Annotated in this window: 180 protein-coding genes, 13 tRNA genes and 3 pseudogenes (2 of these 196 only partly in view); 128 read left to right on the plus strand and 68 right to left on the minus strand. The window is 64.2% G+C overall.

The window, feature by feature from the left end; translation table 11 throughout:
• Positions 1–22 (plus strand) — tRNA-Gly (locus KSS93_RS10945) (it extends 54 nt beyond the left edge of the window).
• 51 nt (positions 23–73) lie between these two features.
• Here KSS93_RS10945 and KSS93_RS10950 read toward each other — a convergent pair.
• The 4 genes from KSS93_RS10950 to KSS93_RS10965 form a co-directional block, all read right to left on the minus strand.
• Complete coding sequence (locus KSS93_RS10950) at positions 74–1,585, minus strand: hypothetical protein (RefSeq protein WP_225917329.1); 1,512 nt, start codon at positions 1,583–1,585, stop codon at positions 74–76.
• A gap of 70 nt (positions 1,586–1,655) precedes the next feature.
• Positions 1,656–3,833 (minus strand): autotransporter outer membrane beta-barrel domain-containing protein, encoded by a 2,178-nt coding sequence (locus tag KSS93_RS10955; protein ID WP_217888287.1) that lies wholly within the window; start codon positions 3,831–3,833, stop codon positions 1,656–1,658.
• A 196-nt stretch (positions 3,834–4,029) separates the two neighbouring features.
• Complete coding sequence (locus KSS93_RS10960; protein ID WP_217888288.1) at positions 4,030–6,096, minus strand: hypothetical protein; 2,067 nt, start codon at positions 6,094–6,096, stop codon at positions 4,030–4,032.
• A 123-nt stretch (positions 6,097–6,219) separates the two neighbouring features.
• The gene (locus KSS93_RS10965; RefSeq protein WP_217888289.1) at positions 6,220–10,782 is read right to left on the minus strand and encodes an RHS repeat-associated core domain-containing protein; all 4,563 of its coding nucleotides are present in this window, start codon (positions 10,780–10,782) and stop codon (positions 6,220–6,222) included.
• Between the two features lie 415 nt (positions 10,783–11,197).
• Here KSS93_RS10965 and KSS93_RS10970 point away from each other — a divergent pair, with 415 nt between their 5' ends.
• The 6 genes from KSS93_RS10970 to KSS93_RS10995 are packed head-to-tail and all read left to right on the plus strand — an operon-like array spanning position 11,198 to position 25,165.
• On the plus strand, positions 11,198–12,982 hold the full coding sequence (locus tag KSS93_RS10970) for a hypothetical protein (RefSeq protein ID WP_217888290.1): 1,785 nt from the start codon (positions 11,198–11,200) through the stop codon (positions 12,980–12,982).
• A 52-nt stretch (positions 12,983–13,034) separates the two neighbouring features.
• A complete protein-coding gene (locus KSS93_RS10975) occupies positions 13,035–15,482 on the plus strand; it encodes a hypothetical protein (RefSeq protein WP_217888291.1) in 2,448 nt (815 codons plus the stop codon).
• A 33-nt stretch (positions 15,483–15,515) separates the two neighbouring features.
• The gene (locus KSS93_RS10980) at positions 15,516–17,927 is read left to right on the plus strand and encodes a hypothetical protein (protein ID WP_217888292.1); all 2,412 of its coding nucleotides are present in this window, start codon (positions 15,516–15,518) and stop codon (positions 17,925–17,927) included.
• Between the two features lie 4 nt (positions 17,928–17,931).
• Positions 17,932–20,814, plus strand: coding sequence for a hypothetical protein (locus KSS93_RS10985; RefSeq protein WP_217888293.1), 2,883 nt, complete (start codon positions 17,932–17,934; stop codon positions 20,812–20,814).
• A 4-nt stretch (positions 20,815–20,818) separates the two neighbouring features.
• A complete protein-coding gene (locus KSS93_RS10990; RefSeq protein ID WP_217888294.1) occupies positions 20,819–21,310 on the plus strand; it encodes a hypothetical protein in 492 nt (163 codons plus the stop codon).
• A gap of 45 nt (positions 21,311–21,355) precedes the next feature.
• Positions 21,356–25,165, plus strand: a complete 3,810-nt coding sequence (locus KSS93_RS10995) for an RHS repeat domain-containing protein (RefSeq protein WP_217888295.1) — start codon at positions 21,356–21,358, stop codon at positions 25,163–25,165.
• A gap of 598 nt (positions 25,166–25,763) precedes the next feature.
• Here KSS93_RS10995 and KSS93_RS11000 read toward each other — a convergent pair.
• The 8 genes from KSS93_RS11000 to KSS93_RS11035 all read right to left on the minus strand — a co-directional run bounded on the left by KSS93_RS11000 (position 25,764) and on the right by KSS93_RS11035 (position 35,200).
• Positions 25,764–26,849, minus strand: coding sequence for a fimbrial protein (locus tag KSS93_RS11000; RefSeq protein WP_217888296.1), 1,086 nt, complete (start codon positions 26,847–26,849; stop codon positions 25,764–25,766).
• 140 nt (positions 26,850–26,989) lie between these two features.
• Positions 26,990–29,479 carry a fimbria/pilus outer membrane usher protein gene (locus KSS93_RS11005; protein ID WP_217888297.1) on the minus strand — a complete coding sequence of 830 codons (2,490 nt, stop codon included), beginning with the start codon at positions 29,477–29,479 and terminating at the stop codon, positions 26,990–26,992.
• Between the two features lie 31 nt (positions 29,480–29,510).
• Positions 29,511–30,263 (minus strand): fimbrial biogenesis chaperone, encoded by a 753-nt coding sequence (locus tag KSS93_RS11010; RefSeq protein ID WP_217888298.1) that lies wholly within the window; start codon positions 30,261–30,263, stop codon positions 29,511–29,513.
• Between the two features lie 61 nt (positions 30,264–30,324).
• Complete coding sequence (locus KSS93_RS11015; RefSeq protein WP_217888299.1) at positions 30,325–30,867, minus strand: fimbrial protein; 543 nt, start codon at positions 30,865–30,867, stop codon at positions 30,325–30,327.
• Positions 30,868–31,226: 359 nt separating this feature from the next.
• Positions 31,227–31,637, minus strand: a complete 411-nt coding sequence (locus KSS93_RS11020) for a PA2817 family protein (protein ID WP_217888300.1) — start codon at positions 31,635–31,637, stop codon at positions 31,227–31,229.
• 319 nt (positions 31,638–31,956) lie between these two features.
• Positions 31,957–34,404 carry an acyl-CoA dehydrogenase gene (locus tag KSS93_RS11025; RefSeq protein ID WP_217888301.1) on the minus strand — a complete coding sequence of 816 codons (2,448 nt, stop codon included), beginning with the start codon at positions 34,402–34,404 and terminating at the stop codon, positions 31,957–31,959.
• A 308-nt stretch (positions 34,405–34,712) separates the two neighbouring features.
• On the minus strand, positions 34,713–34,976 hold the full coding sequence (locus KSS93_RS11030) for a DUF3077 domain-containing protein (RefSeq protein WP_217888302.1): 264 nt from the start codon (positions 34,974–34,976) through the stop codon (positions 34,713–34,715).
• Positions 34,973–35,200, minus strand: coding sequence for a hypothetical protein (locus KSS93_RS11035; RefSeq protein WP_217888303.1), 228 nt, complete (start codon positions 35,198–35,200; stop codon positions 34,973–34,975). Before KSS93_RS11035 ends, KSS93_RS11030 begins: the two co-directional genes overlap by 4 nt.
• 799 nt (positions 35,201–35,999) lie before the next feature.
• Between KSS93_RS11035 and KSS93_RS11040 the strand changes: the two genes are divergently transcribed.
• From KSS93_RS11040 to KSS93_RS11050, 3 genes are all read left to right on the plus strand, one after another.
• Entirely contained in the window at positions 36,000–36,623 is a 624-nt protein-coding gene (locus KSS93_RS11040; RefSeq protein WP_217888304.1) for a glutathione S-transferase, read from the plus strand.
• A gap of 142 nt (positions 36,624–36,765) precedes the next feature.
• Complete coding sequence (locus KSS93_RS11045; protein ID WP_217888305.1) at positions 36,766–37,698, plus strand: ABC transporter ATP-binding protein; 933 nt, start codon at positions 36,766–36,768, stop codon at positions 37,696–37,698.
• Positions 37,695–38,474, plus strand: coding sequence for an ABC transporter permease (locus KSS93_RS11050; protein ID WP_217842419.1), 780 nt, complete (start codon positions 37,695–37,697; stop codon positions 38,472–38,474). Before KSS93_RS11045 ends, KSS93_RS11050 begins: the two co-directional genes overlap by 4 nt.
• Here the strand turns inward: KSS93_RS11050 and KSS93_RS11055 are convergent.
• Entirely contained in the window at positions 38,358–38,996 is a 639-nt protein-coding gene (locus KSS93_RS11055) for a DUF2062 domain-containing protein (protein WP_217888306.1), read from the minus strand. The genes KSS93_RS11050 and KSS93_RS11055 overlap by 117 nt on opposite strands.
• Before the next feature lie 143 nt (positions 38,997–39,139).
• On the opposite strand from KSS93_RS11055, the gene KSS93_RS11060 reads away from it, so the two are divergent.
• The 8 genes from KSS93_RS11060 (at position 39,140) to murB (ending at position 46,193) form a co-directional block, all read left to right on the plus strand.
• A complete protein-coding gene (locus tag KSS93_RS11060; protein WP_217888307.1) occupies positions 39,140–41,353 on the plus strand; it encodes a DNA internalization-related competence protein ComEC/Rec2 in 2,214 nt (737 codons plus the stop codon).
• Positions 41,354–41,655: 302 nt separating this feature from the next.
• A complete protein-coding gene (locus tag KSS93_RS11065; RefSeq protein WP_028690976.1) occupies positions 41,656–42,291 on the plus strand; it encodes a MotA/TolQ/ExbB proton channel family protein in 636 nt (211 codons plus the stop codon).
• The gene (locus tag KSS93_RS11070) at positions 42,288–42,722 is read left to right on the plus strand and encodes an ExbD/TolR family protein (protein WP_217888308.1); all 435 of its coding nucleotides are present in this window, start codon (positions 42,288–42,290) and stop codon (positions 42,720–42,722) included. Before KSS93_RS11065 ends, KSS93_RS11070 begins: the two co-directional genes overlap by 4 nt.
• A complete protein-coding gene (gene lpxK, locus KSS93_RS11075) occupies positions 42,722–43,726 on the plus strand; it encodes a tetraacyldisaccharide 4'-kinase (protein ID WP_217888309.1) in 1,005 nt (334 codons plus the stop codon). The genes KSS93_RS11070 and lpxK overlap by 1 nt, the downstream gene beginning before the upstream one ends.
• 40 nt (positions 43,727–43,766) lie before the next feature.
• Positions 43,767–43,952: a Trm112 family protein gene (locus tag KSS93_RS11080; RefSeq protein ID WP_003247142.1), complete on the plus strand. Its 186-nt coding sequence runs from the start codon at positions 43,767–43,769 to the stop codon at positions 43,950–43,952.
• Positions 43,949–44,713, plus strand: coding sequence for a 3-deoxy-manno-octulosonate cytidylyltransferase (gene kdsB / locus KSS93_RS11085; protein WP_217888310.1), 765 nt, complete (start codon positions 43,949–43,951; stop codon positions 44,711–44,713). Before KSS93_RS11080 ends, kdsB begins: the two co-directional genes overlap by 4 nt.
• Positions 44,713–45,177: a low molecular weight protein-tyrosine-phosphatase gene (locus KSS93_RS11090; RefSeq protein WP_217888311.1), complete on the plus strand. Its 465-nt coding sequence runs from the start codon at positions 44,713–44,715 to the stop codon at positions 45,175–45,177. The genes kdsB and KSS93_RS11090 overlap by 1 nt, the downstream gene beginning before the upstream one ends.
• A complete protein-coding gene (gene murB, locus KSS93_RS11095; protein ID WP_217888312.1) occupies positions 45,174–46,193 on the plus strand; it encodes a UDP-N-acetylmuramate dehydrogenase in 1,020 nt (339 codons plus the stop codon). The genes KSS93_RS11090 and murB overlap by 4 nt, the downstream gene beginning before the upstream one ends.
• A gap of 160 nt (positions 46,194–46,353) precedes the next feature.
• On the opposite strand, the gene rne is transcribed toward murB, so the two are convergent.
• The gene (rne, locus tag KSS93_RS11100) at positions 46,354–49,560 is read right to left on the minus strand and encodes a ribonuclease E (RefSeq protein ID WP_217888313.1); all 3,207 of its coding nucleotides are present in this window, start codon (positions 49,558–49,560) and stop codon (positions 46,354–46,356) included.
• A gap of 796 nt (positions 49,561–50,356) precedes the next feature.
• On the opposite strand from rne, the gene rluC reads away from it, so the two are divergent.
• From rluC to sppA, 3 genes are all read left to right on the plus strand, one after another.
• Complete coding sequence (gene rluC, locus KSS93_RS11105) at positions 50,357–51,316, plus strand: 23S rRNA pseudouridine(955/2504/2580) synthase RluC (RefSeq protein WP_217888314.1); 960 nt, start codon at positions 50,357–50,359, stop codon at positions 51,314–51,316.
• Positions 51,313–52,002 (plus strand): HAD family hydrolase, encoded by a 690-nt coding sequence (locus KSS93_RS11110; protein ID WP_217888315.1) that lies wholly within the window; start codon positions 51,313–51,315, stop codon positions 52,000–52,002. Before rluC ends, KSS93_RS11110 begins: the two co-directional genes overlap by 4 nt.
• A 115-nt stretch (positions 52,003–52,117) precedes the next feature.
• On the plus strand, positions 52,118–53,041 hold the full coding sequence (sppA, locus tag KSS93_RS11115) for a signal peptide peptidase SppA (RefSeq protein WP_217888710.1): 924 nt from the start codon (positions 52,118–52,120) through the stop codon (positions 53,039–53,041).
• A 76-nt stretch (positions 53,042–53,117) separates the two neighbouring features.
• Here sppA and KSS93_RS11120 read toward each other — a convergent pair whose 3' ends face one another.
• Complete coding sequence (locus KSS93_RS11120; RefSeq protein WP_217888316.1) at positions 53,118–53,696, minus strand: Maf family protein; 579 nt, start codon at positions 53,694–53,696, stop codon at positions 53,118–53,120.
• A gap of 96 nt (positions 53,697–53,792) precedes the next feature.
• Between KSS93_RS11120 and KSS93_RS11125 the strand changes: the two genes are divergently transcribed.
• The 17 genes from KSS93_RS11125 (at position 53,793) to KSS93_RS11205 (ending at position 67,773) form a co-directional block, all read left to right on the plus strand.
• Entirely contained in the window at positions 53,793–54,320 is a 528-nt protein-coding gene (locus KSS93_RS11125) for a YceD family protein (protein WP_217842431.1), read from the plus strand.
• A 13-nt stretch (positions 54,321–54,333) separates the two neighbouring features.
• Positions 54,334–54,516 carry a 50S ribosomal protein L32 gene (gene rpmF, locus KSS93_RS11130; protein ID WP_010223221.1) on the plus strand — a complete coding sequence of 61 codons (183 nt, stop codon included), beginning with the start codon at positions 54,334–54,336 and terminating at the stop codon, positions 54,514–54,516.
• Between the two features lie 3 nt (positions 54,517–54,519).
• Positions 54,520–55,530: a phosphate acyltransferase PlsX gene (gene plsX / locus KSS93_RS11135; RefSeq protein ID WP_263975045.1), complete on the plus strand. Its 1,011-nt coding sequence runs from the start codon at positions 54,520–54,522 to the stop codon at positions 55,528–55,530.
• Between the two features lie 195 nt (positions 55,531–55,725).
• Positions 55,726–56,664: an ACP S-malonyltransferase gene (gene fabD, locus KSS93_RS11140; RefSeq protein WP_217888317.1), complete on the plus strand. Its 939-nt coding sequence runs from the start codon at positions 55,726–55,728 to the stop codon at positions 56,662–56,664.
• A 16-nt stretch (positions 56,665–56,680) separates the two neighbouring features.
• Complete coding sequence (gene fabG, locus KSS93_RS11145; protein ID WP_217888318.1) at positions 56,681–57,421, plus strand: 3-oxoacyl-ACP reductase FabG; 741 nt, start codon at positions 56,681–56,683, stop codon at positions 57,419–57,421.
• Positions 57,422–57,625: 204 nt separating this feature from the next.
• Entirely contained in the window at positions 57,626–57,862 is a 237-nt protein-coding gene (gene acpP, locus KSS93_RS11150) for an acyl carrier protein (protein WP_009685065.1), read from the plus strand.
• 153 nt (positions 57,863–58,015) lie between these two features.
• Positions 58,016–59,260 carry a beta-ketoacyl-ACP synthase II gene (fabF, locus tag KSS93_RS11155; RefSeq protein ID WP_217888319.1) on the plus strand — a complete coding sequence of 415 codons (1,245 nt, stop codon included), beginning with the start codon at positions 58,016–58,018 and terminating at the stop codon, positions 59,258–59,260.
• The gene (pabC, locus tag KSS93_RS11160; RefSeq protein ID WP_217888320.1) at positions 59,260–60,075 is read left to right on the plus strand and encodes an aminodeoxychorismate lyase; all 816 of its coding nucleotides are present in this window, start codon (positions 59,260–59,262) and stop codon (positions 60,073–60,075) included. The genes fabF and pabC overlap by 1 nt, the downstream gene beginning before the upstream one ends.
• Before the next feature lie 4 nt (positions 60,076–60,079).
• On the plus strand, positions 60,080–61,210 hold the full coding sequence (gene mltG, locus KSS93_RS11165) for an endolytic transglycosylase MltG (protein WP_217888321.1): 1,131 nt from the start codon (positions 60,080–60,082) through the stop codon (positions 61,208–61,210).
• A 9-nt stretch (positions 61,211–61,219) separates the two neighbouring features.
• Positions 61,220–61,852 carry a dTMP kinase gene (tmk, locus tag KSS93_RS11170; protein ID WP_217888322.1) on the plus strand — a complete coding sequence of 211 codons (633 nt, stop codon included), beginning with the start codon at positions 61,220–61,222 and terminating at the stop codon, positions 61,850–61,852.
• Entirely contained in the window at positions 61,845–62,831 is a 987-nt protein-coding gene (locus KSS93_RS11175) for a DNA polymerase III subunit delta' (protein ID WP_217888323.1), read from the plus strand. Before tmk ends, KSS93_RS11175 begins: the two co-directional genes overlap by 8 nt.
• Before the next feature lie 33 nt (positions 62,832–62,864).
• Positions 62,865–63,647: a TatD family hydrolase gene (locus KSS93_RS11180; RefSeq protein ID WP_217888324.1), complete on the plus strand. Its 783-nt coding sequence runs from the start codon at positions 62,865–62,867 to the stop codon at positions 63,645–63,647.
• A gap of 566 nt (positions 63,648–64,213) precedes the next feature.
• Positions 64,214–64,849 (plus strand): TetR/AcrR family transcriptional regulator, encoded by a 636-nt coding sequence (locus KSS93_RS11185; RefSeq protein WP_217888325.1) that lies wholly within the window; start codon positions 64,214–64,216, stop codon positions 64,847–64,849.
• A gap of 129 nt (positions 64,850–64,978) precedes the next feature.
• On the plus strand, positions 64,979–65,947 hold the full coding sequence (locus KSS93_RS11190; protein ID WP_217888326.1) for a GTP 3',8-cyclase MoaA: 969 nt from the start codon (positions 64,979–64,981) through the stop codon (positions 65,945–65,947).
• A 67-nt stretch (positions 65,948–66,014) separates the two neighbouring features.
• The gene (locus KSS93_RS11195) at positions 66,015–66,620 is read left to right on the plus strand and encodes a DUF4823 domain-containing protein (RefSeq protein WP_217888327.1); all 606 of its coding nucleotides are present in this window, start codon (positions 66,015–66,017) and stop codon (positions 66,618–66,620) included.
• An 11-nt stretch (positions 66,621–66,631) separates the two neighbouring features.
• Complete coding sequence (locus KSS93_RS11200; RefSeq protein WP_217888328.1) at positions 66,632–67,192, plus strand: DUF1285 domain-containing protein; 561 nt, start codon at positions 66,632–66,634, stop codon at positions 67,190–67,192.
• A gap of 173 nt (positions 67,193–67,365) precedes the next feature.
• A complete protein-coding gene (locus tag KSS93_RS11205; protein ID WP_217888329.1) occupies positions 67,366–67,773 on the plus strand; it encodes a cupin domain-containing protein in 408 nt (135 codons plus the stop codon).
• Positions 67,774–67,827: 54 nt separating this feature from the next.
• On the opposite strand, the gene KSS93_RS11210 is transcribed toward KSS93_RS11205, so the two are convergent.
• Both KSS93_RS11210 and KSS93_RS11215 read right to left on the minus strand, forming a co-directional pair.
• Positions 67,828–67,903 (minus strand) — tRNA-Asn (locus KSS93_RS11210).
• A 62-nt stretch (positions 67,904–67,965) separates the two neighbouring features.
• On the minus strand, positions 67,966–69,162 hold the full coding sequence (locus tag KSS93_RS11215; RefSeq protein WP_217888330.1) for an amino acid aminotransferase: 1,197 nt from the start codon (positions 69,160–69,162) through the stop codon (positions 67,966–67,968).
• Positions 69,163–69,452: 290 nt separating this feature from the next.
• Here KSS93_RS11215 and uvrB point away from each other — a divergent pair, with 290 nt between their 5' ends.
• Positions 69,453–71,468: an excinuclease ABC subunit UvrB gene (gene uvrB, locus KSS93_RS11220; protein WP_217888331.1), complete on the plus strand. Its 2,016-nt coding sequence runs from the start codon at positions 69,453–69,455 to the stop codon at positions 71,466–71,468.
• Positions 71,469–71,517: 49 nt separating this feature from the next.
• On the opposite strand, the gene KSS93_RS11225 is transcribed toward uvrB, so the two are convergent.
• Together KSS93_RS11225 and KSS93_RS11230 are read right to left on the minus strand one after the other, a co-directional pair.
• Positions 71,518–73,068 (minus strand): MDR family MFS transporter, encoded by a 1,551-nt coding sequence (locus tag KSS93_RS11225; protein ID WP_496198606.1) that lies wholly within the window; start codon positions 73,066–73,068, stop codon positions 71,518–71,520.
• Positions 73,058–74,107, minus strand: a complete 1,050-nt coding sequence (locus KSS93_RS11230) for an HlyD family secretion protein (RefSeq protein ID WP_217888332.1) — start codon at positions 74,105–74,107, stop codon at positions 73,058–73,060. Before KSS93_RS11230 ends, KSS93_RS11225 begins: the two co-directional genes overlap by 11 nt.
• A gap of 142 nt (positions 74,108–74,249) precedes the next feature.
• On the opposite strand from KSS93_RS11230, the gene gltX reads away from it, so the two are divergent.
• The 12 genes from gltX (at position 74,250) to KSS93_RS11290 (ending at position 80,613) form a co-directional block, all read left to right on the plus strand.
• Positions 74,250–75,731, plus strand: coding sequence for a glutamate--tRNA ligase (gene gltX, locus KSS93_RS11235; protein WP_217888333.1), 1,482 nt, complete (start codon positions 74,250–74,252; stop codon positions 75,729–75,731).
• Between the two features lie 323 nt (positions 75,732–76,054).
• Positions 76,055–76,130, plus strand: a tRNA-Ala gene (locus tag KSS93_RS11240).
• A gap of 72 nt (positions 76,131–76,202) precedes the next feature.
• A tRNA-Glu gene (locus KSS93_RS11245) sits at positions 76,203–76,278 on the plus strand.
• A gap of 53 nt (positions 76,279–76,331) precedes the next feature.
• Positions 76,332–76,407 (plus strand) — tRNA-Ala (locus tag KSS93_RS11250).
• Between the two features lie 42 nt (positions 76,408–76,449).
• Positions 76,450–76,525, plus strand: a tRNA-Glu gene (locus tag KSS93_RS11255).
• 66 nt (positions 76,526–76,591) lie between these two features.
• Positions 76,592–76,667 (plus strand) — tRNA-Ala (locus KSS93_RS11260).
• A 42-nt stretch (positions 76,668–76,709) separates the two neighbouring features.
• Positions 76,710–76,785 (plus strand) — tRNA-Glu (locus tag KSS93_RS11265).
• A gap of 169 nt (positions 76,786–76,954) precedes the next feature.
• Positions 76,955–77,494 carry a TetR/AcrR family transcriptional regulator gene (locus tag KSS93_RS11270; RefSeq protein WP_217888334.1) on the plus strand — a complete coding sequence of 180 codons (540 nt, stop codon included), beginning with the start codon at positions 76,955–76,957 and terminating at the stop codon, positions 77,492–77,494.
• Positions 77,495–77,509: 15 nt separating this feature from the next.
• On the plus strand, positions 77,510–78,343 hold the full coding sequence (locus tag KSS93_RS11275) for an alpha/beta fold hydrolase (protein ID WP_217888335.1): 834 nt from the start codon (positions 77,510–77,512) through the stop codon (positions 78,341–78,343).
• Between the two features lie 127 nt (positions 78,344–78,470).
• Positions 78,471–78,908, plus strand: a complete 438-nt coding sequence (locus KSS93_RS11280) for an acyl-CoA thioesterase (RefSeq protein WP_217888336.1) — start codon at positions 78,471–78,473, stop codon at positions 78,906–78,908.
• Between the two features lie 52 nt (positions 78,909–78,960).
• A complete protein-coding gene (locus tag KSS93_RS11285; protein WP_217888337.1) occupies positions 78,961–79,932 on the plus strand; it encodes a tRNA dihydrouridine synthase in 972 nt (323 codons plus the stop codon).
• 234 nt (positions 79,933–80,166) lie between these two features.
• Positions 80,167–80,613 (plus strand): Hsp20 family protein, encoded by a 447-nt coding sequence (locus KSS93_RS11290; protein ID WP_217888338.1) that lies wholly within the window; start codon positions 80,167–80,169, stop codon positions 80,611–80,613.
• A gap of 58 nt (positions 80,614–80,671) precedes the next feature.
• On the opposite strand, the pseudogene KSS93_RS11295 reads toward KSS93_RS11290, so the two are convergent.
• The 3 genes and pseudogenes from KSS93_RS11295 to KSS93_RS11305 all read right to left on the minus strand — a co-directional run bounded on the left by KSS93_RS11295 (position 80,672) and on the right by KSS93_RS11305 (position 86,440).
• Positions 80,672–81,889, minus strand: a pseudogene (locus KSS93_RS11295) (IS3 family transposase).
• 314 nt (positions 81,890–82,203) lie between these two features.
• Entirely contained in the window at positions 82,204–85,500 is a 3,297-nt protein-coding gene (locus KSS93_RS11300; RefSeq protein ID WP_217888339.1) for a bifunctional diguanylate cyclase/phosphodiesterase, read from the minus strand.
• A gap of 61 nt (positions 85,501–85,561) precedes the next feature.
• Entirely contained in the window at positions 85,562–86,440 is an 879-nt protein-coding gene (locus KSS93_RS11305) for a LysR family transcriptional regulator (protein ID WP_217888340.1), read from the minus strand.
• A 130-nt stretch (positions 86,441–86,570) separates the two neighbouring features.
• Between KSS93_RS11305 and leuC the strand changes: the two genes are divergently transcribed.
• From leuC to asd, 5 genes are all read left to right on the plus strand, one after another.
• Positions 86,571–88,004 carry a 3-isopropylmalate dehydratase large subunit gene (gene leuC, locus KSS93_RS11310; RefSeq protein ID WP_217888341.1) on the plus strand — a complete coding sequence of 478 codons (1,434 nt, stop codon included), beginning with the start codon at positions 86,571–86,573 and terminating at the stop codon, positions 88,002–88,004.
• Positions 88,001–88,645, plus strand: coding sequence for a 3-isopropylmalate dehydratase small subunit (leuD, locus tag KSS93_RS11315; protein ID WP_217888342.1), 645 nt, complete (start codon positions 88,001–88,003; stop codon positions 88,643–88,645). The genes leuC and leuD overlap by 4 nt, the downstream gene beginning before the upstream one ends.
• Positions 88,646–88,778: 133 nt before the next feature.
• Positions 88,779–89,543, plus strand: coding sequence for a class I SAM-dependent methyltransferase (locus tag KSS93_RS11320; protein ID WP_217888343.1), 765 nt, complete (start codon positions 88,779–88,781; stop codon positions 89,541–89,543).
• A 53-nt stretch (positions 89,544–89,596) separates the two neighbouring features.
• Positions 89,597–90,679, plus strand: a complete 1,083-nt coding sequence (leuB, locus tag KSS93_RS11325) for a 3-isopropylmalate dehydrogenase (RefSeq protein WP_217842459.1) — start codon at positions 89,597–89,599, stop codon at positions 90,677–90,679.
• A gap of 63 nt (positions 90,680–90,742) precedes the next feature.
• A complete protein-coding gene (gene asd, locus KSS93_RS11330; RefSeq protein WP_217842460.1) occupies positions 90,743–91,855 on the plus strand; it encodes an aspartate-semialdehyde dehydrogenase in 1,113 nt (370 codons plus the stop codon).
• Positions 91,856–91,928: 73 nt separating this feature from the next.
• Here the strand turns inward: asd and KSS93_RS11335 are convergent, their stop codons facing one another.
• A complete protein-coding gene (locus KSS93_RS11335) occupies positions 91,929–93,134 on the minus strand; it encodes an ISL3 family transposase (RefSeq protein WP_217886287.1) in 1,206 nt (401 codons plus the stop codon).
• Between the two features lie 218 nt (positions 93,135–93,352).
• On the minus strand, positions 93,353–94,600 hold the full coding sequence (locus KSS93_RS11340) for an IS256 family transposase (protein WP_217884661.1): 1,248 nt from the start codon (positions 94,598–94,600) through the stop codon (positions 93,353–93,355).
• Positions 94,601–94,871: 271 nt separating this feature from the next.
• Here KSS93_RS11340 and KSS93_RS11345 point away from each other — a divergent pair, with 271 nt between their 5' ends.
• The 15 genes from KSS93_RS11345 (at position 94,872) to KSS93_RS11415 (ending at position 108,634) form a co-directional block, all read left to right on the plus strand.
• Complete coding sequence (locus KSS93_RS11345; protein WP_217888344.1) at positions 94,872–95,876, plus strand: aspartate-semialdehyde dehydrogenase; 1,005 nt, start codon at positions 94,872–94,874, stop codon at positions 95,874–95,876.
• Positions 95,877–95,948: 72 nt separating this feature from the next.
• The gene (locus KSS93_RS11350; RefSeq protein WP_217888345.1) at positions 95,949–98,597 is read left to right on the plus strand and encodes a FimV/HubP family polar landmark protein; all 2,649 of its coding nucleotides are present in this window, start codon (positions 95,949–95,951) and stop codon (positions 98,595–98,597) included.
• Between the two features lie 180 nt (positions 98,598–98,777).
• Positions 98,778–99,632 carry a tRNA pseudouridine(38-40) synthase TruA gene (gene truA, locus KSS93_RS11355; protein WP_217888346.1) on the plus strand — a complete coding sequence of 285 codons (855 nt, stop codon included), beginning with the start codon at positions 98,778–98,780 and terminating at the stop codon, positions 99,630–99,632.
• A 59-nt stretch (positions 99,633–99,691) separates the two neighbouring features.
• Complete coding sequence (locus tag KSS93_RS11360) at positions 99,692–100,312, plus strand: phosphoribosylanthranilate isomerase (RefSeq protein WP_217888347.1); 621 nt, start codon at positions 99,692–99,694, stop codon at positions 100,310–100,312.
• Positions 100,313–100,527: 215 nt separating this feature from the next.
• Positions 100,528–101,421 carry an acetyl-CoA carboxylase, carboxyltransferase subunit beta gene (gene accD / locus KSS93_RS11365; protein ID WP_217842466.1) on the plus strand — a complete coding sequence of 298 codons (894 nt, stop codon included), beginning with the start codon at positions 100,528–100,530 and terminating at the stop codon, positions 101,419–101,421.
• Positions 101,421–102,728, plus strand: a complete 1,308-nt coding sequence (gene folC, locus KSS93_RS11370) for a bifunctional tetrahydrofolate synthase/dihydrofolate synthase (protein WP_217888348.1) — start codon at positions 101,421–101,423, stop codon at positions 102,726–102,728. The genes accD and folC overlap by 1 nt, the downstream gene beginning before the upstream one ends.
• Entirely contained in the window at positions 102,712–103,386 is a 675-nt protein-coding gene (locus KSS93_RS11375; RefSeq protein WP_217888349.1) for an SPOR domain-containing protein, read from the plus strand. Before folC ends, KSS93_RS11375 begins: the two co-directional genes overlap by 17 nt.
• 311 nt (positions 103,387–103,697) lie before the next feature.
• Positions 103,698–104,252: a CvpA family protein gene (locus tag KSS93_RS11380; RefSeq protein ID WP_217888350.1), complete on the plus strand. Its 555-nt coding sequence runs from the start codon at positions 103,698–103,700 to the stop codon at positions 104,250–104,252.
• Positions 104,253–104,294: 42 nt separating this feature from the next.
• Positions 104,295–105,800 (plus strand): amidophosphoribosyltransferase, encoded by a 1,506-nt coding sequence (gene purF / locus KSS93_RS11385; protein WP_217842470.1) that lies wholly within the window; start codon positions 104,295–104,297, stop codon positions 105,798–105,800.
• 15 nt (positions 105,801–105,815) lie between these two features.
• Complete coding sequence (locus tag KSS93_RS11390; protein WP_217888351.1) at positions 105,816–107,027, plus strand: O-succinylhomoserine sulfhydrylase; 1,212 nt, start codon at positions 105,816–105,818, stop codon at positions 107,025–107,027.
• Positions 107,027–107,797 (plus strand): SDR family oxidoreductase, encoded by a 771-nt coding sequence (locus KSS93_RS11395; RefSeq protein ID WP_217842472.1) that lies wholly within the window; start codon positions 107,027–107,029, stop codon positions 107,795–107,797. Before KSS93_RS11390 ends, KSS93_RS11395 begins: the two co-directional genes overlap by 1 nt.
• 227 nt (positions 107,798–108,024) lie before the next feature.
• Positions 108,025–108,100: transfer RNA gene (locus KSS93_RS11400), tRNA-Val, on the plus strand.
• Between the two features lie 79 nt (positions 108,101–108,179).
• A tRNA-Asp gene (locus tag KSS93_RS11405) sits at positions 108,180–108,256 on the plus strand.
• An 83-nt stretch (positions 108,257–108,339) separates the two neighbouring features.
• Positions 108,340–108,416: transfer RNA gene (locus KSS93_RS11410), tRNA-Asp, on the plus strand.
• A gap of 141 nt (positions 108,417–108,557) precedes the next feature.
• A tRNA-Asp gene (locus KSS93_RS11415) sits at positions 108,558–108,634 on the plus strand.
• 407 nt (positions 108,635–109,041) lie between these two features.
• On the opposite strand, the gene KSS93_RS11420 is transcribed toward KSS93_RS11415, so the two are convergent.
• Positions 109,042–110,592: a methyl-accepting chemotaxis protein gene (locus tag KSS93_RS11420; RefSeq protein WP_217888352.1), complete on the minus strand. Its 1,551-nt coding sequence runs from the start codon at positions 110,590–110,592 to the stop codon at positions 109,042–109,044.
• A 238-nt stretch (positions 110,593–110,830) separates the two neighbouring features.
• On the opposite strand from KSS93_RS11420, the gene KSS93_RS11425 reads away from it, so the two are divergent.
• Positions 110,831–111,685 (plus strand): DUF2242 domain-containing protein, encoded by an 855-nt coding sequence (locus KSS93_RS11425; RefSeq protein WP_217888353.1) that lies wholly within the window; start codon positions 110,831–110,833, stop codon positions 111,683–111,685.
• A gap of 547 nt (positions 111,686–112,232) precedes the next feature.
• Here the strand turns inward: KSS93_RS11425 and KSS93_RS11430 are convergent.
• The gene (locus KSS93_RS11430) at positions 112,233–113,273 is read right to left on the minus strand and encodes an AraC family transcriptional regulator (RefSeq protein WP_217888354.1); all 1,041 of its coding nucleotides are present in this window, start codon (positions 113,271–113,273) and stop codon (positions 112,233–112,235) included.
• A gap of 4 nt (positions 113,274–113,277) precedes the next feature.
• Positions 113,278–114,396: a nitrilase-related carbon-nitrogen hydrolase gene (locus KSS93_RS11435; RefSeq protein ID WP_217888355.1), complete on the minus strand. Its 1,119-nt coding sequence runs from the start codon at positions 114,394–114,396 to the stop codon at positions 113,278–113,280.
• A gap of 195 nt (positions 114,397–114,591) precedes the next feature.
• Here KSS93_RS11435 and KSS93_RS11440 point away from each other — a divergent pair, with 195 nt between their 5' ends.
• Entirely contained in the window at positions 114,592–116,628 is a 2,037-nt protein-coding gene (locus KSS93_RS11440) for an NADPH-dependent 2,4-dienoyl-CoA reductase (RefSeq protein WP_217888356.1), read from the plus strand.
• Positions 116,629–116,774: 146 nt separating this feature from the next.
• On the plus strand, positions 116,775–117,668 hold the full coding sequence (locus KSS93_RS11445; RefSeq protein ID WP_217888357.1) for a 1-aminocyclopropane-1-carboxylate deaminase/D-cysteine desulfhydrase: 894 nt from the start codon (positions 116,775–116,777) through the stop codon (positions 117,666–117,668).
• Here the strand turns inward: KSS93_RS11445 and KSS93_RS11450 are convergent.
• Positions 117,659–118,204, minus strand: a complete 546-nt coding sequence (locus tag KSS93_RS11450) for a cytochrome b (RefSeq protein WP_217888358.1) — start codon at positions 118,202–118,204, stop codon at positions 117,659–117,661. The two genes, KSS93_RS11445 and KSS93_RS11450, sit on opposite strands and share 10 nt — an antisense overlap.
• Before the next feature lie 119 nt (positions 118,205–118,323).
• Complete coding sequence (locus KSS93_RS11455; RefSeq protein WP_217888359.1) at positions 118,324–119,298, minus strand: DUF1853 family protein; 975 nt, start codon at positions 119,296–119,298, stop codon at positions 118,324–118,326.
• Between the two features lie 44 nt (positions 119,299–119,342).
• Here KSS93_RS11455 and KSS93_RS11460 point away from each other — a divergent pair, with 44 nt between their 5' ends.
• The 11 genes from KSS93_RS11460 to KSS93_RS11510 all read left to right on the plus strand — a co-directional run bounded on the left by KSS93_RS11460 (position 119,343) and on the right by KSS93_RS11510 (position 131,519).
• Entirely contained in the window at positions 119,343–120,233 is an 891-nt protein-coding gene (locus tag KSS93_RS11460) for an NAD(+) kinase (protein WP_217842482.1), read from the plus strand.
• Entirely contained in the window at positions 120,233–121,204 is a 972-nt protein-coding gene (locus KSS93_RS11465; protein ID WP_217888360.1) for a metallophosphoesterase, read from the plus strand. Before KSS93_RS11460 ends, KSS93_RS11465 begins: the two co-directional genes overlap by 1 nt.
• Positions 121,201–122,076, plus strand: a complete 876-nt coding sequence (locus KSS93_RS11470; RefSeq protein WP_217888361.1) for a rhomboid family intramembrane serine protease — start codon at positions 121,201–121,203, stop codon at positions 122,074–122,076. The genes KSS93_RS11465 and KSS93_RS11470 overlap by 4 nt, the downstream gene beginning before the upstream one ends.
• Positions 122,077–122,089: 13 nt before the next feature.
• The gene (locus tag KSS93_RS11475) at positions 122,090–122,350 is read left to right on the plus strand and encodes a YeaC family protein (protein WP_217842485.1); all 261 of its coding nucleotides are present in this window, start codon (positions 122,090–122,092) and stop codon (positions 122,348–122,350) included.
• Positions 122,347–123,177: a DUF2797 domain-containing protein gene (locus tag KSS93_RS11480; RefSeq protein WP_217888362.1), complete on the plus strand. Its 831-nt coding sequence runs from the start codon at positions 122,347–122,349 to the stop codon at positions 123,175–123,177. The genes KSS93_RS11475 and KSS93_RS11480 overlap by 4 nt, the downstream gene beginning before the upstream one ends.
• A 12-nt stretch (positions 123,178–123,189) precedes the next feature.
• Entirely contained in the window at positions 123,190–125,847 is a 2,658-nt protein-coding gene (gene pepN / locus KSS93_RS11485; protein WP_217888363.1) for an aminopeptidase N, read from the plus strand.
• A gap of 272 nt (positions 125,848–126,119) precedes the next feature.
• The gene (locus KSS93_RS11490; RefSeq protein ID WP_217888364.1) at positions 126,120–127,136 is read left to right on the plus strand and encodes a YCF48-related protein; all 1,017 of its coding nucleotides are present in this window, start codon (positions 126,120–126,122) and stop codon (positions 127,134–127,136) included.
• A complete protein-coding gene (locus KSS93_RS11495; protein ID WP_217888365.1) occupies positions 127,133–129,526 on the plus strand; it encodes an efflux RND transporter permease subunit in 2,394 nt (797 codons plus the stop codon). The genes KSS93_RS11490 and KSS93_RS11495 overlap by 4 nt, the downstream gene beginning before the upstream one ends.
• Positions 129,527–129,704: 178 nt before the next feature.
• Positions 129,705–129,992 (plus strand): DUF5629 family protein, encoded by a 288-nt coding sequence (locus KSS93_RS11500; protein WP_225917332.1) that lies wholly within the window; start codon positions 129,705–129,707, stop codon positions 129,990–129,992.
• Positions 129,958–131,085 carry a lactonase family protein gene (locus KSS93_RS11505; RefSeq protein ID WP_217888366.1) on the plus strand — a complete coding sequence of 376 codons (1,128 nt, stop codon included), beginning with the start codon at positions 129,958–129,960 and terminating at the stop codon, positions 131,083–131,085. The genes KSS93_RS11500 and KSS93_RS11505 overlap by 35 nt, the downstream gene beginning before the upstream one ends.
• Before the next feature lie 257 nt (positions 131,086–131,342).
• Positions 131,343–131,519 (plus strand): hypothetical protein, encoded by a 177-nt coding sequence (locus KSS93_RS11510; RefSeq protein WP_217842491.1) that lies wholly within the window; start codon positions 131,343–131,345, stop codon positions 131,517–131,519.
• 193 nt (positions 131,520–131,712) lie between these two features.
• Here the strand turns inward: KSS93_RS11510 and KSS93_RS11515 are convergent, their stop codons facing one another.
• Genes KSS93_RS11515 through KSS93_RS11525 form a run of 3 tightly spaced genes read right to left on the minus strand, consistent with a single transcriptional unit; the run spans position 131,713 to position 137,182 of the window.
• Positions 131,713–132,306 carry a glutathione S-transferase gene (locus KSS93_RS11515; protein WP_217888367.1) on the minus strand — a complete coding sequence of 198 codons (594 nt, stop codon included), beginning with the start codon at positions 132,304–132,306 and terminating at the stop codon, positions 131,713–131,715.
• The gene (locus KSS93_RS11520) at positions 132,303–135,947 is read right to left on the minus strand and encodes an AAA family ATPase (protein WP_217888368.1); all 3,645 of its coding nucleotides are present in this window, start codon (positions 135,945–135,947) and stop codon (positions 132,303–132,305) included. Before KSS93_RS11520 ends, KSS93_RS11515 begins: the two co-directional genes overlap by 4 nt.
• Positions 135,944–137,182 carry an exonuclease SbcCD subunit D C-terminal domain-containing protein gene (locus tag KSS93_RS11525; RefSeq protein ID WP_217888369.1) on the minus strand — a complete coding sequence of 413 codons (1,239 nt, stop codon included), beginning with the start codon at positions 137,180–137,182 and terminating at the stop codon, positions 135,944–135,946. Before KSS93_RS11525 ends, KSS93_RS11520 begins: the two co-directional genes overlap by 4 nt.
• Before the next feature lie 326 nt (positions 137,183–137,508).
• On the opposite strand from KSS93_RS11525, the gene KSS93_RS11530 reads away from it, so the two are divergent.
• Complete coding sequence (locus tag KSS93_RS11530) at positions 137,509–137,928, plus strand: DUF2628 domain-containing protein (protein ID WP_217888370.1); 420 nt, start codon at positions 137,509–137,511, stop codon at positions 137,926–137,928.
• Positions 137,929–138,169: 241 nt separating this feature from the next.
• On the opposite strand, the gene KSS93_RS11535 is transcribed toward KSS93_RS11530, so the two are convergent.
• The 6 genes from KSS93_RS11535 to KSS93_RS11560 are packed head-to-tail and all read right to left on the minus strand — an operon-like array spanning position 138,170 to position 144,975.
• Positions 138,170–139,795 (minus strand): BatD family protein, encoded by a 1,626-nt coding sequence (locus KSS93_RS11535; protein ID WP_217888371.1) that lies wholly within the window; start codon positions 139,793–139,795, stop codon positions 138,170–138,172.
• Entirely contained in the window at positions 139,792–141,510 is a 1,719-nt protein-coding gene (locus tag KSS93_RS11540; protein ID WP_217888372.1) for a vWA domain-containing protein, read from the minus strand. The genes KSS93_RS11535 and KSS93_RS11540 overlap by 4 nt, the downstream gene beginning before the upstream one ends.
• Positions 141,507–142,583, minus strand: coding sequence for a vWA domain-containing protein (locus KSS93_RS11545; protein ID WP_217842499.1), 1,077 nt, complete (start codon positions 142,581–142,583; stop codon positions 141,507–141,509). The genes KSS93_RS11540 and KSS93_RS11545 overlap by 4 nt, the downstream gene beginning before the upstream one ends.
• A complete protein-coding gene (locus KSS93_RS11550; RefSeq protein ID WP_217888373.1) occupies positions 142,576–143,070 on the minus strand; it encodes a DUF4381 domain-containing protein in 495 nt (164 codons plus the stop codon). Before KSS93_RS11550 ends, KSS93_RS11545 begins: the two co-directional genes overlap by 8 nt.
• Positions 143,067–144,011, minus strand: a complete 945-nt coding sequence (locus KSS93_RS11555) for a DUF58 domain-containing protein (RefSeq protein ID WP_217842501.1) — start codon at positions 144,009–144,011, stop codon at positions 143,067–143,069. The genes KSS93_RS11550 and KSS93_RS11555 overlap by 4 nt, the downstream gene beginning before the upstream one ends.
• A 4-nt stretch (positions 144,012–144,015) precedes the next feature.
• Positions 144,016–144,975, minus strand: a complete 960-nt coding sequence (locus KSS93_RS11560) for an AAA family ATPase (RefSeq protein WP_134693940.1) — start codon at positions 144,973–144,975, stop codon at positions 144,016–144,018.
• 454 nt (positions 144,976–145,429) lie between these two features.
• Between KSS93_RS11560 and KSS93_RS11565 the strand changes: the two genes are divergently transcribed.
• The gene (locus KSS93_RS11565) at positions 145,430–146,695 is read left to right on the plus strand and encodes a T6SS phospholipase effector Tle1-like catalytic domain-containing protein (RefSeq protein ID WP_217888374.1); all 1,266 of its coding nucleotides are present in this window, start codon (positions 145,430–145,432) and stop codon (positions 146,693–146,695) included.
• Positions 146,696–146,697: 2 nt separating this feature from the next.
• On the opposite strand, the gene KSS93_RS11570 is transcribed toward KSS93_RS11565, so the two are convergent.
• Positions 146,698–147,051, minus strand: coding sequence for a hypothetical protein (locus KSS93_RS11570; RefSeq protein ID WP_217888375.1), 354 nt, complete (start codon positions 147,049–147,051; stop codon positions 146,698–146,700).
• A 339-nt stretch (positions 147,052–147,390) separates the two neighbouring features.
• On the opposite strand from KSS93_RS11570, the gene KSS93_RS11575 reads away from it, so the two are divergent.
• Positions 147,391–152,256 carry an NAD-glutamate dehydrogenase gene (locus tag KSS93_RS11575; protein WP_217888376.1) on the plus strand — a complete coding sequence of 1,622 codons (4,866 nt, stop codon included), beginning with the start codon at positions 147,391–147,393 and terminating at the stop codon, positions 152,254–152,256.
• Between the two features lie 201 nt (positions 152,257–152,457).
• Here the strand turns inward: KSS93_RS11575 and ppsR are convergent, their stop codons facing one another.
• Positions 152,458–153,276 carry a posphoenolpyruvate synthetase regulatory kinase/phosphorylase PpsR gene (gene ppsR, locus KSS93_RS11580; RefSeq protein WP_217888377.1) on the minus strand — a complete coding sequence of 273 codons (819 nt, stop codon included), beginning with the start codon at positions 153,274–153,276 and terminating at the stop codon, positions 152,458–152,460.
• Between the two features lie 180 nt (positions 153,277–153,456).
• Here ppsR and ppsA point away from each other — a divergent pair, with 180 nt between their 5' ends.
• From ppsA to KSS93_RS11620, 8 genes are all read left to right on the plus strand, one after another.
• Entirely contained in the window at positions 153,457–155,832 is a 2,376-nt protein-coding gene (ppsA, locus tag KSS93_RS11585; protein WP_217888378.1) for a phosphoenolpyruvate synthase, read from the plus strand.
• 157 nt (positions 155,833–155,989) lie between these two features.
• The gene (locus tag KSS93_RS11590) at positions 155,990–156,982 is read left to right on the plus strand and encodes an alpha/beta fold hydrolase (protein ID WP_217888379.1); all 993 of its coding nucleotides are present in this window, start codon (positions 155,990–155,992) and stop codon (positions 156,980–156,982) included.
• Between the two features lie 184 nt (positions 156,983–157,166).
• Positions 157,167–157,658, plus strand: coding sequence for a ribonuclease E activity regulator RraA (gene rraA, locus KSS93_RS11595; protein WP_217888380.1), 492 nt, complete (start codon positions 157,167–157,169; stop codon positions 157,656–157,658).
• Between the two features lie 27 nt (positions 157,659–157,685).
• Entirely contained in the window at positions 157,686–158,681 is a 996-nt protein-coding gene (cmaX, locus tag KSS93_RS11600) for a divalent cation transporter CmaX (RefSeq protein ID WP_217888381.1), read from the plus strand.
• A gap of 185 nt (positions 158,682–158,866) precedes the next feature.
• Complete coding sequence (locus KSS93_RS11605) at positions 158,867–159,130, plus strand: CrfX protein (RefSeq protein WP_217842514.1); 264 nt, start codon at positions 158,867–158,869, stop codon at positions 159,128–159,130.
• Between the two features lie 2 nt (positions 159,131–159,132).
• Positions 159,133–159,957 (plus strand): mechanosensitive ion channel family protein, encoded by an 825-nt coding sequence (locus KSS93_RS11610; protein ID WP_217888382.1) that lies wholly within the window; start codon positions 159,133–159,135, stop codon positions 159,955–159,957.
• Between the two features lie 113 nt (positions 159,958–160,070).
• The gene (sigX, locus tag KSS93_RS11615) at positions 160,071–160,637 is read left to right on the plus strand and encodes an RNA polymerase sigma factor SigX (protein WP_196146931.1); all 567 of its coding nucleotides are present in this window, start codon (positions 160,071–160,073) and stop codon (positions 160,635–160,637) included.
• A gap of 110 nt (positions 160,638–160,747) precedes the next feature.
• The gene (locus KSS93_RS11620; RefSeq protein ID WP_217842516.1) at positions 160,748–161,782 is read left to right on the plus strand and encodes an OmpA family protein; all 1,035 of its coding nucleotides are present in this window, start codon (positions 160,748–160,750) and stop codon (positions 161,780–161,782) included.
• A gap of 102 nt (positions 161,783–161,884) precedes the next feature.
• On the opposite strand, the gene KSS93_RS11625 is transcribed toward KSS93_RS11620, so the two are convergent.
• From KSS93_RS11625 to KSS93_RS11640, 4 genes are all read right to left on the minus strand, one after another.
• Complete coding sequence (locus KSS93_RS11625) at positions 161,885–163,543, minus strand: bifunctional protein-serine/threonine kinase/phosphatase (protein WP_217888383.1); 1,659 nt, start codon at positions 163,541–163,543, stop codon at positions 161,885–161,887.
• Entirely contained in the window at positions 163,540–164,751 is a 1,212-nt protein-coding gene (locus KSS93_RS11630) for a nitrate/nitrite transporter (protein ID WP_217888384.1), read from the minus strand. The genes KSS93_RS11625 and KSS93_RS11630 overlap by 4 nt, the downstream gene beginning before the upstream one ends.
• Before the next feature lie 192 nt (positions 164,752–164,943).
• Entirely contained in the window at positions 164,944–165,519 is a 576-nt protein-coding gene (locus KSS93_RS11635) for an ANTAR domain-containing response regulator (RefSeq protein ID WP_217888385.1), read from the minus strand.
• Positions 165,520–165,529: 10 nt separating this feature from the next.
• Positions 165,530–166,777 (minus strand): CmpA/NrtA family ABC transporter substrate-binding protein, encoded by a 1,248-nt coding sequence (locus tag KSS93_RS11640; RefSeq protein ID WP_217888386.1) that lies wholly within the window; start codon positions 166,775–166,777, stop codon positions 165,530–165,532.
• A gap of 94 nt (positions 166,778–166,871) precedes the next feature.
• On the opposite strand from KSS93_RS11640, the gene KSS93_RS11645 reads away from it, so the two are divergent.
• On the plus strand, positions 166,872–167,894 hold the full coding sequence (locus KSS93_RS11645; protein WP_217888387.1) for a quinone-dependent dihydroorotate dehydrogenase: 1,023 nt from the start codon (positions 166,872–166,874) through the stop codon (positions 167,892–167,894).
• Between the two features lie 191 nt (positions 167,895–168,085).
• On the opposite strand, the gene rmf is transcribed toward KSS93_RS11645, so the two are convergent.
• Positions 168,086–168,301 (minus strand): ribosome modulation factor, encoded by a 216-nt coding sequence (rmf, locus tag KSS93_RS11650; RefSeq protein WP_023533691.1) that lies wholly within the window; start codon positions 168,299–168,301, stop codon positions 168,086–168,088.
• A 548-nt stretch (positions 168,302–168,849) separates the two neighbouring features.
• Here rmf and rlmKL point away from each other — a divergent pair.
• Both rlmKL and KSS93_RS11660 read left to right on the plus strand, forming a co-directional pair.
• Positions 168,850–171,048, plus strand: coding sequence for a bifunctional 23S rRNA (guanine(2069)-N(7))-methyltransferase RlmK/23S rRNA (guanine(2445)-N(2))-methyltransferase RlmL (gene rlmKL, locus KSS93_RS11655; RefSeq protein WP_217888388.1), 2,199 nt, complete (start codon positions 168,850–168,852; stop codon positions 171,046–171,048).
• A 100-nt stretch (positions 171,049–171,148) separates the two neighbouring features.
• Positions 171,149–173,539 (plus strand): sensor domain-containing diguanylate cyclase, encoded by a 2,391-nt coding sequence (locus tag KSS93_RS11660; protein WP_217888389.1) that lies wholly within the window; start codon positions 171,149–171,151, stop codon positions 173,537–173,539.
• A 166-nt stretch (positions 173,540–173,705) separates the two neighbouring features.
• Here KSS93_RS11660 and KSS93_RS11665 read toward each other — a convergent pair.
• Positions 173,706–175,066: pseudogene (locus KSS93_RS11665) on the minus strand (IS3 family transposase).
• A gap of 190 nt (positions 175,067–175,256) precedes the next feature.
• Here KSS93_RS11665 and KSS93_RS11670 point away from each other — a divergent pair.
• On the plus strand, positions 175,257–176,435 hold the full coding sequence (locus KSS93_RS11670) for an integrase core domain-containing protein (RefSeq protein WP_217884504.1): 1,179 nt from the start codon (positions 175,257–175,259) through the stop codon (positions 176,433–176,435).
• A gap of 878 nt (positions 176,436–177,313) precedes the next feature.
• Here the strand turns inward: KSS93_RS11670 and dacB are convergent.
• Positions 177,314–178,777 carry a D-alanyl-D-alanine carboxypeptidase/D-alanyl-D-alanine endopeptidase gene (dacB, locus tag KSS93_RS11675; RefSeq protein ID WP_217888390.1) on the minus strand — a complete coding sequence of 488 codons (1,464 nt, stop codon included), beginning with the start codon at positions 178,775–178,777 and terminating at the stop codon, positions 177,314–177,316.
• A gap of 186 nt (positions 178,778–178,963) precedes the next feature.
• Between dacB and KSS93_RS11680 the strand changes: the two genes are divergently transcribed.
• Complete coding sequence (locus tag KSS93_RS11680) at positions 178,964–179,308, plus strand: YggL family protein (protein WP_046856427.1); 345 nt, start codon at positions 178,964–178,966, stop codon at positions 179,306–179,308.
• 34 nt (positions 179,309–179,342) lie between these two features.
• Here KSS93_RS11680 and KSS93_RS11685 read toward each other — a convergent pair whose 3' ends face one another.
• From KSS93_RS11685 to KSS93_RS11710, 6 genes are all read right to left on the minus strand, one after another.
• On the minus strand, positions 179,343–182,960 hold the full coding sequence (locus KSS93_RS11685) for an ATP-binding protein (RefSeq protein WP_217888391.1): 3,618 nt from the start codon (positions 182,958–182,960) through the stop codon (positions 179,343–179,345).
• A 4-nt stretch (positions 182,961–182,964) separates the two neighbouring features.
• Positions 182,965–183,585, minus strand: coding sequence for a response regulator transcription factor (locus KSS93_RS11690; protein ID WP_217888392.1), 621 nt, complete (start codon positions 183,583–183,585; stop codon positions 182,965–182,967).
• A gap of 272 nt (positions 183,586–183,857) precedes the next feature.
• Positions 183,858–185,189 carry a deoxyguanosinetriphosphate triphosphohydrolase gene (locus KSS93_RS11695; RefSeq protein ID WP_217888393.1) on the minus strand — a complete coding sequence of 444 codons (1,332 nt, stop codon included), beginning with the start codon at positions 185,187–185,189 and terminating at the stop codon, positions 183,858–183,860.
• 72 nt (positions 185,190–185,261) lie between these two features.
• Complete coding sequence (locus KSS93_RS11700) at positions 185,262–185,591, minus strand: hypothetical protein (protein ID WP_217888394.1); 330 nt, start codon at positions 185,589–185,591, stop codon at positions 185,262–185,264.
• Complete coding sequence (locus KSS93_RS11705) at positions 185,588–185,962, minus strand: phage holin family protein (RefSeq protein ID WP_217888395.1); 375 nt, start codon at positions 185,960–185,962, stop codon at positions 185,588–185,590. Before KSS93_RS11705 ends, KSS93_RS11700 begins: the two co-directional genes overlap by 4 nt.
• A 9-nt stretch (positions 185,963–185,971) precedes the next feature.
• Positions 185,972–186,283 (minus strand): ElaB/YgaM/YqjD family protein, encoded by a 312-nt coding sequence (locus KSS93_RS11710; RefSeq protein ID WP_217888396.1) that lies wholly within the window; start codon positions 186,281–186,283, stop codon positions 185,972–185,974.
• Between the two features lie 298 nt (positions 186,284–186,581).
• Here KSS93_RS11710 and KSS93_RS11715 point away from each other — a divergent pair, with 298 nt between their 5' ends.
• The 4 genes from KSS93_RS11715 to KSS93_RS11730 all read left to right on the plus strand — a co-directional run bounded on the left by KSS93_RS11715 (position 186,582) and on the right by KSS93_RS11730 (position 189,410).
• A complete protein-coding gene (locus KSS93_RS11715) occupies positions 186,582–187,790 on the plus strand; it encodes an ammonium transporter (protein WP_217888397.1) in 1,209 nt (402 codons plus the stop codon).
• 73 nt (positions 187,791–187,863) lie between these two features.
• Positions 187,864–188,100, plus strand: coding sequence for a glutaredoxin family protein (locus tag KSS93_RS11720; RefSeq protein WP_217888398.1), 237 nt, complete (start codon positions 187,864–187,866; stop codon positions 188,098–188,100).
• Positions 188,101–188,167: 67 nt separating this feature from the next.
• Complete coding sequence (locus tag KSS93_RS11725; RefSeq protein WP_217842533.1) at positions 188,168–188,476, plus strand: transcriptional regulator; 309 nt, start codon at positions 188,168–188,170, stop codon at positions 188,474–188,476.
• Between the two features lie 49 nt (positions 188,477–188,525).
• Positions 188,526–189,410 (plus strand): pseudouridine synthase, encoded by an 885-nt coding sequence (locus KSS93_RS11730; RefSeq protein ID WP_217888399.1) that lies wholly within the window; start codon positions 188,526–188,528, stop codon positions 189,408–189,410.
• 75 nt (positions 189,411–189,485) lie between these two features.
• Here the strand turns inward: KSS93_RS11730 and KSS93_RS11735 are convergent, their stop codons facing one another.
• From KSS93_RS11735 to acnA, 3 genes are all read right to left on the minus strand, one after another.
• On the minus strand, positions 189,486–191,051 hold the full coding sequence (locus KSS93_RS11735; protein WP_217888400.1) for a methyl-accepting chemotaxis protein: 1,566 nt from the start codon (positions 191,049–191,051) through the stop codon (positions 189,486–189,488).
• Between the two features lie 198 nt (positions 191,052–191,249).
• Positions 191,250–192,026: a CPBP family intramembrane glutamic endopeptidase gene (locus KSS93_RS11740; protein WP_217888401.1), complete on the minus strand. Its 777-nt coding sequence runs from the start codon at positions 192,024–192,026 to the stop codon at positions 191,250–191,252.
• A gap of 94 nt (positions 192,027–192,120) precedes the next feature.
• On the minus strand, positions 192,121–194,862 hold the full coding sequence (acnA, locus tag KSS93_RS11745) for an aconitate hydratase AcnA (RefSeq protein ID WP_217888402.1): 2,742 nt from the start codon (positions 194,860–194,862) through the stop codon (positions 192,121–192,123).
• A 217-nt stretch (positions 194,863–195,079) separates the two neighbouring features.
• On the opposite strand from acnA, the gene rlmM reads away from it, so the two are divergent.
• The 3 genes from rlmM to pdxB all read left to right on the plus strand — a co-directional run bounded on the left by rlmM (position 195,080) and on the right by pdxB (position 197,683).
• The gene (rlmM, locus tag KSS93_RS11750) at positions 195,080–196,144 is read left to right on the plus strand and encodes a 23S rRNA (cytidine(2498)-2'-O)-methyltransferase RlmM (protein ID WP_217888403.1); all 1,065 of its coding nucleotides are present in this window, start codon (positions 195,080–195,082) and stop codon (positions 196,142–196,144) included.
• A gap of 106 nt (positions 196,145–196,250) precedes the next feature.
• Positions 196,251–196,493: a sulfurtransferase TusA gene (gene tusA, locus KSS93_RS11755; protein ID WP_217842539.1), complete on the plus strand. Its 243-nt coding sequence runs from the start codon at positions 196,251–196,253 to the stop codon at positions 196,491–196,493.
• A 47-nt stretch (positions 196,494–196,540) separates the two neighbouring features.
• Positions 196,541–197,683, plus strand: a complete 1,143-nt coding sequence (pdxB, locus tag KSS93_RS11760; RefSeq protein WP_217888404.1) for a 4-phosphoerythronate dehydrogenase PdxB — start codon at positions 196,541–196,543, stop codon at positions 197,681–197,683.
• 206 nt (positions 197,684–197,889) lie between these two features.
• On the opposite strand, the gene KSS93_RS11765 is transcribed toward pdxB, so the two are convergent.
• On the minus strand, positions 197,890–198,057 hold the full coding sequence (locus KSS93_RS11765) for a PA1571 family protein (RefSeq protein WP_217888405.1): 168 nt from the start codon (positions 198,055–198,057) through the stop codon (positions 197,890–197,892).
• Positions 198,058–198,312: 255 nt separating this feature from the next.
• On the opposite strand from KSS93_RS11765, the gene KSS93_RS11770 reads away from it, so the two are divergent.
• From KSS93_RS11770 to KSS93_RS11785, 4 genes and pseudogenes are all read left to right on the plus strand, one after another.
• Entirely contained in the window at positions 198,313–200,076 is a 1,764-nt protein-coding gene (locus KSS93_RS11770; RefSeq protein ID WP_217888406.1) for an ABC transporter transmembrane domain-containing protein, read from the plus strand.
• An 812-nt stretch (positions 200,077–200,888) separates the two neighbouring features.
• Positions 200,889–200,999: pseudogene (locus tag KSS93_RS26915) on the plus strand (hypothetical protein); the annotation flags it as partial.
• A gap of 228 nt (positions 201,000–201,227) precedes the next feature.
• Positions 201,228–201,932 (plus strand): methyl-accepting chemotaxis protein, encoded by a 705-nt coding sequence (locus KSS93_RS26920; RefSeq protein WP_369992142.1) that lies wholly within the window; start codon positions 201,228–201,230, stop codon positions 201,930–201,932.
• 1,074 nt (positions 201,933–203,006) lie between these two features.
• The gene (locus KSS93_RS11785; protein ID WP_217888408.1) at positions 203,007–204,587 is read left to right on the plus strand and encodes a malate:quinone oxidoreductase; all 1,581 of its coding nucleotides are present in this window, start codon (positions 203,007–203,009) and stop codon (positions 204,585–204,587) included.
• A 52-nt stretch (positions 204,588–204,639) separates the two neighbouring features.
• Here KSS93_RS11785 and KSS93_RS11790 read toward each other — a convergent pair.
• Positions 204,640–204,716: transfer RNA gene (locus tag KSS93_RS11790), tRNA-Pro, on the minus strand.
• Between the two features lie 82 nt (positions 204,717–204,798).
• Positions 204,799–205,020, minus strand: coding sequence for a YgdI/YgdR family lipoprotein (locus KSS93_RS11795; RefSeq protein ID WP_217843545.1), 222 nt, complete (start codon positions 205,018–205,020; stop codon positions 204,799–204,801).
• A gap of 177 nt (positions 205,021–205,197) precedes the next feature.
• Here KSS93_RS11795 and moaB point away from each other — a divergent pair, with 177 nt between their 5' ends.
• On the plus strand, positions 205,198–205,737 hold the full coding sequence (moaB, locus tag KSS93_RS11800; RefSeq protein WP_217888409.1) for a molybdenum cofactor biosynthesis protein B: 540 nt from the start codon (positions 205,198–205,200) through the stop codon (positions 205,735–205,737).
• Between the two features lie 22 nt (positions 205,738–205,759).
• Positions 205,760–206,947: a molybdopterin molybdotransferase MoeA gene (locus KSS93_RS11805; RefSeq protein ID WP_217888715.1), complete on the plus strand. Its 1,188-nt coding sequence runs from the start codon at positions 205,760–205,762 to the stop codon at positions 206,945–206,947.
• Here KSS93_RS11805 and KSS93_RS11810 read toward each other — a convergent pair.
• A complete protein-coding gene (locus KSS93_RS11810) occupies positions 206,936–208,171 on the minus strand; it encodes a glycosyltransferase family 4 protein (RefSeq protein ID WP_217888410.1) in 1,236 nt (411 codons plus the stop codon). The two genes, KSS93_RS11805 and KSS93_RS11810, sit on opposite strands and share 12 nt — an antisense overlap.
• Before the next feature lie 291 nt (positions 208,172–208,462).
• Here KSS93_RS11810 and yegS point away from each other — a divergent pair, with 291 nt between their 5' ends.
• Positions 208,463–209,350, plus strand: coding sequence for a lipid kinase YegS (gene yegS / locus KSS93_RS11815; protein ID WP_217888411.1), 888 nt, complete (start codon positions 208,463–208,465; stop codon positions 209,348–209,350).
• Here yegS and KSS93_RS11820 read toward each other — a convergent pair.
• The 3 genes from KSS93_RS11820 to KSS93_RS11830 all read right to left on the minus strand — a co-directional run bounded on the left by KSS93_RS11820 (position 209,334) and on the right by KSS93_RS11830 (position 211,763).
• Positions 209,334–209,993 carry a response regulator gene (locus KSS93_RS11820; protein WP_217888412.1) on the minus strand — a complete coding sequence of 220 codons (660 nt, stop codon included), beginning with the start codon at positions 209,991–209,993 and terminating at the stop codon, positions 209,334–209,336. The genes yegS and KSS93_RS11820 overlap by 17 nt on opposite strands.
• Positions 209,983–210,879 (minus strand): sensor histidine kinase, encoded by an 897-nt coding sequence (locus tag KSS93_RS11825; protein WP_217888413.1) that lies wholly within the window; start codon positions 210,877–210,879, stop codon positions 209,983–209,985. The genes KSS93_RS11820 and KSS93_RS11825 overlap by 11 nt, the downstream gene beginning before the upstream one ends.
• Before the next feature lie 374 nt (positions 210,880–211,253).
• The gene (locus KSS93_RS11830) at positions 211,254–211,763 is read right to left on the minus strand and encodes a histidine kinase (RefSeq protein ID WP_217888414.1); all 510 of its coding nucleotides are present in this window, start codon (positions 211,761–211,763) and stop codon (positions 211,254–211,256) included.
• A gap of 352 nt (positions 211,764–212,115) precedes the next feature.
• On the opposite strand from KSS93_RS11830, the gene KSS93_RS11835 reads away from it, so the two are divergent.
• Together KSS93_RS11835 and KSS93_RS11840 are read left to right on the plus strand one after the other, a co-directional pair.
• A complete protein-coding gene (locus KSS93_RS11835) occupies positions 212,116–213,051 on the plus strand; it encodes a chemotaxis protein CheV (RefSeq protein WP_217888415.1) in 936 nt (311 codons plus the stop codon).
• Between the two features lie 60 nt (positions 213,052–213,111).
• Positions 213,112–213,915, plus strand: a complete 804-nt coding sequence (locus tag KSS93_RS11840) for an MOSC domain-containing protein (protein ID WP_217888416.1) — start codon at positions 213,112–213,114, stop codon at positions 213,913–213,915.
• Positions 213,916–213,972: 57 nt separating this feature from the next.
• Here the strand turns inward: KSS93_RS11840 and KSS93_RS11845 are convergent, their stop codons facing one another.
• Complete coding sequence (locus tag KSS93_RS11845) at positions 213,973–215,901, minus strand: transglycosylase SLT domain-containing protein (protein ID WP_217888417.1); 1,929 nt, start codon at positions 215,899–215,901, stop codon at positions 213,973–213,975.
• A gap of 208 nt (positions 215,902–216,109) precedes the next feature.
• Here KSS93_RS11845 and KSS93_RS11850 point away from each other — a divergent pair, with 208 nt between their 5' ends.
• Positions 216,110–218,041, plus strand: coding sequence for an ATP-binding cassette domain-containing protein (locus KSS93_RS11850; RefSeq protein WP_217888418.1), 1,932 nt, complete (start codon positions 216,110–216,112; stop codon positions 218,039–218,041).
• A gap of 117 nt (positions 218,042–218,158) precedes the next feature.
• On the opposite strand, the gene KSS93_RS11855 is transcribed toward KSS93_RS11850, so the two are convergent.
• Positions 218,159–218,599: a universal stress protein gene (locus KSS93_RS11855; RefSeq protein ID WP_217888419.1), complete on the minus strand. Its 441-nt coding sequence runs from the start codon at positions 218,597–218,599 to the stop codon at positions 218,159–218,161.
• A gap of 108 nt (positions 218,600–218,707) precedes the next feature.
• Between KSS93_RS11855 and KSS93_RS11860 the strand changes: the two genes are divergently transcribed.
• The 7 genes from KSS93_RS11860 (at position 218,708) to KSS93_RS11890 (ending at position 227,014) form a co-directional block, all read left to right on the plus strand.
• Complete coding sequence (locus KSS93_RS11860) at positions 218,708–219,145, plus strand: hypothetical protein (protein ID WP_217888420.1); 438 nt, start codon at positions 218,708–218,710, stop codon at positions 219,143–219,145.
• Between the two features lie 516 nt (positions 219,146–219,661).
• Positions 219,662–221,809 (plus strand): fatty acid oxidation complex subunit alpha FadB, encoded by a 2,148-nt coding sequence (gene fadB / locus KSS93_RS11865; protein WP_217842557.1) that lies wholly within the window; start codon positions 219,662–219,664, stop codon positions 221,807–221,809.
• A 31-nt stretch (positions 221,810–221,840) separates the two neighbouring features.
• On the plus strand, positions 221,841–223,016 hold the full coding sequence (gene fadA / locus KSS93_RS11870) for an acetyl-CoA C-acyltransferase FadA (RefSeq protein ID WP_217888421.1): 1,176 nt from the start codon (positions 221,841–221,843) through the stop codon (positions 223,014–223,016).
• 80 nt (positions 223,017–223,096) lie between these two features.
• A complete protein-coding gene (locus KSS93_RS11875) occupies positions 223,097–223,348 on the plus strand; it encodes a DUF1653 domain-containing protein (RefSeq protein ID WP_217888422.1) in 252 nt (83 codons plus the stop codon).
• Positions 223,349–223,448: 100 nt separating this feature from the next.
• Positions 223,449–226,058 (plus strand): type I DNA topoisomerase, encoded by a 2,610-nt coding sequence (gene topA / locus KSS93_RS11880; RefSeq protein ID WP_217888423.1) that lies wholly within the window; start codon positions 223,449–223,451, stop codon positions 226,056–226,058.
• 154 nt (positions 226,059–226,212) lie between these two features.
• A complete protein-coding gene (locus KSS93_RS11885; RefSeq protein ID WP_217888424.1) occupies positions 226,213–226,728 on the plus strand; it encodes a DUF6586 family protein in 516 nt (171 codons plus the stop codon).
• Between the two features lie 52 nt (positions 226,729–226,780).
• Entirely contained in the window at positions 226,781–227,014 is a 234-nt protein-coding gene (locus KSS93_RS11890) for a hypothetical protein (protein WP_186517230.1), read from the plus strand.
• A 50-nt stretch (positions 227,015–227,064) separates the two neighbouring features.
• On the opposite strand, the gene sulA is transcribed toward KSS93_RS11890, so the two are convergent.
• Both sulA and lexA read right to left on the minus strand, forming a co-directional pair.
• Entirely contained in the window at positions 227,065–227,541 is a 477-nt protein-coding gene (gene sulA / locus KSS93_RS11895) for an SOS-induced cell division inhibitor SulA (protein WP_217888425.1), read from the minus strand.
• A gap of 13 nt (positions 227,542–227,554) precedes the next feature.
• Positions 227,555–228,163, minus strand: a complete 609-nt coding sequence (lexA, locus tag KSS93_RS11900; protein WP_217842563.1) for a transcriptional repressor LexA — start codon at positions 228,161–228,163, stop codon at positions 227,555–227,557.
• A gap of 209 nt (positions 228,164–228,372) precedes the next feature.
• On the opposite strand from lexA, the gene KSS93_RS11905 reads away from it, so the two are divergent.
• Genes KSS93_RS11905 through nagZ form a run of 3 tightly spaced genes read left to right on the plus strand, consistent with a single transcriptional unit; the run spans position 228,373 to position 230,262 of the window.
• Positions 228,373–229,077 carry a TetR/AcrR family transcriptional regulator gene (locus KSS93_RS11905; protein ID WP_217842564.1) on the plus strand — a complete coding sequence of 235 codons (705 nt, stop codon included), beginning with the start codon at positions 228,373–228,375 and terminating at the stop codon, positions 229,075–229,077.
• A 40-nt stretch (positions 229,078–229,117) separates the two neighbouring features.
• The gene (locus KSS93_RS11910) at positions 229,118–229,255 is read left to right on the plus strand and encodes a hypothetical protein (protein ID WP_217888426.1); all 138 of its coding nucleotides are present in this window, start codon (positions 229,118–229,120) and stop codon (positions 229,253–229,255) included.
• 8 nt (positions 229,256–229,263) lie between these two features.
• The gene (gene nagZ, locus KSS93_RS11915; protein WP_217888716.1) at positions 229,264–230,262 is read left to right on the plus strand and encodes a beta-N-acetylhexosaminidase; all 999 of its coding nucleotides are present in this window, start codon (positions 229,264–229,266) and stop codon (positions 230,260–230,262) included.
• Between the two features lie 101 nt (positions 230,263–230,363).
• On the opposite strand, the gene KSS93_RS11920 is transcribed toward nagZ, so the two are convergent.
• Positions 230,364–230,686, minus strand: partial view of a DEAD/DEAH box helicase gene (locus KSS93_RS11920; RefSeq protein ID WP_217888427.1) — the final stretch only. The gene runs 2,989 nt beyond the window's last position; the window shows 323 of its 3,312 coding nt (coding positions 2,990–3,312); its start codon lies off the right edge, out of view; the stop codon is at positions 230,364–230,366.

Consider the following 230,686-nt stretch of genomic DNA (forward strand, 5'->3'; position numbering starts at 1 on the left):
TCGAGTCTCGTTTCCCGCTCCAAACATGAAAAACGCCACTCTTCGGAGTGGCGTTTTTTTTTTTGCTTCGGGTTTACGCATCCACCAGTGTGGCCGCCGCATCCGGAAACTTCAGCCAACTGGCCTGCTGGTCGAACGACACCTGTACCGACACCCGGAACTGATAGTTGAGCGCCAGCTTCTGAAGCTCGACCTTGCTGATGCTGCCCAGTGCCATGATGCCGCCTTCGGTGGGCACGGGCAGGGCGTCGACGATGGGCAGTATGAGCACCTTGGTCAAATCGTTGCGGTCCACGCCCTCGATCCAGGCATTGACGAACTGTGTCGTGTCCCGGTATTGCCACTCACCCAAGGTGAACTCGGCTTTTTCGCCCATGGTGCGCAGGTTCAGTTGCGCGTTCTGGATTTTCGCGCACTGCACGATCGGCAGGCCGATGATGGCCCGCACCGTGACGAAATGCGAAGGCGAGGGCGGTTGGTTGGGTGTGTTGATCTGGTAATACAGCTCGACCTGGCTGTTCATGTGCGGTGCTATGTGGGCTCGCGGTACCAGGTAATCGCGTGAGCCTGCAGCGATGGGCGTGCTGGTTTGGTAAGCGCCCACGGTCCCGGGTACTCCCCAATGGATGGTGACGGTTTCACCGGGCTTGATCTCGGTGGCTTCGGGCACGACGAAGGTCACACCATTGGGGGCGTCGGCCGGCAGCAGAGTACTGAACGAATTTTGATCGCTGCCGACGGCCTCCCGAATGAACGGGCGGTGAAGCACGCGCGGGGGCGGTGAAGCCTTTGAGGTTACTGCCAGTGCCAGGGAGCGCTGGGTCGTCGTGCCGGCCCTGTCCTGTATTTCGTATCGGGCAAAACGGATGCCATCGCCAGTCTGGCGGATGAAGTCGCCTGTGAAGGTTACTGTGTAGGGGGCTTTGGTTGTTGCGCTGCCTGGTGTGAGCCGACGCACGTCATCCTTGCCCAGCACGCGCATGCCCACCATTTGCTTGCCCGCCGGGTCGTCGCTCCAATACCACCTGAGCGTGTCGCCGGGTTCGGCGCCCCAATAAGGTGGTATCTGGGCGGCAACCTGGTCGCCGAAGGCGGCCAGGTAATCCTCGGTGACACCCTCCCGACGAATGTCGACATCGAACAGCAGGGTGTCATCATCCTCGATGATTTCAGGCGGCTCCCGGTCGATGTTGATCTCCAGTTTGCGCGACGGGTTCTGGCTGTTGTTGAACAGCGTGACTCGGTAATGCAGCGCGTGCAGGCCATGGCTCAGAAAGCGGGTCGGCACCAGAATGAACAGTTCATCGGGGCTGATGGGCTGTGTCCAGGTTTTCTTTTCCACCAGGGTTTCATTCCAGTACAGCTCGAGGTGCTCGGGAAACTGCACGCTCGGGTACGAATTTGCCCACATCGGGAACTCGACGCGCAAAGGCAGCCGGCTTGCCGCGAACGGCAGCAGGTTTTCGACACCGCCTTCAATGTCGGGCAGCAGTTCAGGGACGGTGGGGGGGACGAGCACGTTGAAATTCAAAACACTTGCTTTGCTGGCATTTGCCAATGGTTTGGAACGCTGTTGATTAGCCATAGAAGTTCTCCTTGCATCCTCTTGCAATCAAAAAGGGGAAGGCCGTGACGGCCTTCCCCTGGGTTCAGTATTACCAGTTGTATCGCACCCCGAAGTTGACGCCCCAGGGCTGTTCCATCTTGCTGCCGTTGCTGTATTCGAAGTCGGCGTGGGCTTGCCAGCGTTCTGCCCAAGCCACGGCGACCCCGGCGCCCAGCTCAGCGCGGGTGCCAGACAGGTCGTTGCCCAGGCGGTTGCCATTGACCCTGACCTGGTTGTCATTGATGAACTCGTGCACTGCCGCCACCCGCACGTAGGGTTGAACCGTGCGCCCACGGCCAGCATCGAAGGTGCGCCCGGCGGTGCTGCCCAGCTTGCCCAGCAGCGAGCGGGTACGCTCGACGTCGGCCTGCAGGCCGTTGTCCAGGGTGTAGTCCTTGCCCTGCACCATCAGCCCGGACAACTGCACGAATGGCTCGACGAAGTAGCCGTCGGCCAGGGCCAGGTGGCGCCCGGCTTCCAGCGACATGCCGGCGCCCAGCGTGGCGTAGTCGCCCTTGGCCTTGCTGGCATCGCTCTGGCGTACATCGGCCTTGTTCTGGAAGCGGTTGAGGCGGGCCACGGCGTCCAGGTAGTAGCCGCTGTCCGGCTCCAGCCAGGTGGCGTAGGCGCCCACGTGGTAGCTGTCGATGCGGGCGGACGAGCCGCGGGCCAGGTTCAGGTCGGAGCTGCTGTAGCCGGCGGTCACCCCCACCAGCCAGTTGCCGTCACCGGCCGCCAGCGGCGTGTCGGCGCCGAACGACAAACCTTGTTGCTGTTGCTGGTAGGCGGCGCCGGCGCGTTCCGAGACGTTGAACCGGTTGCCGTAGCTGCGCAGCCACATGCCCGTTTGCTGCGGGTTGCGCCGCACTTCGCCCATGCGGCTGCGCAGCACGCTCATTTCGCCATACCACACGGTCGGCGTGGCATCGCCCAGGGCCATCACCGACTGCGCGCCGGGGCTGAGTTTGCGGGTGGTGAGGTCAAGGTACCAATCGTTGGCGCCGCGTTGAGTCAGGTCGTAGGAGTAGGTGCCCAGGTCCACCGGGCCGCCCACCAGGCTGAAGGTTGCGTCGCCGGCTGCGGCGTGCACCATGTGCAGGCTGGCCTCGCTGCTCGGGTCGCGGCCGCTGCTGCTGATCAACAGCCCATGGTTGCCGGTGGCGTTACCGGTGATGTTCAGGAAGTCGGTCTGCCCGGTGCTGAAGTTGGCTTCCATCACGAAGGTGCCGTCGCCGGCCAGGTTGTCCACCGTCAGGGTATGGAACTCACCGGCTTCGCCAAAGCGCACCGAGCCGGCGTTGAGCGTGAGGTCGCCGAGCTGGCTGTCCTCCACCATGGTCCATTGGGCGCCGCTGGCCAGGCCCAGGCTGTCGACGTTTTGCAGGCGCCCCTTCAGGGTCGCGGCGTTTTCCAGCAACACGTTGGCCGAACCGCCGGTATCGACCACGATATCGCCGACCAGGTGGCTGTCATTGACCCGCAGGTCGGCGCTGGAAGCGTCGCCTACCTGCATCAGCACGCCATTGCTGCCACGCAGGGTCGAGCCGTTGAGTACATCGATGCGCGCGTTGCCGGGCACTGCTGCACTGAAACCTACCTGGATCGCCGCGCCGCCAAGCCCTTCCACCAGGCTGTTATCGAGCACCACGCTAGAGCCGCCCGGCGCCGGGAACTCGAAAATCGCCAGGCCATTGGTACTGCCGCTGATGACACTGCCGGCCCGGGCGATCAAGGTCGCGTTGACCAACTGCGCGCCTGCGGCGTTGGGGCCGGTGCCACGCAACTGGCTATTGTGCAGTTCGACGCTGCTGCCATTGAGTTGCGCGCCGACGGCCCCTCCCTCGACCACGCTGTCGACCAGCACGGCGCTGGAGCCGGACGCCAGGCCCAGGCCGCGAATGTCACTGGTGATGGTAGTGCGTTGTACGTTGGCCGAGGCGCCGATCAGGTTCAGGCCATCGCCGGTGTTGCCGCCCAGTACCTGGCTGTCGGACAGCTTGAGGGTGGCACCGGTCTCGCCAGTCAGCGAACGCGTGGTTGCGCCTTCGGTGGTCAGCGTGGCTGGGCCGGTCACGCGGTAGCTGTCGAAGAACGCGCTTGCGCCCAGCAGCGTATCGGTGGTTACGAGGGTTTCGGCCATGGCCGAGGTCGCCAGCAGCGGCGAGACGAGCAGGAAGCCGCGAATTCGGTTGAGTTGGCGGGGGGAGGAGGGCGTGAAATCTGACATGGCGGTTCTCGTCGAAGGCACTGAGGTCTGTAAGGTCCTTCTGAGTTCGTATGGGAAGGATCTGAGGGCTGCGAGAGTAAAAGCGCCAACTTGGTATTTATGTAGGAATAGTCCTACGCGCCTAGCTCAAAACTCCTATTCCCCCTGGCTGGCAGCGACCCTGCGCAGGGTCGCTGCCAGCAAGCTTCAGGGAAGCTCACACATGGCATGTCAGGTTGCCGTCCGAGACCGCGATGCTGACGATGTTCTGTGTCGCATCGGATATCAGTGCCGGCTTGCCAGGCACGAGCACCGAATAGAACACATGAGCAAATGCGTACGTGTGAGCGGGGTCATAGATCGGCAGGATATGTCGGTCATAGGGCCCGATCTGCCAGATGAAGCCTTTCTCGATATCGTCCGCGGACAAATTCCGACTTTGCACCAGTTTCACTTCGTCGATTTCGTCCTGGCCGGCCATGTCCTTGGTCACGTACCAGTTGAGGGTAATCTGTGTGCCTGGGCTGACATTGAACCGTTCCGGAATAGCCGGGACTCTCGCCCTGAACACCGGTTCTGGGTCGGCTGCATCCGGGTCAAACCACAGCGAGGTGCAGTTCAGCCAAGGCCCATCGAGGTCGAGGAACTCCATCGGGTCGGGTGTCATGCTGATGGCATGCACGTTGACCAACTGACGCGGCGATTCCTGCTCGTTGATCGCATCCACGTCGCCGCGCACGGTGTAGTGCACCGGTAACTGCTCGTTGTTGCCTGCATCGCTGATGTAGCTCCATGGGATTTTGCACTCCACCTCGGGGCCATCTGCCAGGCTGACGACATAGCGCGCCTCGGTGACCAGGGTGCCGTCCCAGTAGAAGTCCATCACGTGCCCGTTTGCGGCATTGGCATAGAGCGGGAAGGACAGGGTGGCGGGCTGGTCGCGGTCGGCCGGCGCGAGCTCGTTGTCCAGGCCCGTCGAGCTGGTGATTCTGGGAGCGGCCAGCTTGGTGTTGATCGGGTCTGGCCAGTTGGGGTCTGGGTCGGGGCCCACCACCGAGAAGTCCACCTCCACATCGGTTGACTCCGGGCCGTAGGCGACTTGGCCGCGCATCACCTGGTAGCTGACCCGGGTGGTCTTGGGGCCGGTCGCCGCCCCGTAGTTTGTGTGCAGTATCGCGTTGGGTACTGGCACATCCACCGGGAACGGGCGGGTACCCATGGGTTCTGCGTCCAGCGTGTCGTCCCCCCATTTGATCAGCAGCACGTCCTGGTTCTTGCGGTTGCTGTAGGCGGGTATGCGCACGGTCACGCCAGCCAGGGCGTCCTTCATGCCCACCACTCCGTCGGCGGCCAGCGGTACCTCGGGCGGCAGCAGGTCTTCAGGTTGCGGGCCCAGCACCACATCGACCTGCACGGGGAAGGCCATGCGGCTGCGATTGGTGGCCTTGTCGTACAGCAGGTAGGTGATATAGAAGCGCCCGTCGTCCCGGTTACGCACTACTGCGGTGGGAACCGTGACCTTGAGGGTGTCATCGAGCACGGTGTTGTAGGCAGGAATGATCAGGTCGTCAGGGTTGCGGGGCCATTCGTCCAGGTAGTACAGGCTGCATCTGTCGTCTGGCTTGCGGTCCGGGTAGTCGGCCAGGGTCAGCTCGATACCGGCCGGGTGCAGCCCCAGGTACGCCTCATTGATCGGTTCGCTCGGCGCCTGCTCGAAGCGGGGCTCTTGTTCATCCCACGGCGCAACGGCGTCGCAGGTCAGCTGAATGGGTAGCGAATCCACGGAGTCGGAACTGCTAAAGTTCTTGTGTGCGTAGAGCACCCACAACTTGGCGTCGCGCGGCAACGCTTCTTTCGGCAGTGCCATCTCGAGGGGGAAGATATCGGGGTCAATGGGCAGATCGAACCGTCTTACGGCGCCGATTGTCTGGAAGCTGCCTGGCGTGCCGGTCAGCGAGTATTTGAGCTGCACGGTTTCGAACATCCCCGGCAATGGAAACGTGGGCAGGTTTTCCCATATCGGAATCTTCACCACGAGGTCTTCCTTCAGCACGTCTTTGTGCAGCAGACCGTCTGCGTCCTCGGTACCGTGCTCGTCCTTGACAATGCCATCGACGATCGGCTTGGCGTGTGCTTTAGTTTCGTTCGATGGCTGTTCGGTTTCATTGGCTTCACGCGGCGGCTTGAGTGCTTTCAGGGCGGCTGAAAGTTGCGCAGACCTGGAGGCCAGGTAATCACGGCGAACTTGTTCATCAAGAGTGCGTTTGTTTGAGGACGTGCTCATTTCAATACTCCAGTGCGTGGGGCTGTGTGAGTTGAGTGAATGCACCGTGAAACACCTCGCCTCGTCCTCAATTAACGGTGGCGAGGTGGGATTGCAATAACAACTTATGGTTCAGCGTATTGGCTAAGTTCTGGTATTCCCGGCTGGGCTCGGTTTTGCCGTAAACTCCCTAACTCTGCTGAACATCTTTGCTGCCTTGGCGTCTTTGTAGGCCTCAATTCCAGAAGTGGCCAGTTTCGCTCCTTTCATTGCATTTTTGGGGTTTACGAGCATAGAGGGCAAACCTAAGATAAATGACGCATAGCCGAGGTAATTACCAACTTGCATAGTGCTGTCGCTGCCGGTCAGTTGGCCAACAGTGGACGTAGCCACACCCACAAGCGACGACGCGGTAGAGCTTACAAGGCTGGCTAATACAATCTTGCTAGCAAGCGCTGCCGATATGGTCATGCCTGCAAATGTCGCAGTTGTTGCAACTGTCGTGGTTGTTGCAACTGCGGCGCTACCTGCTGAAACTGTACCCGCTAATGCAGGCGCAGTCGCCGGTGCAGCCAATCCTCCAGAAGCGACTGTAATGGCGATAAGGATGGCGGAAAACACTGCAGTCCCGACACCTATGAGTATGGATTGGATATCAACATGCGGCCCCCCCCAATAATAAATTGTCCGCTCCAGTTCTTCCCGTTTCTGGCTGGTCCCGCTAAAGCCAACACTGGAATGCCCCGTAGGGTCGCGGAAGGTCACCGGGTTGCCCTGGCAATAGCCGTAATAGTTCAGCCCACCCTCACCGAACGGGCTGAGCGCATCCGGGCTGTGGAACCTCATCAGCACCGGGTTGTAGGCGCGGTAGCCGTTGCCCAGCAGGTACCAGCCGCTGTCCGGGTCCAGGGCTTCGCCGTTATAGCCCAGCGCGCAATGCACGGGGTGCTCGCTGTACTGCTCGCCGTAGGCGCTGTAGCGGCTGCTGCTGCGCACATTACCCAGGCTCTCGGCGACCACGCTGTGGCTGAAGCTGGTGTGCAGCAGCAGCGGCGGTTGCGCGCCGGGGCCGCTTTGCTGCTGCCCCAGGGGCTGCTCGCCATGGTGGCAGTACAGGGTTTGCAGGCCGTCGCGCACCGCCATGCGCAGTTGCGCCCCGTCATACAGGCGCAGCTCTTGCGCGCTGGTGCCGCTGGCGCTGGCGACCAGCAGGCCGAAGGCGTCATAGCGGTAGCTGTTGCTGGCCTGGTCGATGCCCAGCAGGCGGTTCTGGCTGTCGTAGTGCAACTGGCGGCCGCGCTCGTCGCGGGTCAGGTTGCCGTTGGCGTCGTAGCTGAACCGAGGGTTCGGCTCGCTGCGCGGCGGGTTGTAGTCGATACCGATCAGCTGGCAGGGGTCGCTTTCGGCATAGCTGAACAGCGCCCGCTCGGGGCGTGGCCCACCGGCGAAGGTGGTGATGGTGCTGCTGATGTTGTCGTAGGCATCGAAGCCGAATATCTGGCTGACCAGTTGCCGACCCTGCGCATCCACGGGCAGCTCTGAACCCTTGCACATATGCTTGGCCAGGCGGGCGCGGGCGTCGTACTCGAAGAGTTCTTCCAGCAGCGAAACACCCGCTTGGCGCAGGTGCCGGCCTTGCAGCAGGTCGTCGTCCGTCCAGCTTTGGTCCAGCATCCGCTCGGTCTGGCCGGCCTGGCGCCAGGTGCGCTTCACTTCGCGGTCTTGGTCGTCGTATTCGATGTGGGTTTCAAGGCTGCTGTTGCTGGCCAGGTCCTTGCTGGTCAGCAGGTCCAGCCGGCCAAGCTCGTCGTAGTGGTAGTGCGCCTGCAACTGCCCCTGAAACTTGGCCTGCAGGCGGCCCTGCGGGTCGTATGTGTATTCGGTAAGGACGCCATTGGCTTCAAGGGTACTGCTGGGCCGGTCGCTTACCGTGCTCTGGTGGGTTGTACTCCAGCGCTTGCCGCTGGGTTCATCCCAGTGTTCGGCGACCAGCTGGTTGGCCAGGTTGTAGTCGAAGCTGCGCGTGCCTTGCGGGTTTTTGCTGGTTCGCAGGCGGGCACTGACCTTGTCGTAGGTGAAGCTGGCCAGATCGTCCGGGGCGCTGCTGCTGATCGGGTCGTCGGTCAGTTGCAGGTTGTAATCCAGTTCGATGCGTTCGCCTGCCGGGGTGATGTACCAGCGAGGCTGGCTTTCGCCTTCACGGAACTGGAAGTGCTCGACGCGATTGCCGCTGCTGGCGCTGATCAAACGGTCCAGGCCATCGTGGGACTGCGCACCGATATACCGAGCGGGCAGGTTGGTGTTGGCCGGGGTCACCAACAGGCTGGCAGGCAGGTCCTCGCTTGAGTGTTCGGCGTAGGTTCTGCTCAGGCGTGTGCCGTCTGGCAGCAGGGTGCTGAGCATGCGGTCCCAGGGGTCATAGCTGAACTCGGTGACATGGCGGCGCTCGTCGGTTTGTTCGAGCGTACGCCCCAGGCCGTCGTACAGGTAGGTGCGTTCGGCAACGAGGTCGCCCAGCGCGTTCAGGCGCCTGGTTTTCACCGGTTTCTCGAACAGGTTGAGCCAGGTTTCGCGGTTGGCGCTTTTTGCCCTGGCACGCTGCTTCACCTGCGTGGTGCCGCCGCGCAGGGTGAGGGTGCTGATGCGCACGGCGAGCGTGCCGCCTTCGCGCCAGCTACGGCGCACCGGCCCTGCATGGTGCGAGGTACCGATGGGGTCGAGCGCGTCGTGCTCTTCGACCCCATCGGGGCCGATCACGCAGCACTGCTCGCCCCAGTCGTCATACCGGTAGAGGGTAGTCAGGGGCGGCAGCCGGTTACCCTTGAGCCAATCGGTATGCGTTTCGCTCACGCGGTTACCCAAGGCGTCGTAGGTGTTCGCCAGCAGTTCGAAAAACATCTCGGGGCGCTGCTCGTGGATGTTGTCCCGGCTCTCCCTGGCGACCCTGCCCAGGCCATCCAGTTCGGTGAGGCTGGTGACCCCGCGGGCGTTGCGCACCCACTGCCTGGCAATGTCACCATCGTTGGCGCAGAGGGCGTAGATGTACTCCTTGCTTGCGGCGTAATCGGTGCCTGGCGACACCCGCTCACGGGTAACCCGGCGCAAGGCGTCATGTTCGCGCTGCAGGTGCACGCCGTTCTCGTCGCGTTCGTACACGGTTTCGCCCAGCAGCAGCGAGCGCCGTTGCATGCTGGAGCGCTCGGTGCCGTCGTAGCCGAGCAGCTCGGTGGTGGTCTCGAGCACCGGTTGCCCGCTCGATTCATCGGTCAATAACTTGAAATGGTACTGGGTGGTGGTCTGCAGCTTGCCCTGAGTGCGCACCTGTTGGTACCGCCGGCCATGCAGCAGGCTGCTGCCGGGCGCATCGATGTAACGGTTGAGGGTGCGTTGCAGGGTTTGCCCCTGCTCTGACAGGGTCTCGCTGTGTTCGGTGACCCAAGGCTCGAGGTGAGTGGTGTGGCCGCTCAGCGTTGGCAACTGGCGGTAGGTATAAGTGCGCACAAGTTCCGGCGCTTGCTGCGCGCCGTCAGCTGAAGGGGTGACGGTCTTGCTCTTGAGGTGGCGCCTGAAACCGTAGGGGTCGCCCGGAAAACCTGCTTCTGCCTGCGGGCCGAACCAGCTGCTGCGCTCTATCACGCCGTTGGGCTGTTTACGCCAGATTGTGTTGCCATGGGTATCGTATTCGGTCTCCAGGGTTTCCAGGCGGCTGGGCGGCGCGTGGCCGTCCTTGCTCCAGCGGGTTTGCTCCTTTATGGGTAATTGCAAGGTGGCCACCTGCTGTGCAAAAGGCAGGTTGTCTGCCAGTTGGTAGGTGGTAATGAGCTCGTGGATACTGCCGTTCTGCGCCGTGCGCACAGACACCGGCAGGTGGAAGCGGTTGAAGGTGCGGGTGATGCTTTTCAACTCGCGGTTGTTGGCATCGCACAGGCTCTCGACGGTCTGGTACTGGTAATCCCCGGTGTGCTTGTACAGGTTGTCCAGGCCATCGTCGGTCCAGGGGAGCGTCGTGCCCTGGCCCAGAAAGTTACCGCTCGGGTAGCTGTAGTTGGTCTGGAAGGCTACCTGGCCAAGGCCTGGTTCGACCGTGTGGCGGGTCACCCGCGGCAGGGGCGGGCGGCTGTTACCGGGGAACAGGTGGCCGCCATCGGTGTATTGCAGGTATTCACGTGCGCCAGTCGGCGTGGTGACCCGCTCCAGGCACACATGGCCCAGCACCTCGCGGTAGACGAAGCGCCAGCTGGCCTGTTCGGCGCTTGGCAGGATGATCGAAGTGACTCGCCTGTCTGCTTCTTGCAGGACCATCTTGTAGCTGGCTACCGGCTTGCCGCCGGGGCCCTGGTAGGGGCGCTCGCGAAACTCCACCTGGCCGCTCTGGCGCTCGATTTCCAGCAGGGTCTGGCCACTCCCGTCACGCACTGCCGCGAGCATTACATAGTTGGGGTTGAACGGGGTGTAGCTCAGCGCCAGCTTGTGCCCCTGGGGCGAATACACCTCCACCGGCAGGGCAATCTGCCCCCGCTGGCTGCCCATCGTCTCGAGGATCTCCACCAGCCCGGAACGGTGCACCACGCGATAGCGACGGGCCCCGCCGGGGCCGGCAGGCTCGGGGTACAGGTGAAAGTGCGCAAGTTTTTGCTCGGGCATGTGCAAGCGGCCGCCCTGGCTGCCGCTGACCTTGAACGACTCACCGGTAAAAGTCGTGAGCATGCCGTTGTGCTCGGTGTATTGCGTCAGTTGCAGGTTCCAACCTCTGCCCCATCCCGAATCCAGGGTGTTGAGCGGGTTGAAGTTCAGGGCCAGCTTAAACTCCGGGCCCCGCAAAAAGTTTGCTCCCAGGTCGGGAAGTTTGATCGATAACGTGTATTGCCCGGTGCGGCTGTCTACACCGCCCTCCATGAAACTCATGAAGTTTAGGGCGTTGGAGTGCACGGAAGATTCCGAACTCATGGCGGGTCTCACTGGCGAAGTGAATGATCGTGGGCGGTATATGGGCCGCCTTGTTGAATAAACACTAATCAACTTGCTGCGCACTGGCACCTAGCAGTTTTGTCAGGTGTCAGCCTGAACCCGCAGCGCTATAACTTCGGCCCATCGATCAACTCATTGCCATTAGGGGTGATGCATGGATATGCCGGACGTTGCTCATTTGGACCCGCGGACCAACTCGGTCAGCCTGGCTGCAGTGGGGGCCGGCCCGCTTGAAACCTGGATTATCTACCCAGGCATCGCACCGGGCGATCTGGTACGGATCAACTGGCGTGGGCGTGGCGCGGCCGGTGAAGTCAGCGACGAGTTCGGCGACAGCGAAGTGGATGTGCTGGATGGTGCCGGGCGCTGGATGTTCCGCATCCCCAACAGCGTGCTCGCGCCGCTTAGCGGGGGCATAGTGTTCTATTCGTTCCGGCGCCTTGACCAGGGTGGCCAGCCTGTCGGTGACGAGTCGCTGCGCCGCTATTTCTTCATCGACCGGCCAGACTTGCCTATGTGGAGGCCGGAAGTTGTGCAGTTGCGCGATGCCCACGACCTGGTCATCGACGTGGAATTGCTGGACCCCACCGGGATGCTGGTAGTCACCCCACCCTACGCGGCCATGGCCCCGGGGCAACGCGTGACCCTTTTCTGGCGCCCCTGGTACGACGAAAGCCTGGAGGGTAACGAGGTCAGGCTGGAGCACGTGGTGAGCGCCACCGAGGTGGGCCAACCGTTGCTTTGGCGTCTGGATTACGGCGACGTGGTCCCGTACTTCGACGGCTTTGCCTACCTGCAGTACTGCATCGAGTTCGACAACGGCGAGCTCACCTATTCGCCCGAACAGCGCTTTTCCATCGTCTGGGCAGAGCCGCCCGCCGCACCGCAACTGGGCGCCCCACACATTCCCGGGCATGTGGGCGAGCTGCTTGACCCCGATGACCAGGCCTACGAGGGCGGGGTGTGGCTGATCGCTGAAAACTACCCCGAACTCGAACTGGGAGATTCGCTGCTGCTCTACGCCCAGGGGCCCACACTCGAACTGCGCACCTTCCGTGCCGATGCAAGCTCGGTCGACAGCGGGCGGATGGCGTTCTTCCTTGACCGTGCCTGGCTGCAGAGTGAAGTCAACCGCGGGCAGCAGGTCACCTTCAGCTATGGGGTCGCCAGGCAGGGCATGCAACGCAATTCGCAGGCGTTGACCGTGGCGTTGCAACGGCCCCTGCGCCTGCCCTTGCCGGTGATTCGCGATGCCCGGCCCGAGGCCGACGACCAGGCGCACCAGGGCGCAATCTACCCACGGGACTTGCAGCAAGGGGCACAGGTGAACGTGCCCGCTGACGCGGTGACAGATGGCGGTGCCCTGCGCCTGCACTGGGAGGGCCACGGCAGCACCGGCAACCTGGTAATCGACACACCGGATACCAACTACCCGAGGCGCTTCTCGGTACCCAGGGCGGCGATGGCCGCCAATTTCGGCCGCCGGCTGTGGGTGTACTACACGGTGACCAAGCCCGGCCAGGCCCCCCAGGCCTCGGCCAAGTTCGACTTGCGGGTGGCGGACTTTGAGGCAATCAACTACCCGGTGGTGCAACTGGATGGGGTCGCCGGCCAGCAACTGTCGCTGGCCAAGGTGCCGGCTACGGGGTGCCGCTGCCGGCTGGGTTCGTGGCCCTTCATGGCCGAGGGGCAACGCCTGGGCATGCACGTCGAGGGCCTGCCGAACAGCGGCAAGCCCGCTGAGTTCGAGATTCGCCCGCGGGATACCGAGGTGACCGAGGAGGAGTACTACGACGGTGAGATCGTGGGCTTTATAACCAAGGCATTCCTGCAGGGTTTGAGGTTGAACCAGAAGTTCAGGGTGTCGGTGCAGGCAAGTTTTGATGACGGTGAAACCTGGCGGAACTTCCGCTCGGTAGAGATCACATTGATCAACTGAAAGAACACAGGTGGCAGAGGTATTTATGACGACTAATTCAAAGGCAGAGCTGTTGAACTGGTTGAAAGAGCCTGGCCGTTTGCAGGGTTACGACATGGTGTTTGCCATCGACAAGGCCAAGGCCGATGCCTTGCTGACCCAGGAATATATCCGACGGTTCAAGACCACGTCCTATTTGCCGCCGGTGAATGGTGAAACGAAGCCGGAACTTGGCAACAAGGTGTACATGCATAATTTTGTGCTGGACCACCCGCGGTTGTCGTTCGATAACGTCGATATCACCAGTTCCAAGGCCAGCCTGCGCATGAAGCTGGTCGGCGGCAATCAGGTCAATTTGAAACAGGCCGGCGCGCACTGGTACCCGCAACGCATGGACTCGATCGACCCGCTGGTGGGGCCGGAGTTGATCTTGAAGCTGGAGCTGGGCGATGTGCCGGGGTATGTGGATGACGATGGCAGGATCAAGCTCGATTTGCGTAATAGCGATAACTTCGTGCTGACGTTTTCCGACTCCAATCGGTTGCGGGAACTGGGCGGGGATGTTTTCAAGGAGTTGTTTCGCGCGCTGCCCGTTGAAAAACGGGTGTGGTCGCTGGGGACTATCGAACGGGGCCCGGATGAGCTGTTGCAGCCGGAGAGTTTTCTTCTGCGTACCCAGCGCAATCCGAGTGCTTCATTCGCCCCGGCGGCGGGGGCCGATCAGCCGGATGTGGATGGGGCTGTGATGGGGCTGGTGCTGATGGTGGGTAATGATGGCAAGCAATCGGAGCCGCCGGATCCGAACTATCGATATCTGATCCCCTCCGATAACGCCGGATACTCGGCATCTGTATTGCTGGAAAGAAAGCGGGTCATCATGGCTGCGTTGGCCAGAAGTTTGCCGCGTGCTCATTTTGGTGACTTGGCATTTAAATTTGAATTTCGCGGTGAGGATATCATTGCTACGGCGGTTTCTGGCTGGATGGAGTTTGCATCGGGAGACTGGAGTGATGAGTATCGGGAACGTTCTCTTTTTATCTGTGACATGAAGGTGGTTGTTCCGGCTTTTAGGGTTTCGCTAAAAGATGTTCTGTCGCTGAAGTTGGTCGGTGACAAGGTGAGCATTGATATGGCTTGTGTTTTTACTGCGGGTTGTGATGTGACTCGGTATTGGGAAGCACCGCCGTATCCACACTTGAATGCTCAGGCTATAGAGGTGGGTTGGGAGGCTGATTTTACGCTTGACTTCAGAGCGAGTTGGAAAGTTTTAAGTTCTCTGGGCGGCATTCTTAGGTTGGACGCAATCGCGCTTGATGTTGGATTTACTTATGGAGAGGATAATTTCCCTCGGCGTCGCGAGCCGTTACCTCCAGGCGTTGAAGCTGGAACCGCTTATAGTATGGGGCACGCTTTATTTGTAAGCCTTTCGCCTTGGACAGCGTTAATCCACGTCGTAGAAGAAAAATCCGTCCCCGCGCTGAGGGCGGCAATTACCAAGGACCTGAGCATCTGGACCGATACTTCCGATGCCGTGGCGCAAACCCTCAAACTCAACTTCGGCGGTGCGCTGGTGCCGGCAGAGCAGCACCTGCCCCGCGATGTCGTCACTTTCGGCCACGTCAACCCGAGGCTCACCACGTTCACTCTCACGCCTCTTGAATCCATTCTGGTTCAAGGCAGCAAACTGCAATTCGCCACCGTGCCGTCAAACCCGAACGTCACTTGGTCGGCCGAATCAGTCGAAGGCTCCAGCGACGCCCCCGGCGAGTTCAGCAAGACGGTCAAGGGCGAGTACCTGGCGCCCCCCGCCAGCGGCATCCACGGTGCTTTCACCCGTGTACGCATCACCGCCACCGACTGGTCCACCGGCTACAGGGCCTCGGCGCTGGTCAGCGTGGTGAAGAACGCCCTAAGCGTTAGCCCGCTGGTGGAGGTATGCCAGGTAGGCGATACCGGCGTCAGCCTCAAGGCCGGCCACGTGGGCCAGGGCGAGCTGAGCTGGAAGGTCCTCGGCGCCGCACCCCATGGCCGACTTGCCGAGGACAAGGGCCAGGCCAACACCTACATCCCCGGCGGCAACATCACCGGCAAGGCGTTCGTGGTCGAGCAGGTCGAGGTACGCAACAGCCTGACCAACGAGTACCGCACGCTATGCATGATCACCGCCATGACTGTCATGCGCCCCTCGGACGTGCTGGTGGACAAACTGGATGCGCAACTGGGGCGGGTATGGCTGTCGGTGTCCGTGGGCAGCGGTTCAGGTATCGATGAGCTCTCGGTGGTTCATGGCCCTGGCCAGATCGACACGGATGCTGAAGGCAAACTGTTCTATCAGGCCGACAGCTCGAGCTCGGAACCTTTTTGTGTGGTGCGGGCGCTCTGGAATGCGGTGCCCGGGATCGTGTCGTTCGAGGGCTTCATCGTGCTGCCGCTACCCCTGGCTGAGCACAGCGATGCCTACCAGACCCTCGAACAGGCCGGGCAACAGGCGTTGCGCAGGTTGACAGGCACCACTGCCTAAGCGGCCCCATTATTAGTCAAACAGGAATACACCATGGCTACCAACAATCTGGCCGAGCTTTTGGCCTGGATGAAACAGCACCCCAGCCACCTGAACTGGGACTACACCCTGGCCATGCACCCGCAGCATGCCAACAACCTGGTGCAGATGGCGCACTACAGCCGAGAAGGCAGCGCGCTGGGCGATATCGAAGGGGATATCCCCGTTCCGGGTACGCATATCACCCACGTGCTCTCGGGTTACCGCATGGGCCCGCCGCAGCTCGACGACCTGCAAGCGGCCTACGAGTCGCCCAGGGTTCGCCAGGCCATCACCCTGGAGGGCGGCACCCAGCTGATCATGGACAAGACCGAGGGCCTGATGGGCCTGGCGGTGCATGACCCGCTGGACCCCTTGTGGGTGCGTCAGGAGCTGGCGTTGAGTGCCGATACGCAAGGGGTAAGGGCCGACTTGCGCGATGGCATCGATACCGAGCTCGACCTCGGCGGCGGCTTGCAGCAGCGCCTGGCAGCGGGGCGCTTCTTCATGGAATTTGTGAGCGGCCTGGATATTGCCAGGCGCGTCTACCCGCTGGTGGATTTTCAGGCGCTGTTGGGCAACCCGTACCTGGGCGTTCGCGACAGTGCGGTACGCACCCACATCAGCAAGACTGACGGCAAGGCGGCGTTGGTGGTATTCGCCAGCGTGAACAACGGGCCAACAGGCGATTTTCCCTCCGAGAAATCGAACTTCCCGTTCCTGCTGGTTGATGACCTGCAGCAGCCGGTCACCTCCACACTGCTGCTGTCGTCCCGTTTGCTGCACCGCGCCGCCTATGCCCAGGGCCTGGAGCAGATGCTCGAAGGGGGCGCGTTCGAGGCCTTTCACGACAAGGACCAGACCCTGCTACGCCTGGACGCCAAGGCCGGGCAACTGCGGGTGTACCCCTGCGAGTACCAGGGCCACGATTATGCGTTTAGCTGCGAGGAGTTCGTCATTCCAGTCACCGGGGCGCCTGCTGCGGCTGGCATGACCGAGCGAGCACTGGGCGGCACTTGCTGTTGCTGCGCTACGCCCGACAACCGGGAACTGGCGCCCGAGCAAGCCTTTGTGGGGCCATTGAGCGTCGAGTTCGATGCCGACGAAGTGCGCCAGCGCTGGGCCTCCCATTGCACCTTGTCGTTCAGCTTCAAGGCCAACAGCAACGATTTCTGGCAGAACGTCACGGCCACCTTCCGCTTCGACCTGCGTACCTTGTTCCACCTGGTCAAGCCCAGCGCCGCAGAAAGCGCCGGCTGCCTGCTGCTGGGGCAAGTGCTGTGGCCTTGGGAGCAAACGGCCGAAGTCACGCCGGTCAGCGGCCTGCCGGGTGGGCTGAGTGATGCGGCGCTGGCAGAGATCAATGCGTTCGTCGCCTTTCTGATCAAGCAGGCGGTGCTCGAGGGCCTGGCGAAAAAGCTCAGCGCGGCGGTGCCTGAGCAATTGATCGAACACATGCCGTTGGCCGCCGACTACCGCTTCAACCCCTTCCATTTCGAGCTGCCGAACGGCATGGCGTTGTTTGCCAACCAAAGCAGCACTGCGTTTTTCCGTGTCGTTGACCCACCGCAACTGTTGGCCCCGGGGCAACGTCATACCTTCAGCGTCGAACCTGCCACCGAGGGGGTTGCCTGGGCGCTCGAAGGGCTGCCAGGCAGCGTCGGCGATATTGGCCGCATCGATGCCAAGAGCGGTGAATACCGCGCCCCGCCAGCCCACGCCATGGGCGGGCAGCAGGTGCGCGCGCGGGTGGTAGCCACCGACCCCTTCAGCGGGCAGCGCAGTACCAGCATGGTGACGGTGGTGCTGGCTGCGCTCACGGTCAACCCGCTGGTCCAGGTGTGCTACTTCGAGGATCAGCTGACCCTGAGCGCCGGTACCCTGGAAGGCAAGCTGCAGTGGGAGGTGCTCGACCCTGGCGCCGAGGGGCGTGGCTCGTTGCGGCCCGATGCGGATGGCAAGCGCTGCACCTACACCGCCGGCAGTGCGGTTGCCGACAACCGCACCTATGTGCTCGATCAGGTCAAGGTGCACAACGCGCAAACCGGCGAGGCGGCCATGGTGCATGTGCTGGTGCGTCAGCGTCGGCCTGAAATGGACGTGCTAATCGCCCAGCAGTTGCCCGATGGCAGCCTGCAGTTGCAGGGGCGCGTCAACGGCCAGGTCATGCCGGATGTGCAGTGGACGCTGCAGACCGCTGAAGCTGGCTATTTGTCGCCTGAGGGGTTGTACACCCCGCCGTCGTCCGACACTGCACGCTTCGCGCTGATCACCGGCAAGTGGGAGTTCAAGCAGGGGGGGCTGGAGTTTCTCTTCGAAGGCCACCTGATCCTGCCGCTCCCGCTGGCACTGCATTTCGACGCCCTGCGCCGTATTCACCAGCCGGCGGGCCTGCGCGCCGGCACACAACCACTTTCAGGAGAGTGACGCCATGTCCAATTCAATGGCGCAATTACTGGCGCGCATGCGCCAGGGCCCGATCACCCTGGGCTGGGGCGCGGTCGCCGCCTACAGCCGGTCACGGCTCAACAACCTGCTCGAGCAGCAGTACCTGGCCCGCCTGGCAGACAACAGCTACCTGCCGCCTTTCACGCAAAAGCTGGCCAGCGACCTGCCTGGCGACACTATTGAACTGCAACGCCTGGCGTTCGGCGCGCCGCTGCTGTCGTTCAGCAACGCTTCGCTCAGTGGCTCGAAGGCCTTGCTCAGGCTGAACCTGGTCAGTGGCGATATCATCACCACCGGGCAGTTGGTCAGCAGCACCGTGGTGACCGAGGCGCAAGGGCTGTGGGTGGAGCTGGAGCTGGACCTTGAAACCGTGACCGGTGAGGTCGACCGCTATGGCCGGGTGACGCTGAACCTGGCCCACGGAGCGCGCTTTGCCAGCAACCTTTTCGAGCACGACAGCAACCTCTACCCGCAGCTGATCAAAGCACTGGAAACGTGGATGCATCGGCTGCCGGCTCGCTATGCGGTATTCGAGCTTGGTACCGTCGACTTCAGCCATTACGACGAACTGGCCCCCTCCCGCTTCATCATTCGCACCCAGGCGGCACCCGGTGCCAAAGTGCGTGGGGCGCTCAACCATGGCGATGGCGCGGTACTGGTATTCATTCAACTGCGCGGCCTGGCCAGCAGCAGCAACTTGCCGGATGACAGCTTCCCTTACCTGATTCCCGATGGTGATTTTTCTGCCACCCTGGTGCTGCACAAGGACCTGCTCGGCTACGCCTCGGAGCAGGGCCTGGAACTGCTGGCCCGCCTGTTGTTCCCGCAGCTCAACGCCTTTGTCAAAAAACAGGACCACACGCCGCTGGACCGGGCACTGTTCGGCAACATCGACCCGACGAAGAGCCGCTTTACCCTGACGCCGGCGCTGGGGGCGGTGATCGCGGCAGGGCAGAGCCTGCAGTTCGCCCTGCACGATGGTCTTGGCAGCCCGGTCACGGCGACGGCATGGCACGCGGTCAGCCCGCACAGCCATACCGCCGCCGGCCACGGCAGCATCAGCGCCCAGGGCCTGTACCGGGCACCGTGGGCGGGCGAGATGGGCCGTGAAATGGTGACGGTGATCGTCACTGCCGAGTATGCCATGCCGGGCATCACTTACCGCGCGGCGGCTCGCCTGCATGTCACCGCAGAAGGGCTGTTGGTGACCCCTAGCGCCGGGGCCTATCGCCCGCAACAACAGGAGCAAGGGCTGGATGTGTGGAACGCAGGCCTTGGCGCCACAGCCTTCGAGCTGCTCGAACCCCGCCTCGGCGAGCTGGCGGCTTTGGACAACAAGGGCGCCAGGTTCGTCCCGCACCCGCACACTCGGCGCCGCGCGCTGGCGGTGCAGCAGGTGCAGGCCAGCGCGGGCGAGCAGCGCGACGCCGCGCTGATCCTGGCCAACGGCCAGCCGCTGGTGGGCCTGGCCCCATCGTTCGTGCCGAGCATGGCCCATGGCGGCACCACTCAGTTGAACGACATCAACCGCATCATGCCCAACCAGCCGCGGCGTTGGCGGGTGCTGGCCGGGCCTGGCAGCGTCAGCCCCTCGGGGCTGTTCCAGGCCTCGTCGCAAAAGCCGTCGCAAAGCAACGTGGTGGCCTGCGAAGTGGTGCACAACGGCGTGCTGTTCGCCACCGGTTACAGCGTGCTGAAGGAGACCAGCCTGGCGGCCGTGGACACCTGGAAATCGCTGAACCTGTTCACCCTCACCGTCGGCAAAAGCCCCAGTGGCACCCGCGGCAGGGTCGGCCCCAGTGGCTACCAGCAACTGGAGGTAGAGATCACCGTCGAAACCCAGGCGGTGGATGGCAAGGACTACAAGCTGAGCGTCGACGAAATCGCCAGCCTAAGGCTGTTTGACCGCGCCTCCGGGCAGCAGGTCCCTGAGCTGGCCGACAGCGAAGAAGGGATCTCTCTGGGTGAAGGCCCGGTGTGGCGAACCAGCCGAAAGAGGAACCGCTTCGTGCTGGCCAACCAAAGCGACCCGATGCCGGGCGCCGAGCCCGTGCCACGGGGCGCCGAGGATCGCACCATCCGCCAGGTCCTGTATCTGCAGCGGCGCGGCACATCCGGTTCGCAGGTGTTCTACGCCGGCTTCCAGAAAGATACCGGCGAGTGGTTCTACTCCAATGCCACCTCCCACATCAATGCGACCATCGAGGTTGATGTGCTCACGCCGGAACCGTTCAAGAACGCGGACTACACCTTGACCCGCCGACGGGTGGATGGCGGCGGCGGCGACGCCGGTGGCTCCGACCCGGAAGCCGACGACTTCGACCTGCACCCGGTGACCGAAGACTACTGGCTGCTCGACTACCGTGAGGGCACGTTCTATACCGCGGAGTTTCTCAAGCAGTCTGAAAATTCTAGCGACCAGACGCTGAACACCTCGATCGCGCGCTGGGAGAGCCCTTACGGGAACCAGACCTACCACAGCTACACCGGTTACATCTTCCAGAACCATGGGCAGCCCAAGCCTACCGAAGTGAGCTTCGATAGCAGAATGGAAGATTTGCTGGGGCGTAGCGATTTCAAACGCTCGGTAAAAACCCAGTACGAGGCCGGGCTGCTGGTGATCGCCAACTATCGCAACACGAACCGGCGGCTGGATGCTGTCAGGGGCTCCCAGGCATACAAAAACATGTCCCAACCGTTGCTCATTCGCCTGCGCGATCACCGCGCCAATGAGCACCTGATCCAGATCGACTACCTGCCGGAGGGCACCATCGGCGACCGCAATGTGCTGGTGCACACTGTGCCATCACGTCCGTCCGCGCAGGGTAACGCAACCATTGTCCGTTTCAGCGACAGCGAGGAGTGATGTGATGAATGCAAAGACATTTTGCCTGCAGGGTTTGCTGGGCCGGTTGCTGCTGACTATGGCAGTCGGCTCGCTGGCGCTCCCGGCCATGGCGGCAGGGACCATCGTAATGGCGGAAAAATTTGAAAATGGCCTGCCTGGTGGCAACCAGTGTTCCGTGCCGGTGCCGGCCGTTGGATCAGGGGTCACGTCGATAAAGCTGGGAAGCACTTCGTGCAAGAACGATCAGGTTCGCTACTTCCGCTTCGTCGATGTGCCTTCGCCAACCATGGTGGTTTTTGCCAACGATGGCGAATGCGGCGGTGGCAGCTGGAGGCTCGGCGTACGCGCGTACAAGCATCCGACCACATCGGAATGGAAAACCCTGCAAGAGATTCGTGATACAGAAATGAACAAGCCCGTAGCGGTTGGCATTGAGAAAGTGGATGACAACGGTAAGACAGATCAGATTCCAGGCAAGCTTTCGTGCATGGAAATCTACCCGCCTTCGCCTTGAGAAACGTTGCCGATATTCAAACTTCTCAACTATCGAGGGTATTCCATGTCTACCTCTACCTCTGTACATTCCAACGCCTTCAACTTTTCATCCTACGTTGAAAGTGGCGTTGACCCGCGCACCGGCCAATACACGGTGGCGATCAAACTGCCCGAACTCAAGGGCAATGACCTGCAGGGCCCGGATTTCGACCTCGCCCTGTTCTACAGCCCGCTGAACACCCAGGACTCGGGTTATGGCAAGGGCTGGAACCTGCAACTGAGCCAGGTGAGCAAGCGCAACCAGGTGGTGACGCTGGGCAGTGGTGAAAGCTACAAAATCACCGGCGAGCCGGCCGGCCCGGATGCGCCGCTGCAAATGCGCGAGCAGAAGCTCAGGCAGTTTGAGCTTTACCGTGAGCCCCCGGGGCCGGGTGGTGCAGAACGCTACCGCGTGGTGCACCGCTCGGGGCGGGTGGAAGTGCTGCAAATGATGGGCAGCGGGCTTGCCGAAGTTGCCTTGCCGATCGAACTGCACTCACCCTTGGGCCACGTCTTGTACCTGCAGTACGAGCTGTTCGGCGCAGGCCACATGCGCCTGGGCTCGGTACGCGATGCCAGTGACACGCTGCTGACCCTGGTGCGCCAAGGCAGCCGCGTGGAGCTGCTGTGCTACCCCTACGGCGGCGCCGATGGCGGGCCGCTGGCCCGTTATGCGATGACCTTGAGCCAGGCCGACAACCGGGTCAGCGAGATCATCCTGCCCACCGCCAACCAGGCCCGCTGGAGCTTCATCTACCGTGAGGTGCGCGGGGTGTTGTGTGTGAGCGAGGTACACACCCCTTACGGCGGCCACGAAACCCTGCGCTACGAGGACGCCGGGCATGCCTTCCCGGTGAGTGCCCAGCGCCCCAACCTGCCACGGGTCACCTACCATGAGACTGCGCCTGGTTTCAAACAGCCGGCGACCGTGGTGACCTACGATTACCCGGGCCCGCAGAATTTTCTGGGTGGCGGCAGCACACTTGCATGGGACGACGGCGGCCTCGACAACCTGTATCAGGTGGCCAAGGGTTACCAATATCAGTCGACCGAAACGGTCATGCTCGGCGGGCAGGCGGCCCGCACCATCACCCGCACGTTCAACCGCTTCCACCTGCTGACCGAGCAGCGCACGGTCCAGGGTGACAATGTGCAGCAGGCCATCACCCGCTACGGTGACGTCGATGCCGATTTCGCCCAGCAGCCGCCGCAGTTTCAGTTGCCGGTGTTGGAGCTCACGCGCTGGTCGCTTGCCAGTGACGATACCCGGCGCCGCGAAGAGAAGGTCGAAAGCAGTTACGACAACCACGGCAACCTGCTGACACGCTTGCAGGCCAACGGGGTGCTGGAGACTCAGGTGTGGTACACGGCGGTCGAGGATGGCTACCCTGGGGATGGCTCGGGGTTTGTCCGCTACCTCAAGTCGAGGACCGTCACACCCGCCACCGGCGGCCAGGGCGTCGCCCCGACCCTGAGCCAGCGCTACCGGTACACGGCGCTGGCGCCGCAGGGCAGCTACCTCGAAACGCCCTGGCTGGCGGTCGAAAGCGAAACACTGGTGGATGCTGGCAACGGTGATGCGTTGCTTGAGCAAACCCTCAATACCTACGAACCGTCGCAGGAGCCCTGGCGCTATGGGCGCCTGCTCGAGCAGGCCGTGTGGTACCCAGGGAGCACGCCCGACAAGCCCCTGGGCAGCGTCACGCTTCACAGCTACAGCAAACCGCAAGGCCTGGGCGTGCTGCAGGTCGAGCAGACCCTGACCGGCTACGCAGGCGAAAAAGTTGGCCAGTCCAAGCTCATCACCCTGCAGCACGACCTGCAAAGCGGCGAGCCGCGGCTCAACCGCGACGACAACAATGTCGAGATTCGCTATGAATACGACGCCCTGCGCCGGGTGACCCGTGAAACAGTAGCGCCGGGCACCAAATATGAGGCCTTCCGTCACTACCGTTATTTCCTCTGCGCCTACGATAACGAGCAGGCCCAGCAGTGGGCCTACGACGTCAAGCAGGTGGAAACCCACACCTTGTTCGACGGGCTCAGCCGAGCGGTATTCGAAGAGCGCGAGGACACCGACAGCAATACCTTTGCCGGCGCGTCCCGGCCGATCTACCGGGCGCTTTACGACGAACTCGGGCAGCTGCGCGAGGAAACCGAGATCGACTGGCTGGGTGACCAGTTGCTGGAACTGACCAGCCGGTACCAGTATGACAATTGGGGGGCACAGTACAGCGTCACCGGCCCCGATGGCGTCACCCATGTCGAGTACACCGATCACGTGGCCTCCACCGCAGGCCCGGTGCAGTTCAGCTGGCGTGATCGCGAAGACCACGCCGACGGCCAGGGGCAACGCATCAAGCTGGGCGGTACCACGCGAACCGACCTCAACCTGTTCGAGCAACCCGCCCGCATCGAGCGCTTCGACCTGCTGGGGCGCAGCATCAGCTTGCAGGTCAATGCTTACGACGGCCTGGGGCGCATCTATAGCGAAACCCGCGGCACCGGTACGTCTGCGCGGGTGGAAACCTTCGTTCACGATGCCTTCGACCGGCAGGTCGAACAGCAGTTGGCCGACAGGAACAGCCGGGTCTACCGCACCTATGCCGGGCATAGCCGTGACGACCTGCCGGTGAGCATCCGCGTTGGCAACACGTTTGCCAACGCCAAATTGCTGGGGGAGCAGACCTTCGACGGGCTGGGCCGGCGCACCAGCGCCACCACCGGTGGGCGGGTGCAGCGTTTCGAGTACGAAGACGGCATGCGCCAGCCGCAGTTTTTTGTCGCCGCCGATGGCACCCGGGTACAGTACACCTACACCCCTGCGCTGGGTGAGGAGCCTTCCTACAGGTTGCTGGCAGGTACCGCAGCGAACTTTACGCACGACCTGCACAACGCCAGGTTGATGCACTGCGACGAACCTGGGCAGGCGGTCGACCGCACCTATTTCAGCCACGGTGACATCAAGACCGAGACGCGCACCCTGGAGGGTGAGCCGAATTCGTTCGAGATGCTCTATGACTACAGCTTCCGTAGCCGACTACGCAGTTATGTCGATGTGCAGGGCCAAACTCAGCAGTACGAATACGACCCCGAGGGCCGCCTTGCGCAGACGACCCTGCATGCTGCGTCGGGCCGTGGCTTGCGGCGTACACAGGAAGAAGCAGGGCTGTTGCTGAAAGCGGACTTCTACTATGACAAGTTAAGCCGCCTGGAGAGCACCACCACCCGGGATCTTGAAAGCGGGCGGCAGCTGACCACTTCGCTCAAGTACGATGAGTTCGACCGGGAGACATTGCGCACCTTCGACTTCGGCGACACCGTGCAGACCCTTGAGCAGGGCTATGACCAGTTCGACTGCCTGGAGTACCGCACCTTGAAAGAACGCCCGAAGGGGGCTGACGAGGAGGATGCCGAACTGTTGCGCCATGAAAACTACTATTACGACCTGCGTGGCCGCTTGGTGCGTTACACCTGTGAAGGCCCGTTGGCACCCGTGGACCCTTCGGGCATGGTCATTGCCAGGCAGGATTTCGGCATCGATCCGCTGGACAACATCACCACGGTGATGACCCGGGACCCGGCCGGGCAGTCACGGGTTACGCGGTACGAATTCAGGAACCTGGACCCGGTGCAACTGAGCAGGATCGTCAGCCCGCCTGACCCCGCCATCGACCTGCATTACGACCTCAATGGCAACCTGGTCAGTGACGAGCAGGGGCGGGTACTGCGCTACGACGGGCTCAACCGCCTGCTCAGCGTCGATACGCCTGCGGGCGAGCACTGCAGCTACCAGTACGACCCCGAGAACATCCTGTCGGGTACCACGCAGTAGACGGCCTGGTGGATGGCGCCGGCTGCGCCGGTGTTCGCGGTGGTCCGGCACTCCGGCAAGCCCGCTCCCACAGGGGGCGGGCCAGCTTCTAAAAAATGAGCAAGACAGTTGCTCCCACAGGACTGTGCAAAACCCGGCTCCTGCGCCGTACCTGTAGGAGATCACCCAGCCCTGCGGGCTGCGCTGTCGCGCAAAGAACTAGTCTCGCAGATGTACCGCGGCCCCTGTGGGAAGCGGCCTTGTGTCGCGATGGGCTGCGCAGCAGCCCCGGCAATTTTGCATGAGGCTGAGGCCTTGGGGCCGCTTCGCGCCCCATCTCGACCGGACGGCGCCCCGGCAAGGCCGCTTCCCACAGGGACCGTGTTAAATCAATGAGTTGTAGTTTGCTCTATGAGAGCCGGCCGGCGATGAGGCCGGGCCGGTTCAGGCAGCACAAGACAGAATCTCCCACAGCTGTCGGGGCGCGCTTGCGGCCTTGGTTCTCTGCGCGACAGCGCAGCCCGCAAGGGCTGGTTGATTTGCTGCCGGGAAAACCTGGAACCGACGCCCCCGCTGCAGTCGCCGCCAAAAGGGAACAGCTTGTTTGCGAGACAGGGCACTAGCGGTAGCGCAAGGTGAAGTTGAGCGCGCCCTTGGCATTACCGGCGCGCACAGCCGTGCTGGGCTCGACCTGATAGAAACGGGCCTGGAAGTTCAGGGTCATGTCACCGTCCTGCAGCGGCTGCAGCGGCACCTCCAGGTTCAAAGGCATGGGGTTGCCGTTGTAGAGCATCTGGATGCCCAGGCCGCGAGCCTCGGAGTCGTGGGTCAGGCTGAATACATGGGCGCCGGGGGGGCCGATGGGCGCCGAGCCGTCGATACCTTCGAGCTCCAGGGTGGCGTGGCTCTGGTTGCCCGGGTCGACCTGGCAGTTGCTCAGGCGGATGTGAAAGGGCACTGCAGGGGTGGTGAAACCTGCATGGGTGAAGTCGTCGACGCTCCATTCGCCCAGTTGCACCGGGTTGGCGCTGACCGGGTCACCGACCAGGCTGCACTGGCTCTGGACCACCATTGCCTTCAGGGTGAAATCCACCACCTGGCCCATGCCGGCCCAATCCAGGTGGCCGGTGAACAGCTGGCCGTCCACGTAGTGGATGCCCGGTGCCAGGTCGCCGGTCTTCACCAGAGTGACCAAGTTGCGCAGGCCCAGCAGTTTCGGGCCAGAAAGCCCAACCTTGTCGTGGTAGGCCGTGAAGGGGATGTACGGTGGGTTGCTGCCGATCGGAATCCATTCGCTGGCAGAGCCTTTGAACGGGTAGTCCAACTTCACCATCACGCTGATCCCCGGTACGTTGGTCTTGATCAGCGGGCCGCTCGCGCTGTGCCTGTTGGCGAGGGGCATAGGCATTGCGATGCCGTGGGTTGGCCTGAAGTCGAAGTTGATCCGGTCGCCGTAGGCTTCGCAGTCGAGGGTGAGGTTGTTCCGGTCGGTCGTATTTTGCATCAGGTCGGGGGTCCCGATCACTGTGCCGAGCACCGCATCGCGGGCTACGTACAGGGTGCCCATGTCGCGCACGTAGACCTTCTGTTGCGCCCCAGCCAGGGGCGCGAGATTGCAGAACGTGGTGCTGGCCATGGCCTGGCTGGCTGGCCACGCAAGGCCGGCCAGCAGGGCGTGGCACAGGGTGGTCTTGATCGCTTTCATGTTGTGTTTCCCTGTGCGGCGTAGGCCGCATGTATTCAGTGGGCCAGTATCCTGTCTCGCAAATGCGTTCTCGAGTGGCAACGCAGGCCGGGCGCCGAGGGCACTGTCAAAAGTGAACCGCGTGTTTGCCAGGCAGAACACTAGAGGCAGGCCTGGGTGTGCAGCCGGTAACCGTCAAGCAGGGCGATGGCTTTGGGTTCCACGGTCAACTCGCAGCGGTTGTCGGCCTGTTCACCCCAACTGACGTGCAACTGCTGGGGTTGGTCGTGGGTGGCCAACAGCACCTGGCCGGCCTGGCCGACCATGCCCAGAGCCACGCCTTGGCTGTCTTGCACCTGGGCGCCGAACGGCAGTGGCCGGCCTTGGGCGTCGTGCAGTGTCAGCACCAGGCGCGAGACGCGGCGGGCTTCGAAGCGCTGCTTGACCACCGCGCCGCGGCGCGGCACCACCTGGGCTGCGCCGTTGTCGATTTCCACATCCAGCCCCAGGCGGTCGGTGTTCAGCTCCAGCGCGTTGCGCCGGTAGGGCTGCAACGAGGGGACGATGGCAAAACCGCGCTCGTTGGTACGGGTACCGGCCGCGTTGAGCAAGCCCACGCCCGGGACTTCGGGCACTTCGATCAACCCGGCGGTATCGCCCAGGTAAGGCCCGAAGGTGAACCCGTCGGCGTGCGCCAGCAGGGCGCCGCTGGCACTGAGCGACAGGCTGCGGTAAGCACTGGCCTGGCTCAGGCCGCCGCTCAACGAGGCATACGGCCCCTGGTAGCCGAGTGCCAGTGCAGCGGCCGTGTTGCGCTGGTGGTCCTGGCTCAGGCTGGCGTTGTAGCTCAGCGTTTCGCTGCTGCTGCCGCTAAGCGAGGTGCGCAGGCTGTGGCCCTGATCGCTGTCACGCAGGTCGAAGCTTGCGCGCGAGCTGCGGCCGATGTTCAGGGGCAGGGTCAGGCCGAGCCCGAACTGACGGTCGCTGCCGCGGTTGCCGGCCAGCGACTGCGAAGCGAACAGGTTGTAGCTGACGCCGCGGTGCTGGGTGCTGAAATTGAGCTGGTACTGGCGCTGAGGGGTTACCCGCTGCCAATAGTCCTGTTGTGACAGGGTCAGGGTCAGCGAGCTGTTGTTGTACAGCCGCTGGTGCAGCGAGGCCTCCAGGCGGCTGCGGCGGCTGCCGTGGAAACTGCCATCGTGGCTGTGTTGGCGCACGGCTTCGTCGAAGTCCCGGTAGCCGGGGGTGGAATAGCGGTAGCCGGCGAAGCGCAAGTTGGTCTGGGTATCGAAGGTTTTGCCGTAGCGCAGCGCGTAGCTCATGCCCTGGACGTCGCCCTGATGCTCCAGCTGGGTGGCCGAGCGTGTGGCGTCGATGGCCAGGGCGCCGATGCTGCCCAGGTCCTTGCTGATACCCAGGGCGCCGGCGCGGTAGTAATCGCTGGCCATGAGCCCGCCGTAGAGCGTGGTATTCCAGTGCGTGCCCATGGCCAGGGTACCCTGCCATAGCAGCGGCGTTTGCTGGGCACTGGCCGGGTTGTAGCGCCCCACGGTTGCGCTGTAGCGCCACACGCCCTGGCGCAACTGGTTGGCCAATGTGGCGTAGGGCTGCAGGTAGCGCTGCACCTGGCCGTCGTCCTCGGTAAGCACCACTTCCAGCTCGCCACTGCCGGCGGTGCTCAGGTCATCGATGGCGTAGGGGCCCTGGCTCACATAGGTGGAGTAGATCGGGTAGCCGTTCTGCCAGACTTCCAGTTTCGAGCGGCTGCGCGCCACGCCACGGATGACCGGGGCGTAGCCTTGCTGCGCGTCAGGCAGCATCGACAAGTCCGAGGCGATGCGCAGGCCGTAGACCGGGACGCCGCGAAAAACATCACTGTCGGTGAAGGTCTCACCCAGGGTCAGGTTGGCGCGGGTACCGGGCAGGTCACGCTGGGCGTAGGTCTGGCCCCGGGTCCATTCAGTACCCATCTGGTCATCATAGCGCCACGACTGCGAGCTGCGCAGCCGCCACGGGCCCAGGTTGATGCCGCTGTTCAGGTACAGGTCGTGGCTGGCGTAGCGCCCCCGGTAGCGGCTCTGGCCCTGCAGGGTGGAGGCCTGGTAGTTGATGAAGGCGGCATTGATGCCGCTGTCCCAGTGCTGCGGGTCGATGTGCCCGGCGACTTCGCGGCGCAGGGCGATCTGCGGGATGGAAATGCTCAACAGCAGTTCACCGGGCGCAAAGGCCAGCTGTGCTCCGGGTACCGCCCCTGCCAGGTCCAGGCAGCTGGCTTGTGCGGCTTCGTTGTTCGCCAGTGCCGCAAGCCGCAGCCCCCATTCTGCCAACAGTGCTGCGGGCAGGCACGGTTGCAGTTCGCCGTCGTCTGCGGCGCTGAAGTCGAGAGTGTGCAGCCCGACGCTCTGCAGGTTGACCTGAACCTGCACCCGGTATGTGCCGGCGGGCAGTGGCCGGCCTGCAGCGAGTGTTTCCAGTGCCCAGGCGCCGGTATCGGCAGCCTGCCCAGGCATCTGGCGCAGGAAACCGCTCAGGAATTCGGGCTCGGCCTGGCTGGGCGAGATACCTGCCAGCGCGGTAATACCGACGAGCAGGCACGGCAGTACAGGGCGTCGGCTGCTTTCGGCACGCCAACGCCGCAAAGAAATATGCATGTGCGTGAGTCCTTGCTGTGCGTGCGCAGGCCTAGCGCGCCAGGCTGACTGGCAGGGTCAAGGGTTCGCTGGAGCCGCCGAAGTCGTTGATGATCGAGAACCGCACCTGCATACCGTCGGCAGGCTTGATGCCGGGTGCCGGGTAAACCTGGCGGGCGAACGGGGCGACCATCTCCAGCGCTTTCAGCGCAACGGGTTGCCCGGTACCTGAGACTTCCATGCGGCTGAAGGTGAAGTGGTACGGGGTCGGGTTGTGAACCTGCAGTTGCGCCTGGCCGTTGTTGTCGTGCAGGGAAAACTCAAGTTGCTTGAGTTGCCCGGAGGGTGTGCCGGTTATCGACTGCGGGCGATAGAACAACTTGATGCGGGTGCGCAGGGCAATGTTCAGAGTATTGCCGGCCTCTGGGCTGGCCTGGGGAATTTCCTGGGCATTGAAAAAGAACAACGACTCACGGTCGTTCGGCAACGCGTTGGGCAAGTGGTTTATCTGAACCTGTTGTTCCTTGCCTGGGCTCAGGCGAAACAATTGCGGGACCACCAGAAAGGGCACCGCGACTGCGGCCGTGTCATCGGCGGTATTGACCCAGGCCTGCACGGCGTAGGGTTGCTGGCTGGGGTTGCGGATAATGATCGAGGCGCTGGTCTTGTCGCTATCGAGGACAATCCGCGTGCTGCTCATGGTCAGGGCGGCGTGGCTGGCAGTGAAGGGCAAGGCAAGCAGCAGGGCCAGGCAGTGTTTGAAGCTGGCGCGTGGCTGATTGGCCGGTGGGTGAGTGCCGAACATGGGGGGCTCCAGAATCCGGGCGCGGTTGTGCGCCCGGATGCTTCAATGGGTCATCTGGGGGTTACTGGATGGCCACGGTGAAGCCGACATCGGCGTTGGCGGCACCGGCGGTGACCGTTGCGGCGGTCGAGCGATAGGTGGCCGAGAAGCGCAGGCGGGTTTCGCCGGTGTCATTCAGGTCGAAGTCGTTGGAGTCGGCGCCGGGGTTGAGGATGTTGCCCTGGGTGTCGCGCAGGGCGATGGCCACGCCACGGGCGCCATCGGTGGTGGGGGTGACGGCAAAGTAGTCACCCGAGGCATCGGCGTCACCGGTGAAGGTCACGGTCGCGGTGTTGTTGGCGAAGCCGCAGGCAGCGCCATCTTTGACCACCAGTTCGAATCGAGTTTGGTTGTACTCCTGGCCGATGCCGGTGAAGGTGGCTGCAGCCACTTCGCCCATCGGCACGGCGCTGCCGACGCCACCGCCTGGCGGGCTGATTTCGATCGGGCAGGTGGCCGCGGTAATCTTGCCCTGGAAGTTGATAGTGCCCGAATTGGCAAAGGCGGAAGTACCGGCAATAGCGAACGTAAGGCCGGCCGACAGGGCAAGCAGAGACTTCTTCATGAGGATGTCCTTTATCTGGGTAGAGGAATTTTTTATGGCGAGGCAGTTGAATATGTTCGGGAAAGTTTAAATTTCGCGACGCGGTAACTGGCTCGGCGGGCATCTTATAAAGAGTGGTTTTTAGCTTGCAATCACTATGTTTGTGTCGGATTTAATATATTTTTATTAAAGTGGGTAAGGTTTGATTTGGGGTGGGTTAATTCTGATTATGTTGAGGGTTAATTGGTCGGTCAGTGGGTTTTAATAGAGGGTGAAAGTTGGTAATTCTGATGGTGTTGTAAGTCAAGGAGGTTGCTGCGGGAGGGGGAAAGCGAGGGGGTAGAAGACGTCCCGCGTGATGACACGGGACGTGTTGCGCGTCAGTGCGTGTTGCCCTGGCCGGGTTGGCTGAGCAGTTGTTTCTGTTGATGCCAGTCGAATGCCTCGCCGTTTTGCTCTGCCTCGTAGCGCAGTTCTTCGAGCTGCTGGTACAGGCCCAGTTCGTCGTCGGGCATGAAGTGCAGGCAGTCGCCACCGAAGAACCACAGCAGGTCGCGCGGCACCAGGTGGGCGATCTGCGGGTAGCGCTGGATCACCTGGCAGATCAGGTCCTGGCCCAGGTACTGGCTTTCGAGCGGGTCTTGCGGCAGCAGGGTCAGCAGTTCATCGAAGCGTTCGAGGAACAGGGCGTGGCTTTCCTCCGGCACCTGCTCGGCCTCGCCCAGCGCGGCCAGGATGGTGCGCAGATGGTGCAGCAGTTGCAGGTGGTATTGCAGGTGGGGGTTGGCCATGGGGTGGTCCTCGGTGGTTCGGAAACAGGCGCGCAGTATACGGCAATCGCTTCAGGCCGGCGCCGTAGCTGTAGGCGATCACCCAGCCCTGCGGGCTGCGCTGTTGCGCAGAGACCTGGGCACGAGCCCGCCGCGGCCCCTGTGGGAGCGGGCTTGCCCGCGAACACCGGCGAAGCCGGTGCCAGACTCCGCGTCGCATGCTTCGCGGGTAAACCCGCTCCCACAGGGTATGTGGCGCGCTTACGAATTCTGTTCTCTGCGCGACAGCGCAGCCCGCGGGGCTGGGTAATCTCCTACAGGGCAGATGCATGCGGCCTGCTCAGCGCACCTTGCCCGGCACCGCCAGCAACTGCTCCTTGTCGAACGCATCCACATCGATCACCCGGCGCCTGGCTTGCTCGGCGGCGTGCAGGCGTTGGCCATCCTCTGGCTGCAGCACGCCGGCCGCCACTGCTGCATCGATCACTGGCTGCCCGGGCTCAGGCTGCACCTTGCCCTCCTTGAGTGCCTTGTGCAGTTGCGCCTGCAACGGCGCCACTTCTTCCAGCAGGTCGCAGGCCCGTTGCAGCGCCGCCACCGGGTCGCCATCGGCCTGCGGGCGGTAGCAGCCGACCAGCAGCTCTTCAAGCGCAGCATCACCCTGGTTGCGGCCAATCAGTTCGGCCACCTCGGCGTCCAGTTCATCGCTGGGCCCGGTATGCCGGCGGCCGAGCGGGAACACCAGCACGCGCAGGGCGCAGCCAATGAAACGGTTGGGGAAGTTGTCCAAAAGCGCGTCCAGGGCCTGCTCGGCCTTGCCCAGGCTTTCTTCCATGGCCCAGCGCAGCAGGGGTTGCAGGTGCTCGGGCGAGCCCTGGTCGTGGTAGCGCTTGAGCGCAGCCGAACCCAGGTACAGGTAGCTCAGCACATCGCCCAGCCGCGCGCTCAGGCGCTCGCGGCGCTTGAGCGCGCCGCCCAGCAGCATCATCGACAGGTCGGCCAGCAGGGCAAAGGCCGCCGCCTGGCGGTTGAGGGCGCGGAAGTAACCCTGGCTCAGGGCATCGCCCGGCACCTTTTCGAAATGCCCCAGGCCCAGCCCCAGCACCAGGGTGCTGGCGGCGTTGCCGGCAGCGAACAGGATGTGCTGCATCAGCAGGTCGTCGAACTCGTGCAGCGCCTGGTCGTGGTCTTCGCGCCCGGCCAGGGCCATTTCGCGCAGCACGAACGGGTGGCAGCGGATGGCGCCCTGGCCGAAGATCATCAGGTTGCGCGAGAGAATGTTGGCGCCCTCGACGGTGATGAAAATCGGCGCGCCCTGCCAGTTGCGCCCCAGGTAGTTGTTCGGGCCCATGATGATGCCCTTGCCGCCGTGCACATCCATGGCGTGCTGGATGCACTCGCGGCCGCGCTCGGTGAGGTGGTACTTGAGGATCGCCGACAGCACCGAGGGTTTTTCACCCAGGTCCACCGCCTTGGCGGTGAGCAGGCGGGCGCTGTCCATCAGCCAGGCGTTGCCGCCAATGCGCGCCAGCGACTCCTGAATGCCTTCGAAGGCGTTCAGCGGCACGTTGAACTGCTCGCGTACCCGGGCGTACTGGCCGGTGACCAGGCTGGTGTACTTGGCAGCACCGGTGCCCACGGCGGGCAGCGAGATCGAGCGGCCCACCGACAGGCAGTTCATCAGCATCATCCAGCCCTTGCCGAGCATGGCTTGGCCGCCGATCAGCATGTCCAGTGGCACGAACACATCCTTGCCGCTGTTCGGGCCGTTCATGAAGGCCGCGCCCAGGGGCAGGTGGCGCTTGCCGATGTCAACGCCGGGGGTGTCGGTAGGGATCAGCGCCAGGCTGATGCCCAGCTCTTCCTCGTCGCCCAGCAGGTGGTCCGGGTCATAGGCCTTGAACGCCAGGCCCAGCAAGGTGGCCACCGGGCCCAGGGTGATGTAGCGCTTTTCCCAGTTCAGGCGCAGGCCGATGACCTCTTCACCCTGCCACTGGCCCTTGCAGACGATGCCGGTGTCAGGCATGGCGCCGGCGTCGGAGCCGGCCAGGGGGCCGGTGAGGGCGAAGCAGGGAATGTCGTCGCCGCGGGCCAGGCGCGGCAGGTAGTGGTTGCGTTGTTCATCGGTGCCGTAATGCAGCAGCAGTTCGGCCGGGCCAAGCGAATTGGGCACCATCACCGTGGAGGCCAGATCGCCGCTGCGGGTGGCCAGCTTCATCGCCACCTGCGAGTGGGCGTAGGCACTGAAGCCTTTGCCGCCGTATTCCTTGGGGATGATCAGGGCGAAGAAACCGTGCTGCTTGATATGCGCCCAGGCTTCGGGCGGCAGGTCGAGGTCCTGGCCGATCTGCCAGTCGCTGACCATGGCGCAGAGCTGTTCGGTTGGGCCGTCGATGAAGGCTTGTTCCTCTTCGCTGAGTTTGGCCGCCGGGTAGCCCAGCAGGGTGTTCCAGTCGGGCCGGCCGCTGAACAGGTGGCCGTCCCACCACACGGTGCCGGCGTCGATGGCCTCGCGCTCGGTTTGCGACATGGGCGGCAGGGTGCGCTGGAACCATTTGAACACCGGCGCGGTGAACAGCGTGCGGCGCTGGGCGTGCAGGGTGACGAAGGCCACCTTGAGGGCGATCACCAGCCAGATCAGCGTCAGCAGCCAGCCTGGGGCGCTGCTGAAAATGCCCATCAGCAAGGTAAAGGCGGCCATCGCGCCAAGGATCTGCAACGGCGGCAGGCGCCGGTGGGTGAGGTAGACAGCACCGAGCAACAGGACCAGCAACCACAACAGCAACATGAGCTTTCCTCCATGGAAACCTGGGGGTGTTCAGCCGAACCCACAGAGCTTAGACGCATTGCCGGGGGGTGGCCTTGTTTGAACACAGACCCGGGGGAGGGGGAGCAAGTTCGATGTTGGCGGGCGCACCGGCCTCAAGATTGGCGCTGGACCTGTGGGAAGCGGCCTTGTGTCGCGATGGGCTGCAAAGCAGCCCCGGCAATTTGGCATGAGTTCGAGATCGAGGGGCCGCTTCGCGCCCCATCGCGACACAAGGCCGCTTCCCACAGGTACAGCGCCGGTTTTAAGATTTTCAATAGGACGGATAATTAACTCGCCGTGACCGGCCGCCTTTTCATCCCCAATTCCATGTCATCGATCAACGCCTTGGCCATGGCGCTGAGAATGCGCGCCGAGCTGCCCGCCAGCACGCTGCCTTCCATTTCGGCCTCGCAGGTGAGGTGGCGAATGCAGCCCAGCAGCACCGACAGCTCGCTGAACGCATCCTCGAACGGCACGCCCGGGCGCACCTGGTACAGCTCCAGGCATTCACTGCGCCCGGCGGTTGTCCAGGTAACAGGCAAGGCGCTCATGGTTGCGCCCCTGGGCGGTAGCGGTTGAGGGCGCTGGCCAGTTCGGCGAGGTAGGTGCTGGCCTGCAGCAGGTTGTCGCGCTCCGGGCCTGGCGCAGCGGCGGCGTGCAGGTCGAGGGTGTCGACCAGGCAGGTGGCCAGGTTGGCTTTTTCGATTTCCAGCTGTGCTTGGGTCAAGTGGGGGGCGGGGATGAAGCGGGGCGGGTCGGGGACCAGTTTTTTCATGGTGGAACTCCTTATGTTTTAACTGGAGTTGCTACCTGATCGTTCTCACAGGATTGGGTGGCAACCGTGCGAGGGGTGAGAACCCGGCCACAAGGAAAACCGGTCAGGACGAACCTGCCCGCGCACGGCTGCCATAGAGCAGAGCGGCTTTCGATGTGGGGCGTCGGGTTCTCACACCCGGTCACCAAATGTGGCGACCGGGTGAAGTTATCCCCGGATGATTTCCCCGACAACGCGGCTGCTTCCGGCAAGCGCGTAGGATAGTTCCGAAGAGTGTTTGGGCTGAAGCATTTGGTTTCAGATTGGGAAATGTCTTACAGGCTTAGGGCCATGCCTTTCGAGGTGGTCGCGTCAGGGCTGACAGGAGCTTGCCGAGGGTTCGCGTCAGGGCCTCCAAGTGCTCGCCACAATCCTTGCAGCGCCTATGAGATCGAGCGCCGCCCGCGCGGCGCTTCGCGGGCAAGCCCGCTCCCACAGTTTATTTCTGGCCAGTTTCTCCTGTGCCGGTACCGGATCGCCCTCGTTTGTACGCCGCGGTTTCAGCGTGGGCATTGCAGCCGCTCCACATGACTCCAGACATGCACCAAGGCAGGCGCCGGTACTTGCACAGGAATAATTGGCCCGAAATAAACTGTGGGAGCGGGCTTGCCCGCGAAGCGCCGCGCGGGCGGCGCTCGATCTGATAGGCGCTGCAAAACCTTCGGCGAACACCTGGCAGCCCTGACGCAAAAACCTTGAAAGAGATAGGGCCCTCACATGGAGTAGACTCTGCACCCTGCACACACTTAAGGACGTCGTCATGCTGAAGATCTGGGGCCGCAAGAACTCGAGCAACGTACGCAAGGCACTGTGGGCCGCCCACGAACTGGGCCTGGACTTCGAGGCCATCGACGCCGGCGGCGCCTTTGGCGTGGTCAACGAGCCGCACTACCGCGCCCTCAACCCCAACGGCCTGGTGCCCATGCTCGAAGACGGTGACCTGACCCTGTGGGAGTCCAACACCATCGTGCGCTACCTGTGCGCCGAGTACGGCAGCGAGCAGGGCTGGTACCTCCAAGACCCGCGCCAGCGCGCCCTGGCCGACAAGTGGATGGACTGGACCACCTCGTCCTTTGCCGCCCCCTTCCGCCCGCTGTTCTGGGGCCTGCTGCGCACCCCCGAAGACCAGCGCGACTGGGTGGCGATCAACGCCGCGCACAAGCAGTGCGCGCAACTGCTGGCCATCGCCGACGAAACCTTGAGCAAACAACCCTACCTGTCCGGTGACCAGATCGGCATGGGCGACATCCCATTGGGCAGCTTCATCTATGCCTGGTTCGAGATGCCCATCGAGCGCCCGGCCATGCACCACCTCCAAGCCTGGTACGAACGCCTCAAGCAACGCCCGGCCTACCAGGCGGCGGTGATGACTGCGCTGACCTGATCGAACACAACGGCTAGCTCGATAGTCATTATCAATACAGGTGACTGTACTTGTGCGGCCATGCCTTGCACCATGGCCGCACTCATTGCGCCAGTGACGTTGCCTGGCGTGTCCCGACCCTTTTTTCGGTACCTGACCCGCTATGAGTTCTGCCCTGTCCATCCGACAGCTGACCAAGACCTACGGCAATGGCTTCCAGGCCCTCAAGGGCATCGACCTGGACGTCGCCGAAGGTGACTTCTTCGCCTTGCTTGGCCCCAACGGCGCCGGCAAGTCCACCACCATCGGCATTTTGTCCACCCTGGTGAACAAGACCAGCGGCACGGTCAACGTGTTCGGCCACGACCTGGACCGCGAGCCTGCGGCGCTCAAGCGCTGCCTGGGCGTGGTGCCCCAGGAGTTCAACTTCAACCAGTTCGAGAAAGTGTTCGACATCGTCGTCACCCAGGCCGGCTACTACGGCATCCCGCCCAAGGTGGCCAAGGCGCGCGCCGAGCAGTACCTGACGCAACTGGGCCTGTGGGACAAGCGTGATGTGCCGTCGCGCGCGTTGTCGGGCGGCATGAAGCGCCGCCTGATGATTGCCCGGGCGTTGATCCACGAGCCGCGGCTGTTGATTCTCGACGAACCGACGGCAGGTGTGGACATCGAGCTGCGCCGTTCGATGTGGAGCTTCTTGACCGAGCTCAACCAGAAAGGCATCACCATCATCCTCACCACCCACTACCTCGAAGAGGCCGAGCAACTGTGCCGCAACATCGGCATCATCGACCACGGCACCATCGTCGAGAACACCAGCATGCGCCAGTTGCTGGGCAAGCTGCATGTGGAGACCTTCGTGCTCGACCTCAAGCAGGACCTGCCGGCCGCTCCGGCGCTGCAGGGCTACCCGTGCCGGCTGATCACCCCGCACACCCTTGAAGTGCAGGTGGACAAGGATATCGGCATCACCGCGCTGTTCGGCCAGCTGGCGCTGAACAACATCGAGGTGCAGAGCCTGCGCAACAAGACCAACCGCCTCGAGGAGCTGTTCGTGAGCCTGGTGGAAAAGAACCTGTCGAAGGTGGCTGTATGAGTATCGAGCTGCGCACCAACTGGGTGGCCCTGAACACCATCGTCTACCGCGAAGTGCGGCGCTTCTTGCGTATCTGGCCGCAGACCCTGCTGCCGCCGGCGATCACCATGGTGCTGTACTTCGTGATCTTCGGGAACCTGATCGGCCGGCAGATTGGCGACATGGGCGGGTTCACCTACATGGAGTACATCGTGCCCGGGCTGATCATGATGTCGGTGATCACCAACTCCTACGGCAACGTGGTGTCGAGCTTCTTTGGCAGCAAGTTCCAGCGCTCCATCGAAGAGCTGATGGTGTCGCCGGTATCGCCTCACACCATCCTCATCGGCTATGTGCTGGGCGGTGTGCTGCGCGGGCTGGCGGTGGGGGTGATCGTGACCTTCCTGTCGCTGTTCTTCACCCACTTGCAGGTGCACCATCTGGGCGTGACCGTGGTCGTGGTGCTGCTGACGGCGACGATTTTCTCGCTGCTGGGCTTCGTCAACGCGGTGTTCGCGCGCAACTTCGACGATATTTCGATTATCCCGACCTTCGTGCTGACGCCTTTGACCTACCTGGGCGGGGTGTTCTATTCCATCACCTTGCTGCCGCCGTTCTGGCAGACCGTGTCGTTGGCCAACCCGGTGCTGCACATGGTCAACTCGTTCCGCTACGGCATTCTAGGGGTGTCGGATATCAGCATTGGCACGGCGATCACCTTCATGCTGGTGGCCACCGCGGTGCTCTACGTGCTGTGCGTGCGCCTGCTGGTCAGCGGCCGCGGCATGCGCGCCTGAGGCCTTTGCAGCACAGCGACACTGGCGCCGGCGCCACTGCCGGCCCACCCACCAGCGCCAGTACAGCTGGGTGGTGAAGTAGGCCAGAACCCCCAGCACCACCCCGCATACCACCGAGCCCAGCAAAAACGGCTGCCACAGCGTGGCCAACTGGTCGGTGACCCAGTCGACGGTGATTTCTTCAGGCAGCGTGCGCGGCGGTACGCCCATCAGCCAGGCGCCGGTCATGTAGGTCACGAAGAACACCGGTGGCATGGTCAGCGGGTTGGTCAGCCACACCAGGCTGACGGCAATTGGCAGGTTGCCGCGCACCGGAATGGCCAGGGCGGCGGCCAGCAGCATTTGCATGGGGATGGGGATGAGCGCGGCGAACAGGCCCACACCCATGGCTCGCGCCACCGAGTGCCGGTTGAGGTGCCAGAGGTTGGGGTCGTGCAGCAGCTTGCCGAAAAAGCGTAACGACTTGTGTTCCCGAATGCTGGTCGGGTCCGGCATGTAGCGTTTGAACAGACGGCGCGGCATGTGGGCTCCCGACGGGCGTTAAGGCGGTCAGTATGCCTTCATTGAAACCCGGCCTTGTTCAGACTTTGTGACAATTGTTGAGCAAGCTTTCCACCAGAATCGGCTAAGCCTCAGGGGGCTTTTTGCTTCTGGAGCTCTAACTCATGCGCACAGGGATGCTTGCGCTGGCGCTCGGGCTGCTCAGCCTGCGCTTTCTACCCGCCTTGCCATCGGTCGGCTGGCTGATCTTCTTACTGTTATTGGCGCTTGTCTGCCTGCGCACACGGCTGTGGCCGCTGGGCTGCTTTGTGCTGGGCGCCTGCTGGGCCTGCTGGTCGGCGCAGCAGGCGCTGGATGGCCGCCTGGCCGCGCAGCTGGACGGCCGCACCTTGTGGCTGGAGGGGCGGGTGACGGGCTTGCCGGCGCGCACCGGGCAGGGGGTGCGCTTCGAGCTTGAACAGCCACTGTCACGCCGGGCTGAACTGGCGCTGCCGCAACGCCTGCAACTGAGCTGGTTCGACGGCCCTGAACTGCGCGCGGGCGAGCGCTGGCGCCTGGCGGTCAACCTGCGTCGGCCCCACGGGCTGCTCAACCCCCATGGGCCGGACCGCGAAGCCTCGCTGCTGGCGCGGCGTATCGGTGCCACCGGCACGGTCAAGGCCGGCGAGCGTGTGGGGACGGTGGCGGTCAGTTGGCGCGACGGCATTCGCCAGCGCTTGCTGGCCACCGATGCCCATGGCCGCGAGGCGGTGCTGGCGGCATTGGTGCTGGGCGATGGCAGTGGCTTGGCGCGGGAGGACTGGAACACCTTGCAGGCCACCGGCACGGTGCACCTGCTGGTGATCTCCGGCCAGCATATCGGCCTGCTGGCGGGGCTGGTCTATGGCCTTGTGGCAGGGCTGGCGCGGGTCGGCCTGTGGCCCGCGCGGATGCCCTGGCTGCCCTGGGCTTGCGGCCTGGCCCTGACGGCGGCGCTGGCCTACGGCTGGCTGGCGGGGTTTGGCGTGCCGGTGCAGCGTGCCTGCCTGATGCTGGCGGTGGTGTTGCTGTGGCGCCTGCGCTTTCGTCACCTGGGCGCTGCTACGCCGCTGCTGATGGCGTTGCTCGGGGTGTTGCTGGTGGAGCCGTTGGCCAGCCTGTTGCCGGGGTTCTGGCTGTCGTTCGGTGCGGTTGCGGTGCTGGCGCTGTGCTTTTCGGCCCGGCTGGGTGCCTGGCGGCCCTGGCAGGCCTGGACCCGGGCGCAGTGGGTGATTGGCGTGGGCCTGCTGCCCTTGCTGCTGGCGTTGGGGTTACCGGTCAGCCTCACGGCGCCGTTGGCCAACCTGCTCGCAGTGCCCTGGCTGAGCCTGGCGGTACTGCCGTTGGCACTGCTGGGTACTGCGCTGTTGCCGCTGCCGTTGGCCGGGGAGGGGCTGTTGTGGCTGGCCGGTTTTTCGCTGGACGGGCTGTTCACTGTGCTGGGCTGGGTAGCGGTGCAGCATCCGCCCTGGATACCCGAGCCCTTGCCGCTGTGGGCCTGGCTGCTGGTGTGCCTGGGCGCATTGCTGGTGCTGTTGCCCGCCGGGGTACCGCTGCGTTTGCCGGGGGCGATGCTGCTGCTGGCGCTGTGGGCGCCGCGCGAGCAGGTGCCCCATGGCCAGGTGCAGGTATGGCAACTGGATGTCGGCCAAGGCCTGGCGGTGCTGCTGCGCACTCGCCAGCACAGCCTGCTGTACGACGCGGGCCCCGCGCAGGGCGACAGCGACCTGGGCGAAAGCGTGGTGCTGCCTACCTTGCGCAAGCTGGGGGTAAAACAGCTGGATCTGCTGCTGATCAGCCATGCCCATGCCGACCATGCCGGCGGCGCCGCTGCCATTCGCCGGGGCTTGCCGGTGCTGCGCGAGCTGGGCGGGGAGGGCACCGGAGGGGCGATTTGCAACAGCGGTGAGCGCTGGCAGTGGGATGGTGTGGCGTTCGAGCTGTGGCACTGGCCGCAGGGGCCATCGAGCAACGAGCGCTCCTGTGTACTGCGGGTGCAGGCGGGCGGCGAGCGATTGCTGTTGGCCGGCGACATGGAGGCTGCTGCCGAGCGGGCCTGGCTTGCGAGTAACGCAGATACCCGCATCGACTGGCTGCAGGCGCCGCACCATGGCAGCCGGTCGTCGTCCACCGAGGCGTTCATCCAGGCCTTGGCGCCGCGCGGGGTGTTGATATCGCGGGGCCGGCACAACAGCTTCGGGCACCCGCATGTGCAGGTGATCGAGCGCTATGGGCGCCATGGGGTGCAGGTGCATGACACGGCGATTGACGGTGCGCTGGGGTTGCGCTTGGGCAGCCAGGGTGGGGTGGTGGGGGAGCGGGCCGGGCGCAGGTTCTGGCGGGGTGGTGGAGGCAGTTGACGATCTGGCAGCGGCCGCGACTCCTGTGGGAAGCGGCCTTGTATCGCGATGGGCCGCAAAGCGGCCCCAGGATCTTTGTCCTATTCGAGAATGCCGGGGCCGCTGCGCGCCCCATCTCGACCGGACGGCGCCCCGGCAAGGCCGCTTCCCACAGGGGCCGCATGGCCATGACGCCTGTGCCGTACCTGTAGGAGCCGGTTTGCCGGCGATAGGGCCCTCAGCAGCATTCCCTGACCTCCGGCAGATGAGCCCCCCGCGCGCCTATGGTAGAGTGGCGGCCTTTTTCCGAGGGGATGCTTACTGTGTGGGAATTGGTCAAGTCTGGTGGCTGGATGATGCTGCCGATCATCCTGAGCTCCATCGCCGCCATGGCGATCGTCGTCGAACGCCTGTGGACCTTGCGCGCCAGCCGCGTCACCCCGCCGCACCTGCTGGGCCAGGTGTGGATGTGGATCAAGGACAAGCAACTCACCAGTGACAAGCTCAAGGCCCTGCGCGCTGATTCGCCGCTGGGCGAGATCCTCGCCGCGGGCCTGGCCAACTCGCGCCATGGCCGCGAAATCATGAAAGAGTGCATCGAGGAGGCCGCCTCGCGGGTCATCCACGAGCTGGAGCGCTACATCAGCACCCTCGGCACCATCGCCGCCATGGCCCCGCTGCTGGGCCTGCTGGGCACGGTGCTGGGCATGATCGACATCTTCAGCGCCTTCATGGGCTCGCAGATGACCGCCAACGCCGCGGTGCTGGCCGGTGGTATTTCCAAGGCCCTGGTCACCACGGCGGCCGGCCTGATGGTCGGTATTCCGGCGGTGTTCTTCCATCGCTTCCTGCTGCGCCGCATCGACGAGCTGGTGGTGGGCATGGAGCAGGAGGCGATCAAGCTGGTGGAAGTGCTGCAGGGCGACCGTGAAGTGGAAGTGGCCGGAGGCAAGGCGTGAAGTTTCGGCGCAACCGTCAGCGCGAGAACGTCGATATCAACCTGGCATCGTTGATCGACGTGGTGTTCGTGCTGCTGCTGTTCTTCGTGGTCACCACCACCTTCACCCGCGAGACACAGCTGCGCGTCGAGCTGCCCGAGGCGTCCAGCGCCACGCCCGGCCAACCTGACGAAGGCAAGCTGGTCGAGATCACCATCAGCGCCGACGGCGTGTACTCGGTGAACAACCACCTGCTGCCCAAGAGCGACCTGGATACCCTCACCGAAGCCATCCAGAAAGAGTCCGGCGGCGACACCAACCTGCCGCTGGCCATCAGCGCCGACGGCAAGACCCCGCACCAGGCGGTGATCACCGCAATGGATGCGGCCGGCAAGCTCGGCTTCAGCAAGCTGCGCATGACCACCGTCGAGGCCGCGCAGGGCAACCCCTGATGGCCTTCGCCGACCGCCTGCTCGCTGCCTGGTACCAGGGCCACCCGGCCCTGGCCCTGCTGCGTCCGCTGGAGGCGCTGTACCGCCGCGTGGTGACGCGCAAGCGCGCGCGCTTCATCAGCGGCGCAAGCGCCAGCTACCGCGCCCCGGTGCCGGTCATCGTGGTGGGCAACATCACCGTCGGTGGCACCGGCAAAACCCCGATGATTCTTTGGCTGATCGAGCATTGCCGCCAGCAGGGGCTCAAGGTGGGGGTGGTCAGCCGCGGTTATGGTGCCAAGCCGCCGCACCACCCCTGGCGTGTCGCCGCCGACCAGCCGGCTGAACAGGCCGGCGACGAACCTTTGCTGATCGTGCAGCGCACCGGCGTGGCACTGATGATCGACCCCGACCGTTCCCGCGCGGTGCAGGCGCTGCTGGCCAGTGATGCGCCGGACCTGATCCTGTGCGACGACGGCATGCAGCACTACCGCCTGGCCCGCGACCTGGAGCTGGTGCTGATTGACGCCGCCCGCGGCCTGGGCAATGGCCGTTGCCTGCCGGCAGGCCCCTTGCGCGAGCCCGCCGAACGCCTGCAGGCGGCTGACGCGGTGCTGTTCAACGGCGCTGCGGCCGACCGCGAGCAGGGCTTTGCCTTCGGCCTGCAGCCCGGCGCGCTGGTCAATCTCAAAACTGGCGAGCGCCGCGCCCTTGACCTGTTTCCTGCTGGCCAGGCCATGCATGCCGTGGCCGGCATCGGCAACCCGCAACGTTTCTTCAACACCCTGCTGGCGCTAGACTGGCAGCCTGTACCGCACCCGTTCGCCGACCATGCGCCCTACAGCCGCGAGGTGCTGTCGTTCAGCCCGCCGCTGCCGCTGGTGATGACCGAGAAGGATGCGGTGAAATGCCGGCCGTTCGCCGGCGATGACTGGTGGTACCTGGCGGTCGATGCGTTGCCGTCAGCGGCCTTCGTCGCCTGGTTCGACGGTCAGCTGCGCCGCCTGCTGCCCGGCCGTTTCTGAGCCTTTTTCACTTTCTGGCCACTGGCCTCAAGGAACCCCCATGGACACCAAACTGCTCGATATCCTGGCCTGCCCGATCACCAAAGGCCCGCTCAAGCTCAGCGCCGACAAGACCGAGCTGATCAGCAAGGGCGCGGGCCTGGCCTACCCGATCCGCGATGGCATCCCGGTGATGCTGGAAAGCGAAGCGCGCACCCTGACCGACGACGAGCGCCTGGACAAATGAGCCTGGCCTTCACCGTGGTGATTCCTGCCCGGCTGCGCTCCACGCGCCTGCCGGGCAAGCCGTTGCTGGCGATCGCCGGCAAGCCGATGATCCAGCATGTGTGGGAGCAGGCGCGCAAGAGCGGTGCCGAACGCGTGGTCATCGCCACTGACGACACCAGCATCGTCGAGGCCTGCCAGGGCTTTGGCGCCGAAGTGCTGCTGACCCGCGCCGACCACGAGTCGGGCACCGACCGCCTGGCCGAAGTGGCCGCCCAACTGGGCCTGGCCGCAGACGCCATCGTGGTCAACGTGCAGGGCGACGAGCCGCTGATTCCACCGGTGATCATCGATCAGGTGGCCGCCAACCTTGCGGCGCACCCTGAGGCCGGCATTGCGACCCTCGCCGAACCGATCCACGAACCGCACACCGTGTTCAACCCCAACGCGGTCAAGGTCACCAGCGACAAGCACGGCCTGGCCCTGACCTTCAGCCGCGCGCCGCTGCCGTGGGCCCGTGACGCCTTTGCCAACAGCCGCGAGCAACTGCCCGAAGGCGTGCCGTACCGCCGGCATATCGGCATGTACGCCTACCGCGTGGGCTTTTTGCAGGACTTCGTCAGCTGGGGCCCGTGCTGGCTCGAGCAAACCGAGGCGCTGGAGCAACTGCGTGCCTTGTGGCATGGCGTGCGCATTCATGTGGCCGACGCCATCGAAGCGCCTGCCGTGGGCGTCGACACCCCTGAAGACCTGGAGCGCGTGCGGCGCTTGCTGGAGGCCTGATGCGCGTTTTGTTCGTCTGCCTGGGCAACATTTGCCGCTCGCCCACCGCCGAAGGCGTGCTGCGTCACCAGTTGCAGGCCGCAGGGCTGGCTGAGGTGGTGCACGTGGCCTCGGCCGGCACCGGCGACTGGCACGTGGGCAAGGCCCCCGACAGCCGTACCTGCAAGGCGGCGCTGGCCCGCGGCTATGACCTGTCGCGCCAGCGCGCGCAGCAGGTCAAGGCGGCGCACTTCGACGAGTACGACCTGGTGCTGGCGATGGACAAGAGCAACCTGGGTAACTTGCAGGCGCTGCGCCCGCACGCTGCCCGCGGCGAGCTTGACCTGTTCCTGCGCCGCTATGGCGCGGCGCTGGATGAAGTGCCCGACCCGTACTACGGCGGCGCCGAGGGCTTCGAGCAGGTCCTGGACCTGATCGAGGCGGCGTGCCAGGCGCTGGTGGTGGAAATCAAGGGGCGGTTATGAGCAGCAACTGGCAGCAGCAGGTTTCGCTCAAGCCCTACAACACCTTTGGTATCGACGTACGTGCGCGCTACTTCACCCAGGCCCATGACGACGCCGAGGCGCGCCAGGCGTTGGCCGAGGCCGCCGAGCGGCAGTTGTCGGTGCTGGTGGTCGGCGGCGGCAGCAATTTGCTGCTGACCCGCGATATCGACGCTTTGGTGCTGCACATGGCTAGCCGTGGCCGGCGCCTGCTCAGCGACGATGGCGAACGGGTGGTGGTGGAGGCCGAGGCCGGCGAGCCCTGGCACCCGTTCGTGCAGTGGAGCCTGGAGCAGGGCCTGTGCGGGCTGGAGAACCTCAGCCTGATCCCCGGCACTGTGGGTGCTGCGCCGATGCAGAACGTTGGCGCCTATGGCGTGGAGATCAAGGACGTTTTCGCCGGGCTGACCGCGCTGGATCGTGAAACGGGCCAGCTGCGGGACTTCTCGCTGCAAGAGTGTGCCTTCGGTTACCGCGACAGCCTGTTCAAGCGTGAGCCTGGCCGCTGGCTGATCCTGCGGGTGCGCTTTGCCTTGCAGCGCAGCTTGCAGGCGCATCTGGACTACGGCCCGGTGCGTCAGTGCCTGGTCGAGCAGGGCGTCGAGCAGGTCACTGCCAAGGCGATCAGCGAGGCGATCTGCAGCATCCGCCGCGAAAAACTGCCGGACCCGGCCGAGCTGGGCAACGCCGGGAGCTTTTTCAAGAACCCGGTGGTGCCGGTTGAGCTGGCTGAGCGTATTCGAGGGCAGTACCCGACCCTTGTGGGTTATCCACAGGCCGATGGCCAGGTGAAGTTGGCGGCTGGCTGGCTGATCGAGCAGGCGGGCTGGAAGGGCTATCGCGACGGTGATGCCGGGGTGCATCGGTTGCAGTCGTTGGTGCTGGTCAACTACGGCCAGGCCAGCGGGGCGCAGTTGCATGAGCTGGCGCAGCGTATCCAGGCCGACATTCTCGAGCGCTTCGGGGTGAGGCTTGAGATGGAGCCGAACCTGTATTGACCTGTACCGGCCCTATCGCGGGGCAAGCCCGCTCCCACGTTTTGTAGCAAGGCAGCGTGGGAGCGGGCTTGCCTCGCGATAGGGTATTGCCATATTCACCCGGCCAAGAAAAAGCCCCGCCAGTTCGCACTGGCGGGGCTTTTTCATTCAGCTACCGGAGTCAACCGTGATGAGGCTTGTGCTCGTCTTCGGTGGTTTCCAGGGTTGGGGTAGCCTCGGCGGCGGCCTGGGCAGCAGCGGCGGCTGCGGCTTCGGCTTCACGCTTGCGGCGGCGCACTTCACGCGGGTCGTTCGGCGCGCGGCCGTTGGACAGCATGATGGTGGCCGGTTCCGCTTCGGCTGGGGCCTGCTCGGCGGCCACTGGCGCCTGCTCGGTTACCGGGGCTTCGACCACTTCGACGGGGGCTTCGACCGGCTGGGCTTCAGCGGCAGGGGCAGGCTGCTCGATGGCCGGGGCCTCGACGGCAGGTTCCGCGACAACAGCTGGCGCCTGCTCGATTTCACCGGCCTCGACGGCAGGGGCTTCAACCACAGGCTCTGCAGCCACTTCAACTGCGGCAGCAGGCTGCTCGACGGCGGCTTCTTCGACCACGGGTTGTGGTGCGACTTCAACCACTGGCTCGATGCTCGGCTCGACGGCGACCGGGGCTTCGACTGGCTGCTCGACCACTGGCGCGATGGCGACGGCTTGGGCTTGTTCGACCGGCTGGGCGGCTTCGGCAGGGGCTTCTACGGCGGCCTCTGCCGGTGCTTCGGCAGCCACGGCGCTGGCACGTTCGGCCTGCTGGTTGGCCTGGGCTTCGGCTTCGCTGCTGATGTTGCTGGTGGCAACGGCGGCAGTGACGGCGATACCGGCGGCCAGCTCGGCACCCAGCTCGGTGGCCTGGTGCTGCTGTGGCTGCTGCTCGTCGCCGGCTTCTTCGTCGCCGTCGATCAGCTCGCCATTGGCGTTGCGTTGGCGCTCACGACGGTTGCTGCGACGGCGCTGGCCACGCGAGCGGCGGCGCGGACGCTCGCCATCGGTGCCTTCTTGCTCGTCCTGCAGTTGCTCTTCGTTCGGCAGTTGCTCCTCGGCCAGCTCAGCGGCCTGTTCGGCAACCTGCTCGTCCGGGCGTGGCTGGCGCTCTTCACGTGGCGGGCGTGGTTGACGCTCTTCACGTGGGGCACGTTCTTCGCGTGGTGCACGTTCTTCGCGTGGTGCGCGTTCTTCACGAGGGGCACGTTCTTCGCGTGGTGCACGCTCTTCACGAGGTGCGCGCTCTTCGCGTGGTGCACGTTCTTCACGTGGCTGACGCTCTTCGCGCTCGGCCGGGGTGGCATCCAGCGGTTCGCGCAGTTCACGCACGCGCTCTTCGCGGTTGCCACGGCGGTCTTCGCGTGGCTGGCGCGGTGCGCGCTCTTCGCGTGGGGCGCGTTCTTCACGCGGGGCACGTTCCTCGCGCGGTGCGCGTTCTTCGCGAGGGGCACGCTCTTCACGTGGCTGACGCTCTTCACGCGGTGCACGCTCGGCACGCTCTTCGCGCGGCTTGCGTTCTTCGTCGCGGCGGCCGTTGCGGTTGCGGCTTTGCTGGCGGCCGTTGCGGCGTTCTTCGTTGCGCGCCGGGCGCTCGCTGGCCGGCTTCGCGGCCGGGGCAGGGGCGGCGGCAGGCTCTTCCTTGCCGGCGAACAGGCTGACCAGCGACTTCACCAGGCCCTTGAACAGGCTTGGTTCCGGTGCGGCTGGGGCAGCGGCAGGCTGCGGCTCTTCAACGGTGCTCGGCACCGGCGCGTTGGCGCGGGCCGGGGCGGTCTTCACCGCGGCTTCCTGGCGAACCAGGGTGCGGGTGGCGGTCGGCTGCGGCGCTTCTTCGGTTTCGGAAGCGGCGATCTCGTAGCTGGACTGGTTGTTCAGCACTTCCGGGTTGTCGTCGCGCAGGCGCTGGACTTCGAAGTGCGGGGTTTCCAGGTGATCGTTCGGCAGGATGATGATGCGCGCACGGGTACGCAGTTCGATCTTGGTGATCGAGTTGCGTTTTTCGTTGAGCAGGAAGGCAGCCACCGGGATCGGCACCTGGGCGCGAACCTCGGCGGTACGGTCCTTAAGGGCTTCTTCCTCGATCAGGCGCAGGATGGCCAGCGACAGCGACTCGACGTCACGGATGATGCCGGTGCCGGAGCAGCGTGGGCAGACGATGCCGCTGCTTTCGCCCAGCGACGGGCGCAGGCGCTGGCGGGACATTTCAAGCAGGCCGAAGCGCGAAATGCGGCCAACCTGCACGCGGGCGCGGTCGGCCTCCAGGCATTCACGCACGCGCTCTTCGACGGCGCGCTGGTTTTTGGCCGGGGTCATGTCGATGAAGTCGATGACGATCAGGCCGCCGATGTCGCGCAGGCGCAGCTGGCGGGCGATCTCTTCAGCCGCCTCCAGGTTGGTCTGCAGGGCAGTTTCCTCGATGTCGCTGCCTTTGGTGGCGCGCGCCGAGTTGATGTCGATGGAGACCAGGGCTTCGGTGGGGTCGATCACGATCGAGCCACCGGACGGCAGGTCGACCACGCGCTGGAAGGCGGTTTCGATCTGGCTTTCGATCTGGAAGCGGTTGAACAGCGGCACGCTGTCTTCGTACAGCTTGACCTTGCTGGCGTACTGCGGCATCACCTGACGGATGAAGGTCAGAGCTTCTTCTTGCGCATCGATGCTGTCGATCAGCACTTCGCCGATGTCCTGGCGCAGGTAGTCGCGGATGGCGCGGATGATGACGTTGCTTTCCTGGTAGATCAGGAACGGCGCGACGCGATCTTGCGAGGCTTCTTTGATGGCGGTCCACAGCTGCAGCAGGTAGTCGAGGTCCCACTGCATTTCTTCGCTGCTGCGGCCAAGGCCTGCGGTACGCACGATCAGGCCCATGTCGCCCGGAACGGTCAGGCCGTTCAGTGCTTCACGCAGCTCGTTGCGCTCTTCGCCTTCGATGCGGCGGGAGATGCCGCCGGCACGCGGGTTGTTGGGCATCAGCACCAGGTAGCGGCCGGCCAGGCTGATGAAGGTGGTCAGGGCGGCGCCTTTGTTGCCGCGCTCTTCCTTCTCGACCTGGACGATGACTTCCTGGCCTTCGCTCAGCACTTCCTTGATGTTGACCCGGCCTTCTGGCGTCTTCTTGAAGTATTCGCGGGAGATTTCCTTCAGCGGCAGGAAGCCGTGACGGTCGGAGCCGAAGTCGACGAAGGCGGCTTCGAGGCTGGGCTCGATACGGGTGATCTTGCCCTTGTAGATGTTGGCCTTTTTCTGCTCGCGCGCGCCGGACTCGATGTCCAGGTCGTAGAGGCGCTGGCCGTCGACCAGTGCTACACGCAACTCTTCGGGTTGAGTTGCGTTAATCAGCATTCTTTTCATGTTGTACCGTCGGTTTCCGGGCTGCCGGAAACGGCGTTCGGCACACACGACTTTTCGTGGTCGGTGCCTGGGTGCGCAAAGGGTGGCGAGCCACCCCCGTGTCTGACGACGTTCGGCACCAGCCGGTTGCCCAGCCTGCCGTTGTCGCGACGACGCGTCCTGTATCGTGGTGCCTGTAAGGCCTGCCGAGTTCTTCGAACGTGATCCGAATCAACCGAGCGGGCCTGGTGCACTCAGTCAGGAGGAGGAATCAACCTGTCGTCCGTGGACGCCACGAGGGCGTCTGTCGAGGACCTTGTCCGCTCATTGCCCACTCAATCGGGGCGCTGGCCGGACGCGGTGCCACACGGTCCGAGGGCTGTGCATCTCCACCCTGCACGTATCCCTTGAAAATTCGGGTGCTGCCGCGCGCTGAATCCGCAACGGGTTGCATTTTTCGCCAGCCCGTACCGGGCTGGCGCCATAACATGTCCAAGGCAGGTATTTCCGGGGCACTTCGCCCAAATGCGCGGAGACGACGGTGGCGGGCAGAGGTACGGCGAAAAGAAGCGGGTAAGCAGGTGAAACACCGCACTTGTCGTTTTTTTTCGGTCTTCTCTACACGGCGCTGGTGGCGGTTCCAGGCATTCATTAAACTGGCGAACGCTCCGTAGGACGGCCTCGCGTCCTCGGGATTGCGAAGGTCAGGGCCGGCGTAGAGCCTATAGCCGCTGGCCTGCCGCTTTTGGCGGCGTTCGCGACTATAGCAGTAATGATTAACTGCTTCAATTCCATAAAAAATTGTTATGATCCCGCCATGACGACCAATACCCCTCCGACTTCCGGCGTTCAGCTGATCGAAGTCGCGCCTGAGCTTGCCGGCCAGCGCATCGATAACTTCCTCATCACGGCCCTCAAGGGCGTGCCCAAGACCCTGGTCTACCGCATCCTGCGCAAGGGTGAAGTGCGGGTGAACAAGGGCCGGATCAAGCCCGAGTACAAGCTGCAGGCCGGCGACATCGTGCGGGTACCGCCGGTGCGCTTGCCAGAGCGCGACGTGCCGGCGCCGATTGCCCAGGGGCTGCTGCAGCGCCTGGAGGCGGCGATTGTCTACGAGGACAAGGCGCTGATCGTGATGAACAAGCCGGCCGGCATTGCCGTGCACGGTGGCAGCGGACTGAGCTTTGGGGTGATCGAGGCACTGCGTCAGCTGCGCCCGGACGCCAAGGAGCTGGAGCTGGTGCACCGCCTGGACCGTGACACTTCCGGCCTGTTGATGATCGCCAAGAAGCGCAGCATGTTGCGCCACCTGCATGCCGCCCTGCGCGGCGATGGTGTCGACAAGCGCTACATGGCGCTGGTGCGCGGCCATTGGCCGACCTCGAAGAAACAGGTCAACGCACCGCTGCAAAAGAGCAACCTGCGCTCTGGCGAGCGCATGGTCGAGGTCAATGACGAGGGCAAGGAAGCGCTGACGATGTTCCGCGTGCTGCGCCGCTTCGGCGAGTACGCCACCATGGTCGAGGCGCGCCCGATTACTGGCCGCACCCACCAGATCCGCGTGCACACCCTGCATGCCGGGCACATGATCGCCGGCGACAGCAAGTACGGTGACGAAGACTTCACCCGCGAGATTCGCGACCTGGGTGGCAAGCGTCTGTTCCTGCACGCCTACCAGTTGACCGTGCCGCTGCCCGATGGCGGCGAGCTCAAGCTGGAGGCGCCGGTGGATGACATGTGGGCCGGCACCATCAAGCGGCTGGCAACCGAGCCATGAATAAAAGTTACGACCTGCTGATCTTCGATTGGGATGGCACCCTGGCCGATTCCATCGGCCGCATCGTCGAGGCGATGAACGAGGCTGCTGCGCGCTTCGGCGAGGCGCCAAGTGGCGACGAGGCGATCAAGGGCATCATCGGCCTGGCCCTGGGCGAGGCGATCTCGACGCTGTACCCGCACCTGAATGCACAGCAGGTGGAGGTTTTCCGCCAGCACTACGCCGATGTGTACATGGCCCTGGACCAGCAGCCTTCGCCGTTGTTCGAGGGCGTGGTGGAGGCGCTGGAAGCCTTCCGTGGCGAGGGCTATCGTCTGGCGGTGGCCACCGGCAAGGCCCGTCGCGGGCTGGATCGGGTGCTCAAGGCCAACGGTTGGGAGGGTTACTTCGACATTACCCGCGCCGCCGACGAAACCCGCGGCAAGCCGCACCCGTTGATGCTCGAGCAAATTCTCGCCCACTGCCAGGTCGAACCCGGCCGGGCGCTGATGGTCGGAGATTCTGCGTTCGATTTGCAGATGGCCAGCAATGCCGGCATGCATTCGGTGGCGGTAGGTTACGGCGCGATGCCGCTGCAGGCGCTGGCCGAGTTCGGCCCGCAGGTGTGCATCAGTCATTTTTCCCAGTTGCGCGAATGGCTGGCGGGCCCTGCAGCATTCATTTCCAAGGTAGGTGAGCATGGTTGACGAGTGGAAGGCACCAGAGAACGAAACCGAGGCGCAGCGCATCGAGCGTGAAGATCGCGAGCTGCGCGCGGCCATTCGTGAAGAAGACGAGCGGGTGGAGCGCAAGAGCTGGAAGATGCTCGAGAAGACCATGCTCGCCAACGTGCAGGAGCAGCGGCGCTCGCGGCGTTGGGGGATCTTCTTCAAGCTGCTGACCTTCGTCTACCTGTTCGGCATTCTGGCGCTGTTCACGCCCTTGATGGATATGGATAAAGCGGCGTCGCGCAGCGGCAGCCATACTGCGCTGGTCGAGGTGCGCGGGGTGATTGCCGATCAGGAGGCTGCCAGCGCTGACAACATCGTCAAGAGCCTGCGCGAGGCTTTCAAGGACCCGAACACCAAGGCTGTGGTGCTGCGCATTAACAGCCCGGGCGGCAGCCCGGTTCAGGCGGGTTATGTGTATGACGAGATCCGCCGCCTGCGGGCAGAGCATCCTGCGATCAAACTGTACGCGGTGATCGCTGACCTGGGCGCGTCCGGTGCCTACTACATCGCCAGTGCTGCCGACGAGATCTACGCGGACAAAGCCAGCCTGGTGGGCTCCATTGGTGTGACCGCGGCGGGCTACGGCTTCGTTGGTGCCATGGACAAGCTGGGTGTGGAGCGCCGCGCCTACACTTCGGGCGAGCACAAGGCCTTCCTCGACCCGTTCTCGCCGCAAAAACCTGAAGAAACCGCCTTCTGGCAGAGTGTGCTGGACACCACCCACAAGCAGTTCATCGCCATGGTCAAGCAGGGGCGGGGAGAGCGCTTGAAAGACAAGGATCACCCGGAGCTGTTCAGCGGGCTGATCTGGTCGGGCGAACAAGCCAAGGAGTTGGGCCTGGTGGATGGCCTGGGCAGTGCCAGCTATGTGGCGCGGGAGATTGTCGGCGAGAAGGACCTGGTGGACTTCACCGTTCAGGAGTCGCCGTTCGACCGCTTCTCCAAGCGTATCGGTGCCAGCGTGGCTGAGCGCCTGGCGCTGTACATGGGCATGCAGGGGCCTTCGCTGCGCTGATTGGGTGTTTGCATGCATCGCGGGTCAAGCCCGCTCCCACGATTAGCAGTGGGAGCGGGCTTGACCCGTGATGCGTTTACGGCACCTGCACCCCTTCCTGGTGCAGCATGTCCACCAGGCGGATCAGCGGCAGCCCGATCAGGCTGGTGGCATCGCAGCCGTGGGTGCTCTTGAACAGGCTCACCCCTAGCCCCTCTGCCTTGAAGCTGCCGGCGCAGTCCAGCGGTTGCTCGGCGGCCACATAGCGCTCGACCTGCTCGCGGGTCAGCTCGCGCATGGTCACGGTAAACGGCACGCAATCCACCTGGCACTGCCCGTTGCTGCTATTGAGCAGTGCGAGGCCTGTGAGGAAGGTGACCTGCTGCCCGCAGCTCTGCAGCAATTGTTCGCAGGCGCGCTCGAAGGTGTGCGGCTTGCCGAGAATTTGCTCGCCCAGTACCGCTACCTGGTCGGAGCCGATGATCAGGTGGCCCGGATGGCTGTTGGCCAGTGCCTGGGCCTTGGCTCTCGCCAGGCGGCGTACCAGCTCGACGGCAGGCTCGTTTTCAAGGCGGCACTCGTCTAGGTCGGGGCTTGCCCAGGTGAAGGGCAGGCGCAGGCGGGCGAGCAGTTCGCGCCGGTAAGGGGAGCTGGAAGCCAGTAACAGGGGAAGCATGGTAGACTCCTGATCGAATACCCCGAATCCTAACATGCGTGATGCGCCGAATTTCCCTTTGACAGGGAGGGGGTGCATCCCTAGAATGCTGCGCCTATGTTGAATGACCCGATTCCACCTCACGTTGACCCGCGCAAATTGGCTGATCGTGGCGTAACCCTTAACGGTTCGCTGCAACTCGCTGATTTGGAAAGACTCTGCGACCCGCTTTCCGACAATGTCGGTACGGTGCAGGCGAAGTTCGATTTTGAACGAGACGAACAGCACACTGTGGTTATCCACAGCGAACTGGATGTCGAGGTCAAGATGGTTTGCCAGCGTTGTCTTGAGCTGGTCACCCTTCCAATCCACAGCGAATGTACTTACGCGGTGGTGAAGGAGGGTGCGAATACCCAGTCGTTGCCGAAAGGCTATGACGTGCTGGAACTGGGCGAAGATCCTTTGGATCTGCAGGCGCTGATCGAGGAAGAGCTGTTGCTCGCCCTGCCGATCGTACCTGCTCATCATCCGGAAGAATGCCAGCAGCCGGCGGGCGCAGATGAGCCCGAGCCGAGCAAGGACGAGGTATCGCGGTCCAACCCGTTCAGTGTTTTGGCGCAGTTAAAGCGTGACCCAAACGTTTAGGAGTTAATCAATTATGGCTGTTCAGCAGAACAAAAAATCCCGCTCTGCCCGTGACATGCGCCGTTCGCACGACGCCCTGTCCGAAAACGCACTGTCGGTCGAAAAGACCACCGGTGAAGTACACCTGCGTCACCACGTTTCGCCAGAAGGCGTATACCGTGGTCGCAAAGTGATCGACAAGGGCGCCGACGAGTAATCCTTGTCCGCTCAGATCATCGCGATCGACGCAATGGGCGGGGACTTCGGTCCCCGCAACATTGTCCAGGCTAGCATTGCCTGCCTTTCGGCTACTCCCTCGCTGCACCTGACCCTCGTCGGTCAACCCTCCCTCCTAGAAGATCTTGTCAGTGGCCTTGCGGCTGCGGATCGCGCGCGCCTGCAAATTGTTGCGGCCAGCGAGGTGGTGGGCATGGACGAGCGTCCGTCGCAGGCGTTGCGTGGCAAGCCCGATTCGTCGATGCGTGTCGCCCTCGAACTGGTGCGCGATGGCAAGGCCCAGGCCTGCGTCAGTGCCGGCAATACCGGCGCGCTGATGGCGCTGTCGCGTTTCGTGCTGAAAACCTTGCCTGGCATCGATCGGCCGGCCATGGTGGCGGCGATCCCGACCCAGTCCGGCTACTGCCAGTTGCTCGACTTGGGCGCCAATGTCGATTGCAGCGCCGAAAACCTCTACCAGTTCGCTGTGATGGGCTCGGTGGCTGCGCAGGCTCTGGGCATTCATCGCCCGCGGGTGGCCTTGCTGAACATCGGTACCGAAGACATCAAGGGCAACCAGCAGGTCAAGCTGGCGGCCACGCTGCTGCAGAACGCCCGCGGCCTCAATTACATCGGCTTCGTCGAGGGTGATGGGCTGTATCGTGGCGAGGCGGATGTGGTGGTGTGCGACGGCTTCGTAGGCAATATCCTGCTCAAGTCCAGTGAGGGCCTGGCTACCATGATCGGCGCGCGCATAGAAAAGCTGTTCAAGGGCGGCGCCCTGGCGCGGGTGGCGGGGGCAATGGCCATGCCGTTGCTCAAGCGCCTGCAGGCCGACCTTGCGCCGGCGCGGCATAATGGCGCGAGTTTTCTCGGGCTGCAGGGCATTGTCATCAAGAGCCATGGCTCGGCGGGCGTGCAGGGGTTCCAGAGTGCGATTCAGCGTGCGCTGATCGAAATCCAGGAGAACCTGCCACAGCGCCTGCATGGGCGGCTCGAGGATCTGCTGCCGTAATTGGCTCCGTCTGCGTGGGAGCGGGCTTGCCCCGCGATGGGCCATCCCAGCAGAAACAAAGACTTTGGGCATACGGCCCACGAAGTGCTTAAATGTGACCGCTTGGTCTGCATCTTCATCCAAGTGTTCAGATTGCGCGCCCGGCCCGAGGCCTGGCGCACCCTATCCGACGACAAGATCATAAGGGCTTGTTCAATGTCTGCATCCCTCGCATTCGTCTTTCCCGGCCAAGGTTCCCAGTCGCTGGGCATGCTCGCCGAACTCGGCGCCGAAAAGCCGGTGATCGTCGAGACCTTCAAGGAAGCTTCCGAGGCCCTGGGCTACGACCTGTGGAAACTGGTCCAGGAAGGCCCAGAAGAACAACTCAACCAAACCGACAAGACCCAACCGGCCATTCTCACCGCCTCGATTGCCCTGTGGCGCCTGTGGCTGGAGGAGGGCGGTGCGCAGCCGGCCTTCGTTTCCGGCCACAGCCTCGGTGAATACAGTGCGCTGGTCGCCGCTGGCAGCCTGTCGCTCAAGGACGCCGTGCGCCTGGTCGAGCGCCGTGGCCAGTTGATGCAGGAAGCGGTGCCGGCCGGCCATGGTGCCATGGCTGCCATCCTCGGCCTGGACGACGCCGTGGTGGTCGAGATCTGCGCAGAAGCGGCCGAAGACGAAGTGGTCAGCGCGGTCAACTTCAACTCCCCGGGCCAGGTGGTCATCGCCGGCAACAAGGCTGCGGTAGACCGCGCCATGGAGTTGTGCAAAGCCAAGGGCGCCAAGCGTGCCCTGCCGCTGGCGGTCAGCGTGCCGTCGCACTGCGCCCTGATGAAGCCTGCGGCCGAGCGTTTTGCCGAGTTCGTCAACGCCATCGAGTGGAAGGCCCCGCAAATTCCGGTGGTGCAAAACGTCAGCGCCGCCATCGCCGCCGACCTCGACGCCCTCAAGCAAGACCTGCTGGCGCAGCTGTACCAGCCGGTGCGTTGGGTCGAGTGCGTGCAGGCCCTGGCCGCGCGTGGCGCGGTCAACCTGGTCGAGTGCGGCCCGGGCAAGGTCCTCGCTGGCCTGAACAAGCGTTGCGCCGACGGCGTGACCACCTACAACCTCAACACCCCCGACGCCGTCGCCGCCACCCGTGCGGCGCTGGCCTGAATCTGGAGACGCTTGCATGAGCCTGCAAGGTAAAGTTGCACTGGTGACCGGCGCCAGCCGTGGCATCGGCCAAGCCATCGCCCTTGAGCTGGGCCGCCAGGGCGCCATCGTGATCGGCACCGCCACCTCGGCGTCCGGTGCCGAGCGCATCGCCGCCACCCTGAAAGAGCACGGCATTGCCGGCACCGGCATGGAGCTGAACGTGACCAGCGCCGAGTCGGTCGACGCGGTACTCGGCGCCATCGGCGAGCAGTTCGGCGCACCGGCCATCCTGGTCAACAACGCCGGCATCACCCGCGACAACCTCATGCTGCGCATGAAGGACGACGAGTGGTTCGACGTTATCGACACCAACCTGAACAGCCTCTACCGTCTGTCCAAGGGCGTGCTGCGTGGCATGACCAAGGCTCGTTGGGGCCGTATCATCAGCATCGGTTCGGTCGTCGGTGCCATGGGTAACGCCGGCCAGGTCAACTACGCTGCCGCCAAGGCAGGCCTGGAAGGCTTCGGTCGCGCCTTGGCGCGTGAGGTGGGTTCGCGTGGCATCACCGTCAACTCGGTGACCCCGGGCTTCATCGACACCGACATGACCCGCGAACTGCCACAAGCGCAGCGTGAAGCCCTGCAGACCCAGATTCCGCTGGGCCGCCTGGGCCAGGCCGACGAGATCGCCAAGGTGGTTTCGTTCCTGGCATCCGACGCTGCAGCCTACGTGACTGGCGCCACCGTGCCGGTCAACGGCGGGATGTACATGTAAAAACCGCAATGCGATGTGACGGATTGCTTCAAAAAACAGTCATACTGCGAGCCTAAAATCCGTTATAAAGCTGCAACCAGATTCCAGGCAGTGGGTTAGGTGACCCGGCCGAAGGCGTGTTCCGCTTGAAAAGCAGGCGTCTTCCTATAAACTTGGTCACCGGCCAGCTGCCCGACATATGTCCATTAGGAGTGAAAACTAGGTATGAGCACCATCGAAGAACGCGTCAAGAAAATCGTCGCCGAGCAACTGGGCGTCAAGGAAGAAGAAGTGACTGCTGAGAAGTCCTTCGTCGACGACCTGGGTGCCGATTCGCTTGACACCGTTGAGCTGGTGATGGCTCTGGAAGAGGAATTCGAGACCGAAATCCCTGACGAAGAAGCCGAGAAGATCACTACCGTTCAAGCTGCCATCGACTACGTCAAAAACCACCAGGCTTAAGACGTTTCAGTCGACGCTTCTTGTCGGGGAAAACCGCACTGCCTTTGCCGGCGTGCGGTTTTTTCTTTGCAAGGACCGGGGTTTGCTGCCATTCCATTCGCCATGGCAAGTGCACTGGCAAGAAACTCTGTTATCAGGAAAGAGGAGAGTACTGTGTCGCGTAGACGCGTCGTGGTCACCGGTATGGGTATGCTGTCGCCACTGGGTACCGATGTGCCCAGCACCTGGCAGGGCATTCTGGCTGGCCGCAGTGGCATTGGGCCTATCGAGCATACGGACCTGTCTGCCTACTCCACCCGTTTTGGCGGCTCGGTGAAAGGCTTCGAGGTCGGGCAGTATCTCGACCAGAAAGAGGCCCGCAAGCTGGACCTGTTCATTCAGTACGGCCTGGCGGCCGGTTTTCAGGCGGTGCGCAACGCCGGCCTGGAAGTCACCGACGCCAACCGTGAGCGCATTGGCGTTGCCATGGGCTCGGGCATCGGCGGCCTGACCAACATCGAAGAAACCAGCAAGATCCTGCACGAGAAGGGGCCGCGCCGTATTTCGCCGTTCTTCGTGCCGGGTTCGATCATCAACATGATCTCCGGTTTCCTGTCGATCCACCTGGGCGTGCAGGGGCCGAACTATGCCATTGCCACCGCCTGTACCACCGGCACCCACTGCATCGGCATGGCCGCGCGCAACATCGCCTACGGTGAAGCCGACGTGATGATCGCCGGCGGCGCCGAAATGGCCGCCTGCGGCCTCGGTATGGGCGGCTTTGGTGCCTCGCGCGCGCTTTCCACCCGCAACGACGAGCCGAGCCGGGCCAGCCGTCCGTGGGATAAAGGCCGCGATGGTTTTGTGCTGTCCGACGGTGCCGGTGCGCTGGTGCTCGAAGAGCTCGAGCATGCCCAGGCCCGTGGCGCGACCATCTATGCCGAGCTGGTCGGTTTTGGCATGAGCGGTGACGCCTACCACATGACCTCGCCACCCGACACCGGTGAAGGCGCGGCCCGTTGCATGGCCAACGCCCTGCGCGATGCCGGCATTCAGCCTGACCAGGTCAACTACATCAACGCCCACGGCACCTCGACGCCAGCTGGCGATGTGGCCGAAGTAGCGGCGATCAAGCGGGTGTTCGGCGAGCATGCCTACAAGCTGGCGGTGAGCTCGACCAAGTCGATGACCGGCCACCTGCTGGGCGCTGCCGGTGCAGTAGAGGCGATCTTCAGCGTGCTGGCGATCAACAGTCAGATGGCGCCGCCGACCATCAACCTCGACGAGCCCGACGAAGGCTGCGACCTGGACTTCGTCGCGCATGAAGCCCGCAGCATGCCGATCGACGTGGTGCTGTCCAACTCCTTCGGCTTTGGCGGAACCAACGGTTCGCTGGTGTTCCGCCGGTTCGCTGGCTGATGCACAGTTGGGTCGATGGCCAGCCGGCCTCTGCACTCAACCTGCAGAACCGCGGCCTGGCCTATGGCGATGGCCTGTTCGAGACCATCGCCGTGCGCGGCGGCAGGCCCAGCCTGCTGTCGCTGCACCTCGAACGCCTGGCGTTGGGTTGCCAGCGCTTGGGGCTCGAAGCCGACATCGCCCTGGTTGAGAGTGAGCTGCACCGCTACGCCAGCCGGCTGGGGGAGGGGGTCGCCAAGCTGATCCTCACCCGTGGCGACAGCCAGCGTGGCTACGCCCCGGCGGCCGGTGTGCCGGCCCGGCGCATTCTGCAGGGCAGTCCCTTGCCCGGTTATCCACAGGCAAATGCCGGAACCGGCATCCGCTTGTTCCCTTGCCAGACCCGTCTTGCCCAGCAACCACTGCTGGCCGGCCTCAAGCACCTCAACCGCCTGGAACAGGTACTGGCCCGCGCCGAATGGCAGGACAGCGCTTGCGCCGAAGGCCTGATGCGCGATACCGACGGCCGGCTGATCGAGGGCGTGTACAGCAACCTGTTCCTGGTGCGTGATGGCGTGCTGCTGACCGCCGACCTGAGCCGTTGCGGCGTGGCCGGGGTGATGCGCGCTGCGTTGCTGCAGCAGGCGCCGCTGCTGGGCATCGGCGTGCAGGTGCGCGACCTGATGCTCGAGGACTTGCAGCAGGCCGACGAAGTGTTCGTCTGCAACAGTGTCTATGGCATTTGGCCGGTGCGCGAATTCGGCGCGCTTGACTGGCCGGCGGGGCCGCTCACCCTTAAACTGCAGGCCGTTGCCCGTACGTTACTGGATACCTGAATTCGTGAGACGCAAATTCCTGCTGCTGCTGGAAATGGGTTTGATCCTGGCCGGCCTGGCACTGGGCTGGTCTGCCTGGAAGATCAACTCGGTCCTGGAGCAGCCTCTGCAAGTGGCGCAGGAGCGCCTGATCGAAGTGCCCAGCGGCACCACGCCCAACCGCATGTTCTACCGCATGCAGGGCGAAGGGCTGCTGGACGATGCCGTCTGGCTGCGCCTGTACTGGCGCTTCAACATGGCCGGCACCGCACTGCATACCGGCGAATACCGCCTGACCCCCGGCATGACCGTGGGCCAGTTGTTCGATGCCTGGCAGCGTGGCGATGTGGTGCAGTACAACCTTACCCTGGTCGAGGGCTGGAACTTCCGCCAGGTGCGCGCCGCCGTGGCCAAGCATGAGAAAATTCGCCACACCCTCGACGGCCTGTCCGACAGCGAAGTGATGGACAAGCTCGGCCACACCGGCGTGTTTCCCGAAGGCCGCTTCTTCCCTGATACCTACCGTTTCGTGCGGGGCATGAGCGATGTCGAGCTGTTGCAGCAGGCCTACATGCGCCTTGAAGAGGTGCTGGCCAAGGAATGGGCTGCGCGTAGCGAGGGCTTGCCCTACCGCGACCCGTACCAGGCGCTGATCATGGCCTCGCTGGTGGAGAAGGAAACCGGCATTCCCCAGGAGCGCGGGCAGATCGCCGGCGTATTCGTGCGCCGTCTGCGCCTGGGCATGATGCTGCAGACCGACCCCACCGTGATCTACGGCATGGGCGAGCGCTACAACGGCCGCATCACCCGCGCCGACCTGCGCGAGCCGACGCCTTACAACACCTACACCATGACCGGCCTGCCGCCCACGCCGATCGCCATGGTCGGCCGCGAGGCGATCCATGCTGCCCTCAACCCCAGCGACGGCTCGAGCCTGTACTTCGTCGCCCGCGGCGATGGCAGCCATGTGTTCTCCGACGACCTGGACGATCACAACAGCGCGGTGCGCGAGTTCCAGCTCAAGCGCCGGGCGGATTACCGTTCAAGCCCCGCGCCGCAGGTGCAGCCCGGGGCAGGGGAGGCGCCGGCCAACGAGCCGGCCCCAGCCAACGAAGCACCCGCACCGGCCGATACGCCGGCCACCGAACAACAGTAAGGAACGCCTGTGACCGGCTTGTTTATAACTCTCGAAGGCCCCGAAGGCGCGGGCAAGAGCACCAACCGCGAGTACCTGGCCGAGCGCCTGCGTGAACAGGGCGTCGATGTGGTCATGACCCGCGAGCCCGGCGGTACCCCGCTGGCCGAGCGCATTCGCGAATTGCTGCTGGCCCCCAGCGACGAAACCATGGCCGCCGATACCGAGCTGCTGCTGATGTTCGCCGCCCGTGCCCAGCACCTGGCCGAGGTGATCCGTCCGTCGCTGGCCCGTGGCGCGGTGGTGCTGTGTGACCGCTTCACCGATGCCACTTACGCCTACCAGGGTGGTGGCCGCGGGCTGTCGGGCGAGCGTATTGCAACGCTTGAATCCTTTGTCCAGGGCGCGCTGCGCCCGGACCTGACGCTGGTCTTCGACCTGCCGGTGGAGGTGGGCCTGGCCCGCGCTGCCGCCCGCGGCCGCCTGGACCGCTTCGAGCAGGAAGGCCAAGGCTTCTTCGAGGCCGTACGCCAGGCTTACCTGCAGCGCGCGGCGCAGCACCCGCAGCGTTACCGCCTGCTGGATGCCGCGCAGTCACTGGAGGCGGTACAGCGTTCGATCGACGCGCTGCTGCCGGGCATTCTGGAGCGCTGCCGTGGCTGAGGCCTACCCCTGGCAACAGGCGCTCTGGCAGCAACTGGCCGGGCGCAGTCAGCACGCTCACGCCTACCTGCTGCACGGCCCGCAGGGTATCGGCAAGCGTGCCCTGGCCGAGCGCCTGATGGCGCGGTTGTTGTGCCAGCAACCCCAAGGCCTCGACGCCTGTGGCCAGTGCAAGGGGTGCCTGCTGCTCAAGGCCGGCAGCCACCCGGACAACTTCATCCTCGAGCCTGAAGAAGCCGACAAGCCGATCAAGATCGACCAGGTGCGCGAGCTGGTCTCGTTCATCGTACAGACGGCCCAGCAGGGTGGCCGCAAGGTGGTGTTGATCGAGCCGGTGGAGGCAATGAACATCAACGCGTCCAACGCCTTGCTTAAAAGCCTCGAGGAGCCTTCGGGCGATACCGTGCTGTTGCTGGTCAGCCATCAGCCCAGCCGGTTGCTGCCGACTATCAAGAGCCGTTGCCAGCAAGTTGCCTGCCCGCAGCCCAGTGAAGCCCAGAGCCGCGCCTGGCTGGCCGGCGCATTGCCCGAGAGCAGTGACGAGGAACGCGAGGAGCTGTTGACCCTCGCGGCCGGCTCGCCGCTGATGGCGGTCAGCCTGCAGGCCCAGGGGGTGCGCGAACAGCGGGCGTTGGTGACCGAGGGAGTGAAGAAACTGCTCAAGCAGCAGCAATCGCCCAGCCAGTTGGCCGAGGCCTGGAAGGACGTGCCGTTGTTGCTGCTGTTCGACTGGTTCTGCGACTGGTCGTACCTGGTGCTGCGCTACCAGTTGACCCAGGATGAGGACGGGCTGGGCTTGGCCGACATGCGCAAGGTGCTGCAGTACCTGGCGCAAAAGAGCCGCCCGGCCAAGGTGCTGGAAATCCAGGCATGGGTCCTGGAGCAGCGCCAGAAGGTGCTGGGCAAGGCCAACCTCAACCGTGTATTGCTGCTCGAAGCCATGCTCGCCCATTGGGTGCAGTTGCCGGGGCAGCGCTGATTTTCACCGTTACTTCATGTGTGCCGTATTCCCATGCTCGTAGATTCCCATTGCCACCTCGACCGTCTTGACCTTACTGCCCACCAGGGCTCCCTCGATGCAGCCCTGCAGGCTGCCCGGGAGCGGGGCGTGGGGCATTTTCTGTGTATCGGTGTCAGCGCCGAGAACGCCGGTGCGGTCAAGGCGCTCAGTGAGCAGTACAGCGACGTGGACTGCTCGGTGGGGGTGCACCCGCTGGACCTGGCGCCTGGGGAAACCCCGGCGCTGGACTGGCTGCTGCGCGAGCTTGCGCACCCGCATGTGGTAGCCATCGGCGAAACCGGTCTGGACTATCACTACGAGCCTGAGGCTGCAGAGTTGCAGCAGGCGTCGTTCCGTTTGCATCTGGAGGCTTCGCGGCAGACCGGCAAACCGGTGATCGTGCATACCCGTGGAGCGCGGGCCGATACCTTGGCGCTGTTGCGTGAGGCCAGCTTGCCCCAGGCTGGTGTGCTGCATTGCTTTACCGAGGACTGGGAGATGGCCAGGGCGGCGCTGGACCTTGGCTATTACATCTCGCTTTCGGGCATCGTCACCTTCCGCAATGCCGACGCTTTGCGCGAGGTTGCCCGGCAGGTGCCGGTCGACCGGCTGCTGGTGGAGACGGACTCGCCTTACCTGGCGCCGATTCCGCATCGGGGGAAGCCGAACTTGCCGCAGTATGTGCGGGAGGTGGCGGAGTATGTGGCTTCGTTGCGTGGGGCCAGTTATGAGCAACTGGCTGAGCAGACGACGGCGAACTTCAAGCGGTTGTTCCCGTTGGCCCGGGTTGGGTGATTGGCATTTGGGTTGGTTGCTTGGTTGGTTGGTTTTGTTCTGGTTGGTTTTGAAAGTTGTATGCGCAGTCATTATTTGTAGTGACGCTTATTCACCTTTCCGCCCTCACGTAAGGGCGGAAAGGTGACGAAAAGCCGTCATCGTCAATGAATGCGCATACATCTACCAGAGCAACCACCATAAGCCCCGAACCCGAACCCCAGCCCAAAAAAAACCCGGGTTCTGGGGGGGGGGAATCCGGGTTAAGACCATTAGGAGTAAAACAAAGGTACGCGGTCCCTGGGCACCTTTATTGGCGCGCCACTTGGGGGGATGCGCCGCGCCAACACTTCAAGTATTGGCCACCTTTGGCACTCTGCCAGCCACGATTGGTCGTTTTTTAAACAGATTTGGAATACGCCAGCCGCCTGTTGGGCCTTCGTTGCATGGCAACAAGGCGGATTGGCCTTTTACCCCGCCAAGTCGGCCCGAAATCATCGTGAAACACAGACATGAGTGGAAGATCCGTGCAATTTGCCCCCACTTAGGCATAATAATCCGCTTCGATTGTCATCCCAGTCCTACCTATGCACAAAGAACCTCGTAAGGTCCGTGAGTTTCGCCGCCGCGAGCAAGAGATCCTCGACACCGCACTCAAACTGTTCCTTGAACAGGGCGAAGACAGTGTCACCGTCGAGATGATCGCCGACGCCGTCGGTATCGGCAAAGGCACGATCTACAAGCACTTCAAGTCCAAGGCCGAGATCTACCTGCGGCTGATGCTCGACTACGAGCGCGACCTGAATGAGCTGCTGCATTCGGCTGACGTCGACCGTGACAAGGAAGCACTGTCCCGCGCCTATTTCGAATTCCGCATGCGCGACCCGCAACGCTACCGGCTGTTCGACCGCCTTGAAGAGAAGGTGGTCAAGGGCAACCAGGTGCCGGAAATGGTCGAGCAACTGCACAGCATCCGCGCTTCCAACTTCGACCGCCTGACGCAACTGATCAAAGGCCGTATCAGCGAAGGCAAGCTCGAGGACGTGCCGCCGTACTTCCACTACTGCGCGGCCTGGGCGCTGGTGCATGGCGCGGTGGCGCTGTACCACTCGCCGTTCTGGAGCAATGTGCTGGAAGATCAGGAAGGCTTCTTCCAGTTCCTCATGGACATCGGCGTGCGTATGGGCAACAAGCGCAAGCGCGATCCGGAACCCACCAACTAAAGCGTCCGTCTGGGTGCTGGCCGGTTTTCGGCCGGCAGCGCTTCCCTGGTGCTTCGCCGGCAAGGCTTGCAAAAACCTGATTTTTAAGTCAGGTTTCGCACGCCAGAACCTTCCATGCCGGAGTCACCCATGATCGTCGATCGTCAAGGCAGGCGCTTTCGCAACCTGCGCGTCAGCCTGACGGCTGCCTGCAACTACGCCTGCACCTATTGCGTGCCCGATGGCAAGCGCCTGGTGGCGGCGCAGGACGAGCTGTCGGCGGACGCGCTGGTGCGCGGTGTGGCGTATCTGGTTGAAGCGGCCGGTATCGAGCGGCTGCGCATCACTGGCGGCGAGCCGCTGGTCAGCCCTCGCCTCGAAGGTTTTCTGGCTGGCGTCGCCAAACTTGGCCTGGATGACATCACCCTCACCACCAACGGGCAGTTGCTCGCGCGCAAGCTCCCGCTGCTGCAAAAGGCCGGCATCCGTCGCCTCAACGTTTCCCTCGACAGCCTCGACCCTCAGGCTTTCCGACGTATCGCCCGGGGCGGGGACCTGGCCGGCGTGCTGGACGGCATGGAGCAGGCGAGGGCGGCCGGCATGGCGATCAAGGTCAACATGGTGCCCATGCGCGGGCATAATCTCGACCAGGTCGTGCCGCTGCTCGACTACTGCCTGGAGCGCGGCTTCGAACTGCGCTTCATCGAGCTGATGCGCATGGGCCACCTGGCCCGCGACAACAACGCCTTCCTGCAGCAGTTCGTCAGCCTTGACCAATTGCTGGCACTGATCGGGCAAAACCATGCTTTTGAACAGGCGCAACGCCCGCTGGATGCCACCGCGCTGCGCTATCGCATCCCCGGCAAGGGGCACTTCGGGGTGATTGCCAACGAGAGCGTGCCGTTCTGCCGCGCCTGTTCACGCCTGCGCTTGTCCTCCACCGGCTGGTTACACGGCTGCCTGTCTTCGAGCAACCGTCATTTTGTCGCCGACCTGTTCGACAAGCCCCGCCACCAGGCGCTGCCGGCGCTGCAGCGGTTGCTGGTGAAGGCGCTGGCAGACAAGCAGGACGTGGCGTTTTCCGGCGATGTGATGGTGATGAAGGTGATCGGCGGCTGACTCTGGCGCAAAAGCTGCATCTGCGCGGCTATTCGCCGGTTTTTCGTCACCGGCCACTGGAGGAAAGATGCGTAGCCTGGTCTTGCTGCTGGCGCTGATGGCGCTGGGCGGCTGCATGAATGTCAGCGATATGGGCGAAGGCGTCCGTTACCACATGAGCGATGCGGGCCTGCTGGACCACAGCAACACCACCCGTACCCTGTCGGTGCGCCTGCAACCCGACTCGTTCATCTTCATCGGCCAGGGCGCCTTCATGCCGCCGGGCAAGGGCCCGCTGCCAAAGCAAAATGCCGTGGCCGAGGAAGCCTTCAAGAGCTTCGTCGAGTACTTCCCGCTGGTACGCCGCGCCCAGGGGCCGCTGGGCCTGGAGCAGGCTATCGCCGAAGCGCGTTCGGTGGGCGCTGACTATGTGCTGTACACCCGCTTTGCCCGCACCGACGACCGTATCGGCAATGGCGATGAGTGGTACGACGAGCAGGCCGTCGACCGCCTGGGTTGGGACAGTGGTGTGGTGCAGATGATGCTCATCGAAACCAGCACCCGTTACCTGATCGACACCGCCCGCATCAAGAGCCGTGGCGGTTTGTTGACGTTCCACGACAACACCCCGCAGGATTTGCTTGGCGCGCCCATGCGCGAGTACGCTCGTAGCCTTCTGGGCATGAGCCGCTGAGCGAGCACGCAATGACTGAAACCGGCAAGGCCAACGATCTTCTGGCGCAAATCCCCAAGGCCAAGGGGTTGCCCCCGGTACATCTGTGGAACCCGGACTTCTGCGGTGACATCGACATGCGCATTGCCCGGGACGGTACCTGGTACTACCTGGGCACGCCGATCGGGCGCAAGCCGATGGTGAAGTTGTTCTCCACCATCATTCGCCGCGATGGTGACGACTACTTCCTGATTACTCCGGTGGAAAAGGTCGGCATCAAGGTCGACGATGCGCCGTTCGTGGCGGTGTTGCTGGATGTGCTGGGGCAGGGCGAGCAGCAGGTGCTGCGCTTTACCAGCAATGTCGACGACCAGGTCGAGGCCGGCCCTGAGCACCCGCTGCGGGTACAGACCGACCCGGCCACCGGTGAGCCTGCGCCTTATATCCTCATGCGCAGCAACCTCGAGGCGCTGATTCACCGCAATGTGTTCTACCAACTGGTGGAGCTGGCCGTGCCGCGCGAGATCGACGGCGAGCAGTGGCTCGGGGTGTGGAGTCAGGGCGAGTTTTACCCGATCGGGCGCGATGCCTGACGCCTCGCAGCCATGCTCAAACTCCAGGGCCGGGGCGATCCCTGTGGGAAGCGAGTTGAGTCCTGGGGCAGGGGGCAGCTCCCCATCGGCCTCCTGCTTTTTCCCCGAATTGGCCATTTGTAACCCACGCCCCGGCGCTTAACCTGAAGCCATACCCGCTCAGGAGAATCGCCATGCGTCGCCTACATGTACTCGCTCTCGCCTTCTTGCTCGCACCCTTGACCCACGTCTGGGCCCACGGCGATGCCGCCGACCAGGTGCGCATCCTGCAAGAGCAGGCGCCCTCCAACGCCCCCGGCAAGAAGGCCGTGATGCTGACCGTCAGCTACGCCCCCGACCAGGCCTCGCCTGCCCACAAGCACCCCGGTGCGGTCATGGCCTACGTACTGGAAGGGGCGGTAACCTCCAAGCTCAACGACGAGCCGGAGCATACCTACAAGGCCGGCGAGTTCTGGTACGAGGCGCCCGGCACGGTCCACAGCATTTCGCGCAATGCCAGCAAGAGCGCCCCGGCCAAGTTGCTGGTATGGAGCCTGGTGGAGGAGGGCAAACCGGTCACCGAGCCCCTGGCCAAACCCTGAATCGCAGGCATTAAAAAACCTCCAGTGCTTGCGCAACTGGAGGTTTTCGGTGTTTGGCTCCGCGACCTGGACTCGAACCAGGGACCCAATGATTAACAGTCATTTGCTCTACCGACTGAGCTATCGCGGAATCTGCCGGTATCTTACTCAACGCTTGGGGGAAGTCAAGCTTCCCCCATTGCAATCAAGCAGTTACAGCACTTCTACGATGGCTTTGGTGACCACGTGGATGTTGCTCTGGTTCAGCGCAGCCACTGCAATACGGCCGGTGTCCAAGGCGTAGATGCCGAACTCGTTCTTCAGGCGGGCGACCTGTTCAACGGTCAGGCCCGAGTAGGAGAACATGCCCACCTGGCGGCCGACGAAGCTGAAGTCGCGGTTGGCGCCATACTCGGCTAGCAACTGGACCATCTGCTTGCGCATGCCGTGGATACGGGTGCGCATTTCGCCCAGCTCGGCTTCCCACATCTGGCGCAGCTCGTCGCTGTTCAGCACGCTGGCGACGATGGTCGCGCCGTGGGTTGGCGGGTTGGAGTAGGTGGTGCGGATGACGCGCTTGACCTGCGACAGCACGCGGCTGCTCTCGTCTTTCGAGCCGGTGACGATCGACAGCGCGCCGACGCGCTCGCCGTACAGCGAGAACGACTTGGAGAACGAGCTGGAAACGAAGAACTCCAGGCCCGACTCGGCGAACAGGCGCACGGCGAAGGCGTCTTCGGCGATGCCGTCGCCAAAGCCTTGGTAGGCCATGTCGAGGAACGGCACATGGCCCTTGGCCTTGACCACTTCCAGCACGTTTTTCCAGTCATCCAGGGTCAGGTCGACGCCGGTCGGGTTGTGGCAGCAGGCGTGCAGCACCACCACCGAGCCTGCAGGCAGGGCGTTGAGGTCTTCGAGCATGCCGGCGCGGTTGACGCCGTTGCTGGCTGCGTCGTAGTAGCGGTAGGTCTGCACCGGGAAGCCGGCGGACTCGAACAGTGCGCGGTGGTTTTCCCAGCTCGGGTCGCTGATGGCGACTACGGCGTTGGGCGAAAGGCGTTTGAGGAAGTCGGCACCGATCTTCAGTGCGCCGGTACCGCCGACAGCCTGAACGGTGACCACGCGGCCGGCGGCCAGCAGTGGTGATTCTGCGCCGAAGATCAGCTTTTGCACGGCCTGGTCGTACTGGGCGATACCGTCGATCGGCAGGTAGCCGCGCGAAGCGTGCTGGGCAGCGCGCTGGGTCTCGGCTTCGATCACGGCGCGCAGCAGCGGAATGCGGCCTTCCTCATTGCAGTAGACGCCTACGCCAAGGTTGACCTTGTCGGTACGTGGGTCGGCGTTGAATGCTTCGTTGAGGCCCAGGATGGGGTCGCGGGGTGCCAGCTCGACAGCGGAAAACAGGCTCATTGTTACCTTGGCTCTGAATAGGAGAGTGATAGGGGTTGCCACGCTCCAGCCGAATGCACTGAAGCGGTGCACAAACGGGGAGTCAGTATAGTGATACCGCCCGGTCACTGCGACAGTCTGGCGCAGCTTTTACCGCTGTTTGCGCAAATATTTTTCGACCATTGGTCGAATTGCCCGGTCCATTGCAATACCCGCTCACAGCCGGGGCTTGAAAGGCGCGCCCGGCGGGCGCATTTGGGTATAGACTACTGGCTAAATTTACAGTTGCTGCGGCACCCGCGAGGTTTGTCATGTCCGAGTTCCAGCTCGTCACCCGCTTCCAGCCGGCCGGCGATCAGCCCGAGGCCATCCGCCAGATGGTCGAAGGCATCGATGCCGGCCTTTCGCACCAGACGCTGCTCGGGGTGACAGGTTCGGGCAAGACCTTCAGCATCGCCAATGTCATCCAGCAGGTGCAGCGCCCGACCATGGTGCTGGCGCCCAACAAAACCCTGGCCGCGCAGTTGTACGGCGAGTTCAAGGCATTCTTCCCCAACAACGCCGTCGAGTACTTCGTCTCCTACTACGACTACTACCAGCCAGAAGCCTACGTGCCGTCGTCGGACACCTTCATCGAGAAGGACGCCTCGATCAACGACCATATCGAGCAGATGCGCCTGTCGGCGACCAAGGCGCTGCTGGAGCGGCGCGACGCGATCATCGTCACCACCGTGTCGTGCATCTACGGCCTGGGCAGCCCCGAGACTTATCTGAAAATGGTCCTGCACGTCGACCGCGGCGACAAGCTCGACCAGCGCGCCCTGCTGCGCCGGCTGGCCGACCTGCAGTACACCCGCAACGAGATGGACTTCGCACGCGCCACCTTCCGTGTGCGTGGCGATGTCATCGATATCTTCCCCGCCGAATCCGACCTTGAGGCCATCCGCATCGAGCTGTTCGACGACGAGGTGGAGAACATCGCCGCCTTCGACCCGCTCACCGGCGAAGTCATCCGCAAGTTGCCGCGCTTCACCTTCTACCCCAAGTCCCACTACGTCACCCCGCGGGAAACTCTGGTCGAGGCAGTGGAAGGCATCAAGGAAGAACTCAAGGACCGCCTGGAATACCTGCACAAGCACAACAAGCTGGTGGAGGCCCAGCGCCTGGAGCAGCGCACCCGTTTCGACCTGGAAATGATCCTGGAGCTTGGCTACTGCAACGGCATCGAGAACTACTCGCGCTACCTCTCCGGGCGCCCGGCCGGTGCGCCGCCGCCCACGCTGTACGACTACCTGCCGGCGGATGCGCTGCTGGTTATCGACGAGTCCCACGTCAGCGTGCCGCAGGTGGGGGCCATGTACAAAGGTGACCGCTCGCGCAAGGAAACCCTGGTGGAATACGGCTTCCGCCTGCCGTCGGCACTGGACAACCGGCCCATGCGTTTCGATGAGTGGGAGTCGGTCAGCCCGCAGACCATCTTTGTCTCCGCCACCCCAGGCCCTTACGAGAGCGAACATGCCGGCCGCGTGGTCGAGCAGGTGGTGCGCCCCACCGGCCTGGTCGACCCGCAGGTGGAGGTGCGCCCGGCGCTCACCCAGGTGGACGACCTGCTGTCGGAAATCGGCAAGCGCGTGGCCATGGGTGAGCGGGTGCTGGCCACCACGCTGACCAAACGCATGGCCGAGGACCTCACCGATTACCTGGCCGACCACGACGTGCGCGTGCGCTACCTGCACTCGGACATCGACACCGTCGAGCGGGTAGAGATCATCCGCGACCTGCGCCTGGGCACCTTCGACGTGCTGGTGGGCATCAACCTGCTGCGCGAGGGCCTGGACATGCCCGAGGTGTCGCTGGTGGCCATTCTCGACGCCGACAAAGAGGGTTTCCTGCGCTCCGAGCGCTCGCTGATCCAGACCATCGGCCGCGCCGCGCGCAACCTCAACGGCAAGGCGATTCTGTACGCCGACAACATCACCGGCTCCATGCAGCGGGCCATCGACGAGACCGAACGCCGGCGTGACAAGCAGGTGGCGTTCAACCAGGCCAACGGCATTGTGCCCAAGGGCGTGGTCAAGGACATCACCGACATCATGGAAGGCGCCACCGTGCCCGGTGCGCGCAGCAAGAAGCGCAAGGGCCAGGCCAAGGCCGCCGAGGACGCGGCGCGTGCGGAGGCCGAGCTGCAAACCCCGGGCGACATCACCAAGCGCATCAAGCAGCTGGAAGACAAGATGTTCCAGTTCGCCCGCGACCTGGAGTTCGAGGCCGCCGCGCAGTTGCGCGACGAAATAGGCAAGCTGCGCGAGCGGCTGATTGCCAGCTAAGGTGTGACGCTACCCCTGTAGGAGCCGGCAAGCCGGCTCCTACAAAGGCTCAATGGGCCTCGCCTGCCTTCAACCCCTGGGGCAACTTGCGGGTCAGCAATACCGCCACCATGCTCACCGCAAGGCCAATACCGACGAAGTGGAACGCATCGTTGTAGGCCATGATCATCGCCTGCTGGTGGGTGATTTCGCTCAGCTTGCCCAGCGCCGCGCTGTCGCTGCCCAGGCGCTCGCTCAATTGCGCAAGGCGTTCGGCCACTTGCGGGTTGGCTGGCACTACAGCTTCACGCAAATAGTCGAAATACACCTTGCCCCGGGCATCCAGCAGCGTCGCCAGCAGGGCGATGCCGATGGCGCCGCCGAGGTTGCGCAGAATGTTGAACAGGCTCGACGCGGAGCCGGCGTCTTGCGGCTGGATGTACGCCGTGGCGATCAGCGAAATGGTCACCATGATCATCGGCTGGCCAAGGGCGCGGATGATCTGGATCTGGTTGAACTGCGGGCCGGCGAAATCCGGGTTGAGCACCCCCGAGCTGAAGCTGGCCACACCGAACAGGCAAAAGCCCAGGGCGCAAAGCAGCTTTGGTGAGATCACCTTCATCAACTGTGGCACCAGCGGTATCAGAAACAGCTGCGGGATGCCCATCCACATGATCACCTCGCCGATCTGCAGGGCGTTGTAGCCCTGGATCTGCGCCAGGTACAGCGGCAACAGGTAGATGGAGCCGTACAAGCCTACGCCCATGCCCAGGCTGGCGATGCTCGACAACCCGAAGTTGCGGTTGCCAAGAATGCGCAGGTTGATCAGCGGGTTGGTCCGCGACAATTGCAAGATCACGAACAGAATCAGGCTCAGCAGGGCGACACTGCCCAGGCTTACGATCAGGCTCGATTCCAGCCAGTCCTTGCGGTGGCCTTCTTCAAGAAACACCTGCAGGCAGCCCAGCCCCAGCCCCAGGGTGACGATGCCGGCGTAGTCGGTGCTTTTCAGCAGCTCCCAGTGGGCTTCTTTCTTTTCCAGCCCGTATAGCAGGCCTGCGATCATCACCAGCCCCGGCGGGATGTTGATATAGAAGATGTATTCCCACCCCCAGTTTTCGGTCAGCCAGCCGCCCAGCGTGGGGCCGATGGAGGGGGCGAAGGTGGCCGTCATGGCGAACATCGCCATGCCCTTGGCGCGGTGGTGCTCGGGCAGTTTGATCAGGGTAAGGGTAAAGGCCAGCGGGATCAGCGCGCCGCCGGTGAAGCCCTGCAGGGCGCGGAACACGATCATGCTCTCGAGGTTCCAGGCCATCGAGCACAGCAAGGATGACGCCAGAAAGCCCAGCGACACCCACACCGCCAGGCGCCGCGCCGACAGCAACTGCACCAGCCAGGCGGTGAGCGGGATCATGATGATCTCCGCTACCAGATAGGAGGTGGAAATCCACGAGCCTTCTTCCAGCGTAGCTGACAGCGCGCCCTGGATATCCTTGAGCGAGGAGTTGGTGATCTGGATGTCCAGCACCGCCATGAACGCGCCGAGCATCACGCTCATCACCGCGATCCAGTCGCGCCGAGTCGGCTCGGCGCTGGGGCGCAGCAACTGGTCACCGGCCATCGTTGCCCTCGTCGCGCAGGTCGACGGTGGCGGTGACCGACATGCCCGGGCGAATGCGGCCATGCAGCGGGTTGTTGGCGGCGAAGGTCAGCTTCACCGGGATGCGCTGCACCACCTTGGTGAAGTTGCCGGTGGCGTTGTCCGGCGGCAGCAGGCTGAACTGCGCGCCGGAGGCTGCGAACAGGCTTTCGACGCGGCCTTCGATGGGGCTGTCGGGGTAGCTGTCGAACACCAGCTCGGCGCGTTGTCCGGGGTGCATCTTGCCGATCTGGGTTTCCTTGAAGTTGGCCTGTACCCAGATGTCTTCGTCGGGCACGACCGACAGCAGGTAGGCGCCGGCTTGCACCACCTGGCCATTGCGCGCACTGCGCTGGCCGATGGTGCCGCTGATGGGGGCGCGGATCTCGCAGCGGGTCAGGTTGAGCTCGGCCTGGGCCAGGTCGGCGCGGGCATTGGCGATCTGTGCATCCAGGCGCTTGAGCTCGGCGCTCAGGGCATCGACTTGCTGGCGCTGGCCCTTGAGGTCGGCCTGGGCTTTGTCTACCTGCGAGCGGGCGACATGGCTTTCTGCCGAGAGGGTAGTGACCCGCTCTTCGGAAACGAAGCCTGGCTTGCGCAGCGCCTGGGCGCGGTTCAGGTCCAACTGCGAGCGGTCCAGGGTGGCCTGGTTGGCCGCCACCTGGGCCTGGCCTGCGGCAATCAGGCTGCCTTGCTGGGTGAGGCGGCTTTGCGCTTGCACCAGTTCCGCTTCACGGGTGGCCAGTGCGGCGCGGGCGCGGGCCACGGCCAGCTCGAAGTCGGCCACCTCCAGGCGCACCAGCAGATCGCCCATGTTCACGTGCTGGTTGTCCTCCACCTGCACCGAGTCGATGCGCGCCCCCAGCTGGCTTGAGATGCGGGTGATCTCGCCCTGCACATAGGCGTTGTCGGTGCTCTCGAAGAAACGCCCCTTGAAATACCAGTGGGCCAGGAAGGCGAGGCCGACCAGGGCAACCAGGGAGATGAAGACCAGCAGGCGACGTTTGAGTTGGGCAGGCATGGGGACTATGGTTCCAGAAATGTAAGCAAATTTAACAGCGACCGGCGGTCACGTCACAAGTGGCAATAGCGCCATAGCTGGAGCCCGGTGCCTGCTCCCTGCTAACATCCCGCCTTTGTTTCAATCTTCGTTCGAGACCCCCATGACCACCGTTCGCACGCGTATCGCGCCATCGCCCACCGGCGACCCCCATGTCGGCACCGCCTACATCGCCCTGTTCAACTACTGCTTTGCAAAGCAGCACGGCGGTGAGTTCATCCTGCGTATCGAAGACACCGACCAGTTGCGCTCCACCCGCGAGTCGGAACAGCAGATCTTCGACGCCCTGCGCTGGCTGGGTATCGAGTGGAATGAGGGCCCGGACGTCGGCGGCCCGCACGGCCCGTACCGGCAGAGCGAGCGTGGCGAGATCTACGCCAAATACGCCAAGGAGCTGGTCGATGCCGGCCACGCGTTCTATTGCTTCTGCACCGCCGAAGAGCTGGAGCAGATGCGCGCCGAGCAGATGGCCCGCGGCGAAACCCCGCGCTACGACGGCCGCGCGCTGCTGCTGAGCGATGAAGAAGTACAGCGCCGCCTGGCCGCCGGCGAGCAGCACGTGATCCGCATGAAGGTGCCGAGCGAAGGCATCTGCGTGGTGCCGGACATGCTGCGTGGCGATGTCGAGATCCCGTGGGACCGCATGGACATGCAGGTGCTGATGAAGAACGACGGCCTGCCGACCTACTTCCTGGCCAACGTGGTCGACGACCACCTGATGGGCATAACCCACGTGCTGCGCGGCGAAGAGTGGCTGCCGTCGGCACCCAAGCTGATCAAGCTGTACGAGTACTTCGGCTGGGAGCAGCCCAAGCTGTGCTACATGCCGCTGCTGCGCAACCCCGACAAGTCCAAGCTGTCCAAGCGCAAGAACCCGACCTCGGTGACCTTCTATGAGCGCATGGGCTTCATGCCCGAGGCGATGCTCAACTATCTGGGCCGCATGGGCTGGTCGATGCCCGACGAGCGCGAGAAGTTCTCCCTTGCCGAAATGGTCGAGCACTTCGACCTGTCGCGCATCTCCCTGGGCGGGCCGATCTTCGACATCGAGAAGCTCAGCTGGCTGAACGGCCAGTGGCTGCGTGAACTGCCGGTTGAAGAATTTGCCGCGCGGGTGCAGAAGTGGGCGTTCAACAGCCAGTACATGATGCAGATTGCCCCGCATGTTCAGGGCCGGGTCGAGACCTTCAGCCAGATCGCCCCGCTGGGCGGGTTCTTCTTCGAAGGCGGGTTGAAGCTGGACGCCAAGCTGTTCGAAAGCAAGAAGCTGTCGGCCGACCAGGTGCGTCAAGTAGTGCAGTTGATCCTGTGGAAGCTCGAGAGCCTGCGCCAGTGGGAGAAAGAGCGCATCACCGGCTGCATCCAGGCGGTGGTCGAAGCGTTGGAGCTCAAGCTGCGTGACGCTATGCCGCTGATGTTCGCCGCCATCACCGGGCAAGCCAGCTCGGTGTCGGTGCTCGATGCCATGGAAATCCTCGGCCCGGACCTGACCCGCTACCGCCTGCGCCAGGCCCTGGACCTGCTGGGCGGCGTGTCGAAGAAAGAAAACAAGGAATGGGAAAAGCTGCTGGCGAACATTGCCTGAGCCAACTGTTGCTGCCTCTGTAGGAGCGGCCTTGTGTCGCGAAAGGACCGCAACGCGGTCCCACAATCTGTGCGTTGACGCAGAATCGGCGGGGCCGCTTTGCGGCCCTTTCGCGACACAAGGCCGCTCCTACAAGGGCGCAGTGTTCCGAGTCAGCAGGGCAGGGCGGTAAGTGATTGTTATCTGTGAAAAAAATTTTGAATAATTTCAAAAATTAGTTTGACAGCCCTGCAATCGGATCTTAATATGCGCCCCGTCCACAGCGATGAACGAAAACGAAACGCCAGGCACCCAGCCAGCGCTTCGGTTCAAAGCGACATTGTGGGGCTATAGCTCAGCTGGGAGAGCGCCTGCATGGCATGCAGGAGGTCAGCGGTTCGATCCCGCTTAGCTCCACCAAATTCCGTTTGGCAATCAAGGTTGCCGAGCAAGACCGGGTCCAGCAACCGGGTCTTGAAGGTAAGAAGGTTCGTCCCCTTCGTCTAGTGGCCTAGGACACCGCCCTTTCACGGCGGTAACAGGGGTTCGAGTCCCCTAGGGGACGCCAGTTTTGCACAAGCGATGTTTCAAAGCGTCGCTGGGCCGAGAGGCTAGAAATCCGGGGCTATAGCTCAGCTGGGAGAGCGCCTGCATGGCATGCAGGAGGTCAGCGGTTCGATCCCGCTTAGCTCCACCAATTTTGCCGCGTTTCATTCAGGTGAAACGGCACGAAGGTTACGTCCCCTTCGTCTAGTGGCCTAGGACACCGCCCTTTCACGGCGGTAACAGGGGTTCGAGTCCCCTAGGGGACGCCACTTTTACCCGCGTTTTGCGGGAGTTAAAAGGCTCATCATCAGATCGGTGAGCCTTTTGTTTTACTCGGGGCTATAGCTCAGCTGGGAGAGCGCCTGCATGGCATGCAGGAGGTCAGCGGTTCGATCCCGCTTAGCTCCACCAATTCGCCACGGCTCGTCAAAATGAACCGGCACGAAGGTTTACGTCCCCTTCGTCTAGTGGCCTAGGACACCGCCCTTTCACGGCGGTAACAGGGGTTCGAGTCCCCTAGGGGACGCCATTTTTTACCCGCGTTTTGCGGGACTTATAAGGCTCATTCGCATATTGAATGGGCCTTTTGTTTTTTCTGCTCCCTGAAAATCTGCCTGCCGATCAGCGGCCGCAAATTCTGCTTGCGATAAAATATTACAGGCATAATATGTCGATCATAATATTTTGAGGCGGCTGCCATGACCGACAAGAAGGCCAAGACCCGCGAACGCATCCTCGATGCCGCGCGCAGTGCGTTGATCCAGCAGGGGCCGGCCGAGCCCAGCGTCAGCCAGGTGATGGGTGCTGCGGGGCTGACGGTAGGGGGCTTCTACGCCCACTTCGACAGCAAGGACGAGCTGATGCTCGAGGCCTTCAGCCAGCTCCTCGCCGAGCGCCGCGCCCTGCTGGCCAGTGTCGACCCAAGCCTCGACGGTGCCGGCCGCCGGGCCCTGGTGGCGGCGTTTTACTTGTCGCGCAAGCATCGCGACGCCGAAGTGCAGGCCTGCCCCATCCCCAACGCCCTCAGCGAAATGCAGCGCCTGCCGGAGAGCTTTCGCCAGATGCTGATCGAGCACATCGAGCTGATGACCGCACAAATGGTCGATCGCCCCGAAGACATCGACAAGGCCCTGGCCGACTTCGCCCTGATGGTCGGCGGCCTGGCCGTGGCTCGCGCCCTGGGCGACGGCGAGCTGTCCGACCGCATCCTGCGCGCCGCCAAGTCGGCGATTATCTGACCCTGGAGCACGGCAATGACTACCCTGAGCTGGATTCGGAGTGTCAACGGCACCCTCGGCCACCTGGCCCCCGAACATGTCGCCGGCCGAATGCGCCGCGCCTTCATGACCCCGCGCAACCTGCCGCCCAGGCAGTGGGAGCTGCCACTGCTGGCCAGGGCCGAGCGCATCACCTTGCGCTTTGGCCTGTCGGCGTTGCGTTGGGGGCAGGGGCCGACGGTGCTGTTGATGCATGGTTGGGAAGGGCGGCCGACCCAGTTCGCGGCATTGATCGAAACCCTGGTTGCTGCCGGGCACACAGTGGTGTCGTTGGAAGGCCCGGCCCATGGTCGTTCGCCAGGCAACCAGGCGAATGTGGTGCTGTTCGCCCGGGCCCTGCTGGAAGCGGCGGCCGAACTGCCGCCGTTGCGCGCGGTGATCGGTCACTCCATGGGTGGTGCCAGCGTGCTGCTGGCCTTGCAGTGGGGGTTGCGCGCGGAGGCAGCGGTAAGCATTGCCGCGCCGGCTCGGTTGCTGGGCGTGCTGCGTGGTTTTGCCCGGCACCTGGGTTTGCCGGCGCGGGCCAGGGCGGCGTTCATTCGCCAGGTCGAGCAGGATGTGGGCATGCAGGTGGCGCGCCTGGATGTCAGCGGCTACCAGCTCGACCTGCCGGGCCTGGTGGTGCACGCCAGTGATGACGCCTTGGTGCCGGCCAGTGAATCGCAGGTCATTCACAAAGCTTGGTTCGACAGCCGCCTGATGCTGCTGGAAGAGGGTGGCCACCAGCGCGTGCTGGCCGACCCGCGCCTGGGTGAGGCGGTGCTGGAATTGCTGGCGCGCACTACGCAGAACGCCCTGCAGACAGCCTGAGCCGTTACACAGCCCCTGCAGGAGCCGGCAAGCCGGCTCCTGCAGGGTTTGCGTCTTGGCTGGCACAAGCACTGGACATCCCCACCCCATGCCCGGCTAAATCGCAGTTTCTTTCAAGGAGCCGCTCATGACCTGGGATCTGGCAGCAGCACCCTTCATCATCGACCTGCGCGTCGGCAGCGAAGACATCGACGGCCTCGGCCATGCCAACAACGCGGTCTACGTCACTTGGCTCGAGCGCTGCGCCTGGCGCCACTCCCAGCGCCTGGGCCTGGACCTGGCCGAATATCGCCGGCTGGACCGCGCCATGGCCGTAGTGCGCCACGAAATCGACTACCTCGCCGCCGGCTACGAAAACGACGAGTTGCAATTGGCCACCTGGATCGTCGACTGGGACCTGCGCCTGCGCATGACCCGGCGCTTCCAGCTCAAACGCCCGAGCGATGGCGTCACCCTGCTGCGCGCACAAACCACGTTCGCCTGCATCGAGCTGTCCACTGGCAAGCCGCGGCGCATGCCCGCCGAGTTTCTCGATGGCTACGGTCCGGCGCTGATCGGCAGCTGAAAGACGGCGGTTTTTTGCTAGACTGCCGCCTTTTTCGCCCCGAGACCCTCACATGCAAATTGCCCTGGCCCCGATGGAGGGGCTGGTCGACAACATCCTGCGCGACGTCCTGACCCGGGTCGGCGGCATCGACTGGTGCGTCACAGAGTTCATCCGCGTCTGCGACCGCCTGCTGCCGGAGTCCTCGTTCGACAAGCTCGCCCCTGAGCTGCGCCAGGGCGCGCGCACCGCTGCCGGTGTGCCGATGCGTGTGCAACTGCTGGGTTCGGACCCGGTGTGCCTGGCCGAAAACGCAGCGTTGGCCTGCGAGCTTGGGGCGCCGGTGATCGACCTGAACTTCGGTTGCCCGGCCAAGACGGTGAACAAGTCGCGCGGCGGCGCGGTGCTGCTCAAGGAGCCCGAACTGCTGCACGCCATCGTGCGTGAGGTGCGCCGCCAGGTGCCGGCGCATATCCCGGTCACCGCCAAGATGCGCCTGGGCTTCGACAGCCCGGACGGCGCGCTGGACTGCGGCATTGCCCTGGCCGAAGGCGGGGCCGAGCACCTGGTGGTGCATGCCCGCACCAAGGTCGAGGGCTACAAGCCGCCGGCGCATTGGGAGTGGGTGGCGCGGGTGCAGGATGTGGTCAAGGTGCCGGTGTTCGCCAATGGCGAAATCTGGACCGTTGACGACTGGCGGCGCTGCCGCGAGGTGAGCGGTGCCGAGCACATCATGCTCGGCCGCGGGCTGGTGTCGCGCCCGGACCTTGCGTTGCAGATCGCTGCCGCGCGGGATGGCCGGGACTATCAGCCGATGAGCTGGGATGAGCTGCTGCCATTGCTGCGCGAGTTCTGGCGCCAGGCCCAGGCCAAGCTGTCGCCGCGCTATGCGCCGGGGCGCATGAAGCAGTGGATGGCCATGCTGACCCGCGGTTACCCCGAGGCGGTGACGATGTTTGCCGAGCTGCGGCGCGAGGATGATTGTGCGCGTATCGGGGTGTTGCTGGGTGCTGCGGCAGTTTCCATAGAGGATGCCGTTGCCTGATCCGGCCTCTTCGCGGGTAAACCCGCTCCCACAGTATTGCGCTGCTCTCCAGATAGGTGGTGACCCTGTGGGAGCGGGTTTACCCGCGAAGAGGCCTTCAAATCACTCGCTGCATACAAAATTTTTCAACTGCCCTACTTGAAAGCGTTTCGCCCGGCCATATCTCTTTGAGTACGCGATGCCGAAGTCGGGTCGCGTAGTGACTTACTTGCTGAACCTCAGGAGTTTATGACCATGACTACCGCTTTCTCCCTCGCTCCACTGTTCCGCCATTCTGTTGGTTTCGACCGTTTCAACGACCTGTTCGAGTCCGCAGCCCGTAACGAGGCCGGTAGCAGCTACCCGCCCTACAACGTGGAAAAGCATGGCGAAGACCAATACCGCATCGTGGTTGCCGCAGCCGGCTTCCAGGAGCAAGATCTCGACCTGCAGGTTGAAAAGGGCGTACTGACCGTGACCGGCGGCAAGCGCGAAAACGCCGCGGCCAGTGGCGTCACCTACCTGCACCAAGGCATCGCCCAGCGCGCCTTCAAGCTGTCGTTCCGCCTGGCGGACCACATCGAGGTCAAGGGTGCGGGCCTGGCCAACGGCCTGCTCAGCATCGAACTGCTGCGCGTGGTACCGGAAGAAGCCAAGGCCAAGCGCATCCCGATCAACGGCGAAAAGCCTGTGCTGAACTGAGTTCGGCGGTGTCTAGTCCTGAAATAGGTTTACACCTGTTCAGGTAGGCCGATAGGCCTCAAAACGCCCGATGCACCGCATCGGGCGTTTTGTTTTTCAGGGCCATATGGGGCCGTTCTGCGTTGTAGATCTGCACTGCCTCGTCAACCATCTGCCTCGCTTGCTCAATCTTCAGGGCTGCTCAACAGCAGCTCCATCTTGAGGATTCCGTTGATTCGCTCGGCCAGCGCATTCTGGTAGCAGTCATACCCATCAGTCATGGAGCACTGAACATCATGCCGTTGGTGCAGTGACTGGTATAGCGCCGAGCAATATTGGATGCCTCGATCCGAATGGTGGACTAATGGCTGGCGACGACGTCGCTTTCGTAATGCCTGCTTGAAGGCTTGCGCCACTGACTCGGCATGCAGGCTTTCATGGACGTGGTGACCAACAATTTTCCTGGAGTACGCATCCGTTACCAGGCTTAGGTACAGCGGGCCGTTACGTGCGGGCAGATAAGTAATGTCGGCAACCCAGACGTGCTCCGGCCTTGTCGGAACGACTTGGTTTGGACCGGGCTTGAGTAAGTTGGGATGGCGGTAGAAGCGATGAAAGCTCTGTGTTGTCTTGTGGTATGCCCGCTTGGGCAGCACCAGCAAACGGCGCTCTCCCAAGACCTGGAACAGCCTATCTCGGCCGACCTGGAATCGTTTGTCAGGTTGGCAATGCAGCAGACGGTGCAGCTTGCTTGTACCCAGACGAGGCTGGCGTATCCGCACTTGCTGAACAAACTCAACCACCCGATCTGCCTGGCGCTCTTTGCCATCAGCAGCTCGGTTGCGCTTGTAGTAAGCCTGTCGACTGATGCCTAGAAACTGACAAGCCCTGGCAATGCTCAGTCCTGCGACTTGACCTTGCGAGAGGACTTGCCGGATCGCTTTTTTACGACCGAGACACCATAGTCATTTTTCAGAACATCAACGACCGTCTCAAAGAACTGAGCCTTCTGGCTCATCAGCTCAAGCTGCTGCTCAAGCTCTTTGATCCGCTGCTCTGGAGTGAGCGTTTTGGGGTCAGACATCGCGCAGCTCCTCTCGTCGCGGATCGAGGCCCCCTGGCTCCAATCCTGCCGACCGTGCTTACGCAACCATACCAGAACCGTCGACCGACCCTGGATGCCATACCGCACCTGGGCCTGCTTGTAGGTCAGTTCGCCTTTTTCAATCTGATCAACCACCGCCAATTTAAAAGACAGTGAGTAATCACGCTGTGTGCGCTTTACACCTTGCTCCATCTGACTCTCCGGAAATTCGGGATGGGAGGTGTAAACCTTATTCAGGACGGGACACGGGTATGAAAAAGGGCACCTTCGGGTGCCCTTTTTCGTTGCCTAAAGAGGGTGCACCCCCTGTAGGAGCAACTGCCTTGCTCAATTTCTAAAAGCTGGTGCGATCCCTGTGGGAGCGGGCTTGTCGGACCGCCGCACCGCCGCGAACACCGGCGCAGCCGGTGCCAGTCACCGCGTCGTCTGATTCGCGGGCAAGCCCGCTCCCACAGGATTGCGCAGAGCCTGAATCAGGTGCTGTATCTGCAGGAGCGTAGCGCCCATCAGTAATCCGCCGGCGCCTCCAGCAACATCTGCCGAAACTCCGGCAGCGGCAGCGGCCGGCTGTGCAGGTAGCCCTGGTACAGGTGGCAACCCAAGCGCTCAAGAAACTCCAGCTGTTCGGTCAGCTCCACCCCTTCGGCAATCACCGCCAAATCCAGGCTGCGCGCCATGGCCACGATGGCGCGGACGATCTCGGCGTCATTGGGGTCGATGGGCGCGTCGCGCACGAAGGTCTGGTCGATCTTCAGCGCATCCACCGGTAGGCGCTTGAGGTAGGTCAGCGACGAGTAGCCAGTGCCGAAGTCGTCCATGGCAAAGCTCACCCCGTAGCCCTTGAGCTCGCGCATCTTGCTGATGGTGTCTTCGAGGTTCTGGATGACGATGCCCTCGGTGATCTCCAGCTTGAGCATGCGCCGCGGCAGGCGGTAGTCGTCCAGGCTGCGCAGCACCCGCTCGACGAAATCGTTCTGGCGAAACTGCCTGGGGCTTATGTTCACGCACAAGCTGAAATCGTCGGCGTCGATCAGCCCGTCCTCCAGCATGCGCGCACAGGCATCGCAGGCTTCATCGAGGATCCAGCTGCCAACCTCGAGAATCAGGCCGCTTTCTTCGAGTACTTGAATGAACTGCCCTGGCGGCTGCTGGCCCAGTTGCGGGTGGTGCCAGCGCAGCAGCACCTCGGCGCCGACGATGCGGTTTTCCCGCGCATCCACTTGCGGCTGGAAGTGCAGGGCCAGCTCGCCGCGGGCAAGGGCCAGGCGCAGGTCGCTTTCCATGCGCAGGCGCTCGCTGGCGGCCTTTTGCATGGTGGTGTGGAACAACTGGGTGGTGTTGCGCCCGGAATCCTTGGCCCGGTACAGGGCAATGTCGGCGCGCTTGAGCAGGTCGGCCGGGGTGGCGCCATGGTCGGGGATCAGCGCCACGCCGATGCTCGGGGTCACCTGCAGGCGCTGGCCATCCAGCGACATGGGCTCGGCCAGCAGCTCGCGCAGGGTGTCGGCCAGCTCGCGCACCTTGCTTTCCACCAGCTCGCGGCTGCCGTCCAGCCCGCTCAGCAACACCACGAACTCGTCGCCGCCCAGGCGCGCCACGGTGTCTTCCAGGCGCACGCTGGCCTCAAGCCGGGCGGTGATGATCTTGAGCACCGTGTCGCCTACAGGGTGGCCGAGGGAATCGTTGATGTGCTTGAAGTGGTCCAGGTCCAGGAACAGCAGCGCACCGCGCAGGTTGTGGCGCTTGAGCAGGGCGATCTGCTGGCTCAGGCGGTCCATCAGCAGCGCGCGGTTGGGCAGGTTGGTCAGCGGGTCGTGGTAGGCCAGGTGGCGGATCTGCGCCTGGGCGTTCTTCAGCAGGCTTACATCCCGCGCAGTCAGCAGCAGGCAGTCGGTTTCGTTGAGGCTGATCGGCTCCACCGACACCTCCACGGTAAGAATGTCGCCGCGCTTGTTGCGCCCGAGCATTTCGCGGTGGTGCACCCGGCCATGCTCGCGCAACTCGTTGAGCAGGGCGGCGCGTTGCTTGTTGTCGGCCCAGATGCCCACATCGAACACCGAGCGCCCGATCACCTCGGCGGCGCTGTAGCCGGTCAGGCGGGTGAAGCCGTCGTTCACCTCCAGGTAGCGGCCGCTCTGGCGCTCGGTGATGGTGATGGCGTCGGGGCTGGAGTGGAAGGCCTTGGCGAACTTCTCTTCACTGGCCTTGAGCGCAGCTTCGGCGCGTTGCTGCTGGGTGATGTCGCGCAGGGTGGTGACGCTGCACGGCTGGTTGTCCACGCTGATCAGCCGGCTGGAGATCACGCAGGTCAGCGGCGTGCCGTTGCGGTGCGTGATGCCCACCGCGACGTTGCTCAGCGCCTGGTCGCGGATCACCCGCTCGATGCGTTGGGCGCGTTCGGCAGACTCGGCCCACAGGCCCAGTTCTTCGGCGGTGTGGCCAAGCACCTGTTCGGCGCTCCAGCCGAAGGTCTGGCTGAACGCGGGGTTGATCTCGATGAACTGGCCGGTGTCCTGGCGGGTGACGCAGATCGGGTCGGGGCTGACCTGGAACAGGCTGGCGAACTTTTCTTCCGAGGCGCTCAGGCGCTGCTCGCGCTCCACCTGGTCGGTGATGTCGAGCAGGGTGCCAGCCATGCGCAGCGGGTTGCCCTGCTCGTCGCGGTACAGCCGGGCGCGGCTTTCGATATAGCGCGAACCGCCGTTTTCCAGCTCGACCCGGTAGGTGATCTGGTAATTGCCCGCCGGCCCTTCGCGCAGGCTGCGGTAGGCGTGGCGCATGACCTCGCGCTCGTGGTCCGGCACACCCTCGAAAAACGCCTCGAACGATTCATGGAAGGGCACCGGGTCCAGCCCGTGCAACTGCGCCGCACGGGCCGAGCCATACAGCATGCCGCTGGGGATGTGCCAGTCCCAGGTGCCCAGCTGCGCCGAATCCAGCGCCAGGTCCAGGCGCTCCTGGCTGTCCTTGAGCGCCTGCTCGGCGCGCTTGCGCTCGGTGGTGTCGACGAAGGTGCTGATCAGGTAGGTGATGCCTTCGAGCTCGATGCCCTGGGTGCACAGGATGCCGTCATGGACTTTGCCGCTGGTGGCACGGAACTGCACCTCCATGATCAGCGGCCGGCTGCCGGCGCGGGTGGCTTCCAGCACCTGATGGCGCTGCTCGGGGTTGACCCAAAGGCCCAGCTCGACGCTGGTCTTGCCCACCACCTGCGGGCCGGGCCAGCCGAACATGTCCTCGAAGTGCTGGTTGACCTCGATGATCAGGCCGTCGTGGCGGCGGGTCAGCAAAATGGCGTTGGGGCTGAGATGGAACAGCGTGGCAAAGCGCTTTTCCGAGTTGATCAGCGCGGTTTCCCGCTTGCGCTGGCGGGTGATTTCGCGAATCACCCCGATCATCTGCCGCCGGCCGTGGGCGTCGTGGGTCAGGCTGCCGTTTATCTCCAGCCAGTGCATGCTGCCGTCCGGCCAGCGGATGCGGTGGCGCATGGCCTGTTCGATCGGCTCGCCGTTGACCACTGCCTGGAACGCCTGGCGGGTGCGGGCACGGTCCTCTTCGGGCAGCAGGTCGAGGTAGTCGACGTCGTTGGGCATCGGCCGCAGCGGGTCGAAGCCGAACAGTGCCTGGGTGCCCCGCGACCAGCTGATGCGGCCGCTGTCGATATCCCACAGCCAGGCACCCAGGCGCGCACCGTTGAGCGCGGCCAGCAACTGCGGTGCGTTCTGCCAGGCCTGTTCGGATTCCTGGGGGTCGGCCGCGGGAATGCGTGGCAGGCGCGGAAAGCGGTTTGCTGATTTGGGCATCGTTACCAGACCTTTGGCAGATAATGCGTCCCTGTAGCGTGAATGCCGCGCCGACGAGCGGTCAGTCGCACCCTGCGTGGCTGTCGAGCAGGGCCATGAACGCCCTGGCCGCGTTCGACAGCGTACGATCGGTGTGCAAAATGTAGCCTAGCTGGCGCGACAGCTGTATGCCGGGCAAGGCGATGGGCGCGACCTGCTCATCGAGCATAGTACGTGGCAGCACACTCCACGCCAGGCCAATGGAAACCATCATCTTGATGGTTTCCAGATAGTTGGTGCTCATGGCGATGTTCGGCGTCAGGCCCTGGCTTTCGAACAAGCGCTGGACGATGTGGTGGGTAAAGGTATTGCCGCCCGGGAATACCGCCGGGTGGCGCGCCACATCGGCCAGCGCCACGTTGCCGTCGCGCGCCAGCGGGTGCTCGGGGGCAGCGACGAAGTCCAGGGCGTCTTCCCACACCGGGGTTGCGCGCACCAGGTGGTGCGGCTCGGGCGCCAAGGTGATCACGGCGATTTCCGCGCGGCCATGCAGTATTTCGTCGTAGGCCGCTTCCGAGTCCATGAACTGAATATCCAGCGCCACCGCCGGGTATTGGCGGGTAAAGGCCCGCAGCAGCGGCGGCAGGCGGTGCAGGCCGATGTGGTGGCTGGTGGCCAGGGTCAGCCTACCGCTCACCTGCCCGGTGAGGTTGGTCAGGGCCCGTCGGGTATCATCCAGTACGTTGAGAATCTGGTAGGCCCGCGGCAGCAGGGCGCGGCCGGCCTCGGTCAGGGTCACTTCGCGGCCCAGGCGGTCGAACAGCCGTACGTCCAGTTGCTGCTCAAGCCCGGCGATGCGTTTGCTGATGGCCGGCTGGGTCAGGTGCAGGCGCTCGCCTGCGCCGGAGAAGCTGCCGGTTTCGGCGATGGCGATGAAGGCGCTGAGGTTGGCGAGGTCCATCGTTCGAATTCCTGATGGTTATGCAAAGCATGAAAATTATGAATTTGAGTTATTCAATCTATCGCCATAGCATCGTCCATACAAGCCAAGGGGTTTTTGGCATAGAAAGACGCTGATGAGGAACAGTCTGATGGCTGGCAAAACGCTCTACGACAAACTCTGGGAAGCTCATGAGGTCAAGCGCCGCGATGACGGCTCATCCTTGATCTATATCGACCGTCACATCATCCACGAGGTGACCTCGCCCCAGGCCTTCGAGGGCCTGCGCCTGGCCAGCCGCAAGCCGTGGCGCATCGATGCCAACATCGCAACCCCCGACCACAACGTGCCGACCACGCCAGAGCGCAAGGGCGGTATCGAGGCCATCGTCGACCAGGTGTCGCGCCTGCAGGTGCAGACCCTCGATGAAAACTGTGACGAATACGGCATCGTCGAATTCAAGATGAACGACGAGCGCCAGGGCATCGTCCACGTCATCAGCCCCGAGCAGGGTGCGACCTTGCCGGGCATGACCGTGGTTTGCGGCGACTCGCACACCTCCACCCACGGCGCCTTCGGTGCCCTGGCCCACGGCATCGGCACCTCCGAGGTTGAGCACGTGCTCGCCACCCAGTGCCTGGTGGCCAAAAAAATGAAGAACATGCTGGTGCGCGTCGAGGGCAAATTGCCTGCTGGTGTCACCGCCAAGGACATCGTGCTGGCCGTGATCGGCAAGATCGGCACCGCCGGCGGCAACGGCCACGCCATGGAGTTCGCCGGCAGCGCCATCCGCGAGTTGTCGATGGAAGGCCGCATGACCATCTGCAACATGTCCATCGAAGCCGGCGCCCGTGTCGGCCTGGTGGCCACCGACGCCACCACCGTCGCCTACGTCGAGGGCCGCCCGTACGCGCCGAAGGGCGAGGACTGGAAACGCGCCGTCGAAGCCTGGAAAGACCTGGTTTCCGACGACGATGCGGTGTTCGACACCGTGGTCGAGCTCGATGCCGCCCAGATCAAGCCGCAGGTCAGCTGGGGCACTTCGCCGGAGATGGTCCTTGCCGTCGACCAGCGCGTGCCGGACCCGGCCGCCGAGGCCGACCTGATCAAGCGTGGCTCCATCGAACGCGCCCTCAAGTACATGGGCTTGAGCGCCAACCAGGCGATCACCGACATCAAGCTCGACCGCGTATTCATCGGCTCGTGCACCAACTCGCGCATCGAAGACCTGCGCGCCGCGGCGGATATCGCCAAGGGCCGCAAGGTTGCTGCGACCGTCAAGCAGGCCATCGTCGTGCCGGGTTCCGGCCTGGTCAAGGCCCAGGCCGAGCGTGAAGGCCTGGACAAGATCTTCCTCGAAGCCGGCTTCGAATGGCGTGAGCCTGGCTGCTCGATGTGTCTGGCGATGAACCCGGACCGCCTCGAAAGCGGCGAGCATTGCGCCTCCACCTCCAACCGCAACTTCGAAGGCCGTCAGGGCGCCGGTGGCCGTACCCACCTGGTCAGCCCGGCCATGGCCGCGGCCGCCGCAGTGACCGGCCACTTCATCGATGTCCGCGAGTTGATCCAAGGGAGCGCAGCATGAAAGCCTTCACCCAGCACATCGGCCTGGTCGCCCCGTTGGACCGTGCCAACGTCGACACCGACCAGATCATCCCCAAGCAGTTCTTGAAGTCGATCAAGCGTACCGGCTTCGGCCCCAACCTGTTCGACGAATGGCGCTACCTGGACGTGGGCCAGCCCTACCAGGACAACAGCAAGCGCCCGCGCAACGAAGAGTTCGTGCTTAACCACGCCCGCTATCAAGGCGCCAGCGTGCTGCTGGCCCGCGAGAACTTCGGTTGCGGCTCCAGCCGCGAGCACGCGCCATGGGCGCTGGACGAATATGGCTTCCGTAGCATCATCGCGCCGAGCTTTGCCGACATCTTCTTCAACAACAGCTTCAAGAACGGCCTGCTGCCGATCATTCTCGACGCGGCTGAAGTGGACGAGTTGTTCAAGCAGGTCGAGGCCACCCCGGGTTACCAACTGACCGTTGACCTCGAAGCCCAGGCGGTGACCCGCCCGGACGGCAAGGTGCTGAAGTTCGAGATCGATGCCTTCCGCAAGCACTGCCTGCTCAATGGCCTGGACGACATCGGCCTGACCCTGCAGGACAGCGATGCGATCAAGGCCTTCGAAGGCAAGCACCGCGCCAGCCAGCCGTGGCTGTTCCGTGATGCCTGAGGTTTGTAGCTAGCAGTACTGGCCTCTTCGCGGGTCAAGCCCGCTCCTACAGGCAATGGTGATACCTGTGTAGGAGCGGGCTTGCCCCGCGAATAGGCCGGAACAAGTAACAAAAAAACCAAAGGATTTCGATATGACCAGCACCACCCACACCGATGTGGTCCAGCGCCAGTTCGGCGAACAGGCCAGTGCCTACCTCAGCAGCGCCGTGCACGCCCAGGGCAGTGAGTTCGCCCTGCTGCAAGCCGAGCTGCAAGGGCAGGGCAGCGCCCGCGTGCTGGACCTGGGCTGTGGTGCCGGGCATGTCAGCTTCCACGTCGCACCGCTGGTCGCTGAAGTGGTGGCCTACGACCTGTCGCAGTCGATGCTCGATGTGGTCGCCGCCGCTGCCAGCGAGCGCGGCCTGGCCAACATCCGCACCGAGCGCGGCGCCGCCGAACGCCTGCCGTTCGCCGATGCCTCGTTCGACTTCGTTTTCAGCCGCTACTCGGCGCACCACTGGAGCGACCTGGGCCTGGCCTTGCGTGAGGTGCGCCGGGTGCTCAAGCCGGGCGGGGTGGCTGCCTTCATCGACGTGATGTCGCCGGGCAGCCCGCTGCTCGACACCTACCTGCAAAGCGTCGAAGTGTTGCGCGACACCAGCCATGTACGCGACTACAGCGCCGCCGAGTGGCAGCGCCAGGTCAGCGAGGCCGGTCTGCATGTGCGCAGCCACAGCCGTCAGCGCCTGCGCCTTGAGTGGAACACCTGGGTGGAACGCATGCGCACCCCCGAGCCGTTGCGCGTGGCCATTCGCCAATTGCAGCAAGCCATGGGTGAGGAAGTGCGGCAGTATTACCAGATCGAAGCCGACGGCACCTTCAGCACCGACGTGCTGGTGTTGTGGGCTGAGCGTTGATTGTTTACGGCGGGGCCGAAACGGCCGTGCCGCTTGAATGGATAGAGGAAAGCATGAGCAAGCAGATTCTGATTCTCCCAGGTGATGGCATCGGCCCGGAAATCATGGCCGAAGCGGTCAAGGTGCTGGAGCTGGCCAACGACAAGTTCCAGCTCGGCTTCAGCCTCGCTCACGACGTGATCGGCGGCGCTGCCATCGACAAGCACGGCGTGCCGCTGGCCGACGAAACCCTGGAGCGTGCACGCCAGGCCGACGCCGTACTGCTGGGCGCCGTGGGCGGCCCGAAATGGGACAAGATCGAGCGCGACATCCGCCCCGAGCGCGGCCTGCTGAAGATCCGCTCGCAACTGGGCCTGTTCGCCAACCTGCGCCCGGCCATCCTCTACCCGCAACTGGCCGATGCCTCGTCACTCAAGCCGGAAATCGTCTCGGGCCTGGACATCCTCATCGTCCGTGAGCTGACCGGCGGCATCTATTTCGGTGCCCCGCGCGGCCAGCGCGAACTTGAAGGCGGCGAGCGCCAGGCCTACGACACCCTGCCGTACAGCGAAAGCGAAGTGCGCCGCATTGCCCGCGTTGGTTTCGACATGGCCCGCGTGCGCGGCAAGAAGCTGTGCTCGGTAGACAAAGCCAACGTCCTGGCGTCCAGCCAGCTGTGGCGTGAAGTGGTCGAAGACGTTGCCAAGGACTACCCGGACGTCGAACTGAGCCACATGTACGTCGACAACGCGGCCATGCAGCTGGTGCGGGCACCCAAGCAATTCGACGTGATGGTCACCGACAACATGTTCGGCGACATCCTGTCGGATGAAGCTTCCATGCTCACCGGTTCCATCGGCATGCTGCCTTCGGCGTCGCTGGATGCCGACAACAAGGGCATGTACGAGCCGTGCCACGGTTCGGCGCCGGACATCGCAGGGCAGGGCATTGCCAACCCGCTGGCGACCATTCTTTCGGTGTCGATGATGCTGCGCTACAGCTTCAACCAGCAGGCCGCCGCCGAGGCGATCGAGAAGGCCGTGAGCCTGGTGCTGGACCAGGGCCTGCGCACCGGTGACATCTTCTCCGAAGGCTGCCGCAAGGTAGGTACGCAGGAAATGGGCGACGCAGTAGTCGCAGCGCTGCGGAATCTGTAATCTCTCTGGCCCGCCACCAAAAACTCCCGGTGGCGGCCCACTTTTAGCAAAGGTGTAGTTGCGATGAAACGTGTAGGTCTGATCGGTTGGCGTGGAATGGTCGGTTCCGTGCTCATGCAGCGGATGCTCGAAGAGCAGGACTTCGACCTGATCGAGCCAGTGTTCTTCACCACCTCCAACGTAGGTGGCCAGGGTCCGAACGTGGGCAAGGATACTGCCCCGCTCAAGGATGCCTACAACATTGAAGAGCTCAAGACCCTCGACGTCATCCTGACCTGCCAGGGCGGCGATTACACCAACGAAGTCTTCCCCAAGCTGCGCGAAGCCGGCTGGCAGGGTTACTGGATCGACGCGGCTTCGTCCCTGCGCATGCAGGACGATGCCGTGATCATCCTCGACCCGGTCAACCGCAAGGTCATCGACCAGCAGCTGGATGCGGGCACCAAGAACTACATCGGCGGCAACTGCACCGTCAGCCTGATGCTGATGGGCCTGGGTGGCTTGTTCGAAGCGGGCCTGGTGGAGTGGATGAGCGCCATGACCTATCAGGCTGCCTCCGGTGCCGGCGCGCAGAACATGCGTGAACTGATCAAGCAGATGGGCGCCACCCATGCAGCCGTCGCCGATGACCTGGCCAACCCGGCCAGCGCCATCCTCGACATCGACCGCAAGGTCGCCGAGGCCATGCGCAGCGAAGCCTTCCCCACCGAGAACTTTGGCGTGCCGCTGGCTGGCAGCCTGATCCCGTGGATCGACAAGGAACTGCCGAACGGGCAGAGCCGTGAAGAGTGGAAGGCCCAGGCCGAGACCAACAAGATCCTCGGCCGCTTCAAGAGCCCGATCCCGGTGGATGGTATCTGCGTGCGCATTGGCGCCATGCGTTGCCACAGCCAGGCGCTGACCATCAAGCTGAACAAGGACGTGCCGCTGGCCGATATCGAAGGCATGATCAGCCAGCACAACCCTTGGGTGAAGCTGGTGCCGAACCAGCGTGAGATCAGCATGCAGGAGCTGAGCCCTACCAAGGTGACTGGCACCCTGAACATCCCGGTTGGGCGTTTGCGCAAGCTGAACATGGGGTCGCAGTACCTGGGGGCCTTCACTGTGGGCGACCAGCTGCTGTGGGGCGCGGCCGAGCCGCTGCGTCGCATGCTGCGGATTCTGCTGGAGCGGTGATCGCTTTGGTTTGAGTTTTTGGTTTGTGAGAAACCCGTGCCATGGTGAGTGGTGCGGGTTTTTTTATGGTTCTTCACGGATTGCCGGGAAAGTCATTCTTGATCTTCATGAAAAAGAACTCGCTGTCCCGGTAGCCGTAAGCCATCCGCTTGATCACCTTGATCCGGTTGTTGATACCTTCCAACTGACCCGTGTGCATCGGCCACCGCACCCTACTCAGGATGCCGCGCCAGTATCCCTTCAGGCGTTTAGCGAACTGCTTCAATGCCGGTATCGCGCTTTCATCAGCTAGGCGTAGCCACTGCTTCCAGGCTGATCGCCAGCCCCAGGCGGTGGTGGGTGACCACAGGGCTTTGAGCTCTGCCTTCATCAGATAAACCGTCATCAGCGATTGGTTAGCTGCTAGCAGATCCTGCAGATGTACCTGCTGATCTTCTCGCTTGAGATTTTCTGGATTACGCAGCAGGAGCCACCGCGCTTGCTTGATCACCTTGCGGGCGGGTTTGTCATGGCGCAAGCGGTTGGCCTCATCGACCCGCACCCGGTCAATTACCTCTCGCCCATACTTAGCGACCACATGAAACAGGTCATAGACCACGCGTGCCTGCGGGCAATGTTGGCGTACCTCCAGGTCAAATGCGGTGTTCATGTCCATTGCCACTGCTTCGATCCGTGCACAGCCCTCCGGCCCCAGCTCTTCAAAAAAGGGTCTGACAGCAGCTCGGCTACGCCCCTCGCCAATCCACAGCACCCGGCGGGTATCAGCATCCAGAACCACGCTGGCATAGCGATGCCCTTTGAACAGAGCGAACTCATCCATCACCAAGCGCCTGGGCTGGGCCTTCGGTAGATTTTCCAGTGCGTGTTGTAGCGCCCGTCGCTCCAGTAAGCGCACGCTGTCCCAATGCAAACCAAACAGCTCGGCGACGTGCAGGGTGGGCAGTCTTTGGCAAGACTGGATCACCGCCTCGGCCAAGCGCTTGGTCATCCGCGAATAGCGATCAAGCCAACGGACTGACTCCATTCGCTTGCCGCATGCCCTGCACCCGACGCGCCGCAGTTCAACATTCAACCGCACTGCACGGCCAAGAATGGGTAGGTCACGGATTGAGCGCTGGCAGTATTCGTGGATGGTGGTGCTGGACTGATGACAGCCGCTGCAAGTGGGGAATCGGGTGGGCTGCGGAATCAGGTCGATCAGCAGGTCATCGCCATCAGGCCTGATCGCAGTGACAGAAAAGCCCTCCCAGAAGGGCAGAAACGTATTAATATCGTGCACAAGAACGCCGGTTTGTAGATGTGTTTGCTCGCACGAACATCATCCATCAAACCGGCGTTCTTGTTTCTGTCTTTCCCGGGATTCCGTGAAGAACCTTTTTTATGGGGTTGGTGGTGTGTGTTTGGGAAATTGTAGGTGTGAGGGCTGCCAGGTGTTGGGAGTGTCAGTTTTTTTGTGTGCGGGCCGGTAGCGGCCTGCCGTCAAGCAGGCCCTGATTTTCACCAGGTTGGCCTGATGAATCGATCCCCGTACAAAATCGCGAATTGATTCATCGCACTTTTCCAATCATGCGCCGCTGAGCCCCAGTTCGCCGTGATGTTTCTCAGACCCAGCCAGATCAGCTTGGTGGCTGCTTCATCGTTCGGGAAATGACCCCGGGTCTTGATGATCTTGCGCAGCTGGGCATTGATGCTTTCGATGGCATTGGTGGTGTAAATCACTTTCCGGATGGCCGGCGGGAAGACAAAGAAGGGGATCACTCGATCCCAAGCGCGTCTCCAGGCCGCAACGACCGTTGGATATTGCTTGCCCCAAGGCCCACTTTCAAACTCATCGAGCGCCTGCTCAGCCGCTTCGGCATTGATGGCCTGGTAGATCGGCTTGAGCGCCTTGGCCAGTGCCCGCCGCTTGTCCCAGGCTGCAAAGTCCAGGCTGTTGCGGATCAGGTGGACGATGCACGTCTGTAGCGTCGTCTCTGGAAACACTGCGCTGAGGGCCTCTGGCATGCCTTTAAGACCATCGGTCACGGCAATAAGGACATCGTCGACACCTCGCGTCTTGAGGTCGTTGAACACCTTCATCCAGAACTTCGCACCCTCGGTGTTCTCAATCCAGATGCCCAAGATATCGCGCGTCCCGTCCGGCAGAACGCCCAGCGCCAGGTAAATGGCCTTGTTGCGCACCAGGCCTTCCTCACGGATCTTCACCCGCAATGCATCAAAGAAAATGACCGGGTACATAGGCTCAAGCGGCCGCTGCTGCCACGCGCCGATTTCTTCCATGACCTCGGCGGTCACAGAGCTGATGAAATCGGGTGAAACATCCGTCCCGTACTGCTCGGACAAAAAGGCGCGGATCTCTCTGACCGTCATCCCACGTGCATACATGGCGATGATCTTGTCATCGAAACCGGTGTAACGCCGCTCATGCTTGGGAATCAGAATGGGCGCAAAACTGCCGTCTCGGTCACGGGGGATATCCAGCCGCAATGGGCCGTCCCCGGTTAAAACAGTCTTGCCACTCTTGCCGTTACGTTGATTGGTTTCATCCTCTGGGCGCTGCGCGCCCGGCGGATAACCCAGGTGATGGCCCAGCTCGGCACTCAGGGCGCGTTCGATCAGGGCCTTCTTGAACGCCGCAGAGGCATCCTCGATAGCTTCGGCAGTCATCAGGCCCTCACCGAACTGCTCTAGCAGCTCTTTGGGGATTTGGGGCAGGTCACGCAGGGGTTTCTTTTTGGTTGGCATACATGCACCTCTTACTCATGTTATGCCCGAACACAAAATTTCTGACACCCTCCAGGTGTTCGCCACTACCCTTGCAGCGCCTATGAGATCGAGCGCCGCCCGCGCGGCGCTCGATCTCATAGGCGCCGAAGAATCCTCGGCGAGCACCTAGCCGCCCTCACGCACTCATCGCCCAAACCTACGCCACGATCCCCAAACCCTACCCCCAACCCCACATTCCAAGTAAAGTGCCGCTCCCCGCCGTACCCCAGCACCCAGAAGGACCCACCCCATGACGACCAAGCTAGACATCGCCGTAGTAGGCGCCACCGGCACCGTAGGCGAAACCCTGGTGCAGATCCTCGAAGAACTGGCCTTCCCGGTAGCCACCCTGCACCTGCTGGCCAGCATGGAATCGGCGGGCAGCAGCGTCATGTTCGCCGGCAAGAAGCTCAAGGTCCGCGAAGTCGACAGCTTCGACTTCAGTCAGGTCAAGCTGGCGTTCTTCGCCACCACCCCGGCCGTCAGCCGCAGCTTCGCCGCCAAGGCGCACAAGGCCGGTTGCGCGGTGATCGACCTGTCCGGCGCACTGGACGACGCAGTGGCCGTGGTGCCCGAGGCCAACCCCGAGCGCCTGGGCCAATTGCCGCAGCCCGCGCTGATCACAAGCCCCAGCGCCGGCGCCGTGGCCCTGGCAGTGGCACTGGCCCCGCTCAAGGGCCTGGTGGATATCGAGCGCATCCAGGTCAACGCCTGCCTGGCCGTCTCGGCCCAGGGCCGTGAAGCAGTCAGCGAGCTGGCGCGCCAGACCGCCGAACTGCTCAATGCCCGCCCGCTGGAGCCGCGCTTCTTCGACCGGCAAATGGCCTTCAACCTGCTGGCCCAGGTCGGCGCGCCCGACGCGCAAGGCCACACCGCCGTTGAGCGACGCCTGGTCGGCGAGCTGCGCCAGCTCCTGGGCATGCCGGAACTGAAGATTTCCGTGACCTGCATTCAAGTCCCGGTGTTTTTCGGCGATAGCTTCAGTGTGGCGTTGCAGAGCCGTCGCGCGGTCGACCTCGACGCGGTCAACCAGGCGCTGGACAGCGCCGACAGCATTGAACGGGTCGAAGCTGATGATTATCCGACCCCGGTAGGTGACGCAGTAGGCCAGGACGTGGTCTATGTTGGTCGTGTACGGCATGGCATTGATGAAGATGAACAGCTCAATCTGTGGCTGACCACCGACAATGTGCGCAAGGGAGCGGCGCTCAATGCCGTGCAAGTGGCGCAATTGTTGATAAAACACATGGCGTAAAAGATACTGGCCAGCAATTTTGTCCTACACCGCGACAGGGTTTTTGGGACGGTTCATACAAGGGAAGAGTTCATGCTGCGAATTCGCAAACTGGTTCTGGCCATCGCGGCCGCCTCGGCGTTGTCGTCGGGCGTCGCGAACGCACTGGGGTTGGGGGAGCTGACCTTGAAGTCGGCGCAGAACCAGCCGCTGGATGCCGAGATCGAATTGCTGGACGTGCGCGACCTTACCGCCACCGAAATGGCCCCCAGCCTGGCCTCGCCGGAAGACTTCGCCAAGGCGGGCTTGCCGCTACCGACCTACCTCGAAGACCTGACCTTCACCCCGGTAATCAACCCCAATGGCCGCAGCGTGCTGCGCGTCACCTCCAGCAAGCCGTTGCCGGAGCCGGTGGTCAAGTTCCTGGTGCAGGTGATGTGGCCGCAAGGCCGCCTGCTGCGTGACTACAACGTGCTGCTCGACCAGGCCCAGGCCCAGGGCGAGCAGCCCGCCAAAGCCAACATCACCCCTGCGGTGAGCGCCGGCAGCTACACCACCAAACGCCGTGACACCCTGTGGCAGATCGCCGCGCGCAACACCCATGGCGGCACGGTGCAGCAGACCATGCTGGCGATCCAGGCGCTGAACCCGGATGCCTTCATCGGCAACAACATCAACCAGCTCAAGATCGGCCAGGTGCTGCGCCTGCCCGACCAGCAGCAGGTGCAGAGCATCCCCCGCCCCGAAGCCAACCGCGAAGTGGCCGAGCAGTACGCCGCCTGGCGTGAAGGCCGCCGCCTCGGCCCGCGTGCCCGCCAGCTCGATGCCACCCGCCGTGGCGAGGCCGGTGCTGCGCCGTCACGCATCAACCAGGGCGACAACCTGCGCCTGGTGTCGCCCGGCGGCAAGGCCGGCGCGGGCGAAGCCAAAGCGCTCAACGACAAGCTGGCAGTGGCCCAGGAAAGCCTGGACACCAGCCGTCGTGACAACGAAGAACTCAAGAGCCGGATGACCGACCTGCAGAGCCAGCTGGACAAGCTGCAGCGTCTGATCGAGCTGAAAAATGACCAGTTGGCGCGCCTTGAGGCCCAGGCTTCGGCGCCAGCGGCACCGGCTGCGCCCGCTGCGCTGCCGGGTGAACCGGCCGCGGCGGCCCCGGCGCAACCTGTAGTCAATGCCCAGCTGACCCCTGCCGAGCCTGTGGTCGCGCCTGCGCCTGCTGCCACCGATACCGCCCCGGTCGAAGCCGAGGCGCCGGCCAGCCAAGAACAGGGCGTGCTCGACCAGTTGCTGGGCAACCCGCTGCTGCTGGGCCTGGTTGCAGGTTCCGCGTTCCTGGTGCTGTTGCTCCTGCTGTTGCTGCTGGCACGCAAGCGCAAGGCCCAGCAGGAAGCCGAGAAGCACGTGCGCATGGCTCGTGCCCTGGCCGAGGAGGGCGAGCGCGCCCCGGACCTGGAGCTGCCAGCAGACAGCTTCGACGGCCTGGACATGTCGGCCCCCAGCGTGACCCTGTCGCCAGCCGTGGTGGCCGCGTCTGCCGCCGCCGCCACTGCCGCAGAAAAGCCGGTGCAACCGGCCGTCGTCGAAGCCCCTGTCGTCGACCCGCGCGCCGCGTTGCTGGCCGAGGTGGACGAAAGTATCGCCCGCGGTCGCCTCAACCACGCTGCCGACTTGCTGGAGGCTGCCGTGGCCTCCGACCCGCAGCGCAGCGACCTGCGCCTGAAGCTGATGGAAGTCTACGCCCGCCAGGGCGACCAGGACGCCTTTGCTGTCCAGGAGCGCAAGCTGGCGCCGAACGAGGCGAACCAGGCCGAAGTGGCATCGCTCAAGGAGCGCTTCCCTGCCATGCTCGGCGCAGCTGCCGTGGTGGCCAGCGCCGCAGCCCTGGCTTCGGGCATGGACGAGCAGTACGTTCAGGAGTTGCTGCAGGACCCGCAAGCGGCCCAAGCCGAGCCTGAGCCTCAAGTGCAGCCCGAGCCTGAGCCGGTTGCAGCCCTGGAACCTGAACCGGCGCCAGCCATCGATGAGGATGACCTGGACAGCGCCTTCGACCTGAGCCTGGACGACGACCTGCCGGTAGATGACCCGCTCGACCTGCCGGTGCTGGATGAAACGGCAGGCCTGGAAGCGCTGGTCGAACCCCAGGCGGCCCCCACAGTTGCCGAAACTGACGCCGACGATGACTTCGAAGCCTTGCTCGCCCAGGCCCAGGCCGCAGAGCCTGCACCTGAGCTGTCGGCTGACGACCTGGCTGACTTCGACCTGGACGTCGGCGACACCACGCCTGCTGCCAGCGGCGAAGAAGCTCCGGTGGATGTCGCCGCCGAGCTGGCCGCGTTCGAGGCCATGCCGGAATTCGACCCGATCTCCGAACTGGAGCTGCCGGAAGACTTCGACCTGTCGCTGTCGCTGGAAGACGACTCGCCAGCGGCCAAAAACTTCGCCTCCGAGCTGGATGACGTCAACGCCGAGCTGGACAAGCTGTCGCAGAACCTCGAAACCCCGTCGCTGGAGCCGCAGTTCACCGCCGAAGACGCGGCGCTGGAGCCCGAGCCGCTGGACGACCTGGACTTCGACTTCTTCTCCGGCACCGACGAGGTGGCCACCAAGCTCGACCTGGCTCGCGCCTACATCGACATGGGCGACCACCAGGGCGCCCGCGACATCCTCGACGAAGTGGTCAAGGATGGCGACGACAGCCAGCGCCAGGAAGCCAGCGACATGCTCTCGCGCCTGGTCTGAGGTGGTTCAAGGCCCCTTCGCGGGTAAACCCGCTCCCACAGGAAACGCGCAGTCCCTGTAGGAGCGGGTTTACCCGCGAAGGGGCCAGCCCAGGCAGCACAAAACCTACGGCAGCCCACCCGGGCTGCCGTTGTCGTTATAATCGCCGCTGTTTCGTATCACCTCACAGGTTCTCCGCTCTTGGACATCATCGACACCGCCGCCGCCGAATCGGCTGCCGAAGGCTACTCCCGCATCGCCTTGGGCGTGGAATACAAAGGCTCGCGCTACCGCGGCTGGCAGCGCCAGAGCAGTGGCGTGCCGAGTGTCCAGCAGGCGCTGGAAGAGGCGCTGTCGAAGGTGGCCAACGAGCCGATCAGCGTGCTGTGCGCCGGGCGCACCGACGCCGGCGTGCATGGCAGCGGGCAGATCGTGCACTTCGACACCCGCGCCGTGCGCGACGAGCGCGCCTGGACCTTGGGCAGCAACCAGAACCTGCCCCACGACATCAGCGTGGTCTGGTCGCGGCCGATGCCGGCGCACTTCCATGCCCGCTTCAAGGCCACTGCGCGGCGCTACCGCTACGTGATCTACAACGACCCGATCCGCCCGGCCCACCTGGCCGAGGAAGTCACCTGGAACCATCGCCCGCTGAATGTACAAAGCATGGCCCTGGCTGCCCAATACCTGCTCGGCACCCACGATTTCAGCGCTTTTCGCGCCAGCCAGTGCCAGGCCAAGTCGCCGGTCAAGCACATCCACCACCTGCGGGTCACCCGCCATGGCCAGATGATCGTGCTCGACATACGCGCCACGGCTTTTCTGCATCACATGGTGCGCAACATCGCCGGAGTGCTGATGACCATCGGTGCCGGCGAGCGCCCGGTGGAATGGGCGCGGGAGGTACTGGAAGGGCGCAACCGCCGGGAAGGCGGGGTGACTGCCCACCCCTACGGGCTGTACCTGGTGCAGGTGGAATACCCGGACGAATACCAACTGCCGCAGCGTTACATCGGCCCACACTTTCTCACCGGCTTCGAGGCCCTGGGCGACTGACGGGGCACGGGGCATTTGCTAACATCCGCCGTTAACCGATCACCCAGGGTTCGCCTTCCATGAGCTACGTTCGCAGCAAGATCTGCGGGATCACCCGTATCGAAGACGCCCTGGCGGCAGCCGAAGCCGGCGCCGATGCCATCGGTTTCGTCTTCTATGCCAAGAGCCCGCGCGCGGTGGACGTGCGCCAGGCCCGGGCGATCATCGCCGAGCTGCCGCCGTTCGTGACCACCGTGGGGTTGTTCGTCAACGCCTCGCGCTGCGAGCTCAACGAGATCCTCGAAGTGGTTCCGCTGGACCTGCTACAGTTCCACGGCGATGAAACCCCGGCCGACTGCGAAGGCTTTCACCGGCCCTGGATCAAGGCCTTGCGCGTGCGCCCGGGCGATGATCTCGAGGCGGCCTGCCGTGAATATGCAGGCGCACGGGGCATTTTGCTGGACACTTTCGTGCCGGGTGTGCCCGGTGGTACCGGTGAGGCCTTCGACTGGTCGCTGGTGCCGGCAAAACTCAGCAAACCGATCATCCTTGCCGGCGGTCTGTCGGCCGACAACGTCGCCCAGGCCATCCGCCAGGTGCGCCCGTTCGCGGTGGATGTCAGCGGTGGGGTAGAGCAGGCCAAGGGCATCAAGGATGCCGCGAAGATCGAGGCTTTCATGCAGGCGGTCAGGCAGGCGTAAGTGTGGATGTGACGGCTGGCCGCGCGCCATCGTCCATAGGTTTCGCAACGCGATACCGGCAGGCAGCGCCTGCGTTGGGTATCGACGTACATATTGGAGGTGGGGCGGCACGTGGCAGTGTCAGGGCCGGCCCATCGTCGTTTTAAGCAGAATTTGAGCTCAAGGGCAGGTGTGGTGGCTAAAGGCCCCCTCTGCCGATACTGGAGAAAGCAAGCATGAGCAACTGGTTGGTAGACAAACTGATTCCATCGATCATGCGTTCCGAGGTGAAGAAGAGCTCGGTCCCTGAAGGCCTGTGGCACAAGTGCCCGTCCTGCGAGGCCGTGCTGTACCGCCCGGAGCTGGAAAAGACCCTCGACGTCTGCCCCAAGTGCAACCACCACATGCGCATCGGCGCACGTGCGCGCATCGACATCTTCCTCGACAAGGACGGCCGCGCCGAGCTGGGCGCGGAGCTTGAGCCGGTCGACCGCCTGAAGTTCCGTGACGGCAAGAAGTACAAGGACCGCCTGACCGCAGCGCAAAAGCAGACCGGCGAAAAAGACGCCCTGATCTCCATGAGCGGCACCCTGATGGGCCTGCCGATCGTGGTCAGCGCCTTCGAGTTCTCGTTCATGGGCGGCTCCATGGGTGCCATCGTCGGCGAGCGTTTCGTACGCGCCGCCAACTACGCCCTGGAGCACCGCTGCCCGATGGTCTGCTTCTCCGCCTCGGGCGGTGCGCGCATGCAGGAAGCGCTGATCTCGCTGATGCAGATGGCCAAGACCTCCGCCGTGCTGGCGCGCCTGCGCGAAGAAGGCATTCCGTTCATCTCGGTACTGACCGACCCGGTCTACGGCGGCGTTTCCGCCAGCCTGGCAATGCTCGGCGACGTGATCGTCGGTGAGCCAAAGGCCCTGATCGGCTTCGCCGGCCCACGCGTGATCGAGCAGACCGTACGGGAAAAACTGCCAGAAGGCTTCCAGCGTAGCGAGTTCCTGCTGGAGCACGGCGCCATCGACCTGATCATCTCCCGTGACGAGCTGCGCCCACGCCTGGCGCGCCTGCTGGCGCAGATGACCGGCCAGGCCACCCCGGCCGAGGCCAAAGAGGTCGCTGCGGTCGCCTGATGAACCAGCGCAGCCTGGGCGACTGGCTCGCCTACCTCGAGCAATTGCACCCCTCGGCCATCGATATGGGCCTGGCGCGCTCGCAGCAGGTGCTCGAGTGCCTGCAGCTGGGCGCCCTGGCGCCGCGGGTAGTGACCGTTACCGGTACCAACGGCAAGGGCTCCACCTGCGCCTTCGTCGCCTCGCTGCTGCAAGCGCAGGGGCTCAAGGTCGGGGTGTACAGTTCGCCGCACCTGCTGCGCTACAACGAACGGGTGCTGATCGACGGCCGCGAGGCCAGCGATCAGCAGCTGTGCGAAGCCTTTGCCGCCATCGAGGCGGCGCGGGGCGATGTTTCGCTCACTTATTTCGAAATGGGCACCCTGGCGGCGTTTTGGCTGTTCAAGCAGTCGGCGCTGGACGCCGTAGTGCTCGAAGTCGGCCTGGGTGGCCGACTGGATGCGGTCAACCTAGTGGATGCCGACGTATCGCTGGTGACCAGCATCGGCGTCGACCATGCCGACTACCTGGGGGATACCCGTGAGTCGGTGGCCTTCGAGAAGGCCGGCATCTTCCGCCAGGGCAAGCCTGCCCTGTGCGGCGACCTGGACCCGCCACAACCGTTGCTGGACAAGGTTGGCCAGCTGGCCTGCCCGTTCTTCCTGCGCGGTCGCGACTTCGACCTGGCGAGTACCGACAGCCACTGGCAGTGGCGCGGCACCGCAGGCGATGGCGCAAGCGTAGAGCTGCGCGACCTGCCGCTGCTCGACCTGCCCATGGAAAACGCCGCGCTGGCGCTGCAAGCCTTCCTGCTCCTGGGCCTGCCGTGGAATGAGCAGCAGGTTCGCCAGGCGCTGCTGGATACCCGCATCACTGGCCGGCTCGACCGCCGCGTGGTGCAGTTCGCCGGCAAGCCGGTCGAGCTGCTGCTGGATGTAGGGCACAACCCGCATGCTGCCGAGTACCTGGCCCGCCGCCTGGCGGCGCGGCCGCCCAAGGGCCGGCGCCTGGCGGTGTTCGGCCTGCTCGCCGACAAGGATCTGCAAGGCGTGCTCGCACCCCTGCACGCGCTGGTCGACGACTGGGCCGTGGCCCCCCTGGATACACCGCGCAGCCGCCCGGCTGCCGAGTTGGCCCAGGCCTTGACGAACCTTGGTGCGACAGTGAGGTCTCACTCAGGCGTCGATGCTGCTCTTGAGGCGCAGTGCGCCCAAGCGACGGCGGATGACCAGATTCTGCTGTTCGGTTCGTTTTTCTGCGTCGGCGAGGCCTTGGCCTGGCTCGAGCGGCAGGCCCCCATGAATGGAGTAGATGGCAGTGCTGGATAAAGGGATGAAGCAGCGCATGGTCGGTGCGCTGGTGCTGGTGGCGCTGGCGGTGATCTTCCTGCCGATGCTGTTCACCCGTGAGGACGAGATGCGCCAGGTGCGCGTCGAGGCGCCGCAAGCACCCGCCATGCCGAGTTTGCCGCAAGTGCAGGTAGAGCCGGTGCAGGTGCCGGAGCCGCAGCCACTGCCAGAGCAGAACGAGCAGCCGCCGGTGGTGGTGGACGAGTCCACCGCGCCGCCGAGCACACCCAGCCAGCCCATTACCCCGTCACCCCAGGTTCAGGCCCAAGTGCAGGCCCAGGCGCAGCCCAAGCCGCAGACCCAGGTGCCAACGCCAAAGGCGGCAGCACCTGCGCCGGCCCCGGCAGCTGCGGTGGCAGCCAAGCCGCCAGCGCCGTCCAAGATCGACCCCAACGGCCTGCCGGTCAGTTGGTCGATCCAGTTGGCCAGCCTGTCCAACCGTGCCGGCGCCGACAACCTGCAGAAAACCCTGCGCAGCCAAGGCTACAACGCTTACATTCGTTCGGCCGACGGCATGAACCGGGTGTACGTGGGCCCGTTGATCGAGCGCGCCGAGGCCGAGCGCCTGCGCGATGTGATCAACCGCCAGCAAAACCTCAAGGGCTTCGTGGTGCGCTTCCAGCCCGAGCGTGGTTAAAACCCACGGGTGCAGTACCGAGCCTGGTCTTTGCATGGCACTGTGGGAGCGGGTTCACCCGCGAAGCAGGCGGCGCGGTGGATGGCACCGGCTGCGCCGGTGTTCGCGGCTAAAGCCGCTCCTACAGAGATCGCATGACTTTCAGGCCCTGTAGGAGCCGGCTTGCCGGCGATAGGGCCCGAGCAGGCAAACCCAGGCCGCAAAGCTGTCCCCCGAGTCAGCCTGCAGCCCTTCAACCACGTGACATTCCGCTTACCCCAAGCCCGTTGCTCTGTTAAAATGCGCCGCCTCAAACGTTAGCAGGCAGCACCGTGGCATTTACCTGGGTTGATTGGGCGATGATCGCGATCATCGCCGTTTCCTCACTGATCAGTCTCAAGCGCGGCTTCGTCAAGGAAGCCTTGTCTCTGCTCATCTGGATTGTCGCGGGTGCCGTGGCCTGGATGTTCGGCGGCTCGCTGGCCCAGTATCTGGAGAGCTACATCCAGACGCCCTCGGCCCGGGTCATCGCTGGCTGCGCCATTCTTTTTGTCGCCACCTTGCTGGTGGGGGCGATGCTCAACTTCCTCATTGGCGAGCTGATTCGCGTCACCGGGCTGTCCGGTACCGATCGCTTCCTGGGCATGGCCTTTGGCGCCGCGCGCGGGGGCTTGCTGGTGGTGGTGGCCGTCGGGCTGCTGAGCCTGGGCCCGGTACAACAGGACCCGTGGTGGCAGGAATCGCGCCTGATACCACAATTTCTATTGGTAGCTGACTGGTCGAAGAGCCTCATTCTCGGGTTCACCGGCCAGTGGATGTCCAATGGGGTCAGCGCACCTGCTGACCTTCCGTTCAAGGAACAGCTGCTCGGGCCCATCAAGCCCTGAGCGCTTTTCACTCAAGTTTCATCAAAGTAGGGGTTGCGTCGCATGTGTGGCATCGTCGGTATCGTCGGTAAGTCGAACGTCAATCAGGCGCTGTATGACGCGCTTACGGTCCTCCAGCACCGCGGCCAGGACGCTGCCGGTATCGTGACCAGCCATGACGGCCGGTTGTTCCTGCGCAAGGATAACGGCCTGGTGCGCGACGTCTTCCAGCAGCGCCACATGCAGCGCCTGGTCGGCAGCATCGGTATCGGTCACGTGCGCTACCCCACCGCGGGCAGCTCCACCTCGGCCGAGGCCCAGCCGTTCTACGTCAACTCGCCGTATGGCATCACCCTGGCGCACAACGGCAACCTGACCAACGTCGAGCAGTTGGCCAAGGAGATTTACGAGTCCGACCTGCGCCACGTCAACACCAACTCCGACTCCGAAGTGCTGTTGAACGTATTCGCCCATGAGCTGGCGGTGCGCGGCAAGCTGCAGCCCACCGAGGAAGACGTGTTTGCCGCCGTTTCCCACGTGCACAGCCGCTGCGTCGGCGGCTACGCGGTGGTGGCGATGATCACCGGCTACGGCATCGTCGGCTTCCGCGACCCCAACGGCATTCGCCCGGTGGTGTTCGGCCAGCGTCACACTGACGAAGGCGTGGAATACATGATCGCCTCCGAAAGCGTCGCTCTGGACGTGCTCGGCTTTACCCTGATCCGTGACCTGGCCCCGGGTGAAGCGGTGTACATCACCGAAGAAGGCCAGCTGTTCACCAAGCAGTGCGCCGATGCGCCAAAACTGCAGCCGTGCATTTTCGAGCACGTCTACCTGGCGCGCCCGGACTCGATCATCGACGGCATCTCGGTGTACAAGGCCCGCCTGCGCATGGGTGAAAAACTCGCCGACAAGATCATGCGCGAGCGCCCCGAGCACGACATCGACGTGGTCATTCCGATCCCCGACACCAGCCGCACCGCCGCCCTGGAGCTGGCCAACCGCCTGGGCGTGAAGTTCCGCGAAGGCTTCGTCAAGAACCGCTACATCGGCCGTACCTTCATCATGCCCGGCCAGGCCGCGCGCAAGAAATCGGTGCGCCAGAAGCTCAACGCCATCGAGCTGGAATTCCGCGGCAAGAACGTAATGCTGGTGGATGACTCGATCGTGCGCGGCACCACCTGCAAGCAGATCATCCAGATGGCCCGCGAAGCTGGCGCCAAGAACGTCTACTTCTGCTCCGCAGCCCCTGCGGTACGCTACCCGAACGTCTACGGCATCGACATGCCGAGTGTCCACGAACTGATCGCCCATAACCGGACCACCGAACAGGTGGGCGAACTGATCGGCGCCGACTGGCTGGTCTACCAGGACCTGCCGGACCTCATCGACTCGGTCGGTGGCGGCAAGATCAAGATCGATCACTTCGATTGCGCGGTGTTCAACGGTGAATACGTCACCGGTGACATCGATGCGGCCTACCTGGACCGCATCGAACAGGCCCGTAACGACCTGGCCAAGGTCAAGAACCAGGCTGTCAGCGCGATCATCGACCTGTACAACAACTGATTTGGGAGCCACGGCATGACGGATCAATGGGATGCCGGACGACTGGACAGTGACCTCGAGGGTGTCGGTTTCGACACCCTGGCGGTGCGCGCTGGTCAGAACCGTACACCGGAGGCCGAGCACAGCGAAGCGCTGTTCCTGACCTCCAGCTATGTTTTCCGCACGGCCGCCGACGCGGCCGCGCGCTTTGCCGGCGAAACACCCGGCAACGTCTACTCGCGGTACACCAACCCCACCGTGCGGGCGTTCGAAGAGCGTCTGGCGGCGATGGAAGGTGCCGAGCAGGCGGTCGCTACCTCCACCGGCATGGCGGCAATTCTTGCCGTGGTCATGTCGCTGTGCAGCGCCGGTGACCACGTGCTGGTGTCGCAGAGCGTGTTCGGCTCGACCATCAGCCTGTTCGAGAAGTACTTCAAGCGTTTTGGCGTGCAGGTGGACTATGTGCCGCTGGTCGAGCTGAGCGGCTGGGAGAAGGCCATCAAGGCCAACACCAAGCTGCTGATCGTCGAGTCGCCGTCCAACCCGCTGGCCGAACTGGTCGACATCAGTGCGCTGGCCGAAATCGCCCACGCCCGTGGCGCCATGCTGGTGGTAGACAACTGCTTCAGCACCCCGGCCTTGCAGCAGCCGCTCAAGCTCGGTGCCGATATCGTGTTCCACTCGGCCACCAAGTTCATCGACGGCCAGGGCCGTTGCATGGGGGGTGTGGTTGCCGGCCGTGCCGAGCAGATGAAAGAAGTGGTGGGCTTTTTGCGTACCGCAGGCCCGACCCTCAGCCCGTTCAACGCCTGGATATTCACCAAGGGTTTGGAAACGCTGAAGCTGCGCATGCGCGCGCATTGCGAAAGCGCCCAGGTGCTGGCTGAATGGCTGGAGCAACAGGACGGCGTGGAGAAGGTGCATTACGCCGGCCTGCCGAGCCACCCGCAGCACGAATTGGCCAAGCGCCAGATGAGCGGCTTCGGTGCGGTGGTCAGCTTCGAGGTGAAGGGCGGCAAAGAGGGCGCCTGGCGCTTCATCGATGCCACCCGGGTGATCTCCATCACCACCAACCTGGGTGACAGCAAGACCACCATCGCCCACCCGGCCACCACCTCCCACGGCCGCTTGACGCCGCAGGAGCGTGAAGCAGCGGGTATCCGCGACAGCCTGATCCGGGTTGCCGTGGGCCTGGAAGACGTTGCCGACCTGCAGGCGGACCTCGCCCGTGGGCTGGCGGCACTGTGATGGAAATCCGCGGCGGTGGGCCAGGCCATAACGGCCGGGTCGCCCTGGTCACCGGTGCCGCCCGCGGCATCGGCCTGGGTATCGCCGCGTGGCTGATCTGCGAAGGCTGGCAGGTGGTGCTCAGCGATCTCGATCGCCAGCGCGGCGCCAAGGTGGCCGAGGCGCTGGGTGACAACGCCTTGTTCATTGCCATGGATGTGGCTGACGAGGCGCAGGTCAGCGCCGGGGTGTCCCAGGTGCTCGGCCAGTTCGGCCGCCTGGATGCGCTGGTCAGCAATGCCGCCATCGCCAACCCGCACAACCAGACGCTGGAAAGCCTGTCGCTTGCCCAGTGGAACCGTGTGCTGGCGGTCAACCTGAATGGCCCGATGCTGCTGGCCAAGCACTGTGCGCCGTACCTGCGCGCCCATGGTGGCTCCATCGTCAACCTGGCCTCGACCCGCGCGCGGCAGTCCGAACCCGATACCGAGGCTTATGCCGCGAGTAAAGGTGGCCTGCTGGCCTTGACCCACGCCCTGGCCATGAGCCTTGGCCCGGAGATTCGCGTCAATGCGGTGAGCCCGGGCTGGATCGATGCCCGCGACCCGTCGCAACGCCGCGCCGAACCGCTGACCGACGCCGACCATGCCCAGCATCCGGCGGGCAGGGTAGGGACGGTGGAAGACGTCGCGGCACTGGTGGCCTGGTTGCTGTCGCGCCAGTCGGGCTTCGTCACTGGCCAGGAATTTGTGGTCGATGGCGGCATGAGCCGCAAGATGATCTACACCTGAGCGGTAAGTTATTGAGATACAACAGAAAGGGGCCGAAAGGCCCTTTTTTTGTGCGCGGGCCTTGTGTGCATTGCCGTGGGCGTGGGCTTGCCCCGCGATCAGCCTTCGCCAGCACCTCCCTTTTTTCATCTTTTTTAAAAAAACTTCAATGGGGCTATTGACTTAGCATCGGTACCTGCGTAAATTTCGCGGCCTCAGCGAAGCAAACGCAACAAGCAACATCGCGGGGGTGATTAGCTCAGCCGGGAGAGCATCTGCCTTACAAGCAGAGGGTCGGCGGTTCGATCCCGTCATCACCCACCACTTCCTGAGACGTTCCTGGTTCAGCAGCTTCTTATAGAAGCCGTTGGCAGAGAGGAACAGGACGCAAGTCCAGCTATGCGCGGCGGTAGTTCAGTCGGTTAGAATACCGGCCTGTCACGCCGGGGGTCGCGGGTTCGAGTCCCGTCCGCCGCGCCACTTTTCTCCAGATGGGTGTTTACACCGGTCTGAGGCCGCAAGGCCAGATCCCAGTTTCAATCAGGCGCAAGCCTGAACGATACGCAGCGGTAGTTCAGTCGGTTAGAATACCGGCCTGTCACGCCGGGGGTCGCGGGTTCGAGTCCCGTCCGCTGCGCCATCTTCTGCATCAAGCCCCTTGAACAGCTTGAAGCGAACCAGAAAAGGCGATCACAAATCGCCTTTTTTGTGCCTGGCTTTCGCGTTTTAACGCTTGAAAGCTCAGATCCCAGTTTCAATCGGGTGCAAGCCCGAACGATACGCAGCGGTAGTTCAGTCGGTTAGAATACCGGCCTGTCACGCCGGGGGTCGCGGGTTCGAGTCCCGTCCGCTGCGCCATCTTGCGCACCAAGCCCCTTGAACAGCTTGGTGCAAACAAAAAAGCGACCTTCGGGTCGCTTTTTTTGTTTCTGCTCCCGCAAGCCGGCCCACCCCTGTAGGAGATCACCCGGCCCTCGGGGCTGCGCTGTCGCGCAGAGAACTGGTCTCGCAGATGCTCCACGGTCTCTGTGGGAAGCGGCCTTGCCGGGGCTCCGTCCGGTCGAGATGGGCTGCGCAGCAGCCCCGGCAATCTTGCATGAGGCCGAGACCTTGGGGCCGCTTCGCGCCCCATCTCGACCGGACGGCGCCCCGGCAAGGCCGCTTCCCACAGGGACCGTGTTAAATCAATGAGTTGTAGTTTGTTCCATGAGAGTAGGCTTGCTTGCGATCAGGCCGGCACAGCCAACACCAATCGTCACGCCCTCTCAAAGCCTGAACTGCCCCAGCAACCCCTGCAGCTCTTCACCCAGCCCTTTCAGCTCGACGGCTGCCGCCTGTACCTCGCGCGTGGCACTCAGTGAGCCTTGCGCCACATCGCGCACGTTTTCCACGTTCTGCTGGATGGTCAGCACCACGGCGTTCTGCTGTTCGGTGCTGGCGGCGATCTGCTGGTTCATGCCCTGGATGTCGTCGACGCTGGCGGTGATGACCTGCAGCGCCTCGCTGGCCTGGTTGGCCAGGGTGACCGTTGCCCCGGCGCTGTTGCGATTGCCGTGCATGCGCTCGACAGCATGCCGGGCATCGTCCTGCAGAGTGGCGACCAGGGTTTCGATCTCGGCGCTGGAGTGCTGGGTGCGCTGAGCCAGGCTGCGCACCTCGTCGGCAACCACGGCAAACCCGCGCCCGGCCTCGCCGGCACGGGCGGCCTCGATCGCGGCATTTAGCGCCAGCAGGTTGGTCTGCTCGGCCACGGACTGGATCACCGTCATGATGCCGCCGATCTGCTCGGCGGAGGCCGAGAGCTGCTGCACCGCTTCGGTGCTGGTGCCGATATCGCTGGCCAGCTGGGTGATCTGCTGTTGGGTATCGCACACCACACGCAGGCTGAGGTCGGCTTTGTCGCTGGCCTGGCGGGTGGCCTCGCTGGCCAGCGAACTGTTATGCGCCACTTCCTGTACGGCGCAGGCCATCTGGCCCATTGCGGTGGCCACCTGGCTGGTTTCGGCCTGTTGGCTGGCTGCCCCCTGGCTGGTGCGCTCGATTACCCCGGTCAGCGAGGCTGCGGCGCCCGACAGCCGCGCACTGACCTGGCTGACCTGCTGCAGGGTGTTCCGCAGATTGGCGCTACTGCGCTGCAGTGCTTGCAGCAACTGGCCGAACTCGTCGCGCCGGTGCGCGACCGGGCTTTCTTGCAGCTCGCCTGCGCCAATGCGCTGGGCCATGCCCAGGGCTTGCTGCAAGGGGCTGCAGATCTGCCGGACCAGCAACCAGGCGACCAGCCCGGCCAACAGAACGGTGGCCAGGAATATGCCCAGCATCAGCTGTGAGCGCTGCCGCAGCTCTTGGGCGCTGCGCAGGTTCTGCTCGCTGATCAGCGCGTTCACCTGGTCGATGGCCTGGGCCACCTGCGCTGTCAGTTGCTTGCCAATGCCCACCTGCAGCTGCCGGCCATTGCTGTCCAGTGCGTGCTGCAGGGTTTGCTGGTAGCCCTGCATGATCCGGCGGATTGCAGGCAGGCTGGCCTGGGCCTGGGGGTAGGGCATTTTGGCCAGGTTTTCAGCAATCAGTGCGTCGATCTGTTGCTGAGCCTTGCCCAGCGTCTGCAGCTCGGCAGGCTCGCCGGTGAGGGCATAGGCCATTTGTGCGGCGCGTAAGTCGTTGAGGTGGTCGAGGATGTAGTTCACCGATACCAGCCGTTCGGCGCGGTGTGTGAGGGCCGACAGGCTGAGTACGGCAATGGCGGCCAGGGCAGTGACCAGCACCAGCAGGGGCGCCAGGCCCAGCAGCAGTTTCAGGCGTACCGAAAGGTTTTTCATCGTGGGTCCTGATGCGATGCATTCATTGGGGGCACACGAGTCTATTCAGCAAGGCCGATTTTTTCGGTCAGGCGGCGCTAGTAATTGCTGTAGGGGAGGTCTCTGAGTTGTGTATGAAAATTCCTGCTGTTGGCTGCCGGTTTTACCGGACTTTACATGAACCTTGCGCGCTCAAGGTTTCGAAGGCCCGTGGATGTGTTGCACAATAGGCGCCGTTCGATTTACCCCGGAATTCACGATGTCCAGATCATCCGTCTACGGTGCGCTCGGGCTGGCCCTGGTGCTGGCGGGCGTGACCGGTTGCTCCTCGAAGAAGCCTGCCATGTACGAGCACGAGAACTTCGACGACTCGGGCACCTTCTCCCGCAGCTTTTCGGTCAGCGAGGCCGGGTCCTGTGAAGCAGCGCGTCGTGCGCTGCTCAGCCAGGGCTACATCATCACCAGCAGTGATGCGAGCCAGGTGGCCGGCAACAAGAGCTTCCAGCAGACCGCCGAAAACCACATGCAGATCAGCTTCAACATCACCTGCGTGCCCGACATGAGCGACAAGCAGCGCTCCACCATGTTCGCGAACGCGCTGCAGGACCGTTACACCCTGAAAAAGTCCAACACCTCGGCAAGCCTTGGGGTGGGTGTGCTGGGTTCGGTATCGATGCCGATCGGCTCCTCCGACGACTCCATGGTCAAGGTCGCCAGCGAGACGGTAACTGCCCCCCAGTTCTATGACCGCTACTTCGCCCTGGTGGAAAGCTACCTGCCAAAACCGAAGAAAGTGAAAAAGCCCGAGGCCGAACCTGCCAAGCTTGAAAAGCCCGCCCAGGACCTCGGCCTGCCGGAACCTGCGCCCGCTGCACTGGCGCCGGCCCCGCAACCTGCCGCGCCGGTTGCCGTGAGCGCGCCGGAGCCTGCGCCTGCAAGCGTGGCACCTGCCAGCGAACCGCCAGCAACCGCCGTGCCCGCCAGTGAGGCACCTGCCGCACCGGTAGTTGATGACAGCCAGGGCTCGCAGCCTGTTGCGCCGCCCGTCGAAGCCGCGCCGATTCAGGTGCAGCAACAGGCCCCGCAAAGCGAGGCGGCGCCGGCTTCGCTGTAAGGTGCAGCCTTTGCCGCCCGTCGAATTGACGCGACCTCTGTAGGAGCGGCTTTAGCCGCGAACTACGGCATAGCCAGTGCCAGGCACCGCGTCGTCTGTTTCGCGGGTAAACCCGCTCCCACAGGGAATGCGCGGGGCCTGAGTCATCAGCCATCGATAACTTCCCCACACGCTGCTACGTTTATCCCTCAAGGCCTGTCATCAAAGCGTCACCCCGCTGAAATAGGGTGAAGCCAGACCGATGAACGACGAGCGAACACAGAGGAAGCAGCCAATGGACGAGTATCAGGAAGAACTGCTGGAATTTCAGGCCTACGAGCTGGATATGCCGGAGCCCGCCGACGACGCCACCGAGCTTTAGGCTTTGTACGAAAAGTGCCTGCGCGACGATCATGCTGCGTTGAAAACAGGCTGGTGCGCCAGCCCGGTCGGAATACTCATTTACAACCCGTAAAGTCGAGCGCGACTCCGGTCGAACGCGACCCCGGCCGTTCCTCGCCTGTTTTCGCCTTGCCTGATCGCCGCTCGGCGACTTTTCATACAAACCCTAACCCGCCAGCCGCTGCCTGCGGCGATATTCCCCCGGCGTCAGCCCGCTCCAGCGCTTGAATGCGCGCTGGAACGCCTCGGCCGAGGCAAACCCCAACAGATAGGCGATTTCGCCGAAAGCCAGTTCCGTATCGCGGATATAGGCTTCGGCCAAGTCGCGCCGCGTGTCGTTGAGCAGGTCGCGAAAGCGCGTGCCCTCTTCGGCCAGCTTGCGGCGCAAGGTCCAGGTGGGCAGGTGCAGGTGCTGCGCCACCTCCTCCAGGTCCGGCTCGCGTCCGCCATTGAGCAGCGGCCCCAGCAGGTGCACGATGCGCTCGCCCAGGCCGCGCACCCGGGTGCGTTGTGCCAGCTCCGCCTCGCACAACTGCAGCAGGTGCTGCCAGGTGCTCGGGCAATGTTGCGGGTTGGCCAGCGCCAGGGTGGCGGCATCCAGGCGCAGCTGGTTGCCACTGGCAGCGAACTGCACCGGGCCGCTGCACAGGTTCTGGTACTGCGTGGCATAGTCCGGGGCGTCGAACTCGATCTCCAGGCGCTCAGCCTGCACTGGCCTGCCGGCCAACGTACCCAGTTGCGCCAGCCAGCCGGCCAGCAGCGAGTCGACCACGAAGCGGTTGTAGCGGTTGTATGGGCTGATCGAATAGAACCGCAGCCACGCCCCCTGACCGTCCTCGTGAAAGCTCGACTGGCCGCGGTAGTTGGCGGCATACAGCGGTTCGAAGCGCAGCAGTGTGCGGGCGGCATCGCCCAGGGTGGGGGCCTGGGCAGCGGTGACCCCGGCCAGCCCGGCCTGGGCCAGACGGCTCAGCCGACCCATGTGCAGGCCCAGCCCAGGCTCGCCGCACAGGGCAATGGCTGCGTGGCCCAAGTGCATGTAGCGGGGGATCGACAGCCGTGCGCCGGGCTCGGCCAGGCGTTTTTCGTCGAGCCCGTAGCGCAACAGCAGCGGCCGTGGGTCGTGGCCGAGGGCGAGCAGGGCGTCGCCCAGCGGCTGCACGAAACCGACCGACAGGTCCCCCAGGCGTACCCGTGCGCGGGTCATGGCGCTACAGCCACAGGTTGAGCAGGCGCGCGCCGGGGCTGGCGCTGCCGGCCCACAAGGCAGCACCCTGGTGGGCGAACCCCTGGCCGTCGCCGGCCTGCTCCCAGAACTGCCCGCGCAGGAACACGCTCATGCTGCTGATGCCGTTGCCGGCACTGTGGGTGAGCTGCTGCCAGGCGTCCTGCTCGCTGACCTGGCCACGCAGCAGCGCCAGGGTGCTGGCCGCGTCCTGGTGGCGGTTGCCGCGCCACGGTGCCTGCCAGCTGTGTTTGCCGCTGAGAAACACCGGGTTGGCGATCAGTTGCACTGACTGTGCGGCCAGTTGCTGATGGTTGGCCGGGTACCAGCTGTCGCTGCCCACCAGCACGCCCAGGCGCCCGGCGGGGGTCTGCAGCACTTGCAAGGGGTGCTGCTGGCCGCCTTGGACATAGCGGCGGGTTTCGCTGTCCGGGTATTGCTGGTACTGAGGCTGCCCCAGTATCGAACCGTCGGCTGCGAACACCACGCTTGCATTGAACAGCGGCCCGCTGCCCGCGTGCAGCACGCCGTTTTCCACATAGGGGGCGGGCAGGATGATCGAGCCGGCCACCAGGGTTACGCCGTATTCGCGCGCCAGCCCGCCGAACAGTTGTTGATAATCGGCGGCCATCTGCCCGGCCTTCATACGCAGGTGGGCATCGGTGCGTCGGTCATCGCCCTGGGCGGCCAGCATGGCCAGGCCGTAGCGTATCGGGTTGCTCAGCTCCAGCCACTGCCAGGCTTCGCGGCGCTGGGTTACCTGGTACAGCTCTTTCTTCTCCCCCCGGGCCCACAGCCAGGTACCGATGTGCTCGGGCAGCACCACCACCGTGCGGGCGTTGACCAGCCCCTGGGCGCGGGCCTGGTCCAGGTAGGCGGACAGTTTGCGGTGCAGGCGCGTGAGGTTCTGGTAGTCGCTTGGGAACAACAGCGGCTCGACCCCCAGCAGGTTGCCGTGCTCGCCCGGCGCTCCCTGGTTCAGCGCCAGGGTGATGCGCAGATCGGACAGGTAGTGGCCTTGCGGGCGTTGCAAGGTCCAGAAGCCATAGCCGCAAAGGCCGGCGATGATGACCAGCGCCAGGGCGCTGGCGAGCAGTTTTTGCATGGGAAGCAGTCGGCGCTGTAAGAAATGAGGTGGTCTAGGGTAAGCCTGCTGTGCAGCGTGATCAATAAGTTGTCAGTTTCGATCATTGAGCGCATTCAAACGCCTGTTTAATGTCCATGGCAGACAAGCGACAGGCCCCGCCAAGCCGGTAGAGGCGCCTGCATTCCGTGATCACGCCAACTGTGGAGTCCATCCATGGCTACCCAAGCTTACCCGCATTTGCTGGCCCCGCTCGACCTGGGTTTCACCACCTTGCGCAACCGCACCCTGATGGGCTCTATGCACACCGGCCTGGAAGAGCGCCCGGGCGGTTTCGAGCGCATGGCAGCCTACTTTGCCGAGCGTGCCCGTGGTGGTGTGGGCCTGATGGTCACCGGCGGCATCGCACCGAACGAGGAGGGTGGGGTGTACTCGGGCGCGGCCAAGCTGAGCACCGAGGAAGAAGCCGACAAACACCGCATCGTCACCGAAGCGGTGCATGCTGCCGGTGGCAAGATCTGCCTGCAGATCCTGCATGCCGGGCGCTACGCCTACAGCCCCAAGCAAGTGGCACCCAGCGCCATCCAGGCGCCGATCAACCCATTCAAACCGCGCGAGCTGGACGAGGACGGCATCGAGAAGCAGATCCGCGATTTCGTCAACTGCGCAAGCCTGGCCCAGCGCGCTGGCTATGACGGGGTCGAGGTGATGGGCTCTGAAGGTTACTTCATCAACCAGTTCCTCGCCGCCCACACCAACCATCGCACCGACCGCTGGGGTGGCAATTACCAGAACCGCATGCGCCTGGCGGTGGAGATCGTGCGCCGGGTACGCGAGGCGGTCGGGCGCGAGTTCATCATCATCTTCCGACTTTCGATGCTCGACCTGGTCGAGGGTGGCAGCAACTGGGACGAGATCGTCGAACTGGCCAAGGCCATCGAGCAGGCTGGCGCCACCCTGATCAACACCGGTATCGGCTGGCACGAGGCGCGCATCCCGACCATCGCCACCAAGGTGCCGCGGGCGGCGTTCAGCAAGGTCACCGCCAAACTGCGCGGCGCGGTGGGTATCCCGCTGATCACCACCAACCGTATCAACACCCCGGAAGTGGCCGAGGCGGTACTGGCCGAGGGTGATGCCGACATGGTTTCCATGGCCCGGCCGTTCCTCGCCGACCCGGACTTCGTCAACAAGGCCGCTGCCGGCCGCGGTGACGAGATCAACACCTGCATCGGTTGCAACCAGGCCTGCCTCGACCACACCTTCGGCGGCAAGCTCACCAGTTGCCTGGTCAACCCCCGCGCCTGCCACGAGACCGAGCTCAACTACCTGCCGGTGCGTGCGGTCAAGCGCATTGCCGTGGTGGGCGCAGGCCCCGCCGGCCTGTCGGCTGCCACCGTGGCAGCCGAGCGTGGCCATGAGGTGACCCTGTTCGACGCCGCCGGCGAGATCGGCGGGCAGTTCAACGTGGCCAAGCGCGTGCCGGGCAAGGAGGAGTTCTTCGAAACCCTGCGTTACTTCGCCAACAAGCTGCGCAGCACCGGCGTCGATCTGCGCCTGAACACCCGCGTGGATGTGCAGGCGCTGGTGGCTGGCGGCTTTGACGAGGTCATCCTGGCCACCGGCATCGCCCCGCGCACCCCGGCCATCCCCGGCATCGACAACCCCAAGGTGCTCAGCTACCTGGATGTGCTGTTGCAGCGCAAGCCGGTGGGCGAGCGGGTGGCGGTGATCGGCGCGGGCGGCATTGGCTTCGATGTGTCCGAGTACCTGGTGCACAAGGGGGTGGCCACCAGCCAGGACCGCGAGGCGTTCTGGAAGGAGTGGGGCATCGACACCCAGCTTGAAGCCCGTGGTGGTGTGGCGGGCGTGCAGCCCGAGCCGCATGCCCCGGCGCGCCAGGTGTACCTGCTGCAGCGCAAGAAAACCAAGGTGGGCGACGGCCTGGGCAAGACTACCGGCTGGATCCACCGCACGGGGCTGAAGAACAAGCAGGTGCAGATGCTCAACAGCGTGGAATACCTGAGCATCGACGATGCCGGCCTGCACGTGCGCATCGGCGAGGGCGAGCCGCAGTTGCTGGCGGTGGACAACATTGTCGTGTGCGCAGGCCAGGACCCGCTGCGTGAGTTGCACGAAGGGTTGCTGGCGGCGGGGCAGTCGGTGCACCTGATCGGTGGCGCTGACGTGGCCGCCGAGCTGGATGCCAAGCGGGCCATCAACCAGGGGTCGCGGTTGGCTGCCGAGCTGTAATCGCCTGGCTATCGCACCGCAGTTCCCACAGGATGGCGCCAGGCCTGAATTCTGCGCCTGACCTGTGGGAGCTTTAGCCGCGAACACCGGCAAAGCCGGTGCCATCCACCGCGTTGCAATGCCCAGGCAGCTGATAAACTCGTGCCATGCCCGAATTCTCTCTCCCTGACGCCCCCCTGCAACGCCTCGACCTGCCCTGGCTCCAGCCTGCCGGTGTCGAGCTCGCGGCCCTGCGACTGGACCAGATCGACCCACTGATCAGCGGCAACAAGTGGTTCAAGCTCCGCCACCATCTCATCGAGGCTCGGCAAGCGTCGGCCCCTGGCCTGATCAGCCTGGGTGGCAACCACTCCAACCACCTGCACGCCCTTGCCGCCGCCGGCAAACGCTTCGGCTTCGCCACCGCCGGCCTGCTGCGCGGCCACGAGCAGGACACCCCCACCGTGCGCGACCTGCGTGCGCTGGGCATGACCCTGCACTGGCTGGGCTATGGCGGCTACCGCGAGCGCCATCTCCCCGAATTCTGGCAACCCTGGCAGGCCCTGTACCCTGGTTGGCACTGCATCCCCGAAGGCGGTGGCGGCATGCCCGGCGCCCAGGGCTGTGCACTGATCATCCAGCAATGCCAGGCTCAACTGGCCAGTGTGGGTTGGGATGATTACCACGCCTGGTGGCTGGCCGCCGGTACCGGCACGACGCTGGCCGGCCTGGTGCTGGCAGAGGCGGGCCGGCACCCGGTGCATGGCGCCCTGGCGGTGCCGGCAGGCCATGGGGTGGCAGAAACGGTCGCGGGGTTGGTCGGCACTCAGGGCTATGAGTTGCACGACGCCAGCCGTGGCGGCTTTGCCCGCATCGACGACGAACTGCTGGCGTTCATCGCGCAGAGCGAGCGCGAGGCCCATATGCCGCTGGAGGCGCTGTACACCGGCAAGGCCCTGCTGGCGCTGCGCGAACAAGTGCAAGCCGGGCGTTTCGCCCCCGGCAGCCGCCTGGTGTTCGTGCATACCGGTGGCCTGCAGGGGCGGCGCGGTTATTTGTAGGGCAGCATGCGCAGCAGGGTGTTGTCGCGGCGCACATAGTGGTGGTACAGCCCGGCCACCGCATGCAGGCCGATCAGCCAATAGCCCCAGCTGCCGATGCGCTCGTGCCAGCCCTTGATGAACTTGGCCAGGTCCGGGTCGGGGGATGTGATGGCCGGCAGCTCCAGGCCGTAGAACGGGATCGGCTTGTCGGCGGCGCTGAGGATCGCCCAGCCAGCCAGCGGCAGGCCGATCATCATCAGGTACAGCAGCAGGTGCACCAGGTGCGACAGGCCCGTCTGCCAGGCCGGTGGCTTGGGTATGATCGGCGGGGTCGGGCGCGACAGGCGCATGGCCAGGCGCAGCCACACCAGCACGAACACGCTCAGGCCAAGCATGAAGTGCAGGTCTTTCATCAGGTCGCGCTCGGCGCTGCCCTTGGGGAACAGGCCGCGCAGTTCGATACAGGCGTAGACCGCCGCCAGCAGCACCAGCATCAGCCAGTGCAGCACGATCGACGGCCGCGCGTAGTGGGCCGCGGGAGTGGATGAAACCATGGTGGGTCCTCGTCATCAGGTCGGTAGGGGCGCTCTTGCTGGCGCCTGGCGATTATCGTAATGGTTGGCTGTAAAAATTGTGTTGTTCCGGGGCAAGTGCACAGCTCTGCCAACCCCGATCACCCGCCCAGATTCGGCCAGCTGTCGGCCACCAGAAACACCCGCTCGGCCTCCTGCCAGGTGCCGTTTTCATCTTCTTCAAGGCGCACCAGCAACTGCGCCGGCGCCATTTCGTCGAGCCCTTGCAACCAGTCCTCGAACTGCCCTGGCGCCCAGCAACTGCCTGCCTCGACCCGCGCCGGCGCCAGCCAGCTGTGCCTGGCCAGTGGCTGCCAGTGCCCGGCGCCCAGCGGCCAGTCGCGCCGGTGCAGCCAACGCCCGCGCAGGTGCCGCGGGTGGGCGCCTGCCGGTGGTTCGGCATGGCCCGGCCAAGGGTAGAACAAGTAGCCACCCAGCCACAGGTGCGCCTGAGCGTGCTCTATGCCCAGCCCGTGCAAGGCTTCGCGGCTGTGTGGCTGCGCCGAGATCGGCAACTGGTGCCCGGCCAGGTGCGCAAGCTTCAGGCCCAGCCGGTCATGGCAGCCGGGGCCCAGCCACTGCGCGGGGTCCTGGCCATCGCCTGCCGGCGGGCCCAGGTACAGCTTGATCGCCAGTTCCAGGTGATGGTCGCCTTCGCGGTCACGCAACAGAATGTCCAGTTCGCCCAGGGTGCGCCCGCCTTCGCGGATCGCCAGGTTGGCCGCCAGCAGTTCGATGCCCGGGGCCTGCTGCAGGGCGAACTGCCACAGGTGTTCGTAGTACAGGCCCAGGCGCCGGCTGGTCAGGCGCGTGAGCCAGGCCAGCAAGGGCACAGGGTCATGGTCCAGTGCATGCAGCCAGGCGGCCAGGCGCTGAGGTTCATCGGCCCAGGTGCTGCCCGCCAGCGGGTGGCGCTGGCGACACGGGGCATCGCCCAGCAGCGGCGCAGACAGCAGCACCCAGGCCAGGTCGCGCACTGCAGGGTGGCGCAGGCGGCGGGGCAGGGGCTCGAGGTGGGCAAAAGGCGTCATCCAGCGAGCATAGCCGGTTTGCCGCTGGCCGGTCGTTTCGCCCATAATCCCGCTATTGTCACCCCGCCGCAGAGCCTCGCAGGAGCACCATGGAGCAATTTCGCAATATCGGTATCATCGGACGCCTTGGCAGCTCCCAGGTGCTCGACACCATTCGCCGACTGAAAAAATTCCTCCTCGAGCGCCACCTGCACGTGATCCTCGAGGACACCATCGCCGAAGTACTGCCCGGCCACGGCCTGCAAACCTCCACCCGCAAGCTTTTGGGCGAGGTCTGCGACCTGGTGATCGTGGTCGGTGGCGACGGCAGCCTGCTGGGCGCCGCCCGCGCCCTGGCCCGCCACAACATCCCGGTGCTGGGCATCAACCGCGGCAATCTGGGTTTTCTCACCGACATTCGCCCTGACGAGCTGGAAGAAAAAGTCGCCGAAGTGCTCGACGGCCACTACCTGGTCGAAAACCGCTTCCTGCTGCAAGCCGAGGTGCGCCGCCATCACGAGGCCATCGGCCAGGGCGATGCGCTCAACGACGTGGTGCTGCACCCGGGCAAATCGACGCGGATGATCGAATTCGAAATCCATATCGACGGCCAGTTCGTCTGCAGCCAGAAGGCCGACGGCCTGATCGTCGCCACCCCCACCGGTTCCACGGCCTACGCGCTGTCGGCCGGCGGCCCGATCATGCACCCCAAGCTCGACGCCATCGTCATCGTGCCGATGTACCCGCACACCCTGTCGGGCCGGCCAATCGTGGTGGACGGCAACAGCGAGCTGAAAATCGTGGTGGCCAACGACCTGCAGATCTACCCGCAGGTCTCTTGTGACGGCCAGAACCACTTCACCTGCGCCCCTGGTGACACCATCACGGTGAGCAAGAAGCCGCAAAAACTGCGCTTGATCCACCCGCTGGACCACAACTACTACGAGGTCTGCCGCACCAAGCTCGGCTGGGGCAGCCGCCTGGGGGGCAGGGACGACTGATGCTCGATCCGGCGCGCAGTTTCGACATCATCGGTGACGTGCATGGCTGCGCGCACACCCTCGAACGCCTGCTCGATGCGCTCGGCTACAAGCGCACCGGCGGGGTATGGCGCCACCCGCGGCGCCAGGCGCTGTTTCTCGGCGACATCGTCGACCGCGGCCCGCGCATTCGCGAGGCGCTGCACATCGTCCACGACATGGTCGAGGCCGGCCAGGCCTTCTGCATCATGGGCAACCACGAGTACAACGCGCTCGGCTGGGTCACCCCGGGGTTGCCCGGCAGCGACAAGGCCCATGTGCGCGAGCACACCCCGCGCCATGCCCGGCTGATCGACGAGACCCTCACCCAGTTCGCCCAGCACCCCGGCGACTGGCACGACTTCATCAACTGGTTTTACGAGCTGCCGCTGTTCGTCGATGCCGGGCGCTTTCGCCTGGTGCACGCCTGCTGGGACCCGCAACTGATCGCCCCGCTGCGCCAGCAGTACCCCAACGGCTGCATCGACGAGCATTTCGTCCAGGCCTCGGCGGTCAGCGGCAGCTTCGCCGCCACGGTGTGCAACCGCCTGCTGCGCGGCACCGACATGCGCCTGCCTGATGGCCTTACGCTTACCGGTGGTGACGGCCTGACCCGGGCGTTCTTCCGCACCAAGTTCTGGGAGGAAGACCCGCAAACCTACGGCGACATTGTCTTCCAGCCCGACGCGCTGCCCGACGAAGTGGCCCGCGCGCCGCTCAGCCACAGCCAGAAGAACGCCCTGCTGCGTTACGGGGCGGACGAGCCGCTGCTGTTCGTCGGCCACTACTGGCGCAGTGGCCGCCCGGCGCCGATCCGCGACAACCTGGCGTGCCTGGACTACAGCGCCGTGCTGTACGGCAAGCTGGCCGCCTACCGCCTGGATGACGAAACCCGCATTGACCCGCACAAGTTCGTCTGGGTCGACGTCGAACGCCCGCAGGCCAGCCAATGAGCGCGGTCGAGGTATTGCGCCTGCCGCTGTCGGTCGATTTGGCCGGCTTCGTCGCCTTGCTGCGCCGCCTGCAGGTACCGCACCGGGTGGTGGAGGAGGGCGAGGAGCAGGTGCTGTGGGCGCCGCAGGCGATCGCCGCCGATGTGCACGAGCTCTACCAGCGCTACCCCGACGGCAATGCCGACCTGCAGCTTGCCGATAGCGGCTTGCCGGCGCTGGCGCCCACGCGGCCCTCGCTGAAAGAGCAGGCCCGCGCGGCCAAGGTCACCACCTTCACCCTGTTCCTGTGCCTGCTGGTGGCCGGTATCACCAACCTGGGCGACAACCTCGCGACCATTGCCTGGTTCAGCTTCCTGCCGTTCCAGGTGCAGGGCGAGTACCTGTATTTCACAGGCTTTGCCCAAAGCCTGGCCGAGGGCCAGTGGTGGCGCCTGGTGTCGCCGATGCTGCTGCATTTTGGCGTGCTGCACCTGGCCATGAACGGCATGTGGTACTGGGAACTGGGCCGGCGCATCGAGTCGCGCCAGGGCCCGTTGATGCTGCTGGCACTGACCCTGCTGTTCAGCCTGGTGTCCAACCTGGCCCAGCACTTTTCCAGTGGCCCGGGCCTGTTCGGCGGGCTGTCGGGGGTGTTGTACGGCTTGCTCGGGCATGTATGGCTGTACCACAAGCTGGCGCCCAGCCCGCAGTTCAGCCTGCCCCGCGGCGTGCTGGGGATGATGCTGATCTGGCTGCTGGTGTGCCTGAGCGGCGTGGTCGGCAAGCTGGGCTTTGGCGAAATCGCCAACGCCGCCCATGTGGGTGGCCTGCTCATCGGATGCCTGACGGGCCTATTGGGTGGAATGATCGCCCGGCGTAAACTAGCCGCCTGACTGAGGAGACAGCATGTCCACATTCGCGCAAATGATCGAAAACATCACCCCGGAAATCTACGAAAGCCTGAAAACGGCCGTGGAAATCGGCAAATGGTCCGATGGCCGCAAGCTCACCACCGAGCAGAAAGAGCTGTCGCTGCAGGCCGTGATCGCCTGGGAGATGCAAAACCTTCCCGAAGAGCAGCGCACCGGCTACATGGGCCCGCAGGAATGCGCCTCCAAGTCGGCGCCAATCGCCAACATCCTGTTCAAGTCGGACTCGGTACATTGATCGAACTCGCTCGTGGCTCTTTGAGCAAGATGGCGGTGCGTCTGGAAGCACCGGTCGTGCAGTACAGTTTTCGCCTGGACGACACCCAGGTGCCGGTAAACCCGCTGATCGGCCAGTCGATCCGCCTGGAATACCTCGGCGCCATCCACTGCATCCACTGCGGCAAACGCACCAAGACCAGTTTCAGCCAGGGTTACTGCTACCCGTGCATGACCAAGCTGGCCCAGTGCGACGTGTGCATCATGGCCCCGGAAAAATGCCACTACGACGCCGGCACCTGCCGCGAGCCGTCGTGGGGCGAGCAGTTCTGCATGACCGACCACGTGGTGTACCTGGCCAACTCCTCGGGCATCAAGGTCGGCATCACCCGCGCCACCCAGCTGCCCACCCGCTGGCTCGACCAGGGCGCGAGCCAGGCGCTGCCGATCATGCGTGTGGCCACCCGCCAGCAATCGGGCCTGCTCGAAGACGTGCTGCGCAGCCAGGTGCCGGACCGCACCAACTGGCGCGCGCTGCTCAAGGGTGACGCCGAAGTGCTGGACCTGCCGGCCATCCGCGAGCAGATCTTCGACGCCTGTGCCGACGGCATTCGCGGTTTGCAGGAGCGCTTCGGGCTGCAGGCCATCCAGCCGCTGCCGGACGCCGAAGTGGTGCAGATGAACTACCCGGTTCAGGCTTACCCGCAAAAGATCGCGAGCTTCAACCTGGACAAGAACCCGGTGGTGGAGGGCACGCTGCTGGGCATCAAGGGCCAGTACCTGATTTTCGACACCGGCGTGATCAACATTCGCAAGTACACGGCCTACCAGTTGGCCGTGCTCCAGTAAAGGATCGTCACCATGCGTACCGAACAACCGCAAGTGATCTACCTCAAGGACTATCAGGCCCCCGAGTACCTGATCGACGAGACGCACCTGACCTTCGAGCTGTTCGAGGACCACAGCCTGGTCCATGCGCAACTGGTCATGCGCCGCAACCCCGAGCGCGGCGCCGGCTTGCCGCCGCTGGTGCTCGACGGCCAGCAACTGGAGCTGCTGAGCGTGCAACTGGACGACCAGGCGCTGGCCGCCGGCGACTACCAGTTGGACGACAGCACCCTGACCGTGCATCCGCAAGCCGAGCGCTTCACCCTCGACACCAGCGTGAAGATCCACCCCGAGAGCAACACCGCGCTGGAAGGCCTGTACAAGTCGGGCAAGATGTTCTGCACCCAGTGCGAGGCCGAGGGTTTTCGCAAGATCACCTACTACCTCGACCGCCCGGATGTGATGAGCGTGTTCACCACCACGGTGATCGCCGAGCAGCACCGCTACCCGGTACTGCTTTCCAACGGTAACCCGGTCGGCAGCGGCCCGGCAGAAGATGGCCGCCACTGGGCCACCTGGGAAGACCCGTTCAAGAAGCCGGCCTACCTGTTCGCGTTGGTAGCCGGTGACCTCTGGTGCAAGGAAGACACCTTCGTTCGCCAGTCAGGCCGCGATGTGACCCTGCGCATCTATGTCGAGCCGGAAAACCTCGACAAGTGCGACCACGCCATGGTCAGCCTGAAGAAGTCCATGCGCTGGGACGAAGAAGTCTATGGCCGCGAGTATGACCTGGACATCTTCATGATCGTCGCGGTCAACGACTTCAACATGGGCGCCATGGAAAACAAGGGCCTGAACATCTTCAACTCCAGCTGCGTGCTGGCCCGCGCCGAAACCGCAACCGATGCCGCCCACCAGCGGGTCGAAGGTGTGGTCGCCCACGAGTACTTCCACAACTGGTCGGGCAACCGCGTCACCTGCCGCGACTGGTTCCAGCTGTCGCTCAAAGAAGGCTTCACGGTGTACCGCGACGCCGAGTTCAGCGCCGACATGAACTCGCGCACGGTCAAGCGCATCGAGGACGTCGCCTACCTGCGTACCCACCAGTTCGCCGAAGACGCAGGCCCCATGGCCCACCCGGTGCGCCCGGACAGCTTCATCGAGATTTCCAACTTCTACACCCTGACCGTGTACGAGAAGGGCGCCGAAGTGGTGGGCATGGTCCACACCCTGCTGGGTGCAGAAGGCTTCCGTAAAGGCAGCGACCTGTACTTCGAGCGCCATGATGGCCAGGCGGTGACCACCGACGATTTCATCAAGGCCATGGAAGACGCCAACGGCGTCGACCTTACCCAGTTCAAGCGCTGGTACAGCCAGGCCGGCACCCCGCGCCTGGAGGTCAGCGAGCAGTATGACGCCGCTGCGCAGCGTTACAGCCTGACCTTCCGCCAGAGCTGCCCGCAGACCCCGGACAAGCAAGCCAAGCTGCCGTTCGTGATCCCGGTGGCCCTGGGCCTGCTGGACGCCGAGGGCAACGACCTGCCCCTGCAACTGGCCGGCGAAAGCGCAGCCAGCGGCACCAGCCGCGTGCTGTCGGTGACCGAAGCCGAGCAGACCTTCACCTTCGAAGGCATCCAGGCCAAGCCGTTGCCGTCGTTGCTGCGCGGCTTCAGCGCGCCGGTCAAGCTGAGCTTCCCGTACGACCGCGACCAGCTGATGTTCCTCATGCAGCACGACAGCGACGGCTTCAACCGCTGGGAAGCGGGGCAGCAGCTGGCGGTGCAGGTACTGCAGGAACTGATCGGCCAGCACCAGCGCGGCGAAGCGCTCGCCCTCGACCAGCGCCTGATCACCGCCCTGGGCAGCGTGCTGGGCAATGAAGCGCTGGACCCGGCCATGGTCGCCGAAATGCTTTCGCTGCCAGGTGAGGCCTACCTCACCGAAATCAGCCAGGTGGCCGATGTGGATGCTATCCACGCCGCCCGCGAGTTTGCCCGCAAGCAAATCGCCGGGCAGCTGTTCGACGCCCTGTGGGCCCGTTACCAGGCCAACCGCGAGGTATCGCGCAAAACGGCGTATGTTGCCTCTGCCGAGCACTTCGCCCGCCGCAGCCTGCAGAACATCGCGCTGTCGTACCTGATGCTGTCGGGCAAACCGCAGGTGCTGGAGGCGACCCTGGAGCAGTTCGAGCACTGCGACAACATGACCGAACGCCTCACCGCTCTGGCGGTGCTGGTCAACTCGCCGTTCGAGGCCGAGCGCGCCAAGGCCCTCGAAGCCTTTGCCGAGCACTTCAAGGACAACCCGCTGGTCATGGACCAGTGGTTCAGCGTGCAGGCGGCAAGCAGCCAGCCGGGCGCTCTGGCGCGGGTCAAGGCGCTGATGCAGCACCCGGCGTTCACCCTGAAGAACCCGAACAAGGTGCGTGCGCTGGTTGGCGCTTTTGCCGGGCAGAACCTGGTCAACTTCCACGCCGCCGACGGTTCGGGCTACCGCTTCCTGGCGGACCTGGTGATCGAGCTCAACGCCCTCAACCCGCAGATCGCCTCGCGCCAGCTGGCGCCGCTGACTCGCTGGCGCAAGTACGACGACGCGCGCCAGGTGCTGATGAAGGGCGAGCTGGAGCGCATTCGCGCCTCCGGTGCGCTGTCCAGCGATGTGTATGAAGTGGTGAGCAAGAGCCTGGCGTAAGCCTGGAAAAACCGGGGCCGCTGCGCGGCCCTTCGCGGGCAAGCCCGCTCCCACAGGGTATATGCGATTCCTGTGGGAGCGGGCTTGCCCGCGAAGGGGCGCACAGCGGCCCCAGCTGTTTGGGCGGTTAACAAAACATAACGTCCCGCTCGTTGTTTTCTGTCGGACAATCCCGATAGCATGACCAAAAGCTATTCCAGGGCTCTGGAACAGGGTTTTCACAGCACCTGGCAATAGATTGACCCGCGACAAGAACACAACAGGGGGCAGTCATGAGAGAGCGGTTAAAGCCACGCCGCAGGCTGGCGACCGGCGCGATGCTGGCGCTGGTGCTGGGTATCGGCGCCAGCGATGTGGAAGCGGCGGTGGCCGCCGAGCAGTACTCGGTGGAATCGGCCAAGGCCGCACAAAGCCTGCTGATCGGCGCCACTCATGCCGGCAAGCGCCTGGTGGTGGTCGGCGACCGCGGCCACATCCTGTTCTCCGATGACCAGGGCAAGACCTGGACCCAGGCCCGGGTACCCACCCGGCAACTGCTCACTGCGGTGTTCTTCCTCGACGACAAGCGCGGCTGGGCGGTCGGCCACGACGCGCAGATTCTCGCCAGCAGCGATGGCGGCGCCACCTGGAGCAAGCAGTTCGAAGACCTCGAGCGCGAAGCGCCGTTGCTTGACGTGCGCATGCTCGATGCCCAGCGCGGTTTCGCCGTGGGCGCCTACGGCGCACTGCTCGAAACCACTGACGGCGGCCAGCATTGGCAGGACGTCGCCGAGCGCCTGGACAACCCCGACCAGTTGCACCTCAACGCCATCACCCAGGTGAAGGACGCCGGCCTGTTCATCGTCGGCGAGCAGGGCGGCATGTTCCGCTCCAGCGACGACGGCCAGACCTGGAGCAAGGTGCAGGGCCCTTACGAGGGCTCGCTGTTCGGCGTGATCGGCACCGCCCAGCCACGTACCCTGCTGGCCTACGGCCTGCGCGGCAACCTGTTGCGCAGCACCGATTTCGGCGACACCTGGCAAGCCATCGAGCTCAAGGCCGAACGTGGCCCCCTCGAATTCGGCCTGGCAAGCGCTACGCTTCTCGAAGATGGCAGCCTGGTGCTGGTGGGCAACGGCGGCAGCGTGCTGCGCAGCACCGACGACGGGCAGAGCTTCAGCGTGCACAATCGCAGCGACCGCATCGCCCTGGCAGGCGTCAGCGGCCTGGCCGGTGGTGGCCTGCTGCTGGTGGGGCAGGGTGGGGTACATCTGGCCACCGCCAACGGCGCAGAGGAGGCACGCCCATGACCAGCCGGGAGAGCTTCGACATGCAGCACAAGGACAAGGCCACCCTGCTGGAACGGCTGATCTTCAACAACCGCCCGGTGGTCATCGCCATCTGCGTGCTGGTGAGCATTTTCCTGTTCTGGCAGGCCACGCAGATCCGCCCCTCCACCAGCTTCGAAAAGATGATCCCGCTGCAGCATCCGTTCATCGAGCAGATGATGCAGCACCGCAACGACCTGGCCAACCTGGGCAACACCGTGCGCATTTCGGTGGAATCGACCAAGGGTGACATCTTCGACAAGGACTACATGGAGACCCTGCGTCAAATCCACGACGAGGTGTTCTACATCCCGGGTGTCGACCGGGCCGGCCTCAAGTCGCTGTGGAGCCCCAGCGTGCGCTGGAGCGAGGTCACCGAGGAGGGCTTTTCCGGCGGCGAGGTGATCCCCAACACCTACAACGGCTCGCAGGACAGCCTCGACACCCTGCGCGACAACGTGCTCAAGTCTGGCCAGGTGGGGCGCCTGGTGGCCAACAACTTCAAGTCCAGCATCGTCGACATCCCGCTGCAGGAAAGCTACCCCGACCCGCAAGACCCGGGGCGCCAGGTCAAGCTCGACTACCAGCAGTTCTCCCACCAGCTGGAAGAAAAGATCCGCGACAAGTTCCAGGCGCAGAACCCCGACGTGAAGATCCACATCGTCGGCTTCGCCAAGAAGGTCGGCGACCTGATCGACGGCCTGGTGATGGTGGCGATGTTCTTCGGCGTGGCGCTGGTGATCACCTGGGCGCTGCTGTACTGGTTCACCTGGTGCATCCGCAGCACCATCGCCGTGCTCATCACCACCCTGGTGGCGGTGGTCTGGCAGCTGGGCCTGATGCATGCCGTGGGCTTTGGCCTGGACCCGTACTCGATGCTGGTGCCGTTTTTGATCTTCGCCATCGGCATCTCCCATGGTGTGCAGAAGATCAACGGCATCGCCCTGCAGTCCAGTGACGCCGACAATGCCCTCACCGCCGCCCGGCGCACCTTCCGCCAGCTGTTCCTGCCGGGGATGATCGCCATCCTGGCCGATGCCGTGGGCTTCATCACCTTGCTGATCATCGACATCGGGGTGATCCGCGAGCTGGCCATCGGCGCCTCCATCGGCGTGGCGGTGATCGTGTTCACCAACCTGATCCTGCTGCCGGTGGCCATCAGCTACGTGGGCATCAGCCAGAAGGCCATCGCCCGCAGCAAGAAGGACGCCACCTGCGAGCACCCGTTCTGGCGCCTGCTGGCCAACTTCGCCAGCCCCAAGGTGGCACCGGTGTCCATCGCCCTGGCCCTGGTAGCCTTCGCCGGCGGCCTGTGGTACAGCCAGAACCTGAAGATCGGCGACCTCGACCAGGGCGCCCCGGAGCTGCGCCCGGACTCACGCTACAACCAGGACAACAGCTTCATCATCAGCAACTATTCCACCAGCTCCGACGTGCTGGTGATCATGGTCAAGACCCCGGCCGAGCAGTGCTCGGTGCACGGCACCATGGCGCCGATCGACGAGCTGATGTGGGCCATGGACAACACCCCCGGGGTGCAGTCGACCATCTCGCTGGTGACCGTCTCCAAGCAGGTCATCAAGGGCATGAACGAGGGCAGCCTGAAGTGGGAGACGCTGTCGCGCAACCCGGACATCCTCAACAACTCCATCGCCCGTGCGGACGGCCTGTACAACGCCGATTGCTCGCTGGCGCCGGTGCTGGTGTTCCTCAACGACCACAAGGCCGAAACCCTGGAGCGGGTGACCGCCGCGGCCAAGGCCTTTGCCGACAGCCACAACAAGGACGGCCTGCAGTTCCTGCTGGCGGCCGGTAACGCCGGCATCGAGGCGGCCACCAACGAGGTGATCAAGTCGGCCGAGCTGACCATTCTCATCCTCGTCTACCTGTGCGTAGCGGTGATGTGCATGATCACCTTCCGCTCCTTTGCCGCCACCCTGTGCATCGTGCTGCCGCTGGTGCTCACCTCGGTGCTGGGCAACGCGCTGATGGCGTTCATGGGCATCGGCGTGAAGGTGGCCACCCTGCCGGTCGTCGCGCTGGGCGTGGGCATTGGCGTGGACTACGGCATCTATATCTACAGCCGCCTGGAAAGCTTCCTGCGCGCCGGCCTGCCACTGCAGGAGGCCTACTACGAGACCCTGCGCTCCACCGGCAAGGCGGTGCTGTTCACCGGCCTGTGCCTGGCCATCGGCGTGTGCACCTGGATCTTCTCGGCCATCAAGTTCCAGGCCGACATGGGCCTGATGCTGACCTTCATGCTGTTGTGGAACATGTTCGGCGCGCTGTGGCTGCTGCCGGCGCTGGCGCGCTTCCTGATCAAGCCGGAAAAGCTGGCGGGCAAGGAGGGTGGGTCGATCTTCGCCCATTGAGGGGCCGTTCAAGGGTGAAATGGGGCTGCTTTGCAGCCCTTCGCGGGCAAGCCCGCTCCCACAGGTGAGGTGCAGGCTCTAAGCCCAGCGCCGTACCTGTGGGAGCGGGCTTGCCCGCGAAGGGCCGCAGAGCGGCCCCATTGGTTATAATGCCCGACCCATTTTTTCGGACAAACCCATGACCCTCGCCACCGCCCTCGCAGCCTGCGACATGCTCCTGATCGACGGCCTGCACGCCTTCGACTTCACCTTCGACGACACTGGCCTGACCATCGAGTGCATGGACGGCCGCCAGCTGCGCCGCTGGGCCTTCACCCCCGAGCAAGTTGCTGCCGCCACCGGTGCCGGCGATGACTGGCAGCTGGCCTCTGCCGAAGGCGAGCATCGTCTAGTCTGTATGAGTGCCTTCCGCGCCCCGGACGAAGAAGACGATGAACCGCAAATGGACGAGCCTGCTGAGCGCTAGCCTGATGACCCTCGCACTCGATGCCCACGCCGCCGTGCTGCTGGTGGGCAGTTACACCGATGGCGCCAGCCAGGGCATCTACCGCTACGACTTCGACACCCGCAGCGGCCATATCGCCAAGACGCCGCAACAGGTGGTCAAGAGCGTCAGCCCGTCGTGGCTGGTGCTGTCGGCCGACCAGCGCCAGCTGTTCGCGGTCAACGAAACGCCCCAGGGCCACGTCAGCAGCTTTGCCGTGGATGCCAAGGGCCAGATCACCCCGCTGAACCAGGTGTCGAGCCAGGGCGACGAGCCCACCCACGCCAGCCTCAGCCACGACCAGCGCTACCTGTTCGTCGCCAACTACGCCGTTGCCGCAAACCCCGGTGGCAGCCTGGTGGTGATCCCGGTGATGAAGGACGGCAAGCTCAAGCCCGTGGTGCAGCAGGCGCGGCACGCGCCGAGCAAGGTCAACCCCGAGCGCCAGGCCGGTGCCCATGTGCATTCGCTGGTGCTCTCGCCGGACGGCCAGCACCTGTATGCCTGCGACCTGGGGGCGGACAAGGTGTTCATCTACCGCTACGACGGCGCCAGCCCCGACCACCCGCTGAGCCCGGCCATTCCCGCTTCGGTAACGCTGCCGCCCGGCAGCGGCCCGCGCCACCTGCTGTTCGACGCCAAGGGCCGGCATGCCTACCTCACCCTTGAGATGAGCGCCGAAGTGGTGGTGTTCGAGGTGCAGGAGGGCGCCCTGGGCGAGCGCCAGCGCCTGCCGTTGACCGAGAGCAAGGACACTGCCGCCAAGGCCGGCGGCGGTTTGCACCTGTCGGTCGACGGGCGCTTTCTGTATGTGAGCAACCGCGGCACTGCCAACCAGATCGTGGTGTACGCGGTGGGCAAGAACGACGGCCAGCTCACCTTGCTGCAGCGCCGCTCGGTGGAGGGCGACCACCCCCGCGAGTTCGCCCTGGACCCGACGGGCAACTTCCTGCTGGTGGCCAACCAGAAAAGTGACCGGATCGTGGTGTTCAAGCGTGACCCGCGCAAGGGCACCCTCGGTGAAGTGGTGCAGACCTTCGACCAGCCGGCGCCGTCGGACCTCAAGTTCCTCTAGGCGATCACCCAGCCCTGCGGGCTGCGCTGTCGCGCAGAGAACAGGTCTCGCAGATGCATCGTGCTCCTGTGGGAAGCGGCCTTGCCGGCGATGAGGCCAGTACAGGCAGCACAAGACAGTTGCTACCACAGGAATTATCGATCTGGGTGATATCCGCTACTGCTGCAATGAATTTCAGCCAGCGGCCGCATCGGCGTAAGTTTTGACCCAAGGCCCAGACGGGCCAACGTCAACCACCGAAACCGAGGTCCGCCATCATGAATTTCAACCTGTTCCCGGTCATCGCCGCTTCCGCCATTTCCGCCTCCGTCGTACTGCCGGCCCATGCGCAGGCCGACCAGGCCGGCAAGCTACCCACCACCCACAGCTACACCGAAAAATACCTGCAACAGAGCGCGCACTTTCACGCAGCATTGAGCAAGCACTCGCACTGAAAGGGTAAAGGAGTTGGTAATAGCACAACGCCATATGTTTTAATTTGACGCTGTATTTTTGACTCTCCGAAGGGGCAGAGCATGATGTGGCGTATCACGGCGGTAGTGCTGTTGCTGATGTCCGCGCCGATTCTGGCGATCTGATCAATACCTGTTACCCGTAGGAGCCGGCAAGCCGGCTTCTGCGGGGCGACTACTTGGCCATCACTTCCTTGAACAAGGCCGATGCCAGCCAGCCTTCCAGCCAGCTCCGCAACCGCGGATAAGCCGCCTCGGCGAACCATTGAGGTTCGACCCCGGCAAACTGGCGCATCAAGGGCAGCAAGGCGGCATCGGCCAGGCTCGGGTGGTCGGCCAGCAGGTAGCGCCTGCCTTCGAGCAGGTGCTCCAGTTGCGCCAGCCAGGCTTCGGCCTGGCTGCGGTAATGCTCCCGCGAATGCTCGGGGTAGCGCTCGGCGTACTTGTACAGGTTCACCTGCGCTTTGAAGGCGCTGTCGTTGTGCGCAATCAGCGCCTCGGCCTGCTCGGCCGCAGCCGGGTCGGCCAGCAGGCGCCAGTCCTGCGGGTCGTGCCGGGCCAGGGCCCAGCGCATGATGTCCAGGCTTTCTTCCAGCACCCCGTCACCGGTGTCGAGCACCGGCACCGTGCCCTTGGGCGACAGTGCCAGCAGCTCGGCGGGCTTTTGTTTCATCTGCACTTCCACCACCTGCACCGCGCAGCCGGCGTAGCGCAGCGCCAGGCGTGCACGCATGGCCCAGGGGCAGCGGCGGAACGAGTAGAGAATCACCCGCACACCTCAACGTCGCTCAGGCCATTGCCCTTGCGGCGCACCTGGATCTGTACCGGGATACGCTCGTGCATCTCCTGCACGTGGGAGATCACCGCCACCTTGCGGCCCTGGGCCTGCAGGCCGTCGAGGGCGTCCATGGCCAGTTGCAGCGACTCGGGGTCGAGGCTGCCAAAGCCCTCGTCGATGAACAGCGACTCGATGCGCAAGGTGCTGGAGGCCATCGACGCCAGGCCCAGGGCCAGGGCCAGCGACACCAGGAAGGTCTCGCCGCCGGACAGCGAGTGCACCGAGCGCATTTCATCGCCCATCTCGGTATCCAGCACCAGCAGGCCGAGGGCACTGCCGCCGCGCTTGAGGCGGTAGCGCCTGGCCAGTTGGCGCAGCTGGCTGTTGGCGTGGTGCAGCAGCAGGTCGAGGTTGTAGCCCTGGGCGATCTTGCGGAACACATCGCCTGAGGCCGAGCCGATCAATGCGTTCAACCGCGCCCAGCGCTGCCACTGGCGGTAGGCCTGGTCGATCTGCTCGGCCAGGGCCTGGCTGGCTTGCTGGCGGCGCTGGTCTTCGGCCTGGCGGGCGCGCAGCTCGGCGCACTGGTGCTCCTGGGCGGCCAGTTGTTGCGCCAGGGTTTCGAGGTTTTGCTCCAGCTCTTCGGCGGGCAGCTCGCCATGGGCCTGGGCGCTGTGCTGTTGCAGGCGCTGTTCACGCTCCTGCAGCAGTACCCGGCCTTGCTCGACGGCTTTTTCAGCGTGCTGCAATTGCTGGCGCAGCTCGGCTACCTGGGCGTCGTCGATGGCCAGCAGGCGATCGAGGCCGCTGTCATCCAGCTCGGGGTGCTCCGCGCGCCACTGGGCGATAGTGCCTTGCAGTTGTTGGTGTTCCTGCTCCAGTGCCTGCTGGCGCTGGTGGTTGGCTTTCAGCTCGCCGGCCAGTTGCACGCCCTGGGTGTGCAGCGCCTGCAACTGCTGCGCAGTGTCGGCTTCGTGCTGGCGGGCCTGTTCCAGCTGGGTGTCCATATGCTGTTGCCAGGCCTCGGCGCTGGCCTGCTCGCCCAGCAGCTCGGCGAGGGTCGCAGCCACCTGCTGGCGCTGTGCGTCCAGCGTGGCGAGCTTGTGCTGCAGCTGCTGCAAGGCTTGCTGGCGCGCCTGCTGCTGGTCGTGCAGTTTGTCCAGCTGCACCTGGCGGGCTTGCTGTTCTTGCTGCTCATCCTGGCGCTGGTCGAGCTGCTGGCGGCGCTGGGCGATCTGCTGGTCCAGGCCGAGGAAGGCGTTGGCCGGGTCGTCGCGCAGGGCCTCAAGGATCTCCCCGGGCAGCACGCTGGCCAGGTCGTTCAGGCCTTGCTCCAGTTGCTGCTGGTCAGCCGCCAGTGCCTGATGCTGCTGGTCGAGGTGGCGCTGGGCCTGCTGCTGGGCGTCGCTGGCAGCCTGCAACTGCTGGGTCAGGCGTGCGGCGTCCCTTTGCAGGCCGAGCAGGGCGGCCTGGCGCTTCTCGTCGCGCTCGATCTCTTCGCCCAGGCGCCGTAGCTGGCCGTCGAGCCAACGGCTGCGGGCCTGGTCATCCTGCGGGGCGAGGGCTGGCCACAGGGCGTGGGCCTGCACCTGCGCGGTCTGCGTCTGCAACTGCTCGCCAAGCTGAGCCTGTTGCTGCTGGTAGTCCTTGAGCTGGGCATTGACCACGCCCAGCTGGGTGCGCAGCTCCACCAGTGTGGTGTTGAGCTGCTCCACCTGCTTTTGCGCGGCGTCTTCTTCGGCCTGGTCATGCCGGCCGAGGCTGTGCAGCAGCGCTTCGGGCTGGTGGAACGGGTGCTCGGCGCTGCCGCATACCGGGCAGGGTTCGCCATCGCGCAGTTGTGCGCGCAGTTCCTCGACGCTGGTGTTGCGCGCCAGGCGCTGGCGCTCGAGCAACTGGCGGGTGAGGGTCAGGGCCTGCTCTGCGGCTTCCAGTTCGGCCTTGGCCGCAGTACCTTCGGTGATCAGTTGCTGGCGCTGCTGCATGGCCTGCTGCTGGCGCTCGCGCAGGCTGTCGAGGCCTTGGCGCAGTTCCAGTTCGCGGCCGTGCAGGCGTGCCAGCTCTTCGACTGCGCGCTGCTGCTTGCGGTTGTCCTGCAGCATGCCGCCCAGCAGGTCGATCTGCTCGGCCAAGGCGCCGGGTTCGGCGCCGGCTTCGCGGAACAGCAACTCGAAGCTGTCGCGTTGCCCTTGCAACTGGGCAGTGGCCTGGCTGGCCTGGGCTTGCAGCCCGGGCAGCTCTTCGCGGCCCTTGGCCAGGCGCCCGCCAATCAGCATCACTTGCTTGAGCTGCGGCAGGTAGGCCTGCCAGGCATCGGCCAGGCTGGCCAGGTGGCTGCTTTCGGCCAGGGCGCTGTCGATCTGGGCCAGCTGTTGCAGGCTGCGTTGCTGGTTGTCTTGCAGCTGTTGCAACTGCTGCTGGCCCTCGCTGACCTGCTGTTCGGCCTGCTGGCAGGCTTCGCGCAGTTCTGTCTGCTCGTTATCCAGGCGCGCCAGGTCGCCCTGGGCGGCGAACGCCTGGCGCAGGTGCGGGGCGTTTTCGCCGTGCAGGCGTTGGCTTTCGGCCAACAGCCCACGTGCAGCGCCCAGCGCCTGCTCCTGTTCGGCGGTGCTGGTTTTCAGGGCGTCCTGCTGAGTTTGCTGCTGGGTGATCTCATCGAGCAGCGGCGCCAGTTGCGCAGCCAGTTGCTGCTGGCGATGGAACTGGTGGCGCTGCGGCGCCAGGCGCTCCAGGCGTTGCAGGTCGACACGCTGCTCACCCAGTTGCTGCCACTGCTGCTCGGCCGCTTGCAGAGTCTGGCTGGCTTCGCCGTGCTGGGCCTGCAACTGGCGTTGCTCGTTCAACCAGGCGCGCTGCTGCTCCAGCTGGCGCTGGTGCGCCTGGTCGGCCTTGAACTGCTGCTGCGCCTGCTCCAGTTGCTGGTCCAGTTCGGCGCGGGCTTCTTCGGCCAGGGGCAGCAGGTGCTCGGCCTGTTTCTTCAGGTCGTTGTGCGCCTCGCCGGTTTCCCGGGCCTTGCTGAAGGCGCGCTGGCCGAGGCGGGTGTAAATGGCGGTGTTGGTGAGCTTTTCCAAAAGCTCGCTGCGCTCTTTGTCGTCGGCCTTGAGGAAGGCGCCGAACTCGCTCTGGGCCAGCATCACCGCGCGGGTGAACTGTTCGAAGTTCAGCCCCAGGCGCGCCTCGACCAGTTGCTTGTAGTCGTTCTTGCCGCTGGCCAGCAGTTGCTCGGCGTCCAGGTCGTAGAAGCTCTGGCGGCTGTGCTGCAGCTTGCCGTTGGCTTTTTCGCGGGCGCGGTTTGCCTCCCAGCGGGCGCGGTAGCGGCGCCCGTCGATGCCGACGAAGTCCACTTCGGCAAAACCGCTGCCGGTGCCCCGGCGCAGCAGGTTGCGCGGGTCGGAAGTGGGGATTTCACCATCGGCGTCGGGCACCTTGGCTTCCCGGGCGATGTCGTTGAGCCGCGGTACGTTGCCGAACAGCGCCAGGCACAGGGCGTCGAGCAGAGTGCTCTTGCCAGCGCCTGTAGGCCCGGTGATGGCGAACAGGCCGGCGCTGGCCAGGGGCTCTGCGGTGAAGTCGATATCGATGGGGCCGGCCAGGGATGCCAGGTTCTTCAGGCGGATGGCGAGAATTTTCATGGCTGTTCCTCTTCGTGCAGCACGTCCTGCAGCAGCTCGGCGAAATCGGCCAGGGCCTGTTCGTCGACGGCGCTGCCGTAGGCCTGTTGCCAGGCGCGGCCGAACAGGTCCTGCGGGGTCATCTGGGCGAGTTCGACGAAGGCCTGTTCTTCGTCCTCCTCACGGCGGCTGCCGGCGTATTCGGCGCTGATGCGCACCAGGCGCACGGCCTTGCCCTGCAGGGCGGTTTCGATCTGCTGGCGCAGGTCTGGCTGGGGTTCATCCAGCAGCACGCGCACCTCCAGCCAGGGCTGGCGGTTGGGGTCTTCGAGCAGGTCGATCACCGGCAGGTCGGCAAGCTGTTCAAGCAGCTCGGCCAGCGGCGCCGGCCCGACCCGGCGCAGCGCCACCGCGCGCGGCACCAGGCGTGGCTCGACGCTGACCAATTGGCTGCCCTCCAGCTCCACCTCCAGCACCTGGTGCGGGTAGTTGATTTCGGCGAACGACAACGGGATTGGCGCGCCGCTGTAGCGAATGCGCTCCTCGCGGTTGACCTTCTGCGGCTTGTGCAGGTGGCCCAGGGCGACATAGCCGATGGCCTTGTCGAACAGCCGCGCCGGCAGCGCCTCGGCGTTGCCGATGATCAGGCTGCGCTCGGAGTCTTCGCTGATGCTGCCGCCGGCCATGTGCGCGTGGCTGATGGCCACCAGCGCCTGGTCCTTCTTGCGCTTTTTCAGCGCCGCCTCGATCAGTTGCTGGTGCACCTGGGTGATGCCCTGCAGGTAGTCATCCCCCAGCGCCGGGCCGGTCACCTCTGCCGGGCGCAGGAAGGGCAGGGCCAGGCACCAGGCCTCGACCTTGCCGCGGGCGTTGGTCAGCGGTATCAGCAAACGCTCGGCATCCAGCTGGCCTTCGTCGAGCCAGTGCACCCGGCCCAGGGCGTGGGTGCGCAGGCGGCGCATCAGCGGCGCCGGCAGCTCGATGCGCGAGCCGGAGTCGTGGTTGCCGGCGATCATCACGATATCCAGCTTGGGCTGTTGCTCGTGGGCCTGGACGATGAAGTCGTACAGGCGCTCCTGGGCTTTGACCGGCGGGTTGACGGTGTCGAAGATGTCGCCGGCAATCAGCAGCGCATCGGGCTGGCGCAGGCGCAACTGGCCCAGCAGCCAGTCGAAGAAGCAGGCATGTTCGAAGTCGCGTTCCTGGCCGTGCAGGCTCTGGCCCAGGTGCCAGTCGGAGGTGTGAAACAGACGCATGGGTGACCTGTTGATATCGAGTCGGGCGTGGCTTGAATGGGGGCTTGCAAGGGCGCGTATGGTAACCCAAGTCGGTGAGTTGCATGGGCAGTGCGAGGGTTTGCTTGTTGGTAAACCTTCAAGGTGATTAAATATTTTGAAACATGGATGTTTGTCTAAGTGCCCTCTTGCCCGATCTTCCCGCCCCTTTACGTTGCCTGCGCCATTGCGGATGCCATGGCCCGAGGCTTGCGCGTGGGTGAAACAAAGAGCGGCCTGCCCCTTTTAGCCCGTGGCGCCAGGGATGCGCGGCGTGCGATGCCCCTGATCCTTTGAAGGAACGAAAAATGGAAAGTACTCCAATGAGCAATGTCGACCTGAACAGCTACAAGCCCAAGTGGCAGGAGCGCTTCGCGTTCTTCGCGCAGAACGGCGACCCCTTCAGCTCGACGTTTAAAACTGCGTTCAAGGCCCTGCCGGCCGGCAAGCGCATCCTGATCAACCTGAACTTCATCGCCTTCTTCTTCGGCCCGATCTACCTGTTCGTGCTGGGCCTGTGGAAGAAAAATCTGTCGCTGCTGGGTATCTGCGTGCTGGTGGGTGCGGCGGACGGTATCTACGTGGGCGTCACCGGGCATGAGCTGCCGCAGGCGATCAACACGGGTCTGAATGTTGGCCTGGCCATGCTGTGGGGCATGACTGCCAACTACGCCTACTACCTCAAGGAAGTGAAGGGCCAGCAAAGCTGGAACCCGTTCGAGAAGTAAGCACCCCTGCACTTGTAGGAGCCGGCTTGCCGGCGATAGGGCCGTCAGCCCGGATGCACAGGCCGGGCCCATGTTTGCAGGCCCGGCCTCATCGCCGGCAAGCCGGCTCTTACAGGATCGCGCGCCGCGCTGGATAGCACCGGCTTCGCCGGTGTTCGCGGCTAAAGTCGCGCCCACAGAATCTTCGTTAAATCAACGAGTTGTGATTTATTCCATAGGCGCCAGCGTAGCGGTTGCCGGGTTATTTGGGATACAGCGGCGGCAAGTTGCCCGACTCACCGCCAGGGGCCAGCAACTGTTCGGCCGGCGGGATCGCCCCGATCGCCCGCCACAGCTCATCCCCGTGCCAGTATTGGCCACTTTCGCTGTACAACGCCCCGTTCAACCCATCCAGCGCATCCGACAGCGGCACGAAGCGCGCGGCCATTTCGGCCAGGGTTTCCGGCTGCTGGCGGGCCCAGGCGTCCAGCGCCTGGCGGGTGGCCTGGGGGTCGTTGGCCTGGCAGGCGCGCTTGAGGTCGTCCAGCAGCGTGCGCGGGCTCGGGCCGCTTTGCGCGGCGCGCAGCACCGCCGGTTGCGAGCGGGCGCGCCACCACAGGGCAAAACCGAGCAAGGTGGTCAGGGCGAACACCAGTGTCGCCAGTTGCCAGGGCCACAGCGGGCGTTGCCCGGCGTTGCTGTCGCCCACCGGGGTGTCGGCGCTCAGGGCCGGGTTGTCCTGCACGTTCAGGGTGCGGGCCGGCAGGCTGCTTTGCTCAAGGTGGTCTTCGAGGGTGTTCCACCAGGTGACTTCCAGCGCAGGCAATGCCAGCTCGCCGCTGTGGGTGGGCACCAGGGCCTCGCGCTCTTCGCGGTTGGCGAGCATGCCGCGCTCGGTGATCTCGTTGCGCAGCAACGGCTGGTCGGGGTAGCGGCGCAGGCCCGTGGCCTCGGTGGCCGGCAGCGGCGGCAACTGGGTGCTCGACAGGCCTTCGGCGCGCAGGGTCACGTTGCGGGTCAGCGAGTCGCCAATCTGCGTGGGCTGGCTGGCCGGGTCGGGGTTCCAGTGTTCTTCAAGGCTGAGGCTGCGGGCCGGCAGCCAGGGGCGGCCCTTGGGGTAGCTGGCCGGGATGGGCTTGACTGTCAGTTGCAGTGGCAGCGAACTGACCTGAACCTGGCGCCCGACCCGCGGGGTGCCGGCGGGTTGTTCGCCGTTGTCGGCGGCGGTGGCGGTAAAGTTCAGCGGCGGGATTTGCAACTGGCCGCTTTGTTGCGGGTAGAGCGCGTAGCGGGTTTCGATGACCCCGTGGCGCACGCCGTTGATGTCCTTTTCATAGGTGCGCGACTCGCCCAGCGGGTCGACCTTGGCGTTTTCCAGCTGCAGCGGGCTGAGGTTGCTGTCGTCGTACAGCGCCACCGAATGGTAGATGCGCAGGGTCAGTACGGCCTGGGCCTGCACGTACACCTCGGGGCTGTCGAGGGTGGCTTCGACGAACACCTGGGAGGCGATGTCCGGGCGCTGGCTGTCGGCCTGCTGCACTTGCAGGTCGATGGCCTGGCTGCGCGCGCTGCCCAGTTGCAGCTCGGGAATGCGCAGGCTGCCGCTGCGCCGCGGCAGCAGGGTGATGATCCAGCGGGTGCTGGCGCGGGTTTCGCCGTCGAGGCTGTGCAGGCTGTTGAGCTGGCGTGTGCCGCGCACCTCGAAGTCGCCCTCCAGCGTGCTCAGGTCGGGCTTGCCGAACTGGGTCACGTCCTGGCTTTCGAGGGTCAGCTCGAGGGTTTCACCTGCTTCCAGGCGGCTGCGGTCGACGCTGGCTTGCAGGGTCGGCTCGGCCAGGGCCGCAAGGCTGCACAGCAGGCCAAGTACAAAGACGCCGAAGCGACTCATCGTGAGGTTTCCTGATGCAATTGCTGTTCATACCAGAATTTGCGGCGCAGCAACTCGGCGGGGTTGTCGGGGATTTCCCGCAACCATTGCTCCAGGGCCTGGCGCTGTTCGGCGTCGAGGCTGGTGGATACCGGCCGCTGCGGCGGCTGGGTGACTGTATCGTCGTCGCCACCGGCAGTGCCCGGTGGTGCCTGGGTGTTGCTGGAGGCTTCGGCTGAGGCCTGGGCTTGCGCCTGGTCAGCGTTGCCCGGGGTGCCCTCGGCCTGGCTGCTGGCCGAGCTGCTGTTGCCTTCGGTCTGCTTGCCGGGGCTGCCCTGGGCATCGTCGTTGCCTGGCTGCTGTTCGGCCTTGGCTTCGCGCTGTTGCAACAATTGCTGCACCAAGGCCTGGTTGTCCAGCGCGGCCTTCAGGTCGGGCTGGCGCTCCAGGGCCTGCTCGTAAGCGTCCAGCGCCGCTTCCAGCTCACCGGCGCGGGCCAGGGCGTTGCCTCGATTGTAGTGGGCGGTGGCGTCGTTGCCCTGGGCAAAGGCGGCTGCGGCACCCTCGAAGTCACCGGCCTGGTACAGCGCCATGCCGCGCCACTGCGGGTCTTCGAAGTGCCGCGCGGCTGCGGCCGGTTGCTGGTGCTGCAACAGCTGCTGGCCTTGCTGGTCGGGGCGCAGCCACAGGTCGTTGAAGCCGAAAGCGTAGCTTTGTTGCGGCAATACCAGCAGCAGCGGCAGGCAGAACAGCCAGCCGCGCCGCCCGGCACAGGCGGCCAGCAGCAGTAACGGCAGCAGCAGCCAGTAGCCCTGGTCGGCCCAGCTGTCCAGTTGCACGGTCTGGCCGTCGTCGCGCAGCAGGCGCGGGTTGTCGAACAGCCCCAGGCCGCGCAGGTCGAGGTCGTCGATGCGGGCGTGGCGGTAACGTCCGCCGGTGCCGCTGACGAAGGCTTTGAGCGCGGCGCTGTCCAGGCGCGGCACAAGGATGGCGCCGTGCTCGTCCTTGAGGTACTCGCCGCTGGCCTGGCGGACCGGTGCGCCTTCGGCGCTGCCGATGCCCAGCATCAACAGGCTCGGGCCCTGGCGGCCGAGTGCCTTGACGATGCCGTCGCGCTCCTGCTCGCTCAGCGACGAGCCGATCAACAGCAGCCGGCCCTGGCCCAGGCCGCTCTGGGCCAGCAGCGCCAGGCCTTTTTGCACGGCAAAGTCGGCGCGCTGGCCGGGCTGCGGCATGATCGACGGGTCGACGGCCTCCAGCAGGTTGCGGGTGGTGCTCAAATCGTCCGACAGCGGCACCAGAGTGTGGGCGCTACCGGCATAGACGATCAGCGCGGTCTGGCTGTCGCTGCGGTGTTCGAGCAGGTCGAGGACCTTGCGCCGGGCCTGCTCCAGGCGGTTGGGGGCGCTGTCTTCGGCGAGCATCTGCGGGGTCAGCTCGAGCAGGATCACCAGCGGGTCGGCGGGGCGCTGGCGGGTTTCTTCCAGGCGCTGCCAGCTGGGGCCGAGCAGGGCCAGCACCACCAGCAGCCAGGCCAGGCCCAGGGCCACCCAGGGCAGCTTGCTGGTGCTGCCGCTGCCGCCACCCAGCAGCACGGCATGGAAGGGTTGCGGCAGAATCAGCTGCCAGCGCCCGGCGCGCTTGCGCCGGTGCCAGAGCTTGAACAGCAGCCAGCCGAGCAGCGGTATCACCAGCAGCCAGAGCGGGCGCAGCCATTGCGGCCAGAGGTCGATCATCGCCGCCTCCTCAGGCGCAGGCGCTTGAGGCGCTGGCGCCATTCCGGGTGGGGCTGCAGGAAGCGCGGCTTGCGCAGCAGGCGTTGCAGCAGGTTGTCCGGCCATTGCACGGCCACCACCAGCAGGACGCTGAGCAGCAGCGCCAGTGCCAGCGGCCAGGCATACAGCTCTTTGGCGGTGCGCGCCTGGGTGGGTTGCTGGGCCACCGGTTCCAGCTGGTCAAGGGTGTCGCCGATGGCGTTGAGCTCGGCGCCGTCATGGGCGCGGAAGTAGGCGCCGTGGGTGATGTCGGCGATCTCCTTGAGCGAGGCTTCGTCCAGGTCAAGGCTCGGGTTCAGCCCGAGCAGGCCCGGGGTGCCGCTGGCCTCGGGGTTGGCGCCGATGCCGATGGCATAGATGCGCACGCCTTCCTGCGCGGCCAGGCGGGCAGCGGTCAGCGGGTGGATCTGGCCGCCGTTGTTGGCGCCGTCGGTGATCAGGATCAGCACCCGGCTTTGTGCCGGGCGCTGGCGCAGGCGTTTGACGGCCAGGCCAATGGCGTCGCCGATGGCGGTGTTCTTGCCGGCGATGCCGATCTGCGCCTCGTCGAGGAAAGTGCGCACGGTGCGCCGGTCGAAGGTCAGCGGCGCTTGCAGGTAAGCCTGGCTGCCGAACAGTATCAGGCCGACGCGGTCGCCCTGGCGGTCCTGTAGAAAGTCGCCCATCAGCGCCTTGACCAGGTCGAGGCGGCTGATTTCGTCGTTTTGCCACTGCATGTCGGGGAAGTCCATGGAGCCGGACACATCCACCGCCACCAGCAGGTCGCGCCCGCTGGCTGACACCGGCACCGGGTCGCCCAGCCACTGCGGGCGGGCCGCAGCCAGCAACAGCAGCAGCCAGATCAGCACGAACGGCGCCTGCTGGCGCCAGGTTGGCAGGTTCAGCCGTGCGCGGCGCCCGGCCAGGCCTTCGAGCTCGTCAAGAAAGCCCACCTTGAGCACCGGCTCGCCGCTGTCGGCAGCCGGCAGCAGCAGGCGCGCCAGCCAGGGCAGCGGCGCCAGGGCGAACAACCAGGGCCAGGCCAGTTCAAACATGTTTGCGAATCCAGGTTTCCACCGCCTGGGCGAGCCCGACGATGGCCTTGTCGTCGAGTTTGCACTCGGGCTTGTAGGCGCCTTCGACCAGTACCATCCAGCGGGTCAGGCCTGCGGCCGGGCAGCGGTTGTCAAGAAACGCCAGCCACTGGCGGCCGTTTAGGGTATGGCTGTTGGCCCCGGGGTAGTGGTTGCGGCACAGGCGTTTGAGCAGCGCATTGATTTGCTGCAGCCAGGCCCCGGCCGGGGCGCCGTCGTAGGGGCGCGGCAGGCGGGCGAGTTCGGCCAGGGCTTCTATGCGCACCGGGTCCAGCGGAAGTTCTGCGCGCACCACCTTGCGCTTGCCCGGGCGCCATTTGCGCAGGCGCCAGCCGGTGTAGCCGAGCAGCGGCAGCAGGGCGAGCACTAGCCACCAGCCCGGGGCCGGCGGCCACAGGCCGATGGCCGGCGGGGCGATCAGCGGCTGCAGCTGGTCGAGCGGGTTCATTGGCCGCTCCGTGGCCGCTGGGCGTTCAGGTATTCGCGCAGTTGCTCGATCATCTCGCTTTGGGTGCTCAGCGGCATCAGCACCACGCGCAGTTTCTGCGCCAGCAGCTCCCAACGCTCGATACGCGCTTCGGCCTGTTCGCGGTAGGCCTGGCGCAGGCTGGCGTCGAGGGTGTCGAGCTCCAGCTGCGCGCCGCGCTGGGCGAAGCGCAGCAGGCCGGCGGCGGGCAGGGCGTGGTCGAGGGGGTCGCTGACTGGCAGCAGCAGCACGTCGCAGTGGCGCGAAAGCATGGCCAGGTGCTGCTCGACGCTGGCGCTGAGCGCGCGTTCGTCGCAAATGACGATGGCCAGGCTGCCGGGGCGCAGTACCTCGCGCGCCCGGCGCAGGGCAAGGCCCAGGCTGTCGGGTTGCGGCGTGGCCTCGGTGTGCAGGGCCTGGTTTATCCGCGCCAGGCGGTTGAGCAGTTGCAGCAGGCTCTGCTTGCTGCGCCGGGGCTTGATTTCGTGGTTTTCGTTGTCGCCGAACACCAGCCCGCCGATGCGGTCGTTGTGGCCCAGCGCCGCCCAGCCGAACAGCGCAGCGGCCTGGGCCGCCAGCACCGACTTGAACATCAGCCCCGAGCCGAAGAACAATCGCTGGCTCTGCTCGACCATGATGAAGATCGGCCGTTCGCGTTCTTCGTGGAACAGCTTGGTGTGGGGCTCCTGGGTGCGCGCGGTGACGCGCCAGTCGATATTGCGCACGTCGTCACCGGCCTGGTAAACGCGCACCTGGTCGAAGTCGACGCCGCGCCCGCGCAGCTTGGAGTGGTGCAGGCCCACCAGCGGGCTGCGCTGGCCGGGCCGCGAGAACAGCTGGATTTCGCGCACGCGGTGGCGCATGTCGATCAGTTCGGACAGGCCGATGCGGATGCCGGGCTCGGCCAGCTGCGAGGTGGGCATGGCGTCAGGCCACGGCGACCACGTCGAGGATGCGCTGCACCACGCGGTCCTGGTCGACCCCGGCGGCCTCGGCCTCGAACGAGAGGATGACACGGTGGCGCAGCACGTCGAACAGCACCGCCTGGATATCCTCGGGGCTGACGAAATCGCGCCCGGCCAGCCAGGCGTGGGCGCGGGCGCAGCGGTCGAGGGCGATCGAGCCGCGCGGGCTTGCGCCGTAGGCGATCCAGTCGGCCAGTTCGCTGTCGAACTTGGCTGGGGTGCGGGTGGCCATTACCAGTTGCACCAGGTATTCCTCTACCGCATCGGCCATGTACAGGCCGAGGATTTCCTTGCGCGCGGCGAAGATCGCCTGCTGGCTGACCCGCCGCTCGGGCTTGACTTCGCCGCCCAGCGCCTCGCCGCGGGCCTGCAGCAGGATGCGCCGCTCGACCGCAGCATCGGGGAAGCCGATTTTCACGTGCATCAGAAAACGGTCGAGCTGGGCTTCGGGCAGCGGGTAGGTGCCTTCCTGCTCGATGGGGTTTTGCGTGGCCATCACCAGAAACAGCGGCGACAGCTCGTAGGTGCTGCGCCCGACGCTGACCTGGCGCTCGGCCATGGCTTCGAGCAGCGCCGATTGCACCTTGGCCGGGGCACGGTTGATTTCGTCGGCCAGCACCAGGTTGTGGAAGATCGGCCCTTGCTGGAACACGAAGCTGCCGGTTTCGGGGCGGTAGATTTCGGTGCCGGTGATGTCGGCCGGCAGCAGGTCGGGGGTGAACTGGATGCGGTGGAACTGCGCCTCGATGCCTTCGGCCAGCTCTTTGATGGCCTTGGTCTTGGCCAGGCCCGGCGCACCCTCCACCAGCATGTGGCCGTCGGCCAGCAGCACGATCAGCAGGCGCTCGACCAGTTTTTCCTGGCCGAGAATCTGGGAGGAGAGAAAGGTGCGCAGCGCAATCAGCGCTTCACGATGTTCCATCGTCGACGGTTCCTGGGGATGGGCCTGGGCGCGCGGGGGCGGTTGCCGGGCAGAGGGCTGATACTTTAATCCATCCGGGGGGGTGGCGACCAATGGCGCTGGGTAAATATCGCGAAAAGGACGGGTAGGGGGCTAAAGGCTGCGGCTGGCGCTGATGTGGCCTTTGTACCTGCTGGTCGTTTTTGGTTTGGTTTTGAAATTTCTATGCGCATTCATTTGCTGTATTGACGCTTATTCACCTTTGCGCCCTTACGGCGCTGTAACCACGCAAAGGTGACGAAAAGCCGTCATCGTCAATGAATGCGCATACATCTCTAAAGACAGTCACCATAAAAACCCGACCCCGCCCCAACCCCATATCGAAAATTCCCCCACCCGAATCCACCTACCCCGATTCCCCCACCCCCACCCCCTGTCGCCTGCTGACCCCTTCAAATCATGAAGGAGCATGGCAATGAACCAGCAAACCACCATCCACATCGGCGTATTCTTCGACGGCACCGGCAACAACCAGGCCAACGCCACCACACCCCCCGGCAGCCCGGCCAACGGCAGTTACGCCAATGCCCGCAGCAACATCGCATTGCTGCATGAGTTGTACCCCACTGGCGAGGTGGGTGGGCGCCACCATCTGAAACTCTACGTACAGGGCATCGGCACCAACGAGGGCCAACCCGACTCGCTGTTCGCCCAGATCACTGGCCGTGGCGAATCGGGCGTGATGGCTCGGGTCGAACAGGCATTGGCCACCCTCGGCGAGCGGCTGGCCGCACAGTTGCAGGGCAGGGCGCGGCATCTGGCGTTCGACCTGTTCGGTTTCAGCCGCGGCGCCGCAGCCGCCCGGCACATGGCCAACCGCCTGGGTGCAGGCGAGGCAGGGTTGCCGGCGGCCCTGCAAGGCGAACGGTCGATCAACTTCATCGGCCTGTTCGACACGGTGGCAGCGATCGTCGCGCCCCTGCGCGGCAACTTCGACCCCGCCAATACACAGTACGACGGCTTGCGCCTTGGCCTGGGCAAGCACCAGGCGCGCCAGCACGTGCAACTGGTGGCCGGTGACGAGCTGCGGCGCAACTTCCCGCTGCTGCGCAGCGAAAACGACATCGTCGTGCCAGGGGTGCATTCCGACATTGGCGGCGGTTACCTGGAGTCGATGCGCGAGCAGGTATTGCTGAGCAAACCCTGTTCCAACCGCGTACCGCAAACGACGCCGGCCGAGCGCACGGCGGCCTATGCCGAGGCTGAGGCCCTGCTGGCTTCGGCCTTCGCCCACCTGGCCGACCCCAGGCCTCGGGTGCTGGCCTGGGAAGAGTCACTGGCAGGCAACCGGGCGAGCTGGGAAGTGGCCGAAAAAAAGGTCTACGCCGCGGTGTACCGGGAACGTGAGGTGTACGGGCACTTGTCCCGGGTCTACCTGAGCATCATGCGCGAATTGGCGGTGCGCGCAGCGGTACCGCTTGCGGCGCTCGGGCATGACCCGGCGCACCAACTGCCCGCGGAGCTGCAGCCGTTGAGCCGCAAGCTGCATGACTACGCGCTGGGCGCCTGCCCGGCATTGCAGTTCACTGAAGGGGAAGACGCGCTGCTGCGCGGCAAATACGTGCATACCTCGGCGCACTGGAATGCGTTCAAGGGCTTGCGCAACAGTGCGCTGGACTACCTCTACGTCGACCGGCCAGCGCAGGCGGGCCGGGTGATGCACGACAACCCTGTAGCCTAGGCTCAGAGCTCGCTGATGAAGGTGCCGGTACCGTCGAGGATGTTGCGCAGGGTCAGCGCCACCTCTTCCAGGTCGGTGCCGGCCGAGGTCAGCAAGATTTCCAGGCTGTCATCGCCTTTGAGCGCATCGCGGTCGCCGGCCGCCACTTCGATCAGCAGGCGCTGGGCGCCCAGGGTCACCTTCAGGCCGTCCAGCGTCGAGGGCTCGTCGTCCAGGGTCAGGTCGACGGTGTCTTCGTCCGGGTAGCGGGTCAGCAAGAACATCTGGCCCTTGTCGCTGTGGCAGCACAGGGTCGCCATGTTGTCTTCCTCGTCATCGCAAGGGGTGGCGAAGAGCAGGGCGGTTTTCAGTTGCATGGCGTGGCCTGTGTTCGGGGAATAGGCCGCCATGCTACCGCGTCGATTGCGTCGGGGGTATGCCGGTAGGGCAATTGTGTTGTGCTGGAGGTACAGGCCTTATCGCCGGCAAGCCGGCGCCTGCAGGGGCCGGGGTTGCGGTCTTGACCGAATATGTCGCAGCGCTGCAAGCCTCGGTGACCGTTCAGTCGTTAAGCTGCGCCATCGGTGGATGTGCGCAAACGCACGTTCAGCGCCTGGTTTACCGTCCGGCTTGCTACGGGTTGGCTATCGTTGATCCGTACACGGCGGACCTACGCGACGCTTCACCTATAACAAAGCCCAAGCGGAGTACCACAGATGGCGTTTTTCACCGCAGCCAGCAAAGCCGACTTCCAGCACCAACTGCAAGCAGCCCTGGCCCAGCACATCAGCGAGCAGTCCCTGCCACAAGTGGCACTGTTCGCCGAACAGTTCTTCGGCATCATCTCTCTGGACGAACTCACCCAGCGCCGGCTGTCCGACCTCGCCGGCTGCACGCTTTCCGCCTGGCGCATCATCGAGCGCTTCGACCCGGCGCAACCCCAGGTGCGGGTCTACAACCCTGATTACGAACGCCACGGCTGGCAGTCCACCCACACGGTGGTGGAGGTGCTGCACCACGACCTGCCGTTTCTGGTCGACTCGGTGCGCACCGAGCTCAACCGCCGCGGCTACAGCATCCACACCCTGCAAACCACTGTGCTCAGCGTGCGCCGCGGCGCCAAGGGCGAGCTGCTCGAACTGCTGCCCAAGGGCACGCAAGGCGAGGGCGTGGGCCATGAGTCGCTGATGTACCTGGAAATCGACCGCTGCTCCAACCCGGCCGAACTCGTCACCCTGGCCAAGGAGCTGGAACAGGTGCTGGCCGAGGTGCGCGGCGTGGTTGCCGACTTCGAGCCGATGAAAGCCAAGATTCGCCAGTTGCTCGAGCTGGTCGAGCAGAACGCCTTTGGCCCTGCGCAGAACGACAAGGCCGAGGTACAAAGCTTCCTGTCGTGGTTGCTGGACAACCACTTCACCTTCCTCGGCTACGAGGAATTCACCGTCGAGTCCGACGCCGACGGCGGCCACCTGAAGTACGACGAGGGCTCGTTCCTCGGCCTGACCCGCTTGCTGCGCGCAGGGCTGGGCGCCGATGACCTGCGCATCGAGGACTACGCCGTCGCCTACCTGCGCGAGCCGCGCCTGCTGTCGTTCGCCAAGGCCTCGCAACCGAGCCGCGTGCACCGCCCGGCCTACCCGGACTACGTGTCGATCCGCCAGATCGACGCCGACGGCAAGGTCATCAAAGAGTGCCGCTTCATGGGCCTGTACACCTCGTCGGTGTACGGCGAGAGCGTGCACACCATCCCCTACATCCGCGGCAAGGTCGCTGAAGTGGAGCGCCGCTCGGGCTTCGACGCCAAGGCGCACCTGGGCAAGGAGCTGGCCCAGGTGCTCGAGGTGCTGCCCCGCGACGACCTGTTCCAAACGCCCATCGACGAGCTGTTCACCACGGCCATGTCGATCGTGCAGATCCAGGAACGCAACAAGATCCGCGTGTTCCTGCGCAAGGACCCTTACGGCCGCTTCTGCTACTGCCTGGCCTACGTGCCACGGGAAATCTACTCCACCGAAGTGCGCCAGAAGATCCAGCAGGTGCTGATGGAGCGCCTTAAGGCCACCGACTGCGAGTTCTGGACCTTCTTCTCCGAGTCGGTGCTGGCCCGTGTGCAGCTGATTCTGCGGGTCGACCCGAAAAACCGCATCGAAATCGACCCGCAGCAGCTGGAAAACGAAGTGGTGCAGGCCTGCCGTTCGTGGCAGGACGACTTCTCGGCGCTGGTGGTGGAAAACTTCGGCGAGGCCCAGGGCACCAATATCCTCGACGACTTCCCCAAAGGTTTCCCGGCCGGCTACCGCGAGCGTTTTGCCGCGCACTCGGCGGTGGTCGACATGCAGCATGTGCTGGGCTTGTCCGAGGCCAAGCCGCTGGCCATGAGCTTCTACCAGCCGCTCACGCAGTTGGGTGAACGCCAGTTGCATTGCAAGCTGTACCACGCCGATACGCCGCTGGCGCTGTCGGACGTGCTGCCGATCCTGGAAAACCTCGGCCTGCGCGTGCTCGGCGAGTTCCCCTACCGCCTGCGCCACGCAAGCGGGCGCGAGTTCTGGATTCACGACTTCGCCTTCACCTACAGCGAAGGCCTGAACCTGGATATCCAGCAGCTCAACGATACGTTCCAGGACGCCTTCGTTCACATCGTCAAGGGCGACGCCGAAAACGACGCCTTCAACCGCCTTGTGCTCACCGCCGGCCTGCCGTGGCGCGATGTGGCGTTGCTGCGCGCCTACGCCCGCTACCTCAAGCAGATCCGCCTGGGCTTTGACCTGGGTTACATCGCCAGCACCCTGAACAACCATACCGACATCGCCCGCGAGCTGACCCGGTTGTTCAAGACCCGCTTCTACCTGGCGCGCAAGCTCACCCAGGAAGACCTCGACGACAAGCAGCTGCGCCTGGAACAGGCCATCCTCACCGCCCTGGACGACGTCCAGGTGCTCAACGAGGACCGCATCCTGCGCCGCTACCTGGACCTGATCAAGGCCACCCTGCGCACCAACTTCTACCAGCCGGACGCCAACGGCCAGAACAAGTCGTACTTCAGCTTCAAGTTCAACCCCAAGCTGATCCCCGAGCTGCCCAAGCCGGTGCCCAAGTTCGAAATTTTCGTCTATTCGCCACGGGTCGAGGGCGTGCACCTGCGCTTTGGCAATGTCGCCCGCGGCGGCCTGCGCTGGTCGGACCGCGAGGAAGACTTCCGCACCGAAGTGCTGGGCCTGGTCAAGGCGCAGCAGGTGAAGAACTCGGTCATCGTGCCGGTGGGCGCCAAGGGCGGCTTCCTACCGCGGCGCCTGCCGCTGGGCGGCAGCCGCGACGAGATCGCCGCCGAGGGCGTGGCGTGCTACCGCATCTTCATCAGCGGCCTGCTCGACATCACCGACAACCTCAAGGACGGCGGTGTGGTGCCGCCGGCCAACGTGGTGCGCCATGACGATGACGACCCGTACCTGGTGGTGGCGGCGGACAAAGGCACCGCGACTTTCTCCGACATCGCCAACGGCATCGCCATCGACTACGGCTTCTGGCTGGGCGACGCCTTCGCCTCGGGCGGCTCGGCCGGTTACGATCACAAGAAGATGGGTATCACTGCCCGTGGCGCCTGGGTCGGCGTGCAACGCCACTTCCGCGAACGCGGCATCAACGTGCAGCAAGACCCGGTCACCGTCATCGGCGTTGGCGACATGGCCGGTGACGTGTTCGGCAACGGCCTGCTGATGTCCGACAAGCTGCAACTGGTGGCGGCGTTCAACCACCTGCACATCTTCATCGACCCCAACCCGGAGCCTGCCAGCAGCTTCAAGGAGCGTCAGCGCCTGTTCGACCTGCCGCGCTCGGCCTGGAGTGACTACGACACCAGCATCATGTCCGAAGGCGGCGGGATCTTCCCGCGCAGTGCCAAGAGCATCGCCATCAGCCCGCAGATGAAGGAACGCTTCGCCATCGAGGCCGACCGCCTGACCCCGACCGAGCTGCTGCACGCGCTGCTCAAGGCGCCGGTGGACCTGCTGTGGAACGGCGGTATCGGTACTTACGTCAAGGCCAGCACTGAAAGCCACGCCGATGTCGGCGACAAGGCCAACGATGCCCTGCGGGTCAATGGCAACGAACTGCGCTGCAAGGTGGTGGGCGAGGGCGGCAACCTGGGCATGACCCAGTTGGGCCGTGTCGAGTTCGGCCTGCACGGCGGCGCCACCAACACCGACTTCATCGACAACGCCGGTGGCGTGGACTGCTCCGACCACGAGGTCAACATCAAGATCCTGCTCAACGAAGTGGTGCAGGGTGGCGACATGACCGAGAAGCAGCGCAACCAGCTGCTGGGCAGCATGACCGACGAGGTTGCGGCCCTGGTGCTGGGCAACAACTACAAGCAAACCCAGGCGCTGTCGCTGGCCGCCCGTCGCGCCCGCGAGCGGATCGCCGAGTACAAGCGGCTGATGGCCGACCTCGAAGGCCGCGGCAAACTGGACCGCGCCATCGAGTTCCTGCCCAGCGAAGAGCAACTGGCCGAGCGCCTGGCCGCAGGCCAGGGCCTGACCCGTGCCGAGCTGTCGGTGCTGATCTCGTACAGCAAGATCGACCTCAAGGAGCAGTTGCTCAAGTCGTTGGTGCCCGACGATGACTACCTCACCCGCGACATGGAAACCGCGTTCCCGCCGTCGCTGGTGAGCAAGTTCGCCGAGGCCATGCGCCGCCACCGCTTGAAGCGCGAGATCGTCAGCACCCAGATCGCCAACGACCTGGTCAACAACATGGGCATCACCTTCGTTCAGCGCCTGAAGGAGTCCACCGGCATGAGCCCGGCCAACGTGGCCGGTGCCTATGTCATCGTGCGCGACATCTTCCACCTGCCGCACTGGTTCCGTCAGATCGAGGCGCTGGACTACCAGGTGCCGGCAGAGGTGCAGCTGACGCTGATGGACGAGCTGATGCGCCTGGGCCGCCGCGCCACCCGCTGGTTCCTGCGCAGCCGGCGCAACGAGCAGGATGCGGGCCGCGACGTCGCCCACTTCGGGCCGAAGATCGCCCAGCTGGGGCTCAAGCTCGACGAGCTGCTGGAGGGCCCGACCCGCGAACGCTGGATGATCCGCTACCAGGGCTTTGTCGAGGCCGGTGTACCGGAGTTGCTGGCGCGCATGGTGGCCGGCACCAGCCACCTGTACACCTTGCTGCCGATCATCGAGGCGGCCGACGTTACCGGCCATGACCCGGCGCAGGTGGCCAAGGCGTTCTTTGCCGTGGGCAGCTCGCTGGACCTGACCTGGTACCTGCAGGAAATCAGCAACCTGCCGGTGGAAAACAACTGGCAGGCCCTGGCCCGCGAGGCGTTCCGCGACGATATCGACCTGCAGCAACGGGCGATTACCATCTCGGTGCTGCAGATGGCCGATGCCCCGCAGGACATGGATGAGCGCGTGGCGCTGTGGTGCGAGCAGCACCGGGTGATGGTCGAGCGCTGGCGCGCGATGCTCGACGACTTGCGCAATGCCACCGGCACCGACTATGCGATGTACGCGGTGGCCAACCGCGAGCTGGTCGACCTGGCCATGAGCGGGCAGGTGGCGGCGCTGCCGTCCTGAGCTGTGCAGCTTGAAATGAAAAAGCCCCGGCAGTGATGCCGGGGTTTTTTTGTGTGCGGCCCCCCTGTAGGAGCGGCCTTGTGTCGCGAAAGGGCTGCGTAGCAGCCCCAGGATCTCGGCATCATGCAGAATCGCCGGGGCTGCTTTGCAGCCCTTTCGCGGCACAAGGCCGCTCCTACAGGGGGCCGCGTTGGCAGGGGCTTACTTGAACCGCCGCTCGACCCCTTTCTCCACCAGAATCTTCGCCGAAATTTCCTCCACCGAAAAATGCGTGGAATTGATGTTGGGAATGTTCTCCCGGCGGAACAGGTTTTCCACCTCGCGCACCTCGAACTCGCACTGGGCGAAGCTCGAATAGCGGCTGTTGGGCTTGCGCTCGTGGCGGATGGCGGTGAGGCGGTCGGGGTCGATGGTCAGGCCGAACAGCTTGTGCTGGTGCTTCTTCAGCACTGCCGGCAGTTGCAGACGCTCCATGTCGTCCTCAGTAAGCGGGTAGTTGGCGGCGCGGATGCCGAACTGCATGGCCATGTACAGACAGGTCGGGGTCTTGCCGCAACGCGACACGCCCACCAGGATCAGGTCGGCCTTGTCGTAGTAGTGGGTGCGCGCGCCGTCGTCGTTGTCGAGGGCGAAGTTCACCGCCTCGATGCGCTCCATGTAGTTGGAATTGCCGCCGATGGAGTGAGACTTGCCCACCGAATACGACGAATGGGCGGTCAATTCCTGCTCGAGCGGGGATAAAAACGTCGAGAAGATGTCGATCATGAAGCCATTGGATGTGGCCAGGACTTCGCGGATGTCCTGGTTGACGATGGTATCGAAGATGATCGGGCGTACCCCGTCGCGCTCGGCGGCCATGTTGATTTGCTGAACCATGGCCCGGGCCTTGTCCAGCGAGTCGATGTAGGGACGAGTGAATTTATTGAACGGAATGCTCTCGAATTGAGCGAGCAGGCTTTGCCCCAGGGTCTCTGCCGTGATGCCGGTGCCGTCGGAGATGAAGAACGCGGTTCGTTTCATTTGCGCCAGGGGCCTTAAGCTGCTGAATGTTTCTGGATATGATAGGTTCGGTTTGCCGAACGCGGTTGCTCGGCATTCTCACTTATTTTCCAGGTCCAGGCCACCAGCGCCCGGCCCAGTCGCAGAGCCGACAGGCGGGCGCCATTGAGCTTTTCCAACACAGTTAGTGGAGAGATCACCTTGGTAGAGTACGTAGTTTCCCTCGATAAGCTCGGCGTCCATGATGTGGAGCATGTGGGGGGCAAGAACGCATCCCTGGGCGAGATGATCAGCAATCTTGCCGGCGCCGGCGTATCGGTGCCGGGCGGCTTTGCCACTACGGCTCAGGCGTACCGCGACTTCCTCGAGCAGAGCGGCCTGAACGACAAGATCCACGCCGCGCTCGACGCGCTGGATGTCGATGACGTCAACGCCCTGGCCAAGACCGGCGCGCAAATCCGTCAGTGGGTCATGGAGGCCGAGTTCCCGGCGCGCCTGGACGCCGAGATCCGCACCGCCTTCGCCGAAATGGCAGGCGGCAACGACAACATGGCCGTGGCCGTGCGCTCCTCGGCCACTGCCGAAGACCTGCCGGACGCCTCGTTCGCCGGCCAGCAGGAAACTTTCCTCAACATCCGCGGCGTCGACAACGTCATCCGCGCGGCCAAGGAAGTGTTCGCCTCGCTGTTCAACGACCGCGCCATCTCCTACCGCGTGCACCAGGGCTTCGACCACAAGCTGGTCGCCCTGTCGGCCGGCGTGCAGCGCATGGTCCGCTCCGAAACCGGCACCGCCGGCGTGATGTTCACCCTGGACACCGAGTCGGGCTTCCGCGATGTGGTGTTCATCACCGGCGCCTACGGCCTGGGCGAAACCGTGGTGCAGGGTGCGGTCAACCCCGACGAATTCTACGTGCACAAGAACACCCTGCAGGCCGGCCGCCCGGCCATCCTGCGCCGCAACCTGGGCAGCAAGGCGATCAAGATGGTCTATGGCGAAGAAGCCAAGGCCGGCCGTTCGGTCAAGACCGTCGAGGTTGACCGTGCTGAGCGTGCGCGCTTCTGCCTGAGCGACGACGAAGTCGTTGATCTGGCCAAGCAAGCCATGATCATCGAGCAGCACTACCAGCGCCCGATGGACATCGAGTGGGCCAAGGACGGTGACGACGGCAAGCTGTACATCGTTCAGGCACGCCCTGAAACGGTGAAGAGCCGCGCCAGCGCCAATGTGATGGAGCGCTACCTGCTTAAAGAGAAGGGCACCGTACTGGTCGAAGGCCGCGCCATCGGCCAGCGCATCGGCGCCGGCAAGGTCCGCGTGATCAACGACGTGTCCGAAATGGACAAGGTGCAGCCGGGCGACGTGCTGGTGTCGGACATGACCGACCCGGACTGGGAACCGGTGATGAAGCGCGCCAGCGCCATCGTCACCAACCGCGGCGGGCGTACCTGCCACGCGGCGATCATCGCCCGTGAGCTGGGTATCCCGGCGGTGGTCGGTTGCGGCAACGCCACCCAGGTGCTCAAAGACGGCCAGGGCGTGACTGTGTCCTGCGCCGAAGGCGACACCGGCTATATCTTCGAAGGGGAGCTTGGCTTCGACATCCGCCAGAACTCGGTGGACGCCATGCCGGAGCTGCCGTTCAAGATCATGATGAACGTCGGCAACCCGGACCGCGCCTTCGACTTCGCCCAACTGCCCAACGAAGGTGTGGGGCTGGCGCGGCTTGAGTTCATCATCAACCGCATGATCGGCGTGCACCCCAAGGCGCTGCTGAACTACGCAGGCCTGCCGCCGGAGCTTAAAGACAGCGTCGACAAGCGCATTGCCGGCTACAACGACCCGGTCGGCTTCTATGTCGAGAAGCTGGTCGAGGGCATCAGCACCCTGGCGGCGGCCTTCTACCCGAAAAAGGTCATCGTGCGCCTGTCGGACTTCAAGTCCAACGAGTACGCCAACCTGATCGGCGGCAAACTGTACGAGCCGGAAGAAGAAAACCCGATGCTGGGCTTCCGTGGCGCTTCGCGCTACATCAGCGAGTCGTTCCGTGACTGCTTCGAGCTTGAGTGCCGTGCGCTGAAGCGCGTGCGCAACGAGATGGGCCTGACCAACGTCGAGATCATGGTGCCGTTCGTGCGCACCCTGGGCGAGGCCAGCCAGGTGGTCGACCTGCTCGCCGAAAACGGCCTGGCCCGTGGCGACAACGGCCTGCGCGTGATCATGATGTGCGAGCTGCCGTCCAACGCCATTCTGGCCGAAGAGTTCCTCGAGTACTTCGACGGCTTCTCGATCGGCTCGAACGACCTGACCCAGCTGACCTTGGGCCTGGACCGCGATTCGGGCATCATCGCCCACCTGTTCGATGAGCGAAATCCAGCGGTGAAGAAGCTGCTGGCCAACGCCATTGCCGCCTGCAACAAGGCCGGCAAGTACATCGGCATCTGCGGCCAGGGGCCCTCGGACCACCCGGACCTGGCCAAGTGGCTGATGGAACAGGGCATCGAAAGCGTGTCGCTGAACCCGGACTCGGTACTCGAGACCTGGTTCTTCCTGGCCGAGGGCCAGGGCGCGGCCTGATGTACTGATCGGGGGCGCGTGCCGCGCCTCTGAATCGATTCGTGGGAGCGGGCTTGCCCCGCGATGGCGTCAGCGCCGACACTAATGTCGCCTGGCCTGACGCCATCGCGGGGCAAGCCCGCTCCCACGTTTTCATCTTCTAAAAGTTTGTGAACCCATGCAAAGCAGCAGCACCCAATTCCCCGTCGCGTTGCTCAGTGCCGAGCGCCGCGGCGACCTCAGCGAAGACGTCTACCGGATCAAGGCCGGCAACAGCCCCGATGCCAGCGTCGAAATTGCCGTTACCCGCCTGGGCCTTGCCGACCAGAGCCGTGCCCAGGGCGCGCCGGTCATTCTCCTGCATGGCAGCTTTTCCAACCGGCGGTTCTGGTTCTCGCCCAAGGGCGTGGGCCTTGGCGCCTACCTGGTGCGCGCCGGGTTCGATGTTTGGGTCCCGGAAATGCGCGGCCACGGCCTGTCGCCGCGCAATCGTGACTGGCGCCACAACCAGGTGGCCGACTACGCCCGCTACGATTTGCCGGTAATCGGTGCCTTCGTGCACGAGCAAACCGGCCAGGCGCCACACTGGCTGGGCCACTCGTTGGGCGGCACCACACTCGCCGCTGCCTTGGGCGGCGGTTACCTGGAGCCGCAGCGGGTGGCCAGCGCGGCGTTGTTCGGCGCCCAGGTCAGCCGGGTTTACTGGCCCTTGAAAGTGCCGCCGGTGGCCTGGGGGGCGAAGCTGCTGCTCAAGCGCTTTGCGCAGATTTCCGGCAGCCGGCTCAAGCGTGGCCCGGAAGACGAGCCGATCGGCCTTGCGCTGGAGAGCCTGCGCTGGAACGGCCTGTTCGGGCGCTTTGGCGACAAGCACAGTGACTGGTGGGCGGGCCTGGCCGAGGTCGAGGTGCCGTTGCTGGCGGTGGCCGGTGCCGGTGACTTCCAGGACCCGGTATGGGCTTGTCGCAAGCTATTCGAGCAGTTTGGTGGCGACAGCAAGCAGTTCTTGCGCCTGGGGCGCGAGGAAGGTTTCGATGCTTTCGGGCATGTCGACATGCTGGTCAGCAAGGCGGCGCAGGCACAGGTGTGGCCGCTGGTGGCACGCTGGCTGAGCGACCCGCGGCTGGCGGTGCATCCGTCGACCGTGGTGGCTGAGCCGGTGGCGGTCGCCTGAGCGGGCTCTTCGCGGGCAAGCCCGCTTCCACAGGGTTGTGCAAACCTGTGGGAGCGGGCTTGCCCGCGAAGAGGGCGGCACCGGCAAACACCAAACTGACTGCCTGGTCCCGGATGACTGCCGTGCCCTGGCGGTGTAGCCTTGCCCTCACATCCGCTTTCGTTGTGACTGACAGGAGCTTCCCATGCAGCATTACGTAACGCCTGACCTCTGCGACGCCTACCCGGACCTGGTGCAGGTGCTCGAACCCATGTTCAGCAACTTCGGTGGCCGCGACTCCTTCGGTGGCCAGATCGTCACCATCAAGTGCCATGAAGACAACTCGCTGGTCAAAGAGCAGGTTGAGCTCGACGGCAAGGGCAAGGTGCTGGTGGTTGACGGCGGCGGTTCGCTGCGCCGGGCGCTGCTGGGTGACATGCTGGCTGAAAAGGCCGCCAAGAATGGCTGGGAAGGCCTGGTGATCTACGGCTGCGTACGCGATGTCGATGTGCTGATCCAGACCGACGTCGGTGTGCAAGCCCTGGCCAGCCACCCGCTGAAGACCGACAAGCGCGGTATCGGTGACTTGAACGTTGCGGTGACCTTCGCCGGCGTGACCTTCCGCCCGGGTGAATACCTCTATGCCGACAACAACGGCGTGATCGTCTCGCCAAGCCCGCTGAAAATGCCGGAGTGACGCGCCGCGCGCGCTGATGGAGCTTTGATGTTCGAGGAAGACAACGCGCAGTGGGGCCTGGTGCATGCCCTGGTGCTCGACGGGAAGGGCGGCGCACGGTCCATCGCCCGCACCGAGCTGGACGGCCTGCAGTTGCAGGCCCAGGAAAGCCTGTGGTTGCACTGGGACCGCAGCCACCCCCAGACACGCACCTGGCTGCTGCAGGACAGTGGCCTGAGTGCGTTTGCCTGTGACCTGCTGCTGGAAGAGAACACCCGCCCGCGCCTGTTGCAGATGGCCGACGAGCAGATGCTTTTGTTCCTGCGCGGGGTCAACCTCAACCCCGGTGCCGAGCCCGAAGACATGGTCTCGGTACGCATCTTTGCCGAGGCGCGGCGGGTGATCTCGTTGCGCCTGCGGCCGTTGCGCGCCAGTGACGAGGTGTTGCAGCAACTTGAAGAGGGCAGGGGGCCGAAGTCGGCCTCTGAACTGTTGTTGTTGATGGGCGAACTGCTGACTGAAAAGGTCCAGGCGCTGGTCAGCGACCTGTCCGAGGCCGTCGATGAAGAAGAAGAGAAGGTGGAAGCCGACGAACGGTATACGCCCGAGCACGGCAGCTTGCAGCAGATACGCCGTCGCGCCGCCGGTCTGCGCCGCTTTCTGGCGCCGCAACGGGACATATACGCACAGCTGTCGCGCAACAAGTGCAGCTGGTTCGCCGACCCCGACGGCGACTACTGGAACGAGCTGAACAACAGCCTGATCCGCTACCTCGAAGAGTTGGAGCTGGCCCGCGAGCGCGCTGCACTGGTACTGGAGAGCGAGGACCGGCGGCGCAGCGAGCGGATGAACCGGACCATGTACCGCTTCGGCATCATCACCTGCATCTTCTTGCCCATGAGCTTCGTTACCGGTTTGCTGGGGATCAACGTGGGCGGGATTCCGGGCTCCAGCAGCCCATATGGCTTCTTGTTCGCCAGCCTGATCGTGCTGGGGCTGGCAGTGGGGCAGTGGTGGTTGTTCCGCAGGTTGCGGTGGGTATAGACAGCCTGCACCTGTGCCGGCCTCTTCCCGGGCAAGCCCGCTCCCACAGGGTTTGCGTAATGGTGTGGGAACGGGCTCGCCCGCGAAGAAGCCGGCTCAGATCGATTTTGCAACCTGTGCCCGTGGGCAATGTGTGACCGATTGCCCGGCCACCTCGTCTCTGACTGACACTGCGTGAGGTGCACATGCACGATCCGTTCGAAGAATCCCTGCGTGACCTGCTCAAGGCGTCGCCGTCCGGCCAGGACCGTGACGACGCCGCTTGCCTGGGCCGCGTACTCAAGACCGCCAACCGCCAGGTGGGCGCGGGCGATCTGTTCAGCCTGCTTGGCCGTTGGAGCCAGGCGCTGCTGATCGCCGTCAACAATGGCTCGGCGCATGTTGCGCCGGTGCGACGCAACGCTACCCGCAAACCTGCCGCTGGCAGCACTGTAGATAAGGCCGATTGAATATGGAACTCGATCTCTGGACCCAGAGTCTGGTCACCGCCATGACTGCCCTTTGGACCAAGGTGGCGAACTTCATCCCCAACCTGTTCGGCGCGCTGGTGGTGGTGCTGTTGGGCTTCGTCGTGGCGAAGCTGCTGGACACCCTGTTGTCGAAACTGCTTGCCAAGTTTGGCCTGGACCGCCTGATGAGCGGCACCGGGCTGACTAAAATGCTGGCCCGGGTCGGCATCCAGGTACCCATCTCGACCCTGATCGGCAAGATCGTCTACTGGTTCGTGCTGCTGATCTTCCTCGTCTCTGCCGCCGAATCCCTCGGCCTTGAGCGGGTTTCGGCCACGCTCGACATGCTTGCCCTGTACCTGCCCAAGGTGTTCGGCGCAGCGCTGGTGCTGCTGGCCGGCGTGCTGCTGGCCCAGGTGGCCAACGGCCTGACCCGCGGCGCAGCCGAAGGCATTGGCCTTGAGTACTCGGCGGGCTTGGGGCGTATCGTCCAGGGGCTGGTGATCATCATCGCCATCTCGGTGGCGATCAGCCAGCTGGAGGTCAAGACCGACCTGCTCAACCACGTGATCGTCATCGGCCTGATTACCGTTGGTCTGGCCGTTGCGCTGGCCATGGGCCTGGGCAGCCGTGAAATTGCTGGGCAGATTCTGGCCGGCATTTACGTGCGTGAACTCTACCAGGTGGGCCAGCACGTGCAGATTGGCGAGGTCGAAGGCCACATCGAGGAGATCGGCACGGTCAAGACGGTGCTGCTGACCGATGAGGGCGAGCTGGTGTCGCTGTCCAACCGTGTATTGCTCGAGCAACGCGTGAATAGCCGCTGAGCGAGCAAAAGCTGTTAATGTATGCCGCCGCAAAATTCGGCCCCGACGGGCCGAGCGGCGACATTGACCTGACTGTCGGCCTGAACCGTTTGAACAAAGACCACTCGCCGCCCATGCGCTACGACCCCCGAGCACTCACCGACGAGGAGTTGGTGGCGCGTTCGCATGAGGAGCTGTTTCACGTTACCCGCGCCTATGAAGAGCTCATGCGGCGCTACCAGCGCACGCTGTTCAACGTGTGTGCGCGTTATTTGGGGAACGACCGCGATGCCGACGATGTCTGTCAGGAGGTGATGCTGAAAGTGTTGTACGGGTTGAAGAACTTCGAGGGCAAATCCAAGTTCAAAACCTGGCTCTACAGCATCACCTACAACGAATGCATCACCCAGTACCGCAAGGAGCGTCGCAAGCGACGGTTGATGGATGCCCTGAGCCTGGACCCTGTCGAAGAGGCGTCCGAGGACAAGGCACCGAAGCCTGAAGAAAAAGGCGGGCTGGATAAATGGCTGGTGCACGTCAACCCGATCGACCGTGAAATCCTGGTGCTGCGATTTGTCGCGGAGCTGGAATTCCAGGAGATCGCCGACATCATGCACATGGGCCTGAGCGCCACGAAAATGCGTTACAAACGTGCGCTCGACAAGCTTCGCGAGAAATTTGCAGGCCTGACTGAAACTTAGTGGCCAGCAAATAGCTCAAACGAATCGGCGAGTTCTGCTAGACTTGCCGTCGAGTTGTCCCCCGGATTTTGGTGGGACTGCTTAACTATCACCAGATGGGGATTTAACGGATGAAATTGAAAAACACCTTGGGCTTGGCCATTGGTTCGCTTGTAGCTGCCGCTTCGTTCGGCGCTCTGGCACAAGGTCAAGGCGCCGTTGAGGTTGAAGGCTTCTACAAGAAAGAATTCTTCGACAGCCAGCGCGACTTCAAAAACGACGGCAACCTGTTCGGCGGCTCGATCGGTTACTTCCTGACCGACGACGTTGAACTGCGTCTGGGCTACGACGAAGTGCACAACGCTCGTGGCGACGACGGCAAGAACATCAAGGGCTCGAACACCGCCCTGGACGCCGTTTACCACTTCAACAACCCGTACGACGCCATCCGTCCGTACGTATCGGCAGGTTTCTCGCACCAGTCCCTGGGCCAGACCGGCCGTGGCGGTCGTAACCAGTCGACCTTCGCCAACGTTGGCGCTGGCGCCAAGTGGTACATCACCGACATGTTCTACGCCCGTGCCGGCGTTGAAGCCCAGTACAACATCGACCAGGGTGACACCGAGTGGGCCCCGAGCGTTGGTGTTGGCCTGAACTTCGGCGGTAGCCCGAAGCACGCCGAAGCCGCTCCTGCTCCAGTAGCAGAAGTTTGCTCCGACAGCGACAACGACGGCGTTTGCGACAACGTCGACAAGTGCCCGGACACCCCGGCCAACGTCACCGTTGACGCCGATGGCTGCCCGGCTGTTGCCGAAGTCGTTCGCGTTGAGCTGGACGTCAAGTTCGACTTCGACAAGTCGGTCGTCAAGCCAAACAGCTACGGCGACATCAAGAACCTGGCTGACTTCATGAAGCAGTACCCGCAGACCACCACCACCGTGGAAGGTCACACTGACTCCGTCGGCCCAGACGCTTACAACCAGAAGCTGTCCGAGCGTCGTGCCAACGCTGTCAAGCAGGTCCTGACCCAGCAGTACGGCATCGAATCCAACCGTGTTGACTCGGTTGGCTACGGTGAGACCCGTCCGGTTGCCGACAACGCCACCGAAGCTGGCCGCGCCGTTAACCGTCGCGTAGAAGCTCAGGTAGAAGCCCAGGCCAAGTAATTGGTTTGAAGCTTGACGAAAAACCCGGCCTCGGCCGGGTTTTTCTTTGCCTGTGATTTCTCGGCGGGCAGTTCTCTTCCCCCTGTAGGAGCGGCGCTGATTTCAGTGCTTGAGCAACACCAGCAACAACACCAAATTCAACAGCAACGACAGCAACCCCAGCGTGCGCCACACCTTCAGCGGCTCGCGCTCCAGCAACGGCCGTGGCCGCTCGGCCAGCTCCTGGCGGTCACCCCGTTCCAGCAGCAACAACCACTGCTCGGCCGTTTCGAAGCGTTGCGCCGGGTCCGCTGTCACGGCCTGCAACAGGTTGCGCTGCAGCCACTCGGGCAAGTCCGGGCGGTAGCGCGCAGGGTTGACCGCAGTGCCGAAACGCGGCCGCTGGAACGCCTCGACCTCGCCGTAGGGGTAATGGCCGGTCAGCAGGTAATAAAGGCTGACACCTGCGGCGTACAGGTCCTGACGCGGCCCGGGCGGCAGGCCATCGAAGGCTTCCGGGGCAATGAACGACGGGGTGCCCGGCAAACTGTGGGGTTGATCCTCGCAAAGCCCCGGGCAGTAGGCCAGCCCGAAGTCCAGCAGGCGCAGCTGGCCATCGCTGCCCAGGTGCAGGTTGTCCGGCTTGATATCGCGGTGCAGCAGGTTACGCCGGTGCAGCACGCCCACCGCCTGCAGCAACTGGCGGGCGACTTCCAGCCATTGCGCCAGCGGCAACGGCGGCTGCCCTGCCAAGGTCGCACCGGGGTATTCGCGCATCAGGTAATAAAGGTGCTGGCGCTGGCTGGCCGGGTGCACTTCGGGGAAGTGGCGGCCGGCGACCCGGCGCAGAAACCATTCTTCCAGCAGCAGCGCCTGGGCCGCGCCGGGTTCGTCTTCACGGGCTGTGGGCAAGGTTTTGAGCAGCCAGGCTTGGCCTTGTGGGTCGCGTACCCGGTACAGCAGCGACTGGCGGCTCTGCGCCAGTACGCCGTCGATGCGCCAGCCATCGATCACCTGGCCCTCGCGCAGGGCGCCGGGCAGCGGCCAGTGCTGCAACTGCGCCAAGGTGTCGCCCAGGTTGCCGGCACCCAGGCCGTCGACCTGCACCAGCAAGGCGCTGGCGTTGTCCTGGCTGCCACTGTGGTGGGCGGTGGCCACCAGGGTGTTCGCCGCCTCCTGCAGGTTTGGGTGCTCGCGCAGGATGCTGTGGATGCGCTGGTCGCCCAGGCTGGCCCACACGCCATCGCTCAGCAGCACGAAGCATTCGCCTTCATGCAGCTCGCCGTCCAGGTAGTCCACCAGCAGGTGCTGGTCCAGGCCCAGGGCCCGTTTGAGCACATGCTGCATGCCTGGCTGGTCCCAAACATGGTCTTCGCTCAGGCACTGCAGGCGCCCTTCATGCCAGCGGTACACGCGGCAATCACCGACATGCGCCAGGGTGAAGCGCCGGCCGCGCAGCACCAGGGCGCTGAGGGTGGTGAGCAGCGGCTGGCCACTGCCTTGGGCGCGCAGCCAGCGGTTCTGCGCCAGCAGCAGTTTGTCCAGGGCCTGGGCCACCCCCCAGGTGGCGGGGGTGGCGTAATAGTCCAGGGCCAGCGCCTGCAAGCTGGCCCGTGCCGCCAGCCCGCCATCGGCACATTGGCTGACGCCGTCGGCAAGGGCGAACAGGTAGCCCTTGCTGGCAGCCAGCTCCGGCGCCGGGGTAACCAGACGCAGGGCGTCCTGGTTTTCCTCCCGCGGGCCGGTGGCGGTGGCTTGGGCGAAGCTCAGGCGCAGGCTCATACCCGCGCCGCGGTCACCGTCGCCGAGCCCCAGGTGGTGCGCCAGCGCTGCTTGACCCCATACAGGCCGAACCAGGCCAGCACGCCAAGGCTTGCGAACAGCCACAGGCCCAGTTGATAGTCACCGGTGTGCTGCTTGATGGTGCCAAGGCCGGCTGCCAGCAGGAAGCCACCGATGCCGCCGGCCATGCCGATCAGCCCGGTCATCACGCCGATCTCCTGGCGAAAACGCTGCGGCACCAGTTGGAACACCGCACCGTTACCGGCACCCAGGCCGAGCATGGCACTGACGAACAACCCCAGGGCCGCCGCCGCGCTGGGCAGGTTGAAACCGACTGCAGCGATGCACAGGGCCGCCACGCTGTACATCGCCAGCAAGGTGCGGATACCGCCGAAGCGGTCGGCCAGTGCGCCGCCCAGTGGGCGCATCAGGCTGCCGGCGAACACGCAGGCGGCGGTGTAGTAGCCGGCAGTGATCGGGCTCAGGCCGTACTGGTCGCTGAAGTAGCCGGGCAGGGCGCTGGCCAGGCCGATGAAGCCGCCGAAGGTGACGCTGTAGAAGAACATGAACCACCAGCTGTCGCGGTCACCCAAAGCTTTGAGATAGTCGGCCATGGCCTTGGGCTTGGGGCGCTGCGGGGCGTTGCGCGCCAGCAGGGCGAACAGCGCGAGGGTCAGCAGCAGTGGCAGCAGGGCAAAACCGAACACGTTGTTCCAGCCAAAACCCGCCGCCAGCAGCGGGGCCAGCAGCGCGGCGAACACCGTGCCCGAGTTGCCGGCGCCAGCGATACCCATGGCCTTGCCTTGGTGCTGCGGCGGGTACCATTGCGAGGCCAGCGGTAGCGACACGGCGAACGAAGCGCCGGCGACGCCGAGGAACACGCCCAGCAGCAGCGCCTGTTCATAGGTATGTATGCCCAGGTGCCAGGCGCAGGCCAGGGCGACGATGACGATCACCTGGCCGATCAGCCCGGCAGTCTTGGGTGACAAGCGGTCCACCAGCACGCCCATGACAAAACGCAGTATGGCGCCTGCCAGAATCGGCGTGGCGACCATCAGGCCCCGCTGTTGGGCAGTCAGTTGCAGGTCGGCGGCAATCTGCACCGCCAGGGGGCCGAGCAGGTACCAGACCATGAAGCTCAGATCGAAATACAAGAAGGCGGCGAACAGCGTGGGCACATGCCCGGATTTCCAGAAGCTCGTATTCATCGAACACCTCGTTCGGCGTGCAACGCAGGGGCGGAAACGAAAAAGACGCCGCTGCCCGGTCCACTGGCGTGGAAGGGGAGCGACGTCTTTGTCGGGAGTTTTGGGGCAACCGCCGTTGGCTACCTGGGGTTTGACTGAGCAAGAGGCGGGCCAATGTTGCTGCTGTGTTTGCTGACCTCTGCAGGAGCCGGCTCAGCCGAGCATCTCGGACATGGCGATGATCTGCTCGGCCACTTGCACCAGTTTCTGCTGGCGGCTCATGGCCTGCCGGCGCATCAAGGTGTAGGCCTGCTCCTCGTTGCAGTCCTTCATCTTCATCAGCAGGCCCTTGGCCTGTTCGATGCGTTTGCGCTCGGCCAGTTGCTGGTCGCGTGCCAGTAATTGGGCCTTGAGCGCCTGGTCGCTCTCGAAACGGGCCATGGCCACGTCCAGTATCGGTTGCAGGCGCGCGGCATGGATGCCTTCGACGATATAGGCGCTGACCCCGGCCTGGATCGCCTGGCGCATCACCCCGGGGTCGTGCTCGTCGGTGAACAGCACGATCGGGCTTGGGCGGTCACGGCTGACCATCACCACCTGTTCCATCATATCTCGCCCAGGTGACTCGGTATCGATCAGTACCACGTCCGGGTGCACCGTTTCGACGCAGGCAGGCAGGTCGATGGTCAGGCCTGTGGCTTCGATCACTTCGAAGCCGGCCTCGATCAGTGCGGCCTTGAGCCGGCCGACCTTTTTTTCGGTGTCGTCGATCAACAGGATACGCAGCATGCTTGCACCCTCAGTTGCTGGCGCGGGCGCACGGCGCCGCGTCTAGGGCGTGCAGGCTGAAGCTGCGCGCATAGGCGTGTGGGTCGCTGCCATCCCAACGGCTGCCATCGATCAGCAGGCTGCTGCGCATCGCTTGGTCGGGGCAGGGCACGTCAAGCGCCTCGGCGGCCTCGCGGTACAGGGCGAGCTGCTGCACTTGGCGGGCCACGCCCAGATAATCCGGGTCGTCACGCAGGATGCCCCAGCGGCGGAACTGAGTCATGAACCACATGCCATCTGACAGGTACGGCAGGTTGGCCCGGCCCTGGTCGAACAGGCGCAGCGGGTGCTGGTCGTGCCAGCGGTGGCCCAGGCCATCCTGGTAGTCACCCAATAGGCGCGCCTCGATGGTGCTGGCGGCGGTGTCCAGGTAGGCATTGGCGCTGAGCAACTGGGCGGTGCTGCGACGGTTTTCGTCGTTGCTCTCGATGAAGCGGCTGGCGGCGAGTATTGCCTTGATCAGCGCGCGGGCGCTGTTGGGGTAATGCTCGGCGAAGCTGCGGGCGCAGGCCAGCACCTTTTCCGGGTGGTCTGGCCAGATCGACTGGCTGGTGGCCAGGGTGAAACCCTGGCCCTGGGCGACGGCATCCGCCGACCACGGCTCGCCGACGCAGAAACCGTCGATGCGCCCGGCCTGCAGGTGGGCGACCATCTGCGCCGGTGGCACCACCACGCTGTCGACGTCGAACAATGGGTGGATGCCCTGACTTGCCAGCCAGTAATACAGCCACATGGCATGGGTGCCGGTGGGGAAGGTCTGGGCGAAGGTCAGCCGCGCACCGCCTTGGTGCACTAGCTGCGCCAGTGCCTCGGGACTGGTCACGCCCTTGCGCTGCAAGGCGGGCGACAGGTTGATGGCCTGGGCATTCTGGTTCAGGCCCATGAGCACGGCCATATCGCTGGCCGGCCCGCCGGCCACGCCCAATTGCACGGCGTACACCAACCCGTACAGGCAGTGGGCGGCGTCCAGCTCGCCGCTTACCAGCTTGTCGCGCAGCCCGGCCCAGGAGGCCTGGCGGCGCAGGTTGAGCGTCAGGCCCTGTTGCTGGGCAAACCCTTGGGTGGCGGCAACCACCACCGAGGCGCAGTCGCTCAGGGCCATGAAACCGATGTCCAGGCTGGGTTTTTCTGGCGCGTCGCTGCCGTTGACCCAGGCCAGCGGCGTTGTCGGGAGGGGGGTATTCACGTAGGACCTCGGGGCATTTTGCAAAGGCGGCATGGGTGCTGTGAAGCAACCCATGTGCCATGGCCCTGTCGCCCCGGCGATGCGCTGGCTATAATCGCCCCCTCACTCACCGCGAGTCCGCCCGCCCATGTATACCCTGGCCCGCCAGCTGCTGTTCAAGCTCTCCCCGGAAACCTCCCACGACCTGTCGCTGGACCTGATCGGCGCCGGAGGCCGCATGGGCCTCAATGGCCTGCTGTGCAAGCAGCCGGCGGCGTTGCCGGTGAACGTCATGGGCTTGAACTTCGCCAACCCGGTTGGCCTGGCCGCGGGCCTGGACAAGAACGGCGCGGCCATCGACGGCTTCGCCCAGCTGGGTTTTGGCTTCGTCGAGATCGGTACCATCACCCCGCGCCCGCAGCCGGGCAACCCCAAGCCACGCTTGTTCCGCCTGCCTGAAGCCACCGCAATCATCAACCGCATGGGCTTCAACAACCTGGGTGTCGACCACTTGCTGGCCCGTGTTCGTGCGGCGCGCTACACCGGCGTGCTGGGCATCAACATCGGCAAGAACTTCGACACCCCGGTGGAGCGCGCCCAGGACGACTACCTGATTTGCCTGGAAAAGGTCTACAACGACGCCAGCTACATCACCGTCAACGTCAGTTCGCCCAACACCCCGGGCCTGCGTTCGCTGCAGTTCGGCGACTCGCTCAAGCAGTTGCTGGATGCCCTGGCCGAACGCCGTGAGCAACTGGCCAGCGCCAATGGCAAGCGCGTGCCGCTGGCGATCAAGATCGCCCCTGACATGAGCGACGAAGAGACCGCGCTGGTGGCGGCTGCGCTGCTGGAGTCGGGCATGGATGCGGTGATTGCCACCAACACCACCCTGGGCCGCGAAGGGGTCGAGGGCTTGCCGTTCGGCGCCGAGGCGGGTGGGCTTTCGGGCGCGCCGGTGCTGGAAAAGAGCACCCACACGGTGAAGGTGCTGGCCGGCGAGCTGGGCGGCAAGTTGCCGATCATCGCGGCCGGTGGCATTACCGAAGGCCGTCATGCCGCCGAGAAGATCGCTGCCGGTGCGAGCCTGGTGCAGATTTACTCGGGCTTCATTTATAAGGGGCCGGCGCTTATTCGCGAATCGGTGGATGCGATTGCGGCGATGAAGCGCTGAATCGCGAAGCATGTGATGGGGCGGGCACCCGCTTCGCGGGTGTTCGCGGCTGAAGCCGCTCCTACAGGGATTGCGCCAGGTGCACCATTGCTGCGGGCAGGCAATAAAAAGGGGCCCCGCCTGGGGCCCCCTGGGCCGTAGCCCGCCGCCCGGATGGGGCGCGCATGGTGACTCGAATTCAGTGTCCTCGTTCAGCCAACGGCGTGATTTTCGTTGAGTCTATGGATGCCAGCGGTGCCGGTCATGCCGTCCCAGTTGTCGCCGCGGCCTTCGCGCCAGCCGTTGATCCAGGCTTGGCGGACAGATGGCAAGGTGAATGGGCAAAGTTCGCGGGATTTGCCGGTGACTCCATACTGGTAGCCACGTGAAAATGCTCTTTCCAACGGATCACGCTTAAGTCTTCTCATAGGGTGTTGCCCTCACTTGTTGACTGTAATGTCCCGTCGGCCTCTACGAGGCCGGGCAGAATCGTTCTGCCGGTATGCGCCCGCTGCCGGCGTGGCGGGCTGAAAGTGCCGCCTCGTTGCGAAGCGGCCTGAGACCAGTTCTAACGAATGCGCGTCACAGTGTGAATGATCGATTTGTCATAAGGACGTAACCTTTCATAGGGTCAGGGGATAAGTAAATAAATGCGACTCAACCTTGTTTGCCGTTGAGCCCGCTATGATCAGGGGTTGAGCAAGATTGACGTCAATTGGCCAGCGTCGCCGATTGATGGTGGTAATAATTGCTCATGCGACGAAGGGTCACCCCCGCACCCTGAAGCGAGGAAATTTTCATACTGCCGGACGATCAAAGCCATTCTGCCACCAGGCGAAGGCTTGACCCGCCCGGTGGCCAGGCCCGGCGAGCGTTTCGCCGGCCACCCGGGCGCCTGCAAAAAAGGTGTGCGGGAAAACTTCGGCAGCCGATGCGTCGGCCTGCCACTGACCTAGCCAAAGGCTCTGGAAAACTCATGTCGGACCGTTTCGAACTTTATCTCACCTGCCCCAAAGGCCTGGAAAGCCTGCTTGCCGAGGAGGCCCGCAACCTGGGCCTGGAAGAGGTGCGTGAACACACCTCGGCCATTCGCGGCGACGCCGACATGGAAACCGCCTACCGCCTGTGCCTGTGGTCGCGCCTGGCCAACCGAGTGTTGCTGGTGCTCAAGCGCTTCTCGATGAAGAACGCCGACGACCTGTATGACGGCGTGCAGGCGGTCGACTGGGCCGACCACCTGGCTGCCGACGGCACCCTGGCGGTGGAATTCAGCGGCCATGGCTCGGGCATCGACAACACCCACTTCGGCGCGTTGAAGGTCAAGGACGCCATCGTCGACAAACTGCGCAACCGCGAAGGCTTGCGCCCGTCGGTGGACAAGCTCGACCCGGACGTGCGCGTGCACCTGCGCCTGGACCGCGGCGAGGCCATCCTCTCGCTCGACTTGTCCGGCCACAGCTTGCACCAGCGCGGCTATCGCCTGCAGCAGGGTGCTGCACCGCTGAAGGAAAACCTGGCAGCCGCGGTGTTGATCCGTGCCGGCTGGCCGCGCATTGCCGCCGAAGGCGGGGCCCTGGCCGACCCGATGTGCGGCGTGGGCACCTTCCTGGTGGAAGCGGCGATGATCGCTGCCGATATTGCCCCCAACCTCAAGCGCGAGCGCTGGGGTTTCAGTGCCTGGCTCGGCCATGTGCCGGCACTGTGGCGCAAGGTCCACGACGAGGCCCAGGCCCGTGCCCAGGCCGGCCTTGCCAAGCCACCGCTGTGGATTCGCGGCTATGAGGCCGACCCGCGGCTGATCCAGCCGGGGCGCAACAACGTCGAACGCGCAGGCCTGGGCGACTGGGTGAAGATCTACCAGGGCGAAGTGGCCAGCTTCGAGCCGCGCCCCGACCAGAACCAGAAAGGCCTGGTGATCAGCAACCCGCCCTACGGCGAGCGCCTGGGTGATGAAGCCAGCCTGCTGTACCTCTACCAGAACTTCGGCGAGCGCCTGCGCCAGGCCTGCCTGGGCTGGGAAGCGGCGGTGTTCACCGGCGCCCCGGAGCTGGGCAAGCGCATGGGCATTCGCAGTCACAAGCAGTACGCGTTCTGGAACGGCGCCTTGCCGTGCAAGCTGCTGCTGTTCAAGGTGCAGCCTGACCAGTTCGTCACCGGCGAGCGCCGTCAGGGCCCGGTTGAACCCACCGACAGCGAGCCACGCCGCCAGGCCCCGGTGGCCAGCGAGCCGGCGCGCTTGTCCGAAGGCGCACAGATGTTCGCCAACCGCCTGCAGAAGAACTTCAAGCAGCTGGGCAAGTGGGCCCGTCGCGAGAAGGTCGATTGCTACCGCGTGTACGATGCCGACATGCCCGAGTACGCATTGGCCGTCGACCTGTACCACGACTGGGTGCACGTGCAGGAATACGCAGCCCCCCGCTCGGTAGACCCGGACAAGGCCCAGGCACGCCTGCTCGATGCCTTGTCGGCGATCCCCCAGGCCCTGGGCGTCGACCCGCAGCGTGTGGTGCTCAAGCGCCGCGAGCGCCAGAGCGGTAGCCGCCAGTACGAGCGCCAGGCCACCGAAGGGCGCTTCCAAGAAGTGAACGAGGGCGGCGTCAAGCTGCTGGTCAACCTCACCGACTACCTGGACACCGGCCTGTTCCTCGACCACCGGCCGATGCGCATGCGCATCCAGCGCGAAGCCGAGGGCAAGCGCTTCCTCAACCTGTTCTGCTACACCGCCACCGCCTCGGTGCACGCGGCCAAGGGCGGTGCGCGCAGTACCACCAGCGTGGATTTGTCCAAGACCTACCTGGACTGGGCGCGGCGCAACCTGGCGCTGAACGGTTTCTCCGAGCGCAACCGTCTGGAGCAGGGTGACGTGATGGCCTGGCTGCAGAATGCCACCGACAGCTACGACATGATCTTCATCGATCCGCCGACCTTCTCCAACTCCAAGCGCATGGAAGGGGTGTTCGACGTGCAGCGTGACCATGTCGAGCTGCTGGACCTGGCCATGGCCCGCCTGGCGCCGGGCGGCGTGCTGTATTTTTCCAACAACTTCCGCAAGTTCCAGCTCGACGAGCACCTGGCAGCGCGTTACGCGGTGGAGGAGATCAGCGCCCAGACCCTGGACCCGGACTTCGCCCGCAACAACCGCATCCACCGCGCCTGGCAGCTGCGCCTGCGCTGATCGACGAAGAGGGTGGCGCCGTTGCTGGCCATTGGCTATAAAGCAATGCATGGCTGAACCATTCGCAGGACGCTGAAGCTGAAGTTGCTGAGAGTCCTCTATGTGGAAGGTACCTGCAAAGCTGTTGGCGCAGCTCGGTGACGAGCTGTCGGCCTGGGGGGTTGCCCTGGCCGCGCTGGTCGCTGGTGGGCTGCTCACCGGTGCGCTGGCGATTGCCACCCAGAGCTTCTACAAGCAGCAGTTGCGCCAGCGTTTCGAGTTGCTGGCCGGCGAGCGCTACAGCCGCATCGCCGAGCGTTTCGAAGAACAGGAGCAGCGCCTTGATGGGCTGCGCCGCTTCTTCAGCTATTCCAACGAAATCACCCCCAGCGAATTCGCAGGTTTTGCCCGCCCGTTGCTGCGCCGTACCCAGGCGTTTTCCTGGGCGCCGCGCGTCGAGGGCAGCCAACGCGCGGCGTTCGAGCGCGCCTCCAGTGAGCGCCTGCAGATGCCCTACGGCATTCGCGATCGCAACGCCGATGGCGTCTGGCAGCCAGCCCCGATGCGTGACCTGTACTATCCCGTCCTCTACACCCAGGCCACCAGCCAGCAGCCACAACCCTTCGGGTTTGACTTGCGCAGCCAGCCGCTGCGCGCTGCGACCCTGGCCCGTGCGCTGAGCCCTGGCAGCATGGCGGTGTCGGCACCGCTGGACATGCTCAACGTCGAGCCTGGTTACAGCCGCGGGTTGCTGATTGTCGCGCCGGTGTTCAGCGAGCCGGCAACCGAGGGCGCGGAGCCCCGTGGCTATGTGATGGCGTTGCTGAGCCTGCGCCAGCTGATCAACGAAAGCCTGCCCACCGAGGCCGATGACGATCTGGTGGTGCGTATCTATGATTTGTCCGCCGGCGATGCTCACGAAGTGTTGTTCGATTCGGGAAACCAGCCGGCAGCCCTGAACCTGGTCAGCAGCGAGTTGCTGCACCTGGCCGATCGTCATTTCCAGCTGGATATCCGCCCCAGCGTGGATTTTCTACAGTCCAACCGCTCCTCAGCAGTAGCCGTGGTCGGTACTTTCGGTGGCCTGCTGAGCCTGTTGCTGGCGGCGCTGCTGTACAGCCTGTTCAGCCAGCGCCAGCGCGCCCTCGGGTTGGTGGCGCGGCGCACTGCTGAGCTGCGGGTCAGCGAGCAGTCGCTGCGCGAGACCCATAACCAGCTACGCAGCGTGCTCGATGCCGCAACCCAGGTGGCGATCATCGCCACCAACCTGAAGGGGGAGGTCAGCACCTTCAACGCCGGTGCCGAGCGCATGCTGGGTTATTCGGCTGGCGAGGCGCTGGGCCATCTCACCCTGGAGGATCTGGTGCAGCCTGAAGAGCTGCACCGCCGCGCCCATACCTTGAGCCTGCGCTATGGTCGGGAGATCGGCGCCGGCCAGGCGATGTTCGCCGAAACCGTGCGCGAGGGCGGCGCGCAGCCGGGTGACTGGACCCTGGTGCGCAAGGATGGCAGCCACCTGTTGGCCAACATGCTGGTCACCGCGGTGATCGACGAGCAGGGGTTGTGGGTGGGTTACCTGGCGATCTGCATTGACGTCACCGAGCGGCGCCGGGGGCACGAGGCGCTGGCGGCCCGTGACCGGCTGCTGGAAAAACTCAGCGCCGAGGTGCCGGGCGGGATCTACCAGTACCGCCTGGATGCCGACGGCCATTCGTGCTTTCCCTATGCCAGCCAGGGCCTGCACGACATCTACGAGGTCGACCTGGCGTTGTTGCGTGAGGATGCCACGGTGGTGTTCCAGCGTATTCACCCCGATGACCTGGAGCGGGTGCGCCAGTCGGTGCGCTATTCAGCCGAACACCTGACGCCGTGGCGCGAGGAGTACCGGGTATGCCTGCCGCGGGCGGGGCTGCGCTGGGTGCGCGGGGAGGCCACGCCGGAGATCGGCGAGCACGCCTGTACGCTCTGGCACGGCTATCTCACCGATATTTCCGACCTCAAGCGGGTGGAGGAGGAGTTGCGGGCGTTGTCGGTCACCGATGCCTTGACCGGCATCCACAACCGGCGCTATTTCCAGGACCGGCTTGGCAGCGAGCTGGAGCGGGCGCGGCGTGATGGGCTGGCGCTGGCGGTGATCATGCTCGATATCGATCACTTCAAGCGCATCAACGACCAGTACGGGCATGCGGTAGGTGATTTGGTTTTGCGTAGCCTGTGCCAGCGTATCGGGCAGCGTTTGCGGCGCACCGATGTGTTTTGCCGGTTGGGGGGCGAGGAGTTCATGGTGCTGTGCCCGGGGAGTGATGCCGAGCAGGCGCGGTTGTTGGCGCTGAAATTGTGGCATGGGGTGCGCGAGGTGCCGGTGGAGGGGGTTGGGCGGGTGACGGCGAGCTTTGGGGTGGCGGGGTGGCGGGAAGGGGAGGGGGCGGATGCCTTGTTGTTGCGGGCTGATGCTGGGGTTTATGCGGCCAAGATGGCCGGGAGGGATCGGGTTGAGGGGGAGTTGCCCTAAAGGTGTTTGATGTTTGGTTTTGAAATATTTATGCGCATCTACTTGATGTGTTGATGCTTATTTATGTTTTTGTTTTGGGGTTGTATGCGCATTCATTATTTGTGTTGACGCTTATTCACCTTTCCGCCCTTACGTGAACTGACCCCCGAAAGTTGGACAGGTAACGCTATGCGGCCAGCGCTTGGGTCCGGAATTGTACCGGACTCAAGCCATTCAGTCTGAGGCTGATGCGTTCTTGGTTGTAATAGGCGATGTAACCCTCTAATCCTGCTGCCAGTTGCTCAACACTCTCAAATGACTCCAGGTAAAAAAACTCGCTCTTAAGCGTGCCGAAAAAGCTTTCCATAGCGGCGTTGTCCAGGCAATTACCCTTACGCGACATACTCTGCTCGATATTCTTCCCAGCCAGCATATGCCGGTAAGCTGGCTGCTGATACTGCCAGCCTTGGTCAGAGTGAAGTATCGGTTTGTCACTTGGACTCAGCCTCTCGAAGGCCTGTTCCAGCATTGTCGAAACCATCTTGAACTCAGGGCGCCGGTTGATCTGATAAGCAAGGATTTCGCCGTTGTACAAGTCCATAACAGGCGAGAGAAACAGCTTCTGCCCCTTTACCTTGAACTCTGTCACGTCGGTAGCCCACTTCTGATTGGGGGCTTCAGCCTTGAATTTGCGCTTGAGCAGATCAGATGCAACAACCCCTCGGAGCCTCGGTACGAGCGATATTTCTTCTCTTTGACCAGCGATTTGAGGCCCATTAACTGCATCAGTCGCTGCACCTTCTTGTGATTGACCACCTCACCATTTTGCCCGAGGACCGCAGTGATACGGCGGTAACCGTACCGTCCCTTATGCTCATGATAGAGGCTGTTGATGCGCTCCTTGAGAGCTGCATGCTTGTCATCCACCAGCACTTTGCTCTGGTAATAAAGGTACTGCGCGCCAGCCCTGCAGCACGTAGCAGCAGAGCAAGTCGATGCCCGTGCCTCAATCCTTGGACAGCCTGCGTTTTCTTGCCTGCGCAGTTCGAGGGTCCGCTTGGATCAAGGCATCGAGCTTTTTAGATAAGCATTCTCCGCGCGCAGGTATTCCAGCTCTTCGAGCATTTGCTTAGGTGTCAGCTCGCTATCCGCAGGGGCGGAGGAACTTGCGCTGGACTGTTTTGATGGCTTGCGGGGCATGCTGAACTCTCGGGTACGATGCGGATGAAGTGCTTCTACTCCACCTTTATCGTACAACCTTTTCCACTGCCTGATGCTGCTCGGGCCGCGGATGTCGAACCGTACACAAGCTTGCTGGGCGGACAGGCCGTCTTGCTCAATGCTCTGCAAAACCTTCAATTTGAACTGCGCGTCGTAGTGACTGTACTTGGCAATCAAGCCGGCTACGCCGTGTTGCTCGTAGCCCTTTACCCAGCGGCGTAACAGCGATGGACTCAGGTCATGCTTGAGCGCCACCTCATGAACACTGCGGGCAGAAAGGCACTCTTCGATGAGTGCCTGCTTGAGTGCTAGGTTGTACTTCGTCATGGAACACCCTCCGATTGGGGATCAGGTGTCCAACTTTCTGGGGTCAGTTCAACGGCGGGTAACTTTTTGAAGGATCAAAAAGTCACCAAAAAATCCTCGCGGTATGACTCACCCACATGGGTTACAAATCAGTTCACGCACATAGGTAACAGTTTTTAACTGGCATGGTCGGTTTTTCGAGGATCTGACCATGCCTTGGCGAGAGCTGAAACCTATGGACATGAAAGTGCTTTTCATCGCTGACTATCTCCAGGGGGCGCCTAGCTTCAGCGCCCTTTGCGAGGCCTACGAGATCAGTCGAAAGACCGGTTACAAATGGGTCGAGCGTTTCGAGAAAGCTGGCCCAGCAGGCCTAGAGGAACGTAGCCGTCGCCGGCTGACGCAAGATTGGGTTGTACCCGTCGCCGTTCGCGAGGCCATTATCGAATTACGCGGCAAGGGCCAGACGGAGCCTGGGCCCAAGAAGATCCAGGCCGCATTGCAGGAACGTTTTCCTGACCAGGCGCCTCCCTCCAAGACAACGATCTACAACATCCTCAAGAAAGCCGAGCTGATCAAGCCGCGGCGCCTGCGTCAGCGCGTAGCGGTCTATCCCAAGCCGCTTGAAAAGGCGGAGTCGCCCAATCAGCTCTTCACTGCGGACTACAAAGGCCAGTTTCTGACAGGAGCTGGGGTCTGGTGCTATCCGTTGACGATCATGGATCACGCCAGTCGCTTCTTGCTCGCGTGCCACAGCATGGCCAATACGAACTTTCTGGAGACACAGGCTGTGTTCACTGAGGTCTTTCGTGAAAACGGGCTACCTGAACGTATCCGGACCGATAACGGCGTGCCGTTTGCCAGTAAAGGGCGTGCAGGGCTCTCCCAGCTGTCCATCTGGTGGCTGCGCCTAGGCATCATTCCTGAACGTATTGCGCCTGGCAGACCGGAGCAAAATGGTCGGCACGAGCGTATGCACCGAACACTCAAAAGTACGCTTCCGTCACCGCCCGCAGTGGCTTGGGAGGCTCAACAACGGCACTTCGACCGCTTCCGGCAACACTACAATTACGAGCGGCTCCACGAAGCACTGAAGCAGAAAACACCAGCGTCCTGCTACCAGCCTTCGCCACGCCCGTTCCCGGAAAAACTACCTGAAATGACTTACCCCAGTCATATCGAGAGCCTGCCAGCTGATCGCAGTGGCATCGTCAACCGCCGGGGTTTGAGGATCTATGTAGGTTACGTGCTCAAGCATCAGACCATTGGGCTGGAGCAAGTCGGGGATGGGGTGTGGGATGTTATTTTCGGCCCAATCATTCTCGGCAGGATCGATGAGCGAGATGCCGATGATGGTTATGTAACACTTCAGGTGTTGTCACCTATGTGAGCGAACTTTTGTGTAACCCATGTGGGTGACCCGTACATCGCTCCATTCATCCGGCCCCCTGCGCTGCGCTCCGGGGGTTCCCTCACTCCGGGCTTGCTCCGGGGGTACGCGCCGACGGGCCGTCCCTGGCCCGATCGGCGCTCGACCGGCATCCATGCCGGTCGCCCCCCTACGCAATCCCTGCGTTCGGCCTCCTGAAGTCGCGAAGTTAGGGGCGGCGCCTGCACTGGCGCAGCTAACCGCTAGTTGCCACCGTGGGAACTCAGGATTTTATCGCGGGGCAAGTCGCAGCGGCGCACCGCCGCTCCCACGCCAGAACTTGGTGCGTACAACTAACGTGGGAGCGGGCTTGCCCCGCGATGGCGTCAGAAGAAACAACACATCAACAACAATTAAACCAATATCCCAGCTCTTGATCTGGCTCTTGATCTGGCTCTTGATCTGGCTCTTGATCTGGCTCTTGATCTTGCTTCTAAGCGCGCAATAGCTCAGGCAACACAAATCGCGACTTCAGGAGGCCGAGCGTAGGGATTGCGTAGGAGGGCGACCGGCATGGATGCCGGTCGAGCGCCGATCGGGCCAGGGACGGCCCGTCGGCGCGTACCTCCGGAGCAAGCCCGGAGCGAGGGAACCCCCGTAGCGCAGCGTAGGGGGCCGGATGATGGGAGCTGGGCGGCTTTGGTTACTTTGGCCGCGACCAAAGTAACCCGCCGTAAGGGCGGAAAGGTGACGAAAAGCCTCTATCATCAATGAATGCGCATACATCTCCCAAAGCAATCACCCTAAAACCCCGAACCCGAACCCGAACCCGAACCCGAACCCGAACCGAACCCGAACCCGAACCCGAACCCGAACCCGAACCCGAACCCAATATCAGATCAAGGCTCAATCCCAGCCGTCCCACCACTCAACTTCGGCTGCCGATAAAGATCCAGCAACACTTGGTCCAGCACCTGCGAAGCCCCCCAAGGCTTGGGGTCATTGAGAATCGCCGCCACCGCCCAGGTATGCCCGTTACTGTCCCGGCTAAAGCCGGCAATCGCCCGCACGGTATTGAGCGTACCGGTCTTGATGTGCCCCTCGCCGGTCATGGCCGTACGCTTGAGGCGCTTGCGCATGGTCCCGTCCATACCCACCAGCGGCATCGAGCTGATGAACTCGGCGGCATACGGGCTCTTCCACGCAGCCTGCAGCAGTGCTGCCATTTCTCGGGTGCTGACTCGCTCGGCACGGGACAGTCCCGAGCCATTCTCCATCACCAGGTGCGGTGCGGTGATGCCCTTTTTCGCCAGCCACTGGCGCACAACCCGCTGGGCAGCGCGGGCGTCATCACCGTCGGCGTCAGTGCGAAACTGCGCACCAATGCTCAGGAACAGCTGCTGGGCCATCGTGTTGTTACTGTACTTGTTGATGTCGCGAATCACCTCCACCAAGTCCGGGGAAAAGGCGCGGGCCAGCAGGCGAGCCGATTTGGGCACGCCCTCGATGCGGTCGCGGCCCTGGATGCTGCCACCCAGCTCGTTCCAGATCGCGCGCACGGCACCGGCCGCGTAGGTCTGGTGGTCGAGCAGCGACAGGTAGGTCTGCGAGTTGCAGCCTTCACCGAGCTGGCCGCTGACCGTCACGCTGATGCCGTCAGCCTGCGGTACCGGGTTGTAGCGCACATCACCCGCGCACTGCTTGCCGGCCACCGCCTTGACCTGGTTGTCGATGCGGATGCTGGCGATCGGCGGCTCGACCGACACCACCACCTTGCCACCGTCGTTGCGGGCGACGAAGCGCAGGGCCTTGAGGTTGACCAACAGCGAGTCGGGCTTGACCAGGAAGGGCTTGTTCTCGTCGCCGCCATCGTCATCGAACTGCGGCAGGTTGGGCTGCACGAAGTGGCTGCGGTCCAGCACCAGGTCGCCGGTTACCGTGCGTACGCCGTTGGCGCGCAAATCACGCATCAGCAGCCAGAGCTTTTCCATGTTCAGCTTGGGGTCGCCGCCGCCCTTGAGGTACAGGTTGCCGTTGAGCACGCCGTTGCTCAGCGTACCGTCGGTGTAGAACTCGGTCTTCCACTGGAAGGTCGGGCCCAGCAACTCCAGTGCGGCGTAGGTGGTAACCAGCTTCATGGTCGAGGCCGGGTTCACCGACACATCGGCGTTGAACACCGTGGCGTTGCCGGGGCCATCGAGGGGTAGCATCACCAGCGACAGGGCGGTGTCCTGCAGTTTGTTCTTGGTCAGGGCCTGCTGCACCTTGGGCGGCAGGCTGGTATTGACGGCGGCGGCCTGGCTGGTGAGGGAGAAGGGCAGGAACAGACCGGCGAGCAGCAGTGGGCGAAGCGTCTTGATCATAAAGATGAATACCCTGCAGGCGAGGGAAAAGGGTAATGGGGCTGTAAGAAATGGTGGCCCCAAGTCGAAATATAGTGGGCATTATGCCCCAAGCGCAGCGTGCATGGGCTTAGTTCTATGGAAATGCGCCCTTGTAGCGCGGAAACTGGTAAAGTGCCGCCCGTAAATACTTGAGAGGATTGTTTCATGGCTACCAACCGTTCCCGTCGCCTGCGCAAAAAACTGTGCGTGGACGAATTCCAGGAGCTGGGTTTCGAACTGAACCTGGGCTTCAAGGAAGACCTGTCCGATGAAGCCATCGATGCCTTCCTCGACGCCTTCCTGGCTGATGCCATGGATGCCAACGGCCTGGACTACGTCGGCGGCGACGACTTCGGCCTGGTGTGCTCGGTCAAGCGTGGCTCGGTCAGCGAAGAGCAGCGTGCCGCCGTCGAAGCATGGCTCAAAGGCCGCAGCGAACTGACCAGCATCGAAGTCAGCCCGCTGCTGGACGCCTGGTACCCAGAAAAGCCGATCAACCCGGCTTCCTGATACACCTGCCGGCACGCCATTGCAGCGTGCCGCGTCAGTTGCCCTCGGCCAGGTGCCTGGCCAGGGCATTCTCCACACGGCGCATGTGCCGTGCCAGTGCCTGGCGGCGAGTCTTCGCAACGCTGACCGGCAACCCCGCCTGCTGCAATGCCTCGCAGGCCGCAATCAATGCTTTCGCTTCCAGCATCCGCGCTGCGCTGAGGATCTTGTGTGCCTGCGCGGCCATGGCTTCGCCTGCCTGGTGCGGGTCGATGGCCATGAGAATGTCCAGGTCCTGGCGCAGGCTCATCTGCAGGGTGTCGAGCAGGCGCTTGCGGTCGTTGGCATTGTCACCGGCGATGGCGTGTAGGCGTTTGAGGTCGTAACAGGGCTGGCGCGGGCTGCCAGTTGGCCCTTTCTGGCCCAAGGCTGCGAGGCACTGGCCAAGCAACTCCAGGCCGATGGGCTTCAACAGGCAATCGTCCATGCCGGCGTCCAGGCACTGCTGGCGCACCTCAGGCTGGGCGTTGGCGGTGTAGCCGAGCATCACGCAGGGTGTTCGGCCATGCAGATGTTCTTCATGGCGCACGCTTCTGGCCATCTCGTAACCATTGAGCTGTGGCATGTTGCAATCGACGATCAGCACATCGAAACGACCCTGGCGCCATTTGCGCAGCCCCTCACGGCCATCGCTGGCGCTCTCATGGCGCACCCCCAGGTAGGCTAGTTGACGGGTTATCAATTGCAGGTTGGCAGGGTGGTCGTCGACCACCAGCACCTCCAGGCTGCCATTCGGGCGCGGGATCTTGGCCGCAGTGTCAGGTGTGGCGGTGACCGGCGCGACACACTGCAGCGGCATCACCAGCCTTACCCGGGTACCCACGCCATGCAGGCTCTGCAGGGTCATCTCGCCCCCCATCATTGCGCAGAGGTTGCGGCTGATCACCAAGCCCAGGCCACTGCCTGCCCGGGCGCCGTCACTGGCGGGGTTGGCCTGCACGAAGGGGGTGAACAGGCGCTTGAGGTCGTGTTCATGGATACCGATGCCACTGTCACGTACCTCCAGTTCAAGGGTGGTGGCAGCCGGGTCGCCTTCGGCCAGCATCCTGGCAGCAATGCGCACCTGGCCCTGCTCGGTGAACTTGATGGCATTGCTGACCAGGTTCGACAGCACCTGCTTGAACCGCAGTGGATCGAGCAGCGCATGGCAGCGGGCCTCTTCGGCAATCACTATGTTGAGGGACACACCCTTGTGCCGTGCCAGGCCATCGAATACACGGCCCACGGATTCGATCAAGGCGGCAAGGTCGACCGGTTCGGGCGCCAGTGACAGGTGCCCGGACTCGATGCGGGCGATATCCAGGATGTCGCCTATAAGGGCCAGCAGGTCCTTGGCCGAATGATGGGCGACCTGCAGTGCGGGGCGGTCCGGTTGCCCCTGGTCGGCGCGCCGCAGGGCAAGCTCGAGCATGCCGATCAGGGCATTCATGGGAGTACGGATTTCGTGGCTGATGGTAGCCAGAAAGGTGCTTTTGGCGCGGTTTGCATCATCGGCCTGCTGTTTCGCCAGGCGCAGGTCCTGGACCAGCGCCCGACGCTCGCTGATGTCGATCCAGCCGCCGATGATGCCCTGCATTTCTCCCAGCGAGTCGCGGTAGGGCAGGATCCAGTGGTAGATCATCAGCTCCCTGTTCTTTAGCTTGAGCGGGCGGTCAAGGATCAATGGGCGGCCCTCGTCCATCACCCGCTGGTAGTCGTCATGGATCTGCTGCACATATTGGCACTGGCTGAAACGGGTGTCCTGCAGACGCTTGCCGATGAGCCGTTCACGGCTGGCCCCGACGGCCTGCAGGTAGCTGTCGTTGCAGCTCTTCAGCCGCCCCTCACGGTCACGCACGTACATCGGATGGGGCGTGCCGTTGAGCAGGGCGCCCATGAATTCCAGCTGGTCGTTCAAAGCGCGTTCGGCCAACTGGCGCTGCTTGATCTGGCGGCGTAGGTGGGCATTCCAGGCCAGCGCCAGCACCAGCAGCACGGCAATCACTGCAACCACCTGCAAAATGATGCGCCGGTAGTTGCGCCAGTAGGTGTCGTCGAGCACCTCGTGGTCACGCCAGCGGCTGTTGATCACCCCCAGTTCTTCGGGTGAAACGCTCAACAGCGCCTTGTCGAGTATCGATGCCAGTTCGCGCGCCTGCGGGCTGGTGGCCATCGAGAAGGTGGCAGGTTCAGTGCCGACGGTGCTGCGGATCACCAGGTGAGCGTTGCTGGCCAGCATGTGGTTGGCGTCGATGAGCGTTGCCACGGCGGCGTCCACGGCATTGCTGCCGAGCAGGGCCATGGAGTAGTAAGTGCTCTCGGTCGCCACCTGGTGGATGTGTGGGTAGTGGCTGGTCAGCAGGGCGGCCACGCTGCTGTCGCGTGGCACGGCGACCCGTTTGCCGGCCAGTTCGTCGAGGTTGTTGGGTTGCTCGTTGCCAATGCGGCTGACCAGCACGTAGGCGCTTTCCAGGTAGGGCCGGCTGACCTGCAGCGCGGCGGCACTGCGGGTATCGGTGGACAGGGTGGCAATGATGTCGGCGCGGCCGGCGGCGAGCTGGTCGATCATGTCGCCTTCGCCGCTGGCACGGCGGATGTCGAAGCGCAGGCCGGTACGCAGGCGAATCACCTCCAGCAGGTCGGCGACGATCCCGCGCAGGCGCCCGTTGCTGTCGAAGAAGGTCAGCGGCGCGGCGGTGTCGTTGACCACCACCCGCATTTGCGGGTGCTCACGCAACCAGCCTTCCTCGCGCGCTGTCAATTGCAGCTTGCGGTCAGTCAGCAGGCTGCCGCTGCTGGCGCTCCAGCGCTTGAAAATATCGTTGCGGGTGGTGGCTGGCTGGGCATCGAGGGCCAGGTTGACCAGCGAAAGCAGTACCTGCTGGTCCTGACGCAGGGCGAAGCTGAACCCGACCATTTCGTGCTTGCCGAAGTTGGCCATGCGCAAGCGCGGCAGATGGCCCTGGCTGATCAGGTAGTGGGTGGAGATGGTGTCGCCGATGAACACGTCGGCCTGCTCGAACGCCACTGCGTTGAGCGCTTGCGTGGATGACTCGAAGGTCAAGAGCTCGGCACCGGGGTAGCTGGCATGAATTTCCCCAAGGGGCAGGTAGTGGTAGAGCATGCTCAGGCGCATGCCCCCAAGGCCGGTGTTCAGTGCACGGGTTTCATCCTCGCGGGTGACCAGCACCGGTTGGTCGATGGCATAGGGGCGCGACAGCATCAGCCCCGGAGTGACTGCTTCATAGCCGTTGGCACTGCCGAGCAGGTCGATATGGCCGCTTAGCAGGGCGGCGACTGCAGCGGGCCGGCTGGGGAAGCGCTGGACCCTTACCGGCAGGCCCAGTGCACCGCCCAGCAGGCCCGCGTAGTCGGCTGTCAGGCCCTGGTATTCGCGCCCGCCTGTGGTGATGTCGAAAGGCGGGTAGTCCGGGGCCGAGGTGCCCAGAACCAGTTCATGGTGGCTGGCAAGCCACTGTCGTTGGGTGGCGCTGAAGGCGGGGGTTACTGTCACCGGTTTCGAGCGGCTCAGCAGGGAGTAGGGCTTGCCTTCATCGATGACTGTGGTGGCAGCCCGGGCGCTATGGCCCAGGCTCAGGCAGAGTAGCAAGCAGGCGAGATGCCGTAGGCTCATCGAGTCAGACCAGCGCGTTGCGTTTGGCGACGTCGATCAGTTCCACCAGCGTGCCGGCGCGCAATTTTTGCATCAGGCGCTTCTTGTAGGTGCTGACGGTCTTGTTACTGAGAAACATGCCACGGGCAATATCCTTGTTGCTGCGACCCTGGGCAAATAGTTGCAGCACCATCAATTCACGGTCGTTGACCTGGCGGAACAGCTCGAGCTCGTGGTCGTGTTCGTCCGCGACAGGCTTGAGTACCTGGCTGGGGAAATAGTTATAGCCTGAAAGTACTGCCTTGATGGCGCTGAGTAACTCGCACAGGTCTTCCTGTTTGCAGACATAGCCTGCCGCGCCCAAGTGCATGCAGCGGATGGCAAACAGCGCGGGTGATTGTGCAGTGAGTACCAGCACTTTGAGGGGGATGGCCATGGCCTGGAGGCGCGAGAGCATTTCCAGGCCGTCCAGCTTGGGCAGGCTTATGTCGAGAATGACCAGGTCAGGGCGGGTTTCGCGAATCATCTGCATGGCGTCGACACCGTTGTCCGACTCACCAATTACCTGATAAGTCTGGTTTTCCAGCAACATTCGGATGGCCAGGCGGATAACGGGATGATCGTCGACGATAAATACTGAGTGCATGTGCAACATTCCATCGTAGCGAGGGCAGGGGGCACATTAGCTCAGTTGAAAGTCGGCGGGCAGTTGAACGTCGGCTAAATCCCGTATATGGGAAATGCCTTACACGAAGTGAGAGTGCGTGCTACAGATAATCGGAGTATTCAGCTGCGGGTATGAATTTTATTGGGGTTACTGTCGAATTTTTCTGTGGGTGTTTAATATATTTTGTTTGAGTAAGAAGTTTCTTACATGCTGCGGCGGTGGCAGCGAATATCGCTGTCACCGCTGCGCCTTCATGTCGGGCTGGAGCGCCCGGTCATCTCGCTGGCCATTTCGCTGGCATAGCTGTCGGTCATGCCGGCGATGAAGTCGATCATGCGCAGGAACGCCGCGTGCAGCGAGCCGTTCGGGTCGGGCGCGTTGTTGCCGATCAGGTCCAGTACGCGCCGGCTCTTGAATGACGGCGTACGCCCGCCGTGCTGCTCGAGCGCGGCACCACAGAAGGTATTGAGGAGGATTTCCAGGGTGGTGTAGGCGCCAATCTCGTGCAGGGTCTTGCGCTTGTCCTGGAAGATCTTCTTGCGCGCCATGTCCTTTGCTTGCAGCACACAACGTTGCGCCGGGCCGTGCATATGTTCGACCAGGTCGCCCGGCAGCCGACCGGCCAGCAGCGCATCCTGCTGCTCGACGAAGGCCAGGGCCGCTGCGTTGGTCAGGTGCTCGATGGCCTTGCCACGCAGGATCGCCAGCTTGCGCCGGCGCGAGTCGCGCGCACCGAGCTGGCGGTAGGTTTCCGGCAGGTCGTCGCCGACCAGGTCCAGCAGCAGCGCCTCGACTTCGGCGTACTGCAGCAGGTCCATTTCCAGGCCATCTTCCAGGTCGATGAGGGCATAGCAGATGTCGTCGGCGGCCTCCATCAGGTACACCAGCGGGTGGCGTGCCCAGCGCTGGTGTTCCAGCTGAGGTATGCCCAGCTTGGCGGCGATCTGCTCGAGCAGCGGCAGTTCGCTCTGGTAGCAGCCGAACTTGTGCTTCTTGTAGCCCAGTGCATCGGCGTGGCGGGAGGTCCAGGGATACTTGAGGTAAGCACCCAGGGTGGCGTAGGTCAGACGGGTGCCGCCGTCGAACTGGTGGTACTCCAGTTGCGTGAGCACGCGAAAGCCTTGGGCATTGCCTTCGAAGTTCAGAAAGTCCGCGCGCTGGTCGTCGCTCATGTCGTCCAGCCAGCCGCGCCCGGCAGCCTGCTGGAACCAGTGGCGGATGGCATCCTCGCCGGAATGCCCGAACGGCGGGTTGCCGATGTCATGGGCCAGGCACGCCGACTGCACGATCATGCCCAGGTCGCTGGGCTCGCACCAGTCGGGCAGGGCGCCGCGCAGCGTCTCGCCCACGCGCATGCCCAGCGAACGGCCCACGCAGCTGACTTCCAGCGAGTGGGTCAGGCGGGTGTGGATATGGTCGTTGCTGGTGACCGGGTGCACCTGCGTCTTGCGCCCCAGGCGGCGGAAGGCACCGGAGAAGATGATGCGGTCGTGGTCCTTGTGGAAGGGGCTGCGGCCCAGTTCCTCAGGGCTGTACAGGGCCTTGCCCAAGCGTTCGCGGGTCAGCAGGGTTTGCCATTCCAAGGCGCGGTCTCCGTCGTGTGGGTCGGCATAGCTTCCCGCGAGTGGCGCGCCCTTGCAAGGCGCGCCTGGCGCTTACGGGCGGCGCTCGGCCCCTATGAACAGGCGGATCAGTGGCACCAGGCGAGTGCCCAGGCGTAACAGGCGGGCCAGGTTGCCGCTGCGCACGCCTTTGCCGGTAAGAAAGCCCAGCGCCACCACGGCGCCCAGGCCCCACAGCGAGCCGTGCTTGACCCCCATGCCCTCGCCGAACGAGCTGCCCATGCCGCGCAGGCGGTGCAGCGGTTGAAGCACCTGCCCGGACTCGTGACGTATCTGCTGGCGGTGCATTTCCATGCGCAGGCGCAGCAAAGCCTTGCGCAGCTCCCGCGGGTTTCGCGTATCGGGTAGTTCCGGCAGGCTCATGGCAGCAGGCGCTCCCTGTCCTTGGCCAGCTCTTCGAGCGTGGCGGAAAATGGCGAGGATTCATCGAATACCGCTGCCTTGAGTTTCAGCCCGCAGTACAGCGCGGCGCAGCCGTAGAACAGGCACAGGCCGATGATGCCGGCCAGGCGGTAGCTGTCCCACAGCAGCACCAGCACCAACCCCGACAGGGCGGTCAGCAGCAGCAGGGCGAACACCAGGGCCAGGCCTGCGAACAGCAGCAGGCTCAGGGTGCGGGCTTTCTGCTCCTGTAGCTCGATGCCGAACAGCTCGATGTGACTGTGCAGCAGGCCCAGCACAGCCGCGCCCAGGCGCCTGCCAGAGGCGCCGGCGCCGATGGCGTCGTTGTCCATGGGCACTCCTCAGCGCTTGGCCAGCAGGCCGATCAACAGACCGACCCCAGCAGCAATGCCGATGGCCTGCCAGGGGTTTTCCTGCACGTACTGTTCGGCGCCGCCGAGGGCGGCCTGGCCGCGCTGGCGTAACGAGTCCTGGGTCAGTTGCAGGGTTTCGCGGGCCTGGGTGAGGCGCTCGTGGATCTGCTCACGCAGCTCATCCGCCTGGTCGCCTGCCAGGTTGGCCGTGTCGGCGAGCAGTTTTTCGGTGTCGCGGACCAGGGCCTGGAAGTCAGCCATCAAGATGTCCTGTGCAGTTTTTGCCGATTTGCTGGCCATGGGCCTCTCCCTGTGAGTGTGTGTGGCTATTTCGAGTGATCGGGCAGGCCGAAGGTTCAGCACGATGTGCTGGTACAGCCTTTGCTACGCCTTGAGGCGTAGCACCCGAGGGCGCGCCGAAAACGTGCGTGGCCCGGGCAAATACCGATAAACCTTAACCCAATCCACGACAAACCCAAGAAAAAACCACGCAGGCGCCGACCCGCTCACCTAAACGGGGCATGGGCCTGGCACCGATTCGGTGCATGGATGCCGGTACTTGAACTGTCATGGTGCCTTTTTGCAGGTCTGCCACTTCATGGAAAACATGCACAGCGCGATGGACTCCCTGGTCCACGGCTCCAATACTCTGTTCATCCTCATGGGGGCCATCCTGGTGCTGGCCATGCACGCCGGCTTCGCGTTCCTGGAAGTCGGCACCGTGCGCCACAAGAACCAGGTCAATGCCCTGTCGAAAATTCTCAGCGATTTCGCCATCTCGGCGCTGGTGTACTTCTTCATCGGCTACTGGATCGCCTACGGAGTGAGCTTTTTCCAGCCTGCCGCCGAACTTGCCACCGACCACGGCTATGCGCTGGTGAAATGCTTCTTTCTGCTGACCTTCGCGGCGGCCATTCCGGCGATCATCTCCGGCGGCATCGCCGAGCGCGCACGGTTTGCCCCGCAGTTGTGCGCTACGGCGTTGATCGTGGCGTTCATCTACCCGTTCTTCGAGGGCCTGGTGTGGAACGGCAACTTCGGTGTGCAGGCATGGTTGCAGGCACGCTTCGGTGCGCCGTTCCATGACTTTGCAGGCTCCGTGGTGGTGCATGCCATGGGCGGCTGGCTGGCACTGGCGGCGGTGCTGCTGCTGGGCGCCCGGCGCGGGCGCTATCGCGAGGGCCGGCTGGTAGCCTTTGCGCCATCGAGCATCCCGTTCCTGGCCCTGGGGTCGTGGATCCTGATCATCGGCTGGTTCGGCTTCAACGTGATGAGCGCGCAAACGCTGCAGGGCGTCAGCGGGCTGGTGGCGATCAATTCGCTGATGGCCATGGTGGGGGGCACCTTGTCGGCGCTGTGGGCCGGGCGCAACGACCCGGGCTTCTTGCACAACGGCCCGCTGGCCGGGCTGGTGGCGATCTGCGCCGGGTCCGACCTGATGCACCCGATCGGGGCGCTGGTCACCGGGTTGGTGGCCGGCGGGTTGTTCGTCTGGTGCTTCACTGCGGCGCAGAACCGCTGGAAGATCGACGATGTGCTCGGCGTATGGCCGTTGCATGGCCTGTGCGGGGTCTGGGGCGGCATCGCCTGCGGCGTGTTCGGCCAGGCAGCGTTGGGCGGCCTGGGTGGCGTCAGCCTGGCCAGCCAAGTGCTGGGTAGCCTGGCGGGTGTGCTTGTGGCGCTGGCTGGCGGCTTTGCCGTGTATGGCCTGATCCGTGCGGTACACGGCCTGCGCCTGAGCCACGAGCAGGAGTTCCAGGGCGCCGACCTGTCGCTGCACCGTATCGGCGCCACCAGCCAGGATTGACCCAGAGCAGATGCACGATGGGCGGGGCAGACCTAGAATAAGCATCTTTCATCATGCAATTTCGGGTTTGCCCATGCTCCCTGAATGCCAGTTGTTCGGTACCCTCGGGTGCCATCTGTGCGAAGTGGCTGAAGCCGTGCTCATGCCGTTGGTCGACCATGGTCTGTTGGTCGAGCTGGTCGACATAGCCGAAGACCAAGCGTTGTTCGAGCGCTACGGCCTGATCATCCCGGTACTGCGCCGCTGCGACAGCGGCGCCGAGCTGCATTGGCCGTTCGATGCCGAGCAGGTGGTAGCCTTTCTCGGTTGAGCCGCGCATTGACGCAGACAGGGCTGGCTCCGTATGCTGTATATAAATACAGTATCGAGGTGAAGCCATGCTCAATGTCGAGCAACTCAAGTACAGCATCAACCACATGGCCCCGGAGCGTGTGTGCGACGCCGTGCTGGAACTGCGCCTCGACGGCATCGTCACCGACGAGCAAACGCCCTTTGGCAAAGTGCATTTCAATACCTGCTTCGCCGAGATCGAGGCGCTGTTCCAGCGTGCCGGCTTTCATCGCCCGCTGGATGTGGTCGGCTACCAGGGCCTGAGCTACGCCCTGTTCGACCCCGCCCGCTGGGATGCGGTGCAGGTGCTGCGCTGGCTCAAGGCGCGTTGCGAGCCGGCCGGCGAGGCTGGTTGAGCCGCGCCAGACAGGGGATAATGCCCGGCCACCCCCGCCGAGCCTGATGATGACCACACCCTTCGACCCCGCCCGCCAGCAAGCCAGTACCGTATGCCTGCCGCCTGGGCAGTGGCGCACGGTGCTCGATTGCCTGTGCGACCACTTCAAGGCCATTGGCCGTGAGGTGTGGCTCGACCGTTTTGCCCGGGGCCGGGTGCTCGATGCCCAAGGGCAGGCAGTAGCCGCTGATCTGGCTTACCGCCCAGGCATGCGCTTGCACTATTTTCGCGAAGTGCCCAACGAAAAGCCGATCCCGGTGCAAGAAACCATCCTGCACATGGACGAGCACCTGGTGGTGGCCGACAAGCCGCATTTTCTGCCGGTGACACCGACTGGCGAGTACGTCGAGCACACCTTGCTGCGCCGCCTGATCCGCCGCCTGGACAACCCGCACCTGGTGCCACTGCATCGCATCGACCGGCACACTGCCGGGCTGGTGCTGTTCTCGGCCAACCCCGCAACCCGCGGCGCCTACCAGCGGCTGTTTCCCGAGCGACGCATCGACAAGCACTACCAGGCCATCGCCGCAGCTATGCCCCAACATGCCTTCCCGTTGGTGCACCGCAGCCGCCTGGTGCATGGCGAGCCGTTTTTCCGCATGCATGAGGTAGCGGGCGTCGACAACAGCGAAACCCATGCCTGCGTGCTGGAGAAAAACGGTGGCCTGTGGCGCTACGGCTTGTCGCCGGTGACCGGCAAGACGCACCAGTTGCGGGTGCACATGGCAGCGTTGGGGGCCGGGATCTGCAACGACCCGTTTTATCCCGAGCTTGTGGATGAGCAGGACGACTATGCGCGGCCATTGAAGCTGCTGGCGCAGAGCCTGCGCTTCGACGACCCGCTGACGGGGCAGGAACGGTATTTCGAGAGTCGGTTGACGCTGCAGTGGTAGTCAACCTGTAGCGGCCTGATCGCCAGCAAGCCGGCTCCTACATGTTGTAGGAGCCGGCTTGCTGGCGATGGCTTATCAGCGGTTGAAACGCTCCACCAGCGAGTACTGTGTGCCAGCAGTGCTGGTCAGCTCTTCACTGAGCAGCGCCGAGCGCTGGGCCTGGCCTGCAGTCTGGTCGGCCAGGTCGGCGATGGTGGCGATGTTGCGGCTGATTTCCTCGGCCACGGCAGTCTGCTCTTCGGTGGCGGCGGCAATCTGGGTGGCCATGTCGGTGATGTTGGCCACCGCCTCGCTGATACCCACCAGGGCCTGGTCGGCCTCCATGACCCGCTCCACGCCTTCCTGGGCCTGGCGGTGGCCGGTTTCCATGGTTTGCACCGCGTTGTTGGCGGTTTGCTGCAGCTTGGCGATCAGGTTGTGGATTTGCCCGGTGGACTCGGCGGTGCGCTGGGCCAACTGGCGTACCTCGTCGGCCACCACTGCAAAGCCGCGGCCCATCTCACCGGCACGGGCCGCTTCGATGGCGGCATTGAGCGCCAGCAGGTTGGTCTGGTCGGCAATGCCCTTGATCACGTCGACCACGCCGCCAATCTCGTCGCTGTCCTTGGCCAGCTGGGTGACGGTCAGGCCGGTTTCACCCACCGCCGCCGACAGGCGCTCGATGGCATCGCGGGTTTCGCCGGCGATGTTGCGGCCCTGACTGGTCAGGCGGTTGGCTTCCTGGGTAGCGTCGGCGGTGCGCTGCACATGGTTGGCCACTTCTTGCGTGGTGGCGGCCATCTGGTTGACGGCGGCAGCTACTTGCTCGGTTTCCACGCGCTGGCGCTCCAGGCCCGAGGAGCTCTGGTGGGCGAGGGTGTCGGACTGGCGGGCCTGGTCGCTGAGCTGCTCGGCGCTGTCCTGCAGGCGGGTCAGGCAGGTCTTCATGCGCGCGTCCTGGCTGAGCATGGCCATTTCCAGGCGTGCCTGCACTCCGCGGCTGTCAGTGTACATCTGCGCGATCAGCGGGTCGGAGGTGGTTTGTTCGGCCAGGCGTAGCAAGCGCTTGAGGCCGCGTTGCTGCCAGCCCAGGCCAAGCAGGCCCAGCGGCACCGACAGGCCGGCGGCCAGGGCGAAGCCCCAGGAGTGACCGAGCCAGTTACCGATCAGGAAACCGATCTGGCTGATGAGAATGAACGGCAGCCAGTCCTGCAGTACTGGCAGCCACTTGTCGCGGCGCGGTACCGCAGGCTTGCCCTGGTTGATGCGCTGGTACAGGCCTTCGGCACGCCGGATCTGTTCGGCGGTGGGTTTGACCCGCACCGACTCGTAGCCGACCACCTGGTTGTTGTCGAACACCGGGGTGACGTAGGCGTTCACCCAGTAATGGTCGCCCGACTTGCAGCGGTTCTTGACGATGCCCATCCACGGCAGGCCCTGCTTGAGGGTCTGCCACATGTGGGCGAACACCGCAGGCGGCACGTCGGGGTGGCGTACCAGGTTGTGCGCAGCGCCCGTGAGTTCCTCGCGGGAGAACCCGCTGATCTCGATGAAGGCATCGTTGCAGTAAGTGATCACGCCTTTGGCGTTGGTGGTGGAGATCAACCGCTGCTGGGCAGGGAAAGTCCGTTCTCTCTGGGTAATCGGCTGGTTGTTACGCATTGGCTGTTCAATCCGCAAGGCTTTCCACGGGTATCGGCAAGCCTCTGGTTTTGTTGAATGAATATTTGACCGGCATTGACCTGAAGCAAAGTGCCATCATCCTGCCTGCGCTAGATGAATGCCACCGTTTGCTGCAAGTTGCTGCAAATATTGCAAATTTTGTTATGAATCGTGACAGGTCCGATGATGACCGATTGTTCAGGCCGGGGCCAGCATCGGGTAGGTGAACAAGGTGAAATGCACCAGGTTGACGAACACGTGGCACCACACCGCCACCAGCAGCCCGCCATGGCGGTAGGCCAGGCCGTAGCCCAACCCTGCCAGGGTCGCCAGGTAGAACCACTGCCAGCCGAGGTGCAGGTGTGCCAGGCCAAACAGCACGGACGCGACACCCAGCGCCAGGCCTTCATGCTTGAACAGACGTTCCAGCCCGCCCTGGATGTAGCCGCGAAACAGCAACTCTTCGGTCAGGCTGACCAGCAGCAGGTTGTTTGCCAGCCACATCCACGCCACGTCCGGCCAGTTCGGTGCCCAGGCCACCAGCCCGAGTATCCAGGCGCTGCCCAGGCAGGCGATCAGCGTGATGGGGCGCAGCACGGCAAGGCTCAGCAACATGCCACGCGGGCGCAGCACGATCAGCCAGGGGCAGGCCAGCAGAATCCACAGGCCGATCAGCGGCTTGTCCAGGTTCAGGCTCATGGAATACGGCGTCGCACCGCGGCTGAGCACCACATTGTCGATGACCTTGCCGCTATGGAAGCCGGGCAGCCAGTGCAGGGCCAGGCCCAGGGCGACTACCAGGAACAGGCTGTGACCCAGCGCCTTTTGCCACAGCACGGCGCGTCGGGCCAGCATTGCAGAACCGCCGAGCGCAAGCAGCACGGGCAGGGCGCCCAGGCCGATCTCACCGTGTTTGAGTGCCAGGGCGTAGCCGAGGGTAAACAGAAATAGGGCTATCCAGTATGGCACGGGCATGACGGCTCCTTTTGCTGGGGCCAGGGCGATGCGATGGTGCTCGACATCGCCCAGGCAACCCGGAAGGTCCGCCATGCGAACCGCAGGAGGCGTATTAGGCGGCGATCAGTTGCCGAAGTACATAGTGCAAGATTCCCCCCGACTTGAAGTACTCCACCTCGTTGAGGGTATCGATGCGGCACAGCACTTCGACCTGTTGCCGGCTGCCATCTTCGCGGGTGATGCCCAGGGTCAGGCTCATGCCCGGGCGGATTTGCCCGGCGGACAGCCCCAGCACGTCAATGCGCTCCTTGCCGGTCAGGCCAAGGCGCTTGCGGTCGTCACCGGCCTTGAACTGCAGCGGCAGCACGCCCATGCCTACCAGGTTGGAGCGGTGGATGCGCTCGAAGCTCTCGGCCAGCACCGCCTTCACGCCCAGCAGGTTGGTGCCCTTGGCGGCCCAGTCGCGGCTGGACCCGGTGCCGTATTCCTGGCCGGCGATCACCACCAGCGGCGTGCCTGCCTGCTGGTAGCGCATGGCCGCGTCATAGATCGACAGCTTCTCGCCGCTGGGGATGTGCAGGGTATTGCCGCCTTCTTCGCCGCCGAGCATTTCGTTGCGGATGCGGATGTTGGCAAAAGTCCCGCGCATCATCACTTCGTGGTTGCCGCGCCGCGAGCCGTAGGAATTGAAGTCGCGTGGCTCTACGCCCTTTGCACGCAGGTAGCGCCCGGCCGGGCTGTCGGCCTTGATGTTGCCGGCGGGGGAGATGTGGTCGGTGGTCACCGAGTCGCCCAGCAGCGCGAGAACCTGCGCCCCCTGGATATCTTGAATGTGTGGCAGGGGGCCGGCGATGTCGTCGAAGAACGGTGGGTGCTGGATGTAGGTGGAGTCGTCCTGCCACACGTAGGTAGCAGCCTGCGGTACTTCGATGGCCTGCCATTGGGCGTCGCCTGCGAACACCTCGGCGTATTCCTTGTGGAACATGCCGGTGTCGACCTTGGCCACGGCTTCGGCGATTTCCTGCTGGCTGGGCCAGATATCCCGCAGGTACACAGGTTGGCCGTCCTTGCCGGTGCCCAACGCATCGGTTGCAAGGTTCGTGCGCACGGTCCCGGCCAGGGCATAGGCTACCACCAGCGGCGGCGAGGCTAGCCAGTTGGTCTTCACCAGCGGGTGCACCCGGCCCTCGAAATTGCGGTTGCCCGACAGTACCGAGGCGACGGTCAGGTCGGCATTGGCGATGGCTTTTTCAATGGCTTCGTCCAGGGGGCCGGAGTTACCGATGCAGGTGGTGCAGCCGTAGCCCACCAGGTCGAAGCCGAGCTGGTCGAGGTAGGGCGTCAGGCCCGCTGCCTGGAAGTATTCGGTGACCACCTTCGAGCCGGGGGCCAGCGAGGTCTTGACCCAGGGTTTGCGCTGCAGGCCCTTTTCCACGGCCTTTTTCGCCACCAGCCCGGCCGCCATCATCACGCTGGGGTTGGAGGTGTTGGTGCATGAGGTGATGGCGGCGATCACCACCGCGCCGTCACGCAGGGTGTGGCTCTGGCCCTCGTGGCTGTAGTCGATCTCGCCGGCCTGGTCGGCATTGCCCACCGCCACGCCGCCGCCGCCTTCGCTTTCCAGGCGGCCGACTTCCTTGGCCAGGGGTTTGGGTTGCAGTTCGATGAAGTGGTCGAAGGCCTGGCTGACCTGGCCCAGGGCGACCCGGTCCTGGGGCCGCTTGGGCCCGGCCAGGCTGGCCTCGACCTCGGCCATGTCCAGTGCCAGGCTGTCGCTGAACAGCGGCTCCTGGCCGGGCAGGCGCCACAGCCCCTGCTCCTTGCAATAGGCCTCGACCAGTTGCACGGTCTCATCGGGCCGGCCAGACAGGCGCAGGTAGTCGAGGGTCACTGCGTCCACCGGGAAGAAGCCGCAGGTGGCGCCGTATTCCGGGGCCATGTTGGCGATGGTGGCGCGGTCGGCCAGCGGCAAGTCGGCCAGGCCATCGCCGTAGAACTCTACGAACTTGCCCACCACGCCCTTCTTGCGCAGCATCTGCGTCACCGTCAGCACCAGGTCGGTGGCGGTGATGCCTTCGCGCAGCTTGCCGGTGAGCTTGAAGCCGATCACCTCGGGGATCAGCATCGACACCGGCTGGCCGAGCATGGCCGCCTCGGCCTCGATGCCGCCCACGCCCCAGCCGAGCACGCCCAGGCCATTGATCATGGTGGTGTGCGAGTCGGTGCCCACCAGGGTGTCGGGGAAGGCGTAGGTGCGGCCATCTTCTTCGCGGGTCCATACCGTGCGGCCGAGGTATTCGAGGTTGACCTGGTGGCAGATGCCGGTGCCTGGCGGTACCACGCGGAAGTTGTCGAACGCGCTCTGGCCCCAGCGCAGGAAGGCGTAGCGCTCGCCGTTGCGTTGCATCTCGATGTCGACGTTCTGGCCGAACGCCTGAGCGGTGCCGTAGCGGTCGACCATCACCGAGTGGTCGATCACCAGGTCTACCGGCGACAGCGGGTTGATCCGCTGCGGGTCGCCGCCGGCCTTTTGCATGGCCGCGCGCATGGCGGCCAGGTCGACCACCGCCGGCACGCCGGTGAAGTCCTGCATCAGCACCCGCGCCGGGCGGTACTGGATCTCGCGGTCCGAGCGCCGCTCGCCCAGCCAGGCGGCCAGGGCGCGCAGATCGTCGCCGCTGACGGTTTTGCCATCTTCACAGCGCAGCAGGTTTTCCAGCAGCACTTTCAGCGACATGGGCAGGCGCTGCAGGTCGCCCAGCTTGCCGGCCGCCTCGGTGAGGCTGAAGTAGTGGTAGGTGTGGCCTGCCACCTGGAGGGTCTTGAGGGTTTTCAGGCTATCGAGCGAGGGCATGAACAACTCCTTGTGCTCCGGTGGCCCCGGGATTACTGGTTGGCCGGTACCACCGCTTCGAATCGGCCCGCACGGCACGGACCTGTTTGAACGGTCAGGTTAGCCCCGTTTACCGGGCCTGACCCTTTTCTGGACCGGTGGGGCGTGTCGCAGGTTCCGATCTTCCTTTATCATTCGCCGCCCTGGCGCCGCCTGCGCCAGTGATGTGGAGTAAAAAATGAATACCCTGTTCATGCATTGCCGGCCCGGCTTCGAGGGCGAGGTCTGCGCCGAAATCAGCGAACATGCAGCCATTCTGGGGGTGCCCGGGTATGCCAAGGGCAAGCCGCAGAGTGCCTGCGCCGAATTCGTCTGCAGCGAGCCTGACGGCGCCGAACGGCTGATGCATGAGCGGCGTTTCGCTCAGCTGATCTTCCCGCGCCAGTGGGCGCGTGGCACTTATGTAGAACTGCCGGAAACCGACCGCATCAGCGTGCTGCTGGAACACCTGGCCGAGCTGCCGGTGTTTGGCAGTCTGTGGCTGGAGGTGCTCGACAGCAACGAAGGCAAGGAGCTGTCGACCTTTTGCCGCAAGTTCGAAGTGCCGCTGCGCAAGGCACTGGAAAAGGCCGGACGGCTGGTAGATGACGCCCGCCGCCCGCGCCTGCTGCTGAGCTTCATCAGTGGCCGCCGGGTGTTCGTCGGTATTGCCGAGGCCGACAATTCGGCGCTGTGGCCGATGGGTATCCCGCGCCTGAAATTCCCCCGCGAGGCGCCCAGCCGTTCCACGCTCAAGCTGGAAGAAGCCTGGCACCAGTTCATCCCGCGCGAGCAGTGGGAGCAGCGGCTGAACGATGACATGACCGGGGTCGATCTGGGTGCCTCCCCCGGCGGCTGGACCTACCAACTGGTCAAGCGCGGCATGCTGGTCACCGCCATCGACAACGGCCCGATGGCCGAGAGCCTGATGGACACCGGCCTGGTCACCCACCTGATGGCCGACGGGTTCACCTGGAAGCCCAAACAGACCGTGGACTGGATGGTCTGCGACATCGTCGAAAAGCCCGCGCGCACTGCATCGCTGATCGACACCTGGCTGGGTGAGGGGCTGTGCCGCGAGGCGGTGGTCAACCTCAAGCTGCCGATGAAGCAGCGCCACGCCGAGGTGCGCAAGCTGCTCGAGCGCATGGAAGAAGGCTTCAAGGCGCGCAAGGTGAAGGTGTCTATTGCCTGCAAGCAGCTGTATCACGACCGCGAGGAAGTGACCTGCCACCTGCGCCGGCTTGACTTGAAACCGCGCTGAGGCGGATCGCCTGTAGAAGCCGGCTCGCCGGCGATTGGGCTGCACAGCAGCCCCTGGGCGCCCCCCGACCGCCCCCACAATGAACCCCGAACCCAGCGGAGCCCCCATGACCGACTTCACCCATGACGCGATTCTCGACGCTACCGGCCTGAACTGCCCGGAGCCGGTGATGATGCTGCACAAGCACGTGCGCGAGCTGAGCGCAGGTGGCGTACTCAAGGTGATCGCCACCGACCCCTCGACCCGCCGCGACATCCCCAAGTTCTGCATCTTCCTTGGCCACGAGCTGCTCGGCCAGCAGGAAGAGGCCGGCACCTACCTGTACTGGATCCGCAAGAAGGCCGACTGAGCCGCCAGCGATCGCGCTACACTGCGCTCCCCAGACAGGAGAGCGCCATGCTGATAGTTGCCGACGAGAATATCCCGCTGCTCGATGCCTTCTTCGCCGGGTTCGGCGAAGTGCGCCGCTACCCCGGCCGGGCCATCGACGCCGCCTGCGTGAAGGACGCCGACGTGCTGCTGGTGCGTTCGGTGACCCGCGTGGACCGGCAGCTGCTGCAAGGCAGCCGGGTGCGTTTTGTCGGCACCTGCACCATCGGCACCGACCACCTCGACCTCGACTACTTTGCCCAGGCGCGCATCCAGTGGAGCAGCGCTCCCGGCTGCAATGCCCGTGGCGTGGTCGACTACGTACTGGGCAGCCTGCTGACCCTGGCAGAACTTGAGGGCGCCGACCTGAGCCGCAAGGTGTACGGCGTGGTCGGTGCCGGCGAGGTGGGTGGGCGCCTGGTGCGGGTGCTGCACGGTCTGGGCTGGAAAGTGCTGGTGTGCGACCCGGTACGCCAGGTGGCCGAAGGCGGCGACTTTGTCAGCCTCGACACACTGCTTGAGCAATGCGACGTGATCAGCCTGCACACCCCGCTGCAGCGCGGTGGCGAGCACCCCACCTGGCATCTGCTCGATGCGCAGCGCCTGGCGCGCCTGCGCCGTGGGGCCTGGCTGGTCAACGCCAGCCGTGGCCCGGTGGTGGACAACGCCGCCCTGCGTGCGCTGCTGCTGGCCCGTGAAGATGTGCACGCGGTGCTGGATGTGTGGGAGGGCGAGCCGCAGGTGGACCTGCACCTGGCTGACCTGTGCACCCTGGCCACCCCGCATATCGCCGGCTACAGCCTGGATGGCAAGCAGCGCGGTACCGCGCAGATCTACCAGGCGCTGTGCCGGGTGCTGGGCCGGCCGGCCACCGTGCAGCTGGCTGACCTGCTGCCGCCCCCGGCGCTGGCGCAGATCGAACTGCACGCCGAGGCCGACCCGGCCTGGGCGCTGGCCACCCTGTGCCGGGCGGTGTACGACCCGCGCCGTGACGATGCGGATTTTCGCCGCAGCTTGAGCGATGACCCGGCCGAGCAACGTGTGGCGTTCGACCAGTTGCGCAAGCATTACCCGGTACGCCGGGAAATCGAAGGGCTTGCCGTGCGCCTGCGTGGTGATGCGCCGCAGCTGGCGCAGGTGGTGAGTGCCCTGGGGGCGGTACTGGCCTGAGCACGCAGCCGTCAGGCCTGTGCTGTACCTGTAGCAGCCGGCTTGCCGGCGATAGTGCCAGGCCTGCAATCGAGCCAGCCGGCCACTTTTGCGCCGGGGCATAGGGCCTCATCGCCGGCAAGCCGGCTACAGGGTTAGCCCGATGCCCACAAAACCCAGGCAAATAAAAACCCGGCGCAAGCGCCGGGTCGCAAGGCATTCTGTGGTCAGCCCTTCTGGACTTTTTTCACCCGGCTCGCTTCGAGCTCTTTGCAGGCTTTCTGGATCATCTGCTCGGTGATCGGCACTTCGCGCCCCTGGGCGTCGATGATCGAACCGCACACTTGGGGTTGCGGGTGCTTGGTGGTGGTGTCGTTGCTGTGTTGCAAGCTCATGTCCTGTCTCCTCATCAGGTTCAAGCTCAAGGGTACTGCGGCGCCATGACTGGCCTGTGACAGCTCCCTGGCGGGCCGTGGCCGATACAGTCCACCAGAAAGCGCGGCAAAGCTCCAGCGGCCCATTAGAACGAATGAGCATAGGTGCCAGTGCTGGCGCGGCAGTCCTTTGATGCGACGTCCGCTGCCGGGCGCAGGTTCCGCCAGGGGCGACCAGTGGTAGGCTTGGCACTCTCCCCGCCAGATGCCGCCGCCATGCCCGACCCGGTTTCCCCCCGCCAACGCCGCGCCCTGCGCCTGAGTTGGCAGTTCATACGCCCGTATCGTCGCCAGGCCCTTTTGGCCTTGCTGGCGCTGGTGGTGACCGCCGCCATTACGCTGTCCATGGGCCAGGGCATCCGCCTGCTGGTCGACCAGGGCTTCATGACCGGCTCGGCGCACCAGCTCAACCAGACCATTGGCCTGTTCATGTTGCTGGTGCTGGCGTTGGCGGTAGGCACCTTCGCGCGCTTTTACCTGGTGTCGTGGATCGGCGAGCGTTGCGTGGCTGACATACGCCGCGCGGTATTCGACCATCTGCTGGGCCTGCACCCGGGTTTTTTCGAGGATAACCGCAGCTCGGAGATCCAGTCGCGGCTGACCGCCGACACCACGCTGCTGCAGTCGGTGATCGGATCGTCGTTGTCGATGTTCCTGCGCAACGCGCTGATGGTCGTCGGCGGGGTAGTCCTGCTGTTCGTCACCAACCCCAAGCTGACCGCCATCGTGGTGCTGGCCCTGCCGCTGGTGCTGGCGCCGATCCTGCTGTTTGGCCGGCGCGCGCGCAGCCTGTCGCGGCAAAGCCAGGACCGGGTAGCCGATGTGGGCAGCTACGTGGCCGAGACCCTGGGCCAGATCAAAACCGTGCAGGCCTACAACCACGAAGCGCGCGATCGCCTGTTGTTCGCCGATACCGTGGAGGCCGCGTTCGCGGTGGCGCGGCGGCGCATCACCCAGCGCGCCTGGCTGATCACCCTGGTGATCGTGCTGGTACTGGGGGCGGTGGCGGTGATGCTCTGGGTGGGTGGCACGGATGTGATCGCCGGGCGGATTTCCGGCGGCGAGCTTGCGGCATTCGTGTTCTACAGCCTGATCGTCGGCAGTGCCTTCGGCACCCTCAGCGAGGTGATCGGTGAGCTGCAACGCGCCGCAGGCGCCGCCGAACGCATCGCCGAATTGCTGGCAGCGCAGAGCGATATCCTGGCGCCGGCCACACCTTCGGCCATGGCCCGTGCCCGTGGCCAGATCGAGCTGCGCGATGTGCGCTTTGCCTACCCGTCGCGGCCTGGGGTGGCGGCCATCGATGGCTTGAGCCTGCTGGTACAGCCTGGCCAGACGGTGGCTCTGGTGGGCCCCTCAGGTGCCGGCAAGTCGACCCTGTTCGACCTGCTGCTGCGCTTTTACGACCCGCAGTCGGGCAGCATCCTGCTCGATGGCCAGGTAATCAGCGAGCTGGCGCCGGCGGTGCTGCGTGCCCAGTTCGCCCTGGTGGCCCAGCAGCCGGCGTTGTTTCGCGGCACGGTCGAGGCCAATATCCGCTACGGCCGCCCCGAGGCGAGCCTTGCCGAGGTCGAGTCCGCCGCGCGCAGCGCACATGCCCATGAGTTCATTGCGCAGTTGCCCCAGGGTTACCAGACGCCGCTGGGCGAGGGTGGGGCAGGGCTGTCCGGTGGCCAGCGCCAGCGCCTGGCGATTGCCCGGGCACTGCTGGTGGATGCGCCGATCTTGCTGCTGGACGAGGCCACCAGTGCGCTGGATGCGCAAAGCGAGCACCTGATTCAACAAGCGCTGCCGCAACTGATGGCCGGGCGTACCACCCTGGTGATCGCCCACCGCCTGGCCACGGTGCAGCACGCCGACCGCATCGCGGTGATCGACCAGGGGCGGTTGGTGGCGGTGGGTACGCACCGTCAGCTGATTGAAGAAAGCCCGCTGTACGCGCGGCTGGCGGCGTTGCAGTTCAACAGCGATATCGCCTGAATGGATTCACCCCTGGGGGCGGCAGCTACGGCGCCGTCGGCAGGGGCAGATTGCCTTCAGCCCGTAACAATTCTGTAGCAATTGCCTGAGAGTATCTGCCTCAGCTGTTGCGTATGTGCTCGACCTGGCTGCCTTCGAACGATGGCAGCTTTTTTTTGGCCTGCGAACGAGGACAAGGATGTCTTAGTCGGCGCTGCCTTGGCGCGTCGTTCCGTTAATTCCTTGTTCCGAGACCTGCGATGTTGCGTAAATCCCTTCGCGTACAAATTCTCACCCTGCTGGGCGGCAGCCTGGCGGCGATGTTGCTGATCGCTCTGGTGTGCTTTCAGTTTTTGTCTTCCAGCGTGCGAGGCTACGCCGAGCTGGTGGATGGGCCGCTGCGCGCCTCGCAGTTGATCGACGAGGCCAACCTGCAGTTCAAGATCCAGGTGCAGGAATGGAAAAACGTATTGCTGCGCGGCCGCCAGCCGGCCGAGCTGGACAAGTACTGGCAGCAGTTCCAGGCCCGCGAGCAGCAGGTGCAGCAGTTGCTTGGGCAGTTGGCCGACAACAGCAGCCCGGCGATGAAGGCGCCGCTGGAGCAACTGCGCGACAGCCACCGGCAACTGGGTTTGGCCTACGAGCGTGGGCGCCAGGCCTTCGTTGCCGCAGGCGGCGACCCGGTGGCGGGTGATGCCGCAGTCAAGGGCGTGGACCGCGCCGCCAGCGAGCAGATGAGCGCGCTGGTAGAGCAGTTGCGCGCCGATGCCCGTGGCCGCGCCGCAGACATCAGCGCCAACGCCGAGCGCACGGTGTGGCTGGGTGTGCTGGTGATGCTGGGGTCCGCACTGCTGGTGGGGGTGTTCAGCCTGTGGTTGGTGAACCGCAGCCTGGTGGAGCCGATTCGCCAGTTGATCGAGTACGTGGCCCAGCTCAGCCAGGGGCGCTTCGCTGCGCGTGTCGACAGCCGCCGCGAGGACGAACTGGGGCGCCTGGCGTTGGCCGCCAACACCTTGCGCGACTTTTTGGCTGACACCGTCGGCCGGCTCAAGGGCAATGCCGAGGAGCTGGAAAACGCCAGCGGCCAGCTGCGCAGCATCGCCGGCGACATGGCCAATGGCACCCACGACCAGTTCCAGCGTACCGACCAGGTGGCCACGGCCATGCACCAGATGTCGGCCACCGCGCAAGAGGTCGCACGCCATGCTGCCGAGGCTGCGCGGGCGGCGGATGACGCCGACCACAGTGCCCAGGCCGGCGAGCAGGTGATGCAGCAGACCATCGACATCATTGGTGTGGTCAACCGCGAAATTGCCGGCACTGCAGCGGTGATTCGTCACCTGGAGAGCGACAGCACGCGGATCGGCAAGGTGCTGGAGGTGATCCGCGGCATTGCCGAGCAAACCAACCTGCTGGCGCTGAACGCGGCCATCGAGGCGGCCCGGGCCGGCGAGGCCGGGCGTGGTTTTGCCGTGGTGGCTGACGAGGTGCGTAGCCTGGCCCAGCGCACGGCGGCGTCGATTGCCGAGATTCACCAGATTATCGAGGCGGTGCAGTCGGGGGCAGTGGAGGCGGTCAAGGCCATCGAGAGTGGCCAGCAGCGCAGCGAGGAGGGGGCCGAGCAGGTGCAGCAGGCGGGGCAGATGCTGCAGCGCATCACCACTGCTGTGGAGGCGATTCGCGACATGAACCGGCAGATTGCCACGGCGGCGGAAGAGCAGACCAGTGTGGCTGAGGATATTTCGCGGAACCTGATCGAGATTACCCGGATTGCCACGGCTAACCAGCAGGCGGTGCAGCATACCGAGCAGGCGGGGCAGCGGTTGCATGGGTTGTCGGGGCAATTGGGGGAAGTGACTGCTCGGTTGAGTGCTTGACTGTCTGTTGGTTAGTTGATTAGTTGGTTAGTTGGTTAGTTGGTTAGTTGGTTAGTTGGTTGGTTGGTTGGTTGGTTGGTTGGTTGGTTGGTTGGTTTTGAAAGAGGTATGCGCATTCATTATTTGTAGTGACGCTTATTCACCTTTCCGCCCTTACGGCGGGTAACTTTTTGAAGTCCGGAATGCCGGCCAATCAAAAGTCACCAAAAAATCCACGCTCCATTCATACGGCCCCTGCGCTTCGCTCCGGGGTTCCCTCACTCCGGGCTTGCTCCGGGGGTACGCGCCGACGGGCCGTCCCTGGCCCGATCGGCGCTCGACCGGCATCCATGCCGGTCGCCCCCCTACGCAATCCCTGCGTTCGGCCTCCTGAAGTCGCGAAGTTAGGGGCGGCGCCTGCACTGGCGCAGCTAACCGCTAGTTGCATTTGTGGGAACTCAGGATTGCAATCGCCGGCTTGCCGGCGATAGCGCCCGAACAAATAACAAATCAATAATAACTAAACCAATATCTCTGCTCTTGATCTGGCTCTTGATCTGGCTCTTGATCTGGTTGTTGATCTTGCTTCTAAGCGCGCGGTAGTTCAGACAACACAAATCGCGACTTCAGGAGGCCGAGCGTAGGGATTGCGTAGGAGGGCGACCGGCATGGATGCCGGTCGAGCGCCGATCGGGCCAGGGACGGCCCGTCGGCGCGTACCTCCGGAGCAAGCCCGGAGCGAGGGAACCCCCGAAGCGCAGCGTAGGGGGCCGGATGATGGGAGCAGGGATTTTTTGGTGACTTTTTGATCCTTCAAAAAGTTACCCGCCGTAAGGGCGGAAAGGTGCCGAAAAGCGCTCATCGTTAATGAATGCGCATACATCTCCTAAAGCAATCACCATGAACCCGGAACCGAACCCGGAACCGGAACCCAAGCGGGGGAATCCCGCCACCCCCCTCAACCCCATCCCCACCCCTGTGGCGGTTTGTCGCCATACCCCCCATCACCCCATCCCGTAAACCAAGGCCCCCAACCCGGTTGGCACGCTCTTCGCTATCGCAGCGCGCGATAACACCAACAACCGGAAAGCTCCAATGAAGAAAATCCTGCTGACGCTCCTCTGCCTGAGCGTCATCGGTTGCTCCAAACCCGAAGAACCCCAGAAAACCGTCGACGTGCTGCTGATCGGCGGCGGCATCATGAGTGCCAGCCTGGGCACCTACCTCACCGAGCTTGAGCCCGGCTGGAAGATGGATATCTACGAGCGCATGGACCAGGTCGCCGAGGAAAGCTCCAACGCCTGGAACAACGCCGGCACCGGCCATTCCGCGTTCTGCGAGCTGAACTACACCAGCGAAGGCAAGGACGGCAGCATCGACATCAGCAAGGCGGTCAACGTCAACGAACAGTTCGAGGTGTCCAAGCAGTTCTGGGCCTACCAGGTCGAGCAGGGCGTGCTGAGCAACCCGCGCTCGTTCATCAACAACGTGCCGCACATGAGCTTCGTCTGGGGTGAAGAGAACATCGCGTTCCTGCACAAGCGTGTTGCCGCCCTGCAGCACAGCCCGCTGTTCCGCGGCATGGAAATCTCCGAAGACCACGACCAGATCCGCAAGTGGGTGCCGCTGGTGATGGAAGGGCGTGACCCCGACCAGCGCGTGGCCGCCACTCGCATGGCCATCGGTACCGACGTGAACTTCGGCGAGATCACCCGCCAGCTGTTCGCCTCGATGACCCGCAACCCCAACGTCAAACTGCACCTGGGCCACGAAGTGCGCGACATCGTGCGTAACGACGATGGCAGCTGGAACGTGGTGGTGGCCGACCTTGCCAGTGGCCAGCAAAGCCAGGTCAAGGCCAAGTTCGTGTTCATCGGCGCCGGAGGTGGCGCGTTGAAGCTGCTGCAAAAGTCGGCCATCCCCGAAGCCGACGGCTATGCCGGCTTCCCGGTGGGCGGCCAGTTCCTGATGACCGACAACGCCGATACCGTTGCCCGGCACAAGGCCAAGCTGTACGGCAAAGCCTCGGTCGGCGCACCGCCGATGTCGGTGCCGCACCTCGACACCCGCATGATCGACGGCAAGCAGGTGCTGCTGTTCGGCCCGTTCGCGACCTTCTCCACCAGGTACCTCAAGCACGGTTCGCTGCTGGACATGTTCGCCTCGCTGACCCGCCACAACCTGAGCCCGATGCTGCATGCCGGCATCGACAACCTCGACCTCAGCACCTACCTGATGGGCCAGCTGATGCTCAGCTTCGACGACCGCATGGCGGCATTGCGCGAGTACTTCCCCAATGCGAAGAACGAAGACTGGCAACTGCTGCAGGCCGGCCAGCGCGTGCAGGTGATCAAGAAGGACGCAGAACACGGCGGCATCCTGCAGTTCGGCACCGAAGTGGTGGCCGCCCAGGACGGCAGCATCGCCGCGTTGCTGGGCGCCTCGCCCGGTGCTTCGACCGCAGCGCCAATCATGCTGACGGTGCTGGAGAAGACCTTCAAGGACCGTATCAAGACCCCTGAATGGCAGGCCAAGCTCAAGCAGATCGTGCCCACCTACGGGCAGAAGCTGAACGACGACCTGGCCTTGGCCAACAAGACCCGCGAGTGGAGCAGTGCGCGGTTGCAGTTGCTGTATGTGCCGGTGTTGCCGGAAGCGGCTGTGAGCCTGCAATAAGACTTTGCGGCAGGCACAAAAAAGCCCGCGCAAGGCGGGCTTTTCAGTAATTTGGTCGGAGAGACAGGATTCGAACCTGCGGCCTTCTCGTCCCGAACGAGACGCGCTACCTGGCTGCGCTACACTCCGATGGCCGAAATGCTACTGCATGGTATTTTTCAACGCAACCCCTTGTTGCAAAAAGGAGTTGCGCCAAAATGAGGGGGCTGGATCAGAGCTCTTTGACAGTGCGGATCTGGTCCTTGTTGATACGCGTGCGCTTGCCATCGAGCTGTTCGAATTCGTAGAAGCCAGAGTCTTCGTCATAGGACGGTGTATCGACTGCCTGGATCTCGCGGCCGTCGTTCAGGGTGATGACGGCAGGCGAGGCACAGCCGGCGAGGGCGCCGAGGCCCAGGGCAAGCAGGAAGGCTGGAAGGGTCCGTGGGATCATCATGATTCTCCGATTCGAGGGGGCTGGATGACATTCAGACGCGGGGCGTCCACGCAAGTTCCTTGCACAGTGCAGCATAGCGACCTCGCCGCGTCATTGACCAGGAACAACGCCCGGGCTGCGGCAGGTGGCCTGTGATATAACAGCCGCCATAACACACTCCCTGCGACGGACCCCATGAAAGCCAAGGCAGATACCCCCTTCGTGGCGCTGAACATCGCCGTGCTCACGGTCAGCGACACCCGCACCTTCGACACCGACACCTCTGGCCAGCTGTTCGTCGACCGCTTGACTGCGGCCGGCCACCAGCTTGCTGCCCGGGTGCTGCTCAAGGACGACCTATACAAGATCCGCGCCCAAGTGGCCACCTGGATCGCCGACGAGCAGGTGCAAGTGGTGCTGGTCACCGGCGGCACCGGTTTCACCGGCCGCGACAGCACCCCCGAAGCCGTGGGCTGCCTGCTGGACAAGCAGGTCGACGGTTTTGGCGAGCTGTTCCGGCAGATCTCGGTGGCCGATATCGGCACCTCCACCGTGCAGTCCCGCGCCCTGGCCGGGCTGGCCAACGGCACCCTGGTGTGCTGCCTGCCGGGCTCGACCAACGCGGTTCGTACCGGCTGGGACGGCATCCTCGCCGAGCAGTTGGACAACCGCCACCGCCCGTGCAATTTCGTCCCGCACCTGAAGCAGGCAGCGGCCTGTGAAAGCCGTGGCTGAGGCCGCGCCGGCCCGGCCGTTGATGCCGGTGGAAGAAGCCCTCGAGCGCCTGTTGGCGCTGGCCGAGGCTGCCCCAATCAGGCAAACCGAAGACGTTGGCCTGGCCGATGCAGAAGGCCGGGTGCTGGCCCGTGAACTGGTGGCCGGGCTCGACCTGCCGCCCTGGCCCAACAGCGCCATGGACGGTTACGCCCTGCGCCAGGGTGACTGGCAGGGCGAGCCGTTGCCGGTCAGCCAGCGCATTTTCGCCGGCCACGCCCCGGCGCCCCTGCAGCCAGGCACCTGCGCACGGATCTTCACCGGCGCGCCGCTGCCCGAGGGCGCCGACTGCGTCGAGATGCAGGAAAACACCGAGGTGCTGGAAGACGGCCGGGTGCGCTTTCTCGAGCCGTTGACGCTCGACAGCAACGTGCGCCCCAAGGGCCAGGAGACCCGCGCCGGCGAAGTGGTGCTGGGCGCCGGTACCCGGCTGGGCCCGATCGAACTGGGCCTGGCGGCGACCCTGGGCGTTGCCCGCCTGGAGGTGGTGCGCAAACCGAAGGTGGCGGTGCTATCGACCGGTGACGAGCTGGTCGAGCCTGGGTTGCCGCTGGGGCCGGGGCAGATCTACAACAGCAACCGCCGCCTGCTGGTCAGCTGGCTGCAGCGCCTGGGCTGCGAGGTGGTGGATGCCGGCATCCTCGCCGACGACCTGCAGCGTACCCGTGAGTGCCTGGCGGCGCTGGGCGATGTCGATCTTATCCTGTCCACCGGCGGCGTCTCAGTGGGCGAGGCTGACTACCTCGGGCTGGCCCTGCGTGAAGCAGGTGAGCTGGCGCTGTGGAAACTGGCGATCAAGCCAGGCAAGCCGCTGACCTTCGGCCATTACCAGGGCGTGCCGGTGATCGGCCTGCCGGGCAACCCGGCCTCGACACTGGTCACCTTCGGCCTGCTCACCCGCCCGTACCTGCTGCGCCGCCAGGGCGTGGCCGATGTCACGCCGCTGCGCTTCAACGTGCCGGCAGGCTTCGATTGGCCCAAGCCAGGCAACCGTCGTGAGTACCTGCGGGCGCGTATCGAAGAGGGTCGGGTACGCATCTACAAGAACCAGAGCTCTGGCGTGCTGCGCAGCGCGGCCTGGGCGGAAGGTGTGGTGGAGGTGCGTGAAGGCAGCACCCCAGGCCAGGGCGAGCTGGTGCCGTTTATTCCGTTCAGCGAGCTACTTGGCTAGTACCCCGCCCAGTGGCGGGGCGCTGGCCGGCGCCAACTGGCCGAGGCGCAGGTGCACGTTCTCCAGTTGCTGGGCAGCCACGCTCCAGTCGTGGCGCTGGCGGGCGAATGCGCGCCCGGCTTCGCCAAGTTGCGCCATGCGCGCCGGCTGGTTGAGCAGTTGAGTCAGCAGCAGTGCCAGCTGGCCACTGTCGTCGCTGGCCAGGTAATGCTCGCCGCGGTTGGCCGCAAGCCCCGACACACCCTTGCTGGTAGTGATCACCGGCAGGCCGGCGGCCATGGCTTCAAGTATTTTCACCTTCGAACCGCCGGCATAGCGCAGCGGCGCGAAGAACAGCGCCGAGCGCCGTTGCAGCTCGCGCAGGTCAGGGCGGTAGCCTACCCATTCGATGCGCGGGTCGTTCCAGTGCAGCTTCCAGCTGGCCGGCAGCGCATGCCCGGCGATGGCCAGGCGCACCGCCGGGTTGCTTTGCCACACCTGCGGCAGGATGTCTTCCAGCGCCCACTCGATGGCTTCGAGGTTGGCGCCGTATTCGAAGTTGCCGACGAACAGCAGGCGCTGGCTGTGCAGCGCCGGGTGCACCGCCTGGTAGTGCTCGCAGTCGACGCCATTGACCACCACGTTCACCGGGCGGCCGCTGATCTGCCCGATCAGTTCGGCGTCATGCGGGCTGACCGCTACCAATTCGCTTGGCTGGCGCAGCACGCGCTGCTCCCAGCGCCGGTAGCGCCAGCGGTCGAAGGCGTTGAGCGGGCGCAGCCACAGCGGCAGGCGGTCATGGCTGGCAGCGCCCATCACCGATTCCAGGGTGTGCTCGCTGAGCATGTAGGGCACACCGCGCGCCTGCAGGGCCTTTTCGAACGGCTGGAAGCTGTAGCTGTGCTCGATCTGGATCACGTCCCAGGGCTCGTCCAGCAACTGCTCGAAACGGTGCCGCAGGCAGGGCGCCAGGCCGTTGATGATGGCGCGCATGGGGTAGTCGATGATCGGCGAGGCCAGCAGGTTCAGCGGGCTGTGCACGGCGCGCCGGGGTAGCACGATCAGGCGTTCCAGCAGGGGCTCCAGGGCTTCGCGGGCGGCATCGCCGAGCGGCACCTTGGACTGCACTAGCAGGGTGATGCGGTGCCCGCGCCCGGCCAGTTCGCGCAGCAGGTGGTATTGCCGGGTCTTGCAGCCGCTGGTGGTGGGCCAAGGCAGGTAGGGCAGTGTCCAGAGAATGCGCATGGCCCTTGATCCTCGCTGTCGGCCGGATAGCACGACGCATCCGCTGGCAGCTCACCTGGGAGGCTGGGGCCGGGGCGCGTCCTTGGGTATGAGTAAAGCCCACGATGGCTGGCGCGCCCAGGCCGTTTGGCAGGCAACGGGCATGGCAGCTGTGGCATGCCCCTGAAGGAGCGGCCCTTTCGCGACACACGGCCGCTCCTGCAGGGCTGTGTGAATTTGTGCAGGGCCAGGGAGCAATTCGCCCATCGAAATGGTCGAGATAGCCACAGGGCATTTTCACGGAGAACGACGATGGCTGAGCGCAAGGCACTGCTGATCCTGCATGGCAAGCAAGCCACCAACGACGAGGTGCGGGCCGCCGTGGGCGATTTGCGCGAGCGCGGCTGGCAACTCGATGTACGGCTGACCTGGGAAGCAGGGGATGCACAGCGCCTGGTGGGCGAGGCGCTGGCAGCGGGCTACCCCCATGTGGTGGCCGGCGGGGGTGATGGCACCCTGCGCGATGTGGCCGAGGCCCTGGCCCAGGCGCAAGCGGAGGCTAGCCTGGTGTTGTTGCCGCTGGGCACTGCCAACGATTTCGCCAAGGCCGCGACGGTACCGCTGGAGCCGGCGGCGGCGCTGGCATTGCTGGAGCAGCCGGCGCGGCCGATTGACCTGGGCCGGGTAGGGGACCAACTGTTCCTGAACATGGCCACCGGCGGCTTTGGCAGCCAGGTCACGGCCAATACTTCCGAAGACCTGAAAAAGGTGCTGGGCGCCGCGGCCTACCTGTTCACCGGGCTGTCACGCTTCAGCGAGCTGCAAAGCGCCTCGGTGGAGCTGCAGGGGCCTGGCTTACAGTGGCAGGGCAATTTGCTGGCACTGGGTATCGGCAACGGCCGGCAGGCCGGTGGCGGGCATATTCTGTGCCCAGAGGCCAAGGCCGACGACGGCCTGCTGGATATCGGCATCCTGCCGGCGCCGCAAGAGATGGTCGGCGCACTGCGCGGCCTGCTGGCCGGTGAGGAGCTGTTCGTGCGGGCGCGCCTGCCGTGGGTCGAGATCAAGAGCTCGCAGGGGCTGGACATCAACCTCGACGGCGAACCCTTGCAGGCCGACAGCCTGCGCTTCGAGGCGCTACCGAAGGTGCTGCGGGTACACCTGCCCGCCGATTCGCCGCTGCTCAGTCATCCAGGCTGATGATCTTCTCGCGCACCGCGAACAGCACCAGGCCGGCCACATCGTAGATCTGCAGGCGCTTCATGATCTGCGAGCGGTGGGTCTCGACGGTCTTGATCGACAGGCCCAGGCCGCTGGCGATTTCCCGGGTGGACTTGCCGCGCACGATCAGGCGCAGGATCTCCAGCTGGCGGGCGGTGAGGTTGTGGCGCTCGTCACCGGCCACCTTGGTGTTTTGCGCGCGCTGCAGGGCCTGGTTGATCACGGTGTGGGCAATGGCCGGGCTGAGATAGCGCTCATTGCTGCGCAGGGCGCTCAAGGCCTGTTCCAGCTCGGTGGCGGTGGTGTCCTTGAGCAGGTAGCCATGGGCGCCGCTTTCCAGCGCGCGCATGATCAGCTCCGGGTCGGTGTGCATCGACAGCATCAGCACCTTGCTGGTGCAACCGCTGGCACGCAGCTGGGTGAGTGCGTCCAGGCCGCTGGTGGAACGCATGGAGATGTCCAGCAGGATGATATCTGGGGCCAGGCTTGCTACCTGTTCGAGCAGTTGGGCGCCGTCTTCGGCCTCCCCAACCACGGTGTATCCGGGAATGTCCGATACCAGTGCCCTGACGCCTGCGCGAATCAGGGAGTGGTCGTCCACCAGCAATAGTCTACAAGTCATCGGGTGCAGGGGTCCTGGCGCGTTCCTGGCTGCGGGGCGGCCATGGGAACAGGGCGTCGATCTGGGTGCCTTGGCCAGGCTGGCTGACCACGGTCAGGCTGCCTTGCAAGGCGGTGGCACGTTCATGCATGCCGGCCATGCCGCGTTGGCCGGCCTCGGCAGGGTCGCCGGCGGGGGAGAAGCCGCAGCCGTCATCGTGGATCGACAAGGCAAGGCCGGCCGGTGTGCGCTGCAGGCGCACCACCAGGTTGCCGGCCTGGGCGTGGCGCAGCACGTTGGTGACGGCTTCCTGGGTTATACGGAACGCGGCCATGGTCACGTCATCGCTGATGCCGCCCAGGCGTTGGTTGCAGTCCAGGCTCCAATGGATGCCGCTGTTGGCCAGGGTGCGCAGCAGGTGTTCACGCAGGCTGGCTTCCAGGCCCAGGCTGGCCAGTTGGCGCGGATTCAACAGGGCGGATACATCGCGCACGTTGCCCAGGGTTTGCTCGAGGGTGCCGCGCAAGGTTGTGCAATGCGCCTGCAACTCCGCCGGCACGCGCCGCTGCAGCCAGTCGACCTGCAGCTTGGCGGCGGTGAGCAGTTGGCCGATGTCGTCATGCAGTTCGCGGCTCAGGCGCTGGCGTTCGCTTTCCTGCACTTTGAGCATGCGCGTGGCCAGCTCTGCCGGGCGCAGGCTGATGGAGCGTGCCCGGTGGCGCAGGTGCCAGCCGACGCTGATCATGGCCGCCAGTTGCAGCAGCAACAGGCTGGCCGACAGCGGCTGGGTGCGCAGGTAGAGAATCAGGTTGGCTGCCAGTGAAGCCAGGCACAGCGCCATGGTTGCCCAACGGAACAGGGCAGCCTTGGAGTGGCAACGCCGGAGAGTCTTCAAGCGTTCAAGCATAGATAGGGAAGCCACTGAATGATTGCTGTTGAAGGCATGGCACATGACTAACAGATGATCGGGCGCCCCGGGATTTTATCACGCACCGGCTCGTGTCCAATCGACCAAATATTAACGGTGCGCATGTTCGAATGAGCGCATCTTAACACTTCGGGCCGCTTTGGTCGCGAAGCTTAACTGCTTGAAACCTAGGATTTTCGGGGGCTTCATCAAGCCTCGTAATGCGCGCATAAGTGGCACCGTGCCATTATTGTGCGGGCATTCGATTCCTGCCCTGGCAACTAACTAAGAACCCTGCAAAAGATGTGGATAAAAACTTGTCCAACTTTGCAAGTTCCAGAGGGGGTTAGTTTGCGTGTGCGGCCCTTGAAACGTTAGTTGCTGTTGCCCGCTGTTGGCTGGCGGTGCTGCGACGCCGGCTGAGCGTGGCCATGGGTGCAGGTACCGCCAAGCGTCTGGCAAGGCGCACACGTTTGCGGCTTTGGCTGGCCAAGCAGGTCGGCCAGTTCGTTGAGCAACGCCTGCTGCTCTTCGATGTCCATGCCCAGGCGGCCGGTCTGCGGGTCGAGCAGTTCCAGTTGCCAGGCCAGTAGGGTGAGGCAGGCGCCGAGCACCGGCAGCGCCGCGCCTTCCAGGCGTTGGCGGCCGCAGGCCGGGGCCAGCAGTTGCTGGAGGGTGCGGGTGAACTGCGCTACTTCAATCAGCGCAAGCTTGTCGCAGCGCTGGGCCAGGGTATCGAGGGTTTCGTCCAGGCACAGGCAGGCATCGGGGTCGTTGCCGATCAGTTCCAGATGCTGCAGGCACTCCTGGGCGCCGCTGAGCAAGACCTGCGCATCCAGCAGAAAGTCCTGCAACGTCCCGTTCGGCAGGGCTGTGTTGTCCATCATGTCACTCCGCCGCACAGGGCGGGAGCAGGGGTGGGCCACACCGAAGCGATCGCTGACAAAAGCCTGACTCCGTTCATGCATTGAGAATGGCGTCACATTAATGGCTAATGGATATTGCGAACATCAGGTTGCACCCGATTGCCTCTAGGGGTTTCCCTGATGGGCCTTCGGGGTTTGGTGTTCAGCCAGGGCGGCGAACGGGAGGGAAGTGGCAGCAGTAAAGCATGATGGTAAAGTGATATCAATCACCCCCGACAGCTTTTTCCACAAGGGGTCAAGCTGCGCCAGTATCCGCCGATACAGGGTTGATGCAACTCATTTTTCCGACTAAAGCCTGGGGGTTTTCCTAATGGCCGGCATTCTCGATACGGTAGACCAACGTACGCAACTGGTGGGTGAGAACCGCCTGGAAATTCTCATGTTCCGCCTGGCTGGCCGGCAACTGTTCGCGATCAACGTGTTCAAGGTGCAGGAAGTTCTGCAGCTGCCCAAGCTGACCCTGATGCCTCAGCGCCACTCCTATGTGTGCGGCGTGGTCAACCTGCGCGGCCAGACCTTGCCGGTGATCGACCTGTCCCAGGCAATCGGCATGCGCCCGCTGCAACCGGGCCCGGACAGCACCATCATCGTCACCGAGTACAACCGCTCGGTGCAGGCCTTCCTGGTGGGCGGTGTGGACCGCATCGTCAACATGAACTGGGAAGCGATCATGCCGCCGCCTACCAGCGCCGGCCGCCAGCACTACCTCACCGCCATCACCAAGGTGGACGAGAAGCTGGTCGAGATCATCGACGTGGAAAAGGTGTTGGCCGAAATCGTGCCCTACAGCGCCAAGGTATCCCGCGACAAGCTCGAAGACCCGGTGCTGGCGCGTGCCCGCGGGCGTGAGGTGCTGCTGGTGGACGACTCCACGGTAGCCCTGGCGCAGTTGCGCGACACCCTCTCGCAACTGGGCCTGAAGCTGCACGTGGCCAGCGATGGCCTCAAGGCACTGCGCCTGCTCAAGAGCTGGGCCGATGCCGGCGAGGACGTGTGCGAGAAGCTGCTGATGGTCTTCACCGATGCCGAAATGCCCGAAATGGACGGCTACCGGCTGACCACCGAAATTCGCAACGACCCGCGCCTGCGCAGCCTTTACGTGGTGTTGCACACTTCGCTTTCGGGCAGTTTCAACGACTCGATGGTGAAGAAGGTCGGTTGCGACAACTTCCTTTCCAAGTTCCAGCCCGACCGTTTGGTCGAAGTGGTGCGCCAGCGCTTGAACATGCTGCAGACCACGGCCTGATACCTGAACGCCGGTGCGCGGTATAAGCTTGGTTTTTTACCGGCACTGGGTGGGCAGGGAATGATTCTGAGCGCGCTGTATCGATACCCGGTGAAGTCGGTGCAGGCGCAAAGCCTGCAGGCTTGTGCGGTAGGCAGCATGGGGCTTGAGGGCGACCGGCGCTGGATGGTGGTGGAGGCTGACAACGGTCGCTTTCTTACCCAGCGTGCCTGGACCGGGCTTGGCTTGATCCACGCCGATTACCTGGCCGACGGCTCGCTGCTGTTGGCCGCAGCCGGCCGGGCGCCCTTGCAGGTGGCGGTGCCGCCTGCCGACGAGGCGCTGCGCGGGGTGACGATCTGGCGCGACACCTTGCGCGTGCCGGATGCCGGCGACGAGGCGGCCGCCTGGCTCAGCGAGTTGCTGGGCAAACCGGTGCGCCTGGTGCACTGTCCCGCGCCCCGGGCGCGCTACCTGCCCAGCGGCTATGGGCTGGCCAGCGACCGTGCGGCGTTTCCCGACGGCTTCCCGCTGCTGTTGATTGGCCAGGCCTCGCTGGATGAACTGAGCCGGCGGGTCGGGCGCCCCATGCAGATGCTGCGGTTTCGCCCGAACTTGGTGGTGGAAGGGGCCGAGGCCTTCGCTGAGGACCAGTGGAAGCGCATCCGCATCGGCGCGATGACCTTGCGTGTACTCAAGCCCAGCGTGCGCTGCATCCTCACCACCCTTGACCCGGCCACCGGCGAGCGCAGCCCGGACCGCGAGCCGTTGACCACGCTCAAGACCTTCCGCGAGAAAGAGGGCGATGTGCTGTTCGGGCAAAACCTGGCAGTGGACGGGGAAGGGGAGCTGCAGGTGGGGATGGCGGTAGAGGTACTGGAGTGAGGTGCCCACTGCAGGAGCCGGCTTGCCGGCTCCTGCAGTGGGCGTGGCGCCCGGTTGCTACATATCGTCGAAATAGCGCTCATGCCAATCCACCAGCGGCTGCGGTGAATTGAGCTTCTGCCCGTAGATGACCGAATACGACAGTACGTTCTGCACGTACTGGCGCGTCTCGTCGAACGGGATCGACTCGACCCACACATCGAAACTCAGGTGCTTGGCACCCTTGAGCCACTGGCGCACGCGGCCGGGGCCGGCGTTGTAGGCGGCCGAGGCCAGCACGCGGTTGCCGTTGAACTGGCTGTGCACCTGGCTCAGGTAGGCGGCGCCGAGCTGGATGTTCTTGTCCGGGTTGAGCACCTGGGCCGGCGAGGCCAGGGGGATGCTGAACTTGCGTGCGGTTTCCTTGGCGGTGGCCGGCATCAGCTGCATCAGGCCGCTGGCGCCGACGCCGGAGCGGGCGTCTTCCATGAAGGCGCTCTCCTGGCGGGTGATGGCGAACACCCAGCTCGAATGCAGGCCACGGACCTTGGCTTCGCGCACCAGAGTGTCGCGGTAGGCCATCGGGAAGCGGATGTCCAGGTCGTCCCAGTACTGCGCCTGGCTGATGGTGCGGATGGCCGGGAAGTACCAGCGCATGTCGTAGGCCAGGCGGGCCTGGGCGACCATTTCGTCGCGGTTGAAATGGCGGCTGACGTGGTACCACTCGCGCCGGCCCTCGACTACCTGGCCACGGGCGTGGAATTCCAGGGCGCGGCGGATGCCTGGGGTGTTGCGCACCTTGGCTACCAGTTGCGGGCTCAGCAGCAGTGGCTTGTTGTTCAGTTGATAAGGCGTTTGCACCCGGTCGGCGGCGAGGAAGCCGTAGAAGTCACGTTCACGCGCGACGGTTTTGTACAGTGGCGAAACCTGCGGGTTGTTCGGTTGGGCCAGCTCCAGGCTGCGCGCCTGCCAGTACTTCCAGCGGCTGCTGCCGGCCAAGTCCTGGGGAAGGCGCTTGCTCAGCTCGTAGGCGTCCTGCCAGCGGCCCAGGCGCAGCAGCAGGCGCATGCGCCATTCGCTCACCGTGTTGTCGCGCAGCTCCGGGTCGTAGCGGGTCATCAGGTCGAGGGCGCGCGGGTCGTAGCGCCGGGCCAGGGTGAGGCCGATCTCGCGGGCGATGGCGACTTTCTCGTCGCGGCTGAAGTGCATGCGCGAGGCATAGTCGTCGAGCAGCGCCATAGCCTGCTCCGGGTTCTGCCGGGCGAGGCGGCGCAGGCCCAGGCTGACCACATCGGACATCGCCTCGCTGACCGGCATGAAGCGCGATGGCTGGTTGAGCAGCTCGGGCTTTTGCGCAACGTCCAGCAACAGCTTGCCCTGGGGGGCGAGGGTGGTCAGGGTTTTCACCAGGTTGCCGGCCAGGCTGTAGTTGCGCGTCTGGGCGGCGAGCTTGGCGCGCTCCCAGCGCTTGGCCTCGGTCAGCTGGCCTTCGGCGGCCCACAAGGCGAACAGGGTGTCGCAGGCCGCCGGTTGCGATTTGCCGACGTTCCACAGTTTTTGCGCGGTGGCAAAGCCTTCGGCGCGCAGGCCATGGGTGAGCTGATACTGGCCGTTGAGGCAGTCCAGTTCGGTGAAGTTGAGCTTGGGGTCGTAGTACTTGACGAAGGTGTTCCACTCGCCGCGTTCGGCCAGCCAGCGCAACCAGCGCAGTTTCATCCAGTTGGCCTGGGGCAGGTCGCCATGCTGGGCGAGGAAACCTTCGATTTCCTCGTTGCTGGCGCTCTTGAGCCGGGCGGTCAGTTCGTCGTAGGTGAGGTACGGCGTCAGCGGGTAATCGCGCAGCGCCTGGGCGTAACGCAGGTACGGGCCCTTGTCGCCCTTGGCCAGCGCGCGCTTGGCTTCATCGTAGTACTGGCGTTGCTGGGTGAGGTCGACGGCGTGTGCGGCACTCGCGGCGGTGGCGGTGAGCAGCAGGCAGGAAGCAAGTTGTAACAGGCGGCTGCGCATGATACGTCCGGGCAGTTGAACCATAGAGAGTGACGGCGAAGCCAACACTGTGGGGTATTACTGCCTAGCTTAGCCGTTTGCCGGGGAGCGGTGAAAGCACTGTGCTTGTATCGGGTTGTAATGCCTCGCCCGGCAGGCCGGCGGCGTTCGGCTGATGCCGAGGCGGTGCAAGTCAGGTAGAATGCGCGCCCGGTTTTTGGAGACGATCATGACCCTGCTCAAATTCAGCGATGTGTCCCTTGCATTCGGCGCGATGCCGCTGCTGGACAAGGTTTCCTGGCAGATCGCCCGTGGCGAGCGGGTGTGCATCATCGGCCGCAACGGCACTGGCAAGTCGAGCATGCTGCGCCTGGTCAAGGGCGAGCAGAAGGCCGACGACGGCGATATCTGGCGCGCCCCGGGCTTGAAGATCGGCGAATTGCCGCAGGAGCTGCCGGTGGCCGACTCGCGCTCGGTATTCGACGTGGTGGCCGCGGGCCTGGACGGCGTCGGCGAGTTGCTGGCGCAGTTCCACCACCTGAGCCAGAACATCCAGGGCGATGAAGACCTGGAAAAACTCATGCACGTGCAGCACGAGCTGGAAGCCCGCGACGGCTGGCGCCTGCAGCAGGTGGTCGAGAGCACCCTGAGCCGCCTGCAACTGCCGGCCGACAAGACCCTGGCCGAGCTGTCCGGTGGCTGGCGCCGCCGCGTGCTGCTGGCCCAGGCGCTGGTGTCCGAGCCTGACCTGCTGCTGCTGGACGAGCCGACCAACCACCTGGACATCGGTGCCATCGCCTGGCTGGAAGAGGCGCTCAAGGGCTTTGGTGGCGCGGTGCTGTTCATCACCCACGACCGCTCGTTCCTGCAGAACCTGGCCACCCGCATTCTTGAGCTGGACCGCGGCGGGCTGATCGACTGGAACGGTGACTACGCCAGCTTCCTGGTGCACAAGGAGGCCGAACTGGCCGCCGAAGCCACCGCCAATGCGCTGTTCGACAAGCGCCTGGCGCAAGAGGAAGTGTGGATTCGCCAGGGCATCAAGGCCCGCCGTACCCGCAACGAAGGCCGCGTGCGTGCGCTCAAGGCGCTGCGCGTAGAGCGTGGCGAGCGTCGCGAGCGCCAGGGCAAGGCCAATATCCAGATCGAAGTGGCCGACAAGTCCGGCAAGCAGGTCATGGTGCTCGAAGACGTCAGCTTCGCTCACCAGGGCGGGCCGAAGCTGGTCAAGGATTTCTCGATGGTGCTGCAGCGCCAGGACCGTATCGGCCTGCTGGGTGCCAACGGCACCGGCAAGACCACGCTGCTCAAGCTGATGCTGGGCGACCTGGAGCCGACCTCCGGCAAGGTCGAGCGCGGCACCAAGCTCGAGGTCGCCTACTTCGACCAGATGCGTCACCAGCTCGACCTCGAAAAGACGGTGATCGACAACCTCGCCGAAGGCCGCGACTTTATCGAGATCGAAGGGCAGAACCGCCACGTGCTCAGCTACCTGGGTGATTTCCTGTTCAGCCCGCAGCGCGCGCGCACGCCGGTCAAGGCGCTGTCTGGCGGTGAGCGTGCGCGCCTGCTGCTGGCCAAGCTGTTCAGCAAGCCGGCCAACCTGCTGGTGCTGGACGAACCGACCAACGACCTCGACGTCGAGACCCTCGAGCTGCTCGAAGAAGTGTTGTCCAACTACAAGGGCACGGTGCTGATGGTCAGCCACGACCGGGCCTTCCTCGACAACGTGGTCACCAGCACCCTGGTGTTCGAAGGCGAGGGCCGCGTGCGCGAGTACGTCGGAGGTTACGAGGACTGGATTCGCCAAGGCGGCTCGCCGAAGCTGCTGGGCGTGACCGAGAGCAAGGGCGGCAAATCCGAGCTCAACAGTGCTGTGGTGGCAAAGCCGGTGGAGGAGGTTGAGCCGGTTGCCGCCGCTGCGCCGCAGGCCGATGCCAGCAAGAAGAAGCTCAGCTACAAGCTGCAGCGCGAGCTGGAAATGCTGCCAGGGCAGATCGACGCACTGGAGCAGCGCATGGCCGAGGCGCAGGAAGAAGTCAGCGCTGCGGGCTTCTATCAGCGGCCGATTGCCGAAACTTCGGCGGTGCTGGCCAAGATCGAGAAGCTGCAGGGTGAGCTGGATGTACTGGTAGAGCGCTGGGCCGAGCTGGAAGGTTGATCAGGACTGCCGGCCTCTTCGCGGGCAAGCCCGCTCCCACAGGTAGCCCACTGGCCTGAAGATTGGTGGGGTCCTGTGGGAGCGGGCTTGCCCGCGAAGGGGCCCTTGCAGATCAAATCACTCTTTCTTCTGCAGTCGCACCGCCAGCACATCGCATGGCGCGCCGTGCAGCACATCATTGGCGGTGGAGCCCAGCAACAGCGCCAGGCCGTGGCGACCATGGCTGCCGACCACGATCAGGTCGCACTTCTGGTCCTTGGCCAGCTGGTGGATTTCCTGGCGCGGCTGGCCGTAGACCAGGTGCGAGTCGCCGCGGTTGATGTCCGGGTACTTGGCAAACAGCCGGTCCATGCGTTCCTTGGCCTGGTCGAACTGCTGCTGCTGCAACTGCGACAGGTCCATCGGCACGTCGCCGCCAAAGGCCATGGCCATGGGTTCGACGATATGCACCAGGGAAACCTTGGCGCCGCTGGCCAAGGCAATGGCCTTGGCGCGCTTGATCACCGGGTCGCATTCTTCGGTCAGGTCGACGGCGACCAGAAGATGTTCATAAGACATGTGCAGTACTCCTGACAATCGCGATAGTAGAAGTATGGTCGCTTTCGCTCGGGCCTTGCGTGAAACCGAGTAACCCGCTCATTTGCAACGCTTTATAGGTCTACAGATATGACGGTATGGCTGGTTGTGTCAATCCTTGCGGTGGTTTTGAGCCCGCTGGCCTGGCTGCGCCCGTCGCGCAAACAGAGCCAGCAGATGAGCCTGCGCCTTGAAGGGCGGCGCATGGGGCTGGCTATGCAACTGGCCCCGCAGCAGTGGCCGCACTGGCTGGAAAAGGAGCCGCCAAGCCCGTGCCCGCAGTACCATCGCGCCCGGAGCAAGGGCCGTGACGACAGCTGGTGTTACTGGCAGGTCAGCCCCGGCGTTTGGTGCAACCAGTGGCGCGAAGCCTGCGCCGACCCGCGCCTGGCAGAGGTGTTCGCGCGCCTGCCCGAGAGCGTCTACAAGGTCGAAGCCGATACCCGCATGATCGCCCTGTACTGGAGTGAGCGCGGTGAAATGGCTGTGTTGCAGGATATTGCCTACGCCCTCGACACCCTGGCCTGAATGCCGGGGCCGCAAAGCCGCCCAGGTTGGCCCAAACCCCCACCCCACAACGACATAGCGGCGCGCAGGAGCTGAAGGGCTCCTGCGCGCCGCTATGCGTTCTGCTTGCGCAGAAAAGGCCAGGCAGGCCGGAAACGGGTGCAGTGGTTGCCAGTGTAGCCACTGGCGGCGCGCGCGTTTAAAAAAATCCAGGCGCAAGCGCCGGCCCATGGCTTATGGCTGACATGAATGATCGGCGATCACTGTCATCATGTTTCATACCCGAGGAGTACAACATGACTGGAAAGTCGCGTTTTCAGGGTGTTCGCGAGCATTTGACAACGCCGATCATTTCGGAGAATGTGTGCACACCCAAATCAAACGGGCGTATGAATTGAGCGTTTGTATGTCAGATCGCTCTTACAGCATCCCGACCAGCCCGCCGACGGGTGTGCCTGCGACAAGTGACCGGTAGTCCGGCACTTGCGCCAGCGATCGGCGTGTACAGTTCAGCTTCCATATCGTGGAGATCAGTTGATGATTTACGAAGGTAAAGCCATCACGGTTAAGGCTCTTGAAAGCGGCATTGTCGAACTGAAGTTCGACCTCAAGGGTGAGTCCGTCAACAAGTTCAACCGCCTCACGCTCAACGAACTGCGTGAAGCCGTCGCCGCCATCCAGGCCGACGCTTCGGTCAAGGGCGTGATCGTCAGCAGCGGCAAGGACGTGTTCATCGTCGGCGCCGACATCACCGAATTCGTCGACAACTTCAAGCTGCCCGAGGCCGAACTGGTTGCCGGCAACCTGGAAGCCAACCGCATCTTCAATGCCTTCGAAGACCTCGAAGTGCCGACCGTCGCGGCCATCAACGGCATCGCCTTGGGTGGCGGCCTGGAAATGTGCCTGGCGGCGGACTACCGGGTCATGTCCAGCAGCGCCAAGATCGGCCTGCCGGAAGTCAAGCTGGGCATCTACCCAGGCTTCGGCGGTACCGTGCGCCTGCCGCGCCTGGTCGGCTCGGACAACGCCATCGAGTGGATCGCTTCGGGCAAGGAAAACCGCGCCGAAGACGCCCTCAAAGTCGGCGCCGTGGACGCTGTGGTGGCCCCCGAGCTGCTGCAGGCCGGTGCCCTGGACCTGATCAAGCGCGCCATCAGCGGCGAGCTGGATTACAAGGCCAAGCGTCAGCCCAAGCTTGAGAAGCTCAAGCTCAATGCCATCGAGCAGATGATGGCCTTCGAGACCGCCAAGGGCTTCGTCGCAGGCCAGGCCGGCCCGAACTACCCGGCCCCGGTCGAAGCCATCAAGAGCATCCAGAAGGCCGCCAACTTCGGCCGTGACAAGGCCCTGGAAGTCGAAGCCGCAGGCTTTGCCAAGCTGGCCAAGACCTCGGTTGCGCAAAGCCTGATCGGCCTGTTCCTGAACGACCAGGAGCTCAAGCGCAAGGCCAAGGCCCACGACGAGATCGCCCACGACGTGAAGCAGGCCGCCGTGCTCGGCGCCGGCATCATGGGTGGCGGCATCGCCTACCAGTCGGCGGTCAAGGGCACCCCGATCCTGATGAAGGATATCCGTGAGCAAGCCATCCAGCTGGGCCTGAACGAGGCCTCCAAGCTGCTCGGCAACCGTGTGGAGAAGGGCCGCCTGACCCCGGCCAAGATGGCCGAGGCGCTCAACGCCATCCGCCCGACCCTGTCCTACGGCGACTTCGCCAACGTCGATATCGTCGTCGAGGCCGTGGTCGAGAACCCGAAGGTCAAGCAAGCCGTGCTGGCTGAGGTGGAAGGGCAGGTGAACGAGAACGCGATCCTCGCCTCCAACACCTCGACCATCTCGATCAACCTGCTGGCCAAGGCACTCAAGCGCCCGGAAAACTTCGTCGGCATGCACTTCTTCAACCCGGTGCACATGATGCCGTTGGTGGAAGTGATCCGTGGCGAGAAGTCCAGTGAAGTGGCGGTTGCCACCACCGTGGCCTACGCCAAGAAAATGGGCAAGAACCCGATCGTGGTCAACGACTGCCCGGGCTTCTTGGTCAACCGCGTGCTGTTCCCGTACTTCGGCGGCTTCGCCAAGCTGGTCAGTGCCGGTGTCGACTTCGTACGCATCGACAAGGTGATGGAGAAGTTCGGCTGGCCCATGGGCCCGGCCTACCTGATGGACGTGGTCGGCATCGACACCGGCCACCACGGCCGCGACGTGATGGCCGAAGGCTTCCCGGACCGCATGAAGGACGACCGCCGCTCGGCCGTCGACGCCCTGTACGAGGCCAACCGCCTGGGCCAGAAGAACGGCAAGGGCTTCTACGCCTACGAGACCGACAAGCGCGGCAAGCCGAAGAAAGTCTTCGACGCCACCGTGCTGGACGTGCTCAAGCCGGTGGTCTTCGAGCAGCGTGAAGTCACTGACGAGGACATCATCAACTGGATGATGGTGCCGCTGTGCCTGGAGACCGTGCGCTGCCTGGAAGACGGCATCGTCGAGACCGCAGCCGAAGCCGACATGGGCCTGGTCTACGGTATTGGTTTCCCTCCGTTCCGCGGTGGCGCGCTGCGCTACATCGATTCGATCGGGGTCGCCGAGTTCGTTGCACTGGCCGACCAATACGCCGACCTGGGGCCGCTGTACCACCCCACTGCGAAGCTGCGCGAAATGGCCAAGAACGGCCAGCGCTTCTTCAACTGAGCGCCCAACGAGCTAGAGCGAGATTATTGATATGAGCCTGAATCCAAGAGACGTGGTGATTGTCGACTTCGGTCGCACGCCGATGGGCCGCTCCAAGGGTGGCATGCACCGCAACACCCGCGCTGAAGACATGTCGGCGCACCTGATCAGCAAACTGCTGGAACGCAACGGCAAGGTCGACCCGAAAGAAGTCGAGGACGTGATCTGGGGTTGCGTCAACCAGACCCTCGAGCAGGGCTGGAACATCGCCCGCATGGCCTCGCTGATGACCCAGATCCCGCACACCTCGGCGGCGCAGACCGTCAGCCGCCTTTGCGGCTCTTCGATGAGCGCGCTGCACACCGCCGCCCAGGCGATCATGACCGGCAACGGCGACGTGTTCGTGGTCGGTGGCGTGGAGCACATGGGCCACGTCAGCATGATGCACGGCGTCGACCCCAACCCGCACCTGTCGCTGCACGCGGCCAAGGCTTCGGGCATGATGGGCCTGACCGCCGAAATGCTCGGCAAGATGCACGGCATCACCCGTGAGCAGCAGGATCTGTTCGGCTTGCGTTCGCATCAGCTCGCCCACAAGGCGACGGTCGAAGGCAAGTTCAAGGACGAGATCATCCCGATGCAGGGTTATGACGAGAACGGCTTCCTCAAGGTTTTCGACTACGACGAAACCATTCGCCCGGAAACCACCCTTGAAGGCCTGGCCTCGCTCAAGCCTGCGTTCAACCCCAAGGGCGGCACCGTGACTGCCGGTACTTCGTCGCAGATCACCGACGGTGCCTCGTGCATGATCGTCATGTCCGGCCAGCGTGCCATGGACCTGGGCATCCAGCCGCTGGCGGTGATCCGCTCCATGGCGGTGGCCGGCGTGGACCCGGCGATCATGGGCTACGGCCCGGTGCCATCTACGCAAAAAGCCCTCAAGCGCGCGGGTTTGAGCATCGCCGACATCGACTACTTCGAGCTCAACGAAGCCTTCGCCGCACAGGCCCTGCCAGTGCTGAAAGATTTGAAAGTGCTCGACAAGATGGATGAGAAGGTTAACCTGCACGGCGGCGCCATTGCCTTGGGCCACCCGTTCGGTTGCTCCGGTGCGCGGATTTCCGGCACCCTGCTCAACGTGATGAAGCAAAATGGCGGCACCCTCGGGGTGGCAACCATGTGCGTCGGCCTCGGCCAGGGCATCACCACGGTCTTCGAGCGCGTCTGATCGCGTGGCAAGGCTACAGCCGGGGCCCTGTGCCCCGGTTTTTGTTTTTTTACAGCTTTTGTTTCAAGAGGGTGGGCGACATGCAGATACAGCCAGGCGTATACCGGCATTACAAAGGGCCTGAGTACCGTGTCTTCAGCGCTGCGCGGCATTCCGAGAGCGAAGAGTGGATGGTCTTCTACCAGTGCCTGTATGGTGATTACAGCTTCTGGGTGAGGCCGCTTTCGATGTTCCAGGAGTCCGTCGAGGTTGACGGCGAGCAGGTGCCACGCTTTGCTTTGGTCAAGGCCGAAGAGGGCTTGCCTGAACTGCTTGGCAAGGCGCACGAGTGATCGACCGCGCTTGACCTCACTCTTTTGCCACTATATATAGCGGTGCCGCGTCTGGCACCTGACGCGTTTTTTATCTTCAGATTCAGGAATACTCCGATCCATGGGCAAATCGCTGGTCATTGTGGAATCCCCGGCCAAGGCCAAGACCATCAACAAGTACCTGGGCAGCCAGTACGTGGTGAAGTCGAGTATCGGCCACATCCGTGACCTCCCCACCAGCGGTTCTGCCAGCGCGAGCAAGGAACCGGCGGCCAAGCGCAGCAAGGCTGCGGCCGAGGCTCCGGCGCTGTCGCCGAAGGAGAAGGCTCGCCGCACGCTGGTGGCACGCATGGGGGTCGACCCCGAAGCCGGCTGGAAAGCCAAGTACGAGATCCTTCCCGGCAAGGAGAAGGTGATCGACGAACTGCGCCGCCTGGCCAAGGATGCCGACACCATCTATCTCGCGACCGACTTGGACCGCGAGGGGGAAGCCATTGCCTGGCACCTGCGCGAAGCCATCGGGGGTGACGACAGCCGCTACAAGCGCGTGGTGTTCAACGAAATCACCAAAAAAGCCATCCAGGAAGCGTTCTCGCAGCCTGGCGAACTGGATATCGACCGGGTCAATGCCCAGCAGGCGCGCCGTTTCCTCGACCGCGTGGTGGGTTACATGGTTTCGCCGCTGCTGTGGGCCAAGATCGCCCGTGGCCTGTCTGCCGGCCGCGTGCAGTCGGTGGCGGTCAAGCTGGTGGTGGAGCGCGAGCGTGAAATCCGCGCCTTCAACCCCGAGGAATACTGGGAAGTCCACGCCGACCTGGGCACTGCCAAGAACGCCAAGGTGCGTTTTGAAGTGGCGCGCGAGAACGGCGAGGCGTTCAAGCCGCTGAACCAGGCCCAGGCCATGGCCGCGCTGGAGAAGCTCAAGGCGTCCAGCTACACCATCAGCAAGCGTGAAGACCGCCCGACCAGCAGCAAGCCGTCGGCACCGTTCATCACCTCCACCCTGCAGCAGGCCGCGAGCAACCGCCTGGGCTTCGGGGTGAAGAAGACCATGATGATGGCCCAGCGTCTGTACGAAGCCGGCTACATCACCTACATGCGTACCGACTCGACCAACCTGTCGCAGGACGCCGTGGAGATGGCGCGCAGCTACATCGAGAAGGAGTTCGGCAAGCAGTACCTGCCGGCTGCGCCGATCGTGTACGGCAGCAAGGAAGGCGCCCAGGAGGCGCACGAGGCGATTCGCCCGTCCGACGTCAACACTCATCCGACCAAGCTCAGCGGCATGGAGCGTGACGCCGAGCGCCTGTACGAGCTCATCTGGCGCCAGTTCCTGGCCTGCCAGATGCCGCCGGCGCAATACCTGTCCACCAGCGTCAGCGTGGTGGCGGGCGACTACGAGCTGCGCGCCAAGGGCCGCATCCTCAAGTTCGACGGTTACACCCGTGTGCTGCCACAGCAGAGCAAGCCCGGCGAAGACGACGTGCTGCCGGAAATGGCCCAGGGCGAAGTGCTCAAGCTGATCCAGCTCGACCCGAGCCAGCACTTCACCAAGCCGCCGGCGCGCTTCACCGAAGCGAGCCTGGTCAAGGAGATGGAAAAGCGCGGCATTGGCCGCCCGTCCACCTACGCGGCGATCATTTCCACCATTCAGGACCGCGGTTATGTAACCTTGCACAACCGCCGCTTCTACTCCGAAAAAATGGGCGACATCGTCACCGAGCGCCTGTCGGAGAGCTTCGCCAACCTGATGGACTACGGCTTTACCGCCGGCATGGAAGAAAACCTCGACGACGTGGCCCAGGGCGAACGCGACTGGAAGAACGTACTCGACGAGTTCTACGGTGACTTCAGCAAGAAGCTGCAGACCGCCGAGTCCGCTGAAAACGGCATGCGCGCCAACCAGCCTACCCCGACCAACATTGCCTGCAAGGAATGCGGCCGGCCGATGATGATCCGCACCGCCTCCACCGGCGTATTCCTCGGTTGCTCGGGCTACAGCCTGCCACCGAAGGAGCGTTGCAAGGCGACCGTGAACCTGGTGCCGGGCGACGAAATCGCCGCCGACGACGAGGGTGAGTCCGAGTCGCTGGTGCTGCGCGGCAAGCACCGCTGCCCGATCTGCGCCACCGCCATGGACGCTTACCTGCTGGATGAGAAGCACAAGCTGCACATCTGCGGTAACAACCCGGATTGTGTTGGCTACGAAATCGAAGAGGGCAACTACCGCATCAAGGGCTACGAAGGGCCGAGCCTTGAGTGCGACAAGTGCGGCAGCGAGATGCAGCTCAAGACCGGCCGCTTCGGCAAGTTCTTCGGCTGCACCAACCCTGCGTGCAAGAACACCCGCAAGCTGCTCAAAAGCGGCGAGGCAGCGCCACCGAAGATGGACAAGGTGGACATGCCCGAGCTCAAGTGCGAGAAGGTCGATGACACCTACGTGCTGCGTGACGGCGCCTCGGGGCTGTTCCTGGCTGCCAGCCAGTTCCCGAAAAACCGCGAAACCCGCGCGCCGCTGGTGCTGGAGATCGTGCCGCACAAGCATGAGATCGACCCTAAGTATCACTTCCTCTGCGAAGCCCCGCAGAAGGACCCGGATGGCCGCCCGACGGTGATTCGCTATAGCCGCAAGACCAAGGAGCAGTACGTGCAGTCCGAGGTTGATGGCAAGCCGACTGGCTGGAAGGCGTTCTACGACGGTGGCAAGTGGAAGGTTGAAGACAAGCGCTGATCCGGCGCTCGGCATTCAGGCCAATCGCGGGGCAAGCCCGCTCCCACGCTGATCGTGGGAGCGGGCTTGCCCCGCGAGCGTTTGTGCTTGCGGTAGGGCAGGGCAATCCTCGAAACTGCAGCATCGCCTTGCAGCTTTAGGGAGGTCATTGAAAATGGCCCAGGAACTCTACACCCGCACCAACCAGAAACTGTTCTTCGCCGGCCTTGCGCTGGAGTCCATGGCCAAGGCCGAGCACAGCCAGGCGATGAACGCCCAGGGCCTGGTTCAGGCCGAGCGCGAGTCGGCGCTGTTTCACCTTTACGGTGCGCTGCTGGGCCTGTGCCACGAGATCGGTGGTTTCTACCGCCTGCCGGTGGTGGCCTCGGTCGAGCAGGCCCTGGCCGATGAGGCGTTGAACAGCATTGCCATCCCTGAGGTGGCCGAGATGCTTGAGCTGGTGCGCCAGCGGGAAACCTGGCTGGCTCAGATGCTGGGTGCTTATGGCGATTTGTTCCGACCACCGGTCGCGAAAAAAGCCGCGAAAACCGACGTTACCCAGCCATTGATCCAGGCGGTCAACCTTGACCGGCCCGAGCACCCGGCGCTGTCGCGCGAGGAGTTGGAGAGCTGGCGCAATAACCTGAAAGGCTTGGTGAGACGATTCCGCGACGCGTTGAGTGAGTGCTGATAGCCCTGATGGCTGTTACACTACGGACCTTTCGTGAAACGCAGGCCCCTTTATGTCAACGTCCTTTCTAGAAATTGTCGAGTTGCCTGATGGCCGGATCGAGCTGCGCCGCGCCGAGGATGAAGGTTCCCTGGTGACCCTGGATTTCTCCGAGGATGCCAAGGTGTTTCTGCAAGGACAGCATGTCGAAGTGGCCAAGGCGATGCTCAGCGTGGGCGTGCAGATGGCAGGTCGCCTGGTAGAAGGCGATTTCGAGCGTGACGAGGGGCCGCGGGTCCTTCATTGAGGGCTGTAAGCCCTCAAGACATTGCAGTTTTGACAGGCAAAGCCTGAACATCAGCCGAGGCGGATGTTCAGGCTTTGTGCGTTTCCGGTGGCTGCAGCACGCAACAGTTGCTGGCGGGTGCTGTGGTTGACGTTGCCCAGCCAGCTGACCACGGTGTGGCTGCGGCCCAGGCGCAGGGCTTCGCAAGCCAGTTGCAGGGCAGTCTGGTTGCCGCCGGGTTGCAGCAGCAGGATGCGTTCGCGGTTCAGGCCGGCGTCACGCAGCCAGGCTTGGGTGAGGCTGCCGGGCGGGGCGATCAGGGTCAGCCAGCGGTTGTCGTCTTCTTCGCTGAGTTCGCGCAGGATCGGCGCCAGCAAGCTATGGCAGTGCCCGGCGGCTCCGCGCAGGGCCAGTTCGCTGAACAGCTCGGGCTGGGAGGCCTTGCGGGGTGCTTCTTTGGCTTTGAGCCCCGGCAGGACCGGCTGGGCGAGGAAGGCCTCGAACAGCGGCAACTGGGTGGGCTGGGAAGCTTGGATGAACGGCTGCATGACGCCTCCTGATTCAGCGGCGCAGAACGCCGACGCTCAAGCCCTCGATCACCAGCTCCTGTTCCTTCAGGTCGACTTCGATGGGGGCGAATTCTGGGTTTTCGGCGATCAGCCAGACCTTGTTGCCTTCGCGCTGGAAGCGCTTGACGGTCACTTCGTCGCCGATGCGGGCCACCACCACCTGGCCGTTGCGAGCCTCGCGGGTGGTGTGCACGGCGAGCAGGTCGCCGTCGAAAATGCCGATGTCCTTCATGCTCATGCCGTGTACCCGCAGCAGGTAGTCGGCACGTGGGTGGAAGAACGCCGGGTTGATGTTGCACGACTCCTCGATGTGTTGCTCGGCGAGGATCGGTGCACCTGCGGCCACGCGGCCAATGATCGGCAGGCCGTTTTCCTCGGCCTTGGCTTCAAGGCCCGGAATGCGGATACCGCGGGAGGCGCCTGGGGTCATCTCGATGGCGCCCTTGCGGGCGAGGGCCTTCAGGTGTTCCTCGGCGGCGTTCGGCGACTTGAAACCGAGCTCCTGCGCGATTTCGGCGCGGGTCGGCGGGAAGCCGTTGTCTTCGAGGCAACGTTTGATGAAAGCCAGAATCTCGGCTTGGCGTGGCGTCAGTTTCAGCATGGGCGAGGGCTCTGTCTTTTTATACAGTGACTGGGATTATATACAGTAGCTGGCCGCCTGCAAGCACCGCGCACGCACAATCCTGGCAAAGCCTGCGCATTCAATGCCTTGTGGCTGTGGTTAAATGGGCGACCGCCCGGTCATGGAGCCTTGACAGAAGCAGGGCTGAAACGTATGTTTCAAACAACTGTTTGTCAGGCGGAGTAGTCATGGCCCAATCGGAAACCGTAGAACGCATCCTCGATGCGGCAGAGCAGCTGTTCGCGGAGCGCGGGTTCGCGGAAACCTCGTTGCGGCTGATCACCAGCAAGGCGGGGGTCAACCTGGCGGCGGTGAACTACCACTTCGGTTCGAAAAAGGCCCTGATCCAGGCAGTGTTCTCGCGCTTCCTCGGCCCGTTCTGCGCAAGCCTTGAACGTGAGCTGGAGCGCCGCCAGGGCCGCCCCGAGCAAAAGGCAACGCTTGAAGAGCTGCTGGAAATGCTGGTGGAGCAGGCATTGGCCGTGCAACCGCGCAGCAACAACGACCTGTCGATCTTCATGCGCCTGCTGGGCCTGGCCTTCAGCCAGAGCCAGGGCCACCTGCGCCGCTACCTCGAAGACATGTACGGCAAGGTGTTCCGCCGCTACATGCTGCTGGTCAACGAAGCCGCCCCGCGCATTCCGCCGCTGGAGCTGTTCTGGCGCGTGCACTTCATGCTCGGCGCCGCGGCGTTCAGCATGTCCGGCATCAAGGCCCTGCGCGCCATTGCCGAGACCGACTTCGGCATCAATACCTCGATCGAGCAGGTGATGCGCCTGATGGTGCCGTTTTTGGCCGCCGGCATGCGCGCCGACAGCGGCGTCACCGACGAAGCCATGGCTGCAGCACAGCTGCGCCCGCGCAGCAAAACCAGCGCGCCGGCCAAGGCCTGACACTGGGCGGGGCAGGGCGCTTCGGCTAAGCTAGCGCCCCATGCCCGACCTCGACTTCCTGCACCTTTCTTTCGCTGGCCAGCACCCGCCGGGCTCCACCCGCAGCGAGCTGTGCCTGCGCCGTGGCGATCCGGCCGCACCGGGCCTGCCCGCACATCCAATGAAGGACTCGCTATGACCGCCAGCCTGCAAGGCTCCCTGATGGTGGATATCGCCGGCCACTGGCTCACCGCCGAAGACCGCCACCTGCTGCGCCAGCCTGAAGTGGCCGGCCTGATCATCTTTGCCCGCAACATCGATAGCCCGCGCCAGGTGCGTGAGCTGTGCGCCTCGATCCGCGCCATCCGCCCCGACTTGATCCTCGCCGTCGACCAGGAAGGTGGCCGCGTGCAGCGCCTGCGCCAAGGCTTCGTGCGCCTGCCGGCGATGCGTGCCATCGCCGACAACGCCAACGCCGAGTACCTGGCCGAGCAGTGCGGTTGGCTGATGGCCACCGAGGTGCTGGCCGTGGGCCTGGACCTGAGCTTCGCCCCGGTGCTGGACCTTGACCACCAGCGCAGCGCAGTGGTGGGTAGCCGGGCCTTCGAAGGTAATCCCGAGCGCGCCACGCAACTGGCCGGCGCGTTCATTCGCGGCATGAACGCCGCCGGCATGGCCGCCTGCGGCAAGCACTTCCCCGGGCATGGCTGGGCCGAGGCCGACTCGCACGTGGCCATCCCGGTGGATGAGCGCAGCCTGGAGCAGTTGCGTGCAGCGGACCTTGTGCCGTTTACCCGCCTGAGCGGCCAACTGGCGGCGGTGATGCCGGCCCATGTGATCTACCCGCAAGTGGACAACCAGCCGGCCGGCTTCTCGCGCCGCTGGTTGCAGGAGATTCTGCGCGGTGAGCTGGGCTTTGACGGGGTGATTTTCAGCGACGACCTGTCCATGGCCGGCGCCCATGTGGTGGGCGATGCCGCCAGCCGCATCGAGGCGGCGCTGAGTGCCGGCTGCGACATGGGCCTGGTGTGCAACGACCGGGCGGCTGCGGAGTTGGCCTTGAGCGCGGCGCAGCGCATGAAGGTTACGCCATCGCCGCGCATCGCGCGGATGCGCGGGCAGGGCTTTGCGCGGACCGATTACCGCCAGCAGCCGCGTTGGCTCGAGGCGCTGGGGGCGTTGAAGGACGAGCAACTGGTCGATTGACCCCGCTGGCCTCATCGCGGGCAAGCCCGCTCCTACATGGATCGCATAAGCCTCAGGCCAGCACTGCACCTGTAGGAGCGGGCTTGCCCCGCGATTGAGTCTTACCGGTTTCGCTTGCCTGGCAGCGGCGCGAACAATGCCTCGATCTCAGCATCCCCCAGCCGCCACTGCCCGGCCTGCCCGCCATCAAGCAGTCCGGCCGCCAATGCTGCCTTCTCCTGCTGCAACAGCTGGATCTTCTCCTCCACCGTGCCCCGGGTGATCAGCTTGAACACGAACACCGGCTTGTCCTGGCCGATGCGGTAGGCACGGTCGGTGGCCTGGTTCTCGCTGGCCGGGTTCCACCACGGGTCGTAGTGGATCACGGTGTCGGCGGCGGTCAGGTTCAGGCCGGTGCCGCCGGCCTTGAGGCTGATCAGAAACA

The sequence above is a fragment of the Pseudomonas xanthosomatis genome (genome assembly GCF_019139835.1).
In the GTDB taxonomy this organism is placed as follows: domain Bacteria; phylum Pseudomonadota; class Gammaproteobacteria; order Pseudomonadales; family Pseudomonadaceae; genus Aquipseudomonas; species Aquipseudomonas fakonensis.

Bases quoted from the DNA above. Each gene is read 5' to 3' on its own strand.
- KSS93_RS10950 (WP_225917329.1), bottom strand. From the start codon at position 1,585: ATGGCTAATCAACAGCGTTCCAAACCATTGGCAAATGCCAGCAAAGCA.
- KSS93_RS10955 (WP_217888287.1), bottom strand. From the start codon at position 3,833: ATGTCAGATTTCACGCCCTCCTCCCCCCGCCAACTCAACCGAATTCGC.
- KSS93_RS10960 (WP_217888288.1), bottom strand. From the start codon at position 6,096: ATGAGCACGTCCTCAAACAAACGCACTCTTGATGAACAAGTTCGCCGT.
- KSS93_RS10965 (WP_217888289.1), bottom strand. From the start codon at position 10,782: ATGCTCACGACTTTTACCGGTGAGTCGTTCAAGGTCAGCGGCAGCCAG.
- KSS93_RS10970 (WP_217888290.1), top strand. From the start codon at position 11,198: ATGGATATGCCGGACGTTGCTCATTTGGACCCGCGGACCAACTCGGTC.
- KSS93_RS10980 (WP_217888292.1), top strand. From the start codon at position 15,516: ATGGCTACCAACAATCTGGCCGAGCTTTTGGCCTGGATGAAACAGCAC.
- KSS93_RS10985 (WP_217888293.1), top strand. From the start codon at position 17,932: ATGTCCAATTCAATGGCGCAATTACTGGCGCGCATGCGCCAGGGCCCG.
- KSS93_RS10990 (WP_217888294.1), top strand. From the start codon at position 20,819: ATGAATGCAAAGACATTTTGCCTGCAGGGTTTGCTGGGCCGGTTGCTG.
- KSS93_RS10995 (WP_217888295.1), top strand. From the start codon at position 21,356: ATGTCTACCTCTACCTCTGTACATTCCAACGCCTTCAACTTTTCATCC.
- KSS93_RS11000 (WP_217888296.1), bottom strand. From the start codon at position 26,849: ATGAAAGCGATCAAGACCACCCTGTGCCACGCCCTGCTGGCCGGCCTT.
- KSS93_RS11005 (WP_217888297.1), bottom strand. From the start codon at position 29,479: ATGCATATTTCTTTGCGGCGTTGGCGTGCCGAAAGCAGCCGACGCCCT.
- KSS93_RS11010 (WP_217888298.1), bottom strand. From the start codon at position 30,263: ATGTTCGGCACTCACCCACCGGCCAATCAGCCACGCGCCAGCTTCAAA.
- KSS93_RS11015 (WP_217888299.1), bottom strand. From the start codon at position 30,867: ATGAAGAAGTCTCTGCTTGCCCTGTCGGCCGGCCTTACGTTCGCTATT.
- KSS93_RS11020 (WP_217888300.1), bottom strand. From the start codon at position 31,637: ATGGCCAACCCCCACCTGCAATACCACCTGCAACTGCTGCACCATCTG.
- KSS93_RS11025 (WP_217888301.1), bottom strand. From the start codon at position 34,404: ATGTTGCTGTTGTGGTTGCTGGTCCTGTTGCTCGGTGCTGTCTACCTC.
- KSS93_RS11030 (WP_217888302.1), bottom strand. From the start codon at position 34,976: ATGAGCGCCTTGCCTGTTACCTGGACAACCGCCGGGCGCAGTGAATGC.
- KSS93_RS11035 (WP_217888303.1), bottom strand. From the start codon at position 35,200: ATGAAAAAACTGGTCCCCGACCCGCCCCGCTTCATCCCCGCCCCCCAC.
- KSS93_RS11040 (WP_217888304.1), top strand. From the start codon at position 36,000: ATGCTGAAGATCTGGGGCCGCAAGAACTCGAGCAACGTACGCAAGGCA.
- KSS93_RS11045 (WP_217888305.1), top strand. From the start codon at position 36,766: ATGAGTTCTGCCCTGTCCATCCGACAGCTGACCAAGACCTACGGCAAT.
- KSS93_RS11050 (WP_217842419.1), top strand. From the start codon at position 37,695: ATGAGTATCGAGCTGCGCACCAACTGGGTGGCCCTGAACACCATCGTC.
- KSS93_RS11055 (WP_217888306.1), bottom strand. From the start codon at position 38,996: ATGCCGCGCCGTCTGTTCAAACGCTACATGCCGGACCCGACCAGCATT.
- KSS93_RS11060 (WP_217888307.1), top strand. From the start codon at position 39,140: ATGCGCACAGGGATGCTTGCGCTGGCGCTCGGGCTGCTCAGCCTGCGC.
- lpxK (WP_217888309.1), top strand. From the start codon at position 42,722: ATGGCCTTCGCCGACCGCCTGCTCGCTGCCTGGTACCAGGGCCACCCG.
- KSS93_RS11080 (WP_003247142.1), top strand. From the start codon at position 43,767: ATGGACACCAAACTGCTCGATATCCTGGCCTGCCCGATCACCAAAGGC.
- kdsB (WP_217888310.1), top strand. From the start codon at position 43,949: ATGAGCCTGGCCTTCACCGTGGTGATTCCTGCCCGGCTGCGCTCCACG.
- KSS93_RS11090 (WP_217888311.1), top strand. From the start codon at position 44,713: ATGCGCGTTTTGTTCGTCTGCCTGGGCAACATTTGCCGCTCGCCCACC.
- murB (WP_217888312.1), top strand. From the start codon at position 45,174: ATGAGCAGCAACTGGCAGCAGCAGGTTTCGCTCAAGCCCTACAACACC.
- rne (WP_217888313.1), bottom strand. From the start codon at position 49,560: ATGAAAAGAATGCTGATTAACGCAACTCAACCCGAAGAGTTGCGTGTA.
- rluC (WP_217888314.1), top strand. From the start codon at position 50,357: ATGACGACCAATACCCCTCCGACTTCCGGCGTTCAGCTGATCGAAGTC.
- KSS93_RS11110 (WP_217888315.1), top strand. From the start codon at position 51,313: ATGAATAAAAGTTACGACCTGCTGATCTTCGATTGGGATGGCACCCTG.
- sppA (WP_217888710.1), top strand. From the start codon at position 52,118: ATGCTCGAGAAGACCATGCTCGCCAACGTGCAGGAGCAGCGGCGCTCG.
- KSS93_RS11120 (WP_217888316.1), bottom strand. From the start codon at position 53,696: ATGCTTCCCCTGTTACTGGCTTCCAGCTCCCCTTACCGGCGCGAACTG.
- KSS93_RS11125 (WP_217842431.1), top strand. From the start codon at position 53,793: ATGTTGAATGACCCGATTCCACCTCACGTTGACCCGCGCAAATTGGCT.
- rpmF (WP_010223221.1), top strand. From the start codon at position 54,334: ATGGCTGTTCAGCAGAACAAAAAATCCCGCTCTGCCCGTGACATGCGC.
- fabD (WP_217888317.1), top strand. From the start codon at position 55,726: ATGTCTGCATCCCTCGCATTCGTCTTTCCCGGCCAAGGTTCCCAGTCG.
- fabG (WP_217888318.1), top strand. From the start codon at position 56,681: ATGAGCCTGCAAGGTAAAGTTGCACTGGTGACCGGCGCCAGCCGTGGC.
- acpP (WP_009685065.1), top strand. From the start codon at position 57,626: ATGAGCACCATCGAAGAACGCGTCAAGAAAATCGTCGCCGAGCAACTG.
- pabC (WP_217888320.1), top strand. From the start codon at position 59,260: ATGCACAGTTGGGTCGATGGCCAGCCGGCCTCTGCACTCAACCTGCAG.
- KSS93_RS11180 (WP_217888324.1), top strand. From the start codon at position 62,865: ATGCTCGTAGATTCCCATTGCCACCTCGACCGTCTTGACCTTACTGCC.
- KSS93_RS11185 (WP_217888325.1), top strand. From the start codon at position 64,214: ATGCACAAAGAACCTCGTAAGGTCCGTGAGTTTCGCCGCCGCGAGCAA.
- KSS93_RS11190 (WP_217888326.1), top strand. From the start codon at position 64,979: ATGATCGTCGATCGTCAAGGCAGGCGCTTTCGCAACCTGCGCGTCAGC.
- KSS93_RS11195 (WP_217888327.1), top strand. From the start codon at position 66,015: ATGCGTAGCCTGGTCTTGCTGCTGGCGCTGATGGCGCTGGGCGGCTGC.
- KSS93_RS11200 (WP_217888328.1), top strand. From the start codon at position 66,632: ATGACTGAAACCGGCAAGGCCAACGATCTTCTGGCGCAAATCCCCAAG.
- KSS93_RS11205 (WP_217888329.1), top strand. From the start codon at position 67,366: ATGCGTCGCCTACATGTACTCGCTCTCGCCTTCTTGCTCGCACCCTTG.
- KSS93_RS11215 (WP_217888330.1), bottom strand. From the start codon at position 69,162: ATGAGCCTGTTTTCCGCTGTCGAGCTGGCACCCCGCGACCCCATCCTG.
- uvrB (WP_217888331.1), top strand. From the start codon at position 69,453: ATGTCCGAGTTCCAGCTCGTCACCCGCTTCCAGCCGGCCGGCGATCAG.
- KSS93_RS11225 (WP_496198606.1), bottom strand. From the start codon at position 73,068: ATGGCCGGTGACCAGTTGCTGCGCCCCAGCGCCGAGCCGACTCGGCGC.
- KSS93_RS11230 (WP_217888332.1), bottom strand. From the start codon at position 74,107: ATGCCTGCCCAACTCAAACGTCGCCTGCTGGTCTTCATCTCCCTGGTT.
- gltX (WP_217888333.1), top strand. From the start codon at position 74,250: ATGACCACCGTTCGCACGCGTATCGCGCCATCGCCCACCGGCGACCCC.
- KSS93_RS11270 (WP_217888334.1), top strand. From the start codon at position 76,955: ATGACCGACAAGAAGGCCAAGACCCGCGAACGCATCCTCGATGCCGCG.
- KSS93_RS11275 (WP_217888335.1), top strand. From the start codon at position 77,510: ATGACTACCCTGAGCTGGATTCGGAGTGTCAACGGCACCCTCGGCCAC.
- KSS93_RS11280 (WP_217888336.1), top strand. From the start codon at position 78,471: ATGACCTGGGATCTGGCAGCAGCACCCTTCATCATCGACCTGCGCGTC.
- KSS93_RS11285 (WP_217888337.1), top strand. From the start codon at position 78,961: ATGCAAATTGCCCTGGCCCCGATGGAGGGGCTGGTCGACAACATCCTG.
- KSS93_RS11290 (WP_217888338.1), top strand. From the start codon at position 80,167: ATGACTACCGCTTTCTCCCTCGCTCCACTGTTCCGCCATTCTGTTGGT.
- KSS93_RS11300 (WP_217888339.1), bottom strand. From the start codon at position 85,500: ATGCCCAAATCAGCAAACCGCTTTCCGCGCCTGCCACGCATTCCCGCG.
- KSS93_RS11305 (WP_217888340.1), bottom strand. From the start codon at position 86,440: ATGGACCTCGCCAACCTCAGCGCCTTCATCGCCATCGCCGAAACCGGC.
- leuC (WP_217888341.1), top strand. From the start codon at position 86,571: ATGGCTGGCAAAACGCTCTACGACAAACTCTGGGAAGCTCATGAGGTC.
- leuD (WP_217888342.1), top strand. From the start codon at position 88,001: ATGAAAGCCTTCACCCAGCACATCGGCCTGGTCGCCCCGTTGGACCGT.
- KSS93_RS11320 (WP_217888343.1), top strand. From the start codon at position 88,779: ATGACCAGCACCACCCACACCGATGTGGTCCAGCGCCAGTTCGGCGAA.
- leuB (WP_217842459.1), top strand. From the start codon at position 89,597: ATGAGCAAGCAGATTCTGATTCTCCCAGGTGATGGCATCGGCCCGGAA.
- asd (WP_217842460.1), top strand. From the start codon at position 90,743: ATGAAACGTGTAGGTCTGATCGGTTGGCGTGGAATGGTCGGTTCCGTG.
- KSS93_RS11340 (WP_217884661.1), bottom strand. From the start codon at position 94,600: ATGCCAACCAAAAAGAAACCCCTGCGTGACCTGCCCCAAATCCCCAAA.
- KSS93_RS11345 (WP_217888344.1), top strand. From the start codon at position 94,872: ATGACGACCAAGCTAGACATCGCCGTAGTAGGCGCCACCGGCACCGTA.
- KSS93_RS11350 (WP_217888345.1), top strand. From the start codon at position 95,949: ATGCTGCGAATTCGCAAACTGGTTCTGGCCATCGCGGCCGCCTCGGCG.
- KSS93_RS11360 (WP_217888347.1), top strand. From the start codon at position 99,692: ATGAGCTACGTTCGCAGCAAGATCTGCGGGATCACCCGTATCGAAGAC.
- accD (WP_217842466.1), top strand. From the start codon at position 100,528: ATGAGCAACTGGTTGGTAGACAAACTGATTCCATCGATCATGCGTTCC.
- folC (WP_217888348.1), top strand. From the start codon at position 101,421: ATGAACCAGCGCAGCCTGGGCGACTGGCTCGCCTACCTCGAGCAATTG.
- KSS93_RS11375 (WP_217888349.1), top strand. From the start codon at position 102,712: ATGGCAGTGCTGGATAAAGGGATGAAGCAGCGCATGGTCGGTGCGCTG.
- purF (WP_217842470.1), top strand. From the start codon at position 104,295: ATGTGTGGCATCGTCGGTATCGTCGGTAAGTCGAACGTCAATCAGGCG.
- KSS93_RS11390 (WP_217888351.1), top strand. From the start codon at position 105,816: ATGACGGATCAATGGGATGCCGGACGACTGGACAGTGACCTCGAGGGT.
- KSS93_RS11395 (WP_217842472.1), top strand. From the start codon at position 107,027: ATGGAAATCCGCGGCGGTGGGCCAGGCCATAACGGCCGGGTCGCCCTG.
- KSS93_RS11420 (WP_217888352.1), bottom strand. From the start codon at position 110,592: ATGAAAAACCTTTCGGTACGCCTGAAACTGCTGCTGGGCCTGGCGCCC.
- KSS93_RS11425 (WP_217888353.1), top strand. From the start codon at position 110,831: ATGTCCAGATCATCCGTCTACGGTGCGCTCGGGCTGGCCCTGGTGCTG.
- KSS93_RS11430 (WP_217888354.1), bottom strand. From the start codon at position 113,273: ATGACCCGCGCACGGGTACGCCTGGGGGACCTGTCGGTCGGTTTCGTG.
- KSS93_RS11435 (WP_217888355.1), bottom strand. From the start codon at position 114,396: ATGCAAAAACTGCTCGCCAGCGCCCTGGCGCTGGTCATCATCGCCGGC.
- KSS93_RS11440 (WP_217888356.1), top strand. From the start codon at position 114,592: ATGGCTACCCAAGCTTACCCGCATTTGCTGGCCCCGCTCGACCTGGGT.
- KSS93_RS11445 (WP_217888357.1), top strand. From the start codon at position 116,775: ATGCCCGAATTCTCTCTCCCTGACGCCCCCCTGCAACGCCTCGACCTG.
- KSS93_RS11450 (WP_217888358.1), bottom strand. From the start codon at position 118,204: ATGGTTTCATCCACTCCCGCGGCCCACTACGCGCGGCCGTCGATCGTG.
- KSS93_RS11455 (WP_217888359.1), bottom strand. From the start codon at position 119,298: ATGGGCGAAACGACCGGCCAGCGGCAAACCGGCTATGCTCGCTGGATG.
- KSS93_RS11460 (WP_217842482.1), top strand. From the start codon at position 119,343: ATGGAGCAATTTCGCAATATCGGTATCATCGGACGCCTTGGCAGCTCC.
- KSS93_RS11465 (WP_217888360.1), top strand. From the start codon at position 120,233: ATGCTCGATCCGGCGCGCAGTTTCGACATCATCGGTGACGTGCATGGC.
- KSS93_RS11470 (WP_217888361.1), top strand. From the start codon at position 121,201: ATGAGCGCGGTCGAGGTATTGCGCCTGCCGCTGTCGGTCGATTTGGCC.
- KSS93_RS11475 (WP_217842485.1), top strand. From the start codon at position 122,090: ATGTCCACATTCGCGCAAATGATCGAAAACATCACCCCGGAAATCTAC.
- pepN (WP_217888363.1), top strand. From the start codon at position 123,190: ATGCGTACCGAACAACCGCAAGTGATCTACCTCAAGGACTATCAGGCC.
- KSS93_RS11490 (WP_217888364.1), top strand. From the start codon at position 126,120: ATGAGAGAGCGGTTAAAGCCACGCCGCAGGCTGGCGACCGGCGCGATG.
- KSS93_RS11495 (WP_217888365.1), top strand. From the start codon at position 127,133: ATGACCAGCCGGGAGAGCTTCGACATGCAGCACAAGGACAAGGCCACC.
- KSS93_RS11500 (WP_225917332.1), top strand. From the start codon at position 129,705: ATGACCCTCGCCACCGCCCTCGCAGCCTGCGACATGCTCCTGATCGAC.
- KSS93_RS11505 (WP_217888366.1), top strand. From the start codon at position 129,958: ATGAACCGCAAATGGACGAGCCTGCTGAGCGCTAGCCTGATGACCCTC.
- KSS93_RS11510 (WP_217842491.1), top strand. From the start codon at position 131,343: ATGAATTTCAACCTGTTCCCGGTCATCGCCGCTTCCGCCATTTCCGCC.
- KSS93_RS11520 (WP_217888368.1), bottom strand. From the start codon at position 135,947: ATGAAAATTCTCGCCATCCGCCTGAAGAACCTGGCATCCCTGGCCGGC.
- KSS93_RS11525 (WP_217888369.1), bottom strand. From the start codon at position 137,182: ATGCGTCTGTTTCACACCTCCGACTGGCACCTGGGCCAGAGCCTGCAC.
- KSS93_RS11530 (WP_217888370.1), top strand. From the start codon at position 137,509: ATGGAAAGTACTCCAATGAGCAATGTCGACCTGAACAGCTACAAGCCC.
- KSS93_RS11535 (WP_217888371.1), bottom strand. From the start codon at position 139,795: ATGAGTCGCTTCGGCGTCTTTGTACTTGGCCTGCTGTGCAGCCTTGCG.
- KSS93_RS11540 (WP_217888372.1), bottom strand. From the start codon at position 141,510: ATGATCGACCTCTGGCCGCAATGGCTGCGCCCGCTCTGGCTGCTGGTG.
- KSS93_RS11545 (WP_217842499.1), bottom strand. From the start codon at position 142,583: ATGTTTGAACTGGCCTGGCCCTGGTTGTTCGCCCTGGCGCCGCTGCCC.
- KSS93_RS11550 (WP_217888373.1), bottom strand. From the start codon at position 143,070: ATGAACCCGCTCGACCAGCTGCAGCCGCTGATCGCCCCGCCGGCCATC.
- KSS93_RS11555 (WP_217842501.1), bottom strand. From the start codon at position 144,011: ATGCCCACCTCGCAGCTGGCCGAGCCCGGCATCCGCATCGGCCTGTCC.
- KSS93_RS11560 (WP_134693940.1), bottom strand. From the start codon at position 144,975: ATGGAACATCGTGAAGCGCTGATTGCGCTGCGCACCTTTCTCTCCTCC.
- KSS93_RS11565 (WP_217888374.1), top strand. From the start codon at position 145,430: ATGAACCAGCAAACCACCATCCACATCGGCGTATTCTTCGACGGCACC.
- KSS93_RS11570 (WP_217888375.1), bottom strand. From the start codon at position 147,051: ATGCAACTGAAAACCGCCCTGCTCTTCGCCACCCCTTGCGATGACGAG.
- KSS93_RS11575 (WP_217888376.1), top strand. From the start codon at position 147,391: ATGGCGTTTTTCACCGCAGCCAGCAAAGCCGACTTCCAGCACCAACTG.
- ppsR (WP_217888377.1), bottom strand. From the start codon at position 153,276: ATGAAACGAACCGCGTTCTTCATCTCCGACGGCACCGGCATCACGGCA.
- KSS93_RS11590 (WP_217888379.1), top strand. From the start codon at position 155,990: ATGCAAAGCAGCAGCACCCAATTCCCCGTCGCGTTGCTCAGTGCCGAG.
- rraA (WP_217888380.1), top strand. From the start codon at position 157,167: ATGCAGCATTACGTAACGCCTGACCTCTGCGACGCCTACCCGGACCTG.
- cmaX (WP_217888381.1), top strand. From the start codon at position 157,686: ATGTTCGAGGAAGACAACGCGCAGTGGGGCCTGGTGCATGCCCTGGTG.
- KSS93_RS11605 (WP_217842514.1), top strand. From the start codon at position 158,867: ATGCACGATCCGTTCGAAGAATCCCTGCGTGACCTGCTCAAGGCGTCG.
- KSS93_RS11610 (WP_217888382.1), top strand. From the start codon at position 159,133: ATGGAACTCGATCTCTGGACCCAGAGTCTGGTCACCGCCATGACTGCC.
- sigX (WP_196146931.1), top strand. From the start codon at position 160,071: ATGCGCTACGACCCCCGAGCACTCACCGACGAGGAGTTGGTGGCGCGT.
- KSS93_RS11620 (WP_217842516.1), top strand. From the start codon at position 160,748: ATGAAATTGAAAAACACCTTGGGCTTGGCCATTGGTTCGCTTGTAGCT.
- KSS93_RS11625 (WP_217888383.1), bottom strand. From the start codon at position 163,543: ATGAGCCTGCGCCTGAGCTTCGCCCAAGCCACCGCCACCGGCCCGCGG.
- KSS93_RS11630 (WP_217888384.1), bottom strand. From the start codon at position 164,751: ATGAATACGAGCTTCTGGAAATCCGGGCATGTGCCCACGCTGTTCGCC.
- KSS93_RS11635 (WP_217888385.1), bottom strand. From the start codon at position 165,519: ATGCTGCGTATCCTGTTGATCGACGACACCGAAAAAAAGGTCGGCCGG.
- KSS93_RS11640 (WP_217888386.1), bottom strand. From the start codon at position 166,777: ATGCCGCCTTTGCAAAATGCCCCGAGGTCCTACGTGAATACCCCCCTC.
- KSS93_RS11645 (WP_217888387.1), top strand. From the start codon at position 166,872: ATGTATACCCTGGCCCGCCAGCTGCTGTTCAAGCTCTCCCCGGAAACC.
- rmf (WP_023533691.1), bottom strand. From the start codon at position 168,301: ATGAGAAGACTTAAGCGTGATCCGTTGGAAAGAGCATTTTCACGTGGC.
- rlmKL (WP_217888388.1), top strand. From the start codon at position 168,850: ATGTCGGACCGTTTCGAACTTTATCTCACCTGCCCCAAAGGCCTGGAA.
- KSS93_RS11660 (WP_217888389.1), top strand. From the start codon at position 171,149: ATGTGGAAGGTACCTGCAAAGCTGTTGGCGCAGCTCGGTGACGAGCTG.
- KSS93_RS11670 (WP_217884504.1), top strand. From the start codon at position 175,257: ATGCCTTGGCGAGAGCTGAAACCTATGGACATGAAAGTGCTTTTCATC.
- dacB (WP_217888390.1), bottom strand. From the start codon at position 178,777: ATGATCAAGACGCTTCGCCCACTGCTGCTCGCCGGTCTGTTCCTGCCC.
- KSS93_RS11680 (WP_046856427.1), top strand. From the start codon at position 178,964: ATGGCTACCAACCGTTCCCGTCGCCTGCGCAAAAAACTGTGCGTGGAC.
- KSS93_RS11685 (WP_217888391.1), bottom strand. From the start codon at position 182,960: ATGAGCCTACGGCATCTCGCCTGCTTGCTACTCTGCCTGAGCCTGGGC.
- KSS93_RS11690 (WP_217888392.1), bottom strand. From the start codon at position 183,585: ATGCACTCAGTATTTATCGTCGACGATCATCCCGTTATCCGCCTGGCC.
- KSS93_RS11700 (WP_217888394.1), bottom strand. From the start codon at position 185,591: ATGAGCCTGCCGGAACTACCCGATACGCGAAACCCGCGGGAGCTGCGC.
- KSS93_RS11705 (WP_217888395.1), bottom strand. From the start codon at position 185,962: ATGGACAACGACGCCATCGGCGCCGGCGCCTCTGGCAGGCGCCTGGGC.
- KSS93_RS11710 (WP_217888396.1), bottom strand. From the start codon at position 186,283: ATGGCCAGCAAATCGGCAAAAACTGCACAGGACATCTTGATGGCTGAC.
- KSS93_RS11715 (WP_217888397.1), top strand. From the start codon at position 186,582: ATGGAAAACATGCACAGCGCGATGGACTCCCTGGTCCACGGCTCCAAT.
- KSS93_RS11720 (WP_217888398.1), top strand. From the start codon at position 187,864: ATGCTCCCTGAATGCCAGTTGTTCGGTACCCTCGGGTGCCATCTGTGC.
- KSS93_RS11725 (WP_217842533.1), top strand. From the start codon at position 188,168: ATGCTCAATGTCGAGCAACTCAAGTACAGCATCAACCACATGGCCCCG.
- KSS93_RS11730 (WP_217888399.1), top strand. From the start codon at position 188,526: ATGACCACACCCTTCGACCCCGCCCGCCAGCAAGCCAGTACCGTATGC.
- KSS93_RS11735 (WP_217888400.1), bottom strand. From the start codon at position 191,051: ATGCGTAACAACCAGCCGATTACCCAGAGAGAACGGACTTTCCCTGCC.
- KSS93_RS11740 (WP_217888401.1), bottom strand. From the start codon at position 192,026: ATGCCCGTGCCATACTGGATAGCCCTATTTCTGTTTACCCTCGGCTAC.
- acnA (WP_217888402.1), bottom strand. From the start codon at position 194,862: ATGCCCTCGCTCGATAGCCTGAAAACCCTCAAGACCCTCCAGGTGGCA.
- rlmM (WP_217888403.1), top strand. From the start codon at position 195,080: ATGAATACCCTGTTCATGCATTGCCGGCCCGGCTTCGAGGGCGAGGTC.
- tusA (WP_217842539.1), top strand. From the start codon at position 196,251: ATGACCGACTTCACCCATGACGCGATTCTCGACGCTACCGGCCTGAAC.
- pdxB (WP_217888404.1), top strand. From the start codon at position 196,541: ATGCTGATAGTTGCCGACGAGAATATCCCGCTGCTCGATGCCTTCTTC.
- KSS93_RS11765 (WP_217888405.1), bottom strand. From the start codon at position 198,057: ATGAGCTTGCAACACAGCAACGACACCACCACCAAGCACCCGCAACCC.
- KSS93_RS11770 (WP_217888406.1), top strand. From the start codon at position 198,313: ATGCCCGACCCGGTTTCCCCCCGCCAACGCCGCGCCCTGCGCCTGAGT.
- KSS93_RS26920 (WP_369992142.1), top strand. From the start codon at position 201,228: ATGTCGGCCACCGCGCAAGAGGTCGCACGCCATGCTGCCGAGGCTGCG.
- KSS93_RS11785 (WP_217888408.1), top strand. From the start codon at position 203,007: ATGAAGAAAATCCTGCTGACGCTCCTCTGCCTGAGCGTCATCGGTTGC.
- KSS93_RS11795 (WP_217843545.1), bottom strand. From the start codon at position 205,020: ATGATCCCACGGACCCTTCCAGCCTTCCTGCTTGCCCTGGGCCTCGGC.
- moaB (WP_217888409.1), top strand. From the start codon at position 205,198: ATGAAAGCCAAGGCAGATACCCCCTTCGTGGCGCTGAACATCGCCGTG.
- KSS93_RS11805 (WP_217888715.1), top strand. From the start codon at position 205,760: ATGCCGGTGGAAGAAGCCCTCGAGCGCCTGTTGGCGCTGGCCGAGGCT.
- KSS93_RS11810 (WP_217888410.1), bottom strand. From the start codon at position 208,171: ATGCGCATTCTCTGGACACTGCCCTACCTGCCTTGGCCCACCACCAGC.
- yegS (WP_217888411.1), top strand. From the start codon at position 208,463: ATGGCTGAGCGCAAGGCACTGCTGATCCTGCATGGCAAGCAAGCCACC.
- KSS93_RS11820 (WP_217888412.1), bottom strand. From the start codon at position 209,993: ATGACTTGTAGACTATTGCTGGTGGACGACCACTCCCTGATTCGCGCA.
- KSS93_RS11825 (WP_217888413.1), bottom strand. From the start codon at position 210,879: ATGCTTGAACGCTTGAAGACTCTCCGGCGTTGCCACTCCAAGGCTGCC.
- KSS93_RS11830 (WP_217888414.1), bottom strand. From the start codon at position 211,763: ATGGACAACACAGCCCTGCCGAACGGGACGTTGCAGGACTTTCTGCTG.
- KSS93_RS11835 (WP_217888415.1), top strand. From the start codon at position 212,116: ATGGCCGGCATTCTCGATACGGTAGACCAACGTACGCAACTGGTGGGT.
- KSS93_RS11840 (WP_217888416.1), top strand. From the start codon at position 213,112: ATGATTCTGAGCGCGCTGTATCGATACCCGGTGAAGTCGGTGCAGGCG.
- KSS93_RS11845 (WP_217888417.1), bottom strand. From the start codon at position 215,901: ATGCGCAGCCGCCTGTTACAACTTGCTTCCTGCCTGCTGCTCACCGCC.
- KSS93_RS11850 (WP_217888418.1), top strand. From the start codon at position 216,110: ATGACCCTGCTCAAATTCAGCGATGTGTCCCTTGCATTCGGCGCGATG.
- KSS93_RS11855 (WP_217888419.1), bottom strand. From the start codon at position 218,599: ATGTCTTATGAACATCTTCTGGTCGCCGTCGACCTGACCGAAGAATGC.
- KSS93_RS11860 (WP_217888420.1), top strand. From the start codon at position 218,708: ATGACGGTATGGCTGGTTGTGTCAATCCTTGCGGTGGTTTTGAGCCCG.
- fadB (WP_217842557.1), top strand. From the start codon at position 219,662: ATGATTTACGAAGGTAAAGCCATCACGGTTAAGGCTCTTGAAAGCGGC.
- fadA (WP_217888421.1), top strand. From the start codon at position 221,841: ATGAGCCTGAATCCAAGAGACGTGGTGATTGTCGACTTCGGTCGCACG.
- KSS93_RS11875 (WP_217888422.1), top strand. From the start codon at position 223,097: ATGCAGATACAGCCAGGCGTATACCGGCATTACAAAGGGCCTGAGTAC.
- topA (WP_217888423.1), top strand. From the start codon at position 223,449: ATGGGCAAATCGCTGGTCATTGTGGAATCCCCGGCCAAGGCCAAGACC.
- KSS93_RS11885 (WP_217888424.1), top strand. From the start codon at position 226,213: ATGGCCCAGGAACTCTACACCCGCACCAACCAGAAACTGTTCTTCGCC.
- KSS93_RS11890 (WP_186517230.1), top strand. From the start codon at position 226,781: ATGTCAACGTCCTTTCTAGAAATTGTCGAGTTGCCTGATGGCCGGATC.
- sulA (WP_217888425.1), bottom strand. From the start codon at position 227,541: ATGCAGCCGTTCATCCAAGCTTCCCAGCCCACCCAGTTGCCGCTGTTC.
- lexA (WP_217842563.1), bottom strand. From the start codon at position 228,163: ATGCTGAAACTGACGCCACGCCAAGCCGAGATTCTGGCTTTCATCAAA.
- KSS93_RS11905 (WP_217842564.1), top strand. From the start codon at position 228,373: ATGGCCCAATCGGAAACCGTAGAACGCATCCTCGATGCGGCAGAGCAG.
- KSS93_RS11910 (WP_217888426.1), top strand. From the start codon at position 229,118: ATGCCCGACCTCGACTTCCTGCACCTTTCTTTCGCTGGCCAGCACCCG.